This window comes from Roseibium sp. FZY0029 (assembly GCF_036350355.1).
GTDB lineage: Bacteria > Pseudomonadota > Alphaproteobacteria > Rhizobiales > Stappiaceae > Roseibium.
In genome coordinates this window covers 114662-344461 of sequence record NZ_JAZDVZ010000002.1, presented here as the reverse complement: position 1 = coordinate 344461, position 229800 = coordinate 114662, and the positions used below count along the sequence as shown (strand labels likewise).

217 protein-coding genes, 1 tRNA gene and 1 riboswitch (2 of these 219 only partly in view) are annotated in these 229800 nt (G+C 59.3%); of the genes, 118 read left to right on the top strand and 100 right to left on the bottom strand.

What is annotated here, in order from left to right; genetic code table 11:
- From V1T76_RS06105 to V1T76_RS06095, 3 genes are all read left to right on the top strand, one after another.
- Positions 1-1484: the final stretch of an indolepyruvate ferredoxin oxidoreductase family protein gene (locus V1T76_RS06105; protein ID WP_330559713.1), read on the top strand. Its footprint begins 2038 nt before the window's first position; the window shows 1484 of its 3522 coding nt (coding positions 2039-3522); the start codon falls outside the window, past its left edge; the stop codon is at positions 1482-1484.
- Between the two features lie 817 nt (positions 1485-2301).
- A complete protein-coding gene (locus V1T76_RS06100) occupies positions 2302-3387 on the top strand; it encodes a DUF2336 domain-containing protein (protein ID WP_330559712.1) in 1086 nt (361 codons plus the stop codon).
- 157 nt (positions 3388-3544) lie between these two features.
- On the top strand, positions 3545-5965 hold the full coding sequence (locus V1T76_RS06095) for a mechanosensitive ion channel family protein (protein WP_330559711.1): 2421 nt from the start codon (positions 3545-3547) through the stop codon (positions 5963-5965).
- A 117-nt stretch (positions 5966-6082) separates the two neighbouring features.
- Here the strand turns inward: V1T76_RS06095 and V1T76_RS06090 are convergent, their stop codons facing one another.
- Positions 6083-7966 carry a caspase family protein gene (locus V1T76_RS06090; protein ID WP_330559709.1) on the bottom strand — a complete coding sequence of 628 codons (1884 nt, stop codon included), beginning with the start codon at positions 7964-7966 and terminating at the stop codon, positions 6083-6085.
- Between the two features lie 323 nt (positions 7967-8289).
- On the opposite strand from V1T76_RS06090, the gene V1T76_RS06085 reads away from it, so the two are divergent.
- The 12 genes from V1T76_RS06085 to V1T76_RS06030 all read left to right on the top strand — a co-directional run bounded on the left by V1T76_RS06085 (position 8290) and on the right by V1T76_RS06030 (position 22743).
- Entirely contained in the window at positions 8290-8856 is a 567-nt protein-coding gene (locus V1T76_RS06085; RefSeq protein ID WP_330559707.1) for a hypothetical protein, read from the top strand.
- A 182-nt stretch (positions 8857-9038) separates the two neighbouring features.
- A complete protein-coding gene (locus tag V1T76_RS06080; RefSeq protein WP_330559706.1) occupies positions 9039-9914 on the top strand; it encodes a hypothetical protein in 876 nt (291 codons plus the stop codon).
- Positions 9915-10386: 472 nt separating this feature from the next.
- The gene (locus tag V1T76_RS06075) at positions 10387-11265 is read left to right on the top strand and encodes a LysR substrate-binding domain-containing protein (protein WP_330559705.1); all 879 of its coding nucleotides are present in this window, start codon (positions 10387-10389) and stop codon (positions 11263-11265) included.
- A 208-nt stretch (positions 11266-11473) separates the two neighbouring features.
- Positions 11474-12247 carry an amino acid ABC transporter substrate-binding protein gene (locus V1T76_RS06070; RefSeq protein ID WP_330559704.1) on the top strand — a complete coding sequence of 258 codons (774 nt, stop codon included), beginning with the start codon at positions 11474-11476 and terminating at the stop codon, positions 12245-12247.
- A gap of 99 nt (positions 12248-12346) precedes the next feature.
- Complete coding sequence (locus tag V1T76_RS06065; protein WP_330559703.1) at positions 12347-13027, top strand: amino acid ABC transporter permease; 681 nt, start codon at positions 12347-12349, stop codon at positions 13025-13027.
- Entirely contained in the window at positions 13024-13779 is a 756-nt protein-coding gene (locus V1T76_RS06060; RefSeq protein WP_330559702.1) for an amino acid ABC transporter ATP-binding protein, read from the top strand. Before V1T76_RS06065 ends, V1T76_RS06060 begins: the two co-directional genes overlap by 4 nt.
- Positions 13780-14102: 323 nt before the next feature.
- Complete coding sequence (locus tag V1T76_RS06055; RefSeq protein ID WP_330559700.1) at positions 14103-15113, top strand: ArsR/SmtB family transcription factor; 1011 nt, start codon at positions 14103-14105, stop codon at positions 15111-15113.
- Between the two features lie 2 nt (positions 15114-15115).
- Complete coding sequence (gene metF / locus V1T76_RS06050) at positions 15116-16030, top strand: methylenetetrahydrofolate reductase [NAD(P)H] (protein WP_330559699.1); 915 nt, start codon at positions 15116-15118, stop codon at positions 16028-16030.
- Between the two features lie 188 nt (positions 16031-16218).
- Positions 16219-16503, top strand: coding sequence for a hypothetical protein (locus tag V1T76_RS06045; protein ID WP_330559698.1), 285 nt, complete (start codon positions 16219-16221; stop codon positions 16501-16503).
- Positions 16504-16581: 78 nt separating this feature from the next.
- Entirely contained in the window at positions 16582-20310 is a 3729-nt protein-coding gene (gene metH, locus V1T76_RS06040; RefSeq protein ID WP_330559697.1) for a methionine synthase, read from the top strand.
- A gap of 218 nt (positions 20311-20528) precedes the next feature.
- A complete protein-coding gene (locus V1T76_RS06035; protein WP_157140120.1) occupies positions 20529-20672 on the top strand; it encodes a hypothetical protein in 144 nt (47 codons plus the stop codon).
- Between the two features lie 589 nt (positions 20673-21261).
- A complete protein-coding gene (locus V1T76_RS06030) occupies positions 21262-22743 on the top strand; it encodes a calcium-binding protein (RefSeq protein WP_330559696.1) in 1482 nt (493 codons plus the stop codon).
- A gap of 150 nt (positions 22744-22893) precedes the next feature.
- Here the strand turns inward: V1T76_RS06030 and V1T76_RS06025 are convergent, their stop codons facing one another.
- Entirely contained in the window at positions 22894-23589 is a 696-nt protein-coding gene (locus V1T76_RS06025; protein WP_330559695.1) for an ArsR/SmtB family transcription factor, read from the bottom strand.
- A 93-nt stretch (positions 23590-23682) separates the two neighbouring features.
- Between V1T76_RS06025 and V1T76_RS06020 the strand changes: the two genes are divergently transcribed.
- From V1T76_RS06020 to V1T76_RS06000, 5 genes are all read left to right on the top strand, one after another.
- A complete protein-coding gene (locus V1T76_RS06020) occupies positions 23683-24015 on the top strand; it encodes an NIPSNAP family protein (protein ID WP_330559694.1) in 333 nt (110 codons plus the stop codon).
- Complete coding sequence (locus V1T76_RS06015; protein ID WP_330559693.1) at positions 24012-24356, top strand: antibiotic biosynthesis monooxygenase family protein; 345 nt, start codon at positions 24012-24014, stop codon at positions 24354-24356. Before V1T76_RS06020 ends, V1T76_RS06015 begins: the two co-directional genes overlap by 4 nt.
- Before the next feature lie 10 nt (positions 24357-24366).
- Entirely contained in the window at positions 24367-25287 is a 921-nt protein-coding gene (locus V1T76_RS06010) for a DMT family transporter (protein WP_330559692.1), read from the top strand.
- A gap of 75 nt (positions 25288-25362) precedes the next feature.
- The gene (locus V1T76_RS06005; RefSeq protein WP_006939526.1) at positions 25363-25785 is read left to right on the top strand and encodes a (R)-mandelonitrile lyase; all 423 of its coding nucleotides are present in this window, start codon (positions 25363-25365) and stop codon (positions 25783-25785) included.
- A 213-nt stretch (positions 25786-25998) separates the two neighbouring features.
- Entirely contained in the window at positions 25999-27141 is a 1143-nt protein-coding gene (locus tag V1T76_RS06000) for an FAD-dependent oxidoreductase (RefSeq protein WP_330559691.1), read from the top strand.
- Positions 27142-27147: 6 nt separating this feature from the next.
- On the opposite strand, the gene V1T76_RS05995 is transcribed toward V1T76_RS06000, so the two are convergent.
- Together V1T76_RS05995 and V1T76_RS05990 are read right to left on the bottom strand one after the other, a co-directional pair.
- Entirely contained in the window at positions 27148-28596 is a 1449-nt protein-coding gene (locus V1T76_RS05995) for an ATP-binding protein (protein ID WP_330559690.1), read from the bottom strand.
- The gene (locus V1T76_RS05990) at positions 28593-29321 is read right to left on the bottom strand and encodes a response regulator (RefSeq protein ID WP_330559689.1); all 729 of its coding nucleotides are present in this window, start codon (positions 29319-29321) and stop codon (positions 28593-28595) included. The genes V1T76_RS05995 and V1T76_RS05990 overlap by 4 nt, the downstream gene beginning before the upstream one ends.
- 235 nt (positions 29322-29556) lie before the next feature.
- On the opposite strand from V1T76_RS05990, the gene V1T76_RS05985 reads away from it, so the two are divergent.
- From V1T76_RS05985 to V1T76_RS05975, 3 genes are all read left to right on the top strand, one after another.
- Positions 29557-30738 carry an EF-hand domain-containing protein gene (locus V1T76_RS05985; protein WP_330559688.1) on the top strand — a complete coding sequence of 394 codons (1182 nt, stop codon included), beginning with the start codon at positions 29557-29559 and terminating at the stop codon, positions 30736-30738.
- Positions 30739-30931: 193 nt separating this feature from the next.
- On the top strand, positions 30932-31930 hold the full coding sequence (locus V1T76_RS05980) for a hypothetical protein (protein WP_330559687.1): 999 nt from the start codon (positions 30932-30934) through the stop codon (positions 31928-31930).
- A 182-nt stretch (positions 31931-32112) separates the two neighbouring features.
- Entirely contained in the window at positions 32113-32592 is a 480-nt protein-coding gene (locus V1T76_RS05975) for a GFA family protein (RefSeq protein WP_330559686.1), read from the top strand.
- 37 nt (positions 32593-32629) lie between these two features.
- Here the strand turns inward: V1T76_RS05975 and V1T76_RS05970 are convergent, their stop codons facing one another.
- Complete coding sequence (locus tag V1T76_RS05970; RefSeq protein WP_330559685.1) at positions 32630-33538, bottom strand: ABC transporter substrate-binding protein; 909 nt, start codon at positions 33536-33538, stop codon at positions 32630-32632.
- Between the two features lie 96 nt (positions 33539-33634).
- Between V1T76_RS05970 and V1T76_RS05965 the strand changes: the two genes are divergently transcribed.
- From V1T76_RS05965 to V1T76_RS05935, 7 genes are all read left to right on the top strand, one after another.
- Positions 33635-34624, top strand: a complete 990-nt coding sequence (locus V1T76_RS05965; protein ID WP_330559684.1) for a FecCD family ABC transporter permease — start codon at positions 33635-33637, stop codon at positions 34622-34624.
- Positions 34624-35643, top strand: coding sequence for a FecCD family ABC transporter permease (locus tag V1T76_RS05960; protein ID WP_330559683.1), 1020 nt, complete (start codon positions 34624-34626; stop codon positions 35641-35643). Before V1T76_RS05965 ends, V1T76_RS05960 begins: the two co-directional genes overlap by 1 nt.
- Complete coding sequence (locus V1T76_RS05955; protein WP_330559682.1) at positions 35636-36445, top strand: ABC transporter ATP-binding protein; 810 nt, start codon at positions 35636-35638, stop codon at positions 36443-36445. The genes V1T76_RS05960 and V1T76_RS05955 overlap by 8 nt, the downstream gene beginning before the upstream one ends.
- Before the next feature lie 73 nt (positions 36446-36518).
- Complete coding sequence (gene xrtT, locus V1T76_RS05950; protein ID WP_330559681.1) at positions 36519-38015, top strand: exosortase T; 1497 nt, start codon at positions 36519-36521, stop codon at positions 38013-38015.
- Positions 38012-40318 carry a VIT and vWA domain-containing protein gene (locus tag V1T76_RS05945; protein WP_330559680.1) on the top strand — a complete coding sequence of 769 codons (2307 nt, stop codon included), beginning with the start codon at positions 38012-38014 and terminating at the stop codon, positions 40316-40318. Before xrtT ends, V1T76_RS05945 begins: the two co-directional genes overlap by 4 nt.
- Positions 40319-40384: 66 nt before the next feature.
- Positions 40385-41107: a response regulator transcription factor gene (locus V1T76_RS05940; protein WP_330559679.1), complete on the top strand. Its 723-nt coding sequence runs from the start codon at positions 40385-40387 to the stop codon at positions 41105-41107.
- Complete coding sequence (locus V1T76_RS05935) at positions 41104-42735, top strand: sensor histidine kinase (protein ID WP_330559678.1); 1632 nt, start codon at positions 41104-41106, stop codon at positions 42733-42735. The genes V1T76_RS05940 and V1T76_RS05935 overlap by 4 nt, the downstream gene beginning before the upstream one ends.
- On the opposite strand, the gene V1T76_RS05930 is transcribed toward V1T76_RS05935, so the two are convergent.
- Complete coding sequence (locus tag V1T76_RS05930) at positions 42713-43609, bottom strand: LysR family transcriptional regulator (protein WP_330559677.1); 897 nt, start codon at positions 43607-43609, stop codon at positions 42713-42715. The two genes, V1T76_RS05935 and V1T76_RS05930, sit on opposite strands and share 23 nt — an antisense overlap.
- A gap of 174 nt (positions 43610-43783) precedes the next feature.
- Here V1T76_RS05930 and V1T76_RS05925 point away from each other — a divergent pair, with 174 nt between their 5' ends.
- Positions 43784-44404: a glutathione S-transferase family protein gene (locus tag V1T76_RS05925; protein ID WP_330559676.1), complete on the top strand. Its 621-nt coding sequence runs from the start codon at positions 43784-43786 to the stop codon at positions 44402-44404.
- Between the two features lie 97 nt (positions 44405-44501).
- A complete protein-coding gene (locus tag V1T76_RS05920; RefSeq protein WP_330559675.1) occupies positions 44502-46154 on the top strand; it encodes a pyridoxamine 5'-phosphate oxidase family protein in 1653 nt (550 codons plus the stop codon).
- A 14-nt stretch (positions 46155-46168) separates the two neighbouring features.
- Here V1T76_RS05920 and V1T76_RS05915 read toward each other — a convergent pair whose 3' ends face one another.
- Positions 46169-46549, bottom strand: a complete 381-nt coding sequence (locus V1T76_RS05915) for a VOC family protein (protein ID WP_330559674.1) — start codon at positions 46547-46549, stop codon at positions 46169-46171.
- Positions 46550-47255: 706 nt separating this feature from the next.
- On the opposite strand from V1T76_RS05915, the gene V1T76_RS05910 reads away from it, so the two are divergent.
- Both V1T76_RS05910 and V1T76_RS05905 read left to right on the top strand, forming a co-directional pair.
- Positions 47256-48386 (top strand): type III PLP-dependent enzyme, encoded by a 1131-nt coding sequence (locus V1T76_RS05910; RefSeq protein ID WP_330559673.1) that lies wholly within the window; start codon positions 47256-47258, stop codon positions 48384-48386.
- A gap of 10 nt (positions 48387-48396) precedes the next feature.
- Positions 48397-48948 (top strand): GNAT family N-acetyltransferase, encoded by a 552-nt coding sequence (locus tag V1T76_RS05905; RefSeq protein WP_330559672.1) that lies wholly within the window; start codon positions 48397-48399, stop codon positions 48946-48948.
- 54 nt (positions 48949-49002) lie between these two features.
- Here V1T76_RS05905 and V1T76_RS05900 read toward each other — a convergent pair whose 3' ends face one another.
- Positions 49003-49605 (bottom strand): hypothetical protein, encoded by a 603-nt coding sequence (locus V1T76_RS05900; protein WP_330559671.1) that lies wholly within the window; start codon positions 49603-49605, stop codon positions 49003-49005.
- A gap of 253 nt (positions 49606-49858) precedes the next feature.
- Here V1T76_RS05900 and V1T76_RS05895 point away from each other — a divergent pair, with 253 nt between their 5' ends.
- From V1T76_RS05895 to V1T76_RS05885, 3 genes are all read left to right on the top strand, one after another.
- Positions 49859-51244, top strand: a complete 1386-nt coding sequence (locus V1T76_RS05895) for a homospermidine synthase (RefSeq protein WP_330560224.1) — start codon at positions 49859-49861, stop codon at positions 51242-51244.
- Between the two features lie 175 nt (positions 51245-51419).
- Positions 51420-52535: a helix-turn-helix transcriptional regulator gene (locus V1T76_RS05890; RefSeq protein WP_330559670.1), complete on the top strand. Its 1116-nt coding sequence runs from the start codon at positions 51420-51422 to the stop codon at positions 52533-52535.
- A 310-nt stretch (positions 52536-52845) separates the two neighbouring features.
- Complete coding sequence (locus tag V1T76_RS05885) at positions 52846-53409, top strand: cytochrome b (protein WP_330559669.1); 564 nt, start codon at positions 52846-52848, stop codon at positions 53407-53409.
- Positions 53410-53456: 47 nt separating this feature from the next.
- Here V1T76_RS05885 and V1T76_RS05880 read toward each other — a convergent pair whose 3' ends face one another.
- The 3 genes from V1T76_RS05880 to V1T76_RS05870 form a co-directional block, all read right to left on the bottom strand.
- Entirely contained in the window at positions 53457-55283 is a 1827-nt protein-coding gene (locus tag V1T76_RS05880) for an adenylate/guanylate cyclase domain-containing protein (RefSeq protein WP_330559668.1), read from the bottom strand.
- Between the two features lie 116 nt (positions 55284-55399).
- Positions 55400-57214, bottom strand: a complete 1815-nt coding sequence (locus V1T76_RS05875; protein WP_330559667.1) for an adenylate/guanylate cyclase domain-containing protein — start codon at positions 57212-57214, stop codon at positions 55400-55402.
- A gap of 172 nt (positions 57215-57386) precedes the next feature.
- Positions 57387-58925, bottom strand: coding sequence for a SulP family inorganic anion transporter (locus tag V1T76_RS05870; protein ID WP_330560223.1), 1539 nt, complete (start codon positions 58923-58925; stop codon positions 57387-57389).
- A gap of 258 nt (positions 58926-59183) precedes the next feature.
- Between V1T76_RS05870 and V1T76_RS05865 the strand changes: the two genes are divergently transcribed.
- From V1T76_RS05865 to V1T76_RS05850, 4 genes are all read left to right on the top strand, one after another.
- Entirely contained in the window at positions 59184-59420 is a 237-nt protein-coding gene (locus tag V1T76_RS05865; protein WP_330559666.1) for a hypothetical protein, read from the top strand.
- Positions 59421-59588: 168 nt separating this feature from the next.
- Positions 59589-60356, top strand: a complete 768-nt coding sequence (locus V1T76_RS05860) for a substrate-binding periplasmic protein (protein WP_330559665.1) — start codon at positions 59589-59591, stop codon at positions 60354-60356.
- Positions 60357-60473: 117 nt separating this feature from the next.
- Entirely contained in the window at positions 60474-61652 is a 1179-nt protein-coding gene (locus tag V1T76_RS05855) for an aminotransferase (protein ID WP_330559664.1), read from the top strand.
- A 35-nt stretch (positions 61653-61687) separates the two neighbouring features.
- Complete coding sequence (locus V1T76_RS05850) at positions 61688-62716, top strand: asparaginase (RefSeq protein ID WP_330559663.1); 1029 nt, start codon at positions 61688-61690, stop codon at positions 62714-62716.
- 156 nt (positions 62717-62872) lie between these two features.
- Here V1T76_RS05850 and V1T76_RS05845 read toward each other — a convergent pair whose 3' ends face one another.
- Positions 62873-63322 (bottom strand): GNAT family N-acetyltransferase, encoded by a 450-nt coding sequence (locus V1T76_RS05845; RefSeq protein ID WP_330559662.1) that lies wholly within the window; start codon positions 63320-63322, stop codon positions 62873-62875.
- A gap of 12 nt (positions 63323-63334) precedes the next feature.
- On the opposite strand from V1T76_RS05845, the gene V1T76_RS05840 reads away from it, so the two are divergent.
- Entirely contained in the window at positions 63335-64135 is an 801-nt protein-coding gene (locus V1T76_RS05840; protein ID WP_330559661.1) for a dimethylarginine dimethylaminohydrolase family protein, read from the top strand.
- A gap of 228 nt (positions 64136-64363) precedes the next feature.
- Here the strand turns inward: V1T76_RS05840 and V1T76_RS05835 are convergent, their stop codons facing one another.
- Both V1T76_RS05835 and V1T76_RS05830 read right to left on the bottom strand, forming a co-directional pair.
- Positions 64364-65734 (bottom strand): TIGR03808 family TAT-translocated repetitive protein, encoded by a 1371-nt coding sequence (locus V1T76_RS05835; protein ID WP_330559660.1) that lies wholly within the window; start codon positions 65732-65734, stop codon positions 64364-64366.
- Positions 65735-65914: 180 nt separating this feature from the next.
- The gene (locus tag V1T76_RS05830; RefSeq protein ID WP_330559659.1) at positions 65915-66388 is read right to left on the bottom strand and encodes a YHS domain-containing (seleno)protein; all 474 of its coding nucleotides are present in this window, start codon (positions 66386-66388) and stop codon (positions 65915-65917) included.
- A 204-nt stretch (positions 66389-66592) separates the two neighbouring features.
- Here V1T76_RS05830 and V1T76_RS05825 point away from each other — a divergent pair, with 204 nt between their 5' ends.
- Positions 66593-67171, top strand: a complete 579-nt coding sequence (locus V1T76_RS05825; RefSeq protein ID WP_330559658.1) for a TetR/AcrR family transcriptional regulator — start codon at positions 66593-66595, stop codon at positions 67169-67171.
- A 236-nt stretch (positions 67172-67407) separates the two neighbouring features.
- On the opposite strand, the gene V1T76_RS05820 is transcribed toward V1T76_RS05825, so the two are convergent.
- Both V1T76_RS05820 and meaB read right to left on the bottom strand, forming a co-directional pair.
- The gene (locus tag V1T76_RS05820; protein ID WP_330559657.1) at positions 67408-68019 is read right to left on the bottom strand and encodes a pyroglutamyl-peptidase I family protein; all 612 of its coding nucleotides are present in this window, start codon (positions 68017-68019) and stop codon (positions 67408-67410) included.
- A complete protein-coding gene (gene meaB / locus V1T76_RS05815) occupies positions 68016-69014 on the bottom strand; it encodes a methylmalonyl Co-A mutase-associated GTPase MeaB (protein WP_330559656.1) in 999 nt (332 codons plus the stop codon). The genes V1T76_RS05820 and meaB overlap by 4 nt, the downstream gene beginning before the upstream one ends.
- Before the next feature lie 176 nt (positions 69015-69190).
- Between meaB and V1T76_RS05810 the strand changes: the two genes are divergently transcribed.
- Positions 69191-70228, top strand: a complete 1038-nt coding sequence (locus tag V1T76_RS05810; protein ID WP_330559655.1) for a phytanoyl-CoA dioxygenase family protein — start codon at positions 69191-69193, stop codon at positions 70226-70228.
- A gap of 214 nt (positions 70229-70442) precedes the next feature.
- On the opposite strand, the gene V1T76_RS05805 is transcribed toward V1T76_RS05810, so the two are convergent.
- From V1T76_RS05805 to V1T76_RS05780, 6 genes are all read right to left on the bottom strand, one after another.
- The gene (locus V1T76_RS05805) at positions 70443-71033 is read right to left on the bottom strand and encodes a DUF1131 family protein (protein WP_330559654.1); all 591 of its coding nucleotides are present in this window, start codon (positions 71031-71033) and stop codon (positions 70443-70445) included.
- A gap of 162 nt (positions 71034-71195) precedes the next feature.
- The gene (locus V1T76_RS05800; RefSeq protein WP_330559653.1) at positions 71196-71777 is read right to left on the bottom strand and encodes a TIGR00730 family Rossman fold protein; all 582 of its coding nucleotides are present in this window, start codon (positions 71775-71777) and stop codon (positions 71196-71198) included.
- 106 nt (positions 71778-71883) lie between these two features.
- The gene (locus tag V1T76_RS05795) at positions 71884-73272 is read right to left on the bottom strand and encodes a dipeptidase (protein WP_330559652.1); all 1389 of its coding nucleotides are present in this window, start codon (positions 73270-73272) and stop codon (positions 71884-71886) included.
- Positions 73273-73422: 150 nt separating this feature from the next.
- On the bottom strand, positions 73423-75363 hold the full coding sequence (locus V1T76_RS05790) for a mechanosensitive ion channel family protein (protein ID WP_330559651.1): 1941 nt from the start codon (positions 75361-75363) through the stop codon (positions 73423-73425).
- 88 nt (positions 75364-75451) lie between these two features.
- Positions 75452-76399, bottom strand: coding sequence for a cation transporter (locus V1T76_RS05785; RefSeq protein WP_330559650.1), 948 nt, complete (start codon positions 76397-76399; stop codon positions 75452-75454).
- Positions 76400-76407: 8 nt separating this feature from the next.
- Entirely contained in the window at positions 76408-77967 is a 1560-nt protein-coding gene (locus V1T76_RS05780; RefSeq protein ID WP_330559649.1) for a helicase HerA-like domain-containing protein, read from the bottom strand.
- Between the two features lie 221 nt (positions 77968-78188).
- Here V1T76_RS05780 and V1T76_RS05775 point away from each other — a divergent pair, with 221 nt between their 5' ends.
- On the top strand, positions 78189-78581 hold the full coding sequence (locus tag V1T76_RS05775; protein WP_330559648.1) for a DUF2780 domain-containing protein: 393 nt from the start codon (positions 78189-78191) through the stop codon (positions 78579-78581).
- 45 nt (positions 78582-78626) lie between these two features.
- Positions 78627-79034 carry a DUF4332 domain-containing protein gene (locus V1T76_RS05770; protein ID WP_330559647.1) on the top strand — a complete coding sequence of 136 codons (408 nt, stop codon included), beginning with the start codon at positions 78627-78629 and terminating at the stop codon, positions 79032-79034.
- A gap of 216 nt (positions 79035-79250) precedes the next feature.
- On the opposite strand, the gene V1T76_RS05765 is transcribed toward V1T76_RS05770, so the two are convergent.
- Positions 79251-79952 (bottom strand): helix-turn-helix domain-containing protein, encoded by a 702-nt coding sequence (locus V1T76_RS05765; RefSeq protein WP_148586438.1) that lies wholly within the window; start codon positions 79950-79952, stop codon positions 79251-79253.
- A gap of 499 nt (positions 79953-80451) precedes the next feature.
- On the opposite strand from V1T76_RS05765, the gene V1T76_RS05760 reads away from it, so the two are divergent.
- The 3 genes from V1T76_RS05760 to V1T76_RS05750 are packed head-to-tail and all read left to right on the top strand — an operon-like array spanning position 80452 to position 85091.
- On the top strand, positions 80452-82464 hold the full coding sequence (locus V1T76_RS05760) for a methylmalonyl-CoA mutase family protein (RefSeq protein ID WP_330559646.1): 2013 nt from the start codon (positions 80452-80454) through the stop codon (positions 82462-82464).
- Positions 82461-84626, top strand: coding sequence for a methylmalonyl-CoA mutase (gene scpA / locus V1T76_RS05755; protein ID WP_330559645.1), 2166 nt, complete (start codon positions 82461-82463; stop codon positions 84624-84626). Before V1T76_RS05760 ends, scpA begins: the two co-directional genes overlap by 4 nt.
- 39 nt (positions 84627-84665) lie before the next feature.
- Positions 84666-85091: a GFA family protein gene (locus V1T76_RS05750; RefSeq protein ID WP_330559644.1), complete on the top strand. Its 426-nt coding sequence runs from the start codon at positions 84666-84668 to the stop codon at positions 85089-85091.
- A gap of 9 nt (positions 85092-85100) precedes the next feature.
- Here the strand turns inward: V1T76_RS05750 and V1T76_RS05745 are convergent, their stop codons facing one another.
- Positions 85101-85415 (bottom strand): hypothetical protein, encoded by a 315-nt coding sequence (locus tag V1T76_RS05745; protein WP_330559643.1) that lies wholly within the window; start codon positions 85413-85415, stop codon positions 85101-85103.
- A 165-nt stretch (positions 85416-85580) separates the two neighbouring features.
- On the opposite strand from V1T76_RS05745, the gene V1T76_RS05740 reads away from it, so the two are divergent.
- Entirely contained in the window at positions 85581-85964 is a 384-nt protein-coding gene (locus V1T76_RS05740) for a YkvA family protein (protein WP_330560222.1), read from the top strand.
- Here V1T76_RS05740 and V1T76_RS05735 read toward each other — a convergent pair.
- Together V1T76_RS05735 and V1T76_RS05730 are read right to left on the bottom strand one after the other, a co-directional pair.
- Positions 85961-86182 carry a helix-turn-helix domain-containing protein gene (locus V1T76_RS05735; protein ID WP_330559642.1) on the bottom strand — a complete coding sequence of 74 codons (222 nt, stop codon included), beginning with the start codon at positions 86180-86182 and terminating at the stop codon, positions 85961-85963. The two genes, V1T76_RS05740 and V1T76_RS05735, sit on opposite strands and share 4 nt — an antisense overlap.
- Before the next feature lie 248 nt (positions 86183-86430).
- Positions 86431-87012 (bottom strand): DUF2975 domain-containing protein, encoded by a 582-nt coding sequence (locus tag V1T76_RS05730; RefSeq protein ID WP_330559641.1) that lies wholly within the window; start codon positions 87010-87012, stop codon positions 86431-86433.
- A gap of 179 nt (positions 87013-87191) precedes the next feature.
- On the opposite strand from V1T76_RS05730, the gene V1T76_RS05725 reads away from it, so the two are divergent.
- Entirely contained in the window at positions 87192-87947 is a 756-nt protein-coding gene (locus V1T76_RS05725; RefSeq protein ID WP_330559640.1) for an outer membrane protein, read from the top strand.
- A gap of 161 nt (positions 87948-88108) precedes the next feature.
- Here the strand turns inward: V1T76_RS05725 and V1T76_RS05720 are convergent, their stop codons facing one another.
- Together V1T76_RS05720 and V1T76_RS05715 are read right to left on the bottom strand one after the other, a co-directional pair.
- The gene (locus tag V1T76_RS05720) at positions 88109-88771 is read right to left on the bottom strand and encodes a haloacid dehalogenase type II (RefSeq protein WP_040441287.1); all 663 of its coding nucleotides are present in this window, start codon (positions 88769-88771) and stop codon (positions 88109-88111) included.
- A 121-nt stretch (positions 88772-88892) separates the two neighbouring features.
- Positions 88893-89327 (bottom strand): VOC family protein, encoded by a 435-nt coding sequence (locus tag V1T76_RS05715; protein ID WP_330559639.1) that lies wholly within the window; start codon positions 89325-89327, stop codon positions 88893-88895.
- 312 nt (positions 89328-89639) lie between these two features.
- Here V1T76_RS05715 and V1T76_RS05710 point away from each other — a divergent pair, with 312 nt between their 5' ends.
- On the top strand, positions 89640-90497 hold the full coding sequence (locus V1T76_RS05710; RefSeq protein ID WP_330559638.1) for a branched-chain amino acid aminotransferase: 858 nt from the start codon (positions 89640-89642) through the stop codon (positions 90495-90497).
- A gap of 10 nt (positions 90498-90507) precedes the next feature.
- On the opposite strand, the gene V1T76_RS05705 is transcribed toward V1T76_RS05710, so the two are convergent.
- Entirely contained in the window at positions 90508-91686 is a 1179-nt protein-coding gene (locus tag V1T76_RS05705) for a YbfB/YjiJ family MFS transporter (RefSeq protein WP_330559637.1), read from the bottom strand.
- 219 nt (positions 91687-91905) lie between these two features.
- Positions 91906-92241, bottom strand: a complete 336-nt coding sequence (locus V1T76_RS05700; protein WP_330559636.1) for a hypothetical protein — start codon at positions 92239-92241, stop codon at positions 91906-91908.
- A gap of 174 nt (positions 92242-92415) precedes the next feature.
- Between V1T76_RS05700 and V1T76_RS05695 the strand changes: the two genes are divergently transcribed.
- The 5 genes from V1T76_RS05695 (at position 92416) to V1T76_RS05675 (ending at position 95446) form a co-directional block, all read left to right on the top strand.
- Complete coding sequence (locus V1T76_RS05695; RefSeq protein ID WP_330559635.1) at positions 92416-92547, top strand: hypothetical protein; 132 nt, start codon at positions 92416-92418, stop codon at positions 92545-92547.
- A 38-nt stretch (positions 92548-92585) separates the two neighbouring features.
- Positions 92586-93188 (top strand): superoxide dismutase, encoded by a 603-nt coding sequence (locus V1T76_RS05690; RefSeq protein ID WP_330559634.1) that lies wholly within the window; start codon positions 92586-92588, stop codon positions 93186-93188.
- A 200-nt stretch (positions 93189-93388) separates the two neighbouring features.
- Positions 93389-93850: a c-type cytochrome gene (locus V1T76_RS05685; RefSeq protein ID WP_442970088.1), complete on the top strand. Its 462-nt coding sequence runs from the start codon at positions 93389-93391 to the stop codon at positions 93848-93850.
- A 142-nt stretch (positions 93851-93992) separates the two neighbouring features.
- Positions 93993-94925, top strand: coding sequence for a cytochrome c (locus tag V1T76_RS05680; RefSeq protein ID WP_330559633.1), 933 nt, complete (start codon positions 93993-93995; stop codon positions 94923-94925).
- 29 nt (positions 94926-94954) lie between these two features.
- The gene (locus V1T76_RS05675; protein WP_330559632.1) at positions 94955-95446 is read left to right on the top strand and encodes a GNAT family N-acetyltransferase; all 492 of its coding nucleotides are present in this window, start codon (positions 94955-94957) and stop codon (positions 95444-95446) included.
- Positions 95447-95642: 196 nt separating this feature from the next.
- Here V1T76_RS05675 and V1T76_RS05670 read toward each other — a convergent pair whose 3' ends face one another.
- From V1T76_RS05670 to V1T76_RS05660, 3 genes are read right to left on the bottom strand one after another with little or no spacing between them, the layout of a single operon-like run.
- Complete coding sequence (locus tag V1T76_RS05670) at positions 95643-96017, bottom strand: RidA family protein (protein ID WP_330559631.1); 375 nt, start codon at positions 96015-96017, stop codon at positions 95643-95645.
- 17 nt (positions 96018-96034) lie between these two features.
- Positions 96035-96253 carry a DUF2798 domain-containing protein gene (locus tag V1T76_RS05665; RefSeq protein ID WP_006939869.1) on the bottom strand — a complete coding sequence of 73 codons (219 nt, stop codon included), beginning with the start codon at positions 96251-96253 and terminating at the stop codon, positions 96035-96037.
- A gap of 6 nt (positions 96254-96259) precedes the next feature.
- Complete coding sequence (locus V1T76_RS05660) at positions 96260-96568, bottom strand: putative quinol monooxygenase (RefSeq protein WP_330559630.1); 309 nt, start codon at positions 96566-96568, stop codon at positions 96260-96262.
- Positions 96569-96668: 100 nt separating this feature from the next.
- On the opposite strand from V1T76_RS05660, the gene V1T76_RS05655 reads away from it, so the two are divergent.
- The gene (locus tag V1T76_RS05655) at positions 96669-97586 is read left to right on the top strand and encodes a LysR family transcriptional regulator (protein WP_330559629.1); all 918 of its coding nucleotides are present in this window, start codon (positions 96669-96671) and stop codon (positions 97584-97586) included.
- 13 nt (positions 97587-97599) lie between these two features.
- On the opposite strand, the gene V1T76_RS05650 is transcribed toward V1T76_RS05655, so the two are convergent.
- Together V1T76_RS05650 and V1T76_RS05645 are read right to left on the bottom strand one after the other, a co-directional pair.
- Entirely contained in the window at positions 97600-97998 is a 399-nt protein-coding gene (locus tag V1T76_RS05650) for a hypothetical protein (protein ID WP_330559628.1), read from the bottom strand.
- Between the two features lie 204 nt (positions 97999-98202).
- The gene (locus V1T76_RS05645) at positions 98203-100287 is read right to left on the bottom strand and encodes a S9 family peptidase (RefSeq protein ID WP_330559627.1); all 2085 of its coding nucleotides are present in this window, start codon (positions 100285-100287) and stop codon (positions 98203-98205) included.
- A 131-nt stretch (positions 100288-100418) separates the two neighbouring features.
- Positions 100419-100631, top strand: a riboswitch (cobalamin riboswitch).
- 107 nt (positions 100632-100738) lie between these two features.
- Between V1T76_RS05645 and V1T76_RS05640 the strand changes: the two genes are divergently transcribed.
- The 6 genes from V1T76_RS05640 (at position 100739) to V1T76_RS05615 (ending at position 106908) form a co-directional block, all read left to right on the top strand.
- Positions 100739-101017, top strand: coding sequence for a hypothetical protein (locus V1T76_RS05640; protein WP_330559626.1), 279 nt, complete (start codon positions 100739-100741; stop codon positions 101015-101017).
- Positions 101007-101411 (top strand): DUF1636 domain-containing protein, encoded by a 405-nt coding sequence (locus V1T76_RS05635; protein WP_330559625.1) that lies wholly within the window; start codon positions 101007-101009, stop codon positions 101409-101411. Before V1T76_RS05640 ends, V1T76_RS05635 begins: the two co-directional genes overlap by 11 nt.
- Positions 101408-102181, top strand: a complete 774-nt coding sequence (locus tag V1T76_RS05630; protein WP_330559624.1) for an ABC transporter ATP-binding protein — start codon at positions 101408-101410, stop codon at positions 102179-102181. The genes V1T76_RS05635 and V1T76_RS05630 overlap by 4 nt, the downstream gene beginning before the upstream one ends.
- A 16-nt stretch (positions 102182-102197) precedes the next feature.
- Complete coding sequence (locus V1T76_RS05625) at positions 102198-103133, top strand: ABC transporter substrate-binding protein (protein ID WP_330559623.1); 936 nt, start codon at positions 102198-102200, stop codon at positions 103131-103133.
- Between the two features lie 65 nt (positions 103134-103198).
- Positions 103199-104248 carry a FecCD family ABC transporter permease gene (locus V1T76_RS05620; protein WP_330559622.1) on the top strand — a complete coding sequence of 350 codons (1050 nt, stop codon included), beginning with the start codon at positions 103199-103201 and terminating at the stop codon, positions 104246-104248.
- 464 nt (positions 104249-104712) lie between these two features.
- A complete protein-coding gene (locus V1T76_RS05615; protein ID WP_330559621.1) occupies positions 104713-106908 on the top strand; it encodes a M10 family metallopeptidase C-terminal domain-containing protein in 2196 nt (731 codons plus the stop codon).
- Positions 106909-107004: 96 nt separating this feature from the next.
- Here the strand turns inward: V1T76_RS05615 and V1T76_RS05610 are convergent, their stop codons facing one another.
- On the bottom strand, positions 107005-107193 hold the full coding sequence (locus V1T76_RS05610; RefSeq protein WP_330559620.1) for a hypothetical protein: 189 nt from the start codon (positions 107191-107193) through the stop codon (positions 107005-107007).
- On the opposite strand from V1T76_RS05610, the gene V1T76_RS05605 reads away from it, so the two are divergent.
- Positions 107192-107782 carry a hypothetical protein gene (locus V1T76_RS05605; protein WP_330559619.1) on the top strand — a complete coding sequence of 197 codons (591 nt, stop codon included), beginning with the start codon at positions 107192-107194 and terminating at the stop codon, positions 107780-107782. The two genes, V1T76_RS05610 and V1T76_RS05605, sit on opposite strands and share 2 nt — an antisense overlap.
- 37 nt (positions 107783-107819) lie before the next feature.
- Here V1T76_RS05605 and V1T76_RS05600 read toward each other — a convergent pair whose 3' ends face one another.
- Positions 107820-109055, bottom strand: a complete 1236-nt coding sequence (locus V1T76_RS05600) for an MFS transporter (RefSeq protein ID WP_330559618.1) — start codon at positions 109053-109055, stop codon at positions 107820-107822.
- Positions 109056-109207: 152 nt separating this feature from the next.
- On the bottom strand, positions 109208-110065 hold the full coding sequence (locus V1T76_RS05595; RefSeq protein ID WP_330559617.1) for an SDR family oxidoreductase: 858 nt from the start codon (positions 110063-110065) through the stop codon (positions 109208-109210).
- A 138-nt stretch (positions 110066-110203) separates the two neighbouring features.
- Between V1T76_RS05595 and V1T76_RS05590 the strand changes: the two genes are divergently transcribed.
- On the top strand, positions 110204-110638 hold the full coding sequence (locus V1T76_RS05590) for a winged helix-turn-helix transcriptional regulator (protein WP_330559616.1): 435 nt from the start codon (positions 110204-110206) through the stop codon (positions 110636-110638).
- A 48-nt stretch (positions 110639-110686) separates the two neighbouring features.
- Here V1T76_RS05590 and V1T76_RS05585 read toward each other — a convergent pair whose 3' ends face one another.
- From V1T76_RS05585 to V1T76_RS05575, 3 genes are all read right to left on the bottom strand, one after another.
- Positions 110687-111445: a substrate-binding periplasmic protein gene (locus V1T76_RS05585; RefSeq protein ID WP_330559615.1), complete on the bottom strand. Its 759-nt coding sequence runs from the start codon at positions 111443-111445 to the stop codon at positions 110687-110689.
- A 210-nt stretch (positions 111446-111655) separates the two neighbouring features.
- Positions 111656-112105: a peptide-methionine (R)-S-oxide reductase MsrB gene (msrB, locus tag V1T76_RS05580; RefSeq protein WP_330559614.1), complete on the bottom strand. Its 450-nt coding sequence runs from the start codon at positions 112103-112105 to the stop codon at positions 111656-111658.
- A gap of 116 nt (positions 112106-112221) precedes the next feature.
- The gene (locus V1T76_RS05575; protein WP_330559613.1) at positions 112222-113199 is read right to left on the bottom strand and encodes a GGDEF domain-containing protein; all 978 of its coding nucleotides are present in this window, start codon (positions 113197-113199) and stop codon (positions 112222-112224) included.
- A 416-nt stretch (positions 113200-113615) separates the two neighbouring features.
- On the opposite strand from V1T76_RS05575, the gene V1T76_RS05570 reads away from it, so the two are divergent.
- From V1T76_RS05570 to V1T76_RS05535, 8 genes are all read left to right on the top strand, one after another.
- Positions 113616-116006, top strand: a complete 2391-nt coding sequence (locus tag V1T76_RS05570) for a putative monovalent cation/H+ antiporter subunit A (RefSeq protein WP_330559612.1) — start codon at positions 113616-113618, stop codon at positions 116004-116006.
- On the top strand, positions 116006-116425 hold the full coding sequence (locus V1T76_RS05565; RefSeq protein ID WP_330559611.1) for a Na(+)/H(+) antiporter subunit B: 420 nt from the start codon (positions 116006-116008) through the stop codon (positions 116423-116425). Before V1T76_RS05570 ends, V1T76_RS05565 begins: the two co-directional genes overlap by 1 nt.
- Positions 116425-116802 carry a Na+/H+ antiporter subunit C gene (locus tag V1T76_RS05560; RefSeq protein ID WP_006939833.1) on the top strand — a complete coding sequence of 126 codons (378 nt, stop codon included), beginning with the start codon at positions 116425-116427 and terminating at the stop codon, positions 116800-116802. The genes V1T76_RS05565 and V1T76_RS05560 overlap by 1 nt, the downstream gene beginning before the upstream one ends.
- 5 nt (positions 116803-116807) lie before the next feature.
- Positions 116808-118397, top strand: a complete 1590-nt coding sequence (locus tag V1T76_RS05555) for a Na+/H+ antiporter subunit D (RefSeq protein WP_330559610.1) — start codon at positions 116808-116810, stop codon at positions 118395-118397.
- Complete coding sequence (locus V1T76_RS05550; RefSeq protein ID WP_330559609.1) at positions 118394-118870, top strand: Na+/H+ antiporter subunit E; 477 nt, start codon at positions 118394-118396, stop codon at positions 118868-118870. Before V1T76_RS05555 ends, V1T76_RS05550 begins: the two co-directional genes overlap by 4 nt.
- On the top strand, positions 118867-119223 hold the full coding sequence (locus tag V1T76_RS05545) for a cation:proton antiporter (protein ID WP_330559608.1): 357 nt from the start codon (positions 118867-118869) through the stop codon (positions 119221-119223). Before V1T76_RS05550 ends, V1T76_RS05545 begins: the two co-directional genes overlap by 4 nt.
- Positions 119220-119564, top strand: coding sequence for a monovalent cation/H(+) antiporter subunit G (gene mnhG, locus V1T76_RS05540; RefSeq protein WP_006939827.1), 345 nt, complete (start codon positions 119220-119222; stop codon positions 119562-119564). Before V1T76_RS05545 ends, mnhG begins: the two co-directional genes overlap by 4 nt.
- Positions 119565-119879: 315 nt before the next feature.
- A complete protein-coding gene (locus tag V1T76_RS05535; protein ID WP_006939826.1) occupies positions 119880-120296 on the top strand; it encodes a MucR family transcriptional regulator in 417 nt (138 codons plus the stop codon).
- A gap of 158 nt (positions 120297-120454) precedes the next feature.
- On the opposite strand, the gene V1T76_RS05530 is transcribed toward V1T76_RS05535, so the two are convergent.
- Entirely contained in the window at positions 120455-120886 is a 432-nt protein-coding gene (locus V1T76_RS05530; protein ID WP_330559607.1) for a SufE family protein, read from the bottom strand.
- 256 nt (positions 120887-121142) lie between these two features.
- A complete protein-coding gene (locus V1T76_RS05525) occupies positions 121143-121694 on the bottom strand; it encodes a DUF5330 domain-containing protein (RefSeq protein ID WP_330559606.1) in 552 nt (183 codons plus the stop codon).
- Positions 121695-121991: 297 nt separating this feature from the next.
- Here V1T76_RS05525 and V1T76_RS05520 point away from each other — a divergent pair, with 297 nt between their 5' ends.
- The 3 genes from V1T76_RS05520 to V1T76_RS05510 all read left to right on the top strand — a co-directional run bounded on the left by V1T76_RS05520 (position 121992) and on the right by V1T76_RS05510 (position 124951).
- Entirely contained in the window at positions 121992-123692 is a 1701-nt protein-coding gene (locus V1T76_RS05520) for a sensor histidine kinase (RefSeq protein ID WP_330559605.1), read from the top strand.
- 8 nt (positions 123693-123700) lie between these two features.
- Positions 123701-124480: a peptidoglycan-binding domain-containing protein gene (locus V1T76_RS05515; protein WP_330559604.1), complete on the top strand. Its 780-nt coding sequence runs from the start codon at positions 123701-123703 to the stop codon at positions 124478-124480.
- A gap of 99 nt (positions 124481-124579) precedes the next feature.
- Complete coding sequence (locus tag V1T76_RS05510) at positions 124580-124951, top strand: DUF1491 family protein (RefSeq protein ID WP_330559603.1); 372 nt, start codon at positions 124580-124582, stop codon at positions 124949-124951.
- A 58-nt stretch (positions 124952-125009) separates the two neighbouring features.
- Here the strand turns inward: V1T76_RS05510 and V1T76_RS05505 are convergent, their stop codons facing one another.
- The gene (locus tag V1T76_RS05505) at positions 125010-126170 is read right to left on the bottom strand and encodes a DUF2336 domain-containing protein (protein ID WP_330559602.1); all 1161 of its coding nucleotides are present in this window, start codon (positions 126168-126170) and stop codon (positions 125010-125012) included.
- Positions 126171-126634: 464 nt separating this feature from the next.
- Here V1T76_RS05505 and V1T76_RS05500 point away from each other — a divergent pair, with 464 nt between their 5' ends.
- Positions 126635-127498 carry a hypothetical protein gene (locus V1T76_RS05500; protein WP_330559601.1) on the top strand — a complete coding sequence of 288 codons (864 nt, stop codon included), beginning with the start codon at positions 126635-126637 and terminating at the stop codon, positions 127496-127498.
- A gap of 549 nt (positions 127499-128047) precedes the next feature.
- A complete protein-coding gene (locus V1T76_RS05495; RefSeq protein ID WP_330559600.1) occupies positions 128048-129730 on the top strand; it encodes a tetratricopeptide repeat-containing sulfotransferase family protein in 1683 nt (560 codons plus the stop codon).
- Positions 129731-129797: 67 nt separating this feature from the next.
- Here V1T76_RS05495 and V1T76_RS05490 read toward each other — a convergent pair whose 3' ends face one another.
- From V1T76_RS05490 to V1T76_RS05480, 3 genes are read right to left on the bottom strand one after another with little or no spacing between them, the layout of a single operon-like run.
- Entirely contained in the window at positions 129798-130361 is a 564-nt protein-coding gene (locus V1T76_RS05490) for a DUF1254 domain-containing protein (RefSeq protein WP_330559599.1), read from the bottom strand.
- Entirely contained in the window at positions 130358-131038 is a 681-nt protein-coding gene (locus tag V1T76_RS05485; RefSeq protein WP_330559598.1) for a DUF1214 domain-containing protein, read from the bottom strand. The genes V1T76_RS05490 and V1T76_RS05485 overlap by 4 nt, the downstream gene beginning before the upstream one ends.
- Positions 131035-133248: a transglycosylase domain-containing protein gene (locus tag V1T76_RS05480; protein ID WP_330559597.1), complete on the bottom strand. Its 2214-nt coding sequence runs from the start codon at positions 133246-133248 to the stop codon at positions 131035-131037. Before V1T76_RS05480 ends, V1T76_RS05485 begins: the two co-directional genes overlap by 4 nt.
- A 220-nt stretch (positions 133249-133468) precedes the next feature.
- On the opposite strand from V1T76_RS05480, the gene V1T76_RS05475 reads away from it, so the two are divergent.
- Entirely contained in the window at positions 133469-133954 is a 486-nt protein-coding gene (locus tag V1T76_RS05475; RefSeq protein WP_330559596.1) for a YcgN family cysteine cluster protein, read from the top strand.
- Positions 133955-134004: 50 nt separating this feature from the next.
- Here the strand turns inward: V1T76_RS05475 and V1T76_RS05470 are convergent, their stop codons facing one another.
- Positions 134005-134622: a TetR/AcrR family transcriptional regulator gene (locus tag V1T76_RS05470; protein ID WP_330559595.1), complete on the bottom strand. Its 618-nt coding sequence runs from the start codon at positions 134620-134622 to the stop codon at positions 134005-134007.
- A 117-nt stretch (positions 134623-134739) separates the two neighbouring features.
- Between V1T76_RS05470 and V1T76_RS05465 the strand changes: the two genes are divergently transcribed.
- Positions 134740-135321 (top strand): NAD(P)H-dependent oxidoreductase, encoded by a 582-nt coding sequence (locus tag V1T76_RS05465; RefSeq protein ID WP_330559594.1) that lies wholly within the window; start codon positions 134740-134742, stop codon positions 135319-135321.
- A 94-nt stretch (positions 135322-135415) separates the two neighbouring features.
- On the opposite strand, the gene V1T76_RS05460 is transcribed toward V1T76_RS05465, so the two are convergent.
- From V1T76_RS05460 to V1T76_RS05450, 3 genes are all read right to left on the bottom strand, one after another.
- Positions 135416-135970, bottom strand: a complete 555-nt coding sequence (locus tag V1T76_RS05460; protein WP_330559593.1) for a DUF3833 family protein — start codon at positions 135968-135970, stop codon at positions 135416-135418.
- Between the two features lie 111 nt (positions 135971-136081).
- Positions 136082-137086, bottom strand: a complete 1005-nt coding sequence (locus V1T76_RS05455) for a P1 family peptidase (RefSeq protein ID WP_330559592.1) — start codon at positions 137084-137086, stop codon at positions 136082-136084.
- Positions 137087-137140: 54 nt separating this feature from the next.
- Complete coding sequence (locus V1T76_RS05450) at positions 137141-137668, bottom strand: flavin reductase (RefSeq protein WP_330559591.1); 528 nt, start codon at positions 137666-137668, stop codon at positions 137141-137143.
- Positions 137669-138185: 517 nt separating this feature from the next.
- Between V1T76_RS05450 and V1T76_RS05445 the strand changes: the two genes are divergently transcribed.
- The gene (locus V1T76_RS05445; RefSeq protein ID WP_330559590.1) at positions 138186-139289 is read left to right on the top strand and encodes a branched-chain amino acid ABC transporter substrate-binding protein; all 1104 of its coding nucleotides are present in this window, start codon (positions 138186-138188) and stop codon (positions 139287-139289) included.
- 73 nt (positions 139290-139362) lie between these two features.
- Here the strand turns inward: V1T76_RS05445 and V1T76_RS05440 are convergent, their stop codons facing one another.
- Positions 139363-139977, bottom strand: coding sequence for a YceI family protein (locus V1T76_RS05440; protein WP_330559589.1), 615 nt, complete (start codon positions 139975-139977; stop codon positions 139363-139365).
- 310 nt (positions 139978-140287) lie between these two features.
- On the opposite strand from V1T76_RS05440, the gene V1T76_RS05435 reads away from it, so the two are divergent.
- Entirely contained in the window at positions 140288-140809 is a 522-nt protein-coding gene (locus V1T76_RS05435) for a L,D-transpeptidase (protein WP_442970087.1), read from the top strand.
- A gap of 47 nt (positions 140810-140856) precedes the next feature.
- On the opposite strand, the gene V1T76_RS05430 is transcribed toward V1T76_RS05435, so the two are convergent.
- From V1T76_RS05430 to V1T76_RS05420, 3 genes are all read right to left on the bottom strand, one after another.
- Positions 140857-141732, bottom strand: coding sequence for a hypothetical protein (locus V1T76_RS05430; RefSeq protein ID WP_330559588.1), 876 nt, complete (start codon positions 141730-141732; stop codon positions 140857-140859).
- 494 nt (positions 141733-142226) lie between these two features.
- The gene (locus tag V1T76_RS05425; protein ID WP_330559587.1) at positions 142227-143441 is read right to left on the bottom strand and encodes a vWA domain-containing protein; all 1215 of its coding nucleotides are present in this window, start codon (positions 143439-143441) and stop codon (positions 142227-142229) included.
- A gap of 50 nt (positions 143442-143491) precedes the next feature.
- Complete coding sequence (locus V1T76_RS05420) at positions 143492-144424, bottom strand: AAA family ATPase (RefSeq protein WP_330559586.1); 933 nt, start codon at positions 144422-144424, stop codon at positions 143492-143494.
- 163 nt (positions 144425-144587) lie between these two features.
- On the opposite strand from V1T76_RS05420, the gene V1T76_RS05415 reads away from it, so the two are divergent.
- Both V1T76_RS05415 and V1T76_RS05410 read left to right on the top strand, forming a co-directional pair.
- Positions 144588-144935 carry a c-type cytochrome gene (locus tag V1T76_RS05415; RefSeq protein ID WP_330559585.1) on the top strand — a complete coding sequence of 116 codons (348 nt, stop codon included), beginning with the start codon at positions 144588-144590 and terminating at the stop codon, positions 144933-144935.
- A 146-nt stretch (positions 144936-145081) separates the two neighbouring features.
- Positions 145082-145354: an usg protein gene (locus tag V1T76_RS05410; protein WP_031269297.1), complete on the top strand. Its 273-nt coding sequence runs from the start codon at positions 145082-145084 to the stop codon at positions 145352-145354.
- Between the two features lie 17 nt (positions 145355-145371).
- On the opposite strand, the gene V1T76_RS05405 is transcribed toward V1T76_RS05410, so the two are convergent.
- Positions 145372-146181, bottom strand: coding sequence for a tRNA1(Val) (adenine(37)-N6)-methyltransferase (locus V1T76_RS05405; RefSeq protein WP_330559584.1), 810 nt, complete (start codon positions 146179-146181; stop codon positions 145372-145374).
- A 1-nt stretch (position 146182) separates the two neighbouring features.
- Entirely contained in the window at positions 146183-146419 is a 237-nt protein-coding gene (locus V1T76_RS05400) for a putative signal transducing protein (RefSeq protein WP_330559583.1), read from the bottom strand.
- Positions 146420-146593: 174 nt separating this feature from the next.
- On the opposite strand from V1T76_RS05400, the gene V1T76_RS05395 reads away from it, so the two are divergent.
- On the top strand, positions 146594-147610 hold the full coding sequence (locus tag V1T76_RS05395; RefSeq protein WP_442970086.1) for a polyprenyl synthetase family protein: 1017 nt from the start codon (positions 146594-146596) through the stop codon (positions 147608-147610).
- 97 nt (positions 147611-147707) lie between these two features.
- On the opposite strand, the gene V1T76_RS05390 is transcribed toward V1T76_RS05395, so the two are convergent.
- Both V1T76_RS05390 and V1T76_RS05385 read right to left on the bottom strand, forming a co-directional pair.
- On the bottom strand, positions 147708-148589 hold the full coding sequence (locus tag V1T76_RS05390) for a 4-(cytidine 5'-diphospho)-2-C-methyl-D-erythritol kinase (RefSeq protein ID WP_330559582.1): 882 nt from the start codon (positions 148587-148589) through the stop codon (positions 147708-147710).
- A 13-nt stretch (positions 148590-148602) separates the two neighbouring features.
- Entirely contained in the window at positions 148603-150390 is a 1788-nt protein-coding gene (locus tag V1T76_RS05385) for a tetratricopeptide repeat protein (RefSeq protein ID WP_330559581.1), read from the bottom strand.
- Positions 150391-150714: 324 nt separating this feature from the next.
- Between V1T76_RS05385 and ppdK the strand changes: the two genes are divergently transcribed.
- On the top strand, positions 150715-153387 hold the full coding sequence (gene ppdK, locus V1T76_RS05380) for a pyruvate, phosphate dikinase (protein ID WP_330559580.1): 2673 nt from the start codon (positions 150715-150717) through the stop codon (positions 153385-153387).
- A gap of 41 nt (positions 153388-153428) precedes the next feature.
- Positions 153429-154385, top strand: a complete 957-nt coding sequence (locus tag V1T76_RS05375; RefSeq protein WP_330559579.1) for an ArgK/MeaB family GTPase — start codon at positions 153429-153431, stop codon at positions 154383-154385.
- Positions 154386-154459: 74 nt separating this feature from the next.
- On the opposite strand, the gene V1T76_RS05370 is transcribed toward V1T76_RS05375, so the two are convergent.
- The 3 genes from V1T76_RS05370 to map all read right to left on the bottom strand — a co-directional run bounded on the left by V1T76_RS05370 (position 154460) and on the right by map (position 158523).
- Complete coding sequence (locus V1T76_RS05370) at positions 154460-156739, bottom strand: bifunctional diguanylate cyclase/phosphodiesterase (RefSeq protein ID WP_330559578.1); 2280 nt, start codon at positions 156737-156739, stop codon at positions 154460-154462.
- A 173-nt stretch (positions 156740-156912) separates the two neighbouring features.
- Positions 156913-157626: a RadC family protein gene (radC, locus tag V1T76_RS05365; RefSeq protein ID WP_330559577.1), complete on the bottom strand. Its 714-nt coding sequence runs from the start codon at positions 157624-157626 to the stop codon at positions 156913-156915.
- A gap of 66 nt (positions 157627-157692) precedes the next feature.
- Positions 157693-158523 carry a type I methionyl aminopeptidase gene (gene map, locus V1T76_RS05360; RefSeq protein WP_330559576.1) on the bottom strand — a complete coding sequence of 277 codons (831 nt, stop codon included), beginning with the start codon at positions 158521-158523 and terminating at the stop codon, positions 157693-157695.
- 219 nt (positions 158524-158742) lie between these two features.
- Here map and V1T76_RS05355 point away from each other — a divergent pair.
- Positions 158743-158828, top strand: a tRNA-Leu gene (locus tag V1T76_RS05355).
- A gap of 363 nt (positions 158829-159191) precedes the next feature.
- A complete protein-coding gene (locus tag V1T76_RS05350) occupies positions 159192-160367 on the top strand; it encodes an alpha-D-ribose 1-methylphosphonate 5-triphosphate diphosphatase (RefSeq protein ID WP_330559575.1) in 1176 nt (391 codons plus the stop codon).
- Between the two features lie 319 nt (positions 160368-160686).
- Here V1T76_RS05350 and V1T76_RS05345 read toward each other — a convergent pair whose 3' ends face one another.
- From V1T76_RS05345 to phnC (V1T76_RS05325), 5 genes are all read right to left on the bottom strand, one after another.
- Positions 160687-160977, bottom strand: a complete 291-nt coding sequence (locus tag V1T76_RS05345; protein ID WP_330559574.1) for a GIY-YIG nuclease family protein — start codon at positions 160975-160977, stop codon at positions 160687-160689.
- 322 nt (positions 160978-161299) lie between these two features.
- The gene (gene phnE / locus V1T76_RS05340; protein ID WP_330559573.1) at positions 161300-162157 is read right to left on the bottom strand and encodes a phosphonate ABC transporter, permease protein PhnE; all 858 of its coding nucleotides are present in this window, start codon (positions 162155-162157) and stop codon (positions 161300-161302) included.
- A 2-nt stretch (positions 162158-162159) separates the two neighbouring features.
- A complete protein-coding gene (gene phnE / locus V1T76_RS05335) occupies positions 162160-163074 on the bottom strand; it encodes a phosphonate ABC transporter, permease protein PhnE (protein WP_330559572.1) in 915 nt (304 codons plus the stop codon).
- A gap of 152 nt (positions 163075-163226) precedes the next feature.
- Positions 163227-164138 carry a phosphonate ABC transporter substrate-binding protein gene (gene phnD, locus V1T76_RS05330; RefSeq protein WP_330559571.1) on the bottom strand — a complete coding sequence of 304 codons (912 nt, stop codon included), beginning with the start codon at positions 164136-164138 and terminating at the stop codon, positions 163227-163229.
- An 89-nt stretch (positions 164139-164227) separates the two neighbouring features.
- Positions 164228-165049 carry a phosphonate ABC transporter ATP-binding protein gene (gene phnC, locus V1T76_RS05325; protein ID WP_330559570.1) on the bottom strand — a complete coding sequence of 274 codons (822 nt, stop codon included), beginning with the start codon at positions 165047-165049 and terminating at the stop codon, positions 164228-164230.
- 298 nt (positions 165050-165347) lie between these two features.
- On the opposite strand from phnC (V1T76_RS05325), the gene V1T76_RS05320 reads away from it, so the two are divergent.
- From V1T76_RS05320 to V1T76_RS05305, 4 genes are read left to right on the top strand one after another with little or no spacing between them, the layout of a single operon-like run.
- Positions 165348-166220, top strand: a complete 873-nt coding sequence (locus V1T76_RS05320; protein ID WP_330559569.1) for a PhnD/SsuA/transferrin family substrate-binding protein — start codon at positions 165348-165350, stop codon at positions 166218-166220.
- Positions 166220-167035 carry a phosphonate ABC transporter ATP-binding protein gene (gene phnC / locus V1T76_RS05315; RefSeq protein WP_330559568.1) on the top strand — a complete coding sequence of 272 codons (816 nt, stop codon included), beginning with the start codon at positions 166220-166222 and terminating at the stop codon, positions 167033-167035. The genes V1T76_RS05320 and phnC (V1T76_RS05315) overlap by 1 nt, the downstream gene beginning before the upstream one ends.
- On the top strand, positions 167028-167861 hold the full coding sequence (gene phnE / locus V1T76_RS05310; RefSeq protein ID WP_330559567.1) for a phosphonate ABC transporter, permease protein PhnE: 834 nt from the start codon (positions 167028-167030) through the stop codon (positions 167859-167861). The genes phnC (V1T76_RS05315) and phnE (V1T76_RS05310) overlap by 8 nt, the downstream gene beginning before the upstream one ends.
- Positions 167858-168532 (top strand): class I SAM-dependent methyltransferase, encoded by a 675-nt coding sequence (locus V1T76_RS05305; protein ID WP_330559566.1) that lies wholly within the window; start codon positions 167858-167860, stop codon positions 168530-168532. The genes phnE (V1T76_RS05310) and V1T76_RS05305 overlap by 4 nt, the downstream gene beginning before the upstream one ends.
- 24 nt (positions 168533-168556) lie before the next feature.
- On the opposite strand, the gene V1T76_RS05300 is transcribed toward V1T76_RS05305, so the two are convergent.
- Genes V1T76_RS05300 through V1T76_RS05290 form a run of 3 tightly spaced genes read right to left on the bottom strand, consistent with a single transcriptional unit; the run spans position 168557 to position 173285 of the window.
- Positions 168557-169729, bottom strand: a complete 1173-nt coding sequence (locus tag V1T76_RS05300; RefSeq protein WP_330559565.1) for an osmoprotectant NAGGN system M42 family peptidase — start codon at positions 169727-169729, stop codon at positions 168557-168559.
- Positions 169726-171507 carry an N-acetylglutaminylglutamine synthetase gene (gene ngg / locus V1T76_RS05295; RefSeq protein WP_330559564.1) on the bottom strand — a complete coding sequence of 594 codons (1782 nt, stop codon included), beginning with the start codon at positions 171505-171507 and terminating at the stop codon, positions 169726-169728. Before ngg ends, V1T76_RS05300 begins: the two co-directional genes overlap by 4 nt.
- A gap of 2 nt (positions 171508-171509) precedes the next feature.
- Positions 171510-173285 carry an N-acetylglutaminylglutamine amidotransferase gene (locus V1T76_RS05290; RefSeq protein WP_330559563.1) on the bottom strand — a complete coding sequence of 592 codons (1776 nt, stop codon included), beginning with the start codon at positions 173283-173285 and terminating at the stop codon, positions 171510-171512.
- Positions 173286-173366: 81 nt separating this feature from the next.
- Here V1T76_RS05290 and V1T76_RS05285 point away from each other — a divergent pair, with 81 nt between their 5' ends.
- Complete coding sequence (locus tag V1T76_RS05285; RefSeq protein ID WP_330559562.1) at positions 173367-173846, top strand: MarR family winged helix-turn-helix transcriptional regulator; 480 nt, start codon at positions 173367-173369, stop codon at positions 173844-173846.
- Positions 173847-173848: 2 nt separating this feature from the next.
- On the opposite strand, the gene V1T76_RS05280 is transcribed toward V1T76_RS05285, so the two are convergent.
- Positions 173849-175987 (bottom strand): EAL domain-containing protein, encoded by a 2139-nt coding sequence (locus V1T76_RS05280; protein ID WP_330559561.1) that lies wholly within the window; start codon positions 175985-175987, stop codon positions 173849-173851.
- Positions 175988-176444: 457 nt separating this feature from the next.
- Here V1T76_RS05280 and V1T76_RS05275 point away from each other — a divergent pair, with 457 nt between their 5' ends.
- Positions 176445-177869, top strand: a complete 1425-nt coding sequence (locus V1T76_RS05275; protein ID WP_006940490.1) for a TrkH family potassium uptake protein — start codon at positions 176445-176447, stop codon at positions 177867-177869.
- A gap of 61 nt (positions 177870-177930) precedes the next feature.
- Positions 177931-178635 carry a DNA/RNA nuclease SfsA gene (gene sfsA, locus V1T76_RS05270; RefSeq protein WP_330559560.1) on the top strand — a complete coding sequence of 235 codons (705 nt, stop codon included), beginning with the start codon at positions 177931-177933 and terminating at the stop codon, positions 178633-178635.
- 35 nt (positions 178636-178670) lie between these two features.
- Here the strand turns inward: sfsA and V1T76_RS05265 are convergent, their stop codons facing one another.
- The 5 genes from V1T76_RS05265 to V1T76_RS05245 form a co-directional block, all read right to left on the bottom strand.
- Positions 178671-179351: a L,D-transpeptidase gene (locus tag V1T76_RS05265; RefSeq protein ID WP_330559559.1), complete on the bottom strand. Its 681-nt coding sequence runs from the start codon at positions 179349-179351 to the stop codon at positions 178671-178673.
- Between the two features lie 428 nt (positions 179352-179779).
- A complete protein-coding gene (gene gpt, locus V1T76_RS05260) occupies positions 179780-180289 on the bottom strand; it encodes a xanthine phosphoribosyltransferase (RefSeq protein WP_330559558.1) in 510 nt (169 codons plus the stop codon).
- Between the two features lie 15 nt (positions 180290-180304).
- Positions 180305-181048 (bottom strand): competence/damage-inducible protein A, encoded by a 744-nt coding sequence (locus tag V1T76_RS05255; protein WP_330559557.1) that lies wholly within the window; start codon positions 181046-181048, stop codon positions 180305-180307.
- Positions 181049-181121: 73 nt separating this feature from the next.
- Positions 181122-182324, bottom strand: a complete 1203-nt coding sequence (locus V1T76_RS05250; RefSeq protein ID WP_330559556.1) for an FAD-dependent monooxygenase — start codon at positions 182322-182324, stop codon at positions 181122-181124.
- 15 nt (positions 182325-182339) lie between these two features.
- Positions 182340-182585, bottom strand: a complete 246-nt coding sequence (locus tag V1T76_RS05245; RefSeq protein ID WP_006940484.1) for a zinc-finger domain-containing protein — start codon at positions 182583-182585, stop codon at positions 182340-182342.
- A 214-nt stretch (positions 182586-182799) separates the two neighbouring features.
- Here V1T76_RS05245 and V1T76_RS05240 point away from each other — a divergent pair, with 214 nt between their 5' ends.
- Complete coding sequence (locus V1T76_RS05240; RefSeq protein ID WP_330559555.1) at positions 182800-183555, top strand: alpha/beta fold hydrolase; 756 nt, start codon at positions 182800-182802, stop codon at positions 183553-183555.
- Between the two features lie 68 nt (positions 183556-183623).
- Entirely contained in the window at positions 183624-184508 is an 885-nt protein-coding gene (locus V1T76_RS05235) for an alpha/beta fold hydrolase (protein ID WP_330559554.1), read from the top strand.
- Positions 184509-184645: 137 nt separating this feature from the next.
- On the opposite strand, the gene V1T76_RS05230 is transcribed toward V1T76_RS05235, so the two are convergent.
- On the bottom strand, positions 184646-185458 hold the full coding sequence (locus tag V1T76_RS05230; RefSeq protein ID WP_330559553.1) for an enoyl-CoA hydratase: 813 nt from the start codon (positions 185456-185458) through the stop codon (positions 184646-184648).
- Positions 185459-185623: 165 nt separating this feature from the next.
- Here V1T76_RS05230 and cysE point away from each other — a divergent pair, with 165 nt between their 5' ends.
- Complete coding sequence (gene cysE / locus V1T76_RS05225) at positions 185624-186460, top strand: serine O-acetyltransferase (protein ID WP_330560218.1); 837 nt, start codon at positions 185624-185626, stop codon at positions 186458-186460.
- 112 nt (positions 186461-186572) lie between these two features.
- A complete protein-coding gene (locus tag V1T76_RS05220) occupies positions 186573-186788 on the top strand; it encodes a DUF3126 family protein (protein ID WP_006940479.1) in 216 nt (71 codons plus the stop codon).
- A gap of 85 nt (positions 186789-186873) precedes the next feature.
- On the opposite strand, the gene V1T76_RS05215 is transcribed toward V1T76_RS05220, so the two are convergent.
- Entirely contained in the window at positions 186874-187503 is a 630-nt protein-coding gene (locus V1T76_RS05215; RefSeq protein ID WP_330559552.1) for a hypothetical protein, read from the bottom strand.
- A 282-nt stretch (positions 187504-187785) separates the two neighbouring features.
- Here V1T76_RS05215 and V1T76_RS05210 point away from each other — a divergent pair, with 282 nt between their 5' ends.
- Together V1T76_RS05210 and V1T76_RS05205 are read left to right on the top strand one after the other, a co-directional pair.
- Positions 187786-188112, top strand: coding sequence for a DUF6949 family protein (locus tag V1T76_RS05210; protein WP_330559551.1), 327 nt, complete (start codon positions 187786-187788; stop codon positions 188110-188112).
- 6 nt (positions 188113-188118) lie between these two features.
- On the top strand, positions 188119-188646 hold the full coding sequence (locus V1T76_RS05205) for a gamma carbonic anhydrase family protein (RefSeq protein ID WP_330559550.1): 528 nt from the start codon (positions 188119-188121) through the stop codon (positions 188644-188646).
- A gap of 172 nt (positions 188647-188818) precedes the next feature.
- On the opposite strand, the gene V1T76_RS05200 is transcribed toward V1T76_RS05205, so the two are convergent.
- From V1T76_RS05200 to V1T76_RS05190, 3 genes are all read right to left on the bottom strand, one after another.
- Positions 188819-189340 (bottom strand): transglutaminase-like cysteine peptidase, encoded by a 522-nt coding sequence (locus V1T76_RS05200; protein ID WP_330559549.1) that lies wholly within the window; start codon positions 189338-189340, stop codon positions 188819-188821.
- 548 nt (positions 189341-189888) lie between these two features.
- The gene (locus V1T76_RS05195; protein ID WP_442970085.1) at positions 189889-190524 is read right to left on the bottom strand and encodes a PilZ domain-containing protein; all 636 of its coding nucleotides are present in this window, start codon (positions 190522-190524) and stop codon (positions 189889-189891) included.
- 366 nt (positions 190525-190890) lie between these two features.
- A complete protein-coding gene (locus V1T76_RS05190; RefSeq protein WP_330559548.1) occupies positions 190891-191538 on the bottom strand; it encodes a PAS domain-containing protein in 648 nt (215 codons plus the stop codon).
- 555 nt (positions 191539-192093) lie between these two features.
- Here V1T76_RS05190 and V1T76_RS05185 point away from each other — a divergent pair.
- A complete protein-coding gene (locus tag V1T76_RS05185; RefSeq protein WP_330559547.1) occupies positions 192094-192882 on the top strand; it encodes a rhomboid family intramembrane serine protease in 789 nt (262 codons plus the stop codon).
- Positions 192883-193163: 281 nt separating this feature from the next.
- Complete coding sequence (locus tag V1T76_RS05180) at positions 193164-193595, top strand: CBS domain-containing protein (protein ID WP_330559546.1); 432 nt, start codon at positions 193164-193166, stop codon at positions 193593-193595.
- Positions 193596-193699: 104 nt separating this feature from the next.
- On the opposite strand, the gene hisI is transcribed toward V1T76_RS05180, so the two are convergent.
- Entirely contained in the window at positions 193700-194155 is a 456-nt protein-coding gene (gene hisI, locus V1T76_RS05175) for a phosphoribosyl-AMP cyclohydrolase (RefSeq protein ID WP_330559545.1), read from the bottom strand.
- A 46-nt stretch (positions 194156-194201) separates the two neighbouring features.
- A complete protein-coding gene (gene folE / locus V1T76_RS05170) occupies positions 194202-194837 on the bottom strand; it encodes a GTP cyclohydrolase I FolE (protein WP_330559544.1) in 636 nt (211 codons plus the stop codon).
- Between the two features lie 287 nt (positions 194838-195124).
- On the opposite strand from folE, the gene V1T76_RS05165 reads away from it, so the two are divergent.
- From V1T76_RS05165 to V1T76_RS05135, 7 genes are all read left to right on the top strand, one after another.
- Positions 195125-195577 carry an iron-sulfur cluster assembly scaffold protein gene (locus tag V1T76_RS05165; RefSeq protein WP_330559543.1) on the top strand — a complete coding sequence of 151 codons (453 nt, stop codon included), beginning with the start codon at positions 195125-195127 and terminating at the stop codon, positions 195575-195577.
- Positions 195578-195636: 59 nt separating this feature from the next.
- Positions 195637-195945 (top strand): membrane protein insertion efficiency factor YidD, encoded by a 309-nt coding sequence (gene yidD, locus V1T76_RS05160; protein WP_330559542.1) that lies wholly within the window; start codon positions 195637-195639, stop codon positions 195943-195945.
- A 78-nt stretch (positions 195946-196023) separates the two neighbouring features.
- On the top strand, positions 196024-197811 hold the full coding sequence (locus V1T76_RS05155) for a B12-binding domain-containing radical SAM protein (RefSeq protein ID WP_330559541.1): 1788 nt from the start codon (positions 196024-196026) through the stop codon (positions 197809-197811).
- A 249-nt stretch (positions 197812-198060) separates the two neighbouring features.
- Positions 198061-199242, top strand: a complete 1182-nt coding sequence (locus V1T76_RS05150; protein ID WP_330559540.1) for a GNAT family N-acetyltransferase/peptidase C39 family protein — start codon at positions 198061-198063, stop codon at positions 199240-199242.
- 4 nt (positions 199243-199246) lie between these two features.
- Positions 199247-200713: a RimK family protein gene (locus V1T76_RS05145; RefSeq protein ID WP_023001096.1), complete on the top strand. Its 1467-nt coding sequence runs from the start codon at positions 199247-199249 to the stop codon at positions 200711-200713.
- Between the two features lie 138 nt (positions 200714-200851).
- Positions 200852-202822 carry a threonine--tRNA ligase gene (gene thrS, locus V1T76_RS05140; RefSeq protein ID WP_330559539.1) on the top strand — a complete coding sequence of 657 codons (1971 nt, stop codon included), beginning with the start codon at positions 200852-200854 and terminating at the stop codon, positions 202820-202822.
- 143 nt (positions 202823-202965) lie between these two features.
- Complete coding sequence (locus V1T76_RS05135; protein WP_330559538.1) at positions 202966-203814, top strand: lysophospholipid acyltransferase family protein; 849 nt, start codon at positions 202966-202968, stop codon at positions 203812-203814.
- Positions 203815-203864: 50 nt separating this feature from the next.
- On the opposite strand, the gene V1T76_RS05130 is transcribed toward V1T76_RS05135, so the two are convergent.
- The gene (locus V1T76_RS05130) at positions 203865-204965 is read right to left on the bottom strand and encodes a hypothetical protein (protein WP_330559537.1); all 1101 of its coding nucleotides are present in this window, start codon (positions 204963-204965) and stop codon (positions 203865-203867) included.
- 341 nt (positions 204966-205306) lie between these two features.
- Between V1T76_RS05130 and V1T76_RS05125 the strand changes: the two genes are divergently transcribed.
- From V1T76_RS05125 to V1T76_RS05110, 4 genes are all read left to right on the top strand, one after another.
- On the top strand, positions 205307-205903 hold the full coding sequence (locus V1T76_RS05125) for a nitroreductase family protein (RefSeq protein WP_330559536.1): 597 nt from the start codon (positions 205307-205309) through the stop codon (positions 205901-205903).
- Between the two features lie 3 nt (positions 205904-205906).
- Entirely contained in the window at positions 205907-206509 is a 603-nt protein-coding gene (locus V1T76_RS05120; RefSeq protein WP_330559535.1) for a flavin reductase family protein, read from the top strand.
- 336 nt (positions 206510-206845) lie between these two features.
- Positions 206846-208153, top strand: coding sequence for a transglycosylase SLT domain-containing protein (locus V1T76_RS05115; protein ID WP_330559534.1), 1308 nt, complete (start codon positions 206846-206848; stop codon positions 208151-208153).
- Between the two features lie 179 nt (positions 208154-208332).
- Positions 208333-209400, top strand: a complete 1068-nt coding sequence (locus V1T76_RS05110; protein WP_330559533.1) for a DUF2336 domain-containing protein — start codon at positions 208333-208335, stop codon at positions 209398-209400.
- Positions 209401-209424: 24 nt separating this feature from the next.
- Here V1T76_RS05110 and V1T76_RS05105 read toward each other — a convergent pair whose 3' ends face one another.
- From V1T76_RS05105 to V1T76_RS05030, 16 genes are all read right to left on the bottom strand, one after another.
- Positions 209425-211179 carry a caspase family protein gene (locus V1T76_RS05105; protein ID WP_330559532.1) on the bottom strand — a complete coding sequence of 585 codons (1755 nt, stop codon included), beginning with the start codon at positions 211177-211179 and terminating at the stop codon, positions 209425-209427.
- Between the two features lie 161 nt (positions 211180-211340).
- Positions 211341-213005: a caspase domain-containing protein gene (locus V1T76_RS05100; protein WP_330559531.1), complete on the bottom strand. Its 1665-nt coding sequence runs from the start codon at positions 213003-213005 to the stop codon at positions 211341-211343.
- Positions 213006-213181: 176 nt separating this feature from the next.
- A complete protein-coding gene (locus V1T76_RS05095; RefSeq protein ID WP_330559530.1) occupies positions 213182-213706 on the bottom strand; it encodes an Hpt domain-containing protein in 525 nt (174 codons plus the stop codon).
- 144 nt (positions 213707-213850) lie between these two features.
- A complete protein-coding gene (locus V1T76_RS05090; protein WP_330559529.1) occupies positions 213851-214660 on the bottom strand; it encodes an NAD kinase in 810 nt (269 codons plus the stop codon).
- A gap of 166 nt (positions 214661-214826) precedes the next feature.
- Complete coding sequence (locus V1T76_RS05085) at positions 214827-215681, bottom strand: trypsin-like serine peptidase (RefSeq protein ID WP_330559528.1); 855 nt, start codon at positions 215679-215681, stop codon at positions 214827-214829.
- A 51-nt stretch (positions 215682-215732) separates the two neighbouring features.
- Positions 215733-217229: a sulfatase-like hydrolase/transferase gene (locus tag V1T76_RS05080; protein WP_330559527.1), complete on the bottom strand. Its 1497-nt coding sequence runs from the start codon at positions 217227-217229 to the stop codon at positions 215733-215735.
- Complete coding sequence (gene phnX, locus V1T76_RS05075) at positions 217226-218008, bottom strand: phosphonoacetaldehyde hydrolase (protein ID WP_330559526.1); 783 nt, start codon at positions 218006-218008, stop codon at positions 217226-217228. The genes V1T76_RS05080 and phnX overlap by 4 nt, the downstream gene beginning before the upstream one ends.
- Positions 218009-218017: 9 nt before the next feature.
- On the bottom strand, positions 218018-219145 hold the full coding sequence (locus V1T76_RS05070) for a TIGR03364 family FAD-dependent oxidoreductase (protein ID WP_330559525.1): 1128 nt from the start codon (positions 219143-219145) through the stop codon (positions 218018-218020).
- Between the two features lie 12 nt (positions 219146-219157).
- On the bottom strand, positions 219158-220267 hold the full coding sequence (locus tag V1T76_RS05065) for an ABC transporter ATP-binding protein (RefSeq protein ID WP_330559524.1): 1110 nt from the start codon (positions 220265-220267) through the stop codon (positions 219158-219160).
- On the bottom strand, positions 220264-221271 hold the full coding sequence (locus tag V1T76_RS05060) for an ABC transporter ATP-binding protein (protein WP_330559523.1): 1008 nt from the start codon (positions 221269-221271) through the stop codon (positions 220264-220266). The genes V1T76_RS05065 and V1T76_RS05060 overlap by 4 nt, the downstream gene beginning before the upstream one ends.
- Positions 221272-221281: 10 nt before the next feature.
- The gene (locus V1T76_RS05055; protein WP_330559522.1) at positions 221282-222436 is read right to left on the bottom strand and encodes an ABC transporter permease; all 1155 of its coding nucleotides are present in this window, start codon (positions 222434-222436) and stop codon (positions 221282-221284) included.
- A gap of 3 nt (positions 222437-222439) precedes the next feature.
- Positions 222440-223432: an ABC transporter permease gene (locus V1T76_RS05050; protein ID WP_330559521.1), complete on the bottom strand. Its 993-nt coding sequence runs from the start codon at positions 223430-223432 to the stop codon at positions 222440-222442.
- A 217-nt stretch (positions 223433-223649) separates the two neighbouring features.
- Positions 223650-225704, bottom strand: coding sequence for an ABC transporter substrate-binding protein (locus V1T76_RS05045; protein WP_330559520.1), 2055 nt, complete (start codon positions 225702-225704; stop codon positions 223650-223652).
- 117 nt (positions 225705-225821) lie between these two features.
- Positions 225822-226715 carry a LysR family transcriptional regulator gene (locus tag V1T76_RS05040; protein ID WP_330559519.1) on the bottom strand — a complete coding sequence of 298 codons (894 nt, stop codon included), beginning with the start codon at positions 226713-226715 and terminating at the stop codon, positions 225822-225824.
- A gap of 6 nt (positions 226716-226721) precedes the next feature.
- Positions 226722-228131: an AtzE family amidohydrolase gene (locus V1T76_RS05035; RefSeq protein WP_330559518.1), complete on the bottom strand. Its 1410-nt coding sequence runs from the start codon at positions 228129-228131 to the stop codon at positions 226722-226724.
- On the bottom strand, positions 228128-228427 hold the full coding sequence (locus tag V1T76_RS05030) for a DUF4089 domain-containing protein (protein ID WP_330559517.1): 300 nt from the start codon (positions 228425-228427) through the stop codon (positions 228128-228130). Before V1T76_RS05030 ends, V1T76_RS05035 begins: the two co-directional genes overlap by 4 nt.
- A gap of 91 nt (positions 228428-228518) precedes the next feature.
- On the opposite strand from V1T76_RS05030, the gene V1T76_RS05025 reads away from it, so the two are divergent.
- Together V1T76_RS05025 and V1T76_RS05020 are read left to right on the top strand one after the other, a co-directional pair.
- Entirely contained in the window at positions 228519-229106 is a 588-nt protein-coding gene (locus V1T76_RS05025) for an ANTAR domain-containing response regulator (protein ID WP_330559516.1), read from the top strand.
- Positions 229107-229166: 60 nt separating this feature from the next.
- A protein-coding gene (locus tag V1T76_RS05020) for a CmpA/NrtA family ABC transporter substrate-binding protein (RefSeq protein ID WP_330559515.1) crosses the window boundary here: on the top strand, positions 229167-229800 show its 5' portion. 476 nt of this gene lie beyond the right edge of the window; 634 of the gene's 1110 nt are visible here — the first part of the coding sequence; its start codon is at positions 229167-229169; the stop codon falls past the right edge of the window.

Here is a 229800-nt window from a genome sequence, read left to right as displayed (position 1 = left end):
TTTCCTGCATCAAGGGCTTCTGCCCGTCCTTTGTCGAGATCAATGGCGCCGCGCTGAAGAAGCCGAAGAAGGCGGATGTCGATATCGACGCCCTGGTCGAGGCCCTGCCGCAGCCGACACTCGCCTCGCTTGATCGGACCTGGAACACGCTGGTCGCCGGTATCGGCGGCATGGGGGTGACCACGATCAGTGCGATCCTGGCGATGGCGGCCCATGTGGACGGCAAGCAGGCTTCCACGCTGGACATGACCGGCCTTGCCCAGAAGGGCGGCCCGGTGACCTCTCACGTGCGTTTTGCCGCCGGCAACAAGTCCATCGAGGGACCGCGGGTTCCCGCTGCAAGCCTTGATCTTCTGATCGCAAGCGACATGGTGGTGGCCGCGAATGCGGATCAGCTCGCGCTTGCGCACCGTGGCCACACGATGACGGTTGCCAACTCCAAAGTGGCCCCGACTGCGGAATTCGTGTTGAAGCAAACGCTTTCCTTTGACGAAAAGCAGATGGACGAGGCGTTGCGCAAGGCGTCCGGCACGTATCTGCCGGTTAACGCAGCCGATATTGCCGAGAAACTTCTGGGCGATGCCATCTACGCCAACATGCTGCTGGTCGGTATGGCCTTCCAGAGCGGCGCACTGCCGGTGTCGGGCTATGCCATCGAAACCGCACTGGAGCTCAACGGCGCGTCTGTGAAGAACAACATCAAGGCGTTCCGGGCAGGCCGTGTGCTGGCCGCCGACCCGGAAAAGCTCCTGAAGGCGCTGCCGAGTGAAGCCAAGCCGCGTGTCTTTACCGTCGACGAGAAGATCGCCTTCAACGCGCAGGAGCTGACCGCCTATCAGGACGCGGCCTATGCGCAGCGATATCTGGATCTGGTCGGCAAGGTGAAGGCGGCAGACGAAGCGCATGGAACAGGCACGTTGCGTCTGACGCAGACGGTTTGTGACATGCTGTTCAAGCTGATGGCCTACAAGGACGAATATGAAGTTGCCCGGCTTTACAGCGATCCCGCCTTCAAACAGAAGATCGCGCAGCGCTTCGAAGATCCGAAAAAGCTGAAGGTTCATCTGGCACCGCCGTTCCTTGCACATCGCAAGGACCCCAGGACCGGCCGTCCGCAGAAGATTGCCTTCGGTCCCTGGATCTTCTCTGCCTTCAGCTTCCTGTCGAAGTTCAAGGGGATGCGCGGCAAGTGGTACGATCCGTTCGGCCGCACGGCGGAGCGCAAGACAGAGCGCGCTCTGATCAGCCAATACGAAGCTGATATTGCCGACATCCTCAACAGGCTGCCGGAAGCCCAATACGGGCTGCTGGTGGAGCTTGCCCGGGTTCCCGATCTGGTCCGTGGCTTCGGTCCGGTGAAGGATGCCAATATCGAGGCTGCGGCCGAAAAGCGCCGTGTGCTGCTGGAGCAGCTCAACAGAAGCAACGACGGTGGTTCGGACAACAAGTCCGGCACCAAGGAGTTTCTGGCAGCAGCCGAATAAAGGCTCGCCAGAAAAAGCAAAACCGGCGCCGCAGGGTGCCGGTTTTTTTGTGCGCTACTTGCTTGCCGTGCTCGTTGCTTGGGAGGCGCGAGACCGGATGCCATATCCCTGTCAGCGAGACGGACCCACCGCTAATCTAATTGCGGGGGCCGCTTATGATCGGCCTGCGCCTGTTTTCCTCCCGGGCTCGCAAGCCGTTGTCGCAGAGAACATCCCGCAACAGGTCGTCCGGAACAGGATGGTGTCCGTTTGGCCGGGAAAGCAGATTGCCAAGCGACCGTCGCAGGAAGGCGACCAGCCGGTGAAGGCCTCGAGCTCTTGCGGGAGGTGCGGCAGCTGTGCGGGGGAAATGAAGGATGGAGGACATAACAGTTTCCAATAAAGAAATATCTTTCTTTCTTTATTTGAGGGCTGCTTCATCGCGTGTCAATAAAAAAAGAAATATATTTTTTTATCTGGCGATTGCGACCAGAGGCCGGAGCGCTGCAGGTGTCCTGAAGCGCCGTGTGTGTGTTTCTTCAAGTCATGAAACGTGGCTCTCAGACCCGTTCATATTGGCCCTCGAAAAGTTTATCCGGGAAAAATTATTCAGAATTCGAAGCTGTGAAAGACGCGGTTTCCAGGAAGATATTTCTGAAGAAAAGTTTTGTTTTTCAGTTAGATACGGTGGGTGCGTGCGATGTAAATAGAATTAATCTCAAGTTTTACAAAAAGACGATTACATTCTGGAAAAGCGCGTTTCGACCTTCTTTAAAACTCATCGTCATTTTCTGTACCAACGCCAAACCGGCACACTTGTGAAAATTGGTAATGAAACATGACTGAAGCGTTGAAAACAGAACTGGTAAACTTCTCGGAGCTGACCGGTGAAGCTGGCAGCGCCCGGAGGGCCGAACTGGCTCGGCATGTCGCCACCCTGTTTGCCCTTACCTCCGACCGCTGCTCCGACGAGCAGGTCGACATATATGACTCCGTTCTTCTGCGGCTTGTCGACATGGTGGAAGATGAAGTCCGCCGCTATGTCGCCGACCAAATGTCCAGCCTGAGGCGCGGTCCGGAAGAGACGATCCGCCGTCTGGCCGACGACGAGATCGAAGTTGCGGAACCGATCCTGCTGCGCTCGACCGTTCTGCGGGAAGCTGATCTGATCAAGATTGCCGAAAAGCGCGGCAACGCGCATCGGTTCGCCATTGCACAGCGGGAGGTCCTGTCCGAAGAGTTGACCGACGTGCTGGTGCGCCGCGGTGATCTGAAGGTCAAGCGCAAGGTGGCCAGCAACGATGGTGCCTGCCTGTCCGATGCTTCGATCATGGCCCTGATCAGCGATGCGGCCTCGGATGCGACGCTACAGCTTTCCTTGAGCGAGCGCGCTGACCTGGCCGAAGCCCACATCGCCAGCCTGATCTCGGTTGCCAGCGAAGAAGTTCGCCGGAAGCTGCATGCTGCCGGCCGGAGCCACGAGGCGGAGCGGGTTGAAGAAGCTGCCGACATCGCCGCGCAGCGCATGTCCAACCAGTATTGGCTTGGCCGCTATGATTTCGAGACTGCTCGCAGCCGTGTGTTGTTGCTGGCAAAGCGCGGAATGGTCAATGAGGCCGCCTTGCGCCGGTTCGCCTCGGAAGACCGTTTCGCTGAGGCGGTTGCCACATTCGCCTGGCTGGTGAGATGCGGCGTCGAGGAAGTCAGCCACTGGATGGTGCGGCCAGATCCGGAGCCCTTCGTGATCCTTGCCAAGGCGTCCGGGTTCTCGTCCATCACCGTCGGTTCGCTGCTGTCCATCGGCCCGTGGCGTCACCGCCTGACACCGGACGTGCGCAGCGAAGCCATGTCCATGTTCGAGCGCATGACGATCGCCGAAGCCAAGCGCAAGATGGCACATTGGAACAACACCGTTCTCAATTGATGAAATCCAGCTAGGCGCCTCCTGCCTGCTTTGGCCCGGTTCGAAAGGATCGGGCCTTTTCTTTTTCTGCCTCGCCCGAAAGGCCGGTTTCCTTTCAATAGGTCCCGATCCATGCCAGAAATGAGCGGAATTTTTCGCGACTCGTCCTGGGGTTGATATGCGCTTTTCACACCAAACCATTCGCCGGTCCTGTCTGACCATCGATGGCCGTGGGAGGCCAGGCAAGACGGTCTTTCTTCTGTGCGGTCTTTTCGCACTGTTTCTGTTTCCGTGTCTGGGTGGTTTGCCGACGGGAGCGCAGGCGCAGGGCATTCCCGGGCTGTTTTCCGGGCCGGCTTCCTCCAAAGCGGAAACAGGCACTGGCAGCGCGGCTGCCGGCAAGACGGTACCTGAAAAAGCGCAGCCGGTAGCGGACGCTGAGGCCGCACCGGATGATGGCACGGGAGCCGGAGCGAGTGCGCTTCAGACCGTTGACGAATTCACGGACAATGCCGTCAAGGCCCGGGACGTTCTGAAAGCCATCGTCCAGAAGATTCCGGAGATCGGGGACGTGATGGTGGAGACCCTGCGTGCCCAGGGAGGCGAACGAGGCCTCGGCTGGATGCCTGCGACACTCATGGACATCCTGATCGCCGTGGTGCTGGGCCTTGTGGCATTGGTCCTGGTGAACCGCTGGGGGCGGCGGCAATTTGCGTCGTGGTATCAGCCGGATGCATCGACGCGGGCCGGCAAGATCATCTATCTATACGCCCGCGCGATCCTGATGTTCGTTGGCGTCGGGCTTTTCTTTGCAGTTGCAGCCGGTGTCTTTCTATTGATCGGAACCGGTATCGGGGCCTCCAACAAGACGGCTCTGGTGGTCGTCGGGACCCTGGCGGTGTTTCTGGCTTTGCGGGTCGTCTGGCTGAACGTGCTGGCACCGGATGCGGAAACCCACCGGCTGGTGGCACTCTCGACGCAGGAGGCGCGGGGTCTCTACCGGTCGCTGCTCGCCGGTACTGCCATTTCCCTTGCGGCGGTTGCCTTCTGCCTCTGGATGGAACGGCTGGGCCTTTCGCCCGACGTTCACAAACTGGCGCTGATTGCGGCTTCCGCGCTGTCGATGGTCATCCTGTCCGGTATCGCGATCGTGTATCGCCGGGTGATTGCCCGTTTGATCCGGGGCGAGAAGGGCCCTGAAGCGCCGCTCTGGCGCAGGGTGCTGGCCGGTACGTGGCACTATATCGCCGTTGCGTATTTCTTCGTCACCTGGGGGATCTCGGCGGTGCGTATTCTGCTCGACCTGCCGGATGCCGTCGGATTGGTCGCCGCACCGCTGGAAGTGATGCTCATGGCTGCGGTGGCCTACGGCCTGTTGATCCTGCTTATCGACCGGGTTCTGCTGCCACGGCTGGACACGGCCGCCGAGCAGGAAAAGATCGCCCAGGACATCCAGCGCACTGAATCGGGCGAGGCCCACGAGCAGGACATTGCCAGCACATTGGCGCAGGCGCGTGCGGAAGCTGCCGAACGGGAGGCGCGGCGTTCGCCCTTCCGCGATCTGTTCGATCGGGGGGCCACCATTCTCGTCGTGTTTACCTCGGTGGACGTGCTGGCGTCCAAATGGGGCTTGCCGCTGGCGGGAAGCGACTCGTTGATCGGGTCCTTCGTCGAGGTTCTGCTGGTCATATTCCTCGGCTACATGGCCTATGAAGCCGTCAAGATCGTCATCGACCGGGAAATCGCGAAGGAAGCGCCGGCGGAAAAGGACGAGGAGGCGGAAATCGGTGGAACCGGCGAAAGCCGGATTTCGACCTTGCTGCCGATCTTCCGCAATTTCCTGCTCATCACGATTGTCGTCATCGCGTCGATGGTGGTGCTGTCGCAACTGGGCGTGAACATCGCGCCCCTGTTCGCCGGTGCCGGTGTTGTCGGTCTGGCGGTCGGCTTCGGGGCGCAGACCCTGATCCGGGATATCTTTTCAGGCGCTTTCTTTCTGATCGACGATGCCTTCCGCAAAGGGGAATACATTGATATCGGCAGTGCCAAGGGCGTCGTTGAAAAAATCTCGATCCGCTCGATGCAATTGCGACATCACCGCGGTGCTCTGACAACGGTTCCCTTTGGCGAGATCCAGAAAGTGGAGAATTTTTCGCGCGACTGGGCCGTGATGAAACTTGCGTTCCGCGTGACCTATGACACCGACGTGGACAAGATGCGCAAGATCATCAAGAACTTCGGCAAGGAGTTGCTGGACGACGAGTATTACGGACCCATGTTCCTGGCGCCGCTCAAGTCTCAGGGCATCATGTCGATGGAAGACAGCGCCATGATCGCGCGCGTCAAATTCACCACCAAGCCCGGCAAGCAGTTCGAGCTTCGCAAGGTTGTTTATGCAGGCCTGCGCGATCTGTTCGAAAAGAACGGCATCCGCTTTGCGCATCGGCAGGTGACCGTGCGTGTCGCCGGGTCCGGCGACGAGGAAGAGACACTGTCACCGGCAGCCAGGGAAGCTGCGGCGGCCGGGGCTGCCGCGGCCGGGCTGTTGGGCGAGGAGGATGATCGGGACGGCGGCGAGGGCGCCGGGGATCGGCTCTAGGGTGTGCTCCAGAACGAAGATCGTTTGGTTAGAGGCAGACCAGTCCGGTCACTCCCGCAGGACGTGAAAAAGTCTTCATCCGCAGCCTGGAAATCCGTATCAACCGCGACTAGTTTTCTACTCATCCGCATATTGAAAGAGCGCCTGCAGGGACTGGTCACCAATCTGGCCGTCAATCTTGCCTTGATAGACCCCGGCTTCTTTCAAACGGCGTTGAACCGCCTTGTTGAAAGAACGCGGGTATGTTTCGGACCTGGTGAGGAACCAGAATTCCGCCTCTATCCTTCCGCCGGATTTCAGCGCTTTCATAAGCCAGTCGACGGCGATCTCCTTCCGATCGCTCTTGAAGGTGCCGTTCAGGTATTGAAGGGCGAGTTCCCGCATGGCAATCGGATCGTCAGCCGCAGCGGCCTGTTCCAGCAGCTCCCGGGCGCGGTAAGTGTTTTTGTCTCCGCCACGCCCTTTGAGATACATCCAGGCAAGGTTGGTTGCCGCCAGACCGGCATCGTCCGAAACCAGCGCACGCTGGTACCAGTGGCGGGCCTTGAAATCGTTTTGCGCAACGCCTTCCCCCCTGTCATAGGCTCCGGCGACATAAAACGCGGCTTCCGGATTGCCCGCTTCAGCGGCCTTTTCAAACCACTCGAACGCCTTCGCCTCGTCATAGTCAACGAGGTTGCCTTCGTTATAGCTGTGCGCGAGCACGGTCATGGCCCTGGCGTTGCCCAGACGGGCAGATTTCTGCAGGAGCCGCAGCGTTTCTTCCGGTTGCCATTCGACACCCTTGCCAAGCTCATAGGCGACGGCCAATTCGACCATGGCGTCGGTATTGTTGAGTTCCGCCGCCTGGCGGTACTGGCGGGAAGCCTCGGCCTCGTTGCCCGAGCGGTCGAGGACCTGACCATAAAGCAGCCGGAGCTGGGAGGCGTTGGGATAGAGCGCTACCGCATCATAACAGGCCTGCACTGCTCCTTCGGGAACGCCGGGACCGATGTCTGTGTTTTCGATCGCCAGGCACGTCTTCACTTGGGGCGATGCTGACTGCCGCGCCTTGGCATTTTGGTTTTCCGAAATCGACGGATGCTTGTGTCCGAGGGCTTTGTTCAGCAGCTTCAACGCATCTTTGGCGAACTGCCCGTCCGGATAGCGTTCCAGATAAAGCCGGACTTCCTCCGGACTGTCGCCGTACCGGACGGCTTCCCACAAGGCTTCTTCGCTCGAGGCACGTTCCACTGTGGCCTGTTCGGCGGGGTTGAAAGTGAAATCCAGAACCAGGGAGGAGTTTTCCCAGGGGATCTGGGCTCCTTCCGTGGTTTCAATCACATCCGTTCTCACTCGCCGCAGCATGCGGGCAACGTCCAGATCAGGGGTGGAAATGTGCTTCAGCAGCGCCTTTGTGAAGGGGCTGTTTCCGTCGGTTCCGTCGAGGGCGACATTACCCGGTTCCGTTGCATAGGCGATGAGCGTGCCTGGACCGGCGTCCACCCGGGCGAGGCCCTGGCCCACTTCGACAGCTCTTGTCCCCATGGAGCGGGCAAGGCCGGGCGCGAATGGGTTGTCCCGGCAGGCGTCGAGCAGAATGATCCTGGTTTTTGCCGAACCGTCCATTTGTTGCAGAAGCGATTTGACGGCGATGAGCTCGGTGCTGATATCACTTTCTTCCTGCAGGTGCGCATCGGAGGGGACCAGATAGTTCTCGCCAGCGACCTGAATTCCGTGTCCGGCGTAGAAAAACAGTGCGACGTCGGCCCCTTCCAGGGACTTGGAAAACATCCGGATCGCTTCCAGAAACGAGGAGCGTTGCAGGTTTTCCTGGTGCAGGACCTCAAAATTCAGGCCTGTCAGGACTTCACCGAGTTTCTTTGCGTCGTTGACTGGGTTTTCGAGCGTGCTGGCCGAGGTATAGGCCCCGTTCCCCACGATCAGGGCGACGCGCTTTTCGGCGTGTGCGGGATCCGTGAAAACCAGGACGCTTAGAAAGAAGAAAATTGATCTTGTCACGAGGCCGCGTTCGAAAAACACCTGACCACTCCCTGGCAAAAGGCTTCGTCAATCGTTGGGTCAATCATTGCGTCAAACATGTGCGTCAATCATTTGCACTGGCGGAAATAGGGCCTCCGGAATTCCTGATACGGGAAACGAGCGCGCCAGCATCCGGATTTAAGCGTCTTCACGTTGCGGAAGCAAGTCAGTCGGAGGCGATCTGCCGGCAGCAACTGGCCTCGCTTGCCTTGTTGTTTTGCTGGACAGAATGTGACACTTGCGGCGAGACCGACATAATGGTGTGCTTCATATGTCAGGTCGCCATCGTGAAGGGGGGAAGGATGCTGAAACAATTGCTTTTGGGAGGCGCGCTTGCCGCCGGTCTGTCGTGTCAGGTTCTGGCAGGACCTCTGCAGGACAAGGTGGGCGAGGCCGAGGCGGCGCTTGAAGCGGGCAACGGAGGAGAAGCGATCGCCTTGATGCGGCAGGCCCTGTTCGAGATCTGGTCCAAGGCGTCCCTCTCCATTCCAACCGCCCTGTTCGTGAAGGCTCCAGCCGATGGCTACGGCATCTATACGCCCAGGGCTGACGCGGCCTTTGCGCCGGACGAGGCGCTGCGCATCTATCTGGAGCCAATCGGCTTTGACTGGAAGCAGCAGGATGGTCTTTATACGTCTCTCCTGACAGTCGATTTCGACCTGGCTTCACCGGATGGAAAGGTGCTTGCCGGACAGAAGGGGTTCGGCCGGTTCGACTTCAAGAGCCATGTGCCCAACACCGAATATATGGCCAACCTGACCCTGAATGTGAGCGGGGCTCCGTCGGGCGACTATGTGCTGGAGCTCACCGTGAACGACGAATACAGCGGCAAGACGGCCAAGGTCCGGATGCCCTTCTCCATCAAGTAAGAGGGGCGGACATCAGGGCGAGGGGGAGAGCAAGCGCATTTGTGCGCCAAGTGCGTGGACCTCTGGATTGAAATCCGATATCGGTCCCGGCAGGCACCAGAACGGGCCGGTGAAGTCCTGAGCTGCGATCCGGCAGCCCGGCCTAGCCGACGCCTTGCTGATCTAGGAAACCGGGCGCACGCATGAAGCTCTACGACTGTTTTGTCTTCCACAACGAATTCGACCTTCTGGAAATCCGCCTGCGGGAAATGGGCGATCAGGTCGATTATTTTGTGTTGGTGGAGGCAAACCAGACGCAGCGGGGCGGTTCGAAGCCTTTCTATTTCGCGGAAAATCGCGAACGTTTTGCACCCTGGGCCGACAAGATCATCGATCTTCAGATCGCGTTTCCCGATGAATTGCCACCAGCGCTCGGCGTTTACAAGAACAGGCGCAAGGCGGATTGGGAACGGGAGAACTATCAGCGCAACTGCATTGCGCGGGCACTTGAGAGGTGCGCGCCGGACGACTTGATCCTGCTGTCGGATGTCGACGAAATCGTACGGGCGGACGTTCTGCAGAAGGTGCTGGACGACAAGCTCTACAAGGGACGGTTGCTGGTGTTCGAACAGAGCCTGCACAAACACCATCTCAACCGTATCGTTCCGGGCAAGACCTGGCTGCTCGGCTCTCGGATGATCGAAAAGAAGTATCTGACTACGCCGCAGCAACTGCGCCGGACCAAGGCGCGGATGACGAAAAAGTCCTACGTGCCGGGGTTTGTCGCGCAGCCGCTACTCAGGATCCGCAACAACAACCTGTCAGGCATCAGCCGCCCGGTGACAATCCTGCCCGATGCAGGCTGGCATTTTTCCTCGATGGGAGGCCTGGAAGCGTTCCGGACCAAGCTGAATTCCGTTGTCCACGGTCAGACCGTCGATACCAGCGACATCGAGAAGCTCTACAGCCGGGAACTTGTCGGCACCGCGCTTATCCCGCGCGGCGGTCTGCCGGGCTGTGTGCGTGAGGGGCGTTTTGATCACATGCTGGAGCAAAGTCCCGGACCTGCGGAAAGCTGAGAAGTTCAGCCGAATTTGGCCTGCGGTGTTCTGAAACCAGTTCCGGCTCTGCAGGCGGGCGCAAGGTTTGCAGGTCCGTCCGGCTTATTCCGAGATCCTGCAGGACACTGTCCGGCGCGTGCCAGTAAAGATGCGCGCGCTCGGCATTGAACCGGCGCCGGGCCTGCCAGGCAGCCATAGCCGACACGATCGTATCCAGCAGTGCTTTTATGTGACTTTTCCGATCACTCACATTGCGATTGTGAGCAGGTTTTGGGGACTGTGCGACCGAGCTGCCGGCTTCGTCCTGACGCAGCAAGGCTTGCTTCCTGTTTTGAAAATCGATCAATTTCATGAGCTTCATACTTTTCGGCGGAGTTCTGACTCCGGCACTATGACGGCGGAGGGCTTTGTCGTCTAAGGAGAAGTTTTCTTTTCTTTGTGAGTTTTTTTCACATAATGCCGACGTGAGAATCGATTTGGGGACCTGGTCATGAAACTGCCGCCGCTATCCGCGCTGCCGGCATTCGAGGCGACTGTCCGGCTCGGGTCCATGAGTGCGGCTGCCGAGGAACTGGGCCGGACCCATGGCGCCGTCAGCAAACAGCTCGCCCATTTGAGCGAGCAGGCCGGTGTCGCGCTGTTTTACAAGAGCGGGACCGGCGTTGCCCCGACGGCCGAGGGGCTGATGCTGGCTGACGCTGTCCGGCCGGCGCTGACCCGGCTGGAACATGCCTGGCACGATGTTCAGCGGCGGGCGGAAAGTCCGGAGCTCGACATCGCGGTCAGCGCGACCTTTGCCATGCGGTGGCTGATGCCGCGCATGCCACGGTTCTATCAGCGCCATCCCGATGCCCAGGTCAATTTCCGGATGAATGGCAAGGTGCGCCTGACCAATTCCGATTTCGACCTCATGTTGACCTGGGACCGGCTGCGCTGGGAATTCGGCGAGCGGAAGGACATCGTGCGTCTGGGAGACGTCGCCTTCGGCATCGTGCATGCGCCGGGTTTGCAGACGGAGTGCCGCGACAAGACCTTCAAGGTTCATAATCGCTGTGTCCAGCAACTGCCGGGCGATGTCTGGGGCGCCTACCAGCGCCAGACGGGGATCACTGTCGAAGCGGACAGCAAGACCGCCTATGAGCACACCTTTCTGGTGATCGAGGCGACCCTTGCCGGTTTTGGAGCGGCCCTGGTCGAGCGGCGTCTGGTCGAGGAAGAACTCGCGGATGGCCGTCTCGTGGCTCCTTTCGGGTTCTTGAAGATCGAAAACGGCTTCGGTGCCATTTTGGCGGATCAAGGCCACCGTCACAGGCTGGCGGACGCCTTCCTCGAGTGGCTGCGAGAAGAAGCGGCGACCACGCCGCTTTAGGAAGTGGACCCGCCAAAGAAAGGTGACGTCGGGGTTTGCGGACCTGCGCGGTTGGTGGTGCTGCCGGTCTTCTGCCGCGTGCTGCCGATCCTTGAATTGAGAGCAAATTATTCTCTCTCGTCCGGTTTTTTCGGTCTTTCTTCTCCTGCATTCGCTAGCGCGTTCTGACACTAAGGCCGCTCACTCATCATGCCGGAAAGGAATTGATATGAGCTGGTTCAAGGCGATTGCTGCGGCAACAGTTCTGCAGGCGCTGACTTTTTCTGCCGCGCAAGCGGGCGAAAACCTGGATACGATCAAGTCGGCGGGCGTCCTCAAGATCGGCACTGAAGGTACCTATGCGCCCTTCACCTTTCACGACGGGGAAGGCAAGCTGGTAGGCTTCGACGTTGAAATCGGCGAAGCGGTTGCCGAAAAGCTCGGCGTGAAAGCGGAATTCATCGAAGGCAAATGGGACGGGCTGATCGCCGGTCTGGACGTCGAGCGCTATGACGTGGTGATCAACCAGGTCGGAATTACCGACGCCCGCAAGCAGAAATACGATTTCTCCGATCCCTATATCGCGTCCAAGGCTGTGCTGATCGTTCGCGACAGCAATGACGACATCAAGGGCTTCGAGGACCTGGCCGGCAAAAAGGCGGCTCAGTCCTTGACCAGCAATTTCGGCAAGCTGGCGGTAGAAGCCGGTGCGGAACTGGTCGGGACGGACGGGTTTGACCAATCCATCCAGCTTGTGCTGACGCGCCGCGCCGATGTCACCATCAACGACAGCCTGTCCTATCTGGACTTCAAGAAACAGAAGCCGGATGCGCCGGTGAAAGCTGTCGCCGAGAAGGCGAATGCCGACCATTCGGGCATTCTTGTGCGCAAGGGCGACCCGGAACTGGTTGCCGCCCTGAATGAAGCCCTGGCCGACATCAAGGCGGACGGGACCTACCAGGCGATTTCCGACAAGTACTTCGGTCAGGACGTGTCCAACTGACATGACGCGTCCCGGCACACATTGAGGTGACCGGGCGCCCATCCAAACAACGAACAGCGCTTGGCGTTCGCGCCGGGCGCGTTTTTTTGGAGCTTCATCGTGCCTCACTGGCTTCAATTGATGATCGATTCCCTGCCGACGCTTTTGTGGGCCGGGGTCAAGTTCACCATTCCGCTCACACTGCTGTCCTTCGCGCTGGGGCTTGGTCTCGGTTTGACGACGGCCGTCACGCGCCTGTTCGCTCCGCTGCCACTGGTGCTGCTTGCCCGGGGGTATGTCTGGGTCTTTCGGGGAACACCGCTGCTGGTGCAGCTTTTCGTGATCTTCTACGGTCTGCCCAGCATCGGCATTCTGCTCGATGCGTTTCCCGCCGCCCTGATCGGTTTCACGCTGAATGTGGGGGCGTATTCGTCCGAGATTATTCGCGCTGCCATTTCCTCCGTGCCGAAAGGGCAATGGGAGGCGGCGTTTTCCACCGGCATGACATGGCGCCAGGCTATGCTGCGAACGATCCTGCCGCAGGCCGGACGGGTGGCGGTGCCGCCACTGTCGAACACCTTCATTTCGCTGGTCAAGGATACCTCGCTTGCCGCTGCCATCACGGCGCCCGAGTTGTTCCAGTCGGCGCAGCGCATTGTTGCCACCACTTACGAGCCGTTGATCCTCTACATAGAGGCAGCCCTGATCTATCTTGCCATGAGTTCCGTGCTTGCCTGGCTGCAGGAGCGGCTGGAAGTCCGGTTTGCGCGATATGGTGGCATGCTGGAGACTTCAAGATGATCGAGCTTTCCAATATCGAGAAGAAGTTCGGTGAGGCGCTTATCCTGGACAATATCTCGCTGCGTTTTCCCGAAGGCAGTGTCACGGCGCTTGTCGGGCCGTCGGGCGGCGGCAAGAGCACGCTGCTTCGCTGTATCAATCTGCTGGAGATCCCGACTTCCGGCAGTGTTCAGGTCGGCGATCACGGGATCACCTTCAAGCCTGGTGCGGCAGTGCAGCAGGCAGCGGTTCAGAAGATCCGCTGCGAAACGGGTATGGTGTTCCAGAATTTTCAGCTCTTTCCGCACAGGACGGTGATCGAGAATGTGATGGAAGGCCTGCTGGTGGTTCAGAAATGGTCTCGTGAGAAGGCCCGGCAGCGGGCATTGGACCTGCTCGACAAGGTCGGAATGTCGCACAAGACCGATGCCTGGCCGGCGAATCTCTCCGGCGGTCAACAGCAGCGTGTCGCGATTGCCCGCGCTCTTGCGCCGTCGCCGAAGGTGCTGCTCTGCGACGAGCCGACCTCGGCACTGGATCCGGAACTCGCGGGCGAAGTGGTGGACGTGCTCGGCCAGTTGGCACGGGAAGGGACCACGATGGTGATGGCGACTCACGACTTGCGTCTGGCATCGCAGATCGCCAATCACGTTGTCTTTCTGGAAGCAGGGCAGGTGGTGGAAACAGGGGACGCGGAGGCGATCTTCCGCAATCCCGAGCGTGAGCGCACCCGCCGTTTCGTTTCTTCCATCAACGCCGCGCAGACGCTTTAGGCCAGAGCTTCCGCTTCCGCAGAAGCGGGAGCGGTCCGGTCTGAGGCGGCCATGCAAAGCCCGGGCAGCCGCACGGGTGCAGGCGAAAAGCGGCAATGGTGATGCGCCTTTCGAGAAACAGACCGCTCCATTTGGTCCTGTGCGTCTGATCGGTTGTCGGAGGCCGGCAGGCGGGCTGTTCCGTATTTTTCGTCTCCCCGTTTTTCTCTCTGTCTCAAATTCGACGAATACGAACCAAACGGTGTCGCATTTGTTTTGATCGCTTGCATGGTGCTTCGGTTTCATATAAAGATATCTTTATATCGACATTGATGGCGAAGCTAATGACTGAAGAACAGACCCTGTCCGTTGACGATACCCTGGCCGCCCTGAGGGCGGTGGGTGAGGCAACGCGCCTGAGACTGATTGCGCTGCTGGCGGAAAGCGAGCTGACAGTGAAAGATGCGACGGCGATCCTCGGTCAGAGCCAGCCACGCATTTCGCGTCACCTGAAGCTGCTGGCCGAAGCCGATCTCATCCAGCGGTTCCCGGAAGGAGCCTGGGTCTACTACCGTCTGGCGGATGGCCCGGAAGGTCAGCTCGCCCGTGATCTTGTTGCCCGTATTTCCCGGGAAGACCCGGTGCTGGCAGCGGATCAGGAGCGGTTCCAGGCGATCCGCAAGGCCAAGGCGGATGAAGCAGCGGCATATTTTGCTGCCCGCGCGCTGACCTGGGACAGGGAACGCTCGCTGCATGTTTCTGAAGATGCCGTCGAGACAGCGATGCGCAAGGCCCTCGGCGACAAGCCGTTCCAGTCGTTCCTCGACCTGGGCACCGGCACGGGCCGTCTGCTGGAAGTGTTTGCCGACCAGTATGTCACGGCGCTTGGTGTCGATGCCTCGCATGACATGCTCGCGGTCGCCCGCGCAAATCTCGCCAAGGCCGGGCTGACAAACGCTCAGGTACGCCACGGCGACGTTTACGCGCTGAACGTTCCGCCACGGTCCTTCGATGTCGTCGCGATCCACCAGGTGCTGCACTTCCTGGACGAACCGGCGAGGGCCCTCAACGAGGCTGCTCGTGCGCTGCGCCCCGGTGGCCGCCTTCTGATCATCGATTTCGCTCCGCATCAGCTGGAGTTCCTGCGCGAGAAACACGCGCACCGCCGCCTGGGCTTTGCCCACGACCAGATGGAGCGTTGGCTTGAAACGCTCGAACTGGACCTGGAACAGGTCACCGATCTTGTTCCGGGAGACGGCAACGACACCAACCTTACTGTAACCCTTTGGCTTGCGCGTGACCGCCGAATTGTCACCGACCTGCCTGCCCGAGACACGTCCCGAGAGGTCGCCTAACCATGACAGCCTTTTCCAACCGCCGGTCTCACCAGGCCGCACCCTCGCCGATCACGGCTTCGTTCGAGTTTTTCCCGCCGAAGTCCGACAAGATGGCCGAGACGCTGTGGCAGACGGTGCAGCGGCTGGCGCCGCTCAGCCCGTCCTTCGTGTCCGTCACCTATGGTGCCGGCGGCTCCACCCGTGAGCGCACGCACCGCACCGTCGAACGGATCCTGAAGGAAACCGAGCTCGCACCGGCCGCGCACCTGACATGTGTGGGGGCAGCGCGCAGTGAAATCGATACGATCGTCAAAGATTACTGGGATCTGGGCGTTCGCCATCTGGTGGCGCTGCGCGGCGACCCGCTGGACGGCATCGGCTCGCGCTACGTGCCGCACCCGGAAGGCTATGCCTATGCCTCCGATCTGGTGGAAGGCGTCAAGAAGATCGCCAATTTCGATATTTCCGTTTCCGGTTATCCGGAAAGACACCCGGAAAGCGGCAACTGGCAGAAAGAGATCGACAATCTGAAGCGCAAGGTCGATGCCGGGGCAGACCGGATCATCACCCAGTATTTCTTCGACAATGACCTCTTCGACGATTACCTGGACCGGATTGCAGCTGCCGGCATCAACATTCCGGTGATCCCGGGCATTCTGCCGATCCACAATTTCGAACAGACGATGGTGTTTTCCGCCAAATGCGGAACGTCCATTCCGCAGTGGCTGGCCCGGCGCTTTGCCGGCCTGTCCAACGATCCGGAAACCCGGAAGCTGGTCGGCGTTTCGGTTGCCTGCGAGCAGGTCATGGACCTGGTCGACCGCGGCATCAACGACTTCCACTTCTACACCATGAACCGGGCCGATCTGACGTTTGCCATCTGCCACATGCTCGGCATGGGCAAGCCGGAAACCAAGGAAGATCTGGCCGCCTGAAGGATGCGAGGCAACCGGACCGGAACCTGAGCCGAGTTGGCGTTTTTTTTGAATGAGATCGGGCTGCCCAACCCCAGGTCCTTCGCCCGACTCTGGGCGGGAGTAGGGTTGAGAGCATCCGCGCAGCTGAGACAAGCTGCAGTGTTCTGAACAGGAACGGCCGGAAACAAAGCGGGAAGCGGAGCGAGATGATCAAGTTAAGCACTGCCGATGCCATTGAAACGACTGCTTATGCGGTGTTGCGGGAGAAGGGGTTCGAGCTTCATGTCGTTGACATGGGTGCGGACAAAAACCGTCTGATTGTCGCTTCAGACAAGGACCATGAGTTTCGCGGCCATTCGGCGCTCGAAATTCTGGGGCTGTTTGCCGTCTATGAGGCACGCGGCGACGACTGGCACCCGACCGATGACGACGTCCACAGCCGCACGAAGTTCTGGGATGCCTCCTACAACGATACCGACCGGGACAGCTGACGCGCTGTCCGATTGCCAATTTGAAATCACGCCGGCCTGAACCGGCCAAACCAACAGATATTTCCGGAAGGAAACCCCGTGATCAAGTCAGACGCCTTCGAGCGCCTCCGTGACCTCGCCAAGACCCGTATTCTCGTCCTTGACGGTGCCATGGGCACGGAAATCCAGCTTCTGAAACTGGACGAAGCGGCCTATCGCGGCGACCGTTTCAAGGACTGGCCGAGCGACATCAAGGGCAACAACGATCTTCTGAGCCTGACCCAGCCGGATGCGATCCGGAAGATCCATGTCGACTATCTGGAGGCGGGTGCCGACATTGTCGAGACCAACACCTTTTCCTCCACGACGATTGCCCAGGCCGATTACGGCATGGAAGAGCTGGCCTATGAACTGAATTTCGAAAGCGCGAAACTCGCGCGCGAAGCCTGCGACAAGGTCATGGCGCAGGAGCCTTCCCGGCCGCGCTTCGTGGCCGGAGCCCTCGGCCCGACCAACCGGACGGCATCGATTTCGCCGGATGTAAACAACCCGGGCTACCGCGCTGTCTCCTTTGACGATCTTCGTATCGCCTATGCCGAAGCCACACGCGGGCTGATCGCCGGCGGTGCCGACATCATCCTGGTCGAAACCATCTTCGATACGCTGAATGCAAAGGCGGCGCTGTTTGCCATTGATGAGGTCTTCGAGGAAACCGGCAAGATGTTGCCGGTGATGATTTCCGGCACGATCACCGACCTTTCGGGCCGCACCCTGTCTGGACAGACACCGGAAGCCTTCTGGAACTCTGTCCGCCACACGAACCCGCTGACGATCGGCCTCAACTGCGCACTCGGCGCCAAGGAAATGCGGGCTCACGTGGACGAACTCGGCCGTGTTGCCGATACGCTTGTGTGCGCCTATCCGAACGCCGGGCTGCCGAACGAATTCGGCGAATATGACGAGAGCCCGGAACACATGGCCGGCCTGATCGAGGAATTCGCTTCGGCCGGTCTGGTCAACGTTGTCGGTGGCTGCTGCGGCACCACGCCTGCGCACATCAAGGCGATTGCCGAGGCCGTTGCAGACAAGAAGCCGCGCGAGATACCGGAAATCGATGTTCACATGCGCCTGTCCGGCCTGGAGCCGTTCGTCGTGACGAAGGAGACAAACTTCGTCAACGTCGGCGAACGGACCAACGTCACCGGTTCGGCCAGATTCCGCAAGCTGATCAAGGAAGGCGATTACGCCACCGCGCTCGACGTTGCCCGCCAGCAGGTGGAAAACGGTGCGCAGATCATCGACATCAACATGGACGAAGGCTTGCTCGATTCCGAGGAAGCCATGGTCACGTTCCTGAACCTGGTGGCTGCCGAGCCGGATATCGCCAAGGTGCCGATCATGATCGACAGTTCCAAGTGGACGGTGATCGAAGCGGGACTCAAATGCATTCAGGGCAAGGGTGTCGTGAACTCCATCTCGATGAAGGAAGGTGAAGAAGCCTTTATCGAGCAGGCAAAGAAAGTGCGCCGCTATGGCGCCGCCGTTGTCGTCATGGCCTTCGACGAGAAGGGACAGGCGGACACTTTCGAGCGCAAGACCGAGATCTGCGCGCGGTCCTACAAGATCCTGACCGAAAAGGTCGGCTTCCCGCCGGAAGACATCATTTTCGACCCGAACATCTTCGCGGTCGCGACTGGCATCGAGGAACACAACAATTACGGTGTCGACTTCATCGAGGCGACCGGCTGGATCCGTGAGAACCTGCCGCACGCTCATGTGTCCGGCGGTGTTTCGAACCTGTCATTCTCGTTCCGCGGCAATGAAGCCGTGCGTGAGGCGATGCACTCTGTCTTCCTCTACCACGCGATCAAGCGAGGGATGGACATGGGCATCGTCAACGCCGGTCAGCTTGCGGTCTACAATGATCTGGAAACCGAGCTGCGCGAACTTTGTGAGGATGTCGTTCTCAACCGGCGCAAGGACAGCACCGACCGGATGCTGGAAGCGGCAGAACGCTGGAAAGGCGAGGGCGGCAAGAAACGAGAAGCCGATCTCACCTGGCGCACCTGGGGTGTTGCCAAACGCCTGGAGCACGCGCTCGTTCACGGCATTGCCGATTACGTGGAAGAAGACACCGAGGAAGCCCGTCAGGCCTTCGACCGGCCGCTGCATGTGATCGAAGGTCCGCTGATGGACGGCATGAACGTGGTTGGCGACCTGTTCGGCTCCGGTCAGATGTTCCTGCCGCAGGTGGTCAAGTCCGCCCGCGTCATGAAAAAGGCGGTCGCCTATCTGATGCCGTTCATGGAGAAGGAAAAGGAAGAGCTCGGCCAGACCGGACAGTCTTCCGCCGGCAAGATCCTGATGGCGACGGTCAAGGGCGATGTGCATGACATCGGCAAGAACATCGTTGGCGTCGTGCTCCAGTGCAACAACTTCGAGGTGATCGATCTCGGCGTCATGGTGCCGGCAGCGAAGATCCTAGATACCGCGCGTCAGGAAAAGGTCGACATGATCGGGTTGTCTGGTCTGATCACGCCGTCGCTTGACGAAATGTGCCACGTTGCCGCTGAGCTGGAACGCGAAGGGCTCGACGTGCCGCTTCTGATCGGCGGGGCGACCACGTCCAAGATCCATACGGCGGTGAAGATCCACCCGAACTATGCCCGCGGTCAGGCGATCTATGTCACCGATGCGGGCCGGGCTGTTGGTGTTGCCTCCAAACTGATGAGCGAAGGCGGCCGCGCGCCGTACTATGCCGACGTGCGTGCCGAATATGCCGATATTGCCGAAAAGCACGCGGCCGGTCGGGGCGCACAGCAGCGCACCTCGCTGAAAGTTGCGCGGGACAACGCTTTCAAGGCGGACTTCCTGGGCAAGCAGCCGGTTGCCCCGAAAAAGCCGGGAACGACCGTTTTCGACGCGTTCCCGCTGGAAGAACTTGTACCGTTCATCGACTGGACTCCGTTCTTCTCTACCTGGGAGATCAGGGGCCGGTACCCGGCGGTTCTGACAGACAATCGCTATGGCCCGGCGGCCAAGGCGCTTTTCGACGATGCCCGGCGCATGCTTGACGAGATCGTGGAGAAGAAGCTGCTGACGGCACGCGGCGTCGCGAGTCTGTGGCCGGCCAACGCAGTTGGCGATGACGTGCGTGTCTTCACCGATGAGAGCCGGAGCGATACGCTGGCGACCTTCCACACACTGCGTCAGCAGATGACACGAACCGCTGGCGGCCGCGCCAATATCGCCCTCAGCGATTTCGTTGCGCCCGTAGACAGCGGCATCTCCGACTGGATCGGCGGCTTTGCGGTGACCGCCGGTCATGGCGAGGACGAGCTGGCAGCGCGATACGCCAGGGAGTCGGACGACTACAACAAGATCCTCTCCCAGGCTTTGGCGGATCGCCTGGCGGAAGCTTTTGCCGAAAAGCTGCACCAGATCGTTCGGACGGAGCTTTGGGGCTATGCTGCGGATGAGAATCTGTCGATCGAGGACATCATCGCGGAGAAGTACCAGGGCATTCGCCCGGCGCCGGGCTATCCGGCCCAGCCGGACCATACGGAAAAGGATACGCTGTTCCAGCTGCTTGACGCTGAACGCCTGACCGGCATTCAGTTGACCGAAAGCAAGGCCATGCTGCCGGGTTCTTCCGTTTCCGGGCTCTACTTCGGTCATGCTGACAGCCACTACTTCGGCGTCGGCAAGATCGAGAAGGACCAGGTGGAGGATTACGCAGCACGCAAGGGTTGGGACCTGGCTTATGCCGAACGCTGGTTGGCTCCGATTCTCAATTACGACCCTGCCCGGATGGTCGCCGCCGAGTAATTTCGAAGCCTGTTTCCGGTTTGAAATCGACAGCCTCCCGCGTGCTGCACGCGGGAGGCTATTTAATTTCCGCAATGAATTAAATGACGTAAGAAAAATAACACAAATTTTTGAGAATATGCACACTGTGCACTCTTGTAATGTGCACGCAGTGCGCTAACATATGCTCTATCAGGTGAGTGTCGATCAAGGTTCTGCGCACACCAAAGGAGAAAAACATGACTGTGCAAATTGCCAAGATAATGCTGGTTCAGCATCGCCAGGACTACAACCGGGACCGCCTTGCGTGGTTGCCGTCACGGCTTTACCGCTCCTGGCGCGAAGCGCTGCCGAAGGTTCAGGAGACCATACGGTCTCTTTGAGGTGGGCCAGCCCCCCGAATTTGGCCCCAAGAAAAAGAACAAGACCACCGGACGTTTTGTAGCCCCTGACGTCTGCCACACACTAAAAAAGCCCGGCCTTGGCCGGGCTTTTTGTTTCTTGGCAACGTAATCTTGTTTGCAAATTGCATCCCGGCCGGACTGGCCAGGGGATCGATTGTCACGCAACGGAGAGCGTCTTGCGCAACAGGAGCCAGCAAGACCCTGTCTCTCAGCCGAAAGAACACGGCTCTTACAGGTGGATGGCAGGTCCTCTGCGCCGGACAGGCAATTGCTTACGGCATCAGACGCTTCTTCGTATTTTTACCAGTGAAGTTATTTGCAGGTGCTCCCACTCGAAGCGTTAGACTTTGTTAATGTATTCAGCTCAAGGTTGTATTGAAGTGGGGCTTATGGGCAAAAGAACATGTTGAATTCTATTACGGAAGCAAGCCGGTTCCCTTTCGCAAGCAGAAGCTCTCAGGCGAAAGTCGACGCGAAGGTTGTGCCATCCGGAACGGCGGAGGCAGGGAGCGCTGAAACTGATCGAAGCAATCCATCCGATCCCGTCAGGCAGCGGATCGAAAAGGCCATGGCTGATCTGGAAGCTGCAAAACGACTGATTGCCCAACTTGATGCTCAGAAGAATCTGGGACGCTATACCCTCTATCAGGGAACGGAAAGCGATGACGATATCAATGCCGACGATCATGCGGTGATCTTTGCCGGTGCGGGCGATGACAGGATCAGTGCGGGAGGCTATGCGATCATCGATGCGGGAGCCGGAAACGACCGTGTCAGCACTTACGCCAACGCTTTCGTGAGGGGGGGCGCGGGTGACGATCATATCAGCACCTATGGCAATTCCACCGTCCACGGTGATGACGGCAACGACACCATCAGCACCTACGGCAATTCGACGGTCTACGGCGGGGCCGGCAACGACACCATCAGCACCTACGGGAATTCGACGGTCTACGGCGGGGCCGGCGACGACACCATCAGCACCTACGGCAATTCGAGGGTCTATGGCGGGGCCGGTAACGACCGCATCAGCATGTACAGTAATTCATTCGCCAGTGGCGGCGACGGCGACGATACCATCAGCACCTACGGGAATTCGACATTGTTCGGAAACGCAGGCAACGACATCTTGCGCGCGTATGACAATTCGACACTGAATGGCGGATCCGGAGACGACCATATCAGAGCTTATGACCGAGCGAAGATATCAGGTGGAGCAGGTGACGATACCATAAGGGCTTACAACAATTCGCAGATTTCAGGCGGGGCAGGTGACGATACCATAGGGGCCTACGACAATGCGCAGATTTCAGGTGGAGACGGCAACGACACCATCAGCGCCTATGACAAGGCAAAGGTACAGGCGGGCCGCGGTGATGATGTCATCAGTGCTTACGACGAAGCCTATATTGACGCGGGAGACGGAGACGACCGGATCCAGGTCTACAATCGCGGCCGCGTCTATGCTGGAAACGGGAACGACACGATTCAGGCCTCAGACAGCACGACGGTCTATGCCGGCGACGGAGATGATGCCGTAAGTGCCCACGACTACGCAGTGGTCCGTGCAGGGGCGGGTGATGATTCCATTCAGGCAAACAACTTTGCCAATATCGATGGCGGTGCGGGCGACGACGAGATCCGTACGCAAGACAATGCGCGCATATCCGGGGGCGACGGCAACGACAGGATCTGGACACAGGACGGTTCGAAGGTCTCTGGTGGAGATGGTGACGACAGGATCGTGGCCGGTGCCGGTGCGGCGGTTGACGGAGGCGCAGGGGCGGATCAGATCTACGTCGGTGCGGGCTCCACGATTTCGTTCGATAGGGGGAGCGGAAATGACCTTGTTCACTCCGAAGGTGATATCACCGTCGAGGTCGGCGAGGGATACAGGCGGGAGGACATGACCGTGACGCAGGAAGACGGTCAGGTTCTGATCGCCTTCAATGGCACCGATGAAACGCTGACGCTCAAACTTGGCCCGAACGCCGAGGTCGATATCCGGTTCAAGGACGAAACAGCTCCGACGCTGGACGCGGGGAGTTAAAGCATGTCGCGGGCATAGGAACCCAGTTGAACGCGCCATGCTTTGGTGTCGCGTTGCTTCGGGGCACGCGACTTGGAAGCTTTTCCTGGGTGATGGAGCCTGAACGCCAGCAATGTCTTATGGGGTTCACGCGGAAATCAATCGTGGACGCTATTGATCCTGAGTTGGAAACAGTCTTTTCAGGTTCATGATACCTGCGTGTGAAACTGTGACGACCCGGCTGTTCCTGTCCCTGGCGAACCAGCCCCGCTCCTGAAAGCTTCCGAGAAAGGCTGCGCCGAGACTGCCTGAAAGATGGTTGCGGCGTTCGCTCCAGTCGAGGCAGGCCCGGCAGAGCGGTCGTCGGCTGGCTTTCAACGGTGCAATGTCGATGCCCAGCGAAGCGACGAAAGCTTCGCCGGCTTCGGTGAGGCCGAGGCTGCCTTCGTCGTTCGTGACCTCAAGGAATCGACGTGCCTGCATGCTGTCGAACATCCTCACCGCCATTTCGCCCGCCAGATGGTCATAGCATACCCGAGCGGCACGCATCTGTGGATCCTTGGGGCCGGTGCGGGTGCGCAGGTGGCCCTTGCGGGCAGCAAGGCCCATCACGGCCTCCAGAACGGTGCCAACTTCCGGACCGGCCAGGGTGAAATAGCGATGGCGGCCCTGTTTGGCCTGGGTCAACAGGCCGCCTTCCATCAGTTTCTTCAGGTGGGAGCTGGCCGTCTGGCCGGTAATGCCGGCTTCAGCTGCCAGTTCCGTCGCCGTCAAAGCCTTGCCGCTCAGAAGCGCGCTCAGGATGTTGGCGCGAGCCGGATCGCCCATCAAGGCGCCGATGCGCGCAATGTCCGGTCCATCCTTCATTGGCGTGTCTCCATGGTTCGATCTGCGTCGAAGCATTGCAGACATGGGCCGTGTCACACAAGGGCCGTCGACACAGCCCTGAAGGAGAGTTTGGTGATTACCTGTTTCATCCGCTATCACATCGACCCGACGAAAAAAGCAGCCTTTGAGCAATATGCCCGGAACTGGGGGCAGGCGATCCCGCGTTGCGGTGCGGACCTGATCGGCTATTTCGCCCCTCATGAAGGGTCGACGACGCTCGCGTATGGCGTCTATTCCATTGAAAATCTGGCCGCCTATGAAGCCTATCGGGCGCGGCTTGCCGCAGATCCGCAGGGGCAAGAGAACTATGCCTTTGCCATGAAAGAAAAATTCATCTTGAGGGAAGACCGCACGTTTCTGAAACTGGCCTCCGCGCCGCATACCCTGGGAGAGAAACTCAAATGATTGCCGTCATCTTCGAAGTGATCCCGCATGCGGACAAGAAGCAGGCCTATCTCCATATGGCCGCCGAGATGAGGCCCCTGGTCGAACAGATCGACGGATTCCTGTCCGTCGAGCGGTTCCAGAGCCTCACCAATCCGGAGAAGCTGCTGTCGGTCTCCTTCTTCCGGGACGAAGCCGCGCTGAACGAGTGGCGTCAGTTGACCCAGCATCGCAAGGCACAGCGTGCCGGGCGGAACAGCTATTTCAAGGACTACCGGCTGCGGGTGGCGCAGGTGCTGCGTGACTATGGCATGGATGAGCGCGACGAAGCGCCCGCCGACAGCCGCGACGCGAACGGTTGAGCAGCCAGCCATGCCAAACAGATCGATCGAACTGGCGCTTTTGGGCGTGCTCGCCCTGCTGTGGGGCTCGTCCTACATGTGGATCAGCCTGGCGCTGCCATCCTTTCCCCCGGTGACGCTGATTGCCATCCGCGTGTTGCTTGCGGCGCTGGTGCTTTTGGCCATCATGGCCGCAAGGGGCATTCACCTGCCGATCGACAGGCGGAACTGGAAACAATTCTTCATCCAGTCTCTGGTCAACAGCACGGGCCCGTGGCTGATGCTGGCTTGGGGGCAGCAATATGCCGGAACGGCGGTCTCCAGCGTGTTGAATTCAACCTCGCCGCTGTGGGTCTTCGTCTTTTCGTTTGTGTTGCTGAACCGGGGCGAAAGACCAGGCGCCCGGCAACTGACCGGTGCCTTGTTCGGTTTCGCCGGCATCGTGCTGATCGTCGGTGTAGGTGCGCTGGAAGATATCGGCAGGAACCTGGTGCCACAGCTCGTTGTGCTTTTCGGGGCCGCGCTCTACGGCATCGCTGCCCTGCGTGGCCCGGTTTTTGCCAGGGTGCCGCCTATCGTGACGGCCGCCGGAACGCTCATCTGCGCGTCTGTGGTGCTTGTACCGGCGAGCCTCGTCATTGACCGGCCCTGGCAGCTGACGCCGGATGCAACGGGTATTGTCGCCGCCTCGATGCTCTCCATCGCCTGCACCGCGCTGGCCTTCCTGATCTACTTTCGCCTGTTGAACACGCTCGGCGCGATGGGAACAGCCAGTCAGGCCTATCTGCGCTCCGGTGTTGGCGTCTTCCTCGGGGTGGTATTTCTATCCGAGACGCTGGATCTGGAAACCTTTGCGGGAATATGCCTTGCCATTTTCGGGGTTGTTCTGATCAACTGGCCACGCGCGGCGAAACGGCACGACGTTTCGGCTCCGGTACCTGCCTCCAAATGACATGCGCATCCGGCCGGCAGGAAACTGGACGGCCCAGCCCGCGCGCATGGTGGCAGAGAGTTGCGAGGAGGTGTCATGAGTGTCCTGACCGTTTTTGAGGCCGGTTCCCGGCCGTCACGACGTGCGAACCCGGACTATTTTACCGGAACCGTCTGGCAGGATCCGGTGATCGAGGCTCCCGCGCCGGCGCGGGTGCGCGCGTTGCAGGTCACATTCGAACCTGGCGCCCGCACCAATTGGCACACGCATCCGCTCGGGCAGACGCTGCAGGTGCTGCAAGGGGCAGGCTTCGTGCATCTGTGGGGGCAGGAAAAACTGTCGATCCTGCCAGGCGATGTCATCTGGATCCCGCCGGGCGTCAAGCACTGGCATGGCGCAGGACCCAATACGTCGCTTGTCCATCTGGCCATTCAGGAGGAACTGGATGGATCGACGGCGGAGTGGCTGGAGCCGGTCGACGAGGCGACATATGCCGGGGGTATCCAGGCACGGCGCTGAGCAAGCTCAGCCGAGGTTTTCCCGGTTGCCGCAAATCCGCACCGTCGCGTTTTCGGCACATGGGGTGATCGCGCGGCTTAACAAAAAGATCCTCTGACACCTTTTGTTGAAGCAGGGGACAGGCAATGCGGGCCTCGCAAGACACACCGCATATTGTGCTGGCATGCGGACTCTGGTCAAAAAGGATGTTTCTTTTCGCAAAGTGATTGCCGGATGAACATAGCCATTGTCGGAGCCGGGATCGGAGGTCTGGCCACAGCCATTCTTCTGGAGCGTCTCGGTCACCGGATTTCCCTCTTCGAACAGTTCCGCAAACCTGTTCCCATCGGTTCGGGCCTGATGATCCAGCCCGTGGGGCTGGAGGTGCTGAAAATGGCGGGGGTCGCGGACGCGGTCCTGAAACACGCAACGCCGGTGAAGCGGGTGCTCGGCAGGTCTGCGCAGACAGGACGAAGAGTTCTCGACGTCGACTATGGCGCGGTGCCGGGGCTTGGCATTCACAGGGCCGCGCTGTTTTCCGCGCTTTACGAAAAGGTGCTGACGCGCGCGCTTTACTGGCACACGGACTGCCGCATCACCGGTCACGAAGACGGCAAGCTCCGCTTTGACGACGGCCGCTTTTCAGACCCTTTCGATCTGATCATTGATGCGTCCGGCGCAAATTCGGTTTTGTCTCCGCTCCAGGCCCGGGCCCTGTCGTTCGGGGCGATCTGGGGAACGGTCGACTGGGTTGCCGGCAGCTTGCCGGAGGATCACCTTTCCCAGCGCTATCGCCGCGCCGACTGCATGATCGGGGTGTTGCCCGTTGGTCTCATGCCGGGGCAGGGCCGGCGGAAGGCAGCATTCTTCTGGTCTCTTCGCCGGGATGCCTATGAAGACTGGCTCAAAGGCGGGCTTTCAGCCTGGAAGGAAGAGGCCCTGTCGCTCTGGCCCGAAGCCGGTCCGTTTCTGGAGCAGATCACCGACCCGGAACAAATGACGATGGCGCGCTACAGCCACGGTACCTTGCGTCAGCCCTGGGGAGACAGGATTGCCTATGTCGGCGACGCCGCCCACCGGGCAAGTCCGCAGCTCGGGCAGGGGGCCAATATGGCGCTTCTGGACGCAGCTGCCCTGGCAAAGGCGTTGGAAACCCTGCCGCTTGACCAGGCGTTGCCTGCCTACGGCAAGGCCAGGCGCTGGCATGTCGGGGTCTATCAGGCCTTCAGCGCGATGTTCACGCCAGCTTATCAAAGCGACAGCAGGTTGCTGCCAGTCCTGCGCGACAACGTGCTGTTTCCGCTCAGCCGCATTCCGCCGGTCCCCTCGGTGCTGTCGCATCTGATTTCAGGAACGCTTGTGACGCGCGGCATTTGATCAGATCTATTTGTTCGCCCCGAGCGGCAACCTGACGTCGGCCTCAAGTCCGCCTCCCGGGCGGTTCTTCAAGTCAATCCGGCCGCCATGGGCGTGGATGATCGAGCGGGTGATCGCAAGCCCGAGGCCGATACCGCCGGTTTCTTCGCTGCGGGATTCTTCAAGCCGGACAAAAGGTTCGAAGACGTCTTTCAACCTTTCCTCGGGAATGCCCGGGCCTTCGTCCGTAATCCGGATGAGCGCTTCACCGGCTGATCTGGCCGCGTGTACCGAAACCCGATCCCCGTAGCGGATGCCGTTTTCGATCAGGTTCCTGAGGGCCCGTTTGAGGGCAACCGGACGGCACGGCAGCACAATGCGGCCTTCCGTTTCCACGGTGCACTGGTGGCCAAGGTCCTGCTGATCCCCGGCAAGTGCCTCCAGAATTGCCCCAAGGTCTGCGTTTTCCGCGGTTTCCGCCTGGGCGTCGTCCCGGGCGAAACGCAGCGCGGCTTCGGTCATCGCGGCCATTTCTTCCAGGGTTTCGATCATCTTGTCACGGTTTTCCTCGTCCTCGATGAATTCCGCCCGAAGGCGCAGCGAGGTGATCGGGGTTCTGAGGTCGTGACTGATCGCGGCCAACATCCGGGTCCGGTCCCTGACAAAACGGGTCAGACGGTCCTGCATGTCGTTGAAGGCACTCGTCAGGGAGCGGACTTCGCTTGGTCCACTGGGCGTCAATGGCGGCTGCTGTTCGCCACGGCCAAATTTTTCGGCAGCCACGGACAGTTCCTTCAACGGGCGGGTCACGCGGCGGACGGCAAAGCCGATAATCAGAACCATCAGCAGGGCCGTGATCGACAGTTGCACGATCAGGGGCAGGAAATCGCCGGCGGGCGGGCGGTAGCTGGTGGCGACATTCAGCCAGCGGCCGTCGCTCATCCGGATAGACAGTGACAGGTCTTCCGGCTTGTTCATGATCTTGCGCAGGTTCGCCGGGCGTTCGTGCCGGGGCACATCGCGCCATCTCGGCGGATCGTCATCATCATGCGCCTCGCGGCCGCGCGGTCCGCGTCTTTCGTCGGCAAGGATGTTGAGATGCACGGTCTGGCCGTGTTCCAGCCGATCGGCCATGTAGCCCTGCAGGCGTCTTTCGAAACGCGATTTGCCGGGGGCGGGGGCAAGGGGCGTGTCGCCGAGCCAGAAAACCGCGAACCGGCTGCTGCTTGCCACGAGGATGCGGTCCTGGAGGTTTGCTGGCGTGTCTTCCATCAGCTCCGCGAGGGAAACCGCGCGCGACAGCAGGTTGTCGCGGGCCGCCGCCACCAGCGCGATGCGTCGCTCGTCCTGGAAGATCCAGATGCTGAATGCCTGCGCCGCAACGATTGCTGCAAGCAACAGGATGATGAGCTGCGAGGCGAGGGTGCTCGGCCACAGACGGGCGACAATCGGGCGGGGCGTCGGGCTCGTCGTCATTCAGCCGGGTCTTTCACGTCGGCGGTGAACATGTAGCCGCCACCCCAGACGGTTTTGATCAGCTTGGGGTCCTTCGGATCGATCTCGATCTTTCTGCGCAGACGGGACACCTGGTTGTCGATGGACCTGTCGAAGACGGCAGGCGTTCTGCCGGTGGTCAGGTCCATGAGCTGGTCCCGGTTGAGCACCATCTTCGGACGCTTGAGGAAGGCGCACAGAAGCTGGAACTCGCCGCTGGAAAGGGCAACCGACGTGCCTTCGGGATCGAGCAGTTCGCGCCGGGAGACATTCAGCGACCAACCGTCGAACTGAAGCCTGTCGTGCTCGATCGGATCGCGTTCCTTCGGTGCAAGCGAGGTGCGGCGCAGAACCGCGCGAATGCGTGCCAGCAATTCGCGGGGGTTGAAGGGCTTCGTCACGTAATCGTCGGCACCGATTTCCAGCCCGATCACCCGGTCCGTGTCGTCCGCCATAGCGGTCAGCAGGATGACGGGCATGGAACCTGTCTCCACCAGATGGCGGCACAGGGACAGTCCGTCTTCGCCCGGCATCATGATATCCAAAACGACGAGATCGATGGATGCCGCTTTCAGGGTCTTGCGGGCCTGCGCGGCATTTTCCGCCACCGTTGCGCGCAGGCCGTTCTTGACGAGGTAGCGTGCAAGCGTTTCGCGGATGTCACGGTGATCATCCACCACCAGGATATGCGGGCTCGGATCGCTCAAGGGTCTCTCCAATCTGGCCGACCAAGTGTTTGTGCAAACCGGCCGGGCGCTGTGATCCTTCTGTTTCTACGGTAAAAATAGTCTCCGGAGCGCGCTTGTGCGACCGGAACTTGTAACAAAGTGTGTCCCAGTGCCCATCCGGGACAGATGGCGACACTTCGGGCCTATTCGGACGGTATTCCTGCGACAATTGCTGCCTACCTTCAGCTCATCAACGAACCAAGGAGTTGTTGGAATGAAACCGTTCAAGAAGATTGCAATTGCCGCCCTGGCTGCGAGCGTCGCGGGAACCGCGCTGACGGCCGGCCTGTCCGCTTCCGCCCAGAACGCGACTGCAAACCAGGACGGGGGGCAACGAATTCAACAGAACGACGGGCCGCGTCTTGCGTTCATGGATGGCCGCGGCGGTCAGGGGCAGGGCTTCGGCCGGGGTCATGGCATGCGCGGCGGAAAGCAACGCGCCGAGCGCCTGTTCGAACGTTTCGACGTCAATGAGGACGGTGCCATCACAAAGGCGGAAATCGAGAAAATCCGGACACAGGAATTCGCATCGGCGGATGCGGACAGCAATGGAGAGATCAGTCTGGAGGAATTCAAGGCCGCTTTTCTGACCCGTTCCAACGACCGCATGGTGCGGGCATTCCAGTTCATGGACCGTGACGGCGATGGCACGGTCACCCAGGAAGAAGCGGATCTTCTAGCCAACCGCATGTTCAATATGCTGGACCGTGACGGCAATGGTTCCGTGGAACGCGTTCGCGGCCCGCGAGGCCCTATGGCCGACGATGATGACCGCGGCCCGCGCCGCCCGATGGCCGGCGATGATGATCGTGGTCCGCGTCTCCCGATGGCGGACGATGACGATCGCGGTCCGCGCCGCGAAAGGGCAGAGCGAAGTGAACGCGGTGAACGCGGTGGACGTGGTGACAATGGCTGGCGCGGTGGTCCCCAGATGGGACGCGGTGGCCATGGTGGCGGGGGTGCCATGTTCCTGGGCATGTTCGACACCGATGCCGACGGTAAGGTGAGCCGTGAGGAGTTCGATACCAGGCGCGCAGCGCTGTTCGCACTGGCCGATACGGATCAGAGCGGTTCCTTCACGCTTCAGGATTTCGGTCCACTGTGGCTTGCGATCAATGAGAACCGTGTCGTCGACATGTTCCAGCGTGCCGATGCCGATGGCAGCCTGGGAATCACTGCCGAGGAACAGAAGAAACATCAGGACCGCATGCTGGAGCGCGCTGACCGCAACAACGACGGCGTGATCACCAAGGCCGATTTCAGAGGTGGCCGCAAAGGTGGCCACGGGCCGGATCACGGCATGCGGGGGCACGGCTGGAAGAATGGCCGGGGTCAAGGCGAAGGCCGGGGTTCTGGCGAAGGCCACGGTCAGGGCTGGGGTCAAGAGCGCCGCTGATGATCTGACCCTGACGACCTGGAATCCTCCGGCCTGCTAGCCAGGCCGGAGTGGTTGACCGCCCAAGCGCCCCAATCCCGTGGGCGGGCACCAGAGAAGGGAGCCGTCCCTCGCGGCTCCCTTTTTCAATTTGCTTTAGAGGAACTTCAAGAAATGTCGGCAATAGTCGTTCCGGTTTTTCAAAGGGAACATCATGGCCAAACCGACATTGAACGATTTCGTGACCGCCCGGATTGCGGCGGGGCATCTCAGCGAGGACGATGTCATCAACGTGCGCCGGTACGTTTATGGCGATATGGCGGTGTCTCTGGAAGAGGGCGAAGCCCTGTTCCGGCTGAACAATGCCAACATCACCTATCACGACACCTGGTTTGAGCTCTTTCCCGAAGCGATCCTCGATATTCTGGTGCATCAGGCAAAGCCTGAAGGCTACGTTTCGGAGGACAAGGCCAACTGGCTGATCGACCAGATCCTGGCCGATGGCCGCATCTGCAGCAAAACGGAACTGGACGCGGTGTTGCATGTGCTGGAGAAAGCCCGCGACGTGCCGGAGAAACTGGAGCAGTTTGCCCTGCGGACGGTGGCGGACAGCGTCATATCCGGTCAAGGTCCGACGCGCTCGGGCGCGCAGCTGAAGCCGGGCGTCATCGCCGATGGCGAGGTGGAGCTGCTGCGCCGTGTGCTTTACGCGAGCGCCGGTAGCCGGGGCGTTGCCATTTCCAGGGCCGAAGCCGAAGTTCTGTTCGATCTGAACGATGCCACGGTGGAATCTGAAAACGCCCCTGCCTGGTCGGAGCTCTTTGCCAAGGCGGTTGCAAATTACGTGATGGCGATGTCCGGCTTTACGCCGCCACCCCGCAAGATCGCGCTTGAGCGGGAAAACTGGCTGGACCAGCCGGGCGGATTTGACGGTGGCCTCGGCGGGTTTTTCAAGAAAATGTTCAGCGGCGGTGTCGGTGGCATCCGGGATGCCTATGAGGACAAGCCGGACCCTTTTGCCGCCCGTGGAAACGAAATGCTTGCGGAAATCGCTGCCAATGAGGTGGTGACGGAAGACGAAGCGGTCTGGCTGGTCAATCGCATCGGGCGTGACGGCATCCTGCACGAAAACGAGAAGGCGCTGTTGCGGTTCATTCGGGAAGAAAGCCCGAACATTCACCCCGCACTCATGCCGCTTCTGGAAAAGGTCTGACAGAAGAGTGGGCTGGCATCTGGAGCCCTTCATGATGCGGCCCAACCTTGAGCCGGGGGCTGCCTTATCGGTTATGTGCCGGTTTGTGCGCGAGGCTCGGCAACTCTTTGAAAGGTCCTTGAAAACAGGTCCGTTGCCGTACAAGTTGCCGTTTCCGCTGGCTAAAGAGCTGGCTGAACCAGATGGAGCCGGAGATGACACAACAGACTTTTTCACTCAAGGGAACATGCCGTTGCGGTCATACGAGCTTTGAAGTTTCCGCGCCGCCATTGATCACCTGTGCCTGCCACTGCAGAGGCTGCCAGCAGATGAGTTCCAGCGCCTATTCCCTGACCGCGATCATGCCAGCTGCCTCTTTCAAGGTGACCGAAGGAACGCCGGTAAAGGGCGGATTGCAGGGACCTGAGGCGGATCATTATTTCTGCCCGGACTGCAAGACCTGGATGTTCACGCGCATTCCTGACTACGACGAGATCGTCAATGTCCGTTCGGTCCTGCTGGAAGACCTTCGCTGGACAGAACCCTTCATGGAAACGATGACTGCCAACAAGTTGCCCTGGGTCGAAACGCCCGCAAGGCACCGCTACGACGGCTTTCCGCCACCGGAAGACTTCATGAAACTGATGGGCGAATTCGCCGCCCACCAGCAGGCTGCCAATTAATCAGGTGCTCATGTCCGCTTGGTGCGGGCAGCGCGGCTTAATCCAGACCGTAAATGCCGGCAATGTCCTGAAGCATCAGCTTTGCCGCCAGGATGCCGCCGGCTGTGTTCCAGATCGCATCGCTGACCTGGTGCACCTTGCCGGCTTGGACGGCGGACAGGGACTGCCACAGCGGGTCGGCGAGCACTTCTTCTTCCAGGGATGTGCCTTTGCCGTCGCCATTGTCATAGGTGAAGTAGAAGATCCGGTCGCCATCCATGTCCGGAATGCTTTCCTTGCCGGTGCGGATGGCGAATTCTTCGACGTTCTGGTTGGCCGGCCTGTGAAAGCCGATGTCTTTCAGAAGCACACCGGAGAAACTGTCGAGCTGATAGATACGGATCTGGCCGGGCACGAAGCGGATGACCGAGACTTCCTCGTTGAGGTGATCACCAAGTTTCTCCCGAAGTTCCGCGACTGAAGCGTCATAATCGGCGATGGCAGCATCCGCTTCCTGCTCCTTGCCGAGGGCTTCGGCATATAGGCGGAAGTTGATCTTCCAGTCTCCGCGCAGTTCCCTGGACATGACGGTCGGCGCGATTGCGGTCAGCTGCGGGTAGATTTCCTCGTGCCGCTGTTTGTTCGCCAGAATCAGATCCGGTTCGAGGGCTGCGACCAGTTCCAGGTTGATTGCGTTTTCCATGCCGACGGGTTCCGCGCCTTCCATGGCATCGGAAATGTGATCCCACCAGGGATCGCCCTGCCAGGAATTGGACGCACCCACTGGCGTTACGCCAAGCTCCAGCAGAGCTTCGGTGCCTTCATTCGTCAGGACGACAATCCGCTTCGGCGCGTCCGGCACCGTGACGGTGCCCATGCTGTCGGTGATGTCGCGGGAAAGAGCTGGACTTGCCGCGAGCATCGCAAACAGTGGCAAGGCACACAGCAGGGGTGACCAGGTCTTCATTAGAATTCCTCCAAAAAAGTTGACTATTTGCCTCCAGTATTAAATCCGTGTATGGACGGGCCGAAGATTTGTCAATCGGAGGAGAGAGGAGCGCGCATGAGGCGGACGGCGATTGCCTTGTTTCTGGCACTGTGCGCGGCTGCCATCTTCAGCCTGCATGCCGGTCTGACGTTTTATTCGCCTCACACGGTCTTCGCGGCGCTTATGGGCGGCGAGGGTGCCGATGCGCTGATCGTGACCACGTTACGTCTACCAAGGACGGCAATCGGCGTGGTTTGCGGGGCTTCGCTGGGTCTCTCCGGCCTGCTGATGCAATCGGTCACGCGCAATCCGCTGGCCGAGCCCGGCCTGCTGGGTGTCAATGCGGGCGGCGCTCTGTTCGTGACCTTCGGGGTGACGGTCTTCGGCGTTGCAAGCCTCGCCGGTATCGGCATTGCGGCGGTGCTGGGAGCGCTTGCGGCAACAGCGCTGGTATTTTCTATTTCCGCGTCCACCGGCGGAGCGGGCAACCCGGCAACCACGTTGCTGGCCGGCTTTACCGTTGCCGCTCTGCTGGCGTCCTTCACGCAAACCTTGCTCCTGATCGATGAAACCGCACTCGAAACGCTGCTGTTCTGGCTGTCTGGCAGCTTTTCCGACCGGCCAATCGGGCTATTGCAACTAGGCTTGCCGCTGCTGGTGGTTGGGGCCATAGGCAGTTTCTTTCTGGCAACGCCGCTTGACGTTCTGCGTCTGGACGATGCCAGTGCCCGCTCGGTTGGGGTCAATGTTGGTGTCGTCAGGCTGGCAGCGCTCGGGCTCGCGGCCCTGCTTGCAGCAGGTGCGGTGGCCATGGCCGGGCCGGTGCTGTTTCTGGGGCTGGTCGCGCCGCATCTGGCCCGCCGCCTGACTGATGGTGTCCTGCCGTCGACACGGCAGTTGATCGTCCTCTCCCTTCTGATGGGAGCCCTGATTGCGGTTCTCGCCGATATTCTGGCCCGCATCATCGTCGCGCCGGGCGAAGCGCCGATGAGTGCCGTTCTTGCGCTAGTCGGTGTGCCGATGCTGATACATCTGCTGCACAGGCGGAAAGGGCTTGCGGCGTGATGGCAGGCGTTTCCCCTCTGGTCCGGCTGCTGCCGGTCATGCTGATCGTGTTCGTGCTGACGCTGGCTGCAACGGGCATCGGCTCCAGCTTCATGCCGCCCGAACGCGTCGTGGCAGCCCTTGCCGGGCAGGGCAGCCGCATGGACGAGGTGATCGTCTGGACACTTCGCTTGCCTCGTGTTGCCCTTGCCATTCTTGCGGGAGCCGCGCTCGCCCTTGCCGGTGCCTTGCTGCAGCGGGTCGTGCGCAATCCAATGGCCTCGCCCTCGGTTCTGGGCATTACGGACGGCGCGGCGGTCGGCGTGGTGCTGTTCCTGTGGCTGTTTTCCGACCAGGCGAACAATCTGACCGTTTCCATCCATTGGCAGCCTCTGGCCGCCATTGCCGGGGCGGCGGTGTTCGGTACCCTGGTGATTGCGCTTGCTTCTCTTGACCGGGGAGGCAGCAAGCCGCTGAAGATCATCTTGTACGGCATTGCCCTGGCAGCTCTCGCCAAGGCAGCGGTTACGCTGTTGATCATTCTGGGGCCGGTCTACCGGGCCAGCCAGGCGCTGACCTGGCTGACGGGGTCTGTCGGAGCCGCACATTGGCAGGATGTTCTTGCGGTCGGCCTCGCACTTGCCGCGGTCATGCCCGTTTTGCTGCTGCAACGGCTCACTATCCGGCAGCTTGTGCTGGATCCGCAGAGCGCTGCCGTAACCGGGCTGTCGCTGGACAGGGCTCAGGTGTGCCTTCTGGCGGTTGCCGTTTTCCTGACGGCCATCGCGACGGCCCATGTCGGTGCCATCGGCTTCGTCGGTCTGGTTGCGCCGCATGTGGCGCGGATCTTTCACGGTCAGTTCCGGTCCGGATATCTTGTCTCCGTGGCTCTGACCGGGAGTTTCCTGGTGCTGGCAGCCGACACGCTTGCCCGGATCATCGCACCGCCGCTGGAATTGCCTGCAGGCGCGTTGACAGCCCTCGTCGGTGCGCCGCTGTTTCTCTATCTGCTTGTAAAAGGACGGCAATCCCATGCCTGACGCTCTGGCCAGTCTCGTCCGTGTCAGTGCCGCATATGACGGCGCGCCCGCGCTGGACGAAGTCTGCCTCGACCTGCCCGACGGCAGGATCATTGCCTTTTGCGGGCCGAACGGCAGTGGCAAGTCTACCGCACTCAAAGTGATGCGCGGGTTGCACCGGCCGGATGCCGGGACCGTTCAAATCGCGGGCAGGGCGCTTGGTGACTGGACACAGAAGGATCTGGCGCGCCAGGTCGCCATGCTGTCCCAGTCCCCCGACGCTCCGTCCGACCTCTCCGTCGGCGATCTGGTGCTGATGGGACGGTTCGCCCATCGCAGCCGGTTCGGGGGGCCCTCGGCCGCGGACAGGGCAGCCTGCGACCGGGCGCTGGACATCACCGAAATGGCGGATCTGAAAGGCCGGGCGTTGGCGCAACTTTCCGGTGGGCAGCTCCAGCGGGCCTGGGTTGCCATGACCCTGGCGCAGGATGCTCCGCGCATCTTTCTGGATGAGCCGACCAACCATCTGGACATTGCCCATGCGTTTGAACTGCTGGATCTCGTCAAGCACCTGAGCCGTTCCGAGAACCGCAGTTTCGTCATCGTCCTGCATGATCTCAACATGGCCATGCGCTATGCCGATCATGTCGTGCTGTTCGAAAAGGGACGGATTGCGGCCAGCGGGCCGACGACGGAGGTTCTGACACAGCAGATCATCTCTTCCGTCTTCGGCATCGACTGCCGGATCTTGCCCCTGGACGGTCTGGAACGACCGGTCATCGTTTCCTGGGGCAAAGCCTCCAACACGGGCGTTTCCGCATAGGAGCCGGCAAAATGCGCAAAATCTGCACTTAGGCTGACAAGGGCCTGCATGCGGACTTGGCACAACAGGTGTCATGACCCGTCTGGCAAAATCTTCCCCAACCTCTCTGGCCTTTCTCCTGGCCTCGCTGATCCTTGCCTATGAGCCGCTGCGCTGGCTGATCGGCACCTGGACCGATCCGTCCTATCCGTCGACTGGTGCACTCTACCTGATCGCACTGGTGGCTTTGGCGCTCTGGTCGCTGACGAGCCCGGTCCGGCAGAACTCGATTGGCCACCGGCAGATGGCAGTTCTGCTTCTCTTGGCCTCCGCGTTGATCCGGCTGGCGAGCCAGGTTCTGGCGATCAACGTGATCGGCGGATTGGCGCTGGCAATTGATGTCTTTGCGCTGGCGACCCTGTTTCGGAAAGGCGAGAGACAGCGGGCCCTCTCGCCGTTCTGGCTGTCGGTCCTGTTTCTGTTCACCTTGCCGGTCGAGCGCATTTTCCAAAGGCTGCTTGGCTATCCGCTTCAGGAACTGTCGGCAAAACTCTCCTGCGGCGGTCTTGGCCTCTTCTTTTCAGATCTTTCCTGTTCCGGCATCCGGATCGGACTTGCAGGCAAGGACGTTCTGGTGGACCTGCCGTGTTCGGGTACATCCGGGCTGATGCTCGCCATGGCCTTTCTGGTCATCCTGAATGCGCTTTACCGGCCGAGCCTGCTGACGGCGGCGCTCTGGGCCTTCATAACGCTGGGGCTGAGCCTTATCGGCAATTCCCTGCGCATTGCGTTGCTCGCGGTTGGTATAGACTATCCGGGACAGGTCTTTGGTGCCGATGTCATGGCGCAGCCGCTACACGACATCATCGGTTATCTGACGCTTGCCCTGTCGATGGCACCGGTGCTGGTCTTCTATAAGCCGCGGCCCACCGAGGCGAGGGGAACCCGGGCTTTCTTCAACTTGCCTGTCCTGTCGCGGCCCATGCGGAACATGTCCGCTCTGGTGTTCCTGAGCCTTGCCTTTTTCATCGTCAGCCTGCCAAGGCAGGCCCTTGATGTGTCGTCTTCCACCCGGCCTCAACCGCTGCCGTTGACGCTGGCAGGCGAGGTCGGGATAGATGAAGCTCTGCTGCCCATCGAGGAGCAGTACTTCCAGCAATATGGCGGCCACGCCCAGAAGCGGCGTTACGGCCCGATGGCGCTGACGCTGGTGCATACGTCCTCGCCGTTGCGCCACCTTCATGCCCCGGACGATTGCCTGCGCGGGCTCGGCTTTGACGTGACCTTTCTCGGCTCCCGGTTTGAACCGATTCCGACAGCGCTCTACCGCGCCCGCTCCGAAACCGGAGGCGACTGGCGGGTTGCCGTCACCTTCATCTCCAGCACCGGTGAGACGACCCACAACATCGCCGAAGCGATCTGGCTGTGGCTGAAACGGCCCGGCACCACCTGGACCAGCATTCAGCGGATCACCCCCTGGACGCTGGACGAACCTCAGCGCGCCGCCTTCGAGGCCGCCGCCGGGGCCGCTCTCGATCTCAACACCCGTACGTCCCGCATTGCCCCCGACCGCAAGGAGAAACGCATATGACGTTCCTGTCCAAATACGTGTCTGTCAGCTCTCTGGCAGCCTCGCTGGCCACTGTCTTCAGCACGCTTTCGGTGCTGCCCGCTGCTGCTGAGCCTGATCTCGATGATCTGTCCGGAACCGTGGTCGCCACTTCAGGCGGCAAGGAGATCCATCTGCCGCTTCTGAAAGCCGATTACAGGGTCGAGGTTGACGGTGACGTCGCCCACGTGGAGCTGACGCAGACGTTCCTGAATCCGACCAAGCTGCCCCTGAACGCGACCTACCTGTTTCCGCTGAACCAGAAGGCGGCCATCCATGCCATGCGGATGGATCTCGACGGCGAGACCATCGTGGCCCGGATCAAGAAGAAGGACGAGGCCAAGGCCACCTTCGAGAAGGCGAAACGGGAGGGCAAGGCCGCTGCCCTGTTGACCCAGCACCGGCCGAACATGTTCACCCAGGACATTGCCCATCTGATGCCTGGCCGCCCGGTGAAGGTGACGCTGGAATACGCCCAGACCGTTCCCAAGATCGACGGTGCTTATGAGCTGGTAATGCCGATGGTGGTGGGGCCACGTTATGAGGGGCCGGGCCCACAGGCGGCCATGGAGGCGTCGCAGATCATCGCTGGCGACCATAGGACTGAAGATGATGGCCCCGGATACGGCGACACTGCATATGCAAGCGATGAGTCCATCTCTGCAAAACCGGCGGCGTTCAAGCATAGTGAAACAGGCTCCGGCTGGCAGATCGACAAGCTTCCGGCCTATCCGCAAGTCATCGGGCAGAATGCCCCGAAGGAAATCGATCCCAGGCGGGTGTCGCTGGAGCTAGCTCTCAAGGCACCGATGCCTGTCTGGAGGCTGTCGAGCGAGACCCATGCGCTGGAGGTTTCCAGCCAGGGGGACATGCAGACAGTCCGATTCAAGTCCGGCAGGGCCATCGACAACCGGGATTTCGTGCTGCGTTATGAGCTTGCCGCACAAAGCGATGTCGCCGCTGGCGCCTCGTCCCGATACGAAGCGGACGGTGGAGGCTATTTCTCGCTGCTGATCGAGCCGCCGAAACTTCCGACTGAAGACATGATCGGCCAGCGTGAGCTTGTCTTCGTGCTGGATACGTCCGGATCCATGACCGGGCAGCCGATGGAAGCCAGCAAGACCTTCATGAGCGCAGCGATCAAGGCTTTGCGCCCGGACGACTATTTCCGCATCCTTCGCTTTTCCAACAACACATCCCAGTTTGCCGGAGATGCAGTGCTGGCAACCGAACGGAACAAGCGGCAGGCCCTCAAGTTCGTGTCCTCTCTGGAGGCTGGCGGTGGAACGGAGATCGACCGGGCCGTCAACACGGCCTTCGATCAGGCGCAGCCGGACAACACCACCCGCATCGTTGTCTTCCTGACCGACGGCTATATCGGCGATGAGGCGACCGTGATCTCAAGTGTCGCGAACCGTATCGGCAAGGCACGCATCTATGCCTTCGGCGTCGGCAACTCGGTCAACCGGTTTCTGCTGGACGCGATGGCTTCCGAGGGCCGGGGGTATGCCCGTTATGTCGCTTTGGGAGAAGACGCCGGTGATGCTGCGGAAAGTCTTGCCGCAAACCTGAAGACACCGCTTCTGACAGATATTTCCATCGACTGGAACGGGCTCAAGGTCGAGGGCCAGAGCCCGGCCCGGATCCCCGATCTGTTCGAAGGCGGATCGGTGCGCGTGATGGGGCGCTACACCGTCGGTGGAAGGCACACGATCTTCGTCAATGGCCTCGTCAATGGGCATGCCGCCAGATTGCCGCTTGAAATCGACCTGAAGTCTACTGTCGATGGCAACGCGGTTTCCAGCCGAGCCTTGCCGCTGATCTGGGCGCGCGAGCAGATATTCGACAAGGAACGCGTCTACACCATCGGCGGTAGCACCGACACGCAACTGAAGCAGGAAATCGTTGATCTTGGACTGACCTATTCGCTCCAGACCCGGTTCACGTCCTTTGTGGCCGTGTCCGAAAAGGTGGTGAATGGCGCACCGGGGGCGACGTCCCACCGAAATGTGCCCCTGCCGCAGGTGGCAGGCGTTTCCACCAATGCCTATCCGTCGCTGAACCTGTCCGGCAGTTCGGCACCGGAGCCCGAAGGCATTTTTGGCCTGATGCTGGTCCTCCTGGCTGTGGCTGCCCGGTTCCGGCTTCAACTGGCGAATAGCTTCCGCAGATTGCGGGACAGGGTTCGGGGTTTCCGGCCCCGTGGCGAGGAGGCCACGCCAGGTGAGCTGGATCTTGCCTTGCCCCGCACTTTGCGCCGGGATGGCTGGTGGCTGGAAACCTGACCCGCGCTTCGCTATTGGTAACGCTTCCGCAGGTGACTGCGGGAGCCATTTTTCGGGAAGAAACATTTGCCAGGTCAAACCATACTTGTTGTCGATGACGACCCGCATATCCGGGACGTCATCTGTTTCGCGCTCCAAAAAGCATCCTACGTGTTCGAAGTGGCCGCCGACGGCAAGGAAGCGCTCGACAAGGCGCTTCTGTGCAATCCGTCCCTGATCGTACTGGATATCGGCCTGCCGGAAATGGACGGGCTGGATGTTTGCCGCCATCTGCGCCGCACGTCCGAGGTGCCGATCCTGTTTCTGTCGGCACGCGATGACGAGATCGACAGGATCGTCGGTCTGGAACTGGGCGCTGATGACTATGTGACCAAGCCCTTCAGCCCGCGAGAGTTGATTGCACGGGTCGGTGCGATCCTGAAACGCTATGGTGGGCCTGCACCGGCTCATACGGTTGAGGATCTGCCCGCGCTGCGTTTCGGCGCGGTTGAGCTTGACCGGTCGCAGCGCCATGTGAGCGTCGGTGAAACGCCGGTGACGCTGACGGCCATCGAGTTCGATATCCTGGCCACCCTGCTGGCCCGGCCCAAGATCGTCTTTACCCGCGAGCAAATCCTGCAGAGCGCCTACCGGGACAATATCCACGTTTCGGACAGAACCATCGACAGTCACATCCGCAACATCCGCGCCAAGCTTGGCAACGCCGGTTGCGGTGATGCCATTGAGACCGTGCATGGCGTCGGCTTCCGGCTCGGGCCGTGCCGGGTGGAGGCTGGGACCAGCGGATGATCCTGTCCCGCACCTTCCGAGACAAATGGCGCCCGCCGCTCTCCCTTGTGGTGGCGGGGGTTCTCGGCATCATGCTGCTGGTGCCGCTTGCTGGGATCGCCTTTTTCCGCGTCTATGAAAACCAGCTTATCGAAACGACGGAAGCGGAGCTGATCGGCCAGTCCGCCGCAATTGCAGCGGCAACGGCACAGCGTCTTGAAGAGGTCGGGAAGGACGGCCTGCCGCTTGGTCCCGAAGTCGCCAAGGTGGCTGAGGTTCCGGGCAGCCGCAGCATCTATTTGCGCCAGCCGGGCGGAAGCTGGGCGCCGCAACTTCCAGAACTGGATCTGACGCGCACAAAGGTTCTGCCCGGGAGAGGCGCGCCACGGCCAGCTGCCGAACCGCCGCATCCGGCTTATCTGTGGGCCGGACAAGCGGTGGAGCGCATCCTGCAGGACACCCAGAAAAAAACTCTGGCCGGGTTCCGGGTGCTTGATTTCAATGGGGTGATCATTGCCGGGCGTGAGGATCTCGGCCTGTCGCTTGCGCATGTGGAGGAGGTCAAAAAGGCACTCACCGGGCGCTATGCCTCTGCGCTGCGCGAGCGCATCGTCGACAATCCGCAGCCGATCTACTCCATCAGCCGGGGTACCAGCGTTCGCGTTTTTGTCGCAATGCCGATTATCGTAAACGACAGGGTCGCAGGCGTTGTTTACGCCTCTCGCACACCCAGCAATATCCTCAAGGAAATGTTCCTGAAACGCGAGGCTGTGTTCTGGGTGGTGATCTTCGTGCTGGCCGCGACCTTCGTTGTCGGCTTCATTTTTGCCCGCGCCATCACCGGGCCGATCAAGGCGCTCACCCGCCGCTCGCTTGCCATTGGCAACGGCGACCGGGAGGCCCTGAAGCCGCTGGCGATTCACGGCAACCGCGAGATCCATGCGCTGTCGGAAAGCATGCTCGGCATGTCCCGCAGACTGTTCGAACGCAACGACTATATTTCCACCTTCGCCAATCATGTGACCCACGAGCTGAAGACGCCGCTGACGGCCATTCAGGGAGCGGCGGAATTGCTGCAGGATGCGGGCGGGGATCTCAGCCCTGCGGAACGTGAGAAATTTCTCGGCAACATCCTGCGCGACACGGAGCGGGCGTCGAAGCTGTTGAACCGGCTGCGCGATCTTGCCCGTGCAGACAGCGTCGAGATCGGTGGCAGTTGCCGGCTCAGCGAGGTCGTTGCCGCGCTCAAGGGCCGTTTCGAGGGGTTGGAAATCGACCTGACCAGCGAGGCCGACTTGCCGATGTCTTCGGAAAATGCCCGTATCGTATTTGACAATCTGATCGATAATTCCCGCCGGCACGGCGCCTCCAGGGTCGCGATCATTCCCGCGCAGGCAGGGAAAGGTCTCGCCGTTCAGGTAAACGACAATGGTGAGGGGATATCAGAGGGAAATCAGGGCCAGGTCTTTGATCTGTTTTTCACCACCCGGCGGGAGAGCGGAGGCACCGGCATGGGGCTTGGCATCGTGCAGGCTCTTCTGAAGGCCCATGGCGCGTCGATCCGCCTGCAGCCGAGCGATGATGGCGCTTCCTTCGAGCTGTTCTTTCCTGTGAGGCCGTCGCCGGTCAGTCCGGCCAGCGGGAGCTGAACTCGGCGGCCAGATGCTCGATCAACGCGCGCACGCGCCGGGTCAGGTGTCTGTTGGGAGGATAGAGCGCATAAAGTCCGAAGGTGTCTGTCTTATAGTCCGGAAGCACGCGCTCCAGGCGCCCGTCTTTCAGCGCGTCCTCGATGGCATAAAGCGGCGCGATGGTGATGCCGAGACCTCCCATAGCCATCTGGGCCAGGGCGCCGGGAGAGTTGGAGCGGACGGCACCTGACAGCCGGATGACATGCTCTTCGCCCCCGGAATGAAACCGCCAGATGTTGAGTTCCGTCTGGTTGCTGTCGACGAGACAGACATGGGTCGACAGGGCTCTCGGGTCCTGCGGCCTGCCATGTCGCTCCAGATAATCCGGTGAGGCGCACAGAACCAGCGGCATGCCGGCAAGCTTGCGGGCGATCAGGGTGGAGTCCCGCAGGGCACCGATGCGGATCGCCAGGTCGAGACCTTCTTCCACCAGAGCAAGCCGGTGGTCTGTCAGCCGCATATCCAGTTCGACATCCGGATGCTTACGCAGGAAGGGCACCAGAGCCTCGCTCAGCCTTGTGCTGCCGAAGCCTGTCGGGGCGGTCAGCCTGATCTGGCCTGCCAGGGCTCCCTGGCGCTCGCGCACGAGCGAATCCAGATCGTCGAGCTGTTCCAGGATCGGGCGGCAATGCTCCAGATAGGCGGCACCGACATCGGTCAGGGAAACGCTGCGCGTTGTGCGGTTGAAGAGCTGTGTCTTCAACTGGCCTTCCAGGTGCTGCACGTATTTGCTGACCAGTTTCGTCGACAGGCCAATGCGTCGCCCGGCGGCGGTGAAAGACCCTTCCTGCGCCACGGCCACAAAGGCCCGCATGGTTTCGATCTTGTCCATCTCTGTTGTCCTCGGTGGGTCCAGCGCGTCAGATCATTATCCTTGTAATGTACATAATCATTGAATGAATTCGAAGATTATTTCCAATCAGGGCGAGTGACATATTGCGGGCAGCGGACCGAACCAAGAGGCTTCGGCCGCGGAAAGATCCTTAAAGGCAAGAGGAAGCTGGCGATGTCCAACGCAATCAAGATCCACCGTTTTCCGCTCTCCGGTCACTGCCACCGGGTGGAGCTCTTTTCGAGCCTCACCGGCATCAACTACGAGCTTGTCGAAGTTGATCTGGTCAACGGCGAGCACAAGCGCGACCCGTTCCTGAAACTCAATCCGGTAGGCCTTGTTCCGGTCATTGAAGACGGGTCGACCGTTTTGGCGGACTCCAATGCGATCCTTGTCTATCTGGCCCGTAAATATGCGCCGGACTGGCTGCCGACAGATCCGTATCTGGAAGCGGAAGTGCATCGCTTTCTGGCCTTTGCCGCCGGTGAACTTGCCAGCGGACCGGGCGCGGCACGTTTGATCACGGTTTTCGGAGCGCCACTTGATGCGGAACGCGCGAAGTCCGTTGCCAAGGTGGCTTTTGATAACCTGGAAGCCCATCTCGATGGTCGCGAATGGCTCGTTGGGGACCGTCCGACGATCGCCGACATCGCCATCTACAGCTACACGGCGCATGCGCCGGAGGGCAATGTTTCGCTGGAACCCTATCCGCGCATTCGGGGTCTTTTGAAGCGCGTCGAGTCCCTGCCGGGTTTTGTGGCCATGCCGGCGAGCAAGGCAGGCCTTGCCGCCTGATTTCTTGACGAATGTTGAGCGGGACCGGGCGCACCGTGGGCGCGCCCGGTCCCGTCGCTTTTTCTCCCACGCATCTCCAGCCCAAGAGGAAACCAGGATGTTGAAGACGGATGCAGCCGGGAACCGGCCGGAAAACCGTTCGCCCTTTCACGATGGCGAAAAACAGGTTCAGGAGCGCCTTGGCGAAAGGGATGTCGAATTGTGGGCGCGCGGTGCTATCCGTGAGTCCATGCCCGATCAGCACCGCGCGTTTTTCGAGGCGCAGATGTTCATGATCGCATCGGCAAGAGATTCCGATGGCCGCCCGTGGGCTACGGTCCTCGAAGGCTGGCCGGGATTTGTGCGCTCGCCCGACGCACGCTCGTTGACAGTGGCCGCGCAGCCGGTCGAGAGCGATGCGCTTGAAGGTGCTTTTTCCGAAGGAGCCGATGTGGGGTTCATCGGCATTGAGCTTGCGACCCGGCGGCGCAACCGGGTGAACGGCAAGGTCTCGCGTGCGGGGGCGGAAGGCTTCGGGTTCAAGGTTGGCCAGTCTTTCGGCAATTGCTCGCAATATATCAGAGCGCGGGATGTCCGCTGGAGTGCAGAGAAAACCAAGGTCAAGGCCGAACGCAAAGCCACACTGAGCGCATCGCAGCAGCAGTGGATCCAGTCGGCAGATACGTTCTTCATATCGACCGGCTACCGGGGCGAGGGCGACAATCCGGCTTTCGGCATGGACGTCAGCCACCGCGGCGGTGAGCGTGGTTTTGTCGAGGTGCTGGGTGATCGCACCCTGCGGTTTCCGGACTATGCCGGCAACCAGTTCTATAACACCCTGGGCAACATCCAGAATGATCCGCGCACCGGTCTGCTGTTTCTGGATTTTACCACCGGCAGCCTGCTTCAGATGACAGGCCGGGCGACGATAATCTGGGACAAGGCGGAAGCGGCGAAGGTTCCCGGTGCACGCCAACTGGTCTCGTTTGAAATCGAGAGCATCGTCGAACTGACGTCCGCACTTCATCTGCGTTGGCAGAAAGATGCCGATGCGATCCGGTCTTTGCGTCTGGTCTCCAGGCACAGCGAAAGCGCGGATGTGACATCGTTCGTGTTCGAGGCACGCGATGGCGGAGCGTTGCCAGCGTTTCGAGCCGGCCAGCATTTGCCGCTGGAAATCCATCTGCCAGGTGGCTTTGGCAAGGTTCAGCGGAGCTACTCGCTCTCCGGAGATCCGTCCGACGGGCGCTACCGGATATCCGTGAAGCGGGAGGCGCAAGGTCTGGTCTCACGTATCTTGCACGATGTCTTTCCTGTTGGCGGGTTTCTCGATGCTGGTAGGCCGTCGGGCGAATTTGCCCTGCCAGACGCTAAAAGCCCGCTTGTGCTGGCAAGTGCGGGCATTGGCATCACGCCGCTCCTGAGCATGCTGCATCAATTGGCTGGTGAGGAGGGAACGCGTCCGGTGTGGTTCGTGCATAGCGCCCGCGACGGCGATCATCATGCCTTCCGAAAGGAAGCGCAGGCCCTGGCAAAGGACAATCCGAATGTTCAGCTCATAACCCACTACACCCGTCCGCTGCCGTCGGACGTTCCGGGCTATGACTTCGATCATGCAGGTCGGATATCGGCAGCCGGTCTCGTGGCCCTCACGGGGAGCGCAGACACCCGGTACCTCCTGTGCGGACCCGCGGCCTTTCTGGCGGAACTGGACGAGGGACTGCAGCGCGCGGGCGTGCCGCAGGAGCAAATCCGCTTCGAGTCGTTTTAGGGGCGGTTGAGACGTCAGTCCTGCGGGGTGAAGTCGACGTGGATATGGTTGCCGTCCGGATCCCAGACATTAATGGCAACCGTTCCTGTGCCGGGCTGAACGGAGCGGCGGTACCGTTCGCCGCGTTCGTTCAACCTGGCTTCGAAGGCTTCAAGGCCTGACGCAGTGAACGCGAAATGCTCCAGCTTCAGCTTGGCTTCGGACCCGGTGGCTTCCGGTCCTTCCATGCCGACCAGATGAATGGCTGCATCTTCGCCCGCGTAGAGCCATGCCCCGGGAAAGGCAAAGTCGGGGCGCGGGCCCGGTTTCATGCCCAGAACGTCACCGTACCAGGCGATCAGTTCGTCGAGCCGTGTGGTGCGCAGATTGACGTGGTCGAGTTTCCCGATCTTCATGCGATTGCCTTTCGCGGCAGGCTGATTTGGTCAGGCGGGCGATGGACAATTGGTCTGGCTTTTTGCGGTTCGCAAGTCAATGCCGCGCGGCCCTTCCGGGAATGCGCAAGATCGGGGAAACCCTTGCCGGAACCGTCACAATTTTTACGAAATAGTTAAAGCCGGGCAAGGCTTTCGGCTTGAAAGGCGGCGTGAACGGGGCGACATAAAAAAACCTTCTGCAACTGAAAATTTCCTATTGCATCAGGGGGCGAACGGGCGCATATACGCCTTGCCCAAATTCGCACGTGCCCGTGGTCGTTCATGGGGTGTCTCACAAGGCATCTCTTAAGGGACCTCTGCCAGACAATCCGCCAAGGGGCGGGGCAGTTGAGATCCGGACGGCTTAAAGCAACGACGTAAGAGGGCTTTTTTGGTCTCTGCCGGGGTATCCAACCTCCGGCGTCACTGAAGAGGCACTTGTTACATCATTGCCCGACGTGCGGTTCGGTTCTCCCGATCCAATCAACGGCATTTCCCGACGCGGGAAAGCTTTGTGCTGCTTGACAGTCGCATCGCCCAACCGTCGCTGCAGTCAACCCGGCCTCCGGTTCCATCCCGGGGGAGGCCCGGTGCGCTTTGCAGCACCCTGCGACGTGAACGCAGCGCGCGAGCCAAGGAAATATGCGCGCCTGCGGCTGAGATTGAGAAAGAGGGAACCTTCCCAATGAGCGACCGTATCCGCGATTTCCTCCGCCGACGTGACGAAGATGGCCCGTGCGTTGTTGTCGATCTCGACATCGTGCGCGACAACTTTGAAGCTTTCGCCAAGTCCCTGCCGGACACCTCCGTTTACTACGCGGTCAAAGCCAACCCGGCACCTGAAATCCTGTCGCTCCTGGAAGGCCTCGGGTCTTCCTTCGATTGCGCCTCTGTCGGCGAAATCGAAATGGTTCTGGCAACCGGCGCTTCCGCTGACCGCATTTCCTACGGCAACACCATCAAGAAGGAGAAGGACATTGCGCGTGCCTATCAGTATGGCGTCCGCCTCTTCGCCGTCGACTGTGTCGAAGAAGTCGAAAAAATCGCCCGCGTTGCCCCTGGCTCCAAAGTCTTCTGCCGCGTCCTGTGCGACGGTGTCGGCGCCGAATGGCCGCTCTCCCGCAAGTTCGGCTGCGACCCCGAAATGGCGCCCGACGTCCTCGAACACGCGCACCGGCTCGGCCTTGTTGCCCACGGCGTCTCCTTCCATGTCGGTTCCCAGCAAGCCAACCTCACGGCGTGGGATCTCGCTCTCGCCATGGCAGCAGGCGTTTTCCAGGAAATGGCGCTCCGCGGTATCGAACTGAAAATGGTCAACATGGGTGGGGGCTTCCCGACCCGTTACCTGAAAGACGTCCCGGGTGTTTCGACCTACGGCGAAGCGATCTTCCAGGCGCTGTGCAAGCATTTCGGCAACCGTCTGCCGTCCACCATCATCGAGCCGGGCCGCGGCATGGTGGGCAACGCCGGCATGATCGAAGCTGAAGTCGTTCTGATTTCGCGTAAATCCGCCAACGACGACGTGCGCTGGGTCTATCTCGATATCGGCAAGTTCCACGGCCTGGCCGAAACCATGGACGAGGCGATCCGCTATCCGATCCGCACCCCGCGCGACGGCGACATCACCGCACCCTGCGTGCTGGCCGGCCCGACCTGCGACAGCGTCGACGTTCTTTACGAGAAGACGCCGTACGAACTGCCGGTGAGCCTGTCTATTGGCGACAAGGTGCTGATCGAGGCTTGTGGTGCCTACACCACGACCTATTCCACGGTCGGCTTCAACGGCTTTGCGCCGCTGGCGTCCTTCGTCATCTGAGGCAAGTGCCATGATTGATATTGTGGACGAGGCGCCGGATCACACCGGCGCCCGCGAGGGTCTGCTTGACCTTTGCTTCGGTGAGGACCGCTTCAGGAAAACCTCCGAGCGTCTGCGTGAAGGCCGGCTTCCGGTCTTCGCATTTTCTGCGATCGACGAATCTGGCAAGCTTGTCGGAACGGTAAGGCTCTGGTCTGTGGCGGACCGCAACGGCTCACAAAGCCTGTTGCTCGGACCCCTTGCCGTCGATCCGGGCTGCCGGGGTCTGAAGGTCGGGGACCGCTTGATGCGACACGCCCTCAACCAGGCAGCCATGCTTGGCCACGGGTCGGTGATCCTGGTCGGCGACCAGCCGTATTACGCGCGCTTCGGATTTGCTGCCGGTCTTCTCGACAAGGTCGGCCTGCCGGGCCCGGTGGACTATCACCGGTTTCTCGCTGTGGAGTTTGCTCCGGGGCATATTGCCGGGCTGGAAGGCGTTCTGTCTGCGGCCGGTTTGCCGGACCCGATCGCAGCGCCAGCGGCGCGGGACGATGTTTTCTCAGTGTCGCAAGCACTCTGAAATTCAGGACATGACAGACGGCGGCGGACTTTTTCGCCGCCGTCTCTTGTTTTTTCAAGCAAAGGCCTGTCTTTTGCTCACGAAGTCCTGAGAAGTTCGTTTGTCTTTCCTTGAATAAACTGCTTTCAGGAAGACTTGAAATTCCTGCAGAAACCAGCCACACCTAACTCGGGCGCAATAAGTGCGCTTTTCTGTATGAAGGATACCCCAATGGGCCGGACCCTCCCACCAGGGCGAGGGCGGCATATCGGATAGGATTGGAGTTACGCATATGACCGACGACACCAACGACGGTGCGCCGAAGAAACCGGCGGCAAAGACCGCTACGAAGCCGGCCGTTCGGCGCAAGACCACACCGCGCGCGGCTGCGTCCAGACCTGCGGCCGGGAATCCGGCAAGCTCCAAATCAACTCCTGCAAGTCCGACATCTGGCAAAGCTGCCGCTGCCAAGGCAGCATCGGCTAAAACAACGCCTGCCAAAACACCGGCTGCAAAACCGGCCGCAGCAAAAGCGTCTTCCGGGAAGGCTTCCGCAGGAAAGACCGCCCCCTTCAAGGCTCCTGCAAAAGCACCTGTGAAAGCTTCTGGAGCGTCAAAGCCTGCTGCAACCAAAACTGCTGCGACCAAATCTGCACCAGCCAAATCTGCATCAACCAAATCCGCACCGGCGAAATCTTCTCAGACCAAATCTGGGGCGAAAAAGCCGGCGGCTTCGGTTGCCAAAGCAGCGCTTGCCAAGGCAGGCAATGCAAAAGCCCCCGCCAGGACAGCGGTGAAACCCGCGGCCAGAAAAGCCGGTGCCGCGAAAACTGCTCCAGCGAAGGCTACCGTTTCACAAGCGCCGGCATCCAAGGCTGCGACCGACATCGGGAAGGGCCAACTTCATGGCACCATCACCGGCCCGCTCGTGATGATCGGGCTCGGTTCCATCGGCAAGGGAACCTTGCCGCTGATCGAGCGTCATTTCAACTTCGACAAAAACCGGTTCACGGTGATCGACCCGGTGGATGCCGATGCGAAGCTTGTCACCGACCGGGGCTACAGGTTCGAGAAGGTTTCTCTGACCCCCGAAAACTACAAGGACGTTCTGACGCCTCTGCTCACCGAGGGGGAGGGGCAGGGCTTTGTGGTGAACCTGTCGGTGGACACCTCATCGCTGGACCTGATGAAGCTCTGCCGCAAATTGGGCGCGCTTTACATCGACACGGTTGTCGAGCCCTGGCCGGGTTTCTACTTCGACGACACCGCGACAGCGGCCGACCGCACCAACTACGCTCTGCGCGAAGCCGTACGCCGGGAAAAGAAGAAGAACCCTGGCGGCACAACGGCTGTCTCCTGTTGCGGAGCCAATCCGGGCATGGTGTCCTGGTTCGTGAAGAAGGCCCTGGTTGATATTGCAACCGATACCGGCGTCAAATTCAAGGAGCCGACCAGCCAGAAGGGCTGGGCGAAGCTGATGAAGAAGGTTGGCGTCAAGGGCATACACATTGCCGAACGTGACACACAGCGTGCCAAGGAGCCGAAGCCTTTCGGTGAATTCTGGAACACCTGGTCGGTGGAAGGTTTCCTGTCGGAAGGCTTCCAGCCTGCTGAACTTGGCTGGGGCACGCATGAAACCTGGAAGCCCGCGAACGCCAAGAAGCACAAGAAAGGCTGCAAGGCCGCGATCTATCTCGAACAGCCGGGCGCCAACACCCGTGTTCGAACATGGTGCCCGACACCCGGCGCGCAATACGGCTTCCTGGTGACGCACAATGAGGCGATATCGATAGCCGACTATTTCTCCGTGCATGACGGCAAGAAGGTCAGCTACCGCCCGACCTGCCACTATGCCTATCATCCGGCAAACGTCGCGGTACTGTCGCTTCACGAACTGTTCGGCTCTGCCGGCAAGGTTCAGGAGACACTGCATGTTCTCGACGAAAGCGAACTGCAGGACGGCATTGATGAACTCGGCGTTCTGCTCTACGGCCACAAGAAAAACGCCTACTGGTACGGCTCGCAATTGTCCGTGGAAGAAACCCGTGACCTTGCACCCTATCAGAACGCGACGGGTCTGCAGGTGACTTCGGCCGTTCTTGCCGGCATGGTCTGGGCGCTGGAGAACCCGGAAGCCGGCATCGTGGAAACCGACGAGATGGACTACAAGCGCTGCCTCGAGATCCAGTTGCCGTATCTTGGCCCGGTGAAGGGCTATTACACGGATTGGACGCCGCTTGAAGGCCGCCCGGGCTTCTACAAGGAAGACATCGACACCAAGGACCCCTGGCAGTTCCGGAATATTCTGGTGCGTTGACGCGAAACGCAATTCCTGTTCAATATTGGCCGCTGGGTAATCCCAGCGGCTTTTTTATTGATTTCAGGGTTTCAGGAAGGTTTCGGGTTTCGAAACTTTGTGATCGTCACAACATTTCTGAAATATATATTTTCTGATTATGCCTCGCAGGCAGCCGTTATGCGATGAGGGCCAGGTGAAACTTGATCAGGTAAGACTGAACGCTGCGATCCGGGGTCTCTATGAAGCGGCGGTCACGCCGGAGTTCTGGAAACCGGCCCTGGAAGAGGTAACTGACGCCCTTCAGGCAAAGAGCTGTCATTTCTTCTCCAACAACCTGACTGAGGCGGGCGACGATCTGTTCGTTACCGTTCGGATGGATCCGGATTTTCATAAGGACTACCTGAACACCTACGCGGCTCTGGATGTCCGATTTCCGCGCATTATGGACGGCCCTGTCGGAAAGGTTCTGCACGGCGATCTGCTGTGGACGGAAGAAGAGCGGCTGGCCAGCCCCGTGTATCACGAAAACCTGCTGCCGTTCGAACTGTACGAGGTCACCGGTGCCCAGCTTGCCATGCCCGGCAGGTTAAGCTGGCTCGGCTTTTCGCTTTATGATGAAGAGCCTTGGCAAGAGGATCAGCTCGCCGCCCAGCAGCTCGTTCTCGGCCATACCAGGCAGGCCCTGCGGATGCATCTGACGCTCGCTGAGGCAAAAACCAACACCGAAACGCTCGGGGATCTTCTGGCAGCGCGCGGACAAGGCGTTATCCTGATTGCCGCGGACGGCAGAATCATCTTTGCGAACTCGCAGGCGGAGGCCCTGCAGCAAGAGCAGCTTTTCAAGATGAGCAGCCGGGGCCTCGTCTTCCGGGACAGGGCCTTGAACAGGCAGTTCGCGCTTGCACTTGAGGCGCTCCACTTCCGCTCAAGCGTTCCCTCGGGCGAGACAGTTACGCTTGCCGAAACCACGGATCATCAGATCGGGGTGCGCTTCCTGCCCGTGCCTGGCGGGATTAGTGGAAGTGGTTCACTGCTGGCAGTTCTGTGTATCCCGCTGCACATGCAGCATGGGCCTGATCCCTCGGAGATCAAGCAATTCGCTGGCCTCTTCCGCCTGACCCCTTCCGAGGAGCGTGTGGTCGGGGCAATCGCTGCCGGCCAGGATCTGGCACAGCATTGCCGCGAGCGGAACATCTCGCTCGATACGGCCCGCAAACATCTTAAGAACGCAATGGCCAAGGCCAACTGCCGCTCGCAAAAGGATCTCTTGCGACTGGTCGAACGGTTCTGTTTTTTCCGCCTTCGCTGACAAAAGTCCCGTTGGCCTGTAGATTATCTGTCATGTCCGGTGGAGCGTGTCGGCTTGTCAGGCACTTTGTGCGGATTTGCGGGTTTTGTTGCGCGCGGATGTATTCGGCTTGCTTGTGCAGTGTCGCCCGTCACACGGTCTTGAAGGTGGGCCCGTTAAGATGAGGACATACCGGCACTGTGGACCGATTCAAACGCTGATGACAACGGTCACCGTTTAGTGCATTCCCGAAAGGGGCAGGCCGATCATCAAAGAGCCGAGCGCCCATGACCGACAGCCGTGCGATGACATGACAAAAAGGACAACAACTGTGCTGACCTCCCCGGAAACGACCTCACAAACCTCTGCACACCCGCTCGCACCGGAAAGCCGTCATGCCGGAACGACCAGGATCCTGCACTGGATCATTGCCTCTCTGGTTCTGGCAACATGGCCGTTGGGCTATGTCATCAAGTTCGTGAAGAGTGAAGTGTCCCTTGATTTCTACCTGCTGCATGAAAGCTTTGGTTTTCTGGTGCTCTGGCTGATGCTCGTCCGTGTGGGCAACAAGATTGTCGCTCACAAACCGGAAGAGGAGGGGCCGGCTCTGGAGCGGATGGCTGCTGCCACCGTTCACGGATTGCTCTATCTTTTCCTGATCATCATGCCGGTGAGCGGATTTCTGGCGACGAATGCGCATGGTTTCCCGCTGAGCTGGTTCGGCGTCATCCCTGTCTGGAGCCCGATCGGCAAATCGCCAGACATTGCCGGAACGCTCTCGGCGATACACTCCTGGAGCGCCTGGGCCCTGCTGGTCTTGTTTGCCCTTCACATCGGCGCAGTGGTGTTCCATCACGTTCTGAGGCGCGACCGGACCCTCTACAAGATCCTGTAAAGTTCAATAAGCGGACCAGGTTGGCTGGTCCCGTCAGGAGGCGGGTGTCAGCCGATCAGCCGTACGACCTCCAGCGGCTCGATCCTGCCCTTGACCTGGTGCAGGCCAATCGGCCTGCGCTCAAGGGTGCTGTCGAGGCGTTTGGCGATCTCGCCCGAGACCAGGATCACCACGTCAGCGCCCTCGTCGATCTCCTTGCCGAGACTTTCCAGACGGGAGGCGGCGTTCACCGTGTCGCCGATGACCGTGTAGTTGACCCGTTCCGGGGCACCGATATCTCCGACGACTAGCGGCCCAATGTGAAGGCCTATGCGGATGCGCACCGGTGCCTCGCCCCGGGCGATGCGTGTCTGATTGTCGGCCCTGATGGCCCGCGCCATTCCGATTGCCGCTCGCGCGGCTGGTTCTGCCGGGTTTTCGAGCCGCTCCGGAGCGCCCCAGAATGCCATGACACTGTCGCCGATGTATTTGTCGATGGTGCCGCCTTCCTTTGTGATTTCCGCACCCAGCATGGAAAGATGATGGTTCACGAAAGCGGCCGTTTGGGTCGCCGTCATGCCTTCGGAGGCTGACGTGAACCCGGCGATGTCGGTGAACAGCACCGCGACCTCTCGTTCTTCCGGCGGGGCGTCAGCGCGGCCCTCGCGCAGAAGCTTCCGAACGAGCGTTTTCGGCACGTAGCGGCTGAAGGCGGTCAGGCCGCCGACCATGGAGTTGAAGCCGTTGGCCAGATCGTCCAGTTCGCGGACGAAACTGCCGGGCAAGTGCTCAACGGCATCCAGTTCCAGATCGGCAACGGCTTTTGCGCCAAGTGCAGCCCGCCGGATCGGCTGGCCGATGCGACGGGCCAGAAAACCGGCGCCGACCAGGGACAGGCCAAGCAGCGCGACGCCGATCAGGATGGCGTCGCTCAACTGTTCAAGCGGCTGCTCCAGAATTTCTGCGGGAAAATGAGCCCCAATCGAAAGCGGCAGTCCCGTCGGGCCAAGATCAGCGCTTTGAATGACGACAAATCTCTTTTTGCCAAAGACATCGTAGCCGGCACGCATTTCATGACCGGGGCGGATGCCAAAGGGGGATGCATCGACCAGTTCGGTCGACCGCAAAGTCTTCAGAAAGCTGTCCGGGACGTTCTCCAGATCAATCAGCGGATGGGTCGGCGACAGGAGGTTGAACACTTCCGGCAGCGCGGGATGTGCGATCACATCGTAGGTCTGCGGGTTGATCATGAACACCTGAACCAGTCCCGTGGAGATGTCACTTGTGACTTCCGACAAGCGCTCCATGGACATGGCCATGAGAACAAGCCCTTCGTATATGCCGCCCTCCGGCCCTGCGGAATGGATCGGTTGAACATGGGCAATGTAGGTGTGCTGGCGCTGGGGGTAGAAGGCCGGTCCGGACCAGAAGGGAGCGGTCTTGTCTCTTGAACTGGCTATCAGACCTGCAAGCGCATGGGTTTCATCGGTTTTCGGTACAAATTGCGGAACCAGAATGCCGTCGGCGTGGCCCCGGTCGACCTGAATGAAATTGCCGTTCCTGTCGGCGACTATGAGGAAGGAGACATGTTCCATGGACGAAAGCGCGCCGAACATATAGTCAGCGACTTCCTGCGGTCGGCTCATCAGAATGCTGCCGGAGGTCAGGGCGTCCACGGTGAAGGAACTGGCTTCCTCAACCGCTTCGATCTGGGCGGTGAAAGCCTGGTCCAGGGCATGCATGCCCGAGTTGATCAGCGATCCACCCAGGTTGCGCACCACCTTTTCGGATGTTGCTGCCTGAACGATCAGCACAAGCGCTGCTGTTATGAAGACAAAACCGCCGATAACAGTCGTGAGTGTCGGCGTGATGTGAAGGCGCCTGTTGAGGGGCAAGTGTCTGGCCTGCGGACTGAATTTCAATTCATTACCCATACCCCGATAATGTCTTGAGGCAAAGCGCGGGGACGTCGGCCAACCAGGCAACTGCAAGGATCGCGGCCTGTGGCGGGTCAGCCTCGCAAACGGACAACCTCGACTGGTTCCGATTTGCCTTTGACCATATGCGGACCAATGGCCTCCTGATTGATCTTGCTGTCGAGTCGTTTGGCGATTTCGTCCGAGACGAGGATTACCACGTCAGCGTTCTCGTCGATCTCCTTGCCGAGACTTTCCAGACGGGAGGCGGCGTTTACCGTGTCGCCGATGACCGTGTAGTTGACGCGTTCCGGCGCGCCGATGTCGCCGACGACAAGCGGACCCATGTGAAGGCCTATGCGGATGCGCACCGGTGCATCGCCCTGGGCGATGCGCGTCTGATTGTCGGCCCTGATGGCCCGCGCCATTCCGATTGCCGCTCGCGCGGCAGGTTCTGCAGGATTTTCCAGCCGCTCCGGAGCGCCCCAGAAGGCCATGACACTGTCGCCGATGTATTTGTCGATGGTGCCGCCTTCCTGTGTGATTTCCGCTCCCAGCATGGAAAGATGATGGTTCACGAAAGCAGCCGTTTCGCTCGCCGTCATGCCTTCGGAGGCTGACGTGAAGCCGGCGATGTCGGTGAACAGCACCGCGACCTCCCGTTCTTCCGGCGGCGCATCCGCTCTGCCTTCGCGCAGGAGTTTGCGGACGAGTGTCGCCGGAACATAGCGGTTGAAGGCCTTCAAGCCGCCGACCATGGCATTGAACCCCTTCGAGAGATCGTCCAGCTCGCGGATGATACTGGTGGGCAGGGGGAAAACGGCTTCAAGGTTCAGGTCCGCCACTTCTCTGGCTGCAACCGACGCCCGTTGCACCGGCCTTGCGATCCGCCGTGCCAGCAAAACCGCGCCGAGCAGGGAGATGACCAGAAGTCCGCCGCCCACAAGAAGCGCCATCAGCAGTTGCTTCAGCGGCTGGTCCAGGTACTCGGCAGGAAAATGCACGCCAATCCTGACCGGAAGCCCCAGCAGGTTTTTGTTCTTCTGCTCCAGAATCACGAACCGTTTGGCCCCGTCCGGGTCTGTGCCGGAATAGATATCGAGGTCCTCGGAAATGTCGAACGACGCCTTGTCGACCTGGGGCATGTCCTCGAACCCGGCCAGAAAGGCATCGGGGAGCTGAGTAACGTTGAGCAGCGGCATATCCGTGCTGAGGTCGCCAAAGGATTTGTGAAGGTCCGGATGGGCGACGATTTCGTCCGATCCTTCCTTCATCAGGAACACGGTTATGTCGTCCGTGGAAACATGCCAGGTGATTTCGGACATTCTGTCGAGTGACATGCCGATCATCAGGCTACCACGATAGGTTTTTCCCTCGTGGAGCGGGCGCACGAAGACGTAGTAAGTGTGCTCCCGGTTCGGCATATAGAACGGCTCGCTCCAAAACGCGCCGGTCTGTGTCTTTGCGCGTTCGGACAGGGGAACGAGGATCGGGATATCCTTCGCCAGGTTGACGTCGCCGCCCAGCAGCTTGCCATCCGCATCGCCCCTGTCGATATCGACGCCCCGGCCGCTTTCATCCACCAGCACAAGGAAGGACACCTGCTCCATGGGGGCAAGTGCACCGTAGAGATAGGACAGGACAAGGTCGGGGTCGTCGAGCGGCAGCTCCTTGCGCTCATAGGTCAACCGGGTGAATTCGGCGGTTTCGGTGATGGCATGCAGTTGCTCGACAAACGCAGTTTCCGCCGCGTCCATGCCGATGTCGACCAGTTCGCCGCCCATTCGCCTGACGACTTGCGATGAGGTGACAGCCTGTATGAACAGGATGGCGGCTGCAGTTATCAGCACGAAGCTGCCGATGACAGTTGCAAGGGTCGGCGTGATGAAGAGTTTCCTGCGTGCTGACACCGTGACGTCCTGATCGTGCGCTATTTCGTTGCTAGGCTCGTATCTGTTTCAAATTACGCGCCGCGGAGCAATCGGGGAACCGCCGCGAGCGCCAGAAACCTGCTTCAAATACAAAAAGACCCGCAGGGCTGAAGCCACGCGGGTCTCGTGAATTGATGCGTCGAAAGGCGCGTCAGGTGGCTTTTTCAACCCGGTCGAACTTATGACCGTAGTCCACGGCGATTTCGTAGTCGGGGTCCTCAAGAACCGAGACTTCAACAAGGTCGCCTGCCTTGGCCAGAAGCTTCTTGCAGTCCGGCGACAGATGGCGCAGGTGCAGGCGCTTGCCGGCTGCGACATACTTGGAGGCCAGTGCATCGATCGCTTCCAGGCCGGAATGATCGACCACACGGCTGTCGATGAAGTCGACGACAACGTCTTCAGGGTCGTTCAGCGGATCGAACAGGTCGGTGAATCTGGTTGTGGAGCCGAAAAACAACGGCCCGCTCAGACGATAGACCTTCCAGCCTTCCTTGCTTGTGCCCGTGCGGGCACGGATGCGGCTGGCCGCATTCCAGGCATAGGCGAGGGCGGAGATAATCACACCGACAACGACAGCGACCGCGAGATCCGAGTAGACGGTGACACACGTCACGATGACCATCACGAGCGCATCGATCGGCGGGATCTTGTGCATGATCTTCAGGCTGGTCCAGGCAAAGGTGCCGATAACGACCATGAACATCACGCCGACCAGCGCCGCGACCGGGATCTGTTCGATCAGCGGTGAGGCGATGACAATGAAGGAGAGCAGGAATAGAGCTGCGGCAATGCCGGAGATCCGGGTGCGTGCACCGGATTTCACGTTGATCATGGACTGGCCGATCATCGCGCAGCCGCCCATGCCGCCGAAGAAGCCTGTCACCACGTTTGCCGTGCCCTGTGCAAGGCATTCCTTGGAAGCACCGCCCTTGGTGCCGGTCAGGTCGGCCACCAGGTTCAGTGTCAAAAGGGACTCAATCAAGCCGATGGCAGCCAGGATCACGGCGTAGGGCAGGATGATCTGCAATGTGTCGAGCGTCAGCGGCACCATGGGAATGTGGAACTCGGGCAGACCGCCGGAAATCGAGGCCAGATCGCCGACTGCGCGGGTGTCGAGGTTGAAGCCCAGCACGAGCCCGGAGACAACAAGAATGCCCGCGAGCGGCGCCGGAAAGGCAGATGTGATCTTGGGCAGGAACCAGATGACGGCCATGGTGAGCGCGATCAGGCCGAGCATCAGATAAAGCTGAGAGCCCGTCATCCAGGTCAGTCCGCCGTTGCCATCAGGAACCTTGAACTGGCCGAGCTGGGCAAGGAAGATCACGATGGCCAGGCCGTTGACGAAGCCAAGCATGACCGGGTGAGGGACCATGCGAATGAACTTGCCCCACTTCAGCAGGCCCACCACGATCTGGATCAGTCCCATCAGCACTACGGTGGCGAAGAGGTATTCCACTCCATGCAGGCTAACGAGGGAGACCATCACCACGGCCAGGGCGCCGGTCGCACCCGAGATCATGCCCGGTCGGCCGCCGATACAGGCGGTGATGAGGCCGACAAAAAACGCCGCGTAGAGACCTACCAGCGGATTGACGCCGGCAACAAAGGCGAAAGCCACAGCTTCGGGGACAAGCGCCAGGGCGACGGTCAACCCTGCGAGGAGTTCGGTTTTGATGCGGGACGCATCCATTTTCAACGGTTGTTCAGGCGCAACGGCCTCCGCGCGTGCTGACACGAGCTGCTCCGGATATTTGGTGTGGTTTTTTAGGTCAGCGCCAATCCCTGCCCGGATTTGCGCTTTTGACCTGGATCAAGTTGCCATCTTCTAATCGATTTTTTGCAATGCAGCAAGACAGACTACCGAGGAGCAGCCATGCGTTGTCTAGAGTTCTTGAGAGATGAAAGAAAATTGTGGGAAGTCATGGGGTAATTGAAACCGGAAATTTGAATGTCTTCTCCAGATGACATCCAGGAAAAATGGCTACATCGGGTCCAATTGATTTTAGATGCCGGCAAATCATTTCTCGTTTGCGCCGGAAGTGAATGTGGTCAGGCCAATCATATCGGGCTACTGATCGTTCAATTCCCGCTATTTTGGTCCGTTGCTTCCTTTTTCTTTTGCTGCATTGGCATTTGGCGCGCAGGTGAGCCGGTTTCAGTCCATAGGGCTGGCTCTGAAAGCTGAGTGGATGCACCGGTCTGATGCAGGTTTTGGGATGTTCTCATCAGAATTTACCACCGCAATGCAATCAGGTTGCATACCCCGCAAATTGTCCCGTAGGGTCATTGCATCAGATTTTGGATTGCTGAGGACGCGGCCGCAGTCGAACTGCAGATGTTGAACGAGTTTGTCATGGCAGCAGTTAAAGGAGACGCAATGTACCGGCTCATCTTCTGCTCCATGTTGAGCGCTCTTCTTTTTATCTCCACCGCCCGAGCGCAGGAAGTCCTTAGATTATCCGGTTTTGAAGCCCCCAATCTGACGCCGGTCGCAGAGAAAATCCTCGCCAAGGCTTATTCGGAACTCGGCATTCGGATTGAAACAGTCATAAGCAACCCGCAAAGGGCACTGCTGGATGCTGCTTCCGGCAAGACCGATGGAGAGCTGGTTCGGGTGAAGGCCGTCGGAGCCGACCACAGCAGCCTGTTGCGCGTCGATGTGCCGGTCATTGTGGCGCGTACCTTTGCTTATGCGAACAAACGCCAGCTTCGTGGCAAGTCTTTCACCCAGCTCCGGCATTTGCGGGTCGGTCATGTCTCCGGCGCGCGGTTCGCCTCGGAACTGGCAGAGGGGTTTGCCGAGATCTGGACTGCCGACACGCCGGAACAATTGTTCGAGATGCTACGGCGTGACCGCGTCGATCTCGTCATTGCCGGGGAAGGCACGGGGCGGCGCATCATTCGGGACAAGAACCTGGAAGATGTTTTTCCGTTAGGACCGTCTTTGCATGAGGTCGCGTTCTATCACTATCTGCATGAAAAACATGTGGATCTGGTGCCAAGGATCGAAGCCGTTCTGCGAAGGATGCTTTCCGTGCCGGAGGGACAGGAAACCGATGGTGCGGAGGAGAGGGCTCCACGGCAAGACGACAATGTCCTGCACAGGACCGGCTGGAGCTGACAAGCCAGGGCCTCGATTGCACCTCCTCCGGGTTTACCTGCACCCCGTTCAGATGAAAAAGCTCGACGGCACACGCGGCTGGGATTAGAACCGGCAAAAAGGCGCTCGGGAGGAACCATGAAGCCGACCAATCCGGTCTTCACCGGCATTGCCACCACTGTTTTCGAGACGATGTCGCGGCTTGCGATGGCGCATGGCGCGGTGAACCTCGGGCAGGGGTTTCCGGATGTCGACGGTCCTGCGGATATCCGGCAGGCTGCGGCCGATGCGCTGCTGCAGGGGCCGAACCAGTATCCGCCCATGCTGGGCATACCGGACCTGCGACAGGCCGTTGCAGAGGCCAATTGCCGTTTCTACGGTCTGGAGGTCGATCCGCAGACCGAAGTGATGGTCACGTCCGGTGCGACCGAAGCGCTGGCGGATTGCATTTTCGCGCTGGTGTCTCCGGGGGACGAAGTCGTTCTGATCGAGCCTCTTTATGATTGTTACCTGCCGCTGGTGAAACAGGCCGGTGGCATTCCGGTGCGCGTCAGGGTGACCCCACCGAACTGGTCCCTGGACGTAGATGCCCTTCGCGCGGCTTTCTCCGACAAGACCAAGGCTGTCCTGATCAACAATCCGATGAACCCGACGGCGAAGGTGTTTTCGGACGATGAGCTTGAGTTGATCGCGTCTCTTTGCCGGCAGTACGACACCTATGCGATCTGTGACGAAGTCTATGAACATCTCGTCTTTGACGGGCGCCGGCACAGGCCGCTGATGACGCTGGACGGGATGCGCGAACGTACGGTGCGGATCGGCTCCGCGGGAAAGACCTTTTCGCTGACCGGCTGGAAGGTCGGCTATATCACCGGTCCGGCCGCACTGATGGACCCGATTGCCAAGGCGCACCAGTGGGTGACGTTCACCACGCCGCCGCACCTGCAGAAGGCCGTCGCCTTCGGGCTGCGCAAGGGCGACAGTTACTACGACGGCCTGTCGCAAGACCTGGCTGCCAAACGCGACCGCATGGCGGCGGGTCTGGCCGATCTCGGCTTTTCTGTTCTGCCTTGCAACGCGACCTATTTCCTGACGTGCGGATTTGAAGGACTGGGGCTTGGTCGAAGCGATATCGAGGCGTGTGAAATCCTTGTCACCGCCGCTGGCGTTGCGGTGGTGCCCGTCTCCGCCTTCTACGGTTCGGATGCGCCTTCGGGCTACATCCGCTTCTGTTTCTGCAAACAGGATGCCGTCATTGACGAGGCGCTGGCCCGTCTAGCAGCATTTTTGACTGCGGCCCGCGCCGAATCCGCTTAGCCTGACATTATGAAACCCTGGAAATGAGAAACTTCATGGACAATCCGGCTCTGGTCGACGTTACCCGCGGCTCCGTTATCGAAAGCCTGCATCGGGGCAGCATCGCGATCGTCGATAGCGCCGGAAAGCTCGTTTTCGGTATCGGCAATGTGGATGCCCGGGTGTTTCCACGCTCTGCCATAAAGGCGCTTCAGGCCTTGCCTCTGGTGGAATCCGGCGCTGCAGAAGCGCTCGATTATTCCGATGCGGAACTGGCGCTTGCCTGCGCCTCGCACAATGGCGAAGAAGTTCATGCCAATTCGGCGCGGGTCATGCTGATAAAAGCTGGCCTTGCGGAAGATCATCTGGAATGCGGTCCGCAGTGGCCGCAGCGCATGGAAGATGCTGCCAAACTGATCCTTGCAAATGAGACGCCCTGCGGCCTGCACAACAACTGTTCGGGCAAACATGCCGGTTTTCTTGGTCTGGCCAAGGTCATGGGGGTGGAGACGCGCGGCTATGTGAATGCGGAACATCCGGTGCAGCGTGAAGTTCGCAACGTGATGGAGCAGATGACCGGGGACACCCTGTCGGAAGATGTCTGCGGCACGGATGGCTGTTCGATCCCGACTTATGCTTCGCCTTTGCGCAGCTTCGCCCGCGCCTTTGCAGCCTTCGGGACAGGCGAGGGACTGGAACCGCTGCGGGCCGAGGCTGCGGAGCGGCTGTTCGATGCCTGCATCAACGAGCCTTACATGGTCGCCGGCACAGATCGTTTCTGTACGCGGGTGATGGATGCTTTCCGTGGCCGTGTCTTTGTCAAGACCGGTGCTGAAGGCGTCTTCTGTGCGTCCATTCCGGAGCTTGGGTTCGGCGTTTCGCTGAAATGCGACGACGGTGCAACCCGGGCGTCCGAAGTGATGATGGCAACCGTCCTGGAGGCGATGCTGGAGCTTAATGACGATGAGGCCGCTTTGCTCGACGGACTCGTCAACCCGCCGATCCTGACCCGGGTCGGTATCCAGGCCGGGCATATCAAGCCGCGTGAGGACTTTCTGACCGAGTTGAAGGCGGCACTGCCCTGAGATAGGCCTTAGCGAGTCCGGATCACAAACCTCCTCTCGACGGGTCGCAAAAGCGGTGTCTCAAAGCAGGAACCAAACATTCGAGGAAACGGACCGCATTCGTGACGGTCGCGATGGTCCTTCTCCAATTCGGGTGTGATCAGGATCTTCCGTTTCTCAAAGGTCTTTCGTCATCAGCACCTTGTTGCCATTTCTTTCCATTTCACTCCAGCCAAGATGGGCGTAGAGCGCGATATTCTCAGGCATGCCTGTATGGGTTGCCAGATGCATCGCGCGCGCCCCGTTCTTCCCGGCAAATTCCTCGGCCGCTTCGATCAGACGTCGGCCGACACCCCGGCCCTTGACGTGCGGATCGACGGCAAGGTTCATCAGATGTGCGCTGTTGCCGCTGAGACCCAAAATGGCGCAGCCGATGATCCTGTCCGCGATTTCGGCGACGAAGACATGGTTCTGTGAGATGTCTGCGGCGATGCCGGCGGAGACGTCGGGCAAGTCCGGCAGGGTTGATTTTACCGGTGCATAGGCTGCGTCGATGCACGCTTTCAGCTGCGGTGCGTCTTGCAATTTCGCCTTGCGGATGGCTGGTTGAGCGCTTGGTTTTGTCACTGGAGTATTCTCATGGCCCATCGTCCCGGTCTGTCCTTCCACTTTACTCATGCGATAACCCGTACGCCTGCCGATAGCGTGGCCGACGGTATCCGGGCGGTGGATACTGGCAACCCGAGCGGCGAGAAATTCCGGGCAGAACATGAGCTTTACGTGCAAGCGTTGCAAGAAGCGGGGCTGACGGTCGACGTTCTGCCTCCGCTGGAAGCTTTTCCTGACAGTTGCTTTGTCGAAGACCCGGCGTTTTGCCTGCCGGAAGGGGCGATTCAGCTTCGCCCGGGGGCAGCCAGCCGCGCAGGGGAAAGCGCCGAGATCCGCGCTGCGCTTGAAAACCGTTTCGGCAAGGTCGTCGAACTGCCGGGAACCGGCAATGTCGATGGCGGCGATATCCTGATGCTTGATGATGTCATCCTGATCGGTCTGTCCGCGCGTACCGACCGGGAAGGCGCTGATGCCTTTGCCGGACTGCTGGGCGAATGGGGGTACAAGGCTGAAGTTTGCGAAACGCCGGAAGGCGTGCTGCATTTCAAGACGGCTTGCTCCACCCTTGGAGATGGCGTTATCCTCGCGACCAAGGTGATGGCGGACAGTGGATTTTTCGGCGACCGTGAAATCGTGGTCGTGCCGGAAGGCGAAGACTATGCTGCCAACGTCATCCGCGTGAACGATGTGGTGATGGTGCCGGAAGGCTATCCGAAAACCCAGGCTGCCATCGAGGCGGCCGGTTTTACAACCGTCGTTCTGCCGACCCACGAAGCCCGAAAGGTCGATGGCGGCCTGTCCTGCCTGTCGCTGCGGTTTGCGCTGGACTGATCGATCACGATCTTCTCAGGTCCTAGACCTGTTTGTCTCGATCATGGGAAAGCGCGGAAGCGCCTTCTCAGGATGAGGCCGTCGAGAAGCATCAGACTTTCGACCTCCTTGGTTCATGCCATGACGCATCATGGCATCCATGCCGTTCCGTTTCCGCTTGTAGTGTTGGTACCTGAGGGGTGGAGATAGCGGTCGCCGGTGGTCCTGGAGGATGAGCGTGTTCTGCGGTCAGGCAGCCACCTGATTGCCGTGAACGGTCAGATTGCTGAATTCAGAAACATCGTTCAGTTCGCCTGTTGCTTTTTCGAGCCAGCGGAAGCCGTTGATGGCACCCTGTTTCGAGCCCTGGACGATGTTGTTTGTGATGACGGCGGCACCTGCGCCATCGACCACGGTTACCGCAATGCCGGTGCCGCAGTCCCGGATCACGTTCTGGGAGGCTGCGATGTTGCGCATGTAGGGGCCCCAGCCGAGCATCAGGCCGAATTTCGGCGCGCCTTCAACCACATTGCCGGTCAGCGTCGTGTCCGCTTCAACCGCGATGCCGATGCCGAAGCCGGCGACTTCCGGTGGATATGGGCCTTCCTTCTTGATGTTGCGGATCAGATTGCCGGAACAGACCGCCAGGCGGCCGCCATCCATGAAGTTGGCGATGGAAATGCCGATCGTGCCACCGTCGACGATATTATTGGCTATGACAGCTCCCTGAAAGCCGAATTCGGAATAGATCGCGGTTTCGCCGGAACGAAAGCAGGAATTGCCGATGATCTGGACGTTGGATCCGGCATTGGACCGGATCGCTGAGAAAGCGCAGTCCGCGACGCGGTTGTTGGAAACCATGACGCCATGGGCGCGGAAGACATTGATGCCGTTCCCGAACTGACCGGTTCCGCCGTAGCGGGCGCCGATGCGCTCCACCCGGTTGCCGGAGACGATGGTGCCGTCTTCCCCTTCACGCCAGCGGTGCACCCAGATGCCACCATTGGCACAGTCGGCCACCGTATTGCCGGTGATGGCCAAGCCCTCGGCCTCGTTCGAGCGAAGACCCGCTTCGGCAGCACCGGAAATCCGGCAATTTTCGACACGGCCTGAACAGCGGTCCAGCAACAGCCCCATCTTGGAAGAACCGGTGATCTCGCAATTGTCCAGGGTAACGTTCCTGACGCCGATGAAATGGAGCAGTCCTTCGGTGAAATCGCCGATGGAGCGATTGGCGCCGTCGAAGGTTATGCCGGTCAGGCCGACGTTGGACACGTTCTCGGCGCGGATCAACTGGCCGCCGCCGCCCTGATAGACAAGCCGTGTCCTGCCGGGAACGCCCACAATCAACGTGCCGGAAGGCAGGCGAAGGTTGGCGACCGGGTAGGTGCCGGCTGGCAGGAAAAGGGCGCGGCCACGCTCCACAGCCCGGTTGACGGCATTTTGAAACTGGGCGCTTTGGTCGTCGGCCGCATTGGGCAGGAGGCCAAGTTCCTGGGAATCGATGGAGCCGCGCAGGTCGGCAACCTTCATCTGGGCCGCGGCGACTGTCCCGGAAAGACACAAAGCTGTCCCGGCTAGAAACGCGCGGCGGTTCAGTTTTGAAAGGTTACGTGTCATCGGTCCGGCCAATTGCTCGCTTGCGTCCCGGATTGGGATGCGTCTCAGGTATCTGCGGTTGCAAACGCAAGAGCCGTGCCGGAATGACCATCAGGCAATAGTTAAGTCGGCACAAAAAAACCGGCCAGGCACAAGGCCCGGCCGGTCAGTTAACCGATCTACAGGGGCAGAAGAGACCGGTCAGAGGCTGCTCGGGTCGACGCTTTCCAGACCAACCCAGTTTTCATCAGCCTTGGTGATGAAGCCCGGGATGTCCTTGTTCCAGCGTTCCTGGATCGACGGCGCGAGGTTGAGGTAAAGCTTGTTGTCGACGATCTTCCACAGGTCCGGATCGCCATCGACTTTCACGCCCATGGCAGCGCCAAAGGCACAGAAACCGCCGTATTGCGGCAGGTACTTTTCCGGGTTCTGCTTGAAGAGCTTGCGGTTTTCTTCAGAAGCGAAGCGGTAGGTGGCACCGTTATGGACTTCAGTGATGGAGATATCACCGTCCTGCGGAGCTCCATTGACGAAATAGGAGACCGGGTCGACACCGCGAAGGGCGAGGCCCGTGATGGTGGCGTTGACATCGAAACCGGCACCGAAGGCGCTGGAAACCAGACCGGTGACAACGACAAGAGCCGCGACCGAGCCGCGAATGAAGTTTGCGAACATTTAGAAACACTCCCGAGGGGTTGAACTTGTCCGGCGAAGAGGTGCTCAAGCGATGGTGAAATTGGAACCAATTGGTTCCTAATTGGTCGCACTTGACCAACCCTGCCGGTGGTTCCTAAATAGAGTTAGGAACCGAATGGTACAAAACACAAGCGCGTGACACACGGTTGAGCATTTCGTGAATGCGGCTTGACGGGAGACAGAATGGCAAGACCTCGGGAATTCGATGCCGATGAGGCACTGGAAAAGGCCATGGAACTGTTCTGGGACGTTGGCTACGACGAAGCCTCTCTGTCCGAGTTGCTCGGTGCCATGGCGATCACCAAGGGCTCTTTCTACAAGGCGTTCCAGGACAAGCAGTCGGTCTATCTGGCAACGCTCGACAGGTACAACGATCAGGTGGTCGGCAACACCGTCGCCTTTCTGGGCGACCCGGCAGAAGGCACGGGTGGGGACCGCATCCTCGCCCTGTTCGGTCGGATCGCCGATCTCGCGCAGAAGGAAGGCGACAGACTGGGCTGCTTTTTGTGCAATGCCCTGGTCGACAAGGCAGGGGGCTCCGAGGCGGAAGCAAAGCTGCAGGCCATGACCAGACGTCTGGAAAACGGTTTTTGCCGTGCGCTTCAGGATGATGGGCTTGAGGAAACCGACGCACGCGGCACCGCACGTGGCATTCTGACAGCCTATTTCGGCTTGCGGGTTCTCGGCCGGGCGGGCTTATCAGCCGATATGGCGGCGGACTGCATTCGCCAGGTCGAGAGGATGCTTGGGCGCGTGCGTTGAGGCTGAAGCCGGAGCAGGTGGTTTTTTGCGGCTTGGGGACTTTGAAGTCCCGAAATACTGAATTTCAGATAATCCAATACCACCTCATCCTGAGGAAGCACGAAGTGCTGTCTCGATGGATGGGCGACACATTCCGGAGCAAGCGGCCCATCCTTTTAGATGGGCTTTCAGCCCTCCGCAGGATGAGGGTGAAGGGATGAGGGGAAAGATTCTTCAGGAGAGTGTCCCGCGCCCCCTTATCGCAAGCGCCTTGCCAGTTCCCGCAGGATCCTAACGGCAGCTTCCTCGATGACCGGATAGGTCGGTCTTGTGTCGCGCGGGCCTTTCGGCAACGCGGGAACATGAACGAAGATGCTCGCAATGCCCGAGCCGATGGAATCCCAAAGCGTGGCGTTGCAGAGATAGGTTCCGGCATTGGTGGACAGCCGGGCCGGTGCGCCTGCGGCAAGAGCAGCATCGCGCAGCGGGGCGGCGGGCAGGGTCGATCGCCGCGAGCGTTCTTGCGAGAGCGCCAGTTCCGGCCTCGCCGGTGCCTTGCCCAAGGCATCCGGGCGCACACGCACAGCCCTGTTGACGGCCCTTGTTTCTATGTTGATGGTTCGCCGGGTGCCGTCGACGCCGAAATGCACGATGGCATCCGGCAGAAGGGTCGTGCGGAGCCGGCCGGTAACCTCTTCACGCCCCGCCCAGGTGGTCGGCAGGACATGAAAGACGAAGTCGACACCTGACTGATGCGCCCGCATGCGCTTGGCCAGCCGCCGCATCAGCCGTTCTGTCGGATTGACGGGTGCCCCGGGGAAGGGTGAAAAGCCGGTGACCAGAACGGTCTTGCGAACAGACGTCTTCATTCGCCAAGCCCCATTAACGTGGCCAGTTCATCGACTGCGAGCGAAACGGCGGTCTTGCCGCCGCGCACTTCTTCTTCAAGCGATTTGAGACGCTCGGCTGTGCGGGTGTTCGTTGTGAGCGCTTCCATCATGCGCTGCTGAAGCATGTCCCACATCCAGGCGACCTGCTGGCGGCTTCGTTTTTCATGCCATTCACCGCTGGCCTGCATGCGCTCGCGGTAGACGGTGATCTGGTCCCACAGATTATCGAGGCCTTCGTTGGCAAGGCCGGACACCGTGATGACGGGCGGGGTCCATGTGGGCGACTTGGGGGCCAGGATGTGCAGGGCGGCACGGTAATCCGAGGCAGCGGCGCGCGCACGGTTTGCACCGTCGCCGTCTGCCTTGTTGACGGCGATCATGTCGGCGATTTCAAGAACGCCCTTCTTGATGCCCTGAAGCTCGTCACCGGCACCGGGCAGCATCAGGACAAGGAAGAAGTCCACCATGTCGGCAACGGTCGTTTCCGATTGGCCGATGCCGACAGTCTCCACCAGGATCACATCGTAGCCGGCTGCCTCGCACAACAGCATGGTTTCCCGCGTCTTTGCGGCAACCCCGCCGAGGGTGCCTGCGGAGGGCGAGGGGCGGATGAAGGCATTCGGGTCGACGGCAAGCTGTGCCATGCGCGTCTTGTCGCCAAGGATCGATCCGCCGGTGCGGGTGGAGGAGGGGTCGACGGCTAGCACGGCAACCTTGTGCCCTGCCGCCGTCAGATTTGACCCCAGAGTATCGATGGTGGTCGACTTGCCGACGCCCGGCACGCCGGTAATTCCAACCCTGAGCGCCTTGCCCGTCAGAGGCAGCAGATCCTGGATCAGATGCTGGGCCAGACGGCGGTGCTCGCGCTTGCGCGACTCCACAAGCGTGATGGCTCGGGCCAGCGCCGCGCGCTGTCCGGCTTTCAGACCGTCCGCCAGTTTGGCCGGGTCAAGATTTCGTGGCGTTGTCGTCATGCCTCAAGGTGTTAGCGCAGGATTCGGCAAAGGTCACTGCCGCCAAAGGGTGAAGGTGCATTCGTGATGCATTCAGATGGCGCAAAACAGCGTCAAACTGGATGGAAACATTGAAACCCGCAGGCAAAAACGTGTTAGATACACGCCACTTCGATGAAATTCATTTTTGGTGCTGCATGACACCCTTGTCCTATCTGAAAGCCCCGTTCTGGGTTCTGGGTCTCGCCGGAACCGACAAGTCACCGCGCAAGAACCCGCTGCTGGGCAGCGAGCGGCTGAATACCTGGGGGCTGCACAAGAAACGGGTGAAACTTGCCGCTGATCTGGCCGCGCACCGACGCGCGAAGCTGGCACATCTGGTGGACCGGGAGCAGCAGGCTTTCTTCGATGAGAATGGCTATTTCCTGGTCAAGGACTTCCTGCCGGAGGACACGTTCCGCCAGCTCAAGGAAGAGGTGTTCAACCAGCCGTTCGAATCGCGGGAGATGCGCCAGGGACAGGCGGTAACGCGGATGACCCTACTGCCGCCGGACGTGCTGCGCAGAAACGCGGCGCTGGCTGCGACCGTACGCGACCCGCGCGCGATCAACATGATCCGCTATGCCGCCTCACAGGGAGGGCAGCCGCTCAACTTCATTCAGACAGTTCTTGTCGAACCGCTGAAGGTGAAGAAAAAGGACCCGCAGTCCGATGCGCACGCCGACACGTTCCACGCAACGTCCAAGGCCTGGCTGTTCCTGCAGGATGTCGGCGAGGAGAATGGACCATTCTTCTTTGTGCCGGGCTCGCACAAACTCACCAAGGAGCGGCTGGAATGGGAGTATGAGTGCTCCCTGAGCGCAGCCAAGGACCTGAGATCCCATCATGCCAGCGGTTCGTTCCGCATAAAGGCGGATGAGCTTGCCTCTCTGGGCCTGCCGCAACCGAAGAAGATGGCGGTGCCGGAAAACACGCTGATCGTGGCTGATACCTTCGCCTTCCATGGCCGCACGCCGTCCGACAAGCCGACGATCCGCTCGGAAATCCACTGGCACATGCGCCGCAACCCATTCCTGCCGTGGACAGGCGGCGACATCAAGGCACTGCCGGGTCTCAAGGATCGCGGTATGCCGGTCTTGATGGATCTCGCCGATGTTGCGGAAAAGACCCTGAAACAGCGTAACGTTTGGCGCAAGGTGGGCGAAGTCATGGTCCGTTCACAGCCGCATGTGTGAGGGCTGAGGTATCTTCTGATTTCTTTGTTTCAGAGATCCGATAGTCAATTGTTCCCGTCCAACCTCATCCTGAGGAGGACCGGAAGGTCCGTCTCGAAGGATGGGCCACTTGCTCAGGAGTGTGCCGCCCATCCTTCGAGACAGCGCTTTAGCGCTTCCTCAGGATGAGGGGGAAATTGGGGGCTGTCGGAATGAACCTGGCTGGTTGTAACCGTCAGCTCTTCGGTGTCCAGAGGATCCGCTGGAGCTGGGCGTCGAACAGGTCGTTTTCGGCCGGCAAGCGGTCGAACGGGCCGTCGTAGCCCGGGATTGCGTAGACCAGTTCCACGTTCGGATGGCCGTCGGAATGGCAGATTGCCATGCCACGCCACAGGTTCTGACCGACGCGGCAATCGGCACGCGAGGAGCCGATTTCGGAAAAGGTCATGCCGATCCGCTCGCCGTTCGGGCCTTGAAGGTGGTGGGTCACACCGTGGACGGTGCGGATCTTGCCGTTCTGGCCCTTGAAAACCTGCAACACCTGAAACCCGTCGCTGTTGAAAGCCGCGAGTGCCCATTCGGTGGAATTTTCGTTGGCTGTCTGAATGCCTTCGGTGGTGAAGCCGGGCAGGGCGGCCTCGATGGCCTTCTGGCCGTATTGGGTCTCACCGGTAATGCCGCCGACATGATCTTCCGAGATCTGGACCAGGGTGATGTCGGAGGTTCGTACCAACCGCCCGGATGTACCGTCCAGATCTGACGTCGGGGCGCAGGCCGCTCCTGTAAGTGCGAAAAGGCAGGCAAGACCGATGGCAGTTAGACGCATAATGATACTCGGGCTGAGGTGTCTGCGCCGAAGCGCGCAGAAGCGATACGGGATTTACCAAGTAACGTCTTGTTTGCAAAGAGAGCGATGACCCCTGTGGACAGTTTCCGGATTGTCCGGGAAAGTGCCGCAAGGGCTTCAAGGCCTTTGTTTTGTCGCCTGTCAGGTTTCGTCCCGGTTGATCCATTTGGGCGCGGAAGGCGGTGCATAATTCTCGAACTGGCGGATCATATCCAGCGGAGAACTGGCGATCTGCACCATGTCGCGCATCACCTGTTTGGTGAAACCCTGCTGGGTCTGGTGGTTGAGGAAGGTGATCAGGTGATCGTAATAGCCTTCGGCGTTGAGAAAACCGCAGGGCTTCTTGTGATAGCCGAGCTGCCCCCAGGTCCAGACTTCGAAAATCTCTTCCAGCGTGCCAACGCCGCCAGGAAGCGCAATGAAGGCGTCGGAGAGATCGGCCATCATCGCCTTGCGTTCATGCATTGAATCGACAAGGTGCAGCTCGCTCAAGCCTTCATGGCCGATTTCCTTGTCCTGCAGGGATCGGGGCAGCACGCCGATCACCTTGCCCCCGGAAGCAAGTGCGGCATCGGCAACCGTGCCCATCAGGCCAACCTTGGCGCCGCCATAGACAAGCGTATAGCCCTGTTCGGCGATGACGCGTCCCGTATCACGTGCAACATCTGCATATGCCTCGAGCGCGCCATAGCTGGAGCCGCAAAAGACGCAAATGGATTTCATGTCTGTTCTCCGGTTGCTGACGCGGAAGGGGATGTCATCAGGGTAACGTGTTCGCGGTCAGTTCCAAGGCACGCGGAGGTTTCCTTCCGCGTGCCCATTGCGAGGCTTAGTCTTTGGCCAGTTCGTCAAGGACGCGGGCCCAGGAACGGATGCCCTTGTGGAAGCTGGTCAGATTGTATTTTTCGTTCGGCGAGTGAATCTGGTCGTCTTCCAGACCAAAGCCGATCAGCAGGGAATCCATGCCCAGCCTGCGCTTGAAGTCACCCACGATCGGGATCGATCCGCCCATTCCGGTCAGCGCGACATCCTTGCCCCATTCGGCCTTGAGGGCTTTCTTGCCTTTTTCCAGAGCCGGCATCGCAAAGTCGAGCCGTAACGCAGGGCTGCCGTCCTTGGCGATGAAATCCACCGTGCAGTCCGCCGGGACTTTCGAGCGCACATAGGCGCGGAACGCTTCCTGGATCTTGTCCGGATCCTGATCGCCAACAAGACGGAAGGTGAATTTGGCATGAGCTTCGGACGGGATCACGGTTTTGGAGCCGGCTCCCTGGTAACCGCCCCACATGCCGTTCACTTCAACGGTCGGGCGGGTCCACAGGTGCTCAAGCGGCATGCGGTCCTTTTCGCCGCGCGGATATTTCAGGCCGACGTCGCCGAGGAATTCCTCGACCGAGAAACCGAGCTCGCCCCACATCCTGGTGACTTCTTCCGGCATATCGATGACACCGTCGTAGAACCCGGGCAGGGTCACCTTGCCGTTTTCGTCGTGCAGACCGGCAATGATCGAGGCGACGATGTGGTTCGGGTTTTGAGCCGAACCGCCATAGGAGCCAGAGTGCAGGTCACGGCTGGCCGCCTTGACGATGACCTCGTCCCCGACCATGCCACGCAGCATGATGGAGATTGCGGGCGTTTCCGCGTCCCACATGCCGGTGTCGCACACAAGTGCGAGGTCGCAGGTCAGTTCGTCCTTGTTGGCATCAAGGAAGGGATGAAGGGACGGCGAACCGGATTCTTCCTCACCTTCGAACAGGATCGTCACGTCGAGCGGCAGGTCGCCGGTTTCTTCCAGATAGGCGCGCGCTGCTTCGACAAAGGTCATCAACTGGCCCTTGTCGTCGGCGGACCCACGGGCAACGATGATCTTGCTGCCGTCCGGCTTTGTTTCGATGGCCGGGTCAAACGGGTCGCGCTTCCACAGGTTCAGCGGATCGACTGGCTGAACGTCGTAGTGGCCGTAAAACAGCACGTGCGGGCCCGGCTTGCCCGACTTGCGGTGGCCGACAACCATCGGATGGCCGGTCGTGTCGCGCACGGAGGCTTCAAAGCCGATGTCGTTCAGTTCTTTCGCCAGCCATTCTGCAGCCTCGCGGCAGGGGGCCTTGAAGGCCGGATCGGTGGAGATGCTCTTGATCTTGAGGAGGTCGAACAGACGGTCGAGGCTATTGTCGAGATTGGCATCGATGCGCGCCAAGACCTTGTCGATGGAACTCATAACGGATCCTTGAATTTTTGTACAAATAGGAGCTGAGGCCCGATGGACTCAGGCAATGTGAGAAGGTCCTAACAGGCCATATCGGCGCGCCGAGCGCAATTGCTTATTGCCGAAGCCGAAGCCTGTCGCAGCGTGCCGGACGCGGAAGCGTCAGGCGGCCTGCGTCTCTTCCTTATCGCTGGCAGGGCGGCTGTCTCCGGCTGCCTGTCCATCCTGAAGTCCCTTGTCGCGGGACAGATAGACGGTCGACGACGGATAGGCGATTTCCGAGCCGTTTGTTTCGACAATCTCCCTTATGCCGAACAGCAGTTCTTCCTGAATTTCGAGGAAGTCGGCCATGTTGGAGGCCTGCACATAGGCATAGACGTCGACCGTAACGGCATAGTCGTCGAAGCTGATCAGACGGACGCGCAGCGGATCTTCGACCACCTTTTCATGCGCCTGAAGGTAATCATGGATCGCAGCCAGAATGCGCTTCAGGGCTTCCTGGCTGGTTTCGTAGCGCAAGCCGAGCTTGTGGCGGAAATGAAACTGGTCGCGGTAGCTGTAGTTGATGATTTTCCGTTTGGCGAGGTCGGCATTGGCAACGGTGATGAGCGTTCGGTCAAGCGCCCTGATGCGGGTGGAACGGATGCCGATGGATTCCACCGTGCCGGCCAGATCGTCGAACTGGCAGAACTCGCCAACGCGCACCATCCGGTCGGCATAAAGAATGATCCCGCCGATCAGGTTTTCAATCGTCGGCTGGGCGGCAAGGGCAATGGCGAGGCCGCCGACACCGAGACCTGCGATGACGCCGTAGATCGGAATGCCGATCTGGGTTGCGCCATAACCCAGCACGATCAGCGCAATGCCAAGGGAGAAGACGCGGAAACCCGTGCGCAGAAGACTGACATCGAGACCGTCCCTGGCAGCGCCGGAGCTGCTGGAAAACCAGACGTAGAAGAGCTGCAGGATCTGGTAAACCATCCAGGACGTGGCCGACCAGATGATGGCCGTGCTCGCCGTGCCGATGGCCACAAGAGGCGTGCCGGTGATGTTGATCTGGTCTTCGCACAGATAACGGAAAAGGCTTGCTCCAAGAATCACGAGGATCGGATTGAGGATCGCATGCACGATACGGGTGCCTTCATGCACCGACACCGCGCGCATTCTGCGCCAGCGGACGTAATAGCCGAGCACAATTGCATAAACGGCAAACAGGCCGATGAGGGCGAGCCATTGCCAATAGGCCTGATCGGCAAAGTGCTTATGCAGGAAATCGGGCCCGGCTTCGATCACATCATACCAGAGCGGTGCGACCAGGTTGCCAGGGGTGTAGATGTAATATTCGAAGAGGTCTTCCCCCCTGTCGGCCTTGATGGGCAGCACCCGGACAACGGCATAGTCTTCGGGAATGCGTTCGACGGAGGATTTCGAAAACAGATACTGGCCGTGCCGTTCTCCAGTGTCCTGTCGTATCAGTGTGATGCTGGTGCCGGGGATCGTCCAGTGGTCGGGCAGGCTGGACTGATCGCCGGTCCTGATGAAGCTGCCGGCGGGCGAGCCGGGAATGTCTTCAAAAAGAGGCGCCGGTATCCTGTCCAGGATCTCCTGAAGCTGCAGCGCGATCTCGACGCTGGCATTTTCGCGCGAGGTTACGGGGATGTCGCTCAGGTCGAAGGTTTGCGCTGCCTTCGACAGGAGCGCCTCGACCAGAACCAGTGTTTCCTGTTCTTCGTCCGACAGAAACAGCCGGTTGCTGTTGTCATAGCTGTCCCGGACAGACATCCAGAGCGTGTTCACTTCGTTCATGATGTAGACGAAGCTTTCCAGTGTCGCACGCGGGCTGGACGTGTCCGGAGGCGAGATCGGGTTGTCGCGCAGGTATTCACGTGCCTGTGCAATCCGTTCCTGATCCAGCTTTCCCACGCGCTCCTGGCTCACCACAGCCGCCGCGTCGGGTGTCTGTGCCCAGGCCCCTGAAGCCCCGGTGATCACAGCGGTTATAAGTGACAGCAGAAACAGCAGATGCAGCAGCGGCGTGACAGGGCGCTGATGCAAACGCTCGGCTTTCACGTTCGGTTGTGGCCGGATTACTCGGTCTTGCATGATGCCCCATCTACCCGTTGTTGCGCCTACAGCCATAACGGGAAGGGGTAACCATCCTGTTACCCGGGGGAAAATTATATCATCCGTACTATTTGCGATCCGGTTTGGTGTCATCGCTCGCTGTCAGGACGACTTCTACCCGAGCTGGTCCGATGGCATCTTCAAGCCGGGCCGAGAGCAGGTCGCGGAACTCGTCTATTTCCTCGGCAAGAACCGGTTTCTTCGGATCGAGATAGACAGCAACCCAGTGCATGCGACCGGCCTGGAGAACGGCGGCTCGGTGAAGACGGTAGCCTTTCTCGCGGGCGAGGGTCCGGGCCGCACGGGCGACCTTGGCATAGGTTCCGCTTGGCGCGCTGACACCGGCAAGATCGGCCAGTGTCGTGCGGAACGTCGAAAGCGGCTGCCAGATGATTGCAAGGATCAGCACCAGAACGATCACCGCATCTCCGATCGGCACGTAAGGGCCCAGAATCGTGCCTTCCAGATAGGGCAGGGACAGCAGTGCAGCCCCCGAACCCACGCTGAGCGCGCCGTCAATGAGCGCGGCGCGGGCTTCTGTCCTCAGGATCGCGCTGCGCCGGCCGGTGTTTCTGTAGGCACGGTGAAAATTGGCTGCAAGGCCAAGGCAGATGCTGACGATGACAACCGCGTAAACCGCAATCGGCCCGAACACCAGTTGCGGCACGACGCCACCGGAAAAGAAGGTCCAGATTTTCGAAATGGAGACGAAAGCTGCAAAGACCAGCACACCGATCAGGATCAGGCTGCGGAAGGTGACGTAGAGCACCTCGTCGAAATCATGCCCCCAGGGCCTGGAGCGTGTCGGCGGCAGGCCGACCCTTGCGCCTATGCGGGCGGCGGCAATGGCGGAAATGAAGTTGACTGCCGAATAAAGCCCGTCCACCAGCATGGCGTCGGACCTGGATGCCCAGGCGGTCAAGAGCCCGGCAGCAGCCATGAACAGGTTGGCCCATTTGCCGACGACAAGCGCCCTGCGCTCGATTGCCAGGTTCTGGGCCACACTTGCCGACATCGCTTGATCTAGTTGCCTCTTTTCAGGGACCCAAGCAAGCCGCGCACGAGCGCCCGTCCGAGTGAAGAGCCCAGGCTTCTCGCCGCTGATTTAAGCCCTGCCTCCAGAACCGTGTCACGCTGGCCACGGCGGTTGCTGCGCCGCTCCCGGCTTTCCTGACGCGGTCTGTCATCGCGTCCGAAGTCGGGAAGCTGGAAGCCGGAGCGGGAGCGGCGGGGCTCGCCATGCTTTTGGGCGTAGCTGTCTTCCTTTTCCCGCCGCCGCTCTTCCTGTCGCTGGGCCTCTTGCGCACGGCCCATCAGGACCTCGTAGGCGGACGTGCGGTCGCGGGTGCGCTCGTATGTGCCGAAGACCGGGCTGGACTGTATCAGCGCGCGTCGTTCAGCCTGGGTAACCGGACCGAGCCGGGAACAGGGAGGGCGGATCAGCGTGCGCTGAACAACCGACGGAATGCCTTTGCCTTCCAGGGTAGAGACCAGGGCTTCGCCGACACCAAGCTCGGTGATCACCCGTTCGGTGTTGAGGTCCGGGTTTGGGCGGAAGGTTTCGGCAGCCGCCCGTACGGCCTTCTGGTCGCGTGGGGTGAAGGCGCGCAGGGCATGCTGGATACGGTTGCCAAGCTGGGAAAGCACCGTCTCCGGTACGTCCAGGGGGTTCTGGGTGACGAAATAGACACCGACACCCTTGGAGCGGATCAGCCGGACAACCTGTTCCACCTTTTCTATCAATGCCTTGGGCGCATCGGAGAAGAGAAGATGGGCTTCATCGAAGAAGAACACCAGTTTCGGTTTTTCAGGATCACCGACTTCCGGCAGTTCCTCGAAGAGTTCCGACAGCATCCAGAGCAGAAACACGCCGTAGAGGCGGGGAGCGGACATGAGTTTGTCCGCTGCAAGAATATTGACGACGCCGCGTCCGTCCGGCGCTGTGCGGATGAAGTCACGGATGTCCAGTGCCGGTTCCCCGAAGAAGTGTTCACCCCCCTGGCGCTCCAGCACCAGAAGGCGGCGCTGGATGGCGCCGACGGAGGCCTTGGAGACGTTGCCGTAGATGGTCGACAGTTCAGACGCCCGCTCTGCCACATGGGACAGCATGGCCCGGAGGTCTTTCAGGTCCAGTAGAAGCAGGCCTTCATCGTCTGCCAATTCGAACAGGACGTTCAGAACGCCTTCCTGGGTATCGTTGAGTTCCAGCAGGCGAGCAAGCAGCAGCGGACCGATTTCCGAAACGGTGGTGCGGATCGGGTGCCCCTGCTCGCCGAGAAGGTCCCAGAACACCGCGGGAAAGGCTTCGTAGCTGTATTCGTCAGCTATCCCGACATCGCTGGCGCGTTTTTCCAGAAAATCCTTTGAGACGCCAGAGGTGGCTAGGCCCGACAGGTCGCCCTTGATATCGGCGCAGAAGACAGGAACTCCGGCCTTTGAAAAGCCTTCGGCGAGGATCTGAAGCGACACCGTCTTGCCCGTGCCAGTGGCTCCGGCAATCAGGCCGTGGCGGTTGGCGAGCTTGAGTGTGAGGGTTTCTTCCCTGGTGCTGGACCCAATGAAAATACTGTCTTTCGCCGTCACGTTTATCCCCCGAATCCCTGCATCTTGCCGCAGCCTAGTGCCTTTCGCGACGAGATTGAAATATTCTGTTGCCAGGGGAAGCTGCGCAAGAGCGCAGGGTGGATGCGGCATAGTCAAGCAGAACGGGAATTGACCATCGACGCGGGCACCTTCCGGCTTGTATAGAGAAGCCAAACAAGCGCCTGATGACTTGGCGCCAGATATTTGATCAGGAGATTTTCATGGAAGAGCTCATCAACCGGATCATGGCGGCTGCCGGCATTGAAGAAGATGTCGCAAAGAACGCTATCGGCATCATTCTGGGCTTCCTGAACAAGGAAGGTCCGGAAGACAAGATGGAGCTCATCTTCGATGCTTTGCCGGGGGCCAAAGAACTGGTGGAAGAGCGGGCCGCAGCACGTTCCGGCGGCGGCTTTCTGAGTGGCCTTGGAAGCATGATGGGCGGCGGCATGGGCGCCATGGCCGCGCTGAATGAGTTGACCAATGCAGGCCTTGATATGGATGGCGTGCAAAGTGTTGTCAAAGAACTCGTTTCCTATGCTAAGGAAAAAGCCGGGGACGATGTTGTGAACGAAGTGGTTTCACAAATTCCGGGACTGAGCCAGATCGTTTGACTGTCCCAAGGTTCGGTTGCCGGTTGATTAGGGAGTTCTGAGCGCATGTCTTATTCCATCGATGAAATCGAAGGTATCGGCTCGACCTATGCCGCAAAGCTTGGTGAAGTCGGCATCAAGACTACGGAAGCCTATCTGGAACGTGCGAAGGACCCGAAAGGTCGCAAGGCACTTGAAGAAGCAACCGGCATCGACGGCAAGCGCATTCTCAAGTGGGCCAACATGGCGGATCTGATGCGCATTAGCGGTGTCGGCGAGGAATATTCCGAACTTCTGGAAGCAGCCGGTGTCGACACGGTGAAGGAACTGAAACATCGCAATGCCGCCAATCTTGCGGAAAAGATGCAGGAAGTGAACGAGGCCAAGAAGCTCGTTCGCCAGGTGCCGAGCGAAAGCCAGGTCTCGAAATGGGTCGAGCAGGCCAAGGAATTGCCGCCGATGTTGACCTACTGAGGTCGGCAAACCGAATTATGAGACAACAAAAAGGCGTGCGATCAGCGCGCCTTTTCCTTTTGGCAGTCGGGCCCGTTGAAGTTGGCGGGCAAGTCGCGCTCTGGACGCAGGCTCAACCGACGGACTGATTGTCGGGTTGTGTACCAAGGCAAAAAAAAGGCGCACCGAAGTACGCCTGTTGTCAGCTATGAAAAGCTTTAGTCTCAGAAAGCGTCGTCAGACGCTGATCTGGCCGTAACGAAGTGCTTCGACCACCGTGTGGGTCTTGTTCGAAGCGTTCAACTTGACGCTGGCGTTCTGCAGATGAGCGTGGACGGTCCGCTGCGAGATGTCGAGCACGTCTGCGATTTCGCCGGCTGTCTTGCCGTAGGCGGTCAGTTCCAGAACCCTGCGTTCCCGGGTCGACAAGGCGCCCGGCCGCTGTCCGGAAATCACACCAAGTTCGCGCAGGCGCGAGAAGGCGGCGGCTGCGAGAGCTTCCAGGTTCGACAGATCGTATTTGTTGACCTGAAGAGCCGGGCCGCTCGCGAAGACGAAGGCCTGGAAGGGATAAAGCTCCGTCACGGGGATGACGAGGACCTGGCTTCCTTCCCCGGCAGATGCCAGAAGGTCGGAATGCTCCATGTCTCCGGCGGAGATTGTCCAGACGCGGGCCCGGTTGGAGCCAAGGCCAAGCATAAGGGCGCTGTCATTTGCAGAAAGCGAGGTGCTTTCAATTCCGTCATTGCGTTGATCGGGCCACCGGAACCTTTGAACGAGGTTGTCGATCGGACGGTTCGGCATAGGCAAGCCTGTTATCAGGATATGCGTCGCCCCCATGCGGCGAAGGTTCGATTCCAGGATATCGAGTACATGATGGGCGGCATTTGCTTCCGAGATTGCTCTCAGCTTGCTCTTCAATTCCGTTTGATCAAGCATTGTGCACATCCTTTGCGGCTTGGATTGCCGCTTCTTTGCGGGTGTCCGAACGTGTACCGGATCAGCCGCTGATGGGTGATAACCGTGAACCGCCAAACCTATGCAGGTGAGTGTCAGATCCCGGTGCCGCGCATTTGTTATGAGGGTAGAAATTCCCATGCGTCAGCAGCTATACGCTACAATACAATTGATGATGGTACCAATAGGGAAAACTGGCAAAATTAGCTTATTCCGCCAAAAAATTGACAAGTTACCGCCTAGAAGAAGTCAAAAAGTCTTTCGGCGAAGTGTTTAACGTCTTCGTAAGCGTAGATTGAAAAACGTATTTCGTAGAGAAATTTATTTTTTATACGTCTAATTAATTCTACCGGTGATTCGCAATTCGAAGTTGTTTCGGGTTCAACTTGCCCGGCTATTGTGGTCCTCAAAACCTTACCCATTCTGCTGAGTTGCCAAGCTTCGGGGCCAGGGACTAAAACGGGGCCAGGGAGTAAGTGCCATGCCGAACAGCTTTACCGGACCTGAGAGTTTCTATTCTGCCGATGCGGATGCCTGGTGGGCTGCCGTCGACAAGGCCCTGAAAGGCGGTCCCCGGCAGAAGCTCTATGGAAAGACCGAAGACGGATTGGACATCGCTCCGCTTTATGAGCGGAGAACTGACAGTCCCGCCCGTGCGCTCAGGGCCTCCGCCAGTGACTGGTCCGTGGTTCAGCGGGTCGACATTCCGGATCCTGCTGCGGCAAATGCGCAAATTCTGGAAGACCTGGAGGGCGGCGCCAGTGGTCTTGATCTGATTTTCCGGGGTGCGGCCGCTGCCTATGGGAATGGCATCCGGGTTGACGACCTTTCCGGTCTCGATCGGCTGCTCGATGGCGTCGAACTCGATCTTATCGATGTGCGCTTCGAAGCCGGACGGGAAAACGTCGAGGTGTTTGCTTCCATTCTGGCGCTACTTGAAAAGCGCAAGGTGGACCCCGCAAGCGTTCGCCTGACGGCCGGGTTCGATACCTGTGGCTGGGTGGCGGCCAAGGGTGTCGCGCTGGCCGATATGGAAAACGCCTACAGACATTTCCGCGATATGGTTGTGTCGGCGCATGACTTCGGCAGCCCGGCGCGGATCCTGAAGGCCGATGGCCGCATCTGGCATGAAGCAGGCGCAACGCCCGCACAGGAACTTGCCCTGGCGCTGGCATCCGCAACAGCGCATTTGCGTTTGCTGGAGGGCACAAGGCTGGCGCCTGAGCAATGGGCCGACAGGATTTCCTTCAGCCTGATTGCCGAAGCCGATCAGATCGGAACGATTGCCAAGGCCCGCGCCATCCGCGCGCTCTGGGCGTCTGTTCTGGATGGGGCAGGGTTGTCGCAGGCCAGCACGCCGCTGCATATGTCGACTTCCTACAGAATGCTGACGCGCCGGGACCCTTGGGTCAATCTGCTGCGCAACACGGTGGCAACCTTTGCGGCCGGTGTCGGCGGGGCAGACAGTATCTGCGTCTTGCCGCATACACTGGCCGTCGGGCTTCCCGACGGGTTTGCCCGCAGGCTTGCGCGCAATACGCAGACGATCCTTCTGGAGGAAAGCAACCTTGCCAGGGTGATCGATCCGGCGGCAGGTTCGGGTGCGATCGAAGACCGGACGGACACTGTTTGCGAGGCCGCCTGGGGACTGTTTCAGGAAATCGAAGCAGCCGGCGGGTTGTTCGAGGCCGTGCGCACCGGACTGGTGCACGAGCGGATCGGCGCCGCCAGAGCCAGCCTTGCAAAGACCATTGCCACCAGGAAACGTCCGATCACCGGTGTGAGCGAGTTTCCGGATCTTGCGGAAAAGAAAGTCGCTGTGCTGAAGTCGAGCGAAGAGAACCTTGCCGGCGTGAGCGGGCCGCGCGACGACCTCCCGGAGCCTGGCGATGGAGAACGCTTTACCGCTCTTCGCAAGCTTGCCCTTGAGGGCGCGCCGTTGAATGAACTGGGTATGCGCCTTGACCTTCTGCCACGCGACTATTCTCTTCCGAAACTGGAGACGGCGCGGATTGCGGAACCTTTCGAGCAGTTGCGCGCCAGGGCCGAAGCATTCGAGAAAGCCGCTTCGAGGTCTCCTTCCGTGTTTCTGGCCTCTCTGGGCAGCCTTGCCCAGTTTTCCGCCCGGGCCACCTGGACAGCCAACGCTTTTGCTGCCGGCGGGGTGACGTCCGTTGGGCCCTCTGTCTATGCCACGCTCGACGACCTTGTCGCCGACTTCCGCAAGAGCGGTGCGGTGCTGGCCTGCCTGGTGTCTTCCGACGATGTCTACGAGGCGCAAGCTGAAGAGGCAGCCCAAGCCCTGAAAACAGCGGGCGCTGCGTATCTTTACCTTGCAGGTCGCCCGGGAGAGCGGGAAGATGCCTATCGGAAGGCCGGTGTGAATGCCTTCGTCTTTGCCGGTTGTGATCTGCTGGCCCTTTTGAAGGATGCGTTCGACCGGCTGGAGACCCGCGAAGGGGCCGAGCTGACAGATCTGGAGGTCCAATCATGAGCAGGATCCCGAATTTCGCCGACAAGCCGTTCCGGAAAATCGTCAAGGCCGCCGACGCCGGCACTCAGGAAAGCTGGCAGACGCCGGAAGACATCCTGGTGCCGCCGGTCTATGGCGCGCAGGATCTGGAAGGTCTGAAGCACCTGGACACCTGGCCGGGTCTGCCGCCGTTCCTGCGCGGTCCTTACCCGACGATGTATGTCCAGCAACCCTGGACCGTGCGCCAGTACGCCGGATTTTCGACGGCAGAGGATTCCAACGCCTTCTACCGGCGTAACCTTGCCGCCGGTCAGAAGGGCCTGTCGGTCGCCTTCGACCTTGCCACCCACCGGGGATACGACAGCGATCATCCGCGTGTTTCCGGCGATGTCGGCATGGCAGGTGTGGCGATCGATTCCATCTATGACATGCGCACGCTCTTTTCCGGCATTCCGCTGGACAAGATGAGCGTCTCCATGACCATGAACGGCGCGGTGCTGCCGGTGCTGGCGCTTTACATCGTGGCTGCGGAAGAGCAGGGCGTTGACCAGAAGGATCTGTCGGGCACCATTCAGAACGACATTCTGAAGGAGTTCATGGTCCGCAACACCTATATCTATCCACCCAAGCACTCCATGCGGATCATCTCGGACATCTTCAAGTATACGTCCCAGAACATGCCGCGCTTCAATTCGATCTCCATTTCCGGCTACCACATGCAGGAAGCAGGGGCGACGGCGGATCTGGAGCTGGCCTATACGATTGCCGACGGCATCGAATATGCCCGTGCCGGTGTCGCCGCCGGCATGGACATCGACCAGTTCGCACCGCGGCTGTCCTTCTTCTGGGCCATCGGCATGAACTTTTTCATGGAAGTGGCCAAGCTGCGCGCCGCGCGCCTGATCTGGGCGACTCTGATGGAAGAGAACTTCCAGCCGAAAAACCCGAAATCCCTGTCGCTGCGCACCCATTCGCAGACCTCCGGCTGGTCACTGACGGCGCAGGATGTCTTCAACAACGTCATCCGTACCTGCGTGGAGGCCATGGCGGCAACGCAGGGCCATACCCAGTCGCTGCACACGAATGCGCTGGACGAGGCGCTGGCCCTGCCGACCGACTTCTCCGCCCGGATTGCCCGCAACACGCAGCTGTTTCTGCAGCAGGAAAGCGGCACGACGCAGGTGATCGATCCCTGGGGTGGGTCCTATTATGTCGAGAAGCTGACGGCAGACCTTGCCGAGAAAGCCATGGCGCACATCCGTGAAGTGGAAGAACTCGGCGGTATGGCGAAAGCCATCGAAAAGGGTATTCCGAAGCTGCGCATCGAGGAAGCAGCCGCCAAGACCCAGGCGCGGATCGACAGCGGTGCGCAGACGGTGGTCGGCGTCAACAAGTTCAAGCCGGAAAGCGAGCAGGCGATCGACGTTCTGAAGGTCGATAACGCTCAGGTGCGCGCGGCCCAGATCGACAAGCTCAAGCGGCTGCGCGAAGAACGCAATGAAGCGGAGACCCAAGCCGCTCTGGAAGCCTTGACGCAATGTGCGGCCTTCGGCGAGGGCAATCTGCTTGATCTGTCGGTCAAGGCCGCACGGGCAATGGCGACCGTGGGCGAAATCTCGCTGGCGATGGAAAAGGTGTTCGACCGACACAAGGCCGAAATCAAGTCAATTGCCGGGGTCTACAAACGGGAGGCCGGGGCCATGTCCGGGACCATCGAAAAAGTCCAGAAGCTGGTGGAAGCCTTCGAGGAAAACGATGGCCGTCGGCCGCGTATCCTTGTGGCCAAGATGGGCCAGGACGGTCACGACCGCGGCCAGAAGGTGATTGCCTCCGCATTTGCCGATCTCGGTTTCGACGTCGATATCGGGCCGCTGTTCCAGACCCCGGAAGAAGCTGCCCGACAGGCCGTTGAAAACGATGTTCATGTGGTTGGCGTGTCGTCGCTGGCAGCAGGACACCTGACGCTGGTGCCAGCGCTGAGGCGGGCGCTGGCCGAGGAAGGCCGGGAAGACATCATGATTGTCGTTGGCGGGGTCGTGCCGCCACAGGATTATGATGAACTCTACAAGTCCGGCGCGGCTGCGATCTTCCCCCCGGGCACGGTGATTGCGGAAGCGGCTATCGGTCTGATCGGCAAGCTGAACGAACAGCTCGGCTACGGGTCCGCTGAAGCGGCGGAATAAACCCAAGCTGAAATGGCCGTGGGAGCGGGGAGGTGCTGCATGAGTGAGACATTGACCGGCGGCTGCCTGTGCGAGGCCGTGCGCTACAGGTGTGAGGCGGCGCCCAAGCTGACCGTTCACTGCTACTGCACGGATTGCCGGAAACTGAGTGGTACCGGGCATTCGACCCATACGGTTTTCGACGAAGATGCCTTTGTCCTGACCGGCGAGGTTACCGAATACGTGAAGACCGCTGACAGCGGTCGTAGCATCAACCGGCGTTTCTGCCCGGTCTGTGGAAGCCCAGTGTTCCACACGCGTACCGGTATGGAAGGTCTGGTCGTTATTCGCACATCGACTCTGGACACCCCGGAAGCGGTCAAGCCGACGCGGGCAATCTATGTCTCGCGCGCAGTGTCGTGGGATCCTGTCGACACCAGCCTGCAATGCCATGAGGAAATGGCACCGCAGCCGCCTCAAGGCTGACGATGTGGGTCAGTTTTCCTCTGTGCCGGAGAACTCATGGAGCGGGACAGGCGTTTCCAGATACATGCCGAACAGATATGGCCCCATACGCCAGTGGATTTCCGTAAAGACGCGGGTGAGGTCCTTGCCGTCGTCGATCAGGATACGGTCCGGCACCGGCAGATCCGGATCCTGGATGACAATGCCGATGTCGCCATTTTCGAGGTCGTATAGGGTGCATTCGCTTAACAGCGTATAGTCGAGATTGAGTAGCTTGCCGGACCGCAGCCTCGCTCTTGTTGCAGGCACCGGCCTGCCTTCAAGGGGATAACTCGATCGCGTCATGGCTGAAGTCTGCTCGCTTGTTCGAACCTGTTGAAATTACCGATGACGTTTTAGGCAGGGAAGCTTGCGCAGGACTGGAAGGAGCAGCCGTTTTGAAGATGCTTTCGCCGGCATCGCAGATGTCTGGCCCTGCACAGAGGAGTCGACCGCACGCGGCCTGTCATGATGAAGGACACCCTCCAAGCTTGGGCGAAGCGGATCAAACGCGATCTCCATGCCCTTTATCTGGCTGGCCGCGACCCGAGGGTGCCCTGGTATGTGAAGCTACTGGTGGTGGCGACCGCCGCATACGCTCTCTCGCCCATTGACCTGATACCGGACTTCATTCCTGTGATCGGCTATCTGGACGATGTGCTGCTCGTTCCGCTTGGCATCTATCTGGCGGTGAAGCTCATCCCGCCTCAGGTGATGGAGGAATGCCGGGACGAAGCTGACAGAAGACAGGACAGGCCGCCTGTCAGCCGAACGGCGGCTGGACTGGTCCTGTTGGTCTGGGCAGGTGTAGCCCTGTTGGTGACGGTTTGGATCTGGCGGCTTTTTGCGGCCTAACCGTCCGACGTTTTGTCGGGCTCGTAAATCAGGATGTCGCCAGGCTGACAGTCCAGGACTTCGCAGATCTTTTCCAGGGTTTCGAAGCGGACGCCCTTTACCTTGCCGGACTTGAGCAGCGAAACATTCTGCTCGGTAATGCCGATCCGTTCGGCCAGCTCCTTGGACCGCATCTTTCTGCGGGCGAGCATTACGTCCAGTTCGATGATGATGGGCATGATGGGATCCCCGGCGCTGTCGCTAACTTGTTTTTCGATTTTCTTCTGTGAGCTGGACAGCCTTTCCGCATGATCGGTGTGAGCCAGTCATGAATGTCCGGAGAATCATCCCTGATATTTCACAGCCCGCTTGCGCTCCGTCAACAATCCATTGTACCTGCGGCGCTTTTCGAGCTGTGAATGGTGCCCCGCAGGAAGGCCCGACACCGCCTTTGTAACTGCTCATCCCTGGTCCTTCTTGGTTCGCCTCAAATGAACTGCTGGTTTTCATCCGCAATGAGGGCTGCTTCGCGCAGGATCCAACCGAACAGAAGCATCAATGCTCCAAGGACGAAAAAGAAGATCTCTCCGCCGTCCAGACTGACGTTGACGGTTCGCTGACTCGGAGGGAAATCATAGGTCAGGATGACGGAACCGATCGGATCGCTGATCAGGTCGAAGACCGCAAACACAATGAGCCAGATGCCGAAGGAAAACACGTTTGCCAGGGTCTTCGGCGAAAAGAATTCCATCTGCTGAAACCGCTTGAAGACCTGGCGGATATTCCAGCCGACTGCCAACACCAATCCTAAGGCTATTGCCGCCAGGACCGAAATGCCGATGCGCTGCGCCTGTGGAATGTCCCCCAGCGCGCGTTCCGTGTCGGCAACATCGAAGGTTTCTTCCGCGCCGATCATCAGGTCGCTCGGCAAGGCGATGCCGATCGTGATGACCACGCCCAGCACCACAAGAAGCAGCAGGATGATGGTAACGGCCCATTTCATGAACGCGGACACACGCCTGATCCGCGTCAGCCGTTTTTCCCGTTCCGCCCATTCAAGTTCGCTCATCGCTCGCTCCGCATCGTGTCATTGCGGCGTCGTATCTAGTCCATTTGCCCTCCGAACACAAATTCAAAACATTGCTATTGACAAAAAAATTATTGCATTCATTTTTTAAATTATCGTTTTACAATAATTTTTCAAATTTGTGAGGCGATGAAATTGTCCTACATGAAGTGAGATCACTGATGGTAAGTTCCTTTGCCAATTATGTTTTTCGTGCGCCTCCGGCTCTCGGGCGCCGCCGCTCCCTGCGGCATGCCGGGGTGATCCGGCGCATCCTGCGGAGCCACTGGTTGTTGGAGCCGCTGGTGCTTTGCGCGGTTCTGGGTGTGCTTGTCGTCGGGGCGAGCGCCGCCGATCTGGATACCTATGAGACACCCCTTTATGCACCAGCGCCGCAATCACTCTGGGCCGGGCCTTATCTCGGTTTTGAAGGAGGAGTTTCTCAGACGGTAACCCAGCTCAAGTCGGGTGGCCGGTCAAAGGACTTCTCAAGGGTCGACGCAGCCTTTGGCCTCTTCGGCGGCTACAACTGGGAAGTCTCGCGCTTCGTCCTGGGTGTCGAAGGCGGAGCGGCTTATCTCGGGGCGCGTGAAAAGGGCACCCATCCGACGCTTGGCGCTATCGAGACCGGATCCAAATGGACAGTCAATGCCAAGGCCCGGGTGGGGATGCCCATCAACAACGTGATGCCTTATCTCAGCCTTGGTATTGCTGCGACGGAACATAGCCTGAAAGCCAACGGAACAGAGAGAAACTCCGTTTCCGTAGGTCCGGTACTCGGCGGCGGTGTGGAAGTTGCCTTCACCGATGCGTGGCACCTGCGCGCGGACTATTCATTGACCGGCATTCTGGATGAGACGGCCAGATTCGGCGGCACGAAAGTGGACCAGAAGGCCGGAAACCACCGGCTCATGATTGGCCTGTCCCGCTCCTTCTGATCTGCTTTCAAAGAAACCCGCCGACCCCAACGGATCGGCGGCGCGAGACGGCTGTACCTATCCCACCCGGTGCAGCCGTTTCGTATTTCTTCAAAGCCGTGCCGTTCTGAAAAAGAGACGCCTTTCTCTTCAGCATTGGCGACCGGTGAGGAGAGGGCTCGTCAGCCGAGCGTCGCAAGTCCCGTCAGATCGACCAGAACCGCCTTGGGCGAAAGGTCCGGGTATTCGTCCGGCATGCCCATGCGGTTCATCCACACCGTGCGGAACCCGAATGCGGTCGCCCCGGCGATGTCCCAGCGGTTGGACGACTGGAAGGAGACCTCTTCCGGATAGATCCTGAAATGGGTTGTGACCATTTCATAGACCTGCGGATCGGTCTTGAAGGTTCGAAGGTCGTCGACGGAGAAGATCTCGTCAAAAAGCTCCGTCAGACCTGCGGCCTTGGCGGCTGCTTCCAGCATGGCCGGAGACCCGTTTGACAGGATAGCGATCTTCGCGCCGGTCGCCTTCAGGTTGGTCAGAACCTGAGGCACTTCAGGGTAGCAATCAAGTTCCCAATAAGCGCTGAGGAGATCCTCACGCAGGGACTTGTCTGCGGAGGGCACCAGGGCAAACGCGGTGTCCAGGCCCTGCTGGGTGAGTTCCCAGAAGTCCAGGTATTTTCCCATCAGGGCACGAACCCAGGAATACTCAAGCTGTTTTTCCCGCCAGAGCGAGGACAATCTCTGGGCATCAGGGCCAAGTTTTTCCGCGTGTTTGCGAACGGCGGCATGCACGTCGAACAAGGTTCCATACGCATCGAACACGTAAGCAGCATGCGCCATCTTCAAGACCTCCAAGTCCTTTTACGAAACCGCGGAAGAGAACAGCTTGCGGGCTCCTGCGTCAAGCGCGGCTATCTGCAACTAAGGACGCAGGCACGACTTTTCCCGCTATTGTCACCTGTCATTGGACGGGAGGCAGAGTGATCGCCCCGTTTTCTTCCACAGGCCAGAACGGATTATAGGCAATCTCGAGCAAGTGGCCGCCGGGCACTTCCACATAGGAAGAATATCCGCCCCAGAAGGCTTTCTGGGGTTCCTTGACCGGCCTTGCACCTGCGGCCAGTGCTTTCAGAAAGCTTTCGTCCACTTCGGCTTCGGACCTGCCATTCCAGGCGAGGGTGATCGCGCCGGTGGGGCTGTCGGTCACGGGGCGTCCGATTTCCTCTTCCAGCGAGGCACGGCCGTAAAGGGCGAATACGCTTCCGGTAACCTGGAAGAACACCACGTCGAGACCCGGTGAAGAATGGACCTGCCACCCCAGACCGTCTTCGAAGAAGTGACGTGTTTCGGCGACGTCTTCAACTACGAGTGTCGTGACGGAAATACGCTGTTCCATCCTGCTCTCCCCAGATTGCGAAGGAACATATAGAGAACCGTGTGTGAAAAGAGTCAATGGCCCGGATGCCGATCCAGCGGGCTTGGACCGGCGCCGCCAGTTTGGATCGCGCCTTGTCATTGCGCTGAAGGGATAGGAAAAAATTTATTGATGGATGTTCGATTTTGGTGATTTCTATTCCGATTACATCGGATTTAGCGAATAAAGACAGCAACTTTTCGGATTTTCCCGGCAAGCTATTGACCTGCTGAGACGGTGGGTGTTGTTTCGGCTGACGACCTGCACAACCGCAGCGCTGAAAAGGGAAGAGACATGAGCGGATGGAGTGACACCTGGACCTGGATCGACGGGACTTGGCACGAGGGCAATCCACCGATCATGGGCCCGCGCACGCACGCTTCCTGGCTCGGTTCCAGCGTTTTCGACGGCGCCCGCTTCTTCGAAGGCGTGATGCCGGACATTGATCTCCACTGCAAACGCGTCAATGACAGTGCTGTCGCGCTGGGCATGAAGCCCACCATGCAGGTGGGGGAAATGGTCGAACTGACCAAGGAAGGCTGTGCGAAGTTTGGCGGCGACCAGCAGGTCTACGTCAAGCCGATGTATTGGGTCGAGAGCGACGGTCCCGGTGTGATCGTGGGGGATCCCGACAGCACGCGATTCTGCCTGTGCCTGTTCGATGCTCCGATGGCAGCCAAGGATGCGGCCATGAGTATTACGTTGTCGCCGTTCCGTCGTCCGACGGTCGAATGCATGCCCGTCAACGCGAAGGCCGGTTGCCTTTATCCCAACAACGCCAGGGCGATGCTTGAGGCCAAGGGGCGAGGCTTCGACAATGCGGTTGTTCGTGACATGCTTGGCAATGTTGCGGAGCTGACGTCGGCCAATATTTTCATGGCCAAGGAAGGCAAGGTACATACGCCGGTTCCGAACGGCACTTTCCTGAATGGCATTACCCGCCAGCGCGTGATCCAGTTGCTGCGGTCGGTGGGCTATGATGTGTTCGAGCGCACCATGGACTATGGCGAGTTCCTGGAAGCGGACGAGATCTTCTCAACTGGAAACTATAGCAAGGTGACGCCGATCAAGCGGATCGAGGATCGTGACCTGCAGCCGGGCCCGATTGCGGCCCGTGCAAGAGAGCTCTACTGGGAATTCTCTCACGCCTGAACGGGAAGCGTCATCTGACAACCAGCGCCGCGGCAACCACAAGAGCCGCGGCGGCGGCCAGAGAGGATGCGGTAAAGGATCCGGTCAGATGGTGCATCTGACCTGCGACCCACGGGCCGGCCATCTGTCCGACACCAAAACTAGCGGTCAGAACCGCCAGCATTTGCCGGATTGCCGCCGGACCATCCCCACTGACTTCTCGCCGCGCTTCCATGAGGCCCAGGGCTGTAATGCCCATGAAGGTTGCGCCAAGAAGCGCAGCGCCCAGCAGGAAAAGCGCGGGCTCGGTGCTGATGGCCGTCAGGGCCACACCGGCCGCTTCCAGAATACACGCGAGCGCAAAACCCTTTCGGGTTCCGAGCCGCAACGCGATCCTGTTCCAGACGTAAACCGAAGGCGCGGCGGATAGGCCAACCGTCAGCCAGACGTATGCTTCAGTGGACTGCAGCGCAGGGTTGGCACGCGCGATCGTGTTGATGAAGGTTGCGGTGATGACGTAGCCGAAACCGAACAGGCCATAGGCCAGTATCAGACGGATGCGGCTGGCAGAGCCAAATGGGGACGACGGGGCCCCGGCCGGTGAGGTCTGCGCCGGCGCCGGGCCAGGCTGGGACACCGACCCGGCCGGCACCAGAAACGCGGCCACCAACAGAAAGCAAAGGGTTGCCGCGCCGCTAGCCAGCCAGAGCATGCGCCAATCCGCGCCAAAATGAGCAAGGAAAGCCACCAGGAGGGCGGAAAAGGCAATGCCGCAGCCGACGCCGGCGAAGTGGAGCGCGCTCAACCCGCCGTGCCCGGCGGCTGTCAGTCTTTCCAGGATAAGGCTGGTGGAAAAGACCAGCGCAAAGGCACTTGCAACGCCGCTGGCAAAGCGGATCAGCAGAAACAGCGGAAGAGCGGTGGTCAGTGCCATGGCAGCACTGGTGAGAGCGCTGGCGAGCAACCCACCCAGAAACCACATGCGAGGATTGCCGGGCAGGGATCTGGAGGCGCCGGCAAGCGCCCCAACCAGATACCCCAGAAAGTTGGCCGACGCGATCAAGCCTGCATCGTCGGGTGGCATCGACAGGCCCGAGGTCATGAAGGGCAGGATCGGGGTATAGACGAACCGACCGATCCCCATTGCAGCGGCAAGGGACAGCAGGCCGCCGAAAGCCAATGCGACGGGAGGGCGTGATGTGGCAGACATGGGTTCCGATGGTAAGGCGACAGATGACGGACAGGGGGAGGCTGACAGGTCGTTGTGGCTATCTTGCACGAATAAACCGGATTGTCATTTGCAAGAAGGTTTCCCCGGAGGGGGTAGGCTGGTGAGGGTTGGTGGCGGGTGCCGCTGTTCAGAGCGGTCCAGGAAAGACAAAAGCCCCGCAATGCGTCCATTGCAGGGCTTTTTGCTACAGAAAGAGGCTCAGTTGCCTGTGCGAACCGGCTGGACCACAGGAGCGACGAGGCGGGTGTTGGTGTGCTTTGCCTTGCGCAGGGCGTTGGTGCGCATGGTCTTGGCCTTGTAGCCGGGAATCTGGGTCATGCTGGCCTTATGGACACCGTCACAGTGATCCAGACTATCGCCGTAGCAACTGTTCGGATAACCGCTGGTCTTTTCGTTACACCACGAAATCCAGTTGTTGTAGCATTCTCCGAGATTACTTCCGTCACTGGGGGCGGCCTGAGACGAGATAGTGGTTGCAAGTAGGATGCTTCCAGAAACAAGAAGCGCAATTGCGTAAGTATTATTGAATTTCATAACTTTCTCCGAAATAAATTTTTCGTTACTGACTACGGAGGTCAATGTATTTCTGAAAAATTGAAATACACGTGCTGAAAATCACATAATTCTATTTTTGAAAATGAGTGCTCTCAATCTGATAATTGATGCAACCATTGAGGCTCGAAAGCGTTCCAACTGCGGGAAATGTCAATGGCAGACCGTGCGCTCGAAAATAAAAAGAAAAAATTTCTTTATTTTGGGGTTCCACGCTTGCCGTGTCGGCCCAGCAATCCTATTTTGCCGCTCGACGCGGTCATTCGGGCATCACATGAAGATGCGTGAATGTTGCCGCCCGTCACCGACCTTTTGAGGAGTTTGTCATGTCTTTCGAATTGCCTGACCTGCCGTACGCATATGACGCGCTGGCCCCTTACATGTCTGCTGAAACGCTCGAGTTTCACCACGACAAGCACCACCAGGCTTATGTCACCAAAGGCAACGAGCTGCTCGCCGGCAGCGGCCTGGAAGGCAAGTCGCTGGAAGAGATCGTCAAGGAAAGCTACGGCAAGAACGCTCCGCTGTTCAACAACGCCGGTCAGCATTACAATCACATCCATTTCTGGAAATGGATGAAGAAAGATGGCGGCGGCAGCTCCCTTCCGGGCGCACTTGCTTCTGCAATCGATAGCGATCTCGGAGGTTTCGACAAGTTCCGTTCCGATTTCATCGCAGCAGGCGTTGGCCAGTTCGGTTCCGGTTGGGCATGGCTCGCTGTGAAGAACGGCAAGCTGGAAATCATGAAGACGCCGAACGGTGAAAATCCGCTCGTTCATGGTGCCGCGCCGATCCTCGGCTGCGACGTGTGGGAACACTCCTATTACATCGACTATCGCAACGCGCGTCCGAAATATCTGGAAGCTTTCATCGACAGCATGGTCAACTGGGACTACGTGCTGGAAATGTACGAAGCTGCCACGAAATAATTCGGCATATATCCCGTTTTACGAAACCCCGGCCTGGAAAGGCCGGGGTTTTTTGTTTGGTTGTTTCGTCAGCGTTGACGCTGTGTTCACCGCTGAGGGGGCACTTCACGCGACCGTGATTTCAGGACCGGGCGGTAGATGGGCTGTACTCATCCTTGTGAATCATTGCCCATGGCAGTTTCCACGAGAGGGAGAGAACGATGCGAATGATCAAATCCGCTGTTGTACTGGGTCTGGCGGCCGGGATCGGCTTTGCCGGAACCATCGCTCAGGCATCTGACGATCCGATCGCAACCCGTCAGGCCATCATGTCGTCCGTCGGCGCAGCCGCCGGCCTTGGCGGCGGTCTGATGAAAGGGGAGATTGCCTATTCGCCCGCGGCCGGAAAGGCTGCTATCGCGACCATGCGTGCTGCATCGCTGTCATTTGGCGATTTTTTCCCGGCAGGGTCCGATCAGGGCAACACCGGCGCGGCAGCAGCCATCTGGGAAAATCCGGACGGGTTCTCTGCCGAACTGGCAAAGTTTGCGGAAGCCACCGCAAAAGCCTCTGAAGCTTCGGGCAAAGACGGTCCGGCGGATGTGGAAGCCTTCAAGGCTGCGATGGGACCCGTATTCGGCTCTTGCAAATCGTGCCACGAAACTTACCGTAAGAAGAACTGATCGGCTGAATTCAGGAGCTTTCTGTGCCCTGGTGCCACCAGGCAGGCTCCAGCTTGTGAGACAGATCAGCGGCGCTTCGTCCTTTGCGGGATGAGGACCGCTGTTTTGTCGTTCCGGTGCAGGCGAAAACCAGGGAGGCTCCATGAAAAAGGCTGTCATCGTCCTCGTCGTGCTTGGCGTTATTGCGGCTGCCGCAGCCTGGTTTCTGTCCGCGCCGACCAAGTTGAGCCAGGCCCAGCTTGCCGCCTTTGCGCCTGGAGACGCCGCACAAGGAGAGCTTGTCTTCTGGGCGGGGGGGTGCACGTCCTGTCATGCTGCCAAGGACGCCGAAGGAGACGATAAGTTGAAACTCGGCGGCGGCTTGCGCCTTGAAACGCCGTTCGGCGTGTTTGTCGCACCAAATATCTCTTCCAGCACGGCGGACGGCATCGGCGCCTGGTCGCTTGAAGATTTCGCCAATGCCATGACCCATGGCACGTCGCCGGACGGGCAGAACTACTATCCGGCTTTTCCCTACACGTCCTATGCCCGCATGTCCGGTGCAGACGTCGGCAACCTCTATGCCTTCCTGAAAACACTTCCGTCGGTCGACGGCAAGGCGCCCCCGCACGAACTCGGCTTTCCGTTCAATATCCGCCGGGGCCTCGGCCTGTGGAAACGGCTGTTCCTTGACCCGGCGCCGGTCATAGCCGCGCCTGCGGCCGGGAATGACGTCGACACCGCGCTTTGGGAACGTGGCCGGTATCTGGTGGAAGGGCCGGGCCATTGCGGCGAATGCCACACGGCTCGCAATCTTGCCGGCGGTCTGGAGCTTGCCAAGTGGCTCGGGGGGGCTCCTGCGCCTACGGGGGATGGCCGCATTCCCAACATTACTCCGGTCGAAGGGGGCTTCGGCAGCTGGAGCGCCGCCGACATTGCCTACTATCTGGAAAGCGGCTTTACGCCGGAATACGATTCCGTGGGTGGTGAAATGGTGCATGTCCAGGAAAACATGGCCAAACTTCCCGCGAGCGATCGTGAGGCGATTGCCACCTATCTGAAAGCCATCCCGGCCGTTGCTCAGGCGGCCAACTGACGTCATTTAACGGACCATCAGACATTTCCATGATCCCATCGCAGCAGATTTCAATCGTCGCGGTTGAGACCGAAGAAGACCTTGCCCACGTCCGGCGTCTGTTCCGCGCGTATGTCGACTGGCTCGGGATCGACTTGTCTTACCAGGGCTTTGAGGAAGAACTTGCAGGCCTGCCGGGCAAATATGCGCCGCCGAGAGGGGCGTTGTTCCTGGCGAAGGACGGTGCGGGAACTGTTCTCGGTTGCGTCGGTCTGAGAGCGTTCGGAGAGGACGGTGCGTGCGAAATGAAGCGGTTATACGTCTTGCCGGAGGGGCGCGGTCAGGGTGTGGGTGGTGCGTTGGTGGAAGCGATTGTCAAGGCGGCAGAGGCTGCAGGATACCGGGAAATGCTGCTGGACACACTGCCGAGCATGACGGGAGCCATCAAGCTATACAAGGCCGCAGGCTTTGAGGATGTCGACGCGTATTACGACACACCGATAACCGAGACGGTTTTCTTTAGAAAACAACTGTTTGGGTAGATTGCCGCAAGACTTTAAACAAAACCACCCGCGAGCAGGTGGCCAAGTTTTGATTTTTATTTTTGGGTCGCTTTGCCCGTGCACAGTTATTCAAGAGATCTGAGCGCGCTCCGAAAGCGGTTTTCGGCTACGATCTAGTCATATTCAACTAATGGATAATACGTAGGAAGCGGCGTCGTTGCAACCCGTTGCTCATTCAGACAGCAATAAGCGCCTCAATTTCGACCCTCAAGTCGGCGTGAAACAGAGCCGCGACAAAGACCAGAGAACTGGCGGGAACGTCCTTCCCATAGAGGTCTGCCAGGGTTGACCGGGTTTCCGTCAAGTCCGCCATGTCGGTCACATATACGGTCACCTTTGCAATATCCTTCAGCGACCTCCCGCAGTGGGCCGCGATGATCTGGAGCTGATCGAATATCTCTCTCACCTGCGGACCGGCCGAGGCGGACTGCGCCGGTGTGCCGAAGGCTGTGAACCCGGACGTATAGACCGTCTGCCCATGCCGCACGGCATGGGAATAGGGGCCGGCGGGCAGGCCTAGTTCCTCAAAATTCTGTCTGACCAAAGCCATGTCGTTTCCTCTCCTGATTACGGCAGTCTGGCTGCAAGGAAGAGCGTTGCCCTTTGCACGGGCGGGCCCAGAAAGAAGGCGATGACGGCAGCTGCAGGCCAGGCGAGGCGGAAGGCGTTCATCCATTGCCAGAAAAATCTGTCGTTCCAGCCCAGGTTCAGGAAAGTGACCCAGCACGACATCAGGAGCGACAGACCCAGCGACATCAGACATGTCGCGATCAATCGATTTTTCATGGCCGACTACCTTTCCGCCGCTTCGCCTGTGCCGATTTCACCCAGTTCCTCGATGTAGCTGACCTGCGTCAGGTTCTGGGCGAGATAGGCCTTGGTGTGAGGCATCTCGAAGTGGGCTGCCAGGGCGTCCTTGTCGGTCCAGCTCTCCCACAGGGTGAACTTGTCGGGATCCTGCAGGTTTTGCCGGATCTCAAAAAAGTTGCAGCCCGGTTCGTGCCGGGTTTCGGCCACAAGCCGGCGGAGTTCCGTTTCGGCCATGTTTCGGTCCGCACCCTTTTGCAGCTCGATGCCGGCGCTGATGAAGTAGTTGCCCATGAGTGTCTCCGTTGTGTTTGTTCGACGCAGACAGATTTATTGATTTCTAATATTTCAATCTATATCGAATTATGGGAATTTAAATTGCGAAAACGGAATCATGCTCGACGACATCGCCTTGTTCGTTCATATCGCGCGCCATCGAAGCCTTGCGAAGGCTGCAGGTCATCTGGGCCTGCCTGCGGCGACCGTGACGCGCCGCCTGGCGAAGCTGGAGGAAACCATTGGTACGCAGCTGGTTTTCCGCTCCGCGCGAAAATTCGAGCTGACAGGCGCGGGGGAGGCCTATTTCGAGTCCTTTGCCGACCTCGTTCAAACCGCAGAGACGACACTTGATGGATTGAGCGCCGATCTGCACGGCCTCCGGGGCGCCATGAAAGTGGCTGCACCCACCAATATTTCCATCGGAATCCTGGAACCCATGTGGTCTGGTTTTCTGAAGGCTTATCCGGAAATCCGGCTGACGCTGGCCCTCAGCAACGAGAACAAGGATCTGCTTGAACACAAGGTGGATATAGGCTTGAGAGCAGGACCGCAGACCGACGAGCGTCTTTTCCAGAAACGCCTTGGGGTGATCGCGACCGTGCTGGTGGCGGCGCCGTCCTATCTTGAAGAGGCGGGAGCGCCGGAAACACCGCAAGAGATCAGTGAGCACAAGGTGGTGCGGGTGTCGACATTGCCGCAATGGCAGCTGACCCACCGGGAAACAGGAACTCGGGAAACCGTGCCACTGGATGCGCGTGTGGTTGTTGATGATATCAGCATGGCCAGGCAGCTCGCCGGCGACGGACACGGGATTGCGCTCTTGCCGGTGAGCGAGATCTCCGACGATCTGATCTCAGGCCGCCTGAAACCCGTTCTTGCGAATTGGCAGGGGCAGAAGCGGGACATTTTCGCGGTGTGGCCGACGGGAAGGTTGCTGAATGCGCGGGTGCGCTGCCTGCTCGACTACATGGAAACCTTCATGGCGCCGCTGCCCGTGTTTCAGGGGACCGTGGTACAGCCTGATCCCGCCTGATGCCCCCGTGGGCTTATGCCGTATAGGGATTGCAGCGGATGTAACGCGGCTGATCAATGTAGCTGGACATGACGGCGAGCCATGCCTGGCACTCGCCCTGCGTCTTGAAACAACCGGCCTGGGAGATGATGTATTTCTGGCTGAAGTTGAAAACCTTGCCGCCGGCAATGCCCTTCCAGCCGCTGCCTGTGAAGCTGCGGCAGTCGTAAGCCGTGTTGTAGGTGCTGGGAATGTCCTGCCGGTTCTTGGTGAAGGTCGGGGAGAACAGCAGCGTCTCCACCACGTTGCCGCCTGATGTGTCGTAGGACTGGCACGCAGCAAGGCTCAAGGTCGCGGCCATGACCGGAACCAGGCGCAATCCCTTTCTCAGCCCGTGAGCAAGGCGGTGCGGAAGAGAGCGGTAGCAGGTCATCACAGGCTCCAGTGAACAGGATCGGCACGGTCTCGGACCGTTCAATTGATTGATTTGCAACGACTCTCACATGAGCCGAAGACTTGGTCAAAATCAAGTCACGTTCGCTCGGGGCGATTTCCGCCACGGCGCGCGATGACCCTCGACCGTTCCGGGCGTAGGGAACACTCCGCACGCCCGGGCAGGTGAGGACCCGACAATGTGTCAGGCTTTTCCGGTGACCAGGAGGGCGAAGGCCTGGGCCTCAGCGACTTCCTTCAGCCGGTCGAAACGTCCGGAAGCGCCACCATGGCCGGCTTCCATGTTGGTCTTCAGCATCAGCAGCTTGTCGCCGGTTGCGGTTGCCCGCAGTTTGGCAACCCACTTGGCCGGCTCCCAATAGGTCACGCGCGGATCGGTCAAGCCGCCCACGGCCAGGATTGCCGGGTAGGCCTTTGCCTCGACGTTGTCGTAGGGCGAATAGGAGGCGATGTAGTCGTAGGCCGCCTTGTCGGTGATCGGGTTGCCCCACTCGGGCCATTCCGGCGGAGTGAGCGGCAGCGTGTCGTCCAGCATGGTGGACAGAACATCGACGAAGGGGACTTCGGCAATAATGCCGCCGAATTTTTCCGGTGCCAGATTGGCGACGGCACCCATCAGCATACCGCCGGCCGAGCCGCCCTGGGCGACGATGCGATCATACGAGGTGAGGTTCTCCGCAACCAGATGATCGGCTGCGGCAATGAAGTCGGTAAAGGTGTTCTTCTTGTTCTCGCGCCGTCCGTCCTTGTACCAGTGGAACCCCTTGTCCTTGCCGCCTCGAATATGGGCAATGGCATAGACGAACCCGCGGTCGACCAGCGACAGGCAGTTGGTGTTGAAGCTTGCCGGGATGGTGATGCCGTAGGAGCCATACCCATAAAGCAGCAGAGGCGCGGTGCCGTCGAGCTTGGTGTCCTTCCGGTACAGTACTGACACGGGCACGGTCTCGCCATCGGCGGCAGGCGCCATGAGGCGGCGGGTGACATAATCGCCCGCATCATGGCCGGAAGGCACTTCCTGTTCCTTGCGCAGAACACGCTCACGGGTCTCGACATTGTAGTCGTATGTCTGTGACGGCGTGGTCATCGAGGAATAGCTGAAGCGGATCGTGTTGGTGTCGAATTCGTAGCCGCCACCAAGACCGAGCGAATAGGCTTCCTCGTCGAAGGCGATGGAGTGTTCGATGTCGTCGGCAAGCCGGCGGATCACGATGCGCGGCAGACCGTCTTCGCGCTCCAGCCGGGTCATGAAGGTCTTGTAGACGCAGTGCGAGAGGATCAGGCACCCGGGCTTGTGGGGCACAAGGTCCTTCCAGTTTTCGCGGCCGGGATTGCTTTTCGGCGCGGTAACGATCTTGAAGTCCTCGGCGTCGCCTGCGTTCGTCAGGATGTAAAGTGTCTCGCCGTGATCATCGATGGAGTATTCGATGCCGGTCTCGCGCTCCGCGACCAGAACCGGTTCGGCGGTCGGATCACTTGCCGGGATCATCCAGACTTCGGATGTCTCATGGTCGTGAATGTCGATGACGATGGTGTCACCGGACTGGGTCTTGCCGACCCCCATGAAGAAGCCGGCATCCTTTTCCTCGTAAACGAGCACATCGCTCGCCGGGTCGGTGCCGATCTCGTGGCGGAAAAGTTTTGAAGGCCGGTGGTTGGCGTCCAGACGAACGTAGAACACATAGCGGCTGTCTTCCGAGAACACCCCGCCGCCGCCAGTGTCTTCAATGGCGTAGTCGAAATCCTTGGCCGTCGCGGCATCGCGCAGTCTCAGCGAATAATATTCCGAGCCCTTGTTGTCATAGGCCCAGGCAATGAGCTTGTGATCCGTCGACTGGCTGACACCGCCAATCCGGAAATAGGCCGTTCCTTCGGCTTCCTTGTCGCCATGGAGAAGAACCGTTTCCTCGCCGCCGTCGCGCGGGGTCCGGAAGAACACCGGCTGCTGGCCGCCGGTTTCGTATTTGAGGCCATAGGCAAAGGGGCCATCGGGTGAGGGGACCGAGCTGTCATCTTCCTTGATGCGGCCGCGCATCTCGGCAAACAGCTTTTCCTGCAGAGCCTTCGTCGGCGCCATCTGCGCTTCATGATAGGCATTTTCCGCTTCCAGATAGGCTCGGATGTCGGCATCCAGAACGGAGGGGTCTTTCATGACCTCCTGCCAGTTGTCCGCCCGCAGCCAGGCAAAGTCGTCCTGGCGGGTCATGCCGTGGGTCTCAAGGGTGACGGGGCGCGCATCTGCGCGCGGGGGAAGGGCATCCTGTTTCATGGTTCGGAGGTAAGATTTTTGAGCAGTGAAGGCAAGAGGCCAATCCTGCCGAGGCTGCCGGACGGTTGCGTCTGTCGTGCTTTCGGACGACGGATGGAGCGGTGAAAGTCTTTGACATTTTCCAGGCGTTCGAGCACTTAGGAAGAGATGGTTCCCGACTCTGAACTTCGGAGCGGGATTAAAAGGGAACACGGTGCGACATGGCCGCAAGCCTGCAAATCCGTGACTGCCCCCGCAACTGTGAGCGGTGAGCAAACCTGAAAGCGCCACTGGGGAAACCCCGGGAAGGATCAGGCAAGCTATGACCCGCAAGTCAGGAGACCTGCCATTTCACCTTAAACCTTAACCCGGGCGGGGTGCCCCGGAGGAGTGAGTGACATGGCCTATCGGCGTCTGCCGGCAAAGTTGCACATTCGGTTCCAGACTGCCCCGCGCAATCGCGGAGGGCGATATGAACCGGAAATTGACTGCTGAAACCTCAAGTTCTGCCAACCTTCTGCCTCTTTCCGACCCACTGGCGATGCGTGCTTTGCGCGCAATGGTTCCGGATGGCGGACAAAAGCCAGTTGCCAAAAAGAAGATTTGTAATGTAATAACATTACATGATGAGTGTACTTCTTCTTCTCCGGCCGGCATCATATCAAGCAGCCATGGCGGCAAAGTTCTTGCCGCAGAGTCACCTGCTGTCCGTTCGCGGACGGAAGCCGCGGAGCTGTGCCATGAGCAATGAACCGCACAAGATTTTTGTCTGCACCGCCTGCCGTCACTATGGCCAGATGTGTCAGCCAGGATATGACCTGATCTGCCAGTTGAAACGCGCACTCCAGATGGCTGTACCGGTGGTCGGCGACGATTTCGAGATCAGCGGCACGGCCAACATGGAAAACTGCTCGCGTCCGTGCACCGTGGCCTTCAAGGCAACCGACAAGGCGATCTATCTCTTCGGTGATGTCGATGATGGTGAAGCGGACATCGAAGATCTGGTCGATTACGCCAGACGCTATCGCCAGCTTGAGAACGGATATGAGAGCGGTGTGCGGCACGGTACGCGCTGGAGCGCATCGCAGGGCCGTATCCCCGCGGCGATGATCGTCTCGGAAGCAGACGGGACGGCCTTGTCATGACGGGTGTCGATCTTTCCGTCCGGGAGGTCAGCTGGAAGACGGGGCAGGGCAAGACCATCCTGCATCCGGTCAGCTTCGAGCTGCCGGCTGGCGAGGTCCTTGGAATAGCCGGGGCCAATGGCGCCGGCAAATCGACCCTGCTGCGGCTGCTCTACCGCTTCCTGAAACCGCACTCCGGCACCATTCTGGTGGATGGTACGGACCTGTGGCACCTCAGTGCCCGGGAGGCAGCCCGCTCGATTGCCGCCGTTCTGCAGGAGCAGCCGACCGACTTTGCCTTGTCAGTACGCGAGATCGTTGTTCTTGGCCGCCGGCCGCACACAAACGGCATTGCCAGTGCTGGCAAGCGGGACGCCGAAATCGTCGATGACTGCCTCAGGAAAATGGATCTGCAATCCTATGCCCACAGGGCCTTTGGCACGCTGTCCGGGGGGGAACGGCAGCGGGTGATGGTGGCCCGTGCCCTGGCGCAGGAGCCGAAGCTGCTGGTTCTGGATGAGCCGACCAACCATCTGGATATCCGCCATCAGCTCGAAATTGTCGAGCTGATCTCTGATCTGAACATCACCATCGTCACAAGCCTGCATGACCTCAATCTGGCAAACCGCGTCTGCGACAAGGTCCTGCTGCTGCATGAGGGGCGGCTGGTTGCCCACGGAGTGCCGGAGGCAGTTCTGACCCCCGGCAACATCGAACAAGCCTATTCGGTACAGGTCCGTCTGGAGCAGCTGTCTGCCAGCCGTGAGCGTTACCTGACCTTCCATCTTTGACTCCCTGGAGAGCACAATGAAAAGACTATTGCTGAGCGCCGCGCTCGCCCTTCTGGCTGTTCCGGCCTTTGCCCAGACCACGGTGAAAAGCTGTAATCGCACGGTCACTTTCGAAGCGCCGCCAAAAGCCGCCGTTTCGAACGACGTCAATCTAACCGAGATGATGCTGGTACTCGGCCTGCGCGACCGCATGGTCGGGTATACGGGCATTTCCGGCTGGAAGACCCTGGACGCGGAAATGCGGGAGGGCGTTGCCGAACTTCCGGAACTCGCGTCGAAATATCCGAGCAAGGTAGTGCTGATCGGTGCCGACGCGGATTTCTACTTTGCCGGCTGGAACTACGGCATGAAGGTTGGCGGCGAAGTGACGCCGGAAACGCTGGAGCCCTTCGGGATCAAGGTCTACGAGCTGACGGAATCCTGCATCCACATCGGCGACAAACCCAAGGCGTCGCTTGAGGATCTCTACAACGACATGATCAATCTCGGGAAGATCTTCGGCGTGGAGGACACGGCCCGGAACCTTGTCGCCACTTACAAGCACGAGCTGGAACGGATCGCGTCAACGGTGCCGGAAGGTGAGGAACCGCTGCGGGTATTCGTCTACGACAGCGGTGAGGACAAGCCTTTCACGGCCGGTCGCTATGCCATGCCGACAGCGCTTATCGAAGCGGCCGGGGGCGTCAACGTGATGGATGATTTCGAAAAGAGCTGGGCGACGGTCGATTGGGAAACCGTGGTGGAAAAAGACCCGGACATGGTCGTGATCGTCAACTATGGCGAAGTGACGGCTGAGCAGAAACGGGACTTCATGAAGAACAATCCCGCTCTGTCAGGCATTGCAGCCGTCAAGAACGACCGCTTCGTCGTCCTGGATTATGTCGAAGCAACGCCGGGACCGCGAAACCTCAAGGCTGTCGGCAAACTCACTGAAGCCTTCTGGGGAGAGTGAGACTTGCTGACAATGCCTCACACCGCGGTTGCGGGCACAAGCGATGATCCGGCATGACCGCGTTGATGGCAAAACACAACGCATCCCGGCGGCGGTGGAGCACCGGCGTTCTGCTTCTTGCCGGGATGCTGCTGCTGGGTATTTCGATTGTGGCCGCCATCGGCGCGGGCGCGGTCGCCATTCCGGGCAGCACTGTCTTCAAGATCCTGGCCAATCGCACGGTGCCCGGCCTTTTTGAGGTCGATTGGCAGCAGAGCCGCGAGGCGATCGTTTGGGAAATCCGGTTTCCGCGTGCGCTGCTGGCCGGCTTTGTTGGCGCCGGTCTGGCTGTGGTCGGTGCCGCCCTTCAATCCGTCACGCGCAATCCGCTAGCCGATCCGCATTTGCTTGGCATCTCCTCCGGCGCGGCGGCCGGCGCCATCCTTGCGCTTTTGCACACCGGCCTGTTTCTGGGCCTCATGACGGTGCCGCTGATGGCATTTGCCGGGGCGCTGGTGGCAACCTTCCTGGTGCTTGGCGTGACACGCTTCGCGTCCGCGACCAGTGCCGACCGGCTGGTTCTTGCTGGTGTGGCGGTGTCGTTCATCATCATGGCAATCGCCAATATTCTGATTTTCCTTGGTGATCCGAGGGCAACGCATACGGTCGTCTTCTGGATGCTGGGCGGTCTCGGTCTTGCCCAGTGGTCGCAATTGCCGTTTCCGCTCGGCATTCTGCTGCTGGTGGCACCCTATTTCCTGGTGCGGGCCGCTGATCTCAACGCCATGACCATTGGCGATGAAACCGCCTCGACGCTCGGCATTCCCGTTGCCCGGTTCCGTCTCACCGTGTTTGTGCTCGGCGCGCTGATCACCGGCGTGATGGTGGCGTTTTCAGGCATCATCGGTTTCGTCGGCCTTATGGTGCCACACATCGCGCGCTTTCTCGTGGGCGGTAATTACAGCCGGGTTCTGCCCGCCTCCATGGTTCTGGGCGCCATCTTCCTGATCTGGGCGGACATCATTGCGCGCACGCTTTTGTCGCCTGAAGATATGCCCATCGGTATCGTCACGGGGCTGATCGGTGGTGTTTTTTTCGTCCTGCTGTTGCGCTCCCGGTCAGGCCAGGCCCACTAGGCCGCAGACATCGGCCGTGGCATGGACCTTGTTCGGAAGGAGTGGCCGGATCACCGTCCGCTTGAAATCCCTCATATCTAGGCGCACCATTCAAGACTTCTGCCGGAGTTTGAAGAAAACGGCAGCCGACTTGGCTGCGGCTTTGTGAAATTGATGCCTTAAGATAAATAGAGTAGGCGAATTATTTCGAATTAAAATCGAATGAATTTGATTGTTTCTTAGGTGTGTTTAAATAGTAATTTAAACAATCAAGTTTTTATTGAAGAATTCTTGAGTGATGACTAATCTTCCGATTGAAAATCACGAATACAGTTTTCGGTAGACGATGCGTGTACTGAAATAACTTCGCTAAACAGCCTCTCTGGCGGCGCAGTGCTGGCAACGTGTGATCTCCCTAATGCCCGGTCGCCGGCGCCCGAACATCGGTGTGTTTCATCCAAGCAGAGAACTCCACGAGGACAGATATGTGTGATCTATGTGCCGCCACCGGCAGATACCAGGATTTCCCCTATGTCTCCGGGTTCAGTTGCGACGACGATAGCACGGGGCAAGACGGCAGTAGTCTGGGTTTCGCGGGCGGGATGTCGGATCCCGGCCTTTCCGGCTTCACGCCGGTAAGTAGTTCGAACGTGGCTTATACCGGGTTCCACGGTACTGCCACGGCAACCCAACTGCCGGTCTTTACCAACGACCAGATTGCCGAACAGCTCACGGATGGGTACTGGAACGAACTCGGCAGTTCACGTCGGTCTTTTGATGTGCGGGCAGGTGACGAGGTCACGGCAGATCTTACCGGACTGACCGATGAGGGGCAGGCGCTGGCAAGAAGCGCGCTGAATGCCTGGACCATTGTTTCCGGGCTCAAATTCAGCTTCGTCTCAAGTGGAGCCGATATCACCTTTGACGACGAAGACAGCGGTCCTTACGTCACTTCATCAGCAAGTGGCGGAACGATACTGTCCTCTTTCGTCAATGTACCGGCCTCAATGCTGAGTGACGATGGCAATGCGATACCGGGCTTCACATACTTTACCTATCTTCAGAAAATAGGTCAGGCGCTCGGTCTTGGCCTTGCAGGAAACTATGACAACTCGGCCACTTATCGCGTCGACAACCACTACGCCAACGATTCCTGGCAATCCTCGGTCATGTCTTCTTTCAGTCAGACCGCCAACACTTCGGTAGACGCCAGTTTTGCGTATCCGATGACGCCGATGATCGCGGATATCATCGCTATCCAGGACCTTTATGGAGTGCCGGACAACAGCTATCCGGATTTCACAATGTATGGAACAAACCCTGGCGGTTACCCATCGCCGGCTTTCGTCGAAATTCCTTCCAATGCGGCGGTGACGATCTTCGATACCGGCGGATCGGATCTCTTCAACTTTATCGGTAACAGCGTCTTCGATGGCATTACTGCCGACCAGTGGATCGATCTTCGACCTGAAAGCATTTCCAGCGTTGCGGGCGGTAGCGGAAATTTGCTCATCGCACGCGGAACCATCATCGAGAGAGCTTATGGCGGGCAGGGCGATGACACGCTTATTGGCAACGATGCCGGTAATCATTTGGTGGGATATGAGGGAGACGATACGCTCATCGGCGGCAAAGGGGATGACGTTCTGAGCGGCTGGGCCGGACGAGACACGGTGTGGGCTGGCCCCGGTGACGATCATGTGCGTTACGACGATGATGATCTGTTCTGGACAGATGGCGTCCCCAGAGACGTTGGCGGTGAAGGCATCGACAAGCTGATCATAACCGCCGGTTCGAAATTCAATACCGCCGGACTTTCCCTGTACGGTTTCGAGCAGTTTCAAGGTGCGGAACTGGACGACCGAGTTGAAGGAAACGATGGCTCCGTCGACTACTGGATGCATGGCGGCGGCGGCGATGATTTCCTTCAGGGCAATGCCGGAAACGACACGCTTCTTGGCGGCGACGGTCACGACATACTTCATGGTGGTGCGGGTGACGATTTGCTGCGCGGTGGGATCTGGGGCCACGACGAGCTCCGCGGTGAAGAGGGAAACGACACGATCTACTATTCCAGCGGCGATGTCTTTTGGGACAGACATAGACCCATCAACATTGGCGGCCCTGGGATAGACAAGCTGATCATTGAGGAGGGATCGAAGTTCAACACAGTCGCTTTGTCCAGGTACGGCTTTGAGCAGTTCCAGGGGGCTGAGAAAGATGATCGCGTAATCGGCAATGATCCTGAGGTCGACTACTGGATGCACGGCGGTGGTGGACGCGACAATCTGCAAAGCAGCGCTGGCAACGACATGTTATTCGGAGGTGACGGCGCCGACAGCCTGCTTGCCGGCGCGGGCGACGACATCCTCGCCCCCGGGCCGTCCTCCTTCGGCAGCCAAACCTGTCAGGGGGACTTTGGCGACGACACCTATCTTATTTCTTCCGACTGCGGCCATACGATAATCCGCGAGTTTGACGGTCGCGGGACGGACACCGTCATTTTCCAGGACCTGAAACCATCGGATATCGAAGCGTCGGTTGGATATGCAGACCATTTGCTGCTGTCCTGGGGAGACGACGGCAACGAAGTTTCGTTCAACGATCTCGGGATCTACATAGAATCGTTCGAATTTTTCGATGGCACAATATTGCAGGTGGACGATTTCGATCTCATCTAGCCGCTGCTGCCAAAGGGGCGTCTCAATCCCTCACTCTGCCCCGAGATAGATAGCCAATGTCAAAGGTGCATCTACAAGGATTTGGACGCGACTTGATCAGTCTATGGCCTGAACTGTTGTCCGGACAAGCTGCATCGCCTGGGCCGTGAACCGATAAAAGCCGGTTTGTCCGGTAAAGGCCAAGCGCTTGCTATGGGAGATCCGGACTGGTTCCATGGGAGTGATCTCGAATCGGGCGGTATTGGTATAGTGTTGCTGGACATAGACCAGATGCGGCGTACCCATGGACAGACTTCCCATCAATCTCGCAGAATTCGCTCATATCCGGATTATCATCGGCATGGTGATCGGGCTGGGCGTTGCGCGTTTGCTGAATGGTCTTGCACGATACGTTCAGCACCCGCGGCAGGAAGAGATCTACAGCGTGCACCTGGGCTGGTCCCTGTTCATGCTGCTGTCCGTCGTTCACTTCTGGTGGTTTGAATTTGCGCTCGGCCGCATTCAGGTCTGGACGTTCGAGAGCTATTTCTTCGTCATCGCCTTCGCCGCGCTCTACTTCTTCATCACCGCAGTGCTTTACCCGGACAAGATGGAAGAATACGCCAACTACAAGGACTATTTTTACGCCAGAAAAACCTGGATCTACGGCTTGCTTGCCCTGATGTTCTCGCTCGATATCGTGGATTCCCGGCTGAAGGGGATCGACTATTTCAACGATCTGGGAACCGCGTATCTGGTGCGCCAGATCTTAATCATCGTGCTGCTTCTTGCTGCGACGAGGATCCGGCATACTGTCTATCATATTGGTCTGGTCAGCGTGGTTCTGTTGTCGCAGATCTGGCTGATCACCAGCAATTTCAGCGTCTTGAAGTAACGGGCTCACCGTTGGTGCTTGCCATCGGGCAATGACCTCAGGCAGCGGCGCTCGAAGGGCGCATCTTGCCGCGCATGAAGATGAAGATCATCACTGCCATGTTGAGGAAGTTCCAGGCGATGCCGTTCAGGAATGCGGCCTGGTAGGAACCGGTGAGGTCGTAGATCCAACCGGACAGCCACCCGCCGAGGGCCATTCCCAGAATGGTCGACATGATCACCAGACCGACCCGCTGCCCCGCCTCGTGAGCCGGCAGATATTCGCGCACGATCACCGCATAGCTGGGCACGATGCCACCTTGCGAGAGGCCGAAGATGAGCGACACCAGGTAAAGCGACGCCAGCCCGTTGAACGGTATGAAAAGAAACAGCGCCGCGCATTGCAGAACGGAGCCGATCAGCAGCGTCATGACCCCGCCGATCTTGTCGGCAATGTAGCCGGATGTGAGCCGGCTGACGACACCGGCTCCGGTCATCAGGGCGATCATGTCCGCCCCGGGCGCAACGCCATATCCAAGATCGACACAATAGGCGACGATATGGACCTGAGGCATGGACATGGCGACACAGCAGGCAAGCCCGGCAACCACCAGAAGTCCTTGCAAGACGGCTGGCGGTAGTCCGGTGTCCTGCTGTCCGAAACGGGCGGTTGCCGTGCCGGTGCTCTGGGACCTGTCCGGGGGAGGCCTGCGCAGCAACAGGGCCAGCGGCACCATCGCCACAACGCAGATGACACCGATGAGGATGTATGTCTGGCGCCAGTCGGATGTGGCAAGGCTCCACTGGATCAGGGATGGCCAAAGCACACCGGCAAGATAATTGCCGCAGGCAGCGCAGGCGACGGCGAAGCCGCGCCGCTTCACGAACCAATGCGAAATATCGGCAATCAGAGGTCCGAAGGTGGCCGCCGTGCCCAGACCGATCAGGACACCCTGAGCCAGAGTGAACGACCAGACATCTGGTGCAAAAGCGGCTAGCACGAAACCTGAGGCAAGCGACACGGCGGAGCCTATGACCGGCAGGACGATGCCGTAGCGGTCCACGAAGCGGCCCAGCAGATAGTTGCCGGCGGCGAAACCGAACATCGTGGCGGTATAGGGCAGGGAGGCGTCGGCCCGGTCGACACCGAAATCCGTCTGGACCGCGGGCAGAACGATGATGACCGCCCACATGCCCGCGCCACCCAGGGTGCTCAGCAGGATCGATATCGCCAGCCGGAACCAGGCGTAGGGCCCGTCCTGGGCGTATGGATCAGATGCGGTCGCGAGAGACATGATCGGTTACCGGGAAAGTGAAGAACTTACTGGGTAACAGGTTCGCCAGCCGGCGACCAACAAATATCCTTGAAGCGATCGACCACAAATTCAGATAAGTGCACGAAGGCGGCAAGGCTGCCTTCGTGCCGGAACCGTCTTTTGTCGGGAGCTTATGCGTTTGCTTTCAGGCTTTCGGCCACAAAGTCGCTCAGGGAACGGGCCGGATGGCCATTCATGTCTTCCAGAGCTGTGGAGGCCGTGAAAAGGTCACCTTCAGAAGCGCCTCTGTCGGCATCTGCGAGAACCTTTGCGAAACCTTCCGGCAAACCAGCCTGCACGAGAACGCCGGCATAGGTGTCTTCCGGCAGATTGTTGAACGTGATATCGCGGCCGGACTGGCTGGAGAGTTCTGCTGCAAGGTCGGCAAGGGTGAAGGCAGAGGAACCGCCAAGTTCCAGAGCTCTGGTGGTGAGATCGCTTCCGGAAACCGTCCGGGCCGCGGCTTCTGCATAGTCTTCTCGCCCGGCCGCGGAAAACTTGCCGTCACCGCTCGCGCCGACAACGGCACCGTGTGCAAGGGCGGCTGCGATGGTGCCGCCAAAATTCTCCACATACCAGCCGTTGCGCAGCACGGCATGGGCAATGCCGCTTTCGCTCAGAAGGTTTTCCGTCTCCTTGTGTTCCTCGCCCAGAAGAAGGCTGGACTGCGGCACGTTGAGCAGGCTGGTGTAGACGATGAAGCGGACACCGGCTTCCTGTGCCGCGTCGATGACGGCCTTATGCTGCGGAACGCGCTTGCCGACTTCCGATCCGGAAATGAGCAGGAGACGCTCAACACCTTCCAGGGCGGCCGGCAGAGTGGTGCTGTCGTCATAATCCGCCTTCACCACAGACACCTGGCCATTGGCGAGGTCACCGGCCTTTTCCGGCGACCGGACAAGAGCGCGAACCGGTTGTGCGGTCAAATCTGCCAGATGTTTGAGGACGAGACGGCCGAGTTGGCCATTGGCACCCGTGACTGCGATCATCGTGTTTCTCCTTTAGGGTTGATAGTTTGAAAGTTCCTCGGATGCTGCCTATGTAGACGGATAACTTACTTTTTGTTAGTACGTACAAAAAGGTTAGTTTTGAGATATTTTCGATCTTCAGGAAGAATGGACACCAGGATGACCGACACCGCGGAAACCGCGCCCGGATGTGCGCTGAACATGGGAGCGCCCTTGTCTGAATTGATGCAGCAAGGGCAATTGCTGAATCAGAATTGTCCGTCGCGCGAGATCTTGCGCCATCTGACGAGCCGCTGGGGCGTTCTGGTGCTGATCGCGCTGCTGGAGAAGGACAGCCGCTTTTCGGAACTTCGCCGCACCGTTGGCGGCGTCAGTGAAAAGATGCTGGCGCAAACGCTTCAAACCCTGGAGACAGACGGGTTCGTCAACCGGTATTCCCATCCGGTGGTTCCGCCCCATGTCGATTACAGCCTGACACCCATCGGCAGGGAAGCTGCCATGAAGGTGCGCGACTTTGCAGACTGGATAGAGGTAAATGCCGTCAGGCTCCTGTCCGCCCGGCGTCGCCAGAATGGAGCAGAGGTGGCGGAATAGCTTTCGGGCAGCGGCGGCGCGCTGATACTTGCAGCCTGAGGTTCGCCGTCAGTGCGAGTAGCGGTCGACGATCTGCCAGTATCTCGGATCCCGCCATACCTTGGAGACGGCTGCGGACAGCCGGCCCTTGATCTGCGGGTCGAGATCGTTGTTGGCTGCCAGCCACTGTATTCCGTGGGTGACCGGGGCTCCGATCACCAGGGTCGACGGATCATAGCCCTGCTGCCGGAAGATGTAGCTCGCCCGGACCGACATGGTGTACCAGGCATCAATCCTGCCGGTTTTCAGCATGGTGCTCATCTGTTCGGCGGTCGAGATTTCCTCGATGTTACGGACCCCGAAGCGTCGCAGGATCTGGCTACGGTGGCTTCCAAGATGGACGCCGATCACCTTGCCGCTTTCAACCGCCTTCTCAAAAGTGTCCAGGGGTTCATCCAGGGTAACGAAGGAGCTCTCCGTATAGAGGAGAGGCGCGATAAACTGGAATTTTTCCGTGCGGGCCTTGGAATAGGCGGCGGTGAAGAGAAGCGAGCCAGGCGTGTTTTCCGCAAGAAGCTGAGCTCGACTCCAGGGAGCGAACATGATCTTGATATCAAGACCGGCTTCTTCGGCGACGAGTTCCATCAGCTCAACTGCGATGCCTTTTTCCTTTTCATTGATGGAAAGCGGCGGCAGGTAACCTGTAAACGCGACAATTTCCTCTGCCTTCGCTGCGGACGACAATATTGGCTGGTTCAGAAGTCCCAATCCGAGAAAGACAACCAGGGCGCGAGAAAATGTGCCGAAAAAACTTCGCAGTACAGACAAGACCCACCCCGGTGTTCTTAAAATTGTGGGCCTGTTATTAGCAGCGGGATATAACTGAATTGTAAAATCGAGGACTGTTCTTAAGATTATTGATTAATGTATTTATTAATCCTGCCCGCCAGGGCTGATCTGGGACCGATCCTTCTGTGTACAGCTTACGCGTACAACATTTTGTGCACGACATTCCGGGGCGGGCAGAACTTAAAACAGCTATTCCGCCTTTGCAGGCAGCCTGCCGCCGTGAACAAAATTCATGGCATGGCCATTGAGGCAATAGCGCAGGCCCGTGGGCGGCGGGCCGTCCGGGAAAACGTGTCCAAGGTGGGCGTCACAGTTGCTGCAGCGAATTTCGGTTCGGATCATGCCGTGGGACTGGTCTTCGAGTTCCCGTATTGCATCGGGGTCGACCGCTTCGAAGAAGCTGGGCCATCCGCAACCGGAATCGAATTTGGTATCCGACATGAACAGCGGCGCTCCGCAGCACACACAGTCGTAACGGCCGATCAGCTTGTTGTCCCAATAGGGGCCGGTGAAAGGGCGCTCGGTGCCTGATTGACGGGTAACGTAGAACTGCTCGGGTGTGAGCTGCTCCATCCATTCCGCCGTGGTTTTCTTGACCTTTGGAGATGCTTGGTGCTGGCGGGAGGTGTCGTCGCTCATTCTGCATTCCTTGTGTTGTGTTTTTCCGGAAAATAGGCACGCGCACCGATGGCTGCAAGCGGCAGCAGATAACGGTTTCGTCAATGGTTACCGGTGGCTGGGTGTGGGGCGGGCTTTTAACGGGTGAGATGGTTCAAGACTGTCTTCACGCGATTGCCGCCTTCCTGGCGCGCCTGGAAAACGCAGTTCTCCGCGGCGGCAAGGATCAATTCTGAGCTTTCCGAAATGCCGGTCTGTTCGACAACCGCACAGGCCGCTCCGACGGATGCGGTCATGATGCCATTGCCAGCCGTGTTGTCCGGATTGGGTATGCCGAGATCCTGGATTGCCACGTGAAGATAGGCGCTGATCGTCTCTGCGCCCATCTGGTGGGTTCTGGGAAGAAGAAGAGAAAACTCCGCCGTTGCCGTTCGCGCGGCGATATCTGCGGGGCGGCGCGCGGTTTCCTTCAAGGTCTCCGCCACTCTGGTCAGGCAGTCTTCTGCGGCGCTCGGCCCGAAGTGTTCCGCAAGTGCTTCGAACCTGTCGAGAGAGACCTTGATCAGGCTGGTGTGGGTCTTTTCGCGCAGGGCGATCGCCCATTCCCGTTTCAGGCCTTCTTCAAAGGCACGTCTGTTCAAAAGGCCGGTCAGCGGGTCGGTCTGCGTTGCCGCATCCAGCAGGTTTTCCAGTTCCTTGCGTTTGGCAATGCTGCGGAAATAGACCGCGAAAGCGTAAGCCGATCCGCTGGCGTCCCGCAGCAAATGCGTGTTGACCTCTGCCCAGACCAATGGACCGAAGGCCGAGCGAAGTTGAATATCTGCATGGGGAAGGGGAGATTGCGCGTCGGAGCTGCCGCACAGGATCCGGTGCAAATGGTCCGCATCTGCATCCGGACTGGCCAGATAAACGAGATCGCTCAGATGGTCGGCGAGTTTCTCGGCGCTCCACCCGAACAGTCGCTCGGCGGCCGGGGAGATGTAAGCGGGGGCACCGTCGAGGCCAATCATGACAATGGCTTCATTGCCCAGTTTGACGAGCGTTTCAAAGTCGATACCGGACGGGCGGAGGAGATCCGTTCCCGAAGGCGTGTCCCGATTGCTGCCCGACACCATCTTTCCCTGCCTCGCTCGATTTCCGTGCAACGCATACCTGTTCTGAAACTGAACGGCATTCACGCTTTGAAATCAAGTGGCAAGCTGCCGTTCCCCGGTCTTGCCGAAAGTGAAACGCTCGGATGATCTCCAGAGCGTGTTGTATTGCGCGCGTGCAGCCCGGAGCTATCAATGTTGAGCTGTTTTCAGCACAGACAAATTGCGCGGAATGCCGGATCGTCAGTCCTGTCCCTGACAAAAGAGCGAATGTGACGCGGGTGAATTCACCGAAAAACGACAAGCACACGCTTGAACACGTAATTTCAACTGCCTAAGACATGTCATAAACCTTCGGGACCGTTATTATCCGGCGGATCGGGGCTGATTCGAGAAGGCCCGTTTCCGTCGTTTCTTTACAACCGTGACGAAAGATCAGCATGACGCCAGCATTGATCGACGACACCACTCTCTATGCCGTCCTCGCACCCTTTGCTGCGGCTGTGGTTGCGCCCTTTCTGACCCGCTGGTTCAAACACAATGCGGCCTGGCTGCTGGCAGTCGTGCCGGCGCTGATCTTCCTCCATTTCACAGGGTTCGTCGAACCCGTTTCGAAAGGGGAAAGCTTCGTTGCTGCAATGGCCTGGGCCCCCAGCTATGGCGTGAACTTCTCCGTCTATGTCGATGGATTGTCGACGCTGTTTGCGCTGCTGATCTCGGGCATCGGTACATTCATCATCCTGTATGCGGGTGGCTACCTCAAAGGGCACCCGCAACAGGGCCGGTTCTTTTCGTTCCTGTTCATGTTCATGGGGTCGATGCTCGGGCTGGTGCTTGGCAACAACCTGATCTCCCTGTTCATCTTCTGGGAGCTGACGTCGATCACGTCCTTCCTGCTGATCGGTTTCGATCACCTGCGCGCAGCGTCCCGCCGGGCCGCGCTTCAGGCGCTCGTGGTCACGGGCGGTGGCGGCCTGGCACTGCTGGCCGGTTTCATCCTGATCATCTCCGCCACGGGCGAGATCGAGATGTCGGTGCTGCTGTCATCGCCCGATATCATCAAGGATACGGCGCTCTACGTCCCGGTTTTCTTCCTTGTGCTGGGCGGCGCTTTCACCAAGTCTGCACAGTTCCCGTTCCATTTCTGGCTGCCCAACGCCATGGAAGCGCCGACGCCCGTTTCCGCCTATCTGCATTCGGCGACGATGGTGAAGGCCGGTGTCTATCTTTTGATGCGCATGCACCCGCTGCTCGGCGGAACGGAACTGTGGACGACGGTCCTGCCGCTGTTCGGCGGTGTGACCTTGCTGGTCGGCACGATCCTGGCGGTGCGCCAGACCGACCTGAAGCTGATGCTTGCCTATACGACCGTGGCCTCGCTCGGTCTTCTGGTGATGTTGACCGGCACCAGCCAGGAAAAGGCGCTGGAAGGCGCGGTCCTTTATCTGCTTGCGCATTCTCTCTTCAAGGGTGCACTCTTCATGGTGGCCGGCACGATTGATCACGAAGCTGGAACCCGTGACATCACGAAGCTGGGCGGATTGCGGTCGGCCATGCCGATCACCTTCGTCGCCGCCTGCCTGGCCGGGCTCTCCATGGCCGGTCTGCCGCCGTTCATCGGCTTCATCGCCAAGGAAGTGCTTTACTACGGCACATGGGGCTGGCTGGAACTCGGCCTGCCGATCACCGTAACGGCCGTTGTCGGCAACGCTCTGATGCTGGTGATCGCAGCCGCTGTTGCCATCAAGCCGTTCCTAGGCCCGAAGGTGGAAACGCCGAAACATGCGCATGAGGGGCCTGTGCTGCTGTTTGCCGGCCCCGTGTTCCTTTCGGTCACCGGCCTTGGACTGGCCCTGATAGCGCATACGACCGGTGAACTTCTGATCGGGCCGACCCTGTCTTCGCTGGTTGGCGAGACGACGGAAATCGAACTTCACCTGTGGCCGACGTCGATCAACGCACCGCTTCTGCTGTCTCTGGTCACCATTGGCCTTGGTATTGCGCTGTTCACCCAGATCGATCGTCTGCGCGGCCTGATCGGCGGCGTTCTCACGGCAATCGGCTGGGGGCCGGACAAGGGGTTCGATCAGTTCGTGGCCGGCACCGTCGGATTGTCCTGGCGGATCACCCGCCTGCTGCAGTCGGGCAAGATGCAGACCTACATGATCCTGACGTTCATTTTCACGGGCGCTGCGGTTCTCGTGCCCGGCTTCCTGACGGGCAGCCTGCCGGCGATGCCCAAGATGCCGGACTACCGCTTCTATGAATGGGGCATCCTGCTCATTGCCTTCTTCGGTCTCATTGCGGTTCTGGTTGCCAATACCCGCCTGACGGCCATCGTTTCGCTCGGTATCCAGGGGTTTGCGGTTGCGCTGATCTTCATGATGTTCGGAGCGCCTGATCTGTCGTTCACCCAGTTCATGGTGGAAACCCTTTCGGTGGTCATCCTGGCGCTGGTCATGACGAGACTGAACCTGTCGCCCAGTGATCATCGGCACGGCCTTGCCGCGATTGGTACCGGCATTGTGGCGATTGGTGTCGGTCTCGGCCTGACACTGACGCTTCTTGCCATAACACAGCAGCCTTTTGACACGCGCCTGTCCGATTTCTTCGCGCAGTTCAGCCGCTCCATTGCCCATGGGCGCAATATCGTCAACGTGATCATCGTCGACTTCCGCGGCTTCGATACGCTGGGCGAAATTGCCGTTGTGGTTCTGGCCGGTCTGTGCGTGCTGGCGTTGATCCGGGTTCGCACCAAGCCAGAAAAGCCGATCGAGAAACCCAAGACGGTCTCTCACCCGACACCCGCCCAGACAGGGGAGGTTCGCTGATGCGTACGATCATCTTCCGCACCATTGCGCCCTATCTGTCTGCGCTGATGGTCCTGTTTTCGATCTTCGTGCTGTTACGCGGCCATAACGAGCCGGGCGGCGGGTTCATCGGCGGTCTGATCGCCGCGTCGGCGCTTGCGATCTTCGGTATCGCCTGCGGTGTCGCCTCGGTGCGCCGCGCCATTGTCTTCCACCCGATGGGAGTCTCCGGTTTCGGGCTGTTCCTGTCCGCGCTGGCCGGCTTGCCATCGATCTTCAAGGCACAGGCGTTCATGACCAGCCAGTGGCTGGAGGTTCACGCCTTCGGTGTTGAGATCGCGTTATCCACTCCGTTGTTCTTCGACATCGGCGTTTATCTGGTTGTGGTCGGGGCTATCGGCTCAATTGCGCTCGCGCTTGAAGAAAGGGAGGCCGACTGATGGAAAGTGGCGTTGTCATCCTGATTGGCCTGTTCTTTACCGTGGCTGTCTACCTGATGCTGTCCAAGCAGCTCGTTCGCATCCTTCTCGGCATTGCCATTCTGGGCAATGCGGTGAACATGCTGATCTTTACCAACGGGCGCCTGACGCGCGAGGTGCCGCCGCTCATTCCCGATCATCTTTATGCTCCGGAAACGGCGACAGCCAACCCGCTGCCGCAGGCGCTGGTGCTGACGGCCATCGTGATTTCCTTCTCGTTCTTTGCCTTTCTTCTGGTTCTGGCCTTCCGGGCCTACCAGGAACTGGGCACCGATGAAGTGAACGAGATGCGCATCGCCGAACCCGAACACGACCAAACTCCGCCGCAAGGGTACTAAGCTACATGGCCGGTTCTTCCGTTTCCGTTGATCTTTCCCAGGCCATGAGCACCGCGCCCGTTGCGTTGGGTGACTGGCTGGTGGTCGCGCCTTCGCTGATCACCATCCTGGGCGGTGCGCTGTGCCTGATGCTGCGCAAGAATACCGATTTGCAGCCCAAACTCGGTATCGGGTTCCTGGCATTGCTGGTGGTGGCGAACCTGGCGCTGTTGATCCGGGTGCTCGACCACGGTGTGATCACCATGGTCATGGGCAGCTGGCTGCCGCCGTTCGGCATTGCCTTCACAGTAGATTCCCTGGGTGTAACCCTGTCGCTGATCGGCTCCATCGTCGCCTTCTGCGGCGGCGTTTTCGGGGCTGCCACCGTCGACAGCACCGGCCGCAGATACGGCTTTTATCCGTTCCTCCTGCTGTTGATGACAGGTGTCTGCGGCGCGTTCCTGACCGGCGATATCTTCAACCTCTATGTCTGGTTCGAGGTTCTGCTGATTTCGTCTTATGGTCTTCTGGTCCTCGGCAACGACCGGATCCAGCTTGATGGTGCGGTCAAATACGGCGTTCTGAACCTGATTGGCACGAACCTCTTCCTGATTGCGACCGGCATGCTCTACGGCATTTTCGGCACACTCAACATGGCAGATCTTGCCATGAAGGTGGCCGCCCTGGAAAATCCGGCGTCCGGCACTCTGGCAACTGTTGCCGCGCTCTATTTCCTGGCCTTTGCCATGAAAGCGGCTGCGTTCCCGGTCAATTTCTGGCTGCCTGCGTCCTATCATACGCCCAATGTGGTCGTGTCGGCGGTCTTTGCAGGCCTGCTGACCAAGGTTGGCGTTTATGCACTGATCCGCATCTTCGTGCTGATCCTCCCGGCTTCCCGGGGCTACATGGCGGACGTGATCGCGCTGGTTGCCATCGCCACCTTGCTGACGGGGGCGATCGGGGCGCTGGCGCAGAGCGAGATCCGACGGCTGCTCGGCTATGTGGTCATCGCCGGTATCGGATCGATGCTCGCCGGTGTCGCCGTCGGTTCGACGCTGGCGGTCTCAGGCGCCATTTTCTATGCAGTCCATTCGATCATCGTGATGACGGCGCTCTATTTTGCAGCGGGAATCATGAACATGATGGGCGGCTCCTATGACCTCAGGCAGCTTGGCGGTCTCTATCAGAAAAGCGCGGCTTTCGCGGCCGTGTTTCTGGTGCTGGGTTTCGCGGTTTCCGGCCTGCCGCCGTTTAGCGGCTTCTGGCCAAAGGTCATCCTCGTGGATGCCGCCTTCTCCGACGGCCGGGCCTGGCTCGGGGCCGCCATCCTTGTCAGCGGTTTCCTGACAACCCTGGCAATGGGCCGGGTGTGGATCTTCGCCTTCTGGCGGGGCGGACCGGAAGGCACGACGGACGGGGAAACCGTAGCCGTAACGGGCGAGACCGGCACGCAGCTTTCCGGAGCCGCGGTCTGGCTGCCGCTTGGAATTCTGACCGCGCTTGTTGTCTACTTCGGTCTGCAGCCGGAATGGATGCTGGAGCTATCAACGCAAGGGGCAAGCGGTATCGTTGAACCGCTGGGCTACCTGCGATCAGTCTTTGGAGGCCAGGGATGACCAGTCTCTTTCTCATAAACATTCTTCTGATGCTTGCCTGGGGCGCTGTCACAGGCAGCTTTACGGAAGTCAATCTGGCCTTCGGCTTCGTGCTGAGCTTCGGCGCGCTTTATCTCATCCGCGAACAGGTGGGTACGGCGGCTTACTTTCAGCGTGTGTCGAAAGGTGTCGGTCTGGCGGTGCTGTTCGTCTACGAACTGGTGCTGTCGGCCTGGCGGGTCGCGATCATCGTGCTGAAGCCCAAGATCAAGCTGCAGCCTGGCATCATCGCATTTCCCCTGACCGTAGACAGGGATTTTGAAATCACGATGCTGGCCAATCTGATCACTCTGACGCCTGGCACATTGTCCGTTGATGTGTCCGAAGACCGGAAGATACTTTATGTGCACTGTATCGACGTGCCGGATCCGCAAGCCACGATCGACGACATCAAAAACGGTTTTGAACGCAAAATCCTGGAGGTGTTCAGATGACACCGCTTGAGATCTTTTCCGGCCAGTTTCTCGATGTCTGCGTCTCGATCGCGCTGGCGCTGCTGACGGTATCCTTCATCATCATCGTCGTCAGGACGGTCAAGGGGCCCAGTCTTCCGGATCGTATTGTCGCTCTGGACATGCTGGTTGCCGTCGGCATCGGCTTCATCGCCGTCATCGGCGTCTCTACCGGCTTTTATCTTTACATCGACATTGCGATTACGCTCGGCCTCGTCGGCTTTCTGGCGACGGTTGCCTTCGCCCGCTTCGTCCTGAACCGCGGCCTTGCCGGGGACAAGACGATCATGGACGAAGTCGAGGAAAGCATTAAGCGCCAGGAGGCGGGACAATGAACGCTGCCGTTGAAATCATCACCGGTATCATGCTGATTATCGGCGCTTCCTTCGCGTTGGTCGCGTCGATCGGTATCATCCGGCTGAAAGACGTTTACATGCGCATGCATGCGGCTTCCAAGGCCGGTACGCTGGGCTCTGGCGTCATGTTGCTGGCGCTGGCGGTCCACGCGAGCGACTTGGCTGTCGTCACGCGTGCAATCGCAGGTGTGGTCTTCTTCCTGCTCACCGCCCCAATTTCGGCTCATTTATTGGCAAAAGCTGCATATGCAGCCGGGTACCGCCCCTGCGCCGATACCAAGGTAGATGCCCTGGAGAAAATTGTCCGGCCGAAAAGCTGAGGCATGGTGAGCGGCAATGGTCATGAAAGACAGTTTTTCCGACAATACTATCGGTCCATTGTCAAACTTGATGCGTTAGCGGAAGCCAATATTTATACAATTTGATTTTTATTGATGCTGATCGATTTTTATTTGAATTACGGGGTTGTCGTCCAACGAAAGCGGCGATATAAGGCTGTGACGATTGCCTGCAAAGTAGAATCTTTTTGATTTCTGGGCCCGCAAGTAACTGAATCTTTCAATCCGCTTTCGGCACATATTTTTTGCAGGTAAACCACAAAGCTAATTTTGAAATCAGTAGAGAACGGGTGAAATATGACTGACAGTCCGGTGGATGCGAATCTGATTGATCTTACGGCAGACATCGTCTCAGCCTACGTGAGCAACAACACTGTAGCGTCAACAGATCTGCCTGGCCTGATCAACGAAGTTTACGGCGCACTGCAGAGAACTGCCAGCACGTCTACCGAGCCGGAGCCGGAGCCGCTGAAGCCCGCTGTGCCGGTCAAGAAGTCGGTCATGCCGGACTACATTATCTGCCTGGAAGACGGCAAGAAGTTCAAGTCGCTGAAGCGTCACCTGCGCACGCACTACAACATGACCCCGGAAGAGTACCGCGAGAAGTGGGACCTGGGTGCCGATTACCCGATGGTTGCGCCGAACTATGCGGCTGCCCGTTCGGAACTGGCCAAGAAAATGGGCCTCGGCCAGCAGCGCAAGCGCTCCAAGTAAGATTTCCAGTTTCGACTGAGAATAAAAAGAGCTGCCTTCGGGCAGCTCTTTTTGTTTTTGCACTGGCGATCTTTTGACCAGGAAATCTTACGGGCTTGGAAATGGCTTTCGCCGTCAGATCAACTTATCACCTGCCGACGCAGTCCGAGGAAAGGCTCTCAGGCTGCTGCAAGCGCGCCCTGGGCGTCACTGCGGATGCGGCCGACCATGGATTTCAGACCGTTTGAACGCTGCGGCGTCAGGTGTTCCTGCAAACCCAGTTTGGCGAAAATGCCTTCGACGTCAGTGTCCAGGATGTCCTGTGCGGTTTTGCCGCTGAAAAGACACGTGACGATGGCGACGAGCCCCTGAACGATCAGCGCATCGCTATCTCCGCGGAAGCTGAGAACGGGCTCGCCGTCGCTGTTCTTGTCGATGGTGGTGATCAGCCAGACCTGCGACACACAACCGCGCACCTTGTTGGCATCGGTCTTTTCAGCTTCGGAGAGGTCCGGCATCTCCTTGCCGAGGTCGATGAGGTATTTGTAGCGGTCTTCCCAGTCGTCGAGAAAATCAAACGTCTCAAGGATATCGCTCAAGGTTGTGGTCATGGCACCGATCTTTGAAGGTCTTGTTCGCCTTCATATAACTCGTGAGCGGCAAAGTGCAAATGGCGGCCGGTGCGGTAGGAGAGTGGAATAAAGATACGCCGCAGATGAAATGGGCAGCTTTCCATCTGCGGCGCAGCGGAACAAGCCGCTGAAGTGAAGCCGTCTTTGCGATGCTGCCGGGCAGCAGCGCTCCAGCGGGGCGCAATCGGCCGTTTTCGGATCCAGGAGGTCGTAGGATCGTGAACGACCAGTCCGCTCAGGTCTTTTGGCCTGAGCGTGGTTTGGGCCGTGGCACCGGCCCAAGGACTGTCTCTCTGGCGGAGACGTTGTCGAAAACCGGTTGCCACGACGGGCTGCCGGCGAAAATCTCAGTGGCCTGACCGCTCGACTGAGTGGAGCGTTCACTCGCACTCGGCACGGGTGTCGACCCGGTTACCAGCAGTTCGCTTCCCGGTTTCTCGGTGATCTGCGTATCAAGGAATTCGTAGACGATCCGGGCGCCGTCACGTGCGCGGCTGCCGATTGCCGTCAATGCATCGCCTCCCGTTTCGCAGGCCTGCGGATTGCGTCCGCAAAAGCCGCCAATGTCCGACATCGTCGCCTGTGCAGCCAGGAAGGCGGACACTGGATCGATGTTTTCTGCCGAAGTGTCTTCCCGATCTGACCCGAGGGGAATCAGGACGAGCACCAAGGTGAGCCAAAAGGCCGTCCTCAAGAGAAAGAACATGTCGCTACCCATAGTCTGTTCAGTCTTGCGTGCCTTTGTGCCGTTGGCACGCTTGTTATGGAGGCACACTAGCAGCGACATGAGAATCCCCGGTTGAGCGGGAAAAGCCAATTTTCATAAAATAAATCAGGTATTTAAATCGTATTTTCTGAAATATTGATTCAAACTTTATCTATTGGCAGTCAACCTGTTGAACAAAATGGGCTTTTTGTAAAAAAGCGCAATTTGGATTCATCCTTTATCGTTCCTTAAGTGCTGCAACCGACAATGGCCTTACAAAAGGTGCGAGCGGATAATTCCGTGATTGTTGTGTGGTAGAGTAGAGTGCGTAACCTTCTGAAAAACATACAAAATATCTGGGGGCATTGGGTGGCTCGCGTGGATGGAATGATTCATCCCGATGCGGCTTCCGATCCTTTTCTTGCGCCGTTGCATCGTTCGTTTCTGTTCAGTTGTTTCGCCAGCGGTGCGGCAGCGCTGGTGGTGCTGCCTTTGCACCTGGCGCTCGCCGGAGCGCCTCAGGCGGCAACTCTGCTGGTCCTGGCGTGGATGTTGAGCCAATGGCCTCTGGCGCTCTATCTTTCCCAGTCTGGCGCACTTTCCAGGGCCGCCGGTCTTTCCGCCTCCCTGTTCGCGATGTTTGTTGCAGGTGTCTGTGCGGTCACCGGCGGGGCTCAGTCCTTTGCGCTTGCCTGGCTCCTGGTGCCACCCGTGGAAGCAGCGCTTGCGGCAAGCCGGCGGACGGCTGTCACGGTTACCGGGCTTTGCGGTGCATTGGTGCTTGGTCTGACTTTTCTTCCGGCGCTTGCACCTGCGGCTTCCGGTCTTCCTGGGCTGGCGACGCCGCTCGCGGCACTGGCGGCTGTTCTTTATGTCGGGTTGCTGTCGCTCCGCATTGCTTTCGACCGTGCGCTTGCGCAGAAAGTCGTTCGCGCAACGGAGGAAAAACGCCTTCAGATCAGCCAAAGCGTCTCCGACATCTATTGTGAACTTGCGCCGAGCGGAACGCTCAAGGTCATTGGCGGTCCGGTGAAGGAAGTGCTCGGGCATCTGCCGGCAGAAAGTGACGAGGACTGGCTGTTTCCGCGCCTTCACGTCGCGGACCGCCCGCTTTATCTCACCTGCCTTTCCGAAGCCCGTTTGAGTGGGATTGCCAGAACCTTCGAGGCTCGGCTGAGGATCGGGGCAAATCGCCCTGGAGAAGCCGGGCAGGCCGACTACAGGCGGATGGAGGTGCATTTGCGCCCGGGCCGTCAGACCGGCGCTGTTTCTGCTCAGGCCGCAGACCTTCTGCTGACACTCCGGCCTCTGGAAATTATTGAGCCGCAGGCAAAGGTCGGCGCAGGCACCACTGCGCAGGGCAGTGCACGTGCCGACCGTATCTCCCGAGACATGCTGGAAACCGCTGGCGTTGAAGCGTCGCAGGCGCTTGCCGATATTCTGGCACTTTCCGAGCGATTGGAGCGTCTTGGCCGGGAAAGCTCCGACCCAACGCTGAGGCAGGCCGTGGAAGGGCTTCGTCAGAGCGGGGAACGCGGTCTGGCTTCGTTGACGGCGGCGCTGGATCTGGTTCCTGCGGAAAAATCTACCAACCAGCCGGATATCGCCGGTGTCGACGTCGAAAGCTGTCTCAATCAATGCATGGACATGGTGGCGGCGACCGCGTTGCGGCGCGGGGTCTCCGTGCAGATGGCGAGCGCTCAGGAATGCCCGCCGGTGGCTGCGGACAGAAAACTGTTGCTCCAGGCGCTGTGTTTCCTGTTGGCGGATATGGTGGAAACCTCCGAGGCCGGAGCGGTGCTAAGTGTTGACGTGCAGTTCGAGGCGGGGAGTGCCGACTTTGTGTTCTCGGCAAGGAACCGGCAATCGAGCCTGTGCTGGAGCACCGAAGCGTCCGCGACCGTACTTGGCCTTTCAAGAGTCCTTCTGGAACGCATGAACGGCAGCCTTGCGGTGCAAACTGTTCTTGGGCAGGGCGAAAGCGTGATCGTCACCTTGCCCGTCAAGATGCAGGCGCAGCAAGGCACCGGTCAATCCATCAAGGGAACCGTAGCCGAACGGTTGGCAAGATCGGCATAGGCAGCGGCATGGCGAAAGCAAAAAAAACAACAAAGCAGGCCAAGGCGCAGCAGGTAAAGCCGTCTGAGTCTCTCATGGCCAAGGCCGGGCATATGGCGCTCGACAATCCTGTCGCGGCGGGGGGGACCGTGGTGATGGGGCTGACGGCTTGTCTGATCGTGGCCAATGCCGTTGGCCTCCAACCTGGACGGCATCCGGCGCCGCTGTTTACGACGCGCGACCGGCCGGACACCATGCAGCTTCCGGAGCCAGACGGTAGAAGTCCGGGTCTTCAGGTGCAGGAAATCTCAACTCTGGTTCTCGACCTGCAGATTTCCCTGCGCAAGATCGGCCTTTATGAAGGGCCTCTGGACGGATTGAACGGCCCGGCGACGGAACGTGCGATCCGGGGCTTCGAGCGTCAGGCCGGGCAGGTTGAAACTGGCGAGGCGACAGAAGCCCTGCTTGCCCTTGTCTTGATGCAGGGGGAAAGTCCCATGGCGACGGTTCACGGTCCCGTGCCGCGTCCCAAACCCGGAGTTTCCGTTACGGCGAGTGAGGCAAGCACGCAGTCGTTTGACGCGGACGGCGGCGCAGCGATTGATGTGGACCCGAAGCTGAAGAAGATCCAGCAGGCATTGTCTGAGCTTGGTTACGGTCCGCTGAAAGCGGATGGTGTCATGGGCGCCAATACGACCGCTGCCATCAGGCGTTTTGAATTTGACAGGGGGCTGCCGATGACGGGTGAACCAGGCCCCAAGGTGATCGAGCGCCTGGAAATGGTCAGCGGCCGGTCGCTCTCCGGCTAGCGACAGGCAAAGCGTTGCCGTCCGCAGGCATCTGGCGTAGAGCAAGGGCATCTTTCTTTTGATCTGAGAGTGCCGGCGTAGACGGCAGAGGCGGGCTGAATGCGGGTTACATCTGAGTTTTTTGTCAGCGCATTGGTCCGGCGCGTATTTGGGGAAGGCGGCTTCGCCGCCATTTCCAGGCGGGGTGCTCCGGAAGCCGGCGCCGTCTTTATCTGTGTCGACCGTCTGGATGGCAGCTTCGACTTCTACGGTCCCGCTCCCCAGGCCATGTTCAGCAGTTTGCCGGATGGGCGCCTTTTCGAAAGGATCTTCGAACGGGCGGACAGGGAGGCGATCGATACGCGGCTGGCAGGCGAGGCGCGGATGGACCCGGACTATTGGCTGGTGGACATCGAGGCGCGTGACGGGCAGATCGACCTGCCACTGGCAGAGGATAAGCCACAACCCGGCGGAGACGTTTTCCGCTTTTGAAGCGTGTTCGGTGATGGGCTTTCAGCCCTTGCGCAGGGCCGAGCTGATACGGCTGCAATCAGGAATGGGTCGATTTGCGGATCGCAGTCTCCGTTTGAGCAGAGCCGGATATCTGCACGTCTGATGGCGCAGCATTGCGGCGCGCGCTGTCCTGATACTGTGTGCTGTGCCGCGCTACTGCCTGCTGCGTGCCCTGATCGTGCAGGATCCATTGTCCCACAAGCACCTCTGCAGCGCCTTGGCTGAGCGTGCGATAAAGGCGCAGCAGGCCGCGCAGTCTTTCCAGTGACAGGTTTTCCCCCAGCAACCGGATCATCACTGTCGTGACCGCTGATGCCGGCATGCCGAGCGCTTTCAGGGCGACGGTGAGACCTTCCGCCTGATCATCATGCATCAGAAGATCGCAAGTCGACTGCGGCAGTCCGAGCCCCTGGCCCAGAAGATCGGCAAATCGGGAGCGTTGCTGCAACAGGGCTTCGCTTACCAGAGCATCCCGCAATTTGAGACGTGCAGTGTCGGCGCGTCTGTCGGTGGAAGTTCCGGGGTTTTGAGCCTGTTTCACCAGGCTGGTCATCTCAGCCGCGGCGATGGCTTTCGACTTCAATGGAGCCGGTAAATGCAGGAATTGTCCCATGAGTCCATCTGGGTTTAAAGCGTCCTGTCCCGCCAATTCTAAACCAAGGGTGGCAACAATGTCACTACGACAACTCAATTTCGCCTGGTGAGCGGGCGTCAAGGTGACGTCTTCCCGGTCGAGAAGGATACGGATTACCGAGGCTCCGGCGTGTTCGCACAATTTCGTGATGACCGATTCGCGCAAGGATGGCCGGTTGGCGACGGCCTTGCGCAGGGAATCCGGTCCGGCTTCCGCAACCTTCAAAAGGAGATCCACAGAAAGCCTCGGGCTGTAACGAAGTGCCGGGTAGGCTGTCAGTTCGTCTTCGTCGGAGGCGAGCTGGAACAGAAGGTCGTCCGGTATTTCCGGATGCGCGGCCAGCAGACTTGAGATCCGGCGTCTGTCCGCCAGGGAGGTTCTAGGCAGGAAGTTGGAAGCCAGCTCCAGAAAAATACGTTTTTCTTCAACATCATGCCGAGAACGCCCGGCAAACAGCTCACTTGCGGCCAGAAGCACACCGCGATCGTCGCCCTTCGAAGACGCGGATCTGTCGGGAGAAGTGGAATTCGGCACAGGCTGACTGAAATGTTGGGTTTGGCGCATGACACCCGTCTACGAAATACAAAAGACCGGACCACCGGAGGAACTTGCTTCGTTCAAATTGCAGGAAAAGCGTTAGCATGCTGTTAACCCTGACGGCTTCTTAATGAAGAGCAGGAAGTAATGCGTCGCCCGTTTGACCGTTCCCGGTCGGTAATACACCGTCAGGGGAGATCGGAACCGAAGGAGGAGACGATGGGCACCTTGTTGGACTTTTCATCAGCTCAACGCCCCACCGCACGCGTGGGCTGCCGTTCCAATCAGCGCCGAATGTCAAATCCGGAGACCTTTGGAGAAGTTATCCTCTTTCCAGGTGTCCGGTATGAGCGCCACGACCTTGATCTTGCCGCACGAATCGCGACCATCGGAAAAGCGGCCGGACCTGCTGGCTCCGACAAGGACTGACGGTCCCTGCCTCTCCAGCCGCGCAGGAGACCATACTTTTTAGCGGCCTGGAGAAGCGCCCGATGGGCAAAGGCAAAGCGGATCTTTCCGCCACCGCATCCCTTGTGGAAAGCGGTCGCAGACCAGGGCAGGGGGCTATCGCCGCCGCTGTCATGCTGATTGCCGTGAGCCTTGCCGCCTGCACGCGCCCGACGGGAGATTTCGACCGGGCAAGGCCATCAGTCATTCACGACAAGCTCATGCCCGCCGCCGGCGATGAGGCCGCGCGCCTTCGGGGTGATCCGGTTTCCAAGTTCAACTACACCAACGACGAAAAGCTGATGCGCAATCGTGGCTGGACGTTGATCCGCCCGCCCTGGACGAAGGACTGGATCGGCGGAACCATGGTTGAGCTGTCGCGCACACGGGTTCTGCCGGAGGTCGAGGGGCGTGTGCCACCGGACCTCTATCTGATCTATCTGCGCTCGGATAAATTCCAGTCTTCCGATGCCCGCTATGACAAGATTGCCGCCGACGCGTCTGGAGACGCGGAACTGGTGATGCCCTTTTGCGAAGTTGCCCTGCGTGTGAAGGCGGCGGATGATGAGCGCTTGCGTGTTCTGCAGAACAAGCCGGTAAAGTCTGAAGAAACCTATGACGGCGCGAAGGCGCGTGTGTGGGAAAACCGTGTGATGATCAAATGGGTCGGTCAGGCACTGCGCTACCGGATCATCGCATACAAGAAGGCGCTCGACGGGCTGGAAATCGAAACGCCGACACGCGACCGTGTCTGGAAGGTCAACAACGCGATCCGGGAACTTGAAGGCCAGGTTCGCATTGCCGAGGCCGGATGTGACCCGGAAAAGCGTTATGGGGACGACAAACCCGTTCGCAGGTCGCGGATCTACACAGGCTGGGGTACCGAACGCGCTCCTGTGGTGAAATAACGCCCGAGCGAAACGGCTGCCTAAATTCAGGCTGTGTTACATAGATATCATCTTGCTCCCGTCAGAATTACCTATAACAAGAACGCGGATCAGCAAGGAATCGCAGGCTGTACTTCCACATCCGGTATGCGAGTGCCCCAATTCTGTCTCGAGACACCTTTTTCTAATCTTGAGGCCGGGTTGCTCTGAAAGAAAACGGCAAGTTTATATTTTCTGGCCCGGTTGTTTTCGGCCCATCAATAGGCTCGCAAATCTCACGATCTTTTTAGCGTTTCACTCTGTGCGCAACCATATTTTACTTCTTCCGTCAGACAATTTGTCAAATTGCTCTGCCTTAACGACATGCGCGTATAAGTTTTATTTATTGCAATGCAAAAAAATGTGAACACCTTAAAAAGATACGTGATCACAAGCTTTTAGCCTAATTTTGGACGTTTTTCCGGCAAAGGAATGGCGTTACAAGAGTTTTGCATCTTGCCCTCGCTCAGGCATCGAACTAAACCGTTTAGTTTACAGCGCGACCAAATCCCCGAACCTGAAGGTTGTCGAATGAGCCCGAACATCACGCTTCTCGTCAAAGAAGCGCTCTTCCACCAACATGCCGGGCGCATCGGAATTGCACTTGGTATGTTCGAGGAAATTTTGAAGCTCGATCCCAAGAACCCGCAGGCCAATTTTTCGCTCGGAATCGCTGCCTATCAAAACGGTGATGTCGGTCTGGCCATAGAGATGCTTCGCAAGGCAGAGCGCAAAGCCGGAAAGCACCCCCAGGTGCATCAATTGCTCGGGTTGGCACTGATGAACGCCGGCGATCTGGCCGGTGCGATGAAATCGTTGAAAAAGGCCGTGGCACTTGCACCTGACGTTGCGGACTTTCACGCCCATCTCGGTGATCTATATACCCTCAAGCGTCAACCGCAGCTCGCGCGCCAGAATTTTGAGCGTGCATTGGCGGTCGACCCGGAAAATGGCTATGCCATCGTGGGAATGGGGAAGCTGGATGTCACTGTCGGTCAGGTCGATGACGCGATAGCCTGGTTCGAAAAGGCCATAGCGTTGGGCAAGGAACTCCCGTCCGCGCTTCATAGCCTCACGATGACGCGCACCTACAGGCAGGTACCGGCCGAACTGGAAAAGATCGAAGACCTTCTTAAAAAGGCAAGCACATTGCCTGAGCCGGAAGTTGCTCACCTGCACTGGGCTGCCGGCAAGATCCATTACGATCTCGGCGATACACCGAGTGCGGCGCAACACTATCGCTCCGCGCGCCGGCTGCGCTACAAGTCTTTTGATCAGAAAGCCCATGAAGAACGCATTTCCTTCATGAAGGACGTGTTTGATGAGGCGTTTTTCGTGGAAAGGTCGGAACTGGGGGACAGTTCGCAAAGGCCTGTCTTCATTTTCGGCATGCCTCGCTCCGGTACCACTCTGGCCGAGCAGATCGTCAGCCGGCATTCACGCATCAGCAGCGGGTCGGAAATTCCCTATTTCCGCTTGCTGCAGCAGGACATCGGCCTGCAGGGGCCACCAAGCGCTGCTCTCGAAAACCGGTTGAAAAGCCTTGGCCCGCGCGAGTTCAAGCAGTTTGCGCGGCACTATCTGGCGGAACTGAGTGCAATCGACCGGCGGGCTGACCGGGTGACCGACAAGATGCCGCATAATTTCGAAATGCTCTGGCTGATGAGCCTTCTGTTTCCGAAGGCCGCATTCATCCATTGCGTCCGCTGCCCTGCGGACACATGCGTTTCCCTGCTGTCGCATTCGCTTTCTCCCGCACACAATTACGCGCTGAACCAGAAGTCTCTGGGCAGCTATTTCGTGACCTATGACGGCCTGATGAAACACTGGGAGAAAGTTCTTCCGGTCCGTATTCACACGCTTTCCTACGAGGACCTTGTTTACAACCAGGAGCAGGAAAGCAAAGCCCTTCTGGCGTGCGCGGGCATGGAGTGGGAAGAGGAATGTCTGGAATTCTACAACGGCGACAGTCCCGTGACCACCTTCTCCAATCTGCAGGTCCGAAAGCCGATGTTCCGATCTTCGATCGGGCGCTGGAAGCGTCACAAGAATCTCCTGGGGGACCTGTTCGACGCGCTGGGGCCTTTGTCGCCCCTCGAAGAAGGACAGGAGGACTGCAACGGAACAGGCTACGGTCAGCAGCAATCGCTTTCGGCCGCCGTGCCGGATAACGACACGTCTCAACTGCGGAACGTGAGTGCCCCGGTTTCCTGAACATTCCCCGGCCGATCCACCCGGAGTTCTGGATTGCACACCTGGATAGTCCCGCTTGCAGGGACGCTTAGCGAATCGAGCCGCAGCTTGCAGCCTCAAGCGCGCGGTCGATGCTGTCAGACCGGGTCGGATGCGGGACATAGGCCCGAAGCAACGCGAAGCCGCTCAAGGCATCTTCCGTTTCAATGACAATGAGATCTTCCAGGTTTTCCGGCGGGTTCTCTCGCAGGATCGACAGTTGTTCGGTGGTCAGCACCAGCATCGATAGACGCTCCGCGCCCGCCGTGCGGTTGTTGAGGCTGTAGACGGCTTCTCCTGCGGCGTTGAACAAGCCGATTGACCAGAAGGGCACCGGAATGCTGGCATCGAAGAGAACCGGCCCGTCAGCAAGCTGAAACCGGCACGCAGCATGTTTCATCGCAGGATCGAGATCGGGCAGGGCCTCCTCACCAGGACGAACATCTGGAAGCAGGTTGAATTGCCTGTCGGGTCCGTAGGTTCCGATATTGTCGTAGGCGCTGTGCAGCACGTTGTGCGGAATGCTCAGCACCACCAGGATATGAATGATGGCTGCCAGACACAAAGTGGCCAGCAATCCGACAGACAGGGAAAAGCGGGAGGAAAGGGTCACGGGCAACCCACCCTGTCAATGGTGGGCATGCTGACGCCATCGAGGGCGGCGCCTGTCGTGACCGGGGCGTCATAGACCCTCAGCACAAAGCGCAGACCGTCGGCAGCCCTTGCGCCGACTGCCAGCGGCAGCCAGTTGCCGGAGTGGGGCCGTGTGGCGGCGATGATCTCGAAGGTGCCGTCCGGATTTCGCAGCAAGGTGTCGCTCGCCAGGTTCACCCGGCCGGACATCGTCTTCACCAGGCGGCCGTGGCCATCAACCGCGGTCAGGGTCCAGAGGCGGGCTGATGGGGTCTGGCCCGCGATGCGGTAGACGCAAGTCGGATCAAGCTGGTGACCGTTGCTGTCCTCGCGCGCGACCAGCGCCAGACCTTCACCCGACGCCAGTGGAATGACGGCGCCTCTTGTATAGATCGCAACCGAATAGGGATCGGCCTCGGAGGTCCCTGCTTTCGGGTAGGCGTGCCAGGGGCCAAGGGTGACGGCATTGAGCGGCTGTTCCCGCTCGATGATCAGATAGGCCGAGCTGATGCCCAGAAGCGAGGCCAGCACGACGACAAGCGTGATCGTGGCCAGTGTGCGGATGGGGTTGAACCGATGCGAGCGGATGGCACGGGGGAGCCTCTCGTCATACCAGTCTGCCTCGCCATGAGCGGGCCGGAAACCTGTATCGCTCATTGCACCGCCGCGACATCGGTGTTGGTATTCCCCGGAACCGGCGTGGCTTCGGCGCTCTTGCGCTCAAGCAGCAGGCGCAGCTCCTGGCCGATCTGCAAGAGGAGATCCTGCGTGCGCCGTTTCAACACCCGCGGCTGAGCGGTGTCGCCGGTGTCTGTTGCCAGTCTGGCCGGAGCGGATCGGGAGAGGCGGGGCAGACTTTCCGGATCGACGCCGGGCATGCGGGCCAGTTCGATGCCGTTGTGTGCAAAGGCATTGTATTTCTGCCAGGCCATGGCCGGCAGACTGCCGCCCGTCACCCGGCGGGTCGAGGTGAAGTCGTCATTGCCGAACCAGACGGCCGTGGCAAAGTTGCCGGTGTAGCCGACAAACCAGGCATCGCGGTAGGCGTTGGTTGTGCCGGTCTTTCCGGCAGCCACCACTCCATCGATCTGCGCCCGGCGGGCCGTGCCGGCCTCCACCACATTGACCAGGATTTCGTTCATCTCTTCAACCTTGTCCTCCGGCAGGACGCGTTCTGCAGGCGGTTCATCGCGTTCGCGGCGGTAGAGGACCTCACCAGCGCTGTTCTTGATTTCAAGAACAGCGTAGGCCGGTGCCTTCATGCCGCCGTTTGCAAACACGGAGTAGGCCGAGGCCATGTCGATGACCGAGACTTCGGACGAGCCGATGGGCAGCGAAACAGAGTTTTCCAACTCATGGGTCAGACCCATGCGATAGGCCGTGTCGATGATCTTCTGGCGGCCGAAATCCAGCGACAGGATCACTGGTATGGTGTTTATGGATTTGGTGAGCGCGGTTTTCAGTGTGACAGCGCCCCGGTAACTTCTCGAATAGTTCTTCGGCGACCAGTTTCCAATCCAGACCGGCCGATCCGAGACAACGCTGTCTGCGGAGTAGCCGTTCAGGAAAGCCGTCATGTAGACGAAGGGCTTGAAGGAGGATCCGGGCTGCCGCAGCGCATTCACTGCGCGGTTGAACTGGCTTTCGCCATAGGAACTGCCTCCGACCATGGCCACCACGGCTCCGTCGGGGATCATCGAAACCATCGCGGCTTCACTCGCATCGCGCAGTTTGCCGTTTTCCCGAAGCACGGTCTCGACCGCCAGATCCGCCTGGCGCTGCAGCGCCGGGTCGAGTGTGGTGCGCACGGTGACGATGCGGTCGCGCGCGAGGGCCGGATAGCGTCGTGCGAGTTTCTTCACCTCGTCCAGAGCCCAGTCCAGAAAATACTCCGGCAACTGCTCCTGAGACCTGTCGACGGCAAGAGCCGGATTACGGCGTGCGCCGATGACCTGGCCTTCGGTCAGGAAATTGGCCTGCACCATGTTGGACAGGACCTCGTTGGCCCTTGCGCGGGCCGCCGGAAGGTTGATGTGCGGAGCGTATTTGGTCGGCGCCTTGTAAAGGCCTGCCAGCATGGCGCTTTCGGCAAGCGTCAATTCACGCACATTCTTGTTGAAATAGAATTCCGAGGCTGCCGTTACCCCAAACACGCCGCCGCCCATATAGGCGCGATCGAGATAGAGCTTCAGGATCTCCTGCTTGGACAGGTTGGCCTCCAGCCATAGCGCCAGATAGGCTTCCTTGATCTTGCGGCTGAGGCTGCGCTCGTTGGTCAGGAAGAGGTTCTTGGCGAGCTGCTGTGTCAGTGTCGAACCGCCCTGGACGACGCCGCCGGCTCGAGCGTTTTCCACCATGGCGCGGAAGGTGCCGAAGAAGTCGATGCCAAAATGGCTGAAGAAACGGCGGTCTTCGGTGGAAAGAGTGGCTTTGATCAGCGAATCGGGAATTTCCTCAAGCGGAACGCTGTCGTTGAGCACGATGCCGCGCCGTCCGATTTCCTTGCCGAAGCGGTCCAGGAATGTGACTGCAAAATCATCGGTTGTTTTCCAGTCGGCATAGCGCGTTGCCTCGAAGGCGGGCTGGGCAAAGGCAAGCACCACGATGAAACCGGCAAGGCCATAAGTCAGCCCGTCCGAAGACAGTTCTGCAAGAACCCGCCAGATGCCCTTCGCCCGGAACCGCCGCAAAAAGGCGTCATAGCCCTCGAATGTCCGGCGGATGGCCGTTCCGCTCTTCCAAAGGGCTGTGTCGATAAGGGCATCGATCGCCAGGAAAAAGCGGCGGATTCGATTGCGCTTCTTCGGCGGTTTCTGCTCCGGCGCGCTGCCGGTCTCGACGTCTTCTGACTGCGGTTTGTCCGTCACGCGAACAAGGTCTCCGGATCAAAATGGGACGGCCCAAGCTAGCCGTTTTTCGGGGCCGTGCAAACAGGTCTCCTGGGTGGCCCTTTCAGCGGACCAGTTTACCGACTTTTGTTGCAAATTCATTGAGGAAAAACAGCCCGAATTTCCGCCCGGGTTGCCCGGAGGGCTGTAGCATGATAGGCGCCGGTGGTTCCTGCCCAAGAAAGGCGCGCACGACTTCATGATTGCGGACGATACCTCACGCGAGCTTCCGTTCTGGAAAACCCGAACCCTGGAAGACATGACGCAGTCGCAATGGGAGTCGCTTTGCGACGGCTGCGCGCGCTGTTGCCTCAACAAGCTGGAAGACTGGGATACCGGTGAGATCGTCTGGACGGACGTCGCCTGTACGCTGCTTGATGGCACCAGCTGCCGCTGCAAGGACTATGAAAACAGGGCGTCAATCGTGCCGGACTGTATTCAGCTCACGCCCGGCGAGGTGCGGACGCTGACCTGGCTGCCGCCGACCTGCGCTTATAGGCTGGTTCGAGAGGGCAAGGATCTCTACTGGTGGCATCCGCTGGTTTCAGGTGATCCGGAAACGGTCCATCAGGCAGGCATTTCCGTTCGTGGGCGGACGATTCCCGAAGACGGCATGGCTCTTGAGGATTACGAGCACCACGTCGTGTTCTGGCCTGGCGAAGTGCCGGAAGCCGCACAGGACTAGACAATTGCAGCTGCGAGGACCGAGGCCGTTCTGTTCGGTTCCAAGCTCTCTCATTGCCTGAGCAGGAAAGCTTCCACATGGCGGCGAAGCCGGTGTTCCAGTTCCGATCTGTCGGTGAGCTGATGGCTTTTGACCAGAATGGCCCCGTGGATCATGAAGGCAATCAGCCCATCGACCATTTCCTTGGGTGACCGGTCCTGCCGCAGGGCAGGCTTCAAGCCGGGCTCTTGCTGCCAAGCCGTCAGAAAACTTTCCAGTTCCGCATCCAGTGCGTCCAGCGTCTCGACAAATTCGGCGGCGCAATTGGGTTTGGTGACACCGATATTATCCAGAAAGAGCCGAAGAATTGCCGGACTGTCGGTGATGACTGCGATCAACGCCATCATGCGCTGCATCAGCAGACCGACCGGATCTGACAATGGCTCTGCCTGCGTCCCGTCGGTGTTCGCCGCCGCGCGCAGCGCGTTCAGCCGGTCCAGCAGGACGTAGGACAACAGACCATCCATATCGCCGAAGTGCGAGAAGACCGTTCCCTTGGCAACGCCTGCCTCATGGGCAACCGCTTCTGCTGTGACCAGATCCAACCCGTGTTTCTGGCTGAGATCCCGTGCGGCGGCGAGAACCCGCGCGCGTGTGGCGATGCTTCGCTGTTGAGGTTTGCGTGTCATGATCTTCCGTTAAATTGACCGTGGTCAAAAAATATCTTGACGGATGCGCTGCTGAATGTCAAAAAATGACCACGGTCAATTTTGGCGTTCGACGCCTGCAAACTCACAAGGTGACTCATGACACGGATACTGGTTTTGGAAGGGCACCCGGCAAAGGACACGTTTTGCGGTGCCCTTGCTGCGGAATATGCCGATCAGGCGCGCACGGGCGGCAGCGACGTGCGCGTCCGGCATCTGGCGGATCTGAATTTTGACGCGGATTTCGGAGTTTCATCCTTCAAGGATGCAAAGCCGTTGGAACCTGACCTGGAAGCATTGTGGCAGGACATTCTTTGGTGTGAGCATTTCGTGCTGACACATCCACTGTGGTGGGGTGGGATGCCGGGCAAGTTGAAGGGCTTGTTTGACCGCATCCTGCTGCCGGGCATGTCCTTTCAATACGTGAAAGGCAAACCGATGCCCGAACAGCTTTTGAAGGGACGCACCGCGCAGGTTCTGGTGACTTCCGATACGCCAGGCTGGTACTTCACCTGGATCTATGGCGCAGGCATCAGAAAACAGACGGAAAAACAGATCCTCGGTTTCTGCGGCCTCAAGCCAAAGGGCTACCATATGTTCTCACCGATCCGCGGATCAAGTGACGAGGCCAAGCGGAAGATGCTGGCACGGGCTGCTGCGCTTGGGCGCAAGGCTGCGTGAATGCCTTTCCGTCCGCTTCCTGCCGGTCGGAAGCTGTTGAAAGTCCCGATATCACGCAGGCAAGGCGCCATTCAGCGCTGGCCTGCGTGTGGTGTCATTTCTTGAAAGTCAGTGAAACCGTTCCAACGGTGATGCCCGCTTTCATGACCTTGGCGGTATTTTCAACCGTGTTTCGATCCACCTGCTTCAACGTGTCATCGAACCGGAGCAGCAAGGGGCCATTTTCGGTGTCGAGGCTTGCGACATAGGAAAAACGAAGGGCGCCATTGTCGTCGGTGCGCATATTGGTCAAACCAAGCACATCGGCTCTCTGGCCTATGTAGCGGTCTTCGGCGACTTTCTGGAAGAACCAGGTCTTCGTGTCCCGTTCACCATCGTCATAGACGAAATCTTCGCGAAGCTTGAGCGTGAACGTGCGCTGGTTCCAGGTTCCGGTCAGCTTGACGGTGAACGGACGGTAGACACCTGCGATCTTGCTTTCAAAGACACCCTTTCCAATGGTTTTGCCGCGAAAAAACTCTTCCAGCACCAGGGGTTTGGCATGCGCCGGGACAGAGGCCGCGGCGGCGATCGCGAAGACGAACAGAAGCAGATATCGGCGGGCACGGGTCATGATGGGCAGAGCCTCCTTCAGGAAAATCTGCCCCATTTACGCAGGCCTTTGTCTTTTGGATCGGAGGCCTTCCGGATCGGGTGACGAACTTCTGAAGCAAACCGCGTTTTATCGAAATCAATATTTTGCGGTGAAACGCGGCGCGCTCTAGCTTGCGAAGCGTTCTTTCCAGGTCGGCACAGGATCGCCGGGGGCCGGGGAGGCGTTATAGACCCCGCGGGCGATGGCCCGGGCCAGGCATGAGGCTGCAGCCGCTCCGAGCTGAACCATGTCCTCCAGTCCGTTCTCCATCCGGCGCTGGCCAGTGGACAGCGCAAAGACAAGATCGCCATCCAGGGGCGTGTGCGCCGGCCACAGAGCGCGGGCCAGGCCGTCATGCGCCATGACCGCAAGGCGTTTGGCTTCGCCCTTCGTCAGGATGGCATCGGTCGCCACTGCGGCAATCGTGGTGTTGGCGCCGGCCTTGAGGCCGTCCAGCTTGGTGCGCACGGTAATGGCGTCTTGCGGCAGCGGGTGGGCCATACCCAGGCCGCCGAATTCATCATCGATTTCAAACGGTGCCGCCCAGAAGTGGGCGTTGTCGCCGACAGTTGCCCGCCCGAGCGCGTTCACGCCGACAATGGCTCCCACCGTGATGCCGTTGTCCAGAACATGGGAGGCAGAGCCGAGGCCACCCTTCAGGTTGGCAGTGGTGGCACCGGTTCCGGCCCCCACGGAGCCGAGGGCAAAATCGTGGCCGATGGCATCGAGCGCCGAGCGGCCGAGGTCCCGGTAGGGGGCTGCCTGGCCCCAGCTTTTGTCTCCGCCGTTCAGAAGATCGAACAGAATGGCCGTTGGAACGATGGGCACACGGACCGGCCCGACCTGAAACCCATAGCCAAGTTCGGCAAGGCGCCCTTGCACACCCGCACCTGCATCCAGGCCGAAAGCGGACCCGCCGGCAAGGACGATGGCATCGATCTTCTCGACGGTCTGTTCCGGCTCCAGCAGGGCGATTTCACGGGTGCCCGGTGCACCGCCGTGAATGGCAACCGAAGTGACCGCCGGTTCATCGGGAACGAGCACGGTTGCCCCGGATTTCAGCTCGAGATCGGTGGCATTGCCGACCTTGAGGCCCGGAACATCGGTGATCAGATTGCGTAAACCGGGCATGAGCTGGCGGTCCTTGGTTGAAGGTGGACGAGGAGGAGTTTGAGGGGCTGAACGTCAGGTGTCGAGGCTTTTGTAACCCCGGCGAACGTAAAGAAGAGATTTGCCAGGGTCGGTCATCCGCAGGTCGGTCACGGTGCCGACAATGATCGAATGCGTCCCCATTTCGGTAACGGAATGGACCTCGCAATCGACGCTGAGACGGGCGCTGTCGAGCGCCGGGCATCCGGTGGCGAGGCTTGTCCATTCGCCCTTTTCGAACCGCTGGGGCATCTCCAGCTTGTCGCGTCCGGCAAAGGTGTCGGATATTTCCTCGTGATCATCGCTGAGCGTGTTGAGGCAGAAGCAGCGATTTTCAAGAACCGCGCTGTGAATGCGCGTTTTTTTGTTGAGGCAGATCAGGATACTGGCCGGTTCGTCGCTAACGGAACAGGCCGCTGAAACAGTTGCGCCGACGCGGCCGCCCGGGCCATCTGTGGTGACCACGTGAACCGCCGTTGCAATCCGGCTCATGGCTTCGCGAAAAATCGCGGTCTCCAGAGGAAGCCTGTCCTGATCATCGGGGCCTGAAGAGGTTGGAGACATCAAGTCGGTTCCTGAGTGGCTCAGCGGGGAATCATTCGTCTAACGTATGTGGTCCGGAGTTTAGGCGGCCATGGATGGGATGCCTAGGTGTGGACACAGGAATGAAGATGAAAGGGCTTGAGAAGGACCAATCCGGTCAATTCCATGGGACATGAAAACGGCTTCAGCGCCTGGCAGCAACATGCTTAGCCCGGCAGAAAGTCTGCTCAGCGCGCCGTTCCTGACGCGGTTTCTCCCTTTCTCATGCCAATTCGTCTTCATTTATGAGACCGCACCCGGACCATGTCGTCGCAAACCGAACTCAGGCGAGTTGTTTTGATACTTCAAGGTTAATCGCCTTCTGACCGCGCCTTCGACTGCGATCGCACATCTGGAGGTCTGAAGCCTGGTGCTAGGCATTTGCAATTTCATATGGGGCAGGGCCTGACATTTGCCACCTTCGCCGCAAGTCCGGATTGAGCTGCGGCCCGGCCCGCGCTAGGGGTAGGGGAGCGATCATCGGACCTCGGGGAAACGAATGACCTATCAGCAGCTTCTGGTCAGCATTGGCCTTCTGGCTTGTGGCGCAGTTGCGACACCTGCCGTTGCCGACATCCGGATCGCGGTCGCCGGGCCGATGAAGGGACAGTTTGCAGCTTTCGGGGAGGAGATGCGCATCGGAGCGGAAAGGGCCGTCGCCGATCTGAATGCGGCCGGAGGCGTGAATGGCGAGAGCCTGGTGCTGGAGGTCGCCGATGACGGCTGTGATGCGGACCAGGCAGTTGCCGTTGCCAACCAGCTCATCGGCAAAGGCGTGGTCTTCGTTGCCGGTCATCTTTGTTTCAACAGCTCGATTGCCGCCAGCGAAGTCTATGCCGGAGCAGGCATCGTTCAGATGTCAGCAGCAACAACACTGCCGAAATTCACCGATGAGCGACCAGGCGAGGGCGTCTTTCGTCTGGCCCCCAGGGACGACCGGCAAGCGGAGGTGGCGGCTGGTTTCCTCGTCAACGAATTCGGCGGTGAGCGGATTGCCCTGCTGCACGACAAGACTGCCTATGGCAAAGGGCTCACCGATGCAGTGAAGGCTGCTCTCAACGAGCTTGGAACCAGCGAAAGCATGGCGCTTGGATTTGACGCTGGCGGGGATGACTTTCGCACGCTCGTGTCACAGCTCAAGTTACAGGCAGTCGATGTCGTCTATCTGGGCGGATATCACCCGGAAGCGGGGCTGATAAAACTGGAAATGGAGCGCCAGGGGCTGGATGCGGTGCTGATGGCCGGGGATGCGCTTATGACGGAGGACTACTGGTCCGTGACCGGTGCAGCGGGCAACGGAACCTTGCTGACCTATCCGCAGATCCCCCGGGACCGGCCGGAAGCGCAGGACCTCGTGGCGGCCCTGGAAAGCGCCGGGCTTGCCGCCGACCGTTTCACCCTGACGACATATGCCGCCATTCAAGCCTGGGCTGAGGCGGCAGAGACCGCCGGCACCACGGCCTTGCCGGACGTTGCGAGCGCTCTTCAAGGCGGAACCTTCGGTACGGTGATCGGTGATGTCACCTTCGATGGCAACGGCGACAGCAACTTGCCGGATTATATCGTCTATGAATGGCGGGGCGGTGTGCCGCAGGCACGGTGAGCTTTGCCCCAAATGAAGAGCACGCGGCCCGTCAGGCGCGCGTGCTTCTCAGTGCCTCAGCAAACACTCGTGCTCAGGTGCGTGATCCGGTGCCGCTGATCGTCAGGTTGACCTTGTCGGCATAGATCGGCAGTCCGGCCTCCATGCCGTAGAGGCTGCGGAAAAAGCCACCTGACACTTCGAAACCAACCTGACCGTTGGCCTTGCCATCGGTAATCGTTACCGAGAGCTTGGTGCGTTTCTGCTGTCCGCGCAGGTTCAATACACCTTCCACATCTGCCGTGTTCTGGCCGGTAATCTGCACCCGGGTGCTCTGGAACGTCGCGACCGGGTACTTGGCGACATCGAACATGGCCGAACTCTTCAGAAATCCGGTGACCTTGTCGTTGTTGGTGTGAACGCTCGTCAAATCGACATTCACGACCACACGGCTCTTCTCCGGATTGTTCTGATCAAGTGTCATCTTGCCGGAAACGGTCTTGAATTCTCCCGTAACCGGGCTTCCGCCCAGCACCCGGACAGAAAAACCGGTGGCAAGTCGGGCCGGTGTCAGCAGGTAGGTGCCTGTCAAAGATCCGGCAAAAGCCGGCAGCGGCGCGGATGCGAGCGCGACCAGACAGGCAAAGGTTGCGACGGTTTTGTGAATTGGGCGTTTGAAGCCGCGTGACGTGGCAGAGGTTTGGGTCATTCCAAAGGTCCTTGAACAAGTTCAGCTATGCAACTTGTGCGGAAATGGTCCGCAGATGTCTCGACTTTGGCCCTTTCGGTGCCAGGGGTGCAGTATGTCATGCGGTATCGACAGGCATGGTGACGGTCGTCACAGGCAAAACCCGGATTGCCGGCCGGCTCACCCCGCAGCGGGGACAAAATAGACCGGAGTGCCGTTTTCACCTACCGAATTGCGGCGTCAATTAACCTTTAGGTAAGAATTTAGGCGCGTCCCGGTTCTTTCAAGGGATGGAGCAAGGTAATCTGCGCGCAACTGCACGGAGTTTGTAATGCGTCTGATCTCCCTGTTACGCCTTGTCATTCTCATGGCAATGTTGTTTGCCAATAGCATCACATCAGGTTCTGCAAGTGCCGCCGAAGTTGTCGGTTTTTCCGATGCACGATTTCGCGCCGGCACGATCGTCATCAGAAACTCCGAAAAGCGGCTTTATCTGGTGCTCGGTGGCAATCGGGCTATCCGGTACAAGGTGGCCGTTGGCAAACGGCAGAAGTCCTGGACCGGACAGGCTTTCATCACGGCGAAATATGTAAAGCCCGACTGGGCTCCGTCAGAAGAAGTCCGGCGTGATTTTCCGCATCTCCCCACGGTCATTCGCGGAGGAGCGCCCAACAATCCGATGGGCGTGGCCGCCATGACTCTCTCGAATGGAAACTACGCCATTCACGGCACCAACCGGCCAGGCTCCATCGGACGTGCCGTTTCCTACGGCTGCATCCGCATGGCCAATCAGGATATTCAGGATCTGTTTCAAAGGGTGACGGTCCGCACGCCTGTCGTGGCATTGCCCTGATCCAGCCCTGTAGCGTTACAAGCTGCCGCCGGCCGGGAGCGAGGGCATCATTCGTCCTGATGGTTGCCGGATCCGGACGTCGTCGATGACCAGGCATTTTCCGGCGGCTTTTTCCGGTCAAGATACGTTCCCAGCAGCAGAACAATCGCAAGCAGAACACAGCTTGTGCCTGCGAAGAAAAGCTCGAACGGAGCCTTTTCAGTGGGAGTGATCTGCAACTTGTGCAGCGCGACCGTGCCGATGATCATGGGCAGCAGGTAAAGTGCCAGCGCAGTGAACTGCAGATAGAAGCTCGACCTGCCCGGCTGCAGCACGCTTTTGAAAGGCGCCTGATTGCGCATTCGGACCAGGAGGTCCAACGACACCAGGCACATGCCGATCTGAGTGATGATCGACAGTTCGTTGCCCCAAAGGAAGAATGCGTAGACGGTCTCGGCAAAGCCAAGGGACAGGACCGCGAGACAGACGGATACCAGAAGCAGTCTGACAATCGTATGCCGTTCCTGGGAGAGCTCGAAGCCAAAGCAGCAGACGAGGAAGAGTGAGGTTTCAACGGAAAACCGGCCATACATGTCTATCGCTTCAAGAGACTGGGAAAGCCAACTGTCCATGTAAACGGTGATTTGATCCGGGAACAATGCTTCTGCGACGCGCAGGCCTGACAGTAGAACCATTGACCAGCACAGGATGCCCTTGAGCCAGACGGAGCTATCCCACTGTGGCCGGAAGAAAATAGCGCCCGCAAGGATCAGAAATCCAAGCGCGGTGATCGGATGGGTCGATGGCGTCGGGCCGGAAAACGGATCGCCGGAGGACAGATAGAAATTGTGGCCGAGACCGAACAGCATGACGAGCACGAGCGAACAGCCAATCACCTGATGGTAGACTGTCTTGTCGAGATCCAGATGATTGTCCCTAGTCATAAAGAAGCAGCAACTTCGAGGTTCGTTCTTTGTCCGTTTCCGAAAGGGTAGCGTAGTTTTGTCACATTTTCGAGAGGGCGAAAATTACAAGAGATCTTTGAAATGGTTGTTGCTCGAAAGGGGCAATCGCACGCGGTCCTGCGTTAGCTGCTGATGTCTCTGAGCCGTTGTACCAGGTGAGAAGACGCAGCAGAGACGCCGCACGAGGAGCACGTATGCGTCCTCACATGGTGCAATTGAGATCGCATTCAAAAGGCGAGCATTTCGTTCGGTATTCCCGCGCGCATAAGCGTGCCGAGCCGCAGGGACAGCATGACGCATTTAGTTTCAAAAAATTGAATATATGATGGGTCCGAGGCCTGCAAACGACCTCTATCGAGACCTCGCCAGTATCAAGTGCCCCAACACGATGCTGGCGGGGTTTCCTTTCCGGCTGTTTTTCCAATGGAACAGCGCGCGATGTTTTCGTCTCGAGCAGCACAGTCCCGGAGGCGTCACGATTTCAGCCAGCGCCTCGGGTTGGCGCTGCTGTCGCGGCCACCGGATCCGGACAGTGCGGCGACAAGATCTGCGACTGCATCGAGCGAATGAACCGCTCTGAATTCATCCACATTCGGCAGCATGGCGCGGATACCCTTCGCCTTAGCCTCGAAGCCTTCGAAACGGAGCAGGGGGTTGAGCCAGATGAGGCGGCGGCAGGAGCGGTGCAGGCGGTCGATCTCCCGTTCCAGGTCCTCGTCCGTATCCCGCTCCAATCCATCGGTTATCAGAAGCACGGTCGGTTGACCTGTCAGAACGCGGCGTGACCAGTGCCGGTTGAAGTCGTTCAGCGCCGAGGCGATGCGGGTGCCGCCCGACCAGTCTTCAACGCCTGACGAGCAGGCTTCCAGAGCCTCGTCAGGATCCTTCATGCGCAGCTGTCTCGTGACATTCGTCAGGCGTGTGCCAAACAGGAACGTGTGGACGTCGCGCCGCTCCACCGTCAGGCCGTGGAGAAAGTGCAGCAAGAGCCGGGAGTATTGGCTCATCGATCCGGAAATATCGCAAAGGGCGACAAGTGGCGGGCGCTTTTCCGCCGGTTTGCGGAATTTCAGATCGATGATGTCACCCCCCGCCCGCATGGATGCGCGCAGGGTACGGCGCGGATCGACCTTGCCTTTGGCGGCAGGCTTCAGGCGGCGAAGCCGGATCTTGTCCATCGGCATCGTCATGGCCCGAAGCGCCCGCTTGGCTTCGGTAATTTCATCCGAGGTCATCTGCGCAAAGTCCTTGGACTGTAGCAATTCCTTGCCGGAAACCGTGAACTTCGCATCGATCTCGATCTGCGGAACGGTTTCCTCGGCAACCCGTTCCTGCGCTGCCTGAAATGCCTGGGAAACGCGAGTCTGACCGGCCTTTGGTTTTTCAGGGGCTCCCCGCGGCGGTGCGACCGGCGACAGGATGGCCAGCATCTTCTCGATCAGACCTCGGCTTTGCCAGTAGATCCGGAAAGCCTCGTCGAACAGGACCTTCTGCTCGCGCTTGCGCACGAAAACGGCATGCAAGGTCCAGTAGAGATCTTCGCGGCTCTCGATACCGGAAACTTCCACGGCCGCCACCGCATCAACAACGGAGGCAGGGCCAACGGGCACGCCTGCCTTGCGCAGCGTTCGCGCGAAATAGACGATATTGTCCGTGATCCGTGACCGCAGCTCAGGAGAGGCTTGCATGGCAACCTCCTTGATGAGCGCGATGGAACGCTTGCACGTGTGTCACCGGTTCAAACCGCCGGCATGGATTGCTGGTGCGGGGCGTCCTTGCGGATCTCGTCGATCATCTGACGCACTTTCGAGCCGCGGACACGTTCGATGTCGTCCTGGTATTTGAGCAGGACACCAAGCGTGTCGGATGCCATGTCCGGATCGAGCGCCATTTCGTTGAGTTCGGAAAGAGCTGTTGCCCAGTCCAGCGTTTCGGCGACACCCGGCTGTTTGAAGAGATCCTCGTCAGCCCGCAGCTTCTGCACGAAGGCGACCACTTCGCTGGCAAGGCGCTGGGCGGCCCCTGGAACCTTGCGGCGGACAATCTCCAGCTCGCGCTCGGCATCGGGGTAGTCGACCCAGTGGTAGAGGCAGCGCCGTTTCAGGGCGTCGTGGATTTCCCGTGTGCGGTTGGTCGTGATGATCACGATGGGCGGTTCGGCTGCCTTGACGGTGCCGAGCTCGGGAATGGTCACCTGGTTATCCGCCAGAACTTCCAGAAGGAAGGCCTCGAAGGCTTCATCCGCCCTATCGAGTTCGTCAATCAGGAAAACCGGCGCACCGGACAAGGAGGGTTCCAGCGCCTGCAACACGGGGCGCTTGATCAGGAAGCGCTCGTCGAAGATCGACTTGGAGAGCTCCGAATGCTCGGTGTCGCCGGCTGCCTCCGCAACACGGATTTCTACCATCTGCGCCGGATAGTTCCATTCATAGACGGCAGAGGAGACATCTAGCCCTTCGTAGCATTGCAGACGGATCAGATCGCGGCCGAGCGTGGCAGACAGGACTTTGGCGATTTCCGTCTTGCCGACACCGGCTTCGCCTTCCAGAAACAGCGGACGCTTCATCTTCAGGGCCAGATGCAGAACGGTGGCAAGCGACCGGTCGGCCACATAGCCCGCCTGATCCATGAGGGCGAGAGTGTCGTCAATGGAAGCCGGCAACTGTTTCATGTTTCCTCCGGTGAACGGGTGGTTACCCCGCTTATATAGAGAGACAGGCGCGAAGAACATTGCTCCTGTGGGCAGATTATCCCCTGCCACCGTGTTCCCCCTAATGGGTTTCTGTTTCCGAACCTTCTATAAAAGCGAAACTGATTCAAGGGAGGGAAGAAGAGTGTCGCGCTGTAAGCCGTTTTTGGGTCTCGCCGTTGTCCTGTTCGCAACATCGCCGGTTCTGGCATCTGACGGAGCTTATCCGACCGATCCGATAAGCGTTGCAACGGGCCGCGAACTTGCCGAGATCCATTGTGCGATGTGCCACGCGGTCGGCAAGGACGACCAGAGTGCACAGGCCGGCGCACCCGCCTTTCGCGACCTCGCCAGCCGTTATCCGCTGGAAAGCCTTGAAGAGCCTTTGGCGGAAGGTATCGTCACAGCGCATGACAACATGCCGGAATTTGCCTTCGAGCCGGATGACATCGACGCCTTTCTGGGGTATCTCACCTCCATCCAGACGAAATGACGGGATTCAGGCGCAGTGAGCTTGTTGTTAGCAGGCTAATGAGAGTGCTGCTAAAGTTCTGTTTTTAAACAGCAAATATCCAAAAGTTGGGTTTGGTTAACCTGATTTCCGTGACAATCTTTCTTTGCACAGAAGAAAGGATTGGCATGAAAACCAGCTCTGACTTTGAAAAGCGCCTTCTCGGCTATGGACTGATGACGGCGGAAATCCTCTACCGTCTGCCGGATCATCCCAAGTTGCTGCAAAGCTTCCTGTGGCAAACGGAAGATCTGGCCCCCAAATTTCCCGAACTGACCAGGTTTCTGGTGTTCTGGGAACGGGAAATAGAAGGCCGCATCCACTCCGTGCGTGTTGCCCATCAGACCCTGATCTCGCCCGTAGATTTCCGCTATGCGGATGGAGAGATCGTGGTGCACTGAGTGGCCTGGTGAAGGGTTCAGCGCGCGCTGAGACCGAGTCCTTTGCCATCACGCATGACGGCTTTTGACTGAGGGGTGAAATCGGATCCGTCCCCCTCATGCAAAACGAACCCCGGCATCAGCCGCAAGGGGGCCTTGCTCGCGCGAATGGCGCGCAAAAGAACGCGTGTTGCCGCCGCTTCCGGCCTCGGGCGCAGCGGAATGACTTCAATCGCGCCGAACCGGCCCTTGAGAACACTCAACAGCTCCTGCAGTCCATCGGCCCGGAAGATCACGGTCAGGCTGCCGCCTTCCTTGACAATATCCGTTGCGGTTTTCGCCCAGGGTTCCAGTCCCCGGTCGTCCAGCATGTGCGCGCCTGCGCGCGCTGAATTCGGCGAGGCCCGGAATCGGTCCGCCTCGTAGTACGGCGGGTTCATGATGGCATGGTCGGCAAGCGCAGACGTGAGGCCGGCAGCGTGGCGCACGCTTCCCTTGGCCGTGATATCGGCCTCCAGAAGAGAGACGCGGTCCGAAAAAGCCCGGTTGGCCGGATCTTCCAGCCCGCGGCGGGCGAGGGCAAGCACGGTCTCGTCGATATCGACCAGCGTTACCTTTATCTCCGGCAGGCGCGCGGCGGCGCAAAATCCCGCTGTGCCGACGCCAGCACCAAGGTCGATGACATGCCCCCTGGTGCCATCCGGCAGGGCCGCTGCCAGATAGACCGCGTCGAGACCCGCCCGGTGGCGGCCACGCTTGGGCTGATGCACATAGACCTTGCCGCCGAGAAAGGCGTCATGGGTCGTGTCCTGTGCGGGATCGCCGGTGCTGTCCGTTGGTGCATTCATGTCAGGCCTGGCCGCTTTCCGGGCGCAGCTCATGTTCCAGACCGGCGTCTCGCACCAGGTTGCGGGCGACCTGGATCTGGTCTGAATCGACCAGGATGCGGCGTGGGATCATGGCCAGAGATCCTTCGAGAATGCTCATGTTGCCGTCTGCGACAAAATGTTTGATGCCGGCTTCGTCGAGAATCGATTCCAGAAAGGAAATCAGGACGGGATCGTTTGTTCTGACAAGTTCTTCCATAAGATTCCCGGCGTTAGCGGTCCATGTCCGTCGGCTGAACCAAGGGTCCTGCCCGAACGGTTTACAGCAAAACCTGCTGATTGCGGCATTTCAACAGTTTGTCAATGGATTGGCGGCTTGCCCCGGAGGCGTTCGCACCATATTGTCCGCACAAATATTCAGGGAGTGCCATTAGTGGCCGTTGTTGCAACTTATACAGACGATCAGCCGCACCGTCCGAGCATTCAGCCGCTCGTCGAACTGGTGTCCGGCGGCATGGGCGAGGTCAACGAACTGATCCTGTCGAAGGCAGGATCGAATGTTGATTTGATCCCCGAAATCGCCAAACACCTGATCTCCTCCGGTGGCAAGAGGCTGCGGCCTATGCTGACGCTCGCCTGCGCGGACATGTTCGGTTATCAGGGCGATGGCCATGTGACGCTGGCTGCCAGTGTGGAATTCATGCACACAGCCACGCTGCTGCATGACGACGTTGTCGACGAGAGCGATATGCGCCGGGGCAAGCTTGCCGCGCGCAAGCTCTGGGGCAACCAGGCCAGCGTGCTTGTAGGTGATTATCTTCTCGGTCAGGCCTTCAAGATGATGGTCGACGTCGGTTCGCTGGAAGCGCTGCGCATTCTGTCCACGGCGTCCGCCGTCATTGCAGAAGGCGAAGTGCTGCAGCTTGGCGCTGCCAAGAATATTGCCACCACCGAAGCGGACTATCTGCGGGTGATCGAGGCAAAGACAGCGGCCCTGTTTGCGGCCGCCGCTGAAGTGGGCCCCGTGATCGCCGGGCAGTCGGCCGAAATGAAGCGCGCCGCGAGAACCTACGGCATGGAACTCGGTTACGCGTTCCAGCTTGTCGATGATGCGCTCGATTATGGCGGGTCCTCGGCAGATCTTGGCAAGGACGTCGGTGACGATTTCCGGGAAGGCAAGATCACGTTGCCAGTAGTGCTGGCCGTTGCCCGCGGCACCGATGCCGATCGTGATTTCTGGAGACGCTGCCTGGAAGGCGAGGAGATCCAGGATGGCGATCTGGAACAGGCCATCGAGCTTTTGAACAAATATGACGCCCTGTCCGAAACGATCGAACGGGCGAAGGACTATGGCAACAAAGCCCTTGCGGCTCTGGATACGCTGCCGTCAGGCGCGCACAGCGATGCGTTGGGCGATGCTGTCGCCTTCTGCATCTCCCGCGTGAGCTAACGCTCGCAAGTCTTTGTTTCTAGGTGAAAATTACAAGCCGCTATTTTTCGAAATGGCGGCTTTTTTCTAGCGTTTCGCGGGTTGAAACAGAGTGGTTTCAGGAAAGCGGCCCGGAAGCAATCCACCAGTCTGGATGGGCGACACGCAACGTGCGTTCGATCTCCATGGTGTCCCTCAGTTCGCAAAGGCCAAAGCAAGTCGCTCCAGAGCCTGACATCCTTGCAAGGTTGATGCGGGGTTCAGCTTCCAGTTCGGACAGAACCAAGCCAATTTCCGGGCACAGGCTCTTGGCCGCGTCCTGCAGGTCGTTGCGGCAGGTCTCCAGATAGGCGACCAGAGAGGCGAGCGTCTCGAACTTTTCCGGCATGAGATCCATGGGGGCGTTCTCGCGACGCTCCATCGCCTTGAAAACTTCCGGTGTCGAAACACCGACCCTCGGGTTCACAAGGACGATACCGCAAGTCGGCAGGTCAGGGCCGGGGCTGAGATCACCGCCAATGCCGCGCATGATCTGGGGTTCCGGAAACAGGCAAACAGGAACATCCGCGCCGAGTGTCAACGCCAGCGCGTGCTGGTCTTCGTCGTCTAGGTAAGTTCCGGTGAGGTCTTCCAGTAGCCGCAGGGTTGTTGCCGCATCGGTGGAGCCGCCGCCGATGCCCGACGCGACGGGCAGGCGTTTGGTCAGGGTCAGGCGGACCTGCGGAACATCTATACCGGCCTTTTCCGCAAAGCTTCGCACCGCTTTCAGGATGAGGTTGTCTTCGGCCGGACCGGTCAGGTCCCGTGCGAAGGGGCCTTCAATCCGCAATTCGAGCGCGTCGGCAGCCTCGATGGCAAGCCTGTCGCCGATCTGCGGGAAGACCACCAGCGAATCCAGCAGGTGGTAACCGTCTGGTTGCCGGCCCGTGATATGCAGTGCCAAATTGACCTTGGCCCGGGCCAGTTCGACCCGGGAGGAAGACTTTGAGGCGAGGGCCATGGCAGTTGTCCGGTTAGCCGCCGTTCTTGCCGTTTTCGGCTTTGGCAGCGTCTGTGCCTGGAACCTCCTGCAGCCCGTCTGCGATCTTTTCGAGGATCTTCGGCAGTTCTTCAGCAGTCGGCCCGAGGTCACGGGCGTGGTTCCACTGGAACCGCGCCTCGTTGCGTCGGCCAACCATCCAGTAGGCATCACCCAGGTGATCGTTTATGACCGGATCGGCGGGGCGCAGCTCGATAGCCCGCTCCAGTTCCTTCACCGCTTCTTCGTACCGTCCGAGCCGGAAATAGACCCAGCCAAGGCTGTCGACGATATAGCCGTCCGACGGCCGCAGTTCGACAGCCTTCTGGATCATGCCAAGGGCTTCGTCCAGCTTCAGGCCCTGATCGACCAGGGAATAGCCGAGATAGTTCAGCACGAGCGGTTGATCTTCGTTGAGTTCGAGCGCCTTGCGGAAATCGGCCTCCGCCAGTTCCCATTTCCCCAGTCTTTCGCGGGCGATGCCGCGAAAGTAAAGCAGCAGCCAGTGCTGGCTTTCCAGGTCTGAAATGGTGTCGAGGCCCTTGGTGTAGGTCTTCTCCGCTTCGTCATAGATCTCGTGTGCGCGCAGAATGTTGCCGAGCGCAATCACAGCTTCGAGATCCGACGGATCCTGTTTGATGAGCTCTTCCAGATGGCTGCGGGCCTCGTCCAGCATGTCCAGGGCGTTGTAGTTCATGCCGACCTGGATTTCGGCTTCACGCTTGAGCACGCTGTCTTCCGGCACCATCATCAGAGCTTCGATTGCCCGGTCCGGCTGTTCCATGCGTTCGAAGACGCTGCCAAGAGCAATGGCCGCGAATTCGGCCTTCGGATCCAGATAAAGCGCGAGCTGAAGATAGGACGTGGAGAGTTCTTCACCGCCGTCGCGGCCGATCACCGCGCCAAGGCCATACAGGATTTCCGCCATGCCCGCGGCCGGGTCGGTGACCATCGGCGGAATGATCTCGCCGCTGGTGATGGCCTTACGGGTCTGGTCGAGCTTGGGGTGGCCGCGGAACTGCGCGTCGTATTGATCGAGCACATCAAGCGCTTCTTTCTGGCGGCCGTTCGCGGCCAGAAGACGGGTATATGCGTCCACCACGCGCAGGGCGCCCTGGTCGACGGCATAGGCACTTTCGGCAGCTTCCAGAGCTTCCTTGTTACGGCCAGCGGCAAACAGCAGATGCGCTTTGTGGGTCGACTTGAAGACCTCGAACCAATCCGGCCCTTCAAGCCCGTCAATCAAGGCGACGGCTTCGTCGATCTTGCCGCTGCCATAAAGGGTCCACGCCCGGGAGATGCCAATGGAAAGCTGGGCGAGCGGGCCGTTGCGGCCGCGTTCCAGCTCTTCGTTGGCTTTTTCATAGCGGCCGTCCAGCATTTCCTGTGCGCCGAGCGTGAGCTGGGCGAGGAAATTCTGCAGGCCGGCGCTTTCCAGTTCCTTGGAATAGACAACGGCCTGTTCGACGTCGCCATTGGCTAGCTTCAGGAGAAAGGTGCGCTCAAGCAGCATGGTGTTGCTGGGATCGGCCGCCAGAGTTTCTTCATAGAATGCCGCAGCCTGTGCATAGTCCTTCTGGAAACCGGCGAGACGTCCGGACAGATAGCTGCCGGACAGTGTGAACGGCAGATCGGACGGTGTGCCAAGGCTTTCCACCTCGGTGCTTGTTTCTGCAAAAGCCGTCGCAGGAAGAAGGGCGAGCACACTGACCAGCGCAAGCAGTTTCTGTCGGAGCGGATTGCGAGCCCTGGTCGAAACGGCACCGGTCGGATTTGTCATCATTGTTCGCACTTCTATCCCTGAATCTGATGGATTTACTGCTTATTGCCTTTGACAATGGCGTCTTTAAGGCTGACCGGCAAGGCGGCCTTGATAACTTTCTGCGGGTTTAAATCCATTTGATTTTGCCCAACGTCAAAAATGCTAGGACTTACGACCAATCATAATGGGTTTCGTGGAAAAAGGGCTTGAAGACAAGCAGTTGCCGTAGCAGGAATGTGCAGTGCAAAAAGATCGGGCGTGTGCGTTCCGTTCAATGCCGGAATGATAATGCGAGTTGGCTGCGTGAGATGAGCCGCAGATCGAACTAGGCGAGGAGAGTGTCAGATGACCAAGTGGGTCTACAGTTTCGGCAATGGGGCTGCAGAAGGTGCAGCGGAAATGCGTAATCTTCTCGGTGGGAAGGGCGCGAACCTTGCTGAAATGAGCAGCCTGGGTCTGCCCGTACCGCCCGGCTTCACCATCACCACGGAAGTCTGCACCTGGTACTACGAGCATGAGAAATCGTATCCGGACACGCTGACGGCCCAGGTTGCCGAAGCGCTGGAGAAAGTTGGTGAGGCAACCAATCGCAAGTTTGGCGATCCGGAGCGGCCGCTGCTGGTTTCGGTCCGCTCCGGCGCCCGTGTTTCCATGCCCGGCATGATGGACACCGTCCTCAACCTTGGTCTCAACGACCAGACGGTGGAAGCCATCGCACGCGAAGCGGGCGACCGGCGTTTCGCCTACGACAGCTACCGCCGCTTCATCCAGATGTATTCCGACGTTGTTCTGGGGCTCGATCATCACGAGTTCGAGGAGATCCTGGAAGAGTACAAGGAACGTAACGAACTGACGCTCGATACACAGATCGATGCGGATGCCTGGCTGGGCATCATCGAGAAATTCAAGGCGCTGGTCGAAGAAGAGCTGGAAAAGCCGTTCCCGCAGGATCCGCAGGAGCAGCTCTGGGGCGCCATCGGCGCCGTGTTCAGTTCCTGGATGGTACCGCGTGCCGTGACCTATCGCCGTCTGCATGATCTGCCGTCGTCCTGGGGCACGGCCGTCAATGTTCAAGCCATGGTCTTCGGCAACATGGGCGAAAGCTCTGCCACCGGTGTTGCCTTCACGCGCAATCCGTCCACCGGCGAAAACGCCCTTTATGGCGAGTTCCTGGTCAATGCCCAGGGTGAGGACGTGGTTGCCGGTATCCGTACGCCGCAGGACATCACGGAAAAGGCCCGTATCGAGGCAGGATCTTCCAGCCCGTCGCTGGAAGCGCTGATGCCGGAAGCCTTCGCCGAGTTCCAGTCGTACTGCGCGAAACTGGAAGCCCATTACCGGGACATGCAGGACCTGGAATTCACCATCGAAAAGGGCAAGCTTTGGATGCTGCAGACCCGGTCGGGCAAGCGCACGGCCAAGGCGGCACTGAAGATTGCGGTCGACATGGTCGCTGAAGGGCTGCTGGGTGAGGAAGAGGCCATTGGCCGGGTTGAACCGGCTGCGCTCGATCAGCTCTTGCACCCGACCATCGACCCGAAAGCGAAGCGCGACGTGATCACCACGGGCCTGCCGGCATCGCCCGGTGCCGCCTCCGGTGCCATCGTCTTTTCTTCCGACGAAGCGGAAAAAGCCAAGTCGGAAGGCCGGAAGGTTATCCTTGTGCGGGTCGAGACCAGCCCGGAGGACATTCACGGCATGCATGCGGCCGAAGGTATCCTGACCAGCCGTGGCGGCATGACCAGCCACGCGGCCGTGGTTGCCCGCGGCATGGGCAAGCCTTGTGTCGCCGGGGCAGGGATGCTGCGCATCGACTACCGCAACGGCCTGATCAACGCTGCCGGCCGGCAGCTCAAGGAAGGCGACATTATCACCATTGATGGTGCCACCGGTCAGGTTCTCGTCGGTGAAGTGGAGATGTTGCAACCGACACTCTCGGGCGATTTCGGAACGCTGATGAGCTGGGCAGACAAGGGGCGTCGCATGCGCGTGCGCACCAATGCGGAAACACCGCAGGATGCCAAGGTGGCTCGCGAGTTCGGCGCCGAAGGCATTGGCCTTTGCCGCACCGAGCACATGTTCTTCGAGGGCGAGCGAATCGTTGCCGTGCGCGAGATGATCCTGGCGGACACGGAGGCCGGACGCCGCACCGCGCTTGCCAAGCTGCTGCCGATGCAACGGCAGGACTTTACCGATCTTTTCGAGATCATGCACGGGCTGCCGGTGACGATCCGTCTCCTGGACCCGCCGCTGCATGAATTCCTGCCGAAATCGGAAGAGGAACTGGCGGACGTCGCGAAGGCCATGGGTGCCGATCCGGAACTGCTGCGCGACCGCGCGCTGGCGCTGGAGGAATTCAACCCCATGCTCGGCCATCGTGGCTGCCGCTTGCTGGTTTCCTACCCGGAAATCGCTGAAATGCAGGCAAGGGCTATCTTCGAGGCAGCTATCGAGGCCGCAAAAAAGACCGGCGCTCCTGTGGTTCCGGAAATCATGGTTCCGCTGGTTGGCCTCAAGGGAGAACTCGACCTCGTGCGCCAGAGCATCGAAGCCATGGCAAAGGCGGTGATGAGTGAAACAGGCGCGGAGCTGACCTATCAGATCGGCACCATGGTGGAACTGCCGCGCGCCGCGCTGAAGGCGGCGGAAATCGCACAGTCCGCCGAGTTTTTCTCCTTCGGTACCAACGACCTGACGCAGACCACCTTCGGTATCTCGCGCGACGATGCGGCTTCCTTCCTCGGTACCTATCAGACGCGCGGTCTTCTGGAGCAGGACCCGTTCGTCTCGCTCGATCAGGAAGGCGTGGGCGAGCTTATCAAGATCGGCGTCGAGCGGGGCCGGTCCACCCGTCCCGATATCAAGCTTGGCATTTGTGGTGAACATGGCGGCGATCCGGCGTCCATTTCCTTCTGCGAAAGCGTCGGTCTGGACTATGTCTCCTGTTCGCCGTTCCGCGTACCGATTGCCCGGCTGGCGGCAGCGCAGGCTGCCTTGAAGTTCAAGTCCGGTAGCTGAATGAGGCGGGGAAGGCCCGTCGAGATGACAGGGAGTGCACTGTGAACGATGCCTACCCCAAGCTGAACGCCTTGCGTGCGGGCGGCAAGAGGCAGCTTTCACGTGTGCTCAGCCGGCTGGAAAGCCATGCGGAAGATGCAGAGACCGCGGCTTTTCTGGACAAGGCCGCCGGTGAAGCCACCGCGAAGGTGCTTGGCCTCACCGGCCCTCCCGGTGTGGGGAAATCCAGCCTGACGGACGCCCTCATCAAGGCGTGCCGGGCCGCGGGGCAGACCGTGGCGGTGCTGGCCATCGATCCGTCCTCCACGGTGACAGGCGGTGCACTTCTGGGCGACCGCACCCGGTTGAAGACCGACCCTGCCGATGACGGTGTCTTCGTGCGCTCCATGGCCGCGCGTGACCGCCTCGGCGGCCTGTCAGATCATGCGGTTGCGGCGATTGCCGTCCTCAGGTGTGTGTGCGATTGCGTGATCGTTGAAACCGTCGGCATTGGCCAGTCGGAAGGCGATCTGAAACAGGCTGTCGACACGGTTGTGCTGTGTATTCAGCCCGGATCGGGCGACAGTCTTCAGTTCATGAAGGCCGGCATCATGGAGTTGCCGGACATTGTGGCCGTCACCAAGGCCGATATGGGCCCGCTTGCGCGCCGGGCTGCCTCTGACGTTGCCGGTGCCTTGTCGCTCAGCGACGCAGGCGGCACGAACGGATGGACGGTCCCGGTTTGCGAAGTCTCCTCGCAGACCCTCAGCGGTGTTGACGAACTGACCAGGCATTGGGAGCGCCATCATGCCCATATTGCGTCAGGCAATGCCTTGCCGAAACAACGAAAAGCCCAGCATGTCGCCTGGTTCAAGGATATGGTGCGGACCGAGTTCGGCCATGCGGGACTGAAGCTGGCCGCAGCAGCAGGACAGAACTGGCTGACATCGGCCGAGACGGCCCCATTCGCAAGCTTTCATGGCTTTGCTGCCAAACTCAGACCGCTGCTGGGCGGTTGAGCCCGGAGCCACGAAGCGTTTCCGGCTTGTCTCAGGGGCCTGCGGCCTGAAAATTCAGCCCGCCCGCAAGGGCATCATGCTTTTGCTGCGCGCGCCTGCAAGCTCAGATCAGTGCCGAAGCCGGTGGCGCTGATGTTGTGGAAGTCGGCCAGAAACTGCGTCAGAGCCCTGTCCGTCAACGGGCGGGAGATATAGAAGCCCTGCATTCGGTTGCAATCGTGTGCCTGCAGGAACCGGATCTGTTCCTGGGTCTCAATGCCTTCCGCAACGATGGTCATGCCGAGTGCTTTGCCGAGCTGGATGATCGAGACCAGGATGGCTTCGGCCTCTGCGTTGCCGTTCATGTCGGAAACGAAGTCCCGGTCGATCTTCAGCGTGTCGAAGGGGAACCGGCGCAGATAGCTGAGGCTGGAATAGCCTGAGCCGAAATCATCGAGCGCGACCTTCACACCCAGGTTCTTCAGCCTTCGCAGGGCTTTCAGTACCGAGTCGTTGCGGCCGGCAAAAACGCTTTCGGTCACTTCGATTTCAAGGCGTTGGGGCGGCAGATTGTTGGCAGCCAGAATTGCCATGACCTTCTCGACAAACCGCGGGTGCTTGAACTGGTTCGGCGAAACGTTGACTGACACGGTAATGCCGGGCCACTCGTGTGCCTTTGCGCAGGCCTTGTTGAGTACCCAGATGCCCAGATCGTTGATCAGGCCGGTTTCCTCAGCCACCGGAATGAACTGAGCCGGGGAAATGACGGTGCCGTCTTCCTTGGTCCAGCGCGCCAGAGCCTCAACGCTGACGATCCGTTTTGCCGAGGTATCGGATTGTGGCTGATAGGCAAGGTCGAGTTCGTCGTTCTTCAGTGCCAGGCGCAATTCGCGTGACAGCCGGTCCTTGGACTGGACGTGATGCTCCATGTTCGGTTCGAAGAAGGACCGGCGGTTCCGGCCATTCGCCTTGGCATCGTAGAGGGCGATATCGGCCTTGCGCAGCAGTTCGTCCGGATCGTTGCCGTCGCGCGGGGCCACGGCCGCCCCCATGGAAAGGCTCGCATGAAGCTCGCGGCGACCGATCATGATCGGGCGGCCGATTTCGTCCTGAACTTGATCCAGAATATATTCCAGCCAGACATCGTCTTCGCAATTCCTGATGACCATCGCGAATTCGTCGCCGCTGATGCGCGCGACGATCCCGGTATCGGGAATGACGCGCTGCAGCCGCTGAGCGACGGCGGTGATCACCTTGTCACCGGCGGAATGACCAAGGGTATCGTTGATGTCCTTGAAATGATCGAGGTCGATGTAGACAACGGCGGTATTCGTTCCCTCGGCTGCGCTTTCTTCCAGCGTCTCCGTCAACAGTGTATGGAAGCGGGCGCGGTTCGGCAGGCCTGACAGGGCATCGTGACGCGAGGCATGCACGGCCCTGGCTTCGCTGTGCGCGAGCCGCTTTGTCATCTGGTGGGTAAAGATGGTCACCGCGATAACCACGGCGGCGATCATGAAGGCAGCCAGGGCCAGGAACGGATTGATGCGGCGCATCATCTGGCTTCCAGGTTCCGTGGTCTGCCAGGCGATCAGGCCGACAGGGTCCCCAAGTGGTGACTTGAGCTGAAACCGGCCAACGCCGTCGCGTTCGGTCTGGGTCGCGGAAAGGACGAAGCCGTCCAGTCGCGACATGTCGGAAATTTCCTTCAGCTTTTCGCCACGCAGCGGCACCAGGCTCACCAGAACCGTTGGTGGAAACCGCACCCGGGAGATCGACTGGATCTGCGGCATGACGGCTGCCGCGCTGAAAAGATAAGGTTCCCCGGCCAGGGAAACGACGCCGGTTTCGGCGATGGATCGGCGGGCGTCGCTGCTTTGCGGAACGAAACTGTAGAGCCCGGACGGCGTGCGGCGGAAGGAGATGATGTAGCGGGCGCGTACCTTGGCGATTGCGGGCTTAAGCTCGGCGAACAGGTCCTGCGTCATCCACTTGTTCGTGTGGTCCTGAGCGTAGATATATTGCACGTCAAAATCGCGATTGATCAGGATCGATTTGGTGAACCCGTGGTTCTGAAACAACCAGTGCATCAGGTTGTTGTAGATCCAGCCTTCGTCCGGGTTGATCTGGTTGACCCGGTGATAGGCTTCGTCCCAGATCACGACACCGTTCTGCTGCTTGACCATGTAGTTCTGAGTGAGCTGCAGGGCGCCGGAAATCAGCTTGTTCTGGGATTCAACAGCGGTTTCGTCCGACAGCCGGGCAGACCAGTGCAACAGGCCGAAGATACCGAAAACGGATATCATGACGATGACGACCATCGGAATGATGATCGCGTTTGCTATCTGGCCGCCGGAAATTTTAGACGAATTGAACATACACGAGCCCGGTTTCTTTGGGCCGAGTATTGTCGGTGCGGGTTAAGGAATGCCCCAAAATTCTAAGTAAATTAAGGGTAAAGCCGGAAAAATATCTGATCCGGTTCTGCAAACCGTCCAAAGGTTTTCAGCTGCGCAGCCTCGTAAACGTTGCCTGCCGCCACCTGCAAAACTCAGATCAGTTGAAGGCTGCGGAAGCTGACGTTGGATCGCAGGCCAACGATGATGTGGTCATGCACCTCGATGCCGAGCGGGCCCGCGATATCGACGATTTTCTTGGTCATCTGTATGTCGGCACGGGACGGGGTCGGGTCTCCCGAGGGGTGATTGTGAACCAGGATCAGCGCCGTCGCCGAAAGCTCCAGTGCGCGCCGGATGACTTCGCGCGGATAGACGGGTGTGTGATCGACCGTGCCTGTTTGCTGAACTTCATCGGCGATCAGCGCATTTTTCTTGTCGAGAAACAGGATCCTGAATTGCTCGACGGGAGCAAGGCCCATGGAGACCTGCAGGTAGTCCATGACTTTCTGCCAGCTGTCGAGAACCTGACGTTTTACCAGGCCGGCCTTGTGAAAGCGGATGACGGATGCATGCACGGCCTGAAGCGCGTCGATGCTGATGTCGGAGAGGCCCGGGATTTCCTTCAGCCTTTCCCTAGGAGCGGCAAGGGCCGCCGGGAAAGACCCGAAGCGCTGCAGCAAGGCCTTGGCGATCGGCTTTGTGTCCTGACGGGGCAGGGCGGAAAATAACAGAAATTCCAGAAGCTCGTAATCGGCGAGACCTTGCTCGCCGGTTTTCCGAAACCGTTCCCGCAGCCGCTGGCGGTGCCCCTTGTGGTCGCCGCCTGCGGAGGCCGGTGTTTCACTGGCGGTGGTCGTCTCTTTCATGAGCTCCTGCATCAGCTGCTGTCAGATGACGGCACATCGCCGCTGATTTGAAGGCAGCCGGCGGCTTCAGTCCGTCTGAAGGCCAGGCTTGTGAATGCCTTTGGGCGAGGTTGTGAAGATCTGGCAGCCTTCCGGCGTGATGCCGATGGAATGTTCGAACTGCGCCGACAGGGACCTGTCGCGGGTGACGGCAGTCCAGCCATCGCTGAGGACCTTCACATGCGGGCGGCCCAGATTGACCATCGGTTCGATGGTGAAAATCATGCCGGGCTTCAGTTCCACGCCTTCGCCGGGGCGCCCATAGTGCAGGATGTTCGGGGTGTCGTGAAACAGCAGGCCGACGCCGTGACCGCAGAAATCGCGCACCACGGAGCAGCGTTCCGCTTCAACATACGTCTGAATGGCAGCACCGATATCCCCGGTGGTATTGCCCGGTTTGGCAGCCGCGATACCGCGCATCAGCGATTCATAGGTCACATCGATCAGACGTTCGGCGGCGCGCTTCAACTGGCCGACGGGATACATACGGCTGGAGTCGCCATGCCAACCGTCCAAGATGAAGGTGACGTCGATGTTGACGATATCGCCTTCGCGCAGGGCCTTGTCATTGGGAATGCCGTGACAGACAACGTGGTTGATCGACGTGCAGGAGGCCTTGGTGTAGCCGCGATAGTTCAGCGTAGCCGGAATGGCATTGTGATCCATGCCGTACTGGTAAACGAAGTCATCGATTTCCTGGGTCGTCGTGCCCGGTTTGACCATGTCCGCCAGCTCATCGAGACACGCTGCGGTCAACTGCCCGGCACGCATCATGCCTTCGAAATCCTCTGGACCGTACAATCGTATCTGGCCCGTGTTTTTCAAGGGAGCTTCCGAAGCGTCGATATAGCTGACCATGGGGTTTACCGTGTCTCACAATTTTCCGGTGCATTGTAAGCCGTCTAGGCTCGGTTAAGCACCAATTATCCGTTGCCTGTTCACATACCGCCCTGAGCGCCCAATTTCCAGCTTCTGTTCCGGCAAAATCAGGCTGACGTGGAAACTTCCTGCTTGCGCGCTGAAAAGCTGCGGTGCCTTCTTGCGCTTTTCCGGCAGGAGAGCTAGGGGAAGAGAAAAGCGGGCGTGGTGGAATTGGTAGACACAAGGGACTTAAAATCCCTCGGCCCTAGGCTGTACGGGTTCGAGTCCCGTCGCCCGCACCAAAGCGTGTTGCGCTATCGGCCTATGGCTTGCTTTAGCGCCGATTTGGTTCGGAGTTTCCTTTCTCACTTTTCGTTGTTTTCCGTGTGCTCACGCCTTTCCGACCGGTTGAGGGCAGGCTTCAGTTTGGGCCCGGATCTTCCATCTCTTTACCTGCAGACCGCAGATTTTTCCGGATTGTCATGGATCCGTTCAAGCACTGTCACAATTTGCGCCCGAAAGAGCGCTAGATCATCGGGCACTCGACCGGAAAAACGTCTGCTTCCGGCCTGTTTCGCTCCCGGTCTCGCGGAGCCATGTTTCCTGGTGGTCCACCTTCGGACCATTCTTTCTTTCGCTCGCCCAATTCGCCGGAGGGAGTTTCCATGACTTATGCCGAAAATCGCGTGCCTTCCGGCAGTGCCCTGACAGTTCTCAAGAACGCCCGGCTGGTGCTCGCGGATGAAGTCGTCAGCGGTCACGTTGCGTTTTCTGACGCCGGGATCGTTTCGGTTGATCAGGGCAGCGCGCCACAAGCCGGGGACGATCTTCAGGGCGATTATCTGCTGCCGGGGCTGGTCGACATTCACACCGACCATTTTGAAAAGCATGTCTTTCCGCGCGCTCACGTGCGTTGGGATCCGCTCAGGGCGGCGATGGCGCATGATGCACAGATCATCGGCAGCGGCATCACCACCGTGTTCGACAGCCTCTGCGTCGGTGCGACGATCAAGAACCCGGAACGTCGGGAAATCCTGGCGCCGATGATCGATGCGCTCGAAACGCTTCAGGCTTCGGGCATGCTGAAATCGGAGCATATGGTGCACCTGCGCTGCGAGATCACGGATGGCGAGACCACTCGGCTGACGGAAGAAAACATCGGCAAGGACATCGTGCGCATGGTGTCTGTGATGGAGCATCTGCCGGGAAGGCGTCAGAGCAAGGACGTTGAGGCTTATCTCCACCGGCGTATGGCCGACACGGGCGAAACACGCGCCGTTGCCGAGCGGGAGACGCAGGAACTACTGAATTTTTCGGACGAAATCAGCTCCAAGGTGCGGCCGGCGGTGGTCGCGCTGGCGCACGCCCACAAACTGCCGCTGCTCAGCCACGATGACACGGAACTTGAGCATATCGACGAGGCGCTGGGGGAAGGTATCAGCGTTTCGGAATTTCCCTGCACGCTGGAAGCTGCCCGCAAGGCCAAGCGACATGCCATGCATGTTGTCGGTGGTGCGCCCAACGTCATTCGTGGTGGGTCCCAATCCGGCAACATCGCCGTCAGCGCGCTGTTGGCGGAAGATCTGGTCGACATCCTGGCGTCGGACTACGTCCCGCGCTCGCTGCTGGACTGCGCTTTCCTCGTCGGCACGGGAGATGCCTTCCATGCTGACCTGCCTGCCGCAATCCGGATGGTTTCGAAAACACCGGCGGAAGTTGCCGGACTGTCGGACAGGGGCGAGATTGCACAGGGCAAACGGGCGGACCTGCTTCACGTTGGCGTCCTCAGCGGACATCCTTTCATCAAACAGGCCTGGCGGAACGGACAACGGGTGCTCTGATCCGTTCATCCGTTCGATGTGCGTTGTCTCTTTCGAGCCTTATCGTGTGGTGAGGTCACGGCATGGATGCCATGGTCGAGCCATGGCATGACGGATGGGGTTGGTTGTGAGATGTAACCCCGGCCAATGCATGTTTTTCCGATTAACTTTCCCGAGGCGGAAGTCTCGAGCTTCTTGTTGAAACTGATTGAGCTTTGAGGCCGTGGCACGACGGGAGATTGTTGGTTTTGAACTGGAAAAATCTCTTTCCGTCATTGCAGGGCTTGACCCTGCAATCCATGCCAAGGCTTTTCATCAAAGCCGCGACTGTCGAAAATCATCAGGAATTCAGGAAGCGTTTAAGGTCAAACCATTCCGGGTTCGTTTCTTCGATCAATTCGATCTTCCATTTGCGGGGCCAGGTCTTGATCGCCTTTTCCCTGGCGATTGCCTGTGCCGCAACAGAATGCTCTTCGTGCCAGACAAGCCGAACTGCACCGTAGCGAGCGGCAAACTTCGAGCCTTGTCCTGCTTCATGCTCATAAATGCGTCTCGTCAGGTCATTGGTTACGCCCGTATAGAGTGTTCCATTTTTGCGGCTGGCGAGCATGTAAACCCAAAATCGCTTCATGACTGGATAGGAGACGGCATGGATTGCAGGGTCAAGCCCTGCAATGACGGGGGTAAGTTATAACCGCCGAACAACCTAGGCAAACTCCGTCATGCCATGGCTTGACCATGGCATCCATGCCGTTGTCCGAGCAGAGCATGAGGCGTTGATCGCTATTTACGGAAGGCAGTGGAAAGGCGGTCTAGTGATTGAATTAGAGCCAATCGCGTCTTCTCGGCATCGCCATTCGCTGTCTGAAATCAGAGACTTCAATGAAAAAAGCGATGCAGGATTTTCCGGTTGAACGCGTCACGCTCTCGACGGTTTTCTCTTTTGGCAAAATTTACGCCCGTCCGGATTCCCCACCAATGATCTTCCGGCGCAGGAAGCCGGAGAAGCCGTCTATCAGGTAGACCACGAAGATGATGAGGAAAATGATCGTCCAGGCTTCCGGCCAGCGGTAGGCCTGGATGCGGTCGGCGAGGAGGAAGCCTATGCCGCCTGCACCGACAATGCCCAGGATGGTTCCCGTGCGTGTGTTGGATTCGAAGTTGTAGAGAATGATCGACAGGATCACCGGCAACGCTTGCGGCAGGACGGCGAAGCGGATCGTCTGGAGGTTGCCGCCGCCTGAGGCGCGCACACCTTCTGCCGGCTTCTGGGAAGTGTTCTCGATGGCTTCCGAAAAGAGCTTGGAGAAAGTGCCGATTTCCGACACGGCGATGGCCAGAATGCCGGCTAGCGGGCCGAGGCCGAAGGCACGAATGAAGATGAGGGCAAGGATTAACTGTTCAATGGCCCGCAGGGCATCGAACCCGCGCCGGACGCCAAGCCGGAGCCAGGAGAGCGGCAAGATGTTCTTGGCCCCCAGAAACGCCAGCGGAAACGCAATCACGGCTCCCAGAAGCGTCCCCATGAAGGCCATGGCGACGGTTTCCCCAAGACCCTTCAGGATTTCCCGCCATTCCGCCCAGCTCGTCCAGATATGGGGCGGAAACATGAAAGCGAGCACATCACCGAAGCGGGTCGCGCCCTGAAGGAGCCTGTCCGGCGCAAAGCCGAAATCCCACAGGCACCAGCCCGTCAGAAGAAGGAAAGCGGTCCAGCCGGTCAGCTGGATAAAACGTGTTCGGCGCGGCGTCGTAAAGGCGTCTGGAACCAGAGCCCTGGCGCGGGCGATGTCGGGTGCTGGAGCAGTCATTGTCAGATGCCTTTTCCGGTCAGGCCGATGATGCGGTGGCGCACCTTTTCGCTCAGCATGTCGATGACGATCACGGTGACGAATACGATCAGGAACAGGGCCGAGAGGTCGGTGTACTCCTGCAGGGACATGGCCACACGGATCTCCTGGCCCAGGCCGCCGGCACCGACGAAGCCGATGATGGAGGAGGAGCGGACGTTGATTTCGAAACGCAGCAGCGTGTAGCTGATGATGTTCGGGACAACCTGGGGCACGATGCCATAGCGGATCTGGTCGAACCAGGAACCGCCCGAGGCCTTGATCCCTTCCAGCGGGCGCATGTCGGCATTTTCGTTTGCTTCGGAGTAAAGCTTGCCAAGGGCACCGGTGGCATGAAGACCGATGGCGAGAACACCGGCCAGCGGGCCGACGCCGAAGCAGAAAACGAAGATGAGGGCCCAGACCAGATCCGGAACGGTCCGGATAATTTCCAGAAACCGACGTGTAACGTTCAGCACCCATTTGTTGGGTGAGAGATTGCGCGATGCCGGGAAACTCAGCAGGAAGGCTCCGACGATGCCAAGCAGCGTTGCCATATAGGCGATCAGGATCGTTTCCAGGAGCAACCAGAGCCAGACCTTCCAGCGCCAGAACCAGTCGGCAAGATCCGCCCCGAGTGTCTCGCGGTGAAGCTCCGGCAGGGTCTTGTAGAGATATTCTCCGAGCCGCGGCAGGCCTGCCCAGATCTTCCACATGGAAACGCGCTCGCCCCCGGGAAGGGTGACGTCGGTCATGTCGAAGAAGCCGCCGATCCAAGCCGTGGCAAAGAAGCAGAGAGCAAAGAGCAGGGTTGTCACCAGGTTCAGCCGCAGGGCTGACCGGCGGGCGGCGGCGTGGTCGTTTTCGAACTGATCGATGGCGGGGGTAAGGGCTGTCATGGCCACTGCCGTTCTTCGCAATTGAAATGAAAGCGCCGATGGATCGCCGCAGACAGGGGCGGCGCGTTCGGAAACTGCCGCCCATGCGTTTTAAACCTGGTTCCGTTTCAGGCTTGGCCGAAGGCGCTGCCTGAAACGGCGGTAGCGTCGGCTTAGCCGCCGCGGCGCTGTTTCTTCAGCCAGTCGCGCATTTCGACGATCCACTGGTAGCGGTCGTGATCAACCTCGATCCAGCCTTCCTGGGTGCTGTCTTCGCCGCCGGTCATTTCGATGAAGGCGAGCGTGTCCTTTTCCGGGATCTCCATGACGGCGGTGCGCATGGCATCGATCAGACCCTGAGGCAGGTTTGCGCGGGCAGCCAGCGGGCCGGAAGTGATTTCCGGCGATTTCCAGATGGTGCAGATCGAGTCCTTTTCGATCATGCCCTTGGTAACCATGCGCTGGGGAATGCCGTCTTCTTCGTTGGTGATGTAGGTTGCGGCAGCGTCATACTGCTTGTTGTAGACGCCGAGCACGCCGGTCTCATGGGCACCGGAGAACGGGATCGCACCGAAAAAGGTTTTCGGCTCGTAGCCCTGTTTGCTCAGGTTGAAGTAAGGGACCGCATAGCCGGAAGTGCTGTCCGGATCGGCAAAGGCGAGCGTCTTGCCCTTCAGGTCGTCCAGGGTCTTGTAGCCGCTGTCGCAACGCACGGCGACGACGGAGAAATAACCTGTTGAACCGTCTTTCTGCAGGCGCGAGACCAGCGGAACGACACCGCCGTTGGTTTCGGTGTAGGCAGCGGCATAGGAGGACGAACCGAAGAATGCGAACTCGATCTGGTCGGCTGCCATAGCCTGGATTACGCCGTCGTAAGATCCGGCCGTGAAGATCTCGACATCGACGCCGAGTTCATTTTCCAGGTATTTCTCGAAAGGTGTGTAGCGGGCGATCCGGTCCTTCTCGTTTTCACCGGACAGGATGCCGATCTTGACCGTCTTGTACTGGTCCTTCCAGCTTTCCGCCAGGGCCGGGGAGGCTGCAAGAACGGCAACGGATACGGCTGCTGCAAATAAGGCCTTCATCTTAAGTCTCCTATGGTGCCGGCTGGTCCGGCGGTTTGGCGGCAGAAGCCGCTTCGATTTGCGAGGGCGGAAAAACCGCTTCGCGAAAGTCAGGTCCCGAAGGCCTTGAGAGGCGAGCGGGAAGAGGCCGTTGAGAGGGAGGTGGAGGTCACCGCTTCGTTGATCTCGGCCGACAGATCGTCGGTGCCGTAGATCTGCCGCACCTTTTCGCTTGTCAGCGCTTCGGGTGTGCCGTCGAACTGGACCCGTCCGTCCTTCATTGCGACGATCCGGTCGCAATAGGCGCGGGCGGTGTCGAGCGTGTGCAGGTTGACCAGCACCGTGAGACCGTCCGTCCGGTTGATTTCACGCAGGGCATCCATTACCCGGCTGGCATTGGCCGGATCGAGTGAGGCAATCGGCTCGTCGGCCAGCATGATGCGCGGGTCCTGCACCAGGGCCTTGGCAATGGCGACGCGCTGTTGCTGGCCACCGGAAAGGGTTCCGGCACGTTGTAGCGCCTGAGGCACCAGGTCCAGCCGGTCCAGCGCTTCGATGGCGCGGGCGCGGTCTTCGTCCGTGAAGGAACGCGTCATGGACCTCAGGAAGCCGGTGTGGGCTATGCGGCCGATCATGACATTTGTGAGCACATCCATGCGCTCAACAAGATTGAACTGCTGAAAGATCATCGCGCAGGACGCCCGCCAAAGGCGCAGATCGCGGCCTTTCAGGGCCGTGATATTCAGGCCCTCGTTCAGGATCGTGCCCCGGCTGGGGTCGGTCAGCCGGTTGACCATACGCAGGAAAGTGGACTTGCCGGCGCCAGACCGGCCGATCACGCCCACCATCTGCCCCTTGGGGATGGCAAGGGAGACACTGTCCACCGCGGTCAGGTCTCCAAAGACTTTAGATAATTGCTCAATGACCAGCATCGGGCCCTCCGAAAAACGGAGAGCGAACTAGCAGAGATGTGCCGAGTTCAGATGTCTATACGATTATACTTTTATGAAGTTTTACGACAATGATGCACTTAAGATTTGCCGGTAAACCAATAAGACAAGGAAATATTTGACTGATCCAACACAAGGGAATTTGTGCCGTTGAAGTTCCGATTTTTCAGAATGTAAATTTCGTAAAATTTACATAATACAGTCACGTTCAGACGTGCGCTTGTCGTTACGCTCCTTTTGCCTTGCCGGCTTTGTTTCGGTTTTCTGAGGAGTTCCCGTCATGCGTTTTTTGAAATCCGCCGCCCTTGCGGCTGCCGTTCTCGCCGTTTCCCTGACTTCATCCCTCGCGGATACGTTCAAGCTTGCTGTAACCGATGTGGAAGGCCTGGAGCGGTTGCAGGTCGAATGGGGTCCGTTCAAAGAGGCTCTGGAAACGGCAACAGACCACACCTTCGAGTTCTTTCCGGTCACCAGCCGGACAGCGGCCGCTGAGGCCCTTCGTGCCAAACGCGTCGATTTTGTCGTGACCGGGCCGGCGGAATACATCGTGATCAACAAACTGACCGAAGCCCGCCCGCTGATCGGCCTCGGCCGTCCGGATTATTTCTGCGCCATTGTCGTGCGCGCCGACAGCGGATTTACGCGCCCGGCCGATCTCAAGGGCAAGAAGGTGGCTTTTGGCGACATCGGTTCCACCTCCAACATGCTGTGCCCGATGCAGTTGATGGCCGACTATGGTGTCGATCCTGTCAAGGACATCGACAAGCTGCACACCTCGCGCAACATTGCCCACGAGGCTTTGAAGAAGGGCGATGTCGCGGCCATCGGCATCAACCACAATTCCTGGCTCGGCACCCGCAACAAGGACGACAGCGTCCCCAACGGTTTCTTCCGGGTGATCGCCCGTTCCGGTGACCTGCCGAACGACATGATCATGGTCGGCGCCCATGTCGATCCCGCGGTTGGGCAGAGCCTGCGCGAGGCGATCCTCGACAACAAGGAAGCGATCATCGCCGCGATCCTGCAGCACGAGGAAAACGACAAGTATTCGGGAATGGATCTGGTGGCGATCGAGGACGGTGCCTATGACCTCGTCCGGTCCATGTACACCACGGCCGGGTTCCCTCAATACGACAAGTTCATCGGCGAATAATGTCGCAGCCTCTGCTCCAGTCCGCCGGCGTGATTGCGCCGGCGGTTCCAGCCGCATACGCCGGAACAAGCCCGCTCTGCGATCTCAAGGTCGAGGGACTATGCAAGTCGTTCGGCAAGGACCGGAGTGTGTTGCATGGTGTGTCCTTTTCCGTGGGCCGCGAGGAAGCGGTTGCGCTGATCGGCTCCAACGGTGCGGGCAAATCGACCGCCTTGCGCTGCGCCCTGCGGCTGATCGAGCCGGAAGCCGGTTCGGTGCTGCTGTTCGGTGAAGACATCTCCTCCGCGCGCCAGCGTCAGCTCAGGCGAGTGCGCGCGGAGGTCGGCTTCGTCTTTCAAAAGCACAATCTGGTGCCGCGCGTATCGGCGCTGACCAACGTGATCCATGGCAATCTTGGCCGTGCCGGCGGCATGCGTGGCTGGTCGCAGCTGTTCGCCGCAACGGCCTTGCGAGACCGCGCGATGGCCTGCCTCGACAGGGTCGGGCTCGCGGACCAGGCCTTGAAGCGGGCCGATCAGCTCTCTGGCGGCCAGTCCCAGCGGGTGGCGATTGCCAGGGCTTTGATGCAGCAACCCAGAATGATTGTCGCGGACGAGCCGGTCGCCAGCCTGGACCCGGTGGCCGGACAGGAAGTGATGGATCTCTTCCGTCAATTGACCCGGGAAGAGGGGATCACGCTGCTGTTCACCTCGCACAACGTGCAACAGGCGCTTGCCTATTCCGACAGGGTTCTGGCGATCCGGCAGGGCGAAGTCGTTCTGGACGAGAAGAGCAGCGGACTGAGCGCCGCGGATCTGGGAAAGCATTATGGCTGATCTCCTGACATTCAATCGCTCCCGGCTGCCGGCGAGATTCGAACGGCCCGGCGCCCTGCATTTCGTTGCCTATGTGGCGCTGCTGACATTCGTGGTCTGGTCGTTTCAGGGGGCTGGCTGGTCATTCTCCGCGCTGATCTCGGGCGGTCCGGCTCTGGCTGACTTTCTGTCGCGCTCCTGGCCGCCATCGCTGGAGCGGCTGCCGCAATTGTCGAAGGCGCTGCTGGAAACATTCCAGATGGCGCTGGCGGGCACACTCATCGGCATTGTTCTCAGTCTGCCGCTCGCGGTTCTGGCCGCAAAGGGCCTGACGCGGCCCTCCTTGCTCTCAAGGGCTGTCTATACGTCCTCGCGTTTGCTGATCGCGCTCTTCAGGACGGTGCCGGATCTCGTGTGGGCGCTGGTTTTCGTCATTGCGGTGGGGCTTGGTCCTTTTGCGGGCACGCTGGCCATTGCTGTCGACACCGTCGGTTTCTGCGGGCGCTTCTTCGCCGAAGCCATGGAAGATGTGGAGAAGGGCCCTGCCGAGGCCCTGACGGCCGCCGGTGCGAGCCGTTTCGACACGATCTTCTGCGCGGTGGTGCCCGCCGCGATGCCGTCCTTCATCACCACATCGCTGTTTGCGCTGGAAAAGGCGACACGGTCGTCTGTCGTACTCGGCCTTGTCGGAGCGGGCGGCATCGGCATCGAGCTGAAGGTGGCCATGGACTTTTTCGACTACCAGCTCGCGATGACCATCATCCTGATGATTTTCGTGCTGGTTCTTTGTGTTGAACGGCTCGGCACTCTCGCTCGCAGCCGCATTCTGGAAGGATCGTCTCAATGAGCGATGTACAAGCCTCTCAAAAAACCGATACGGCCCATCTGGCCTGGGACAAGCGCTGGCAGACGGAAGAAGGCCGGGCCGACTGGTTGCGTCCGGACCCGGACGTCGCCGGCCTGATCGAAAAATTGAAGAAGCAGGGAAACGTCAGCGCGCTGGATCTTGGCTGCGGTGTTGGCCGTCATGCCTTGTCTTTCGCTCGCGCCGGTTTCGAGACCCACGCGATGGACCTTTCCGAAGCCGGTCTGGCGGAGCTGAAAAAGAGCGCTGCGGCGGAGGGCCAGGAGATTGAAACCCATCTTGCCCCGATGACCGCGCTGCCGTTCGACGACAACAGTTTCGACTACGTTCTCTCGTTCAACGTGATCTATCACGGCGATCCCTCGATCGTTCGCACCGCCATCGCGGAGATCGCCCGGGTGCTGAAACCAGGTGGAATTTATCAGGGGACCATGCTGTCGAAGCGCAATGCCAACTTCGGCATCGGGACGGAAGTGGCTGCCGACACCTGGGTTCGCGACGGGGACGACGACAAGGATCACCCGCATTTTTACTGCAACGCGAGTGAGCTGGTGGCGCTGTTCGACCGTTTCGAGTTGAGCTACCTGGAAGACAAGGTGCACACAAAACCCGGGTCGTGGCACTGGCACATGATTGCCGAACTCAACCGCTGACCGAGCAAACTGCGGCGGCGGGCGTTATTCACCCGCCGGTTCCGGCTCCGGTTCATCGATATCCGGATTGAGTGTCTGGCCGGCATCAGCGGTCGGCTGACGCGTGAAGCCCTTGAGGTCCGCAAATTCGCGGGCATCGCGCTGGATTTCCACCGGGCTCAGCGCGTAGCCGGTCGCCAGTTCGGCAAGTGAACGAAGCGCATGCATGTGGATGCGCTCATAACCATGGCTGGCATCAACACCGAAGGTGATCAGAGCGGTGCGCACATCCGCGCCTGCTTCGATGGCGGTCGCCGCATCTGAGCGGTAGAAGCGGAAGACATCCTTCTGGAACTTGATGTCATTGTCCCGGCAAAGCTGCACCATCTTGCGGGTCAGATGAAAGTCGAACGGGCCTGTCTGGTCTGCCATCGCAATGGTGACACCAAATTCGTCCGAGTTCTGCCCGGGGGCAGTGGTGCCATTGTCGATGGCCACCAGGGAAGCGATGTCGGGCGTCAGGATCGATTGCGCGCCATGGCCGGTTTCTTCCGCGATGGTGAACAGCCAGAACACGTCGACTGTCGGCTCGACGCCCGATTCCACCAGTGCCTTGATGGCCGCGAGCATAACCGCGACCCCGGCCTTGTTGTCGAGGTGACGAGAAACGATAAAGCCGTTGTCCAGGAATTCGGGCGCAGGATCGATGGCGACGAAGTCACCGACATCGATGCCCAGCCGGTGCAGATCATCCACCGACTTGGAATAGGCGTCGACCCGAAGCTCGACATAGGGCCAGCCGACCGGCAGTTCATCGACACCGGTGTTGTAGGTATGGCCGGACGCCTTCAGCGGCAAAATGGTGCCGGTATACGCACCGCTTTCGGAAAAGATCGTCGTGCGGGCGCCTTCCGAAAACCGTGCGGACCAGTGGCCGATGGGGACAAGCTCCAGACGGCCGTTGTCCTTGAGCGATTTGACCTGAGCGCCGAGCGTGTCGAGATGCGACACGAAAGCCCGGGCAGGCCTGCGGGACTTGCCGGATACCCGTGCGCGGATACCGCCGCGGCGTGTAATCTCGTAAAACACCCCGAGCGCTTCCAGTTCCTTGGAAACATGACGGACGATCTCGTCCGTATAGCCTGTCGGGCTCGGGATTTTCAGAAGATCCCTCAGCCTGTCGTTCAGATAAGAAATATCGATATTCAGCAAAGTCATTGTCCGGCCCGGTTCAAGGTCGTCCTGACGGGCTGTGGCACCGACAGGGGAAACAGGAAGTCCACGAAGCGTTCGGCGGTTGGCTGAGGTTCGTGATTGGCAAGCCCCGGTCGCTCATTCGCCTCGATAAAGCGGTACTCCGGTTGTCGCGGGTCTTTGACCATCAAGTCAATGCCTGTCACCGGAATTTCAATGGCGCGCGCCGCCTTGATCGCAGCGTCTATCAGGGTGTGATGGGTTTCGCCGGTCACATCGTGGATGGTGCCGCCGGTGTGAAGGTTAGCCGTGCGGCGAACTGCCAGTGTCTTGCCAGCCGGCAGAACGTCTTCGAGTTGAAGCCCGTTTGCGCTGAGGCAACGCAGCACCTCGTCATCCACTTCGATCCTGGATTCTCCTCCTGTCGCAGCGGAGCGGCGTCGAGACTGAATTTCGATCAGCTCGCCGATCGTTGCCTTGCCGTTTCCGGTGACCTCTGCCGGCTTGCGCAGGGCGGTCGCCACCACCTTGTAGTCGATGACCACAAGGCGCAGATCCTGACCCGTAACGAATTCTTCCACCAGAACGTCGTTGGAGTAGGTGCGGGCGACATCCACCGCCGCCATCACGTCTTCGGTCTTTGTCAGCCCGATGGCGATGCCCTTGCCCTGTTCACCGCGCGCAGGTTTGACGACCACCGAGCCGTGTTCTTCCAGAAACGCGGCGATCTCATCGGCGGAACCGGCCAGGATCTGGTTCGGTACGCAGACACCGGCCCGCTCGACAATCCTGCGCGTCGTGGCCTTGTCATCGCAGATCGACATGGCAACGGCGCTTGTGAATTCGCTCAAGGATTCGCGGCAGGCAACCGAACGGCCACCATAGGACAGCCGGAAAAAGCCGCCTTCCGCGTCGATGATCTCGGCCTGAATGCCACGACGCCGCGCCTCGTTCACGACGATCGTGGCGTAAGGGTTGAGCTTGTCCTCGACAGCAGGGCCTGCAAACAGCGCCTCGTTGATCGTGTTCTTGCGCTTGACGGTGAAATAGGGAACCCGCTCGAAGCCGAGCTTGTCGTAAAGGCCGATGGCGAGTTCGTTGTCGTGCAACACCGACAGGTCCATATACGGCGTGCCTTTGCCCTTGAAGACTTCCGCCATGCGCCGGACCAGGGCTTCACCGATGCCCGGAAACCGGGCTTGCGGGGAAACGGCGAGGCACCACAGTGAGCTGCCGAGATCGGCGCCATTGGTTACCCGGCCATGATCCACGCCCATGGCAGTACCGACGATGACGCCGGTTTCGTCTTCCTCAGCCACAAGGACGGTGATGCTGCGCGGGTCGAGCTGCGACCAGAAGAACTCCGGCGGCACAGGCACCATGCCCCTGGTGAGGTAAAGTTCGTTGATCGCCTCGGCGTCGCTGCGCGAGGACAGCCGGCGCACGGTAAAGCCCGTGCGCCGGTTGCGCGCGGGCCGGTAGGTCGCAAGATCCAGACGGAACGTGTGCGATGGGTCCAGGAAAAGCTCCTGAGGCGCCGAGCCGACCAGCACATGCGGATCACGCACGTAGAACGCGATGTCGCGTCTGTCAGGACGTTCGTTGCGCAGCACCTCGACCAGCTTTTCGGTTTCGCTGTAGGTGTTGGCGAACACCAGCCGCCCCCAACCGCAATCGATGAAGCGGTTTTTCTGGGCTTCCGTCTCTTCCAGCCGGTATTCCGGCTTCAGGCCATGCTGGCGCATGCGTTTCAGGCGATGGTCGAACGCGCCCTTTGGTCGCGAAGGTTCATTCTCGGCCATGTTCAGACCTCCTGTGCCTGCAGCCACATTTCCAGAAGCGCGACCTGCCAAAGTTCCGAACCACGCAGCGGCGTGATGTATTTGGTCGGGTCGGCATAAAGTTTCTGCAGGTAAACCTCGTTGAAGAGGCCCCGTTCCCTGGCCGCCTGACTGGAAAGCGTGTCGCGCACCATGTCGAGATAGTCACCCTGGATGTATTTCAGGGCCGGCACCGGGAAATAGCCCTTCGGACGGTCGATGACAGCGCTCGGAATAACCTTGCGTGCCGCTTCCTTCAGAACGCCTTTGCCTTCCTGGGCCAGCTTGAATTCCGCCGGAATGCGGCCTGCAAGCTCGACAAGTTCGTGATCGAGGAAAGGCACACGCGCTTCCAGTCCCCAGGCCATGGAGTGGTTGTCGACGCGCTTGACCGGGTCGTCCACCAGCATGACGTTGGTGTCGAGCCGCAAGGCCTTGTCGACGGGATCTTCCGCACCGGATCGGGCAAAGTGTTGCTCGACGAATGCAAGGCTCTCGTCCCGCTCGCAGTGATAGGCAGGCGACACTGCCTCTGCCATCTGCGCTTCCGTGCGGTCGAAGAAGGCGGTGGCGTAGTCGGAAACCGGGCTGTTTGACCCCTTGAGCTTCGGATACCAGTGGTAACCGGCGAAGACCTCGTCCGCACCCTGGCCGGACTGGACCACGGTGATGTGCTTGGAAACCTCACGCGAGAGCAGATAGAAGCCGATGTTGTCGTAGGAGACCATGGGCTCCGACATCGCCTTGATCGCTCCGGGCAGGTTCGTCTGAAGCTCGGATGAGGGGATAAAAATCTGGTGGTGGTTGGTTCCATAGTGCTCGGCAATCAAATCCGAATACTGGAATTCATCGCCCTTTTCGCCGTGGGCTTCCTCGAAACCGATGGAGAACGTGGCAAGGCCTTTCTGACCCTCCTCGGCCAAGAGACCAACGATCAGGCTGGAATCCACACCACCGGACAGAAGAACGCCGACGGGAACGTCGGCCACCATTCGGCGGCGAACGGCCGTGCGCAGGCTTTCCAGAACCTCATCGCGCCAATCGTCGGCGGTGCGGGCGAGGTCTTCCGCTGATTTTTCAAACCGCGGTTCCCAGTAGGTATGCTCGGTCGAACTGCCGTCGGCTTCAATCGTCCGCACGGTGGCAGCGGGCAGCTTGCGCACACCGTTCAGGATCGTGCGCGGCGCGGGAACGACGGCGTGCCAGCTCATGTAGTGGTGCAGGGCAACGCGGTCGATCGACTTATCGATGCCGCCTCCGGCCAGCAAGGCGGGCAGGGAGGAGGCAAAGGCAAGACGTCCGTTGGCTTCACTGAGGTACAGCGGCTTGATGCCGAACCTGTCGCGAGCAAGGTGGATGCGGCCACTGTCGTGTTCGTGAATGGCGATGGCGAACATGCCGTGGAACCTGGAAAAACAATCCTTGCCCCACTCGGCCCAGGCCTTGAGGATGACCTCGGTGTCGCTGGTGGAGAAGAACGAATAACCGCGGTCCATGAGCTCGGTCCGCAGCTCCTGATAATTATAGATGCAGCCGTTGAAGACGAGCGACAGCCCAAGCGCCATGTCGGTCATGGGCTGAGTACCACGTTCGCTGAGGTCAATAATTTTCAAGCGCCTGTGGCCGAAAGCGACCCGGCCACGTTGCGTCACACCCATTCCGTCCGGGCCGCGCGCTGCCATTGCATCCGCCATCCGGCTGACCCGAACCACGTCTGCCTGGCTGCCATTGAAAACCACTTCGCCGCAAATGCCGCACATATTGAAAAAAATCTCCGTTTTGTAACTGGACGCGCACTATATAGAGCTCTAATCATTAGAGTTCAAATTAATAGAGGTGTAATGATGAAGGCGATGCAGTCATCGCAAGTGGTCAAGGCTATCCGGAAGATCGTCCGGGCCATTGACTTGCGCTCCCGGGAAGTGTCCAGGATGACCGGGCTTACCATCCCGCAAATCATTGTTTTACAAGGTATTCGAGATCTGGGGGAAGTGACGACCAAGGCTCTTTCCGACAACGCCGATCTGAGTTCGGCAACGGTTGTGACCATTCTCGACAAATTGGAAGAAAAGGGTCTCATTCAGCGATACAGATCCGTCTCGGACAGGCGAATCGTGCATGCCAGGCTGACGGAAAAGGGGACGGAGGTCGCTTCGAACCTTCCGGGCCTTCTGCATGACGAGTTCGAACGCAAGTTCGATAATCTGAAAGCCGAAGAGCGGGCAAACCTCGTAGCCTCCATCGAGCAAATTGCCGAAATGATGAACGCGCATAATCTGGATGCGTCTCCGATCCTGATGACTGGAAAGGTTTCAGGGTAGGATCACGCCAGCCGTTTCGAGGAATGGCTCGAGCCGCTTGCAAGGGCATCTGATTTCAGCGCGGCACCAAAGCTTTGCAACTGAGACTGAACACGGTCTGCCGGAACCGCCGGGGAGCAGATGTAACCCTGGATACCGTCGCACTTGTGGGTCACCGTCAGTGCAAATTCGCCTGCTGTTTCGGCCCCCTCTGCAATCACGCGAAGCCCCAGGCTGCGGCCAAGGCGAACAATTGCTTCAAAGAGCTGCTCTTGCTGCGGGTGGCTGTCTGCTCCGGAAATGAAGGCGCGATCGATTTTCAATTCCTGGAACGGCAGACGATGCAGATAACTCAGCGAGGAATATCCCGAGCCGAAGTCATCCAGCGACAACTGCACGCCGATCTGCTGAAGCTCGGAGAGGATATCCAGAACCAGTTGCTCCCTGGTATCCACAAAGACATTCTCAGTCACCTCCAGACACAGGCAACTGGCCGGTAACCCGTAGGTTTTCAAGGTTTGACGAACCGTTTCGGCAAAGCTGGACTGGCGGAATTGCAGCGGTGACACGTTGACCGACACTTGACCGAATTCGAACCCGGCCTGCCGCCACTGCGCTGCCTGCTTGCAGGCTGTGTCCAGCACATATCGGCCAAGCTCCAGGATAAGTCCTGTTTTCTCGGCGATCGGAATGAACTCTGCCGGCGGGATGTCGCCGCGTTTTTCATGGGGCCAGCGGAGCAGGGCCTCCAGGCCGATGAGATGGCCGTCAGCGGGACAGACCTGAGGCTGGTAATGCAGAACAAGCCGGCGGGTCTGGAGCGCGGCTCGAAGCAGCGTCTCCGTCAGCATTTCGCTTTGAACCCGGTCGTTGAGCGGCGGAGAGAAGAATTCGTATCGTGCGCCGGCGCTTCGTTTTGCCGCTCGCAAGGCGAGACCGGCCATGCGATGTGCGGTTTCCGCATCTTCCGCGTCTGTTGGCAGCAAGGCGATGCCGATGCTCGGTTCCACATGGATTTCACCTTCTTCCATCTGGAAGGGCACGGACAGCATGTCAATTGCCTGCACGGCGTAGTCTTCCGCGATCGCGCCTTTGCCGTCGAACGGAAGCAGAACGCAAAAGTCGTCCGCTGAAATCCGCGCGATTTGCGCGCTCGGACCAAAGATATTGGCGAGACGGGCGTAGGCCTGCAACAGCACGCGATTGCCGACCTGCTGGCCAAAAGTGTCGTTGACCTTTGCAAAACCGTTGAAATCGAGGTGAATGAGCGACGCGGAGAACGACCCGGACTTGGCACGCCGTAACACTTCGCTCAGGTCGGAAAAATATCTGGCGCGATTGCCGGCGGTCGTGACCGGGTCCGTATAGGCAAGCTTGTGCAGCTTGTCCTGAAGGTCGGTAACCCTTTCGAGCCCATGGGCAAGATCGCCGATTTCGTCCCTGCGGTCCGTGAAGGGAATACGTTTTGGCTGGAGCCCGGCAGCGAGTTCATGCGCCGCCTTTGCAAGTCGGCGCAGCGGGCGCAATTCGAAGCGTAAAACCACACCGCCAACGAGGATTACGGCAATCAGGATGAGGGCGGCCGCGGAGGCTATGCGGGTCTTCAGGCGGCTTTCGGCCAGAGCGAGGTCGTCTACCCAGCCGATGTCGACTGCAAGCGCACCGGCGATCTTGCCGCCATCGGTGACAATTGGTGTCATATAGGCGAGACGAAACCTGCCTTGAACCGGAACGTTGCCGGAAAAAGGCTGACCAGCCGAAAGATTGGCAAAGGCGGGGTGCCCTTCACTAATTGTGGAAGTCGGCAGGGTTTCCCCCTCGGCGTGGGGGAACGTCGTCGCAGAATTCTCGAATGAGCGGGTCCTGGCAGACCATCGGAACAGATTGGCAGCGCCCTGATTGGTCTTGCCGATGGTTTCGACCAGCGCATCCAGCTTTTCGCCCGGGCCGAGCAATTCACCGGCAGTTGCCTCGGAGATGCGTATCAGCGTCGGGGCACCCGTGCCTGCGAATTCGGGCATAAGCCTGTCATTCGTTCCATAACGCAGGATCGACGCTGCCGTATGGGCTGCCCGGTCGAGCCTTATGGTCGCGTTTTCCTGACTGGTTCTGGACAACTCAAGATAGGCAAGGCCGGAGACAAGCCCGATGCTGCAGAACACCAGGACGAGCAGCGTAACGCTGATCCTGAAGACTAGCGAATGTAGGCCGAGCCGTTTTATTGCACCAAATCCTTGTTAAATTCACGTATAAGGGGCCGGAACGACAGTCAGCACGCAAAAGTAATTCTCATTCGCTACGAAATCCTGAACATGGGCAAGAGAATTGGCGGAATACAGCGGTGCCGCTGCCAATTTCGCACCGGGACATCCGGCACACATTGGCCGCTGCTCACCGGCCGGAAGCGACGGCAGCAGCCAGTGCCGGGCTGTACCATCTCTGACATTGATCATGAGAGGGAAGGTCGGTGGTCGTCATCTTCCGGGGAACGCGCGCCAAAGCCATTGGAAAATCGGCAGAAAGGCGTTAGGACGGGTGGTTGGTTCGGCAGTTCGCGGACGTGCCGATCTGCGCAGTGTTTTTCGGGAAGACTGATACTTGATTTCTCTCAGACCAGTTTTGAACGTTCTCGGATTTCTGTATGTCGGCCTGGCGACAGCCATGCTCATTCCGGCGATCGTGGACGTGGCCCAGAAAAACGCCGATTGGCAGGCCTTTGTCTTTTCCGCACTTCTGACGGGCATGATCGGCATGCTTTTGTCCCTGGCCGTAGGCGGCTCGCTGCGGGAGGGGTTGGATACCCGGCAGACGTTCGTGCTGACGACGCTCGCCTGGACCACCTTGCCGGCTTTCGGCGCGCTGCCGTTTCTGTGGCTGGGCATCGGCTACGCGGATGCGGTTTTCGAGGCTGTTTCCGGATTTACCACCACAGGATCCACCGTTCTGACGGGTATCGACAGCCTGCCACCGGGCTTGCTGGTCTGGCGGTCGCTGATGCAGTGGATGGGCGGTGTCGGTATCATCGTCATGGCCATCGTGCTGCTGCCGTTCCTGAGGATCGGCGGTATGCAGCTTTTCCAGAGTGAGAATTCCGACAGGTCCGAAAAGATCGTCAGCCGCTCGGTGGAGCTGATCCGTCTGATCGGGCTTGCCTATCTGTTCCTGACCTTCCTGTGCATCGTCGCCTATCTGATCACCGGCATCGAGCTGTTCGACGCCTTCAATCACGCCCTGACCACGATAGCGACAGGCGGGTTTTCCACCCACGACCAGTCCTTCGGCTATTTCACCAATCCGGCGTCAGGGTGGGTCGCGATTGTCTTCATGATTATCGGGGCCCTGCCGTTCGTGCTTATCGTTCAAGCCTTACGCGGCCATCCGCTGTTGCTCTGGCGCGATCCGCAGGTAAGGGCACTGCTTGGGTTTCTGGCTGTCGTCGCAATGACGCTGACAGTCTACCTCGGCCTCAATATGCACTTTCCCTTTGATGAGGCCCTGCTGAGAGCCACCTTCAACGTGGTTTCGATCGTAACCGGCACCGGTTATGCGCTCGGCGATTATTCGCAATGGGGCGCGCCGGTCGTCGGCATCGCGCTGCTGTTGATGTTCGTCGGCGGGTGTACCGGTTCGACGACCGGCGGCATCAAGATTTTCCGCTTCCTGGTCTTCTTCGGCACGGTCCGTGCGCATCTGCGCCGTATGGTGCGGCCGCACCGGATCATGTCGGAAGAATACGGCGGCACCAGACTGACGCCTGAATTGTCCTTTTCGGTTCTGGCTTTCCTCGTCGTTTACATGGGGTCGGTCGGCATCATCACGGTTGCCTTGTCCTTCTTCGATCTGGATCTGGTCACCGCCATTTCCGCTGCGGCCACGTCGGTGGGCAACGTTGGCCCGGGCCTGGGTCCGGTTATCGGTCCTGCCGGCCATTTTGCTCCCTTGCCGGATGGCGCCAAGTGGCTGTTGTCCTTTGCCATGCTGGTCGGCCGCCTTGAGCTGTTCACAATCCTGGTTCTTCTTGATCCGGATTTCTGGTCCAAGTAACCGGAAAGCTCACCTGAACGAACGGGGCGTCCGGCCCTGATCTGCACGAGAGAGATGTGTCATGAAGTTTTCCGCGCCCCTTGTCAGCGGCCGTCTGGTCAAGCGCTACAAACGCTTTCTTGCCGATGTTCTTCTGGACGACGATGGCGGTGCAATCACGGCGCATTGTGCCAATCCGGGGTCGATGCTCGGTTTGAAGGAGCCGGGTTCACGGGTCTGGCTGTCGGCTTCGGACAATCCGAAACGGAAGCTTAAATATTCCTGGGAAGTGATCGAGGCTGACGGCGCTTTGGTGGGGATCAACACGGCGCATCCCAACAAACTGGTGGAAGAAGCGATCGAGGCGGGACGGATAGCCGAGCTTGCAGGATACGAAAACCTGCGCCGTGAAGTGAAATACGGCAAGAACTCGCGCATCGACATTCTGCTGGAAGGTTCGGATGGCGCAAAGACCTATGTGGAAGTGAAGAACGTCCACCTGATGCGGCAAGCCGGCCTTGCTGAATTTCCCGACAGTGTCACCGCGCGCGGTGCGAAGCATCTCGTGGAACTGGGCGACATGGTGGGCGAGGGTCACCGTGCGGCAATGGTGTTTCTGGTGCAGCGGCCCGATTGCAGCCGGATGAGCCTGGCGGACGATATCGATCCTGCCTATGCCGCCGCCTTTGCCGAGGCGAGACGCGCCGGTGTGGAGGCCTTTGCAATCGGCTGCGATGTCCGGCTTGACGGCATCGATGCGGTCAAGCCGGTCGAGATTATCGCCTGACATTGGGTCAAGACAAACTTGATGGGCGACTGCTGTTACGCCTGCCGCACGACAATCGGCGTGCCACTGGGTACACGGTTATAAAGATCGATGATGTCCTGTTGGAGCAGGCGCACACAGCCGGACGATACCGCCTTGCCGATGGACCAGGTTTCCGAGGTGCCGTGCAGGCGGTAGAGCGTGTCGCGGTTGCCTTCGAAAATATAAAGTGCCCGTGCACCCAGCGGGTTGTCGAGGCCCGGCGGCATGCCGTTCCTGTATTTCTCGAGTTCGGGCTGTCGGTCGATCATTTCTGAGGGCGGCGTCCACTTGGGCCAGGCGGCCTTGCGGGCGATCCGTGCACGGCCGCCCCAGGCAAACCCCTCCCGGCCGATGCCGACGCCATAGCGCATGGCCTGACCACCCTCCATGGTCAGGTAGAGAAACCGGTTGGGCGTATCGACGATGATCGTGCCGGCCGGTTCGGGAGCGGAATAGTTGACCAGTTGGCGGTAGTAGACCGGATTGATCTTGGACAGATCGACCGCCGGGATCGGGTAGGGTTCTTCAGGCATTGCACGGTACATCTGAAGGTACTCGGGCGATATGCGCACAGCTCCTCCCGGACCATTGGCTGGGTAACCAGGACCTGAAAGTTGTCCGGTTCGCTGGCTGGAAGCGCAGCCGGTCACAAGAGCGGCTGCGGCGGAGGCAAGGAACAAACGTCTGGTGAGCATTCCGTTTCCCGAAGTAGGCTGTCTGAGGATGTTTTCCTATGAGCAACGCATGAAAGCCGCCAAAGTTCTGATTTGCCGTGTTTTTTTCTCAGGAGTCTGAGCTGCCTTTAAGGAATGATCTTGTGTCCCAGACGCAAATCGACCGGCCAAACGCGATGTCTGACCGGCCGGCTGTCGAATTAACGGAAGATGACCTGTGAACCTGACTGGAAAGTATCAGAGGACGCTGTTTTCGCGGTTCCTGTCACGAACCTCAACCTTTCCCAGTTGTCATTCCCGCGAAAGCGGGAAACCAGGACACCATGAGGTTACTAGTTCCCCGCTTTCGCGGGGATGACAATGTGGTTGAAGCAATCGCCCCGGGTCACCACTATCGGGTATCACAATGAGGACGTGGACCGGGGTTTGGCCTGTCCGTGGAACGGGTGTCAGCCCGCGGTATCCTTGGCGAGCGGCGGCTGAAACTGCCAGCCCATGTCCCAGGGGAAATAGATCCAGGTGTCCTGCGAAACTTCCGTAATGAAGGTGTCGACCATGGGCACGCCGACCGGCTTTGCATAAACGGTCGCGTAGTGGGCCTTCGGCAGCATTTCGCGAACGACCTTCATGGTCTTGCCGGTGTCGACCAGATCGTCGATGACCAGAACACCGCTGCCTTGGCCGCCTTCCAGGTCGACGACTTTGGGGTCGATCGGCTTGATGACCTTGAGCGAGCCCTGGCTGTCGTAATCATGATAGGACGCAATGCAGACGGTTTCGATGGTGCGGATGCCGAGTTCGCGTGCAACGATGCCGGCCGGGACCAGTCCGCCACGGGTGATGCAGACGATGGCTTTCCATTCGCCTTCGCTGGACAGGCGCCAGGCCAGAGCGCGGGAATCTCTGTGAAACATGTCCCAGGAAACAGGGAATGCTTTGTTTTGGGCTGGGTTTTCCATTTCTAGTCCTTCAGATTATCCCGATAGGTCTGCAACTGCGTCCGCCACGTCCTTGACCGCGGCCATCAGTATGGCCTCGTCCCGCGAGCGGATTACGATTTGTGTGCTGAACTTGCCGTCCGTCGCTCTCGGATAAGATCCGATCAGGGTTTGCGGATGTGCATCCTGAATGGCGGCGAGGCGCTCGGCGATGCGGCTCTCGGGCATATCGGCGGCAACCGTTTCCGACAGCATCTTCTTGCCTGTCCGCAGGTCAGGTGCCAGCGCGTCCATCATCGCCTGCATGATGGACGGCACACCCGCCATGACGTGAACGTTTTCCATCCGGAAGCCGGGAGCCTTGGACACCTTGTTTTCAATAAGGTCGGCGCCTTCCGGAATCCGGGCCATCCGCTGGCGGGCCGGAGTGAATTGTCCCAGCGGGTAATGCGGTTCCATGATGGCGACGGCGCGCGGATCGAGGTTCAGAGGAACTCCGAAAGCTTCGGCGATGCTTTCCGCGGTGATGTCGTCGTGAGTCGGGCCGATGCCTCCGGAGGTGAACACGTAGTCGTAACGCGCCCGCAACGCATTGACAGCGCCTATGATTTCCGGCTTTTCGTCCGGAACAATGCGCACTTCCTTCAGGTCGATCCCGAGCGCAGTCAGGTAATCGGCGAGGAAGCCTATGTTCTTGTCCTTGGTGCGGCCGGACAGGATCTCGTCACCGATGACCAGAAACGCAGCCGTTACAACGTCATCTGCCCTCTGACCGGTCATCTTCGCACTCCCTGACACATGGATGGGGATTGGCTTTATCCCAGCTTGAGGCTTGGCTCAAGCGAAAGCGGGCTTATTGCCCGGGAGTCCAGCCATAAATATCATCGAACCGGGCGGCGAGGCTTTCCGGTTTCGACAGTCGCAACACGGTGTCGCGGGCAAAGGCCATGGCGCCGCCGTAGTGAAACGTGCGGGCATTCTTGAAGGAAATGCCCTGGATGTGCTGGACCCTGTCTTTGCGTTGTCGCTCGAAGGCCCTGAAGGCCGCAGGAATGTTCTCGACGTCCTTTGGCATATGCTTTGCCAGCACCGCAGCATCTTCTATGGACATTGCCGCCCCCTGGGCCATGAACGGCAGCATTGCGTGAGCGGCATCGCCGATCAAGGCAATGTTGCCATGGGTCCAGGGGCCCGCAGCACTGACGCTGCACAGTGCCCATTTCAACCAGGTTTCGGGGACCGTCAGCAGGTTTCGAACCTCGGTTGGCCAGTCCCTGAAAATTTTCAGGAGGGTTTCCTTGTTTGCCTTTGCAGACCAGGTTTCGTCCTTCCAGGATTCTTCGACAAGCCCGACGATGTTAAGTTCCCGTCCGCCGCGAACCGGGTAATGCACCAGATGCGCGCTCTTGTGGAACCACAGGCCGGCATCCTGCCGCCAGCGCGCGGGAACCGCATCAAGTGGCACGGTCGCCCTGTAGGCAACCTGGCCACTGAAATGTGCGTCTTCGTGCCCTGGAATAAGCCGGCGGGTTTTGGACCAGACACCGTCTGCGCCGATGAGTGCCTTGCAATGCAGATTTCCGGTGATCTCGTCATCCTGGAACATGCAGATCAGGTGGTCGTAGGGAGAGGCTTCCAGATCGAGAACTTCGCTGGAAAGGCGCAGGGAAATGCCGTCGGTGGCTTGCACGTGCTCCAGAAGAACGCGTTGCAGATCTGCCCGGTGGATTTCCCAGAAGGGATAGCCATGACGCTCCTTCAGGAAGGCGCCCATGGTGACCCTGGCCAGCTCTTCACCGGATTTTGCCGACCAGATCTTCACGAAATCCGGGGCATATGCATACGGCGCCAGATCTTCCAGCACGCCGAGCTGGTCCAGCACGGAGCAGGCATTGGGGGATAGCTGCAGACCGGCGCCGACTTCCGACAATTGCCGCGCCTTGTCCATAAGGACGATCTCATGACCTTGAGCGCGCAGGCTGAGGGCAGCCGTCAGACCGCCAATACCGGCGCCGGCAATGATGATCGGATGACCGATCTGGCCGTTGTTGCTCATGATCAGGCCAATTTATCAGGCGGCAGCAGGTGCCCAGGTGCAGTCTGAAGGCGAGGATTCGGTTGCCTGCAGTGTCTTGTCGAACTTGTAGAGCGTGGAGCAATAGGGGCAAACCACCTCGTTCTCACTGCCCATGTCCAGGAACACATGCGGGTGATCGAACGGAGGATTTGCGCCGATGCACATGAATTCCCGTGCGCCGATGGCCACCGAATCGTGTCCGCTGGAGTTCTGGAAATGCGGGACGACATGATCCGCCATGTTGAAATTCCTCTGTCTCGAAAGGGTTGGACCCCGATAGCAAATTTTGCGGACCATATCCATTTGTAAAATATATGGGTAGACCCGTAGTCTGCGATCCACAACCGCAGGCGGGCCGCAGCTTAACCTGGAAATGGGCTTTACCTTCGCTGCCTAAACCCCTTACTCTACCATGCAATTAGGTATTCCGTTTACGTAAGGGTTAAAGTCTTAGATGCCTCAATTCGAGTTCGACGGTGTGAGGATCGCCTATCAGGATCAGGGCGAGGGTGACCCGATCCTGCTGATCCACGGGTTTGCATCCAACAAGCAGGTGAACTGGCAGTACCCCGGCTGGGTCGACCTGCTGGTGGATGACGGCAGGCGTGTGGTCACCATCGACAATCGGGGCCACGGCGAAAGCCAGAAATTCTACGATCCGGCTGCCTATGGCGCGCCGGTCATGGCTGAGGATGCCAAGCGCCTGCTCGATCATCTGAACATCGAACGGGCCGACGTCATGGGTTACTCCATGGGGGCGAGGATCTCAGCCTTTTTGACCCTCAATCATCCGGACAGGGTTCGGCGCGCGATCTTCAGCGGTCTTGGCTACGGTATGATTTCCGGTGTCGGCGATCCGGAACCGATCGCAGCAGCGCTTGAGGCCGACCGCATCCAGGACGTCTCCGACCGCACCGGGCGGGCCTTCCGGGCTTTTGCCGAGCAGACGGGATCCGACCGGCGGGCACTGGCGGCCTGCATGCGCTCCTCTCGTCAGAAAATCAGCGAGGAAGACGTCGCGCGTATCGAACGGCCTGTCCTGATTGCCGTTGGCACGAAAGATGACATTGCCGGATCGCCGCACAAGCTGGCGGCATTGATCCCGCATGCGGAGGTTCTTGAGATTCCTGGCCGCGACCACATGGTTGCGGTGGGCGACAAGGTGCACAAACAGGGCGTTCTGGCGTTCCTGAACAACGTAGAAGCGTAAGGCTCGGGACCGCCGAACGGGCCCTTTCAGGCGTTCGGCATGGGTGATCGGGTTATGTGGGAGGTAGCATGGGGCCGAAGCGTGTTGAATTCCAGGGTGCGGAGAGGAACAGTCTGGTTGCAGATCGCTACGGGGTAGGGGATCTGCCGGTAATCATGCTCCACGGCGGCGGCCAGACCCGGCATTCGTGGGATGGAGCAGCGCGCAGAATCGCGGATCTCGGCCACCCGGTCTATTCGCTGGACCAGCGCGGACACGGAGAAAGCGACTGGGTCGCCTCCGGCAATTACACATTCGACGATTTCGCCAAGGACCTTGTGGCTGTCACCGGTCAGGTTGAGGCCCTGCACAAGTCAAAGCCGGTTGTGGTCGGCGCATCGCTGGGCGGCTTTGCTGGCATGCTGGCAGAAGGACAGGAAAACACAGGCGGTCTTTCCGCACTGGTGCTGGTGGACATCACGCCGCGGATCGACATGGGCGGTGTTGCCAAGATCCTGGGCTTCATGGGCGACAGGGTTGATGATGGCTTTGCCGACGTGGAAGAGGCTGCCGATGCGATTGCCCGCTACCTGCCGAACCGGACGCGGCCCAAGGACCTCTCGGGCCTGTCGAAGAACCTTCGTCTCCACGCCGATGGCCGCTATCGCTGGCATTGGGATCCGGCGTTCCTGAAGTCCAAACATCATCAGGATGAGGACAAGGCGGTGGAATCCCAGGAGCGCATGCTGGCAGCGGCCGGCAATCTTTCCCTGCCGGTTCTGCTGATCCGAGGGCAGAACTCCGAACTGGTCTCGATGGATCATGTGCGTGAGTTTCAGGAGCAGGTCCCGCACGCAAAATTTACTGATATTCGAGACGCCGGGCACATGGTTGCCGGTGACCGCAACGATGTTTTCGCCGGAGCTGTAGAGGACTTCCTGATCGCGCTCAAATCCGACGCGGCCATGGCCTGAGGCCTGAGACTGATCAGGCGGTCAAATACCGGCAAGTGTTCGTTCTTCGGTCGGGGCCGAATAGCGGAGTCGTTTCAATCTTCTGATCCAAAGTGTTCACAGGTTGATTCAGGTCAGGTTCCGTGCGGCCGTTGCTGTCAGACCCCGGAAAACACCGGCGCTCTCTTTTCCAGAAAAGCCCTGCAGCCTTCGCGGTAATCGGCGCTGTCGATGCAGGCCTGCGCGTTTGCGAGATCGGTGGTAGCGTCTGTCTGAATGCCGGGCAGGGCCAGCCGGTTGATGGCCTGCTTTGCCGCTTTCAGGGAAAGAGGCGCATTGGCGCATAGTACCGCGCTCAGCGCTTCAATGTGGCGGTTCAGCTGCGTGTCATCCACCACCTCGTTGACGAGGCCCATATCGAGCGCCTTTTCCGCCGTCAGGCGCTCGGCCGAAAACAGCAGTCTCTTGGCGTTGGAAGGCGAAACAGCTTCCAGCAGATCGCCGAGCGCTTCGGGTGGATAGGCAAGGCCAAGCCTGGCTGCGGGAATGGCGAAAAAGGCGGAGCGGGCAGCAATCCGCAGGTCGCAGGCGAGAGCGAGGCCAAGCCCGCCGCCCAGGCAAGGACCTTCGATTGCCGCAATGACCGGAACAGGCAGAGCCTTCAAGGCCTTGAAGGCAGCCACATTGATGTCATCGTAGCGTTTGGCGGCTTCCGGCGTGGAGCGGATGGCTTCGAATTCCGAAATGTCTGCACCTGCGCAAAAGCTTTTGCCCCCGGCACCGCGCACGATGCACACCCGGATGTCAGGATCCTGCGCCAGGTCGGCCAGCAGACCCGGGATTGCCTGCCAGGCTGCAAGCGGCAGCGCGTTTTTCCTGTCCGGGGCATTCAGCACAAGTTCCGCAATCTGACCGCTGCGAACCACCATCGGGTTGCCGGAAGGGGCTGTTTGGGACGTTTGCGTAGGCATGACTTAACCTCAAAATACGATTCAGTTCGCAAGCTGCTGAAAATCTTCGGCTATCAGGGTTCATTCGAGACAGTCATATCTGATATCAGGAAGTTTGATTTGGGAATATCAGACGACAGTCCTATTTTAAGGGCCACTCGTGACGGCTTGAAAAGGAGACAGGCCATGTCAGCATCGATCGGCAAGACCGGTTTGAAAGAAGTTCCGACGCATGATCCGGTCTGGCATCAATTGCGGGATGAGGCACAAGCGATGGTCGCGGCAGAGCCGGCCCTGTCGTCCTTCGTCTATGAAACAGTTCTGAACCACGACAGCCTTGAAGAGGCCGTGGTCCATCGCCTTGGCGACCGGTTGGGCCGGGACATCGTTTCCGCATCGCTGATCCGCCATACCTACCTTGAAGCGCTGGCTGATGAGCCGGAGCTGGCCAAGATCTTCCGTGTCGACATTGTTGCTGTCTTTGACCGCGACCCGGCATGCTTCCGTTTCCTGGAGCCCGTACTCTACTTCAAAGGCTTTCACGGGTTACAGACGCACCGGCTGGCGAACTGGCTTTGGCGCCGGGGCCGAAAGGATTTCGCCCTCTATCTGCAGAGCCGTTCCTCGGAAGTGTTCCAGATTGATATTCACCCGGCAGTTCCTGTCGGAAAGGGTATCTTCATTGACCACGGCACAGGTATCGTCGTTGGCGGCACTGCGGTGATAGAGGACGATGTGTCGATTCTGCAGGGCGTCACCCTCGGCGGGACCGGCAAGGAAGACGGCGACCGTCATCCGAAAATCCGCCGCGGCGTCCTGCTCGGAGCGGGCGCCAAGGTACTTGGCAACCTGGAAATCGGCCATTGCTCACGCATCGCGTCGGGATCGGTCGTACTTCAGGACGTGCCTGCAAACACCACCGTTGCCGGGGTTCCAGCCAAGATTGTCGGCAAGGCGGGTTGCGCAGAACCGGCGCGCAGCATGAATCAACTGCTCGGCGAAGATGCCAGTCAATCGAATTGAATTTCCGGTTTCAGGAAGACGGGGAAAGCTTGCGGAAAGGCTTTGGCATTTCCGTTCGCTCCTGTAGGGTCCGCGCCAGAATGATGATGAAAGAAAAGAACAGGAGAGCGCCGTGAAACCCGACGAAATCCGAAAGATCGAAGCCTATCTGCGTTCGAAGTTCGAGAACAAGACCATCAAGGTGCAGGCCCGTCCGCGCAAGGACGACTCTGCAGAGGTTTATATCGGCGATGAGTTCATCGGCGTCATCTTCCGGGATGATGAGGATGAAGATCTGAGCTGGAACTTCCAGATGGCAATCCTGGAAATCGATCTGGACGAAGTCTGAGGTTCAGGCTTGTGATCGTGTTTTGAAAAAGGCGGCTTCCCTCGGGAGCCGCCTTTTTCGTGTTCTGTCTATTCGGGGAGACCAGTTATTTGATCCGGTAGCTTTCGATGCTGGCGACGACGTCTTCATCCAGGCGGCGCCAGTCGGGCAATAGCGACTGATCGAAGCTGTAGCGCAACTCCAGGCCGGAGGCGAAGACAATGGCGCGATGGCAGCGGGCCTTGCCGGAAGAAGGCTCTTTCCGGCAGCGCGCGATGAAGCCGTTCTGAACGGCCGGGTCGTAGACGATGAGATCCGTCGCTGTCGCGCGGCGCGCAGACAGCGTCAGCACCTTCAAGCCGGCAGGGCCTCTTTTCTCGCCTCCACGGGCCAGGCGCCTGTAAAACGGATCAAGCCTTGCCCGCAGGCTTTCCCGGCCCGGGTTGCTCTCAAGTTCGACCTGGATTTCCGCCGGGCTTGTCCAGCCTGTGTCACCGTCTCCGCTTGCACTTGACGACCAGTGAAGGTTCAGCCGCAGGGTTGCAAATTCAGCATTGGCTCCAAGGGCCTGCCGTTTCTGAAAAGCTGTCGCGATCAGGTTCAGCGGCATTTCAAAGTGGGTCGGTCCGATGGCAAAGCGTACTGGCTGGTCATGTCTGACACTTGCCTCCGCTGGCCAGCCGAACGACCAGGTGTAGACCTTTCCGGCAATATGAGCCGTGCCAAGCACACACATTGCCAAAGCCAGCCAGGTGAAGTGGCGGGGGTCTGTCCTGATTGGCCCTGGCAAGGAGACGGGTATCACGACTTCAGTCCCTTGGTTCGGTGTGCACTGTTCTGGGACAGACTGTCCTGAAACGGTACAGGTGTCCCGCTGGGGGAAGGTGTCAACGCCGCTCCAGGTGGCTCAAAGGAAGGGATTTGGCGCATTTGCCGATCCGGCACAGTCTTTGCTCTTGACCCTTTACGAATTCTTAATCACTTTCCGCGGGAAAGAGTTAACAGGGGGTTAACGGCCGTGTTGTTCAATCTTCTTATCGTTGGATATATTGCATGCGCCGGATTTGTAGCGTCGGGTGTACTGGGTAGCCTCTATCAGTTGATCACGAAGCAGCCGCCGAAGTTCTCGTTCGATGGGGAGGGGATCCTGTCGTTTCTTGCGGGGATGTTCCTGTGCGTGTTCGCCGGGCCCTTCATCATCATGCGCAATGCCATTCGGGGACGCAGGATCGAAAAGCGGCCGTTGGGCTGGCTGGTCGCCTCTTCCACCATCGCCGGTATGTGGAGCATGTGTTCCGGTGTTATGGTGATCAACGTCGCCCTGATCATGGTTGGTTACACCTGAGGTCTCATGCCGGTCTTTGCTCTTGATGGACGTTCGCCCGTTTTCCCTGAGAACGGTGAATACTGGATCGCGCCGAATGCAACGCTGATCGGCGATATCATTCTTCACGAAGCTGCAAGTGTCTGGTTCAACGCGGTGCTGCGCGGTGACAACGAGCCGATTACCGTCGGCATGCGTTCGAATGTGCAGGACGGCTGTGTCTTCCACACGGATATGGGCTTTCCGTTGACCATCGGCGCCAATTGCACGATCGGCCACAAGGCCATCCTGCACGGCTGCACGATCAAGGACAATACGCTGGTGGGCATGGGCGCGACGATCCTGAACGGCGCTGTCATCGGCTCCAACTGCATCATCGGGGCGAATGCACTGATCGCAGAGGGCAAGGAAATTCCGGACAATTCACTCGTTGTCGGCGTGCCTGGCAAGGTGGTGAAGACTTTGCCGCTGGAAGCGGCGAACGGAATCGCGAATTCCGCTGACGGCTACGTGCGCAACTGGCGCCGTTTCAAGGCCGGACTGCGGGAACTCTGATCCCTTCTGACCTGTTCCGTTGAACCGACCCTCGTAGCCGGGTCTGAAAAGGCGGGAACCGGCCCGCGGGGGGCAGGCCGGTTCCCTGGATCCGGTCGTGGTAGGGATGGGGAGGGTGGGGACGCGACCGGATCGTCCTAGAGGCCGGCTTTCTGCCGGACCAATCCCAATCCTAATTGGACACGCTACTGACGGTGGTCACACGCGTGTCGGCAATGCCTGTCCACTGCACGGGCGAGTTGGCGGACTGGCGTTTGATGTAGCGGTAGGGTGTCGAGTACCAGGGCAGGACTGCCTCGATCTGGTTGTCGAGGATCATGTCACCATGGTCGGTACGAACTGTCAGAACCGCGTGTCCCGAATTCTGCGTGTCCTTGGCGACGGTGATCAGCAGGGCGCTTTTGGGCCAGCCGGCTTGAAGCAGCACGCGCTGTTTCTCAAGGACATATTCTTCGCAGTCGCCATAACCGTTGACCGGGTACGTCCAGTACTCTTCCCTGCCGAAGAGGTCCTGATCGGTCATCGGGCGGATCCGGCGGTTGACTTCCTTGTTGATGGCAATGAGTTCGTTCCAGCGAGATTCATCCAGCTTCACGACTACCGGTTCGTACTTTTCATTCGGACAAGCCCCGGCGTTGTCGCGGCAGAATTGCTCATAACCGACGGGTGGTTTGACAACCGTCTTCATGTCCATGAAGCGACCGGGATCTGCCTGTGCAACCGATCCCAGGACGGTGCACGAAAACAACATTGCAGATGCGAGTACAGTTCTTTGAAGTAGTTTCATCGTAACGCCCTCCCCAAGGCTGACGTAACGATGACTGAATGATTTTTACTTGGAGAAAATCTTCAAAGTAAAACTCTATTTGTATTTTATAGGTGTTTGAATTTGTTTTTATAGTTATTTGAATTTACTTTAATTCAATTTGGAGGAAAATTTTCATAAAATTTGATCTATCCTCCAGAAGCCCTTGAAATATCGAGATATTGGCGATCGTCAGGTGGCTGAAAACAGGCGTTCGATAGCGCGTTTAACGGGCTGAAACGTACCCTTTCTCCTGCCCCGAGAGCGGGAAAGGAGCGCGAAAGTTTTTTTGATTTTTTCAAAAGAGCGCTGAAGGAAAGGGAGTGCCGCCGCCTCAAACACTGTCTAAATTGCCGTCTGAAAACGAAAAGACCCGGCAAAAGGCCGGGTCTGTCAAAATCTTGAATGAGCACTTGTGTCAGGCGGAAATGCGCCCGTCAGCTATCCTCGGGTGCCGATATGTGCTGTTCCAGCAATTCGCGGCTCTGCACGGCTGCAAATTCGACTGCGATGCCGCCTTCGATGCGGCGTATGACACGCGCATGCATCTTTCCGAGCGTGATCGAGTCGCCCATTTCCGGCAAGATATCCGTGGCGATGGCCGCGCCTGACAGGGACACATCTATGATCCGGCAGACATGCTCCGAGCCGTCCGGCAGGATCATCTTTGTCATCGGGTTCTTGGGCACGAAGCGGTCGTGGCGCCGATCTTCGGGAAGATTGAGCTCGTCCCGGTTTGCGAGCCAGGTGAGAACGTTGGCGATCTTGTCGCGTTTGCGCACGGTGTTGCGCAGTTCCACCGCAAAGCCACCATCTATCAGACGGGAAATCGTGCCCTCGACGCGGCTCAGGTGATCGAGATAGGCAATCACGCGCTCGCCGACCCTGCCGGTGACCGGTGTGATCATGGCCATGCCACCTGGCGACATGTCGATAACCTGACAGGGATATTCGCGCCGGTCTTCTAGCATGAAGCGGCCCAGAATGTTGACCTGGACACGTTGATGGCGCCGGCGGTCAGTGACTTGAAGCGATCTGCTTCCTTCGGTTGCTGTTGCCACTCCGGCGCTCATGCCCATTCTATCCAAAACGATGCGCAAATCGCATTTTCCCCGGCTGAGATGCGATTCAAAAGACGTCTGCTCAAACACTTTAGGTAGCTGGGGTTAACGATGTGTAAGAGTGTAGCTCAGAAGGGGCTCAGGTCCAGACTTGGGATCGATAAAAATGCGGGCAGGGCCGCGATGCCGGCGTTTGGAGAGATTTCCGGCCTGGGGAGAAAAGATATCGGGAGTAAAAATCCGGAAGGGTCTACTTATTTCCGGCTGAGAGGACCGCAATTTGACGGGCTTTCAAAAGACATCGGGCCGGCTGATTCTCAGCCGGCCCGATGTTTTTAGGCAAACAGGCAAACCACCGCACCGGAAGTGCGGTTCGGATCAGGACTTTCCGCCGGAATAGACAGTCAGATGGCCGACCTTGCGCTCCGCTCCGTTCGGTAGGGGCGGGGTCGGCATGGCGAGACCTTCTGCCGTGAAACGCGGCAGGATCGGATTGATCGTCGCCGCGGGGGAATCCACGAAATAGGGGCGCTCGTCCGGCCAGACCAGGCGAAGGCTGCTGATGGACTGGTTCAAAATGGGATGCAGGCCGATCCAGTAGGGCTTTTCCATGGGAGTGCAGCTGCCCAGAACACGGATCCGTCCTTCACCGGGAACGTTCAGCGGAACCAGCAACATCTCCATTTGCAGGATCTGACCCCGTTCCGTGTGGCCATTGATGCCGATCACGGCAGCGGCTGCATCTTCGGTGATGGCGGCCAGCAGGCTTTCCAGCGCTTCGCGATCTTTCACGCTCCAGCCACGCAGGAAGTTGCGGCCCTTGAGTTCCCGGCAATGGGCGGAACACAGACGCGTGCCGGCCAGACGGTAGCGCACGTCCTTGGGGCCGTTCGTTTCGAGAATGAACGTGTCGCCGAGCAGGCCGCGGATTTCACCCGGATCGACTTCGCTGCGGTTCGGCGCGGGGCGTGCGCCGCGAAGATTGTCCCAGTAGTTGTAAAGAGTTTGCGTTACGCCGTGTTTCATCTGGTTCGCCTCTTTGCCATTCTTGCGCCCGGTGTTTCGTCTCAAGACACTGCTTGTTCCAAAACGGGACGAAATTGCTTCCCTGTTGATTTTTGACCTCTACAAAGCAGGGGGCGTGCCAAGTGTCCGGAGGCGCTAAAGTGTGCTGGCGGGCCGGAAATTAAGGTTAATTTTCAGTAAAGCTTGTTTTGCGGCATTTTGGCTGGCAGCTTAACGAACAGTTCACATAGACAGCGGGTGGGAGGAACCTGATGTTGCAGGCCAGGCTGCGGGCCGATAGGTAAGCCGCCAAGAGCTGCCTCGGTAAAACAAGCGCCGGCAGAAGTGAGCAATTGTCCTGAACGGGCGTCGTGGGGACGCGACCGATTTTCGGGGGGCATCGCAAAGCGCTGGTCACCTTTCGGGTGGCCGGCGCTTTGTATTTTCAGGTTTCTGGTGGAGGGGAACTGGCAAATCAAATTCACCAAAACCCGGTTTCTCGGCATCGGGCGGTCGAACCGCTCTTGTTTTGTCTTCGATCTGGCTTAGAAGAAAGACACGAAAGGCAGAGGGTCCATGAACGTTTACCGCATCGATGAAGAACGCGCCCGGCGTGAGAAAGCCCAGAAGGAACAGCGTCCTCAACGGCCGTCCGGTCCGCCTGTCTTCAATCTGCCTGGTATCATTGTCTGGCTCGGCGGTATCCTGATTGCGATCCATGTTCTGCGGGAAATGATCCTGCCGGTGAACATTTCCAATCTGATCATAGAGCTGTTCGCGTTCTGGCCGGTGAAATACGCCTATTTCAGCAGCCTGCAGCCGCTGGATCTCGTCTCAAGCCTCTGGGCCTTCGTCACCTACAGCCTGCTGCATGGCGGGGCCATGCATATTATTTTCAACCTGCTCTGGATGGCGATTTTCGGTAGTGCCGTCGCCAGACGCTTCGGCGTTGGGCGCTTCCTGGTGTTTTCAGCCGCCTGTTCAGTTGGCGGGGCCTTGGCTCACCTGGCCACCCATTGGGGCGAGGGGGCACCCATGATCGGGGCCTCGGCAGCCATATCCGGCCAGATGGCGGCGGCCATCCGCTTCGTGTTCGAGCGTGGAGGTCCGCTGGGGGCAATCCGCAGCAACGATCCGACGGCCTATTTCGTTCCCGCTCAGCCCCTGGCGGAATGTCTGCGCAATCAGCAGGTTCTTGTCTTCGTCGCGGTGTGGTTCGGGCTCAACCTGTTCTTCGGACTGATGAGCGGTCCCGTGGCGGGCCAGCCGGCCAGTGTTGCCTGGCAAGCCCACATCGGCGGGTTCGTCGCAGGCCTTGCCCTGTTTCCTTTCTTTGACCCGGTGCCGCAGCGGCGGAATTCCTGAGGTCAGGCTGAAGGGCTTTCAAGACGCAACGTCAACAGTTTGCGCGGGCTGATTTTTTTGCCATGATACCTTCCAGACTGGGAGGCGTCCTGCCGGATTCGGATGGACGTTCAGCCCCAGTCGATGCGAAGGTGGTCAAGCAGCTGGAACACCGCTTTGCGGAGGCCGGCTGGAAGACTGCATTCAGATCGATCAACTGTAGACGTTTGATCGCTTCCGATTGAGCGTTGGTTGATCTGGTCCGGTAAAACGGACCGATTGATGCCATGGGAGGTGATTGAATGACCGTAGCCGCAATCCTGAGTGGGAAAGGCCACGATATTATCACAGCGCGCAGCGACGCGTTGCTCAGCGAAATTTGTGAAACCCTGGCAAAACACAAGATCGGTGCCGTGGTTGTCTCCGACGATGAGGGTGCCGTGAACGGCATTGTGTCAGAGCGGGACATCGTTCGTGTCATCGGTACACAAGGCGTGTCTGCGCTGAAAACACCGGTCTCCAGTGTCATGACCAAAACGGTCGTCACCTGCACCGAAGAGAACAATATCAACGAAGTCATGGCACGGATGACCCAGGGCAGATTCCGCCACATGCCCGTTTTGAAAGACGGCAAGCTGACCGGGGTGATCTCCATCGGTGACGTCGTGAAATTCAAGATTGCGCAGGTTGAGCTCGAAGCAGAGCAGATGCGCAGCTACATCACGATGGCTTGAGCAAAGCAGCCTTCGAACAATGACATCCCGGTGCGCATGAGGTGCGGCCGGGATGATCGCCTGAGAATTTGGTTATATGATCGCTGGCAGGGGTGGAAACTGTCTCAACTCTTGCCGTAAACCTCGTCGGGATCATAAACCCGTTCGGTTTCAACACGCTCCAGATGCACGGCGCCGTCGCCGTTCTTGACGGTTTTTCTGTAAAAACAGGATCTGTAGCCTACGTGGCAGGTCGCGCCGTTTCCGGCAACCGAGACTTTCAGCACCAGGGCATCCTGGTCGCAGTCGGTCAGGATCTCGTGCACGGTCTGGACCTGGCCGGAGGTCTCGCCCTTCTTCCAGTAACTTTGCCGCGAGCGGCTCCAGTACCAGGCTTCGCCGGTTTCGATTGTCCGCTTCAGGGCTTCGGCGTTCATGTAGCCCACCATCAGCACATCGCCTGACGTCACATCGGTGACGACAGCCACAATCAGGCCGTCCCGGTCGAATTTCGGCATCAACAGATCGCCGTTTTCGACCGTTTCCTTGTCGCCGCGTTCAGACAGGTGAGTGTTGCACATGGGAGGTAAGCCCTTGCCGTCTTTCGTAAACGCAAGGGCTGGAACGTCAGAGGCCCTTGCCGCGCACCAGAGACATGAATTTTGCCTGCTCGGCAGGATCGTCCTGGAAAACGCCAGTGAACTGGGTGGTGATCGTTGAGACACCAGGTTTCTGAACACCGCGCATGGTCATGCACTGGTGTTCGGCTTCCAGCATCACAGCCAGGCCACGCGGCGCCAGCGCATCGTCAATGACTGATGCGATCTGCGCAGTCAAGTTTTCCTGCGTTTGCAGACGCTTGGCATAGATGTCGACAACGCGTGCCAGCTTGGAAAGTCCGACGACGCCTTCTGCCGGATAGTAGGCAATATGAGCTTCGCCAATGAAAGGCAGCATGTGGTGTTCACAATGGGAATGGAACGGGATGCCGCGCACAAGGACGATGTCCTTGTAGCCGCCAACGTCTTCGAATGTCCTGGCAAGATGCTCTGCAGGATCTTCGAAGTAGCCGCTGTAAAGCTGGCTCAGCGCCTTGACGACGCGTTTGGGTGTTTCCACCAGACCTTCCCGGTCCGGGTCGTCACCAGTCCATGCCAGAAGCGTGCGCACGGCAGCTTCAGCTTCTTCACGGCTGGGCCGATGCAACTGATCCGGTGTCTTTCTTTCGAATGTTTTTTCTACCGGCTTGAGGACAGCGTCCATGGGAATCCTCGCAATTTTACCCTTGTCACTCGTCATACGGCGTCCACTGGTGCACAGATCAGATGGTTCGGGCTTTCAAGCCGCGGACCTTTATCATACTCCAGACAAAAAGCGAACGCGCAGTTTCTGAGCGGGATGAGCCGGTTTCTAGCTTGCATGCGTCATGCGGGAGACCAACTGCGACCACTCTGCCCCTTGCGAATTTGCTGTGGCATCTGATGTATATATAGGAAAGCAGTGCGCCATCAATGTGTCGCGCATCACAGGGTTTCACGAAGAGGCGAGTTATGCTCGACGACATTTACAACGCGAAGATCCTCGAATTCGCCGGAAACATCCCGCGGATCGGCCGTCTCGAGCATCCGGACGCAAGCGCAAAAGCCCATTCCAAACTTTGCGGATCGACCGTGATTGTCGATCTTTGCATGAAAGACGGAGTGGTTACGGATTTCGCTCATGACGTCAAAGCCTGCGCGCTCGGACAGGCCTCCTCCTCGATCATGGCCAGGAACGTCATCGGCGCGACCGCGGATGAATTGCGCGACGTGCAAAAGACCATGCGTGCCATGCTGAAGGAAGGCGGAGAGGCGCCCACGGGCCGCTTCGAAGATCTGAAGTTCTTGGAGCCGGTCCGTGAGTATAAGGCACGCCACGCCTCGACGCTCTTGACCTTTGATGCCGTTGTCGATGCGCTCGACCAGATCGAGGCGAAAGCCAAGGAAGACAGTGCGGTCGCGTGACCGCGGTTCGGCGTTCCATGTGTTCTCTCCATAACGAACCGCGAAAGCCGGATGGCCGCTTGTCTCCAATTGGATATGCAGCGATTGGGCTTATCTGGCTTTACCGCCATTCCCTGTCGCTCTTCATGGGGCGCACCTGCCGCTACGCGCCGACTTGCTCCGACTACACCGAACAATCCATTCGCCGCTTCGGCTTCTGGGCCGGGGGGTGGGTTGGTCTGTCCCGGGTTCTTCGGTGTAATCCCTGGGGTGCCTCCGGTTTCGATCCGGTTCCGGACACCTTGCCGCCGGATGCGCGCTGGTTTTTGCCCTGGCGTTACGGTCATTGGACCGGCAGGCACATCCCGCCGGAACATCGTCTCGACTGAACGCCGGATTAACCAGCTGTTGACCTAGCGTCAGGTCAGTGCAACGCTTGCTTCTCATGCCAGACGGCGGAGGGAAGAATGAGCGGACGCGACTTCCATTTCGTGATGATCAAACCAACTCATTACGACGACGATGGCTACCCGATCCAGTGGCTTCGTTCTGCAATTCCTTCCAACACACTCGCCAGTCTGAACGGCTTGGCAGAAGCGGCGCGGAGCCGTCAGGTTCTTGGGAAGGATGTCCGCATCCATCTTCACACCTACGATGAAACCAACAAGCGGGTTCGTCCGGAAAAGATTGCCCGGGATATCCGAAAAGCAGGCGGAAAGGCCCTGATTGCGCTGGTCGGGGTTCAGTCAAACCAGTTTCCGCGTGCTGGCGACCTAGCCCGTATTTTCCTGAAGCAAGGCCTTCCGGTTGCCATCGGCGGGTTTCATGTCTCCGGCTGCATTTCCATGCTCGATGACATGCCGGATGAGATGGTTCGGCTGCAACAGGAAGGTGTCGTCTATTTCGCAGGAGAGGCCGAGGATGGGCGATTGGACGATGTTTTCCGTGATGCCTTTTCCGGTGATTTGAAGCCGCTCTACAATTTCATGGCGGACTTGCCCTCACTGGAGGGGGAGCCGACACCGATCCTGCCGTCGCAGCACATCCGCTTTACGGCCGGATCACATTCGAGCTTCGATCTCGGTCGTGGCTGCCCGTTTCAGTGTTCCTTCTGCACGATCATCAACGTGCAGGGCCGCAAAAGCCGGTTTCGGTCGGCAGACGATCTTGAGCAGATCATTCGCGACAACGTCGCGCAGGGCATCGACCGCTTCTTCATCACTGACGACAATTTTGCCCGAAACCGGGAATGGGAACCATTGTTCGACCGGCTGATCCAATTGAGGGAGCTGGAGAACTTCGACATCAAGTTCATCATCCAGGTGGACACGCTCTGTCACCGGATTGACGGTTTCATCGAGAAGGCGACGCAGGCCGGGGTGAACCGGGTGTTCATCGGTCTGGAAAACATCAACCCGGACAACCTCATGGCCGCGAAGAAGCGGCAGAACAAGATCACGGAATACCGGGAGATGCTGCAGAAATGGCGGGCCCACGGAGCAACCACCTATGCCGGTTACATCATCGGGTTTCCTGGGGATACGAAAGAGTCGGTCCTGCACGATGTCGAGATCATCAAGAAGGAGCTTCCTCTCGATCTGCTCGAGTTTTTCTACCTGACGCCGCTTCCCGGGTCTGAAGACCACAAGGTGCTTTTGAGCAAAGGCATCTGGATGGATCCCGACCTCAACAAATACGATCTCAATCACCGGGTGAGCCATCACCCGAAAATGAGTGACGAGGATTGGGAGGAGGCCTACCGGCAGGCCTGGGCAAGCTACTATTCAGATGGCCACATCGAGACGGTGCTGCGACGGGCTGCCGCGCACCGCAGGGGAAGACCGGGCAACAAATTGTTCCTGATGATGTGGTTCAAGCTGATGGTCGAATGCGAGGGCGTGCATCCGCTGGAAGGTGGTTACTTCCGCCTGAAATTCCGCAAGGACCGGCGCGGCGGCATGCCGCTTGAAAGTCCGCTGGTGTTCTATCCGCGGTATCTTACGGAAATCGTCTCAAAGCATTGGGCCTATCTCTCGGCCGTGTGGCGGGTTTACCGGATCTACCGGAAGGTCAAGGCATCGCCCGACAGGCGGACTTATTCCGATCTTGCCATCGCGCCCATGAACAGGAACGAAGAGGAAGATCTGGCAATGATCCGGGAAACACGCGGAGGTGCGGAAGCCGTTGCCAAACAGCTTCGCGATGCCGCGCTGTCAAAGGCCGGAAAAGACCGCGCGAAGGCAGCCTCGCTCTGATGACAGGAAGGCGAAGGCCTAGCGCCGAAGCAACAGCCAGCCGAAGGTCATGCCCATTGCTGCAACGATGATCGCAGCCGCTCCGACAGGCGTGGCGGCGCTGCAATGTTCCGGGCAATTTCAACCCGGTCCAAAAATGTGTTGCCGCTGCGAAAATTCTCAAAGACAGCACCTTCAAATCGGTGTATTCCGCAAAGGCCGCCGACAGGTCCGCGCAGCCTTCAAACTGCCTCAGGACCGTCGCCAATATTGGATGGAGACCGGGCGCGGCGCACCGGCCTTTGGGTCTTTTCAGGCGCCATGGACAAGGCTTCGCCCCAGGCCGAAACCGGGGATCTTTTCATCCGCATTGCCGAGCCTGGCGATCTAGCCGAGCTGTTCCGCATCGAAAACGCTGCCTTTTCCGGGGACCGGATTTCCCGGCGAAGCTTCAAGCGCTTTCTGGAGAGTTCGCGCGCACGCCTTGTGGTCGCAGCCGGGTCGGACGGACTGGTCGGTTACGCCTTGTTGCTCTTGCGGCAGGGCACCGCCTTGGCCAGGCTTTATTCACTTGCTGTCGATCCAGCCTGCCGGGGGCAGGGGCTTGGGGCAAGGCTGCTGGAAGCCTCCGAGGCTGCCGCCTTCGACAGCGAGCGCATCGTGCTGCGGCTTGAAGTTCGTGCGGACAACGAGGCTGCCATCGCGCTTTACCAACGCAGCGGCTACCGCAAGCTGGGCAGGGTAGAGGCCTATTACGAGGACGGCTGCGCTGCGCTGCGCATGGAAAAGCTGCTGCATGGCCCGGTCCTGGGCACAGGCAACGCGCCTTATTACTCGCAGACGACGGAATTCACCTGCGGCCCGGCTTGTGCGCTGATGGCGGCCCGGCACTTCGACCGCTCGGTGCCGGCAGAACCCTTGACCGAGCTTACGCTGTGGCGGGAAGCGACAACGATCTATCTGGCCTCGGGCCATGGCGGCTGTGGCCCGTTTGGCCTTGCAAATGCGCTGGCACGGCGCGGGCTCGCCGTCGAGGTCCGGCTGTTTCCCGATGAACTTCTGTTTCTCAATTCCGTCCGCAATCCAGAAAAGCGGAAAGTTCTGACCCTGGTTCAGGAAGGATACCGGTCGGAGGCAGAGCAGCTTGGCGTTGCCCGATCGGAACATCCTCTGGAAGCAACCGTGCTTGCAGCCGAGGTTGCCAAGGGAACGCTCGCGATCGTGCTCATCTCCGGCTACCGCATGTTCGGCCAGAAAGTTCCCCACTGGGTACTTGTGCACGATGCGGACGACCGCCACCTGATCATCCATGACCCCTGGCTGGAGCGTGAGCGCCATGAAAGTCCGGCGGATGCCGCCAACCTTCCCATTCCTTTTGCCGAATTCGACCGCATGGCCCGTTGGGGCCGTAACGCGGTTCGTGCCCAAATCCTGATACGAAAGGACGCCTGATCCAATGTCTTCCTGGGTCATTCTGGTCGACAACCTCAAAGACCTCTCCAACACGGAAACGCCGCACAAGGTCATGACCGTCCGGGAGTATCTGACACACCCGAAACTGTTTACCGGTGCCAAGCCGACCATCCTCAACCTGTCGCGATCCTATGCCTATCAGGGCGCTGGCTATTATGCGTCGCTTCTGGCCGAAGCGCGCCAGCACCGGGTGGTGCCGGTTGTCGAGACCATGATCGAACTGTCCCGCAAGCAGCTCTACCAGCATGCCTTGCCGGAACTGGAAGACCGGTTGAACCGCTGCCTGCGCAAGATGGCACCGGAAGCTGCAGGTGCGGTCTCGCGGTTGCTGATCTATCTCGGCCAGGTTGGCGACCCCGCACTTGAGCCATTCGCGCGACTGCTGTTCGACTGGTTCCGTGCGCCGGTGCTGGAGGTTCTGCTGGAAGAGGGCGAGTGGCGCAGCATCAAGCGCATCCGCGTGCTGGCGGTGAATGACCTTGAGGCGGAAGAGCGCGCGCAATTTCTGGCAGCAGTGGAAAGCTATACGACACGTCCCTGGCGGGCTCCGAAACAGCGTGCATTGATGAAATACGCAATGGCAGTTCTGTCCGACCCCAAGGAAGAACTGCCGCCGTCTTCCATAGCCTCGCTGAAGCATATGGCCAAGGTTGCCGCGCGCCACGGGGTTGAGGTCGTGCCGATCGGCAAGGGCGATCTCGACAAGCTGGCGCAATACGATGCGCTGTTCATTCGCGAGACCACCAACATCGACAATCACACCTACCGTTTTGCCCGGCGTGCCGTGCAGGAAGGCATGCCGGTGATCGATGATCCGGTGTCGATGATCCGCTGCACCAACAAGGTCTATCTGACAGAGCTTCTGGCCAGCCACGGCATTGCGACGCCCAAGACCATCGTTCTGTCTTCCCTGAAAGAGGCCGGCGATCTTGAAGCCAAGCTCGGCTCGCCGATTGTCCTCAAGATCCCGGACGGCTCCTTCAGCCGCGGTGTGTTCCGGGTGACAGGCGCCGAACCCATCAAGGAGAAGCTGAAAGAACTTTTCCAGGAAAGCGCCATTCTGCTGGCGCAGGAATACTGCCCGACGGACTTCGACTGGCGCATTGGTGTGCTGGACGGCGAACCGCTGTTTGCCTGCCAGTATCTGATGGCCAAGAAACACTGGCAGATCGTGCGGCACGAGACCGGCAAGAAAGCCGTCGAGGGCGGGTTCAAGACCGTTTCCATGGCTGAAACGCCACCGGCGGTGATCGACATCGCGGTTCGCGCGGCGCGCCTGATTGGTGACGGTCTTTATGGCGTCGACCTGAAGGTGATCGGCGAGCGGGTGGTGGTCATCGAGATCAACGACAATCCCAATCTCGATCACGGGGTTGAGGATCTGGCTGAAAAGGACGCTGTCTGGGATCAGCTCATCCGCTGGTTCGTGCGCCGCCTGGAGGCGCGCTAGGGCAACACCGGGTGCCAATTCAAGGGAAATGCTTCGGAAAAGGTTGCCGGATTAGTTTGAATCCCGTATGCCCGGCCCGTTCCATTTCCTTTGAACAGCTTACCTGCCTTGTCTGCAGGAGTGAGCAGGAGAAAACCGATGATTGAACTTACTTTCCCCGACAATTCCGTGCGCGATTACGAGCCAGGCACCACTGGCCTTGCCGTCGCCGAAGGCATTTCCAAGTCGCTGGCCAAAAAGGCCGTGGCGATGGCCCTCGACGGGGAACTGAAAGATCTCACCGACCCGATCAGCGGCAATCACCAGATCGAGATCGTCACCCGCGACGACCCGCGCGCCCTTGAACTGATCCGTCACGATGCTGCCCACGTCATGGCTGAAGCCGTGCAGGAGCTGTGGCCCGGTACCCAGGTGACCATCGGTCCGGTGATCGAAAACGGCTTTTACTACGACTTCAAGCGCGTTCACCCGGACACGGGCGCCGACTGGCCGTTCACGCCGGAAGAGCTGCCGGTCATTGAAAAGAAGATGCGCGAGATCATCGGCCGCGGTGCGCAGTTCACCAAGGAAGTGTGGAGCCGCGACGAAGCCAAGCGCTATTTCGCAGCCAAGGGCGAAACCTACAAGGTCGAGCTCGTTGATGCGATCCCGGAAGATCAGGAACTGAAGATCTACAAGCAGGGCCAGTGGCTGGATCTGTGCCGGGGGCCGCATATGGTTTCCACCCGGCAGATCGGCGATGCCTTCAAGCTGATGAAAGTGGCCGGTGCCTACTGGCGCGGCGACAGCAACAACGAAATGCTGACGCGCATCTACGCAACGGCCTGGCACAGCGAGAAGGAGCTCAAGGCCTACCTTCACATGCTGGAAGAAGCCGAGAAGCGCGACCACCGCAAGCTGGGCCGGGAAATGGACCTGTTCCATTTCCAGGAAGAAGGCCCGGGCGTGGTCTTCTGGCATCCGAAGGGCTGGGACATGTTCCAGAGCCTGATCGCCTACAAGCGCCGGGTTCTGAAGGACACCTACAAGGAAGTGAACGCGCCGCAGGTGCTGCACACGTCGCTCTGGGAAACCTCCGGTCACTGGACTTGGTACAAGGAGAACATGTTCTCCGTGCAGTGCGCCGATCCGGAAGCCGAGGACGAGCGTGTTTTCGCACTGAAGCCGATGAACTGCCCCGGCCACGTGCAGATCTTCAAGCACGGGCTGAAGAGCTACCGCGATCTGCCGATGCGCCTTGCCGAGTTCGGCATGGTGCACCGCTATGAGCCGTCGGGGGCGCTGCACGGTTTGATGCGTGTGCGCGGCTTTACGCAGGACGATGCCCACGTTTTCTGTACCGAAGAGCAGATGGCGGACGAGTGCCTGAAGATCAACGATCTCATTCTGTCGGTCTACAAGGACTTCGGCTTCGACGAGATCGTGGTGAAATTGTCCACCCGTCCGGAAAAGCGCGTTGGCACCGATGAGGCGTGGGATCATGCCGAAGCGATCATGTCCGACGTTCTGAAGCAGATTGAAGCCCAGTCCGGCGGCCGGGTGAAAACCGACATCCTGCCGGGTGAGGGCGCTTTCTACGGGCCGAAGTTCGAATACACCCTGCGTGATGCCATCGGCCGTGAATGGCAGTGCGGCACGACGCAGGTCGACTTCAACCTTCCCGAACGCTTTGGTGCCTTCTATGTCGACAAGGACGGCGAGAAGAAGACGCCGGTGATGATCCACCGCGCGATCTGCGGCTCCATGGAACGGTTCCTCGGCATCCTGATCGAGAACTTTGCCGGACACTTCCCGCTGTGGTTTGCCCCGCTCCAGATCGTGGTTGCGACGATTACCTCTGAAGCCGATGACTACGGCCAGGAAGTGGCGAATCTGCTCAAGGCGAAAGGTCTCAAGGTCGAGACTGATTTCCGCAACGAGAAGATCAACTACAAGGTCCGCGAACATTCGCTGGCCAAGGTTCCGGTGATCATCGTGTGCGGTATGCGGGAAGCCGAAGAGCGGACCGTGAACGTGCGCCGTCTGGGTTCCAAGGACCAGACTCCGATGGGCCTGGACGAGGCGATTGCAGCGTTTGTCGAAGAAGCGACACCGCCAGACCTGAAGTAAGAGTTTCCCTCGGATTAAGGGAAAATCTGACAGCTTGCACATTGTCCTGGCATCAGGGCAATGTGCTGTCACAATCATGAAACAGGATGTCTGGTATTGGGTTCCGGATTTGCCACCGTTTCATCAGGGTCAAGACGACTGCCGTGAACTACGCTGAATTCAGTTACGCCAATCCTCAGCATCCACCGCTGAAGCGTTGGACCATCCGCACGATCGAAGGCCTCTCCGGCCGTCGGAAGCTGGTCAACATCTATGAGGTGTGGAAGGAGACGATGGTCGGGACGTCCGACTACATCTGGAACGACCTTCTTGGCCTGATCAACCTCAACGTTTCGGTCGCCGATGGCGAATGGCCGCCGAAAGACCTTCCGGAAGGTCCGCTGGTGCTTATCGCCAACCATCCCTATGGGATCGGCGACGGGCTTGCGATCCTGGCACTTGCGGAAAAGCTTGGCCGCCCCTTCAAGATCCTGATCAACAACGAACTGCTGAAGGTGCCCGAGGTCCGGCCATTCTCTCTACCGGTCGATTTCGAGGAAACCAAGGAAGCGCTCAAGACCAATATGGCCACCCGCAAGGAGGCTCTGCGTCTGCTGCAGGAAGGCACGACAATCATCGTGTTCCCAGGTGGAGGGGTGGCAACGGCCGCCAAGCCGTTCGGGCGGGCCGAAGAACTGCCGTGGAAGACCTTCACCGCCAAGATGATCCGCTCGTCAAGAGCAACCGTTCTGCCGCTTTATTTCGACGGACAGAACTCCTGGCTGTTCCACCTGGTCAGCAAATACTCTCTGACCCTTCGCCTGGCGCTGCTCGTGCGCGAATTCCGCCGCATCCTCGGGTCCGTGATGACGGCGCGGGCCGGCAGGCCAATCCCCTTTGAAACGCTGTCCGGATTTGGGGATCAGAAGGAGATCATGGATTTCCTGCAGACAAAGGTCATGGAGATGGCACCGCCGGCAAGGAGCCGGCGTTTGTTGGGCCGGCGCCAGTAATCCCGCTTCCAAGAGTTCGGAAATGTGAGAAGCGGAGCACCCGCCGCAGCTTAGTTGCTGATGCTGGACTGCTGCTGGCTTGCCAGTTCGCTGACGGAGGTCACCACTTCAACTTCGCGGTCTTCGCCCGGTTCCACCTGGAAGGTGTGCAGGTAGGTGCGGCCGTTGTTGCGGGCCAGGGCTTCATATTCACCCTCTGCCAGCACGAAGTCGGGAAATGCGCCTGTTGCTTCCACGACGACATCGCCGCCGGGGCTCAGAACGGACCAGGTCGTGTTTGCGATGGCTTCACCGCCGCGTTCATTGACCAGCTTGAGCGTGATGCCGGCAGCCTTGTGGAAGATCGTCGCTTCGGTAAGCTTGCCCGGCAACACCTGGATGTCTGCGCGCACGACGGCATTCACATCGCCGTACTTACTGACGACATGATAGGTGTTTGCACCGAGGCGCAGAATGGAGCCCGGCTTGACATTGCTGGCGATCAGATTGCGCTCGCCGCGCTGATTGAAATCCATGCCATAGAGATCGAAGGCAACAGCCCGCCCGTCGAGGTCTTCACCATCTTTCAGTGCCGCGCCAAACTTGATGCCGCCCGCGTTGAGCGTCACCATTTTCGACTGGACTTCCTTGCCGATGACGATGCGGTTGGTCGCCTGGGCGTAGCCGTAGGAGGTATGGATCAGGTAAGTGCCAGGGTCGAGCCGGAATTCCGCATCGCCGCCCTGGGACGTTGCGACCAGTTGCAGGCGTCCGTCCGCATTGGTCGTTTCCGAATAGATCCGCCAGATGAGGCCCTCGTTCAGGGGCGGGCTGTCGGGCGTCAGCTTCGCCATCAGGTAAAGCGCACCCTGACGCAGGCCGCCCTTGACACCAGGAGAGGTGGCGCGGGCTGGGGCATAGGGAACAAGCGTGTCGGAAAAGAGGGGTTCCGGTTCGCGGTCAAGAAGATTGATGATCGGTTCTTCGGAGGGCGGGGAAGGGGCGTTGGGATCCGGTTTTTCCATCGGAGTCGGCGGAACCTCCGATGTCTGTGCCCACGAGGCAGGTGCCGCGCCCATGGCGATGGCGGCACTCAGCATCAAACAGACGGCGCTGCTTTTGATGGCGCGCTTCAAAGCTGATCGGCCAGAGTAGGGATCTGAATTTACCATGCCCACATCGTTATCATTTTGACTCGCAGACTTTTACCAGTCTTTTGAGGCATTCGTCACCCGAAACCGACCCTGGAGATCCGGTCCGCTTTGCCGTGTGCAATGGCACTGGGGCGAGGGTAACGGCTATGTTTCTGTTTTCAGTGCGGTTCTTCGCATTCCCGTCGCACAGAGGGCATCCGAGAAACGACGACGGCAAAGTCGGGATTCACCACACCGCGGTAGTATCCTTTAATGCGCCCGGAAATTGGGCAAATTCAAGACGCCGCGATCAAAGTTGACAATTACGGTCAATGAATTACGTGGATCGTACGATTGCAACAGGCGGACAGGATCTATTCATGCCAAGTTACAGCGCCGGATCGTCGGCAACTCTGGAGTTTCTGAGGCAGCGCCGCTCACATCCCTGCGTTACCATGACGGTGCCGGGACCGTCTGACGAACAGATCAGCGATATCCTGACCATTGCAGCGCGTGTGCCCGACCATGGAAAGCTGGCGCCCTGGCGTTTCGTGATTTACCGGCCGGAGCAGGGCAACACGATAGGGACCTGGCTGGCGGATCGGTGTGAAGCCCTCAACGGCCCGCTCGACAGTGACCAGCGGCAAAAGGAATTGACCCGTTTCACCCGTGCTCCGCTGGTGATAGGTGTTCTGAGCCAGGCCGCCGAACACCCGAAAATCCCGGTCTGGGAACAGGAGCTTTCCGCTGGTGCGGTGTGCATGAACCTCGTCACAGCCGCGGCTGCCTCGGGGTTTGCGTCGCAGTGGCTGTCAGAATGGTTTGCCTTTGATGAAGAGGCTGCACGCTATCTTGGCGCGCGCGACGGAGAGCGGTTTGCCGGGTTCATTCATATCGGAACTCCGACACAGCCGCCTTTCGAGCGCCCGCGTCCCAACCTTGCCGACATTGTTTCCACCTGGACAGAGACCGACTGACCCATGTTCTACGAAACGGAAAAAAACGACCACGGATTGCCGCACAATCCCTTCAAGGCCATCGTCGCACCGCGTCCGATCGGTTGGATTTCCAGCCTCGACAAGGACGGCAAAGCCAATCTGGCGCCTTACAGCTTCTTCAACGCTGTGTGTGACACGCCGCCAATCGTGATGTTCTCTTCGAGCGGATACAAGGACAGCGTCTCCAACATCGACGCAACCGGCGAATTCGTCTGCAACATGGCCAGTTTTGGCCTGAAGGATGAGATGAACCAGAGTTCCGCTCCGGTCGAGCACGGGGTTTCCGAGTTCGATCTGGCAGGACTGGAAATGGCTGCCTCGCAACTGGTGACCCCCCCACGCGTTGCCAAGGCCGTAACCGCGCTGGAGTGCAAACACCTGCAGACCTTGCGGCTGAAGACACTGACGGGAAGCGAAACCGACAATTACGTGGTTTTCGGTCAGGTCGTCGGCATCCACATTGACGACAGCATTCTCGTCGATGGCATGGTGGATGTGACGCTTTACAAGCCTTTGTCGCGGCTTGGCTACATGGACTATGCGTCCGTGACCGAGGTGTTCCAGATGGGGCGGCCCAAAGCCTGACGCCTGTTCGCCTGATTGCGGTTTATTGGGGGCGCCGGCTGAGTCGGCGCCTTTTTTCTGACTTGCCGACTCATGGAAATCAGAGTTATTCGAATAATGTAGTCGATATTTTCCTGGTGCGTTTTTCCAAAGGAAATAGCCGGTTGCCTCTTGGCTGTCCACATTACCGGCTTTCGACATAAGTAGATCTGTCCAGGCTCAAAAGAAAAAAGACTCGCCTGTAGTTGCCTAGATCCCTGCCTGTGTGTTGTTAAGGTTTTGTTAACCTTTTGGGCGTGAAAGTTAACGCTGAAGGTTAATGAAGTGATAATTTGGTTCCGTCGAGGAGACAGGGTCATGCGAGTTGCTGACACCGCCTCGATCGCGTCTAGGATCGAGCTTGCGTTTCAGTCTGCGAGTACTTCAACGGGTACGTCATTCGACTACCTGGTCAAGACAGCTGCGCGAGAATCGTCATTTAACCCCACGGCAAAGGCCAGGACATCCAGCGCCACCGGGTTGTTCCAGTTCATTGAATCCACCTGGCTGGAAACAATGAAGGAAGCTGGTCCGAAACACGGTCTTGAAAAATACTCTGATCAGATTCAACGATCCAGGAACGGAAAGTTCTATGTGAGCGACCCGCAAATGCGGCGGGAGATTCTCGACCTTCGCAAGGATCCGGAAATCTCTTCGATGATGGCAGGGGCGTTAACACAGAAAAATGCGCAATACCTGGAGCGCAGAATCGGTCGTGCGCCGACCGATGGCGAGCTCTACATGGCTCATTTTCTCGGGGCGAATGGGGCCAGCAGGCTGATTGGGGCCGCCGGCGAGAGCCCGGACATGCGCGCCGACAAGATTTTTTCCGCTCAAGCCCGTGCCAACAAGCCGATCTTCTACCATTCCAATGGCAAGGCCCGGTCGATGCAGGAAGTCTACGAGGTCATCGTTTCCAAACATGACGCCGTGACGATGATCGCGCAGGCCAGCACCAACAAGAACCTGCGGACCTCCGGAGAGCTGAGACAGGTCGCGACGCTTCCCAACGCCAAGCCCGCGGAAGGGGCGGCAACGATCAATCAGAATTCCTTCGATCATCTGGCAGGAGACCCGGCAGCGGCTTTTGCCCTGCGGTCGAAGCCGGCAGGGCCGGGGCAGATTGCGAGAGCCGACAGCGGTGTTCCCCAGGTTCCACAGCAAGAGCTGTTTCAGCTTGCGCAGGCCGACGTGCCGTTGCCTGAGCGGGGAGCGGACCAAAGCGTAACCTCAACAGCGAGTGCAGCCTTTCTGGAAGAGAGCACCGGAGCGGTGACGTCCAATCGACCGGTTCCGCAGGAAACGCGACAGTCGGCTATCGACGGCGAAAATTTCGATGCGGGCAACAGAGTTCTGTCGGCTTTCCAGGCAACGGAAACAGCCAATCCCTTTGAAGCCCTGTTCCGCAACGATGCGGCTTCGAACCAGGCAGGCGTCAATCCGCGATTCGCCTCCGCCTTTGCGGCGGTGGAGGAGGCTGCCCGTTTCAGCGCCCTGTCCGGAACCTCCAACCAGGTTCAGGCACAGGAACTGGCGCTGGTCAATCAGGGTGGACCGCTGGATCTGACGCGCTTTCTCCGCCAGAAAGCCGAAGAAGAGCAAAAGGACCTGTTGCCACCTGCCTGATGCCGGAGAACCTGGCAAAATTATGGTGAACCGATCGTTAAGCCTTTGATGTCAGACTTACAGTCGACACTTGGGAAGATTGTTTTACCGCCATGAATGCATACGACTTTCACCCTCTGAACGAAGTTGACGAGCGCTCCTTGGATATACGGGCCGCGCAAGAATTCGCGGAACGTTATTTGGCAGCCGAACCGGGCAGCCAGGAACAGATCAGCATGGCAGCAGCCCTGACGATACTTCTCGACGATCCCAGCCGCGCCGTCCGCAAGGCGATCGCGAACCTGCTTGCGTCGAGTGCCTATGCTCCCGGTCATGTCGTGCGCTGCCTTGCAAGCGATGTCGATGAAGTGGCTTTGCCTGTTCTGAAACACTCCCCCATTCTGACGGACGTCGAGCTGGTCGACCTTCTTGCAGAAGGCAGCGACACCGTTCAATGCGCCATAGCATCGCGCGAAGGCCTGCCAGCTTCGGTGTGCGCGGCCATCTGCGAGGTCGGCTGCGAGCAGGCGTGCAGGCAGCTTCTGGAAAACAGAAGCGCGCGTATTCTGCAGTCTTCGCTTCTGCGTATCGCGCAAAGGTTCGAGGACCGACCGGATCTGTGCGATCAGCTTCTCAAAACCCGGGATCTGCCGCTAACCACGCGCTACCAGTTGCTGATGCGGCTTGCGCAGAATCTGGACGATCATCCGATCGTGCTGGAGCGGGTTCCGGAAAACCAGCGCCACACCTTCCTGAGCGATGCGGAAGACAAGGTCGTGCTGCGGCTGGCTCTGGAAGCCGGCGTGGAAGATCTGCCGGAATTCGTCGAGCACCTGCGGATCAATGGCAAGCTGACCACGCGCTTGTTGCTGCGTGCCGTCTGCTGTGGACGTCTGCGGTTTTTCGCTGCAGCTCTTGCCAATCTGGGCCAGGTGCCGCTGCCGAGGCTGTGCAAGCTTCTGGTGACGGTTCGCCGGTCGGCGCTGCAGGCCATGCTCCGCAAGGCTGGTCTGCCTCTGCGGGCGCACCAGGCCTTCCTGTTGGCCATCGATATTGCCCGGCAGGCGGATGCCGATTTCACCTACGATCTGGCGCTGGACGAAGCCCGCATGCTGACGGAAACGCTGCTTTCGGAAATGCAGGACGGTGCCCTGGGCGCGGACGAAGACGTCACCGCGTTCCTGCGCCGCTTCGCCATCGACGTTGCGCGCCTGGAAGCGAGGCTTCTGGTGAAGAACGGCGGTCTTCAGGTGACAGCGGCCGCTTAGGCCGCTTGTCCACCTCTTAGCGGATTACTTCCAGAAACATTTGAATGGATGAACGTTGCTCTGCGGCTTGTTGCAAACCACTTGTCGCCCGCACGGATGTGTCGCAACAGCGGTTATCTGTCTATAGTTGAAACTGACCAGCCTTCTGGACGAGGCTGTGGGATCGGCCGGGCAAGCGCCGCTTGATTGTGCCGTCTTGCTTGAGGTCGACTTTTCGTTTGATTTTGAAGGTGTCTCCTGACGAACGGCGATGCACTTGCCGTTCTTCAGTTCCTGGTTCCGGCCGCATGTCAGTGGGCAGACACGGCCTGTCGACTGTTTCAGGCGGTCAAGTATGGTTGCGTCCGGGTCCAGTGACGCAAGTTCGACACCCGCTTCCTTGCCAAATGTTTTCAACGCCTGCCGGCTGCGGTTCCCCCAGTCGCCGTCTACACGTCCAACCGAACACCCGAGGCGGTTCAATTCTGTTTGCATTGCAGTTGCGAGTTCTTCAGGCGAGAGTGAGCGACTGCTGCTTGTAGGAGCAATGTCCGTCGGTGATACGGTTGATACGGTCTCCTGCAGGGTCAGGGCGGCAACCGTTGTCTGCTGAGCAGGGGGCGTTGGGTTGGAGGCTTCGGCGGCCCTGGCTGCCTTTGCCGCAGCGGCGGCAGCAGCTGCCGCTTCCGCCTGCTGTTCAAGCGACGATATCTTCAGCCTTGCAAGCTTGGCGTAGATCCCTTCCGGATATTGCTCCAGATAGGTTTCATACATTTCCGGCCGGGTGGCGTTCTGGATTGACTGCCAGAAGGCAATTTCAGCGGAGGTGTCGGGCTTCGCGTTGCGGGCAGCTTCTGCCTCGCCGCGGCTCTTGAGCTCATCGATCCGGATCCGTGCGATATCGGCAAACTGGCCGTCCGGGTATCGGGTCAGATAGGTCTCGAAATAGGCAATGGATTCGCCGGATTTGATTGAATCCCAGTAGGCCAGTTCGATTTGCGGGTTGATCGCGGGCTGTTCGGGTTCGGCAGGCTGCACCATCTCGAGCTGTTTGAGGATGACTTCGCCTGTAAGAGAGGAATTGTCCCAGGGAACCTGTTGTCCCTTGGTTGCCTCCAGCACATCCCGGCGGACCATCACCAGATCCCGGGTAATATCCTGTCCGGGTGTGCCGAGATGTTTCAGCAGGGCCGTGGTGAAGGGGCTGTTCTTGCCTTCGCCATCAAGCGCGACGTTGCCTGGTTGGGTGGCAAAGGAAATCAGAGAGCCGACGCCAGAGCCGATCTTGGCAAGGCCCCGGCCAACAGAGCCGGAGCGGGTGCCCATGGACCGTGCCAGATTTTCAGCCAACGGATTGTTCCGGCAGGCATCGAGAAAAACCAGATTGACCTTGGTGGAATGCTCCATGGCATTGAGAATGAGATTTGCCGGCATCGCCTCGAATTCAAGATCGACGTAGGAACTCAGTTCAGCGTCGATCGGCACCAGATAGTTCTCGCCATTCACCTGAAGGCCGTGGCCAGCGTAGAAGAACAAGGCAAGATCCGCACCTTCGAGTTTGGCGATGAACTCCCGCACAGTCTTTCGCATGTCCCGAAGCGACAGATTGGTGCCGGTCACGACCTCGAAATCCAGACTGGTCAGTTTTTCAGCCATGCCCTTGGCATCGTTGTCGGGATTGGTCAGTCGGGTGACATGTTCATAACCGGAATTACCGATCACAAGTGCGACACGGCGTTCGGCATGTGCCGCACTTGCGGCAAACAAAAGAAGCAACAGGCATGCAAGTATCTGCTTCACAGGCGGTTCTCCAAACCTACCGACCCTCGAGAGTTGGCAAGCAAAACAATGCCGTCGACACTCCCGCAGGGCACCCCGGCGAGCCGGGATCGCAATTCAGATCACGGGCTCGCTGGAAAAATTCAACACTTAACTCACAAAATCAGGCTTTGGCCGGTCGGTTAAATCCATTTACAGGCCAATATCCAACTCGCCTTCGAGCCTTTGCAAGCAAGCTTTCTGCCGCAAGGGTGCGTCAACGTCTGTAGTCCGACGCCGGGCACCTTGCCGATGACCTTGTTGCCATAAACGGTCGGGTTTTTGGGGCAACTGTCGGCTTTTTGGGTCTTGGTGCTCGGCTTGGTGCTGTTGCCCGACGGTTCAGGTTTTCTGGTTGCGACACAGCGGCCGTTCTTGAGTTCCTGGTTCCGTCCACAGGTCAGCGGGCAAACGCGTCCGGTCGATTTCTTCAATTGGTCAAGGATGGCCGGGTCCGGGTCGAGCGAAGCCAGATCAATGCCGGCTTCGCGGCCATAGCTTCGTAGTGCCTGACGGCTTCTGTTACCCCAGTCGCCATCAACCCGGCCAACCGAACAGCCGACACGGTTGAGTTCAGTCTGAAGGGCCGTTGCCAGCTCTTCAGGCGATAGCAACGACACCGGGGCTGGCGATGTGGTTGAAGGTGTTTCGTCGGGCGTCAACGCAGCAACGGTAATTTCGTCGTCTGGCCTGGTTGTCGTTCTTTCGGCAGAGGAGTTCGCCGCAGACGCGATGGCCTGGGCTTTGCGGCGCGCATCCGCTTCGGCCTGGCTCTTGATCGACTGGATTTTCAGCTGGGCAAGGTCGGCATAGATCCCGTTCGGGTATCTGCCGAGATAACTCTCAAACATCTCCGGCCGGGTCGAATTCTGGATCGTCTGCCAGTAGGTGATTTCAGCCGTGGTGTCCGGTTTCGCCTGCCTGGCCTTGTCGCTTTCAGCCTTTGCCTTGATCTCGTCCAGACGGATTCGGGCGATATCAGCGAATTGGCCTTCCGGATAGCGAGACAGATAGGTCTCGAAATAGGCCGCATTCTGACCGGACTTGATGCTGTCCCAGTAGGTCAGCTCGATCTGCGGGTTGATCGTCGGTTTCTTTTCTTCCGGCGGTTCGACTACTTCCATGGCTTTCAGGATGACTTCACCTGTCAGCGAAGAATTGTCCCACGGGACCTGTTGGCCTTTGGTCGCCTCCAGAACATCGCGGCGCACCATCACGAGGTCGCGCGTGATGTCCTGACCGGGGGTGCCGAGATGCTTGATAAGGGCAGAAGTGAAGGGGCTGTTCTTCCCATCGCCGTCAAGCGCGACATTGCCAGGCTGCGTGGCAAAGGAAATGAGGGAGCCGACCCCGGAGCCGATCTTCGCAAGGCCTCTGCCAACAGCGCTTGATCGCGTTCCCATGGACCGGGCAAGGTTCTCTGTGAAGGGATTGTTCCGGCACGCATCCAGAAAGACCAGGTTCACCTTCGTGCTCTGCTCCATGGCATTCAACACGAGGTTTGCGGGCAGCGTTTCGAAGTCCAGGTCGAGATGGGTATCGAGCTGGGCGTCGACGGGGACGAGATAATTCTCGCCATTTACCTGAATGCCGTGGCCTGCATAGAAGAACAGGGCAAGATCCGCGCTGTCGAGCTTCTTGATGAAGGCACGCACCGTCTGGCGCATGTCCCTCAGGCTCAGGTCGAGGCCGGTAACGACATCGAACCCGAGGTCCTCCAGTTTTTCCGACATGCCCTGTGCATCGTTATAGGGGTTCTTCAACTCCGCGACGTTGGCGTAGCCGGAGTTTCCAATGACAAGTGCCACTCTTCGTTCGGCATGTGCGGAAGTCAAAGACAGCAATAAAAGAAAAAAGAAACAGAATAAATGTTTCACGGTCGTTCTCCATGAATAACCGGGATGCTATGCGCGGCTGAATTCTGTGTCAATCAACTCTTTGACCTTGCGGCACAAATGCCGTTCGAAACGGATCTGGCGGCAGGTCAGCTTTCGTCCTCTTTCGGCGGGAACTGTGCCAGATAGTCTTCTGTCACCCCTTGCAGGGTTTTCAGCAGTTCGACGCCGGTCTTGTTGGCTTCGTCCTTTGCGCCTTCGGCCACCATGGCGCGAATGGCTTCGACGTAGCGTTCGACAAGAGACAGGGGCAACTTGTCGGGAGAGGGTACGGTTTCAATCAGATGACAGAAGCTGGCGGCGACCTGACCGACCAGCGGAAAGCCAAGTGTCAGGGCCTGGCCCTTGATGTTGTGCGCGGCCTGAAACAGGCCCGCCAGGGTTTCGTCGTTCAATCCTTCGGCCCGAACGGTTTCCCAGGCACGAAGCAAAGTGGCGCTTTCGTTGTCCATCCAGGTGCCGAAGTGGGAGGACAAGCGTGCCAGCGCTGCTTCGGCTGCCTTGACCGGATCGAATTTTTTCGCCTCGCGAGGTGTCAGCTCCCGAACCTTGCTGCGCAAGTCCGATGGCGGGGACAAGATTTCATATTCCTGGTCCTTGGCAGTGTCGGCCATGACGGCAAATGTCCTCTTTATCCTGGCTTGGTCCGGCCTTGAGAGCGCGCAAGCGACACCTCATGACTACCGTTTGCCGGAGCCTGCGCCCCGCAGTATCGGCAATCATACTTAACAGGGTCTTTCCGCGAGGGTGCCTTGAACCTAATAGCGGAACATTTCTGTGAGGATGCGCTCGTCCCAGCCGTGGTCGGAATCGAACATGATCACACCTTCCGCCTCTGCCGCCTCACGCACCGCAACGTGGGTGACATCACGGATTTCGGTGTGGTCCGCCGACGCACTGACCGGGCGTTTGAAGGGATCCAGTATCTCGATGTCGACCTTTGCCCCATTGGGCAGGATTGCGCCGCGCCAGCGCCGGGGCCGGAATGCGCTGATAGGGGTGAGCGCAAGCAGCTGGGCGGTAATCGGCAGGATCGGACCGTGCGCTGACAGATTGTAGGCGGTGCTGCCGGCCGGGGTGGCGACGATGATGCCGTCGCAAACGAGTTCTTCCAGCCGGACACGCCCGTCAACCGATATGCGCAACCGGGCGGCCTGCGACGTCTGACGCAGCAATGAAACTTCATTGATGGCCAGCGCGTGATGAATGCCGTTTGCGGTTGTCGCCGTCATTTCCAGGGGGCGGATAGTCGTGATGTCGGCCAGGGCCAGCCGGTCCTTCAGGTCGAATTCGCGGTATTCGTTCATCAAAAAGCCGACAGATCCACGGTTCATGCCATAGATCGGCTTGCCGCTGCCCATGTGCCTGTGAAGGGTCTGCAGCATCAGGCCATCGCCGCCGAGTGCAACGATCACATCGGCCTCGGCCACGGGAACATTGCCATATCGTGCGGACAGATCGTCCTGTGCCTTGAGTGCTTCCTCCGTGTCGCTTGCGACAAACGCAAGCTTGTCGGTGGAAACCGGACGGAAGTGTTCGGCACTGGAAGGAGGCGCGGATTGGTACATGAGCCGGGGAATCTTTGCGTCTTGCAGTCTGTCGGACAGACAACCGCTCGCGTTGCGAACAGGCTCCTGGCCGAACTTACGGAAGTAGCACCATAACCGGGTGACAGGCAGAGGTGCAGAGAAAATTTGTTTTCAGTCCGGATTATCTCCGTACGCCGCGTGGGCGTCAGTCGTCCGCACCCAGAGATGATCTGAGGGACGGGGCCTCAAGAGCGCTCTGCTTTGGGCAGCGCGGATTGGCCAGAAGCTCCTGCCATGCATAAAAAGGCACGATGGCTGATTGCACGTCATTGATCCTAGCAGACATGATACCGGCAACCCGGAGCCCGTTCGGTGTTTCGACCAGAAGCGGCCCGCCGGACGCGCCTGCTTCCGACGCGCAATCCGTCACCCAAGTTTCCTCCGTCGTGCCCAGCACGCGGCAGGCAGGCACAACCGTGGGCAGGAAGCGGCGGCTGCGGCGATAGCCAGCGGATTGAAATCTTGTCTCCCGGGTGAGTATTGCGGCTTCTTCCGGAGCCAGAACCGGAACGGGTGGCAACGTGCTTGGTTTCTTGAGCACAATGAGGGCGACGTCCTTGTGGATGTCCCGAAGCTTGGGTTTTTGCGCCAGTTCAAAGCCTTCCGCCGTAAGTGCGCAAGCGGGCACCAGGCGGGCCGAGTAGGCGTCGCGGCGAACACCGGCGATGAACAGGAGATCATCAACCGGTAAGGGTCTGCCTGTCGATCTGTTGTAAAGGCAATGAGCGGCGGTGAGTACGAGATCTGGCGCTATCAGGGTTCCGGTGCACATGGCCGTCGACTTGTAACCGGCAAAGTTGACGCGGCCGATGGAAGTCCATGGTGCATCGGTAGAGTCGATGACCTTGAGGTCGATTGCATCGGCTGACGCCGGTTTGAGCCAGAACAGAGCGAGGGCGACAAGGGCGAAGGTGCGCAGACCTGGCTGGCCCGCAAATCCAAACCGCCGATTGTTTCGCAATATCGCCTGCATGTTCCAGCGCCCTCCCGGAGGGCTCATTTTGCCGCTCCCGGCTTAATGCGATCCTAAGCGGATTGGCGAAAGGCCGCGCTATTTCGGGTAATAGTCCCAGACCTGAGTGCGGGCCAGCGTTTCGTCGTTGTGTCGCATTCTCGCTCCCAGCAGGGCGTCAAGGTTGGCAATGACCTGGTCCGGGTGCTGGGCGGCTTCGTTCACCGGAACACTCTGGCTGGGCGCCGCCTTCATGAGAATGTTCGGCAATCCGGAAAAATGCACGAATTGCCAATCCTGGCCGAGCCTGCACAGGGCTGCGGGAGAGTCTTCGTGAGCGGGTGCCGGAAACTTTTCAGGCCATTTTTTCAGAAACAGCCGGTAGTCGAATTCCCACAAGGCGGCATCGCGCCAGGTGAGTGGCGTTTGGCCGGAAAGATAAGGCATCAAGCTTGCACCGTCCGGGGCATGTTCAGGGGCGATGTCAAACAGATCCAGCAGGGTCGGAAAGATATCGGTCGAGGACGTGAAAGCGGAGACCCGGTTCGCGCTGACAGCTCCCGGTGCGCGGATCATCAGGGGGATGTGGTAGCTCTGGCGGTAAAACCCGCCTTTGCCGAGCATCCAGTGGTCGCCCATCATTTCCGCATGATCGGAGGTGAAGATGATCAGCGTGTTGTTTGGGTGTTCCAGCGCCTCGAAGATCCGGCCAAGTTGCGCATCCACCTCGGTGATCATGCCGTAGTAAAGCGCACGAAGCCGTTTCAGGTCGCGCCGGGTCAGATCGCGGACGAAGGCCGAAGTGCCCGGCAGGTGCGTGCCAAGCTGCTGATAATCCTGAAGGGCTGCCACCAAGGGGTGGAATGAAGCTTCGTCAGCAGCATTTGGTGCGCCTGAAAAGCCGGGGCCATCTTCCGGATCGTAAAGTGCGTTATAGGGAGCGGGGACTGCGATTGGCGGATGCGGGCGCAGGAAAGAGATATGGGCCATCCAGGGCTGGTCTTCTTCCTGTTCGCCGAGCCATGTAAGGAAGGCATTCGTCAGGAAGGCGGTCTGGGTTTCGTCCCTGGCGTATCGGGCCGGGCGGAGGCTGACCTGTTCCCCGTCTTCAGGTTCCACGTGGTGGATGGTCTGAAAACCGGCTGGATCGTGACCGCGTGCGGCCAACCAGGACAGCCAGGGCTTGTCGTCCTCTGCGAGGGGCTGTCGCACCCAGAAGCCAGGCAGAACACCTTCATAAGAGGACAAAACAGGATCGTTCGGGTGGTGCCGGCGCGGGTCCGGCGACGTGTCGGTGTAGCCGAACAGTGTCGGCGTATACCCGGCACGGCGGGCGGCACGGGCGATATTGTCGAACCGGTCGTCCAGTGGGGCGCCGTTGCAGACGACCCGATGGTTCATCTGATAGAGCCCGGTATAGAGCGACGCCCGTGCAGGAGAACAGGGAGCCGTTGCCGCGTAGTGCTGCTCGAAGACGGTTGCCGTTTCGGCGAAGGCATCGAGGTTGGGGGTCTGAACAACCGGATGACCAACTGTGCCGAGGCAATCGCCTCGCCATTGGTCCGCGGTGATCAGCAGAATGTTCGGACGGGTCATGCCGCTTCCAGTTGCTCGATCAGGGCCGGCAGATCCGCGACTGTATCTATCACGTAATCCGCACCGGCTTTCTTGAGCTGTACCGTTGCATGCTGGCGCAGGGCGTCAACCTCATCCTCCGAAAGTGCGGCAAGTTCTTCCGGCGTCTTGCCGGCGTAGTTGCCGGACAGGGCAAGTCCCACCGTCAGGCAGCCGGCCGCGACACCCTCGGCGATGCCGGGTTCGGTATCGTCGACCTTGATGACCGCGCTTGGCGGATAGGCCACCAGATCGACAAAGCACTGATACATGCCGAGCGGGCCGGGACGGCCTTCCGGAAGATCGTCGGCACAGACGAGATTGTCGGGTTCATAGCCCTGTTCGGCGGCTTTCGGCAGGACACGCGCCATGATCGAGCGGGTGTAGCCGGTGGTCGAACCGATTTTCATGCCCTTGGCGCGCAGAGTTTTAACCACATCAGCGGCTCCCGGTACCAGATCGGCGAAATCGGCGACGACTTCCTCGTTCATCGGCACGAAGATCTTGTAGACCTTGTCAACGTCGGCATCCGTCGGCGCATGGCCATATTTGGCGGTCCATTGCGCGCTGATGTCCGGATCGTCCATCATGGAGCGGATATGGTCCCACTTGGGTTTACCCATGGGGCCACGGGCCTGATCAATGGATGCGGTAATGCCGAATGTCTCGAAGGCTTTTACGAAGACACCCATGGGGGCAAAGGAGCCGAAATCGATCATGGTGCCGGCCCAGTCGAAGACCACGGCTTTGAACTTGCTCATGTTGTTTCCTCACGCGTAGAGATCGGCAATGGTTTCCTCGCCAATGGCGAAGGCTGTTGAGGCGCCGCAGCCGGCCGTGACAACGACAATGCGGGTCGCATCGTCCGGCGCATCGGTGAAGCGCCAGCGGTCAGGGGCGGAGGCATAGGTGCCGATCCAGGTTTCAGAGATGTCGTACGGGCCAAGATCGAGGATCGTCTCCATCTCGCCCAGGATCAGGTCGTTGACGGCCTTTTCGATGAAGGGATCGGGTGTCGCGCCGTAATGATGGCTGTCGCCGACGACGAGGCTGCCGTCTTCCGACTGGACCACGATCAGATGAATGCCATTGTCTCGATGGGCGGTCATTTCCTGCTCCAGTCGGGCTTTCAAGGGTTCTGCTTCGGGGAGTTCGGCATAGCCAAGGTAACGGGCGAGGCCGAGATCGGACATGACAGCGGTGCCAAGGTCGATGCGATTGCGAGGGGTGACGCGCAACATCTGGAGTTTGCAGCGCGTGACTTCATAGGCGGCGATCCGGTCAGAAAAAAGCGTCGTGCCATCGTCGCCGGGGCAGACGATCACGGCCTCCGCGAGTACGGTTCCACGGGAGGTTTCCAGTTTAGGCGTTTCGACGGAATTGACGCTTGTCTGCCAGAGAAAGTCGACCGCATGTGCTTCTTCCAGCCAATTGGCGATCTGGGGCAGGGCATCCCTGGATTCCACTCTCACTTCCAGAGGAGAATAGAGCGCGCAGCTGATTTTATCCTGTCTCAGCCGGGGAACCTTGAGGGCTGCTTCAGCGGCCGTCAGGCGCCGGCAGTCAGCCCCCATTTCGGTCTTCAGAAACGCGTCGATGACAGCTTCGGATTCCGGCAGTCTCGCGGTCATGGTCAGACCTTCGTGCAACAGCGGTATGCGGGCGGCATCTGCCACTTCCCCCCAAACCTGACGGCTGCGCGACGCCTTCTGCCAGCAGTCGCCCGCCTGTTGGCCTGTCACCGTCACGAAACCGAAGTTGCGGATGGACGCGCCATTGGCGTAACTGTCTCGGTCGATGACGACGACGCTCTTGCCGCGCCTTGATGCTGCGAGGGCGTGCGCGAGTCCGACTATCCCCGCGCCGACAACCGCAAGGTCATACGATTTCTGTCTCATTCCAGGCTGCTCTTAGTTTTTTGTATTTCTGTTTGGTCTTGAGAATTCGAACTCTTCGGTGAAATGGCAAGCCACGAAATGCTCGGATGTAACCTCGCGCCATTCAGGAACCTCGCTGGCGCAGAGTTCCCTGGCGAAGGGGCAGCGGCTGTGAAAGCGGCAGCCTGAGGGAGCGTCGAGCGGGTTCGGAATTTCACCCTCCAGTTTGATCGGATTGAACTCCACATCCGGATCGGCCTGAGGGATCGCTGACAACAGCGCGTGCGTATAGGGATGTTTCGGTTCGAAGAAGAGTTTTTCAGTGGGGGCGTATTCCACGAACTTGCCGACATACATCACCGCGACCCGGTGGCTCATCTGCGCTACGACGGAAAGATCGTGTGCGATAAACAGAAAGGCGACACCCATCTCTTCCTGTAGATCTTTCAACAGGTTGACGATTTCCGCCTGAATAGAGACGTCCAGTGCCGATACGCTTTCATCGCATACGACAAAATCGGGCCTGGAGACAAGCGCTCGGGCAATGCAGATGCGCTGGCGCTGACCGCCGGAAAAGGCGTGTGGAAACCGACGCAGGTGTTCCAGGTTCAGTTTGCAGCGTTCAGCGATCTCGCGCACTCGGACGTCGATGGCTTCGCGATCCTTCATCATGCCGGAGGCGATCAGCGGCTCGGCGATGATGTCGCGAACGGTCATGCGCGGATTGAGGGAAGAGTAAGGGTCCTGAAACACCAGGCTCATCTTGGAACGGAACAGGCGCAGACGGTCGGCGCCAAGTGTCGAAAGCTGAACGGGACCTTCCGAAAAGACCATGTTCATGTGCTGGCGGAACTCGCGGAGTTCTTCGCCTTCCACCCTGGTCAGATCGACATCGTTGCCATTGGTGTGAAAGACCACGTCGCCGCCGGTCGGGTCGATGGCGCGCAGAATCGCACGGCCGACAGTTGTCTTGCCGGAGCCGGATTCGCCGACGAGGCCGACAGTCTCCCCGCGTTTGATATCGAACGAAATACCGTCGACGGCGCGCAACTGCCGGACCTCGGAAGAAAACAGCTTCTTTTTCCTGATCGGGAAGAGAACCTCAAGGTTCTTCACTTCAATCAAAACGTCGCTCGTGCTCATGCTGCGCTCCTTCCGCCTTGCACGTCGCTGTGCAGCCAGCAGCGGACAGAGCGTCCGGCAACCGGAGAGACTTCAAACGGAGTGTTGACGTCGCAGATGCCGCTGATGAAGTCCGGGCAGCGCGTGTGGAACGGACAGCCGGTCGGCCGTTCCGTCGGGCTCGGGATGTCGCCCGGTACAGGCGACAGCCGGTCGTGCAACGTGTCCAGGCTCGGAATCGCCTTCAAAAGGCCCTGGGTATAGGGGTGTTTGGGAGCGCGGATGACGTCACGGGTCGCGCCGCGCTCGACAATCGTTCCGAGGTACATCACCGCTACCTCGTCAGCTATCTGGGCGATAACGCCAAGGTCGTGGGTGATGAAGATCATGCCCATGCCGAGGTCGCGCTGCAGGTCGCGCATCAGGTCCAGCACCTGGGCCTGAATGGTGACATCCAGAGCGGTGGTCGGTTCGTCGGCGATAAGGAGCGCAGGACCGGCGGAAAGCGCCAGGGCAATCATCGCCCGCTGGCGCATGCCGCCTGACATTTCGTGCGGATACTGATCAACGCGTTCAGACGGGTTGGAAATGCCGACCTTGTTCAGCATTTCGACGGCCATTTCCCGGGCTTCGCGCTTGCCACAGCCACGGTGCAGGCGGATTGTCTCCATCATCTGGTTTCCGATGGTATAGACCGGAGAGAAACTTGCCATCGGCTCCTGGAAGATCATGCCGATTTCGCCGCCGCGCAAATGGCGCAGGGAGCGGGCGTTTGGCTTGATCTTGTGGATCTCGACGTCCTTGCCGTCCTTGGCGCGGTAAGTGATGCGGGTTTCGCCGGAGAGAGACGCATTGCGGGGCAGAAGCCGCATCAGAGCCTTGGTGGTGATCGACTTGCCGGAGCCGCTTTCGCCGACAAGCCCGAGGGTCTTGCCGGCCTCGACCTTGAAGCTCACACCCTGGACCGGCGTGATCAGGCCTTCGTCTGTCCGGAAGGATATGGAGAGGTTTTCGACGCTCAGCATGGGAGCTCTCCTATCGGGCTTCGCTATAGGGATCGGCCGCGTCACGCAGACCGTCGCCGATGACGGTGAACGCCAAAACGGCGACCACCACGAAGATGGCGGGAATGAACAGCCAGGGGGTTTGCTCGATCACGCGCACGGATTGAGCCTGCTGCAACAGGACGCCCCAGGAAACGGTCGGTGGCCGCAGGCCGAGGCCGACGAAGGAAAGTGCGGTCTCCGACAGGATCATGTAGGGGAAGGAGATCACCAGGTCGACGATGATGAAGCTGGTGAAGCTTGGCAGCATGTGCTGGCCGATGATGCGCCCCGGGCGCGCGCCTGCCAGTCTTGCGGCCACCACATAGTCCTCGCCCCGTATCGACAGAAGTTGCGATCTGATCCGGCGGGCAAGTGTCGGCCAGCCGAACAGTCCGAGGATCAGCGTCATTGCGAAATAGACCTGCGTGGTCGACCATTCCTTCGGCATGGCCGCCGCCAGGCCCATATAGAGCGGAATGATCGGCACCACGCGGACCACTTCCGTGACACGCTGGATAACATTGTCAGTCATGCCACCGGCGTAACCGGCAATGCCGCCGATCATGAGCGCAAGAACGAACGAGATCAGCACGCCGAGGACACCGATGGAGAGCGATGTACGGGTCGCATACAGGGTGCGGGAAAAGACGTCCCGGCCGAGGTCGTCCGTTCCCCACAAGTGCAGCTTTGCATCCGGTTCAGACAGACCGAAAAGATGAATGCTGGTGGGAAGGACACCCAGGATCGTTGTGGCTTCGCCGGTGGCAAAAAACGTGACATAGACCCGTTTTTCCGGATCGGGCACCGAAATGGCGCGCAAGGTTACCGGGTCGCGCTTGGTGCTGACGCCGTGGATGAATGGTTGGTAGGAGCAGCCGTTGTGGTCACAGAACATCGGGATCTGCGGCGCGCCGTCGATGTAATCAGTATCGCGGGTGGTCGGGCCGTAAGGGGCGACGAATTCAGCGAAGAGACCAAGGAAGGCCATCAAGCCCAGGATCAGGCCGGCTACCATGGCGGCACGGTGACGGCGGAAGCGCCACCAGATCAGGGTCCATTGTGAGGCTGAATAATATTTCAGCCGCTTCTCGCGCTCCCTTTTTTCCTGTTTCGCTAGGGCGGCGTCTGCTGTTGCGTCCGTCATGGCTCAGGCCCCCAGTTTGATGCGCGGGTCGAGCCACGCCAGAAGAAGATCGGAAACGAAGTTCATGAAGACGATGATGAAGGTCAGCAGCAGCAGGATGGCGCCGGCTACATACATGTCGAGGTCGAGATAGGCCTTCAGCAGCAGCTCGCCGAGTTCGGTCAGGCCCAGCACGGCAGCGACAATCGGCAGTTCGGAAAAGATGCGGTTGACGTCGAAGCCGATGGTGGAAACGATCGGGTTGATCGCGAGCCGCGCCGGGTATTTCAGCAACAGCTTGCCTTCCGGCACACCGCGGGCGCGGGCAGCTGTTACGGACAGGCGGTTGAGTTCGTCCGACATGGTCGCGCGCATGGTCTGGATCTGGTAGGCGACCGCTGACCAGGCCAGCACAACGGCCGGCAGCCACAGGTGCTTGATCAGGTCCCACAGTTTCGCAAACGACCAGGGTGCGTCCTGATAGGTGGCGGAAAACAGGCCGCCGATATCGGCGCCAAACCACTTGTTGGCGAAATAGAGCATGATCAGCGCAAGAAGGAAATTCGGCAGGGCGAGACCGAGGTAGGAAAAGATGGTGAGCCCGTAGTCGAGCGAGGAACCGCGCTTGACTGCGGCGTAGATGCCGACCGGGATCGAGATCGTATAGGTGAGGATCAGCGTCGTGAGCAGGATGCCGAGTGTCAGCCACGCCTTGTCGCCGATCACTTTCACGACCGAGGTTTCAAAGGCAAAGGCCTGACCGAAATCGCCGTGAAGGACAATGCCGCCGATCCAGTCGAAATAGCGCAGGATCATCGGCTTATCGAGGCCGAGATCGGAACGGATCGCCTCGATATCGGCTTGCGTGACGTTGACGCCGGTGCCGGAGAACTTGCGGAAGGCATAGCGGTCTGCGTAGTCGCCCGGCGGAATTTCCATGATGATGAAGACCATGACGGAAACAAGGGCCATGGTGACGACCATGCCTACAAAGCGCTCAAGCGTGAACCGAAGCATCGAACCTCTCCATCGTCCTGGATTTCCCGTTTCCACTCATCGCACCGTTATCCGTCTTTCCGAGGTCCCATCCTTCCAGATGTCTGGAGGCACACTCCTCTGGATGAGGACATCCGGGAGGTGGCGTCCCGGGGTGGGGGCCCTGCAATCGCAGGGATGAAAGGTGCTGGAAATGTGTGCCGGGGTGGCTGGCCACCCCGGCAACGGCTTCAGAGGCTTACTGCTCCAGTGACCACTGTTGCGGACGGTACGGATAGGTCCAGTAGAAGTCGTAGGTCTTGGCCTTGATCGGCTTCACGTTCTGCAGGTCATTGCGGTACAGGAAGGGAGCGACGATGTCGCCGACCGTGCCGATCTTCAGCAGGTTGTCGACATGGATTTGGGCGATTTCGGCACCAAGCTTGTTGCTTTCCTCAGAGCCCAGCTCGACCTGGATGAACTTCTCGGACAGGTCCCAGAGCTTCTGGATATCCGCCGGAGGTTCAGTGCCTTCCTTGCCGCCGCTTTCCTTCCAGGCAGCCCATTCGAACCCGGTGCCCGGGTTGAAGAAATCGCCGAAGGGCGGAATGAAGGCGGTTACGTCCTGGGAAATGGTCGGGCCGGCATTGCCGTCGTATTTCCAGGTGGTCACGTCCAGATCGTTGTTGTTGCCGGCAGCGCGGTATTCGTCGGAAGTGACTTCCTTCAGATCGACGCGGACGCCAACCGCGGACCAGTAGTCGCGGACCAGTTCCATCATTTTCACCGGAACGCCCTGGGTCGAATAGACCATGCGGACCACAAGCGGCTTGCCGTCTTCGCGTTCCAGGGTGCCATCGCCGTCGGAATCCTTCAGGCCGATTTCCGCCAGCAGCGCCTTGGCACCTTCCACGTCGTAGGAAATGTCCTTGTTGAGCATTTCGTCGGAAATGAAGGACACCGTCTTCGGTTCAGCGGGAACGCCCTGCATTGGCTTGCCCTGGCCGAGATAGACGATTTCATTGATCTCGTCACGGTTAAGGGCATGTGACATGGCGCGGTTGAAGCGGACGTCGGAGAAGAGTTTCGCCAGAACCGGATCCTTGTGGGTGCGGTTGAAGGAGAAGAAGACGTTCTCACCGAAGGTCGGGGCGAAGGAGACAGTGTAGTTGCCCTTGCCTTCGTTTTCCTTCAGCAGAGGGAAGTCCTCCAGGAAGATGGCCTGCTGTTTCCAGACCACTTCGCCATTCATGATCTTCAGGTTCTGCACTTCCTTGTCGCCGATATAGGTCTCGGAAATTTCGGAGATGTAGGGCAGTTGGTTGCCTGCGGTGTCGACCATGTGGAAATAGGGGTTGGCAACCAGCTTGCGGCCTTCGGAGTTTTCTTCGACCACGATGTGGCTTTCCAGCGTCGGCACGACGGCGCGGCCGATCTTGGTAGCCTTGTCACTGTCTTTCAGCAGCGGGGAGGGGACGTCCTTCCAGTCGGAACCGCCGTAATAGAAGTCGACGGCCGCCTTGGCGCTTTCAAAGCCGTATTCCTTTGCAAGTTCTTCTGCCTTCTCGTTGTATTTCGGCATGAACTGGCTGAGGAAATGTTTCGGCTGGAACGGCTGGCCGTAATCGACGGCGAAGCGGTTCAAAATGCCGGGGGTCGGAACGGGGAAGGTAAACTTGACGGTGACAGGGTCGACGGCCTCGACCTTGACCGGCTGACCGGCGAAGAGCCAGCGGCCCGGGGTCTTTTCATAGACATCCGGGTTCAGGATGAGATCGTTGTACCAGAAGGCAACGTCTTCCGCGGTGAACGGCTCGCCGTCGGACCACTTGTGGCCGTCACGCAAGGTGATGGTCAGTTCGGTGTAATCGTCATTCCAGGCCCAGCCCTTGGCGACGTTCGGAACAACGGTCTGAAGGTCGTCGGCGTACCGCACGAAGTTGACGTGGCGCACGGACAGGAGATCGGACGTGCCGGACTCTGTGCCTTTGGAAATGCCGGTCAGGACGCCGCCATAGGTGCCTATCTTTTCATAAGGCGCAACAACCAGCGGCTCTTTCGGCAGGCGGGCGGCAACATCAGCCAGTTCGCCATTGCCGAGGATCTTGCTGTTGAGATCGTTGATGGCCGGGTTCTGTGCGAAAGCCAGACCACAAGCGGCCTTTTCTTCAAATTCGGTGAGTTCGAACTGCTGCGGGTAATCAGAGCTGAGGCCTTGCATGTCGGCGACAGTGACGGTTGGGCAGTTTGCCAGGGCAGGGGTGGCCAGAACGGCTAGCGCTGCGCCGGACAGGAGAAAGGATTTGACGGTCATTGCGGGCTCCTCGACGGGAAAATGTGCGAGGCCCTAACAACGCTTCAATCATAACAGTTTGATGAAATTATTATATGTATAGCTTTTTACTATAGAGTGATCTCTGACATGGAAGTGTCAAAGACTGTGCAGGCTTTTTCTGAAGGCCTCAACTGCCGCAACGTTTGCCATGTCTTTTTGCCAGACGACATAATGGTTTGCGACCAGTGAAGGGTCGTTGATCTGAACGGCAACGCAGCCGTCACGGTCGGTGATCTCGGCTTCCATGGCAATGCCGACACCGACCCCGGAACGGATCAGGGTGGCTATTGAGCCCCAGGAGCCGAGCGCCAGCACGGTGCGAGGCCGTATGCCGGCGATCGTTGCTGCCGCCTCGAAGATCTTGCGGGTACCGGAAGATCCTTCCCGCTGTAGCAGATTAAGGGACGCGACGTCTGCCCAGGTCACAGTCGCTTCTTTTGCCAGCGGATGATCCTGCGGTGCGGCAATCACGATCCGGGTCTTTATCAGCAGTTCTCCGTCGAGCCCGGCAGGGACCTCCCTGCCGGTGATGAAGCCAACATCGATCTCGCCATCCTCGAACAGGTCGAGAATGTCCTGTGTCGCCAGAGCCCTGGCTTCTATCGAGATATCCGGGTGACGGGACATGAAGGCGGAGATTTTCGGGATCGCAAGCTGATAGGTGGAGTAGCCGATCCTGAGTTCACCAGAAGCAAGTGTCCGATGATGGGTAAGCTCCGTCTCAAGATCCCCCACCAGCGCCAGAACCGCCCGGATGCGCGGCAGGAGGCCTTCCAGTGCGGGGGAGGCCGAAACCGAATAACCGGATTTCACCAGGAGCTTTGTCTTGAAACGGCTTTCCAGGCTCTGGACGTGGTTGGATATGGACGGCTGGGAAACGCCGATTTCCTTTGCCGCAGCTGAAAAACTGCCTGTGCGGACGACGGCTTCCAGCGCACGCAACTGTACGAGGCTGAGGGTGCTCTTCGAGCGGACTGGCGTTTTTTCCATGATCGCTCAGGACAGGTTCGCGACGGGAGCCCGTGCAACGCCGGATAACTCCAGATGATGGGCAACGCGGAGCGCCAGATCCTCGCGCCAGGCCGGGGCGATAACCTGAACGCCTATGGGCAATGTCGCCCCGTCCAGCCAGACCGGTACCGTCACTGCGGGAAGGCCGATGAAGGAGATCGGCTGTGTGAACAGGCCGATGTTCGGCCGGGCCGGCATGGTCTCGCCGCCGATGGTGAAAGTCTTGGTGCCTGAAGCAAGGGCAGGGAAGGGCGTGGCGGGAGCCAGCAACACGTCGACGTTTTCGAAGATCTTGCGGAACAGGTCACGGAACCAGCTGCGGAAGCGCTGGGCCTGCTGGACCCAGATGGCCGGCACCATCGTGCCCGCCAGAAAGCGGTCGCGCGTTTCCGGGTCGAAGTCCCGGGGCCGTTCCAGGATGCGGTTGAGATGCAAGGTGGAGCCTTCGGCGGCCGTGATGACATAGGCCGCAGCACGGGCCCGGGCAGCTTCCGGAATGTCGATCTCAAGGCTTGCGCCAAGCGCCTTTGCAACAAGATCGACGGCATTGAGGGCGTCAGGCAGTGCTTTTTCGCGAAAGTATCCCCCGGCAACGGCAATGCGCAGCGGGCCGATGTCTTCTGCAAGTCGGGCATGGGTTTCAATTTCTGGATGGTTTGTCTGTGCCGGATCAGCCGGGTCATGGCCCTGAAGGACGTCAAAGATCAGGGCCAGGTCCTCGGCTGAGCGCGTCAGCGGGCCGAGATGGTCCAGGCTGCCAACAAAGGGATAGGTTCCCGCGCGGCTGAGGCGTCCGTAGGTCGGCTTCAGCCCGAACAATCCGCAGAAGGAGGCGGGCACTCGAATGGAGCCGTTGGTATCGGACCCCATGGCAAGCGGCACCATACCGGCTGCGGTAGCCGCGGCAGATCCGGAGGACGAGCCGCCGGTCATGTAACCCGTATCGTGCGGATTGCGGCAGATGCCGTCGTGTGCGCTTTCACCTGTGAAATCATAGGCGTATTCGCCCATGTGGGTCGCCCCGACCAGAACAGCTCCCGCCGCCTTGAGCTTGCGCACAAGTGTTGCATCCGCAGAGGCGGGCGGGTTTTCGCGGTTGATCTTTGCACCGGCGCGCGTGGTCAGGCCTTCGACATCGTATAGGTTCTTGACGGCATACGGCACACCGGCCAGCGGCAGGGTTTGGCCGTCTTGAATGGCGTCATCGACGGCGCGGGCTTCAAGGAGTGCTCGCTCGCCCAGGACGTCGGTAAAGGCGTTGACCTTGGGATTGAGACTTTCAATCGCCTCGAGAGATGCATAGGCAACTTCCAGAGCCCTGATATCACCGCTGTTGACGGCAGCGGCTGTCTGAGCCGCGATGCGTGTGTTCAATTCCTTGCTCTCAGGGCTCATGGGACAAAGACCGGTGCAGCTTCGGCGTGATCCTCCAACGGGAAATCCAGCACCGTTTCGGCAGCTTTTTCAATAGCGGCAATATGCATTTCCACGACAGGACGCCAGTCTTCCTCGATCGTCAGACCCAGCATCCTTTCCATGTGGGCTACATGTGCCTTGGGCTCAAACGTGTCCGCCATCCCGCTGTCCTTCATCCAGAATTTTCTAGAGGCATCTTTCAAAGGCTGCAGCGCCCTGTCCAGAGAAGATTTCGTCATTTGTGATTTGAGGTTCCTTCGGTTCTGTTTCGGCAAGCCAGAGGTCCTGTGGAAGGCCGGTCATAACGCGGTTGTTGCGACGCAGCATTTCTGTTGCATAAAAAATAGCCCTGCGCATAATGGCGGCATGAGCGGCGGGCTTTCCATTCTGGTTATTGATGACAACAAGATCCGTGCCTCGATCATCGAGCAGGGATTGCACGATGCAGGGCACGACAAGGTCATTGTCGTGCACCAGATGGAAGGGCTGGTTCGCCAGATCTCGGACATCAATCCGGATGTGATCGTGATTGATCTGGAGAACCCGAACCGAGACCAACTGGAGCACATGTTTCAGGTGTCGCGGGCGGTCCGGCGGCCGATTGCAATGTTCGTCGACAAGTCGGACAGCCACTCCATCGAGGCGGCTGTCGATGCGGGCGTATCGGCTTACATCGTCGACGGACTGAAGCGGGAACGGGTCAAATCGATCCTCGACATGGCGATCAGCCGTTTCCGAGCGTTTTCCAGGCTGACAGAGGAGCTGGAGGAAGTGCGCTCTGAACTTGCAGACCGGAAAACCATCGACCGGGCCAAAGGCATTCTCATGAAATCGAAGGGGCTCAGCGAGCAGGAGGCTTATGACCTCTTGCGCCGAACGGCCATGAACCAGAGTCGTAAAATCATCGATGTGGCGCAAAGCCTGGTGATCGCCAGCGGATTGCTGGGGGACTGACGCGATGACATCAAGAGCGACCGGACGGGGAGAGACGGCCAACCAGAGGACTGTAGGATCATGAACACGAACCTGAAGCCTGTCATCGCAGGATTTATTCCGCTTCTGGACAGTGCCGTCATCGTGGCTGCTGCCGAGTTCGGCTTTGCCGAACAGGAAGGCATCGCGCTCAAACTGATCCGGGAAACCTCCTGGGCCAACATCCGCGACCGGATATCCGTTGGCCATTTCGATGTCGCCCATATGCTGGCCCCGATGCCGATTGCTGCCAGCCTCAACCTGACCAGTCTGGCCGTGCCGATGCTGGCCCCCATGCTGCTCGGCCTTGGCGGCAACGCAATCACCGTCTCCAATGCCCTTTGGGCGGATATGGCGGCTGCCGGTGCCGACCCGGAGGGTGATCCGGCTTCAACAGGAGATGCGCTTGCGCGGGTGATAGCCGGCAGAAAGATACCAGGCCTGCCTCAGCTTCATTTCGGTGTCGTGCACCCGTTTTCCGGTCATGCCTATGAATTGCGCTATTGGCTCGCCGCCGCCGGCATCGATCCGGACCGGGATGTGGAGATCACCGTGCTGGCGCCACAGGTCATGGCGGATGCTCTGGCCGAAGGTCAGCTCGACGGTTATTGCGTAGGGGAACCCTGGAACACGGCGGCTGTCGAAGCCGGAACAGGACGTATTGCCACCTACAAGC

Coding starts and splice junctions, on each gene's coding strand:
- V1T76_RS06100 (WP_330559712.1), top strand. CDS start 2,302: ATGACTGAAGCGTTGAAAACAGAACTGGTAAACTTCTCGGAGCTGACC.
- V1T76_RS06095 (WP_330559711.1), top strand. CDS start 3,545: ATGCGCTTTTCACACCAAACCATTCGCCGGTCCTGTCTGACCATCGAT.
- V1T76_RS06085 (WP_330559707.1), top strand. CDS start 8,290: ATGCTGAAACAATTGCTTTTGGGAGGCGCGCTTGCCGCCGGTCTGTCG.
- V1T76_RS06080 (WP_330559706.1), top strand. CDS start 9,039: ATGAAGCTCTACGACTGTTTTGTCTTCCACAACGAATTCGACCTTCTG.
- V1T76_RS06075 (WP_330559705.1), top strand. CDS start 10,387: ATGAAACTGCCGCCGCTATCCGCGCTGCCGGCATTCGAGGCGACTGTC.
- V1T76_RS06070 (WP_330559704.1), top strand. CDS start 11,474: ATGAGCTGGTTCAAGGCGATTGCTGCGGCAACAGTTCTGCAGGCGCTG.
- V1T76_RS06060 (WP_330559702.1), top strand. CDS start 13,024: ATGATCGAGCTTTCCAATATCGAGAAGAAGTTCGGTGAGGCGCTTATC.
- V1T76_RS06055 (WP_330559700.1), top strand. CDS start 14,103: ATGACTGAAGAACAGACCCTGTCCGTTGACGATACCCTGGCCGCCCTG.
- metF (WP_330559699.1), top strand. CDS start 15,116: ATGACAGCCTTTTCCAACCGCCGGTCTCACCAGGCCGCACCCTCGCCG.
- V1T76_RS06045 (WP_330559698.1), top strand. CDS start 16,219: ATGATCAAGTTAAGCACTGCCGATGCCATTGAAACGACTGCTTATGCG.
- V1T76_RS06035 (WP_157140120.1), top strand. CDS start 20,529: ATGACTGTGCAAATTGCCAAGATAATGCTGGTTCAGCATCGCCAGGAC.
- V1T76_RS06030 (WP_330559696.1), top strand. CDS start 21,262: ATGGCTGATCTGGAAGCTGCAAAACGACTGATTGCCCAACTTGATGCT.
- V1T76_RS06025 (WP_330559695.1), bottom strand. CDS start 23,589: ATGAAGGATGGACCGGACATTGCGCGCATCGGCGCCTTGATGGGCGAT.
- V1T76_RS06015 (WP_330559693.1), top strand. CDS start 24,012: ATGATTGCCGTCATCTTCGAAGTGATCCCGCATGCGGACAAGAAGCAG.
- V1T76_RS06010 (WP_330559692.1), top strand. CDS start 24,367: ATGCCAAACAGATCGATCGAACTGGCGCTTTTGGGCGTGCTCGCCCTG.
- V1T76_RS06005 (WP_006939526.1), top strand. CDS start 25,363: ATGAGTGTCCTGACCGTTTTTGAGGCCGGTTCCCGGCCGTCACGACGT.
- V1T76_RS06000 (WP_330559691.1), top strand. CDS start 25,999: ATGAACATAGCCATTGTCGGAGCCGGGATCGGAGGTCTGGCCACAGCC.
- V1T76_RS05995 (WP_330559690.1), bottom strand. CDS start 28,596: ATGACGACGAGCCCGACGCCCCGCCCGATTGTCGCCCGTCTGTGGCCG.
- V1T76_RS05985 (WP_330559688.1), top strand. CDS start 29,557: ATGAAACCGTTCAAGAAGATTGCAATTGCCGCCCTGGCTGCGAGCGTC.
- V1T76_RS05980 (WP_330559687.1), top strand. CDS start 30,932: ATGGCCAAACCGACATTGAACGATTTCGTGACCGCCCGGATTGCGGCG.
- V1T76_RS05975 (WP_330559686.1), top strand. CDS start 32,113: ATGGAGCCGGAGATGACACAACAGACTTTTTCACTCAAGGGAACATGC.
- V1T76_RS05970 (WP_330559685.1), bottom strand. CDS start 33,538: ATGAAGACCTGGTCACCCCTGCTGTGTGCCTTGCCACTGTTTGCGATG.
- V1T76_RS05965 (WP_330559684.1), top strand. CDS start 33,635: ATGAGGCGGACGGCGATTGCCTTGTTTCTGGCACTGTGCGCGGCTGCC.
- V1T76_RS05960 (WP_330559683.1), top strand. CDS start 34,624: ATGGCAGGCGTTTCCCCTCTGGTCCGGCTGCTGCCGGTCATGCTGATC.
- V1T76_RS05955 (WP_330559682.1), top strand. CDS start 35,636: ATGCCTGACGCTCTGGCCAGTCTCGTCCGTGTCAGTGCCGCATATGAC.
- xrtT (WP_330559681.1), top strand. CDS start 36,519: ATGACCCGTCTGGCAAAATCTTCCCCAACCTCTCTGGCCTTTCTCCTG.
- V1T76_RS05945 (WP_330559680.1), top strand. CDS start 38,012: ATGACGTTCCTGTCCAAATACGTGTCTGTCAGCTCTCTGGCAGCCTCG.
- V1T76_RS05935 (WP_330559678.1), top strand. CDS start 41,104: ATGATCCTGTCCCGCACCTTCCGAGACAAATGGCGCCCGCCGCTCTCC.
- V1T76_RS05930 (WP_330559677.1), bottom strand. CDS start 43,609: ATGGACAAGATCGAAACCATGCGGGCCTTTGTGGCCGTGGCGCAGGAA.
- V1T76_RS05925 (WP_330559676.1), top strand. CDS start 43,784: ATGTCCAACGCAATCAAGATCCACCGTTTTCCGCTCTCCGGTCACTGC.
- V1T76_RS05920 (WP_330559675.1), top strand. CDS start 44,502: ATGTTGAAGACGGATGCAGCCGGGAACCGGCCGGAAAACCGTTCGCCC.
- V1T76_RS05915 (WP_330559674.1), bottom strand. CDS start 46,549: ATGAAGATCGGGAAACTCGACCACGTCAATCTGCGCACCACACGGCTC.
- V1T76_RS05910 (WP_330559673.1), top strand. CDS start 47,256: ATGAGCGACCGTATCCGCGATTTCCTCCGCCGACGTGACGAAGATGGC.
- V1T76_RS05905 (WP_330559672.1), top strand. CDS start 48,397: ATGATTGATATTGTGGACGAGGCGCCGGATCACACCGGCGCCCGCGAG.
- V1T76_RS05895 (WP_330560224.1), top strand. CDS start 49,859: ATGATCGGGCTCGGTTCCATCGGCAAGGGAACCTTGCCGCTGATCGAG.
- V1T76_RS05870 (WP_330560223.1), bottom strand. CDS start 58,925: ATGGATGCGTCCCGCATCAAAACCGAACTCCTCGCAGGGTTGACCGTC.
- V1T76_RS05865 (WP_330559666.1), top strand. CDS start 59,184: ATGTCTTCTCCAGATGACATCCAGGAAAAATGGCTACATCGGGTCCAA.
- V1T76_RS05860 (WP_330559665.1), top strand. CDS start 59,589: ATGGCAGCAGTTAAAGGAGACGCAATGTACCGGCTCATCTTCTGCTCC.
- V1T76_RS05855 (WP_330559664.1), top strand. CDS start 60,474: ATGAAGCCGACCAATCCGGTCTTCACCGGCATTGCCACCACTGTTTTC.
- V1T76_RS05850 (WP_330559663.1), top strand. CDS start 61,688: ATGGACAATCCGGCTCTGGTCGACGTTACCCGCGGCTCCGTTATCGAA.
- V1T76_RS05840 (WP_330559661.1), top strand. CDS start 63,335: ATGGCCCATCGTCCCGGTCTGTCCTTCCACTTTACTCATGCGATAACC.
- V1T76_RS05835 (WP_330559660.1), bottom strand. CDS start 65,734: ATGACACGTAACCTTTCAAAACTGAACCGCCGCGCGTTTCTAGCCGGG.
- V1T76_RS05830 (WP_330559659.1), bottom strand. CDS start 66,388: ATGTTCGCAAACTTCATTCGCGGCTCGGTCGCGGCTCTTGTCGTTGTC.
- V1T76_RS05825 (WP_330559658.1), top strand. CDS start 66,593: ATGGCAAGACCTCGGGAATTCGATGCCGATGAGGCACTGGAAAAGGCC.
- V1T76_RS05820 (WP_330559657.1), bottom strand. CDS start 68,019: ATGAAGACGTCTGTTCGCAAGACCGTTCTGGTCACCGGCTTTTCACCC.
- meaB (WP_330559656.1), bottom strand. CDS start 69,014: ATGACGACAACGCCACGAAATCTTGACCCGGCCAAACTGGCGGACGGT.
- V1T76_RS05810 (WP_330559655.1), top strand. CDS start 69,191: ATGACACCCTTGTCCTATCTGAAAGCCCCGTTCTGGGTTCTGGGTCTC.
- V1T76_RS05805 (WP_330559654.1), bottom strand. CDS start 71,033: ATGCGTCTAACTGCCATCGGTCTTGCCTGCCTTTTCGCACTTACAGGA.
- V1T76_RS05800 (WP_330559653.1), bottom strand. CDS start 71,777: ATGAAATCCATTTGCGTCTTTTGCGGCTCCAGCTATGGCGCGCTCGAG.
- V1T76_RS05795 (WP_330559652.1), bottom strand. CDS start 73,272: ATGAGTTCCATCGACAAGGTCTTGGCGCGCATCGATGCCAATCTCGAC.
- V1T76_RS05790 (WP_330559651.1), bottom strand. CDS start 75,363: ATGCAAGACCGAGTAATCCGGCCACAACCGAACGTGAAAGCCGAGCGT.
- V1T76_RS05785 (WP_330559650.1), bottom strand. CDS start 76,399: ATGTCGGCAAGTGTGGCCCAGAACCTGGCAATCGAGCGCAGGGCGCTT.
- V1T76_RS05775 (WP_330559648.1), top strand. CDS start 78,189: ATGGAAGAGCTCATCAACCGGATCATGGCGGCTGCCGGCATTGAAGAA.
- V1T76_RS05770 (WP_330559647.1), top strand. CDS start 78,627: ATGTCTTATTCCATCGATGAAATCGAAGGTATCGGCTCGACCTATGCC.
- V1T76_RS05765 (WP_148586438.1), bottom strand. CDS start 79,952: ATGCTTGATCAAACGGAATTGAAGAGCAAGCTGAGAGCAATCTCGGAA.
- V1T76_RS05760 (WP_330559646.1), top strand. CDS start 80,452: ATGCCGAACAGCTTTACCGGACCTGAGAGTTTCTATTCTGCCGATGCG.
- scpA (WP_330559645.1), top strand. CDS start 82,461: ATGAGCAGGATCCCGAATTTCGCCGACAAGCCGTTCCGGAAAATCGTC.
- V1T76_RS05750 (WP_330559644.1), top strand. CDS start 84,666: ATGAGTGAGACATTGACCGGCGGCTGCCTGTGCGAGGCCGTGCGCTAC.
- V1T76_RS05745 (WP_330559643.1), bottom strand. CDS start 85,415: ATGACGCGATCGAGTTATCCCCTTGAAGGCAGGCCGGTGCCTGCAACA.
- V1T76_RS05740 (WP_330560222.1), top strand. CDS start 85,581: ATGAAGGACACCCTCCAAGCTTGGGCGAAGCGGATCAAACGCGATCTC.
- V1T76_RS05735 (WP_330559642.1), bottom strand. CDS start 86,182: ATGCCCATCATCATCGAACTGGACGTAATGCTCGCCCGCAGAAAGATG.
- V1T76_RS05730 (WP_330559641.1), bottom strand. CDS start 87,012: ATGAGCGAACTTGAATGGGCGGAACGGGAAAAACGGCTGACGCGGATC.
- V1T76_RS05725 (WP_330559640.1), top strand. CDS start 87,192: ATGGTAAGTTCCTTTGCCAATTATGTTTTTCGTGCGCCTCCGGCTCTC.
- V1T76_RS05720 (WP_040441287.1), bottom strand. CDS start 88,771: ATGGCGCATGCTGCTTACGTGTTCGATGCGTATGGAACCTTGTTCGAC.
- V1T76_RS05715 (WP_330559639.1), bottom strand. CDS start 89,327: ATGGAACAGCGTATTTCCGTCACGACACTCGTAGTTGAAGACGTCGCC.
- V1T76_RS05710 (WP_330559638.1), top strand. CDS start 89,640: ATGAGCGGATGGAGTGACACCTGGACCTGGATCGACGGGACTTGGCAC.
- V1T76_RS05705 (WP_330559637.1), bottom strand. CDS start 91,686: ATGTCTGCCACATCACGCCCTCCCGTCGCATTGGCTTTCGGCGGCCTG.
- V1T76_RS05700 (WP_330559636.1), bottom strand. CDS start 92,241: ATGAAATTCAATAATACTTACGCAATTGCGCTTCTTGTTTCTGGAAGC.
- V1T76_RS05695 (WP_330559635.1), top strand. CDS start 92,416: ATGGCAGACCGTGCGCTCGAAAATAAAAAGAAAAAATTTCTTTATTTT.
- V1T76_RS05690 (WP_330559634.1), top strand. CDS start 92,586: ATGTCTTTCGAATTGCCTGACCTGCCGTACGCATATGACGCGCTGGCC.
- V1T76_RS05685 (WP_442970088.1), top strand. CDS start 93,389: ATGCGAATGATCAAATCCGCTGTTGTACTGGGTCTGGCGGCCGGGATC.
- V1T76_RS05680 (WP_330559633.1), top strand. CDS start 93,993: ATGAAAAAGGCTGTCATCGTCCTCGTCGTGCTTGGCGTTATTGCGGCT.
- V1T76_RS05675 (WP_330559632.1), top strand. CDS start 94,955: ATGATCCCATCGCAGCAGATTTCAATCGTCGCGGTTGAGACCGAAGAA.
- V1T76_RS05670 (WP_330559631.1), bottom strand. CDS start 96,017: ATGGCTTTGGTCAGACAGAATTTTGAGGAACTAGGCCTGCCCGCCGGC.
- V1T76_RS05665 (WP_006939869.1), bottom strand. CDS start 96,253: ATGAAAAATCGATTGATCGCGACATGTCTGATGTCGCTGGGTCTGTCG.
- V1T76_RS05660 (WP_330559630.1), bottom strand. CDS start 96,568: ATGGGCAACTACTTCATCAGCGCCGGCATCGAGCTGCAAAAGGGTGCG.
- V1T76_RS05655 (WP_330559629.1), top strand. CDS start 96,669: ATGCTCGACGACATCGCCTTGTTCGTTCATATCGCGCGCCATCGAAGC.
- V1T76_RS05650 (WP_330559628.1), bottom strand. CDS start 97,998: ATGACCTGCTACCGCTCTCTTCCGCACCGCCTTGCTCACGGGCTGAGA.
- V1T76_RS05645 (WP_330559627.1), bottom strand. CDS start 100,287: ATGAAACAGGATGCCCTTCCCCCGCGCGCAGATGCGCGCCCCGTCACC.
- V1T76_RS05640 (WP_330559626.1), top strand. CDS start 100,739: ATGAACCGGAAATTGACTGCTGAAACCTCAAGTTCTGCCAACCTTCTG.
- V1T76_RS05635 (WP_330559625.1), top strand. CDS start 101,007: ATGAGCAATGAACCGCACAAGATTTTTGTCTGCACCGCCTGCCGTCAC.
- V1T76_RS05630 (WP_330559624.1), top strand. CDS start 101,408: ATGACGGGTGTCGATCTTTCCGTCCGGGAGGTCAGCTGGAAGACGGGG.
- V1T76_RS05625 (WP_330559623.1), top strand. CDS start 102,198: ATGAAAAGACTATTGCTGAGCGCCGCGCTCGCCCTTCTGGCTGTTCCG.
- V1T76_RS05620 (WP_330559622.1), top strand. CDS start 103,199: ATGGCAAAACACAACGCATCCCGGCGGCGGTGGAGCACCGGCGTTCTG.
- V1T76_RS05615 (WP_330559621.1), top strand. CDS start 104,713: ATGTGTGATCTATGTGCCGCCACCGGCAGATACCAGGATTTCCCCTAT.
- V1T76_RS05605 (WP_330559619.1), top strand. CDS start 107,192: ATGGACAGACTTCCCATCAATCTCGCAGAATTCGCTCATATCCGGATT.
- V1T76_RS05610 (WP_330559620.1), bottom strand. CDS start 107,193: ATGGGTACGCCGCATCTGGTCTATGTCCAGCAACACTATACCAATACC.
- V1T76_RS05600 (WP_330559618.1), bottom strand. CDS start 109,055: ATGTCTCTCGCGACCGCATCTGATCCATACGCCCAGGACGGGCCCTAC.
- V1T76_RS05595 (WP_330559617.1), bottom strand. CDS start 110,065: ATGATCGCAGTCACGGGTGCCAATGGCCAACTCGGCCGTCTCGTCCTC.
- V1T76_RS05590 (WP_330559616.1), top strand. CDS start 110,204: ATGACCGACACCGCGGAAACCGCGCCCGGATGTGCGCTGAACATGGGA.
- msrB (WP_330559614.1), bottom strand. CDS start 112,105: ATGAGCGACGACACCTCCCGCCAGCACCAAGCATCTCCAAAGGTCAAG.
- V1T76_RS05575 (WP_330559613.1), bottom strand. CDS start 113,199: ATGGTGTCGGGCAGCAATCGGGACACGCCTTCGGGAACGGATCTCCTC.
- V1T76_RS05570 (WP_330559612.1), top strand. CDS start 113,616: ATGACGCCAGCATTGATCGACGACACCACTCTCTATGCCGTCCTCGCA.
- V1T76_RS05565 (WP_330559611.1), top strand. CDS start 116,006: ATGCGTACGATCATCTTCCGCACCATTGCGCCCTATCTGTCTGCGCTG.
- V1T76_RS05560 (WP_006939833.1), top strand. CDS start 116,425: ATGGAAAGTGGCGTTGTCATCCTGATTGGCCTGTTCTTTACCGTGGCT.
- V1T76_RS05555 (WP_330559610.1), top strand. CDS start 116,808: ATGGCCGGTTCTTCCGTTTCCGTTGATCTTTCCCAGGCCATGAGCACC.
- V1T76_RS05550 (WP_330559609.1), top strand. CDS start 118,394: ATGACCAGTCTCTTTCTCATAAACATTCTTCTGATGCTTGCCTGGGGC.
- V1T76_RS05545 (WP_330559608.1), top strand. CDS start 118,867: ATGACACCGCTTGAGATCTTTTCCGGCCAGTTTCTCGATGTCTGCGTC.
- mnhG (WP_006939827.1), top strand. CDS start 119,220: ATGAACGCTGCCGTTGAAATCATCACCGGTATCATGCTGATTATCGGC.
- V1T76_RS05535 (WP_006939826.1), top strand. CDS start 119,880: ATGACTGACAGTCCGGTGGATGCGAATCTGATTGATCTTACGGCAGAC.
- V1T76_RS05530 (WP_330559607.1), bottom strand. CDS start 120,886: ATGACCACAACCTTGAGCGATATCCTTGAGACGTTTGATTTTCTCGAC.
- V1T76_RS05525 (WP_330559606.1), bottom strand. CDS start 121,694: ATGTCGCTGCTAGTGTGCCTCCATAACAAGCGTGCCAACGGCACAAAG.
- V1T76_RS05515 (WP_330559604.1), top strand. CDS start 123,701: ATGGCGAAAGCAAAAAAAACAACAAAGCAGGCCAAGGCGCAGCAGGTA.
- V1T76_RS05510 (WP_330559603.1), top strand. CDS start 124,580: ATGCGGGTTACATCTGAGTTTTTTGTCAGCGCATTGGTCCGGCGCGTA.
- V1T76_RS05505 (WP_330559602.1), bottom strand. CDS start 126,170: ATGCGCCAAACCCAACATTTCAGTCAGCCTGTGCCGAATTCCACTTCT.
- V1T76_RS05500 (WP_330559601.1), top strand. CDS start 126,635: ATGGGCAAAGGCAAAGCGGATCTTTCCGCCACCGCATCCCTTGTGGAA.
- V1T76_RS05495 (WP_330559600.1), top strand. CDS start 128,048: ATGAGCCCGAACATCACGCTTCTCGTCAAAGAAGCGCTCTTCCACCAA.
- V1T76_RS05485 (WP_330559598.1), bottom strand. CDS start 131,038: ATGAGCGATACAGGTTTCCGGCCCGCTCATGGCGAGGCAGACTGGTAT.
- V1T76_RS05475 (WP_330559596.1), top strand. CDS start 133,469: ATGATTGCGGACGATACCTCACGCGAGCTTCCGTTCTGGAAAACCCGA.
- V1T76_RS05470 (WP_330559595.1), bottom strand. CDS start 134,622: ATGACACGCAAACCTCAACAGCGAAGCATCGCCACACGCGCGCGGGTT.
- V1T76_RS05465 (WP_330559594.1), top strand. CDS start 134,740: ATGACACGGATACTGGTTTTGGAAGGGCACCCGGCAAAGGACACGTTT.
- V1T76_RS05460 (WP_330559593.1), bottom strand. CDS start 135,970: ATGGGGCAGATTTTCCTGAAGGAGGCTCTGCCCATCATGACCCGTGCC.
- V1T76_RS05455 (WP_330559592.1), bottom strand. CDS start 137,086: ATGCCCGGTTTACGCAATCTGATCACCGATGTTCCGGGCCTCAAGGTC.
- V1T76_RS05450 (WP_330559591.1), bottom strand. CDS start 137,668: ATGTCTCCAACCTCTTCAGGCCCCGATGATCAGGACAGGCTTCCTCTG.
- V1T76_RS05445 (WP_330559590.1), top strand. CDS start 138,186: ATGACCTATCAGCAGCTTCTGGTCAGCATTGGCCTTCTGGCTTGTGGC.
- V1T76_RS05440 (WP_330559589.1), bottom strand. CDS start 139,977: ATGACCCAAACCTCTGCCACGTCACGCGGCTTCAAACGCCCAATTCAC.
- V1T76_RS05435 (WP_442970087.1), top strand. CDS start 140,288: ATGCGTCTGATCTCCCTGTTACGCCTTGTCATTCTCATGGCAATGTTG.
- V1T76_RS05430 (WP_330559588.1), bottom strand. CDS start 141,732: ATGACTAGGGACAATCATCTGGATCTCGACAAGACAGTCTACCATCAG.
- V1T76_RS05425 (WP_330559587.1), bottom strand. CDS start 143,441: ATGCAAGCCTCTCCTGAGCTGCGGTCACGGATCACGGACAATATCGTC.
- V1T76_RS05420 (WP_330559586.1), bottom strand. CDS start 144,424: ATGAAACAGTTGCCGGCTTCCATTGACGACACTCTCGCCCTCATGGAT.
- V1T76_RS05410 (WP_031269297.1), top strand. CDS start 145,082: ATGAAAACCAGCTCTGACTTTGAAAAGCGCCTTCTCGGCTATGGACTG.
- V1T76_RS05405 (WP_330559584.1), bottom strand. CDS start 146,181: ATGAATGCACCAACGGACAGCACCGGCGATCCCGCACAGGACACGACC.
- V1T76_RS05400 (WP_330559583.1), bottom strand. CDS start 146,419: ATGGAAGAACTTGTCAGAACAAACGATCCCGTCCTGATTTCCTTTCTG.
- V1T76_RS05390 (WP_330559582.1), bottom strand. CDS start 148,589: ATGGCCCTCGCCTCAAAGTCTTCCTCCCGGGTCGAACTGGCCCGGGCC.
- V1T76_RS05385 (WP_330559581.1), bottom strand. CDS start 150,390: ATGATGACAAATCCGACCGGTGCCGTTTCGACCAGGGCTCGCAATCCG.
- ppdK (WP_330559580.1), top strand. CDS start 150,715: ATGACCAAGTGGGTCTACAGTTTCGGCAATGGGGCTGCAGAAGGTGCA.
- V1T76_RS05370 (WP_330559578.1), bottom strand. CDS start 156,739: ATGTTCAATTCGTCTAAAATTTCCGGCGGCCAGATAGCAAACGCGATC.
- radC (WP_330559577.1), bottom strand. CDS start 157,626: ATGAAAGAGACGACCACCGCCAGTGAAACACCGGCCTCCGCAGGCGGC.
- map (WP_330559576.1), bottom strand. CDS start 158,523: ATGGTCAGCTATATCGACGCTTCGGAAGCTCCCTTGAAAAACACGGGC.
- V1T76_RS05350 (WP_330559575.1), top strand. CDS start 159,192: ATGACTTATGCCGAAAATCGCGTGCCTTCCGGCAGTGCCCTGACAGTT.
- V1T76_RS05345 (WP_330559574.1), bottom strand. CDS start 160,977: ATGAAGCGATTTTGGGTTTACATGCTCGCCAGCCGCAAAAATGGAACA.
- phnE (WP_330559573.1), bottom strand. CDS start 162,157: ATGACTGCTCCAGCACCCGACATCGCCCGCGCCAGGGCTCTGGTTCCA.
- phnE (WP_330559572.1), bottom strand. CDS start 163,074: ATGACAGCCCTTACCCCCGCCATCGATCAGTTCGAAAACGACCACGCC.
- phnD (WP_330559571.1), bottom strand. CDS start 164,138: ATGAAGGCCTTATTTGCAGCAGCCGTATCCGTTGCCGTTCTTGCAGCC.
- phnC (WP_330559570.1), bottom strand. CDS start 165,049: ATGCTGGTCATTGAGCAATTATCTAAAGTCTTTGGAGACCTGACCGCG.
- V1T76_RS05320 (WP_330559569.1), top strand. CDS start 165,348: ATGCGTTTTTTGAAATCCGCCGCCCTTGCGGCTGCCGTTCTCGCCGTT.
- phnC (WP_330559568.1), top strand. CDS start 166,220: ATGTCGCAGCCTCTGCTCCAGTCCGCCGGCGTGATTGCGCCGGCGGTT.
- phnE (WP_330559567.1), top strand. CDS start 167,028: ATGGCTGATCTCCTGACATTCAATCGCTCCCGGCTGCCGGCGAGATTC.
- V1T76_RS05305 (WP_330559566.1), top strand. CDS start 167,858: ATGAGCGATGTACAAGCCTCTCAAAAAACCGATACGGCCCATCTGGCC.
- V1T76_RS05300 (WP_330559565.1), bottom strand. CDS start 169,729: ATGACTTTGCTGAATATCGATATTTCTTATCTGAACGACAGGCTGAGG.
- ngg (WP_330559564.1), bottom strand. CDS start 171,507: ATGGCCGAGAATGAACCTTCGCGACCAAAGGGCGCGTTCGACCATCGC.
- V1T76_RS05290 (WP_330559563.1), bottom strand. CDS start 173,285: ATGTGCGGCATTTGCGGCGAAGTGGTTTTCAATGGCAGCCAGGCAGAC.
- V1T76_RS05285 (WP_330559562.1), top strand. CDS start 173,367: ATGATGAAGGCGATGCAGTCATCGCAAGTGGTCAAGGCTATCCGGAAG.
- sfsA (WP_330559560.1), top strand. CDS start 177,931: ATGAAGTTTTCCGCGCCCCTTGTCAGCGGCCGTCTGGTCAAGCGCTAC.
- V1T76_RS05265 (WP_330559559.1), bottom strand. CDS start 179,351: ATGCTCACCAGACGTTTGTTCCTTGCCTCCGCCGCAGCCGCTCTTGTG.
- gpt (WP_330559558.1), bottom strand. CDS start 180,289: ATGGAAAACCCAGCCCAAAACAAAGCATTCCCTGTTTCCTGGGACATG.
- V1T76_RS05255 (WP_330559557.1), bottom strand. CDS start 181,048: ATGACCGGTCAGAGGGCAGATGACGTTGTAACGGCTGCGTTTCTGGTC.
- V1T76_RS05250 (WP_330559556.1), bottom strand. CDS start 182,324: ATGAGCAACAACGGCCAGATCGGTCATCCGATCATCATTGCCGGCGCC.
- V1T76_RS05245 (WP_006940484.1), bottom strand. CDS start 182,585: ATGGCGGATCATGTCGTCCCGCATTTCCAGAACTCCAGCGGACACGAT.
- V1T76_RS05240 (WP_330559555.1), top strand. CDS start 182,800: ATGCCTCAATTCGAGTTCGACGGTGTGAGGATCGCCTATCAGGATCAG.
- V1T76_RS05235 (WP_330559554.1), top strand. CDS start 183,624: ATGGGGCCGAAGCGTGTTGAATTCCAGGGTGCGGAGAGGAACAGTCTG.
- V1T76_RS05230 (WP_330559553.1), bottom strand. CDS start 185,458: ATGCCTACGCAAACGTCCCAAACAGCCCCTTCCGGCAACCCGATGGTG.
- cysE (WP_330560218.1), top strand. CDS start 185,624: ATGTCAGCATCGATCGGCAAGACCGGTTTGAAAGAAGTTCCGACGCAT.
- V1T76_RS05215 (WP_330559552.1), bottom strand. CDS start 187,503: ATGTGTGTGCTTGGCACGGCTCATATTGCCGGAAAGGTCTACACCTGG.
- V1T76_RS05205 (WP_330559550.1), top strand. CDS start 188,119: ATGCCGGTCTTTGCTCTTGATGGACGTTCGCCCGTTTTCCCTGAGAAC.
- V1T76_RS05200 (WP_330559549.1), bottom strand. CDS start 189,340: ATGGACATGAAGACGGTTGTCAAACCACCCGTCGGTTATGAGCAATTC.
- V1T76_RS05195 (WP_442970085.1), bottom strand. CDS start 190,524: ATGAGCGCCGGAGTGGCAACAGCAACCGAAGGAAGCAGATCGCTTCAA.
- V1T76_RS05190 (WP_330559548.1), bottom strand. CDS start 191,538: ATGAAACACGGCGTAACGCAAACTCTTTACAACTACTGGGACAATCTT.
- V1T76_RS05185 (WP_330559547.1), top strand. CDS start 192,094: ATGAACGTTTACCGCATCGATGAAGAACGCGCCCGGCGTGAGAAAGCC.
- V1T76_RS05180 (WP_330559546.1), top strand. CDS start 193,164: ATGACCGTAGCCGCAATCCTGAGTGGGAAAGGCCACGATATTATCACA.
- hisI (WP_330559545.1), bottom strand. CDS start 194,155: ATGTGCAACACTCACCTGTCTGAACGCGGCGACAAGGAAACGGTCGAA.
- folE (WP_330559544.1), bottom strand. CDS start 194,837: ATGGACGCTGTCCTCAAGCCGGTAGAAAAAACATTCGAAAGAAAGACA.
- V1T76_RS05165 (WP_330559543.1), top strand. CDS start 195,125: ATGCTCGACGACATTTACAACGCGAAGATCCTCGAATTCGCCGGAAAC.
- V1T76_RS05155 (WP_330559541.1), top strand. CDS start 196,024: ATGAGCGGACGCGACTTCCATTTCGTGATGATCAAACCAACTCATTAC.
- V1T76_RS05145 (WP_023001096.1), top strand. CDS start 199,247: ATGTCTTCCTGGGTCATTCTGGTCGACAACCTCAAAGACCTCTCCAAC.
- thrS (WP_330559539.1), top strand. CDS start 200,852: ATGATTGAACTTACTTTCCCCGACAATTCCGTGCGCGATTACGAGCCA.
- V1T76_RS05130 (WP_330559537.1), bottom strand. CDS start 204,965: ATGGTAAATTCAGATCCCTACTCTGGCCGATCAGCTTTGAAGCGCGCC.
- V1T76_RS05125 (WP_330559536.1), top strand. CDS start 205,307: ATGCCAAGTTACAGCGCCGGATCGTCGGCAACTCTGGAGTTTCTGAGG.
- V1T76_RS05120 (WP_330559535.1), top strand. CDS start 205,907: ATGTTCTACGAAACGGAAAAAAACGACCACGGATTGCCGCACAATCCC.
- V1T76_RS05115 (WP_330559534.1), top strand. CDS start 206,846: ATGCGAGTTGCTGACACCGCCTCGATCGCGTCTAGGATCGAGCTTGCG.
- V1T76_RS05095 (WP_330559530.1), bottom strand. CDS start 213,706: ATGGCCGACACTGCCAAGGACCAGGAATATGAAATCTTGTCCCCGCCA.
- V1T76_RS05090 (WP_330559529.1), bottom strand. CDS start 214,660: ATGTACCAATCCGCGCCTCCTTCCAGTGCCGAACACTTCCGTCCGGTT.
- V1T76_RS05085 (WP_330559528.1), bottom strand. CDS start 215,681: ATGAGCCCTCCGGGAGGGCGCTGGAACATGCAGGCGATATTGCGAAAC.
- V1T76_RS05080 (WP_330559527.1), bottom strand. CDS start 217,229: ATGACCCGTCCGAACATTCTGCTGATCACCGCGGACCAATGGCGAGGC.
- phnX (WP_330559526.1), bottom strand. CDS start 218,008: ATGAGCAAGTTCAAAGCCGTGGTCTTCGACTGGGCCGGCACCATGATC.
- V1T76_RS05070 (WP_330559525.1), bottom strand. CDS start 219,145: ATGAGACAGAAATCGTATGACCTTGCGGTTGTCGGCGCGGGGATAGTC.
- V1T76_RS05065 (WP_330559524.1), bottom strand. CDS start 220,267: ATGAGCACGAGCGACGTTTTGATTGAAGTGAAGAACCTTGAGGTTCTC.
- V1T76_RS05060 (WP_330559523.1), bottom strand. CDS start 221,271: ATGCTGAGCGTCGAAAACCTCTCCATATCCTTCCGGACAGACGAAGGC.
- V1T76_RS05055 (WP_330559522.1), bottom strand. CDS start 222,436: ATGACGGACGCAACAGCAGACGCCGCCCTAGCGAAACAGGAAAAAAGG.
- V1T76_RS05050 (WP_330559521.1), bottom strand. CDS start 223,432: ATGCTTCGGTTCACGCTTGAGCGCTTTGTAGGCATGGTCGTCACCATG.
- V1T76_RS05045 (WP_330559520.1), bottom strand. CDS start 225,704: ATGACCGTCAAATCCTTTCTCCTGTCCGGCGCAGCGCTAGCCGTTCTG.
- V1T76_RS05040 (WP_330559519.1), bottom strand. CDS start 226,715: ATGGAAAAAACGCCAGTCCGCTCGAAGAGCACCCTCAGCCTCGTACAG.
- V1T76_RS05035 (WP_330559518.1), bottom strand. CDS start 228,131: ATGAGCCCTGAGAGCAAGGAATTGAACACACGCATCGCGGCTCAGACA.
- V1T76_RS05025 (WP_330559516.1), top strand. CDS start 228,519: ATGAGCGGCGGGCTTTCCATTCTGGTTATTGATGACAACAAGATCCGT.